General features: G+C 70.1%; 192 protein-coding genes, 8 tRNA genes, 1 other RNA gene and 1 riboswitch. Of the genes, 50 read left to right on the forward strand and 151 right to left on the reverse strand.

Annotation, left to right across the window (positions count from 1 at the left end; translation table 11 throughout):
- The 49 genes from VE326_12215 to VE326_12455 form a co-directional block, all read right to left on the reverse strand.
- Window positions 1–443 (reverse strand): signal recognition particle receptor subunit alpha (locus VE326_12215; protein ID HYJ33973.1); only part of this gene is annotated, 443 nt, incomplete at its 3' end.
- A 12-nt stretch (window positions 444–455) separates the two neighbouring features.
- A complete protein-coding gene (gene smc, locus VE326_12220) occupies window positions 456–4,331 on the reverse strand; it encodes a chromosome segregation protein SMC (GenBank protein HYJ33974.1) in 3,876 nt (1,291 codons plus the stop codon).
- A 3-nt stretch (window positions 4,332–4,334) separates the two neighbouring features.
- Complete coding sequence (locus VE326_12225) at window positions 4,335–6,032, reverse strand: SPOR domain-containing protein (protein ID HYJ33975.1); 1,698 nt, start codon at window positions 6,030–6,032, stop codon at window positions 4,335–4,337.
- Window positions 6,033–7,451, reverse strand: a complete 1,419-nt coding sequence (gene selA, locus VE326_12230) for an L-seryl-tRNA(Sec) selenium transferase (protein HYJ33976.1) — start codon at window positions 7,449–7,451, stop codon at window positions 6,033–6,035.
- A 34-nt stretch (window positions 7,452–7,485) separates the two neighbouring features.
- Window positions 7,486–8,202: an ABC transporter ATP-binding protein gene (locus VE326_12235; GenBank protein HYJ33977.1), complete on the reverse strand. Its 717-nt coding sequence runs from the start codon at window positions 8,200–8,202 to the stop codon at window positions 7,486–7,488.
- Window positions 8,199–9,020, reverse strand: coding sequence for an ABC transporter ATP-binding protein (locus VE326_12240; GenBank protein HYJ33978.1), 822 nt, complete (start codon window positions 9,018–9,020; stop codon window positions 8,199–8,201). Before VE326_12240 ends, VE326_12235 begins: the two co-directional genes overlap by 4 nt.
- Window positions 9,020–10,015, reverse strand: coding sequence for a branched-chain amino acid ABC transporter permease (locus VE326_12245; GenBank protein ID HYJ33979.1), 996 nt, complete (start codon window positions 10,013–10,015; stop codon window positions 9,020–9,022). Before VE326_12245 ends, VE326_12240 begins: the two co-directional genes overlap by 1 nt.
- A 1-nt stretch (window position 10,016) precedes the next feature.
- Window positions 10,017–10,922 carry a branched-chain amino acid ABC transporter permease gene (locus VE326_12250; protein ID HYJ33980.1) on the reverse strand — a complete coding sequence of 302 codons (906 nt, stop codon included), beginning with the start codon at window positions 10,920–10,922 and terminating at the stop codon, window positions 10,017–10,019.
- A gap of 9 nt (window positions 10,923–10,931) precedes the next feature.
- The gene (locus tag VE326_12255) at window positions 10,932–12,131 is read right to left on the reverse strand and encodes an ABC transporter substrate-binding protein (protein HYJ33981.1); all 1,200 of its coding nucleotides are present in this window, start codon (window positions 12,129–12,131) and stop codon (window positions 10,932–10,934) included.
- 116 nt (window positions 12,132–12,247) lie between these two features.
- Entirely contained in the window at window positions 12,248–13,744 is a 1,497-nt protein-coding gene (locus VE326_12260) for an ABC transporter substrate-binding protein (GenBank protein ID HYJ33982.1), read from the reverse strand.
- Window positions 13,734–14,255 (reverse strand): gamma carbonic anhydrase family protein, encoded by a 522-nt coding sequence (locus VE326_12265; GenBank protein HYJ33983.1) that lies wholly within the window; start codon window positions 14,253–14,255, stop codon window positions 13,734–13,736. The genes VE326_12260 and VE326_12265 overlap by 11 nt, the downstream gene beginning before the upstream one ends.
- Window positions 14,256–14,280: 25 nt before the next feature.
- Window positions 14,281–14,796, reverse strand: coding sequence for a bifunctional nuclease family protein (locus VE326_12270; GenBank protein ID HYJ33984.1), 516 nt, complete (start codon window positions 14,794–14,796; stop codon window positions 14,281–14,283).
- Window positions 14,797–14,822: 26 nt separating this feature from the next.
- Entirely contained in the window at window positions 14,823–16,127 is a 1,305-nt protein-coding gene (locus VE326_12275; GenBank protein HYJ33985.1) for a peptidyl-prolyl cis-trans isomerase, read from the reverse strand.
- A complete protein-coding gene (gene rplI / locus VE326_12280; GenBank protein ID HYJ33986.1) occupies window positions 16,124–16,567 on the reverse strand; it encodes a 50S ribosomal protein L9 in 444 nt (147 codons plus the stop codon). The genes VE326_12275 and rplI overlap by 4 nt, the downstream gene beginning before the upstream one ends.
- 14 nt (window positions 16,568–16,581) lie before the next feature.
- A complete protein-coding gene (locus VE326_12285) occupies window positions 16,582–17,556 on the reverse strand; it encodes a DUF2232 domain-containing protein (GenBank protein ID HYJ33987.1) in 975 nt (324 codons plus the stop codon).
- A 7-nt stretch (window positions 17,557–17,563) separates the two neighbouring features.
- Window positions 17,564–17,806: a 30S ribosomal protein S18 gene (gene rpsR / locus VE326_12290; protein HYJ33988.1), complete on the reverse strand. Its 243-nt coding sequence runs from the start codon at window positions 17,804–17,806 to the stop codon at window positions 17,564–17,566.
- 56 nt (window positions 17,807–17,862) lie between these two features.
- Window positions 17,863–18,246, reverse strand: a complete 384-nt coding sequence (gene rpsF, locus VE326_12295) for a 30S ribosomal protein S6 (protein ID HYJ33989.1) — start codon at window positions 18,244–18,246, stop codon at window positions 17,863–17,865.
- Between the two features lie 8 nt (window positions 18,247–18,254).
- Entirely contained in the window at window positions 18,255–18,839 is a 585-nt protein-coding gene (gene pth / locus VE326_12300) for an aminoacyl-tRNA hydrolase (protein ID HYJ33990.1), read from the reverse strand.
- 13 nt (window positions 18,840–18,852) lie between these two features.
- A complete protein-coding gene (locus tag VE326_12305; GenBank protein ID HYJ33991.1) occupies window positions 18,853–19,518 on the reverse strand; it encodes a 50S ribosomal protein L25 in 666 nt (221 codons plus the stop codon).
- Window positions 19,519–19,579: 61 nt separating this feature from the next.
- A complete protein-coding gene (locus tag VE326_12310; GenBank protein ID HYJ33992.1) occupies window positions 19,580–20,593 on the reverse strand; it encodes a ribose-phosphate pyrophosphokinase in 1,014 nt (337 codons plus the stop codon).
- A 257-nt stretch (window positions 20,594–20,850) separates the two neighbouring features.
- Window positions 20,851–20,925, reverse strand: a tRNA-Gln gene (locus tag VE326_12315).
- Window positions 20,926–20,984: 59 nt separating this feature from the next.
- On the reverse strand, window positions 20,985–21,275 hold the full coding sequence (gene spoVG, locus VE326_12320; GenBank protein ID HYJ33993.1) for a septation regulator SpoVG: 291 nt from the start codon (window positions 21,273–21,275) through the stop codon (window positions 20,985–20,987).
- Between the two features lie 105 nt (window positions 21,276–21,380).
- Window positions 21,381–22,316: a 4-(cytidine 5'-diphospho)-2-C-methyl-D-erythritol kinase gene (gene ispE, locus VE326_12325; GenBank protein HYJ33994.1), complete on the reverse strand. Its 936-nt coding sequence runs from the start codon at window positions 22,314–22,316 to the stop codon at window positions 21,381–21,383.
- 1 nt (window position 22,317) lies between these two features.
- The gene (locus VE326_12330) at window positions 22,318–23,208 is read right to left on the reverse strand and encodes a decaprenyl-phosphate phosphoribosyltransferase (GenBank protein ID HYJ33995.1); all 891 of its coding nucleotides are present in this window, start codon (window positions 23,206–23,208) and stop codon (window positions 22,318–22,320) included.
- A gap of 8 nt (window positions 23,209–23,216) precedes the next feature.
- Entirely contained in the window at window positions 23,217–23,906 is a 690-nt protein-coding gene (locus tag VE326_12335) for an SIS domain-containing protein (protein ID HYJ33996.1), read from the reverse strand.
- Window positions 23,903–24,763 (reverse strand): dTDP-4-dehydrorhamnose reductase, encoded by an 861-nt coding sequence (gene rfbD, locus VE326_12340; GenBank protein HYJ33997.1) that lies wholly within the window; start codon window positions 24,761–24,763, stop codon window positions 23,903–23,905. Before rfbD ends, VE326_12335 begins: the two co-directional genes overlap by 4 nt.
- Window position 24,764: 1 nt before the next feature.
- Window positions 24,765–25,829: a glucose-1-phosphate thymidylyltransferase gene (locus tag VE326_12345; GenBank protein ID HYJ33998.1), complete on the reverse strand. Its 1,065-nt coding sequence runs from the start codon at window positions 25,827–25,829 to the stop codon at window positions 24,765–24,767.
- On the reverse strand, window positions 25,826–28,501 hold the full coding sequence (gene alaS / locus VE326_12350) for an alanine--tRNA ligase (protein ID HYJ33999.1): 2,676 nt from the start codon (window positions 28,499–28,501) through the stop codon (window positions 25,826–25,828). Before alaS ends, VE326_12345 begins: the two co-directional genes overlap by 4 nt.
- Before the next feature lie 7 nt (window positions 28,502–28,508).
- A complete protein-coding gene (locus VE326_12355) occupies window positions 28,509–29,030 on the reverse strand; it encodes a regulatory protein RecX (protein HYJ34000.1) in 522 nt (173 codons plus the stop codon).
- A gap of 9 nt (window positions 29,031–29,039) precedes the next feature.
- Window positions 29,040–30,113: a recombinase RecA gene (recA, locus tag VE326_12360; protein HYJ34001.1), complete on the reverse strand. Its 1,074-nt coding sequence runs from the start codon at window positions 30,111–30,113 to the stop codon at window positions 29,040–29,042.
- A gap of 160 nt (window positions 30,114–30,273) precedes the next feature.
- A complete protein-coding gene (gene thpR / locus VE326_12365; GenBank protein HYJ34002.1) occupies window positions 30,274–30,849 on the reverse strand; it encodes an RNA 2',3'-cyclic phosphodiesterase in 576 nt (191 codons plus the stop codon).
- A gap of 8 nt (window positions 30,850–30,857) precedes the next feature.
- Window positions 30,858–32,102, reverse strand: a complete 1,245-nt coding sequence (locus VE326_12370; GenBank protein HYJ34003.1) for a competence/damage-inducible protein A — start codon at window positions 32,100–32,102, stop codon at window positions 30,858–30,860.
- Window positions 32,099–32,593, reverse strand: a complete 495-nt coding sequence (locus VE326_12375) for a phosphatidylglycerophosphatase A (protein HYJ34004.1) — start codon at window positions 32,591–32,593, stop codon at window positions 32,099–32,101. Before VE326_12375 ends, VE326_12370 begins: the two co-directional genes overlap by 4 nt.
- Window positions 32,594–32,607: 14 nt before the next feature.
- A complete protein-coding gene (locus VE326_12380; GenBank protein HYJ34005.1) occupies window positions 32,608–33,186 on the reverse strand; it encodes a GTPase domain-containing protein in 579 nt (192 codons plus the stop codon).
- 16 nt (window positions 33,187–33,202) lie between these two features.
- A complete protein-coding gene (locus tag VE326_12385; protein HYJ34006.1) occupies window positions 33,203–33,706 on the reverse strand; it encodes a roadblock/LC7 domain-containing protein in 504 nt (167 codons plus the stop codon).
- A gap of 219 nt (window positions 33,707–33,925) precedes the next feature.
- Window positions 33,926–34,531, reverse strand: coding sequence for a recombination mediator RecR (recR, locus tag VE326_12390; GenBank protein ID HYJ34007.1), 606 nt, complete (start codon window positions 34,529–34,531; stop codon window positions 33,926–33,928).
- A gap of 6 nt (window positions 34,532–34,537) precedes the next feature.
- On the reverse strand, window positions 34,538–34,849 hold the full coding sequence (locus VE326_12395; GenBank protein ID HYJ34008.1) for a YbaB/EbfC family nucleoid-associated protein: 312 nt from the start codon (window positions 34,847–34,849) through the stop codon (window positions 34,538–34,540).
- The gene (dnaX, locus tag VE326_12400) at window positions 34,846–36,729 is read right to left on the reverse strand and encodes a DNA polymerase III subunit gamma/tau (GenBank protein ID HYJ34009.1); all 1,884 of its coding nucleotides are present in this window, start codon (window positions 36,727–36,729) and stop codon (window positions 34,846–34,848) included. Before dnaX ends, VE326_12395 begins: the two co-directional genes overlap by 4 nt.
- Before the next feature lie 65 nt (window positions 36,730–36,794).
- Window positions 36,795–36,894: signal recognition particle sRNA small type (gene ffs, locus VE326_12405), an RNA gene on the reverse strand.
- Between the two features lie 117 nt (window positions 36,895–37,011).
- A tRNA-Ala gene (locus tag VE326_12410) sits at window positions 37,012–37,087 on the reverse strand.
- Between the two features lie 37 nt (window positions 37,088–37,124).
- A tRNA-Ser gene (locus tag VE326_12415) sits at window positions 37,125–37,214 on the reverse strand.
- A gap of 51 nt (window positions 37,215–37,265) precedes the next feature.
- A tRNA-Ser gene (locus VE326_12420) sits at window positions 37,266–37,355 on the reverse strand.
- Between the two features lie 19 nt (window positions 37,356–37,374).
- Complete coding sequence (tadA, locus tag VE326_12425) at window positions 37,375–37,863, reverse strand: tRNA adenosine(34) deaminase TadA (GenBank protein HYJ34010.1); 489 nt, start codon at window positions 37,861–37,863, stop codon at window positions 37,375–37,377.
- Between the two features lie 13 nt (window positions 37,864–37,876).
- A complete protein-coding gene (locus VE326_12430; GenBank protein ID HYJ34011.1) occupies window positions 37,877–38,548 on the reverse strand; it encodes a hypothetical protein in 672 nt (223 codons plus the stop codon).
- A 42-nt stretch (window positions 38,549–38,590) separates the two neighbouring features.
- Window positions 38,591–38,667 (reverse strand) — tRNA-Arg (locus tag VE326_12435).
- 36 nt (window positions 38,668–38,703) lie between these two features.
- Window positions 38,704–38,795 (reverse strand) — tRNA-Ser (locus VE326_12440).
- Window positions 38,796–38,878: 83 nt separating this feature from the next.
- A complete protein-coding gene (locus tag VE326_12445; GenBank protein HYJ34012.1) occupies window positions 38,879–39,808 on the reverse strand; it encodes a cation diffusion facilitator family transporter in 930 nt (309 codons plus the stop codon).
- A complete protein-coding gene (locus tag VE326_12450; GenBank protein HYJ34013.1) occupies window positions 39,805–40,281 on the reverse strand; it encodes an isoprenylcysteine carboxylmethyltransferase family protein in 477 nt (158 codons plus the stop codon). Before VE326_12450 ends, VE326_12445 begins: the two co-directional genes overlap by 4 nt.
- Window positions 40,282–40,294: 13 nt before the next feature.
- Window positions 40,295–41,446, reverse strand: a complete 1,152-nt coding sequence (locus VE326_12455; protein HYJ34014.1) for an SGNH/GDSL hydrolase family protein — start codon at window positions 41,444–41,446, stop codon at window positions 40,295–40,297.
- A gap of 30 nt (window positions 41,447–41,476) precedes the next feature.
- Here VE326_12455 and VE326_12460 point away from each other — a divergent pair, with 30 nt between their 5' ends.
- From VE326_12460 to VE326_12470, 3 genes are read left to right on the forward strand one after another with little or no spacing between them, the layout of a single operon-like run.
- Entirely contained in the window at window positions 41,477–43,309 is a 1,833-nt protein-coding gene (locus VE326_12460) for a carbamoyltransferase (protein ID HYJ34015.1), read from the forward strand.
- 2 nt (window positions 43,310–43,311) lie between these two features.
- On the forward strand, window positions 43,312–43,728 hold the full coding sequence (locus VE326_12465) for an SxtJ family membrane protein (GenBank protein ID HYJ34016.1): 417 nt from the start codon (window positions 43,312–43,314) through the stop codon (window positions 43,726–43,728).
- Between the two features lie 11 nt (window positions 43,729–43,739).
- Entirely contained in the window at window positions 43,740–43,949 is a 210-nt protein-coding gene (locus VE326_12470) for a DUF5989 family protein (GenBank protein ID HYJ34017.1), read from the forward strand.
- A 41-nt stretch (window positions 43,950–43,990) separates the two neighbouring features.
- Here the strand turns inward: VE326_12470 and VE326_12475 are convergent, their stop codons facing one another.
- Genes VE326_12475 through VE326_12485 form a run of 3 tightly spaced genes read right to left on the reverse strand, consistent with a single transcriptional unit; the run spans window position 43,991 to window position 47,058 of the window.
- Window positions 43,991–44,482 (reverse strand): DinB family protein, encoded by a 492-nt coding sequence (locus VE326_12475; protein HYJ34018.1) that lies wholly within the window; start codon window positions 44,480–44,482, stop codon window positions 43,991–43,993.
- 52 nt (window positions 44,483–44,534) lie between these two features.
- On the reverse strand, window positions 44,535–46,130 hold the full coding sequence (locus VE326_12480) for a DUF2079 domain-containing protein (GenBank protein HYJ34019.1): 1,596 nt from the start codon (window positions 46,128–46,130) through the stop codon (window positions 44,535–44,537).
- Between the two features lies 1 nt (window position 46,131).
- Window positions 46,132–47,058 (reverse strand): hypothetical protein, encoded by a 927-nt coding sequence (locus tag VE326_12485; GenBank protein HYJ34020.1) that lies wholly within the window; start codon window positions 47,056–47,058, stop codon window positions 46,132–46,134.
- An 81-nt stretch (window positions 47,059–47,139) separates the two neighbouring features.
- Here VE326_12485 and VE326_12490 point away from each other — a divergent pair, with 81 nt between their 5' ends.
- Window positions 47,140–47,682: a DUF1697 domain-containing protein gene (locus VE326_12490; GenBank protein HYJ34021.1), complete on the forward strand. Its 543-nt coding sequence runs from the start codon at window positions 47,140–47,142 to the stop codon at window positions 47,680–47,682.
- Window positions 47,683–47,744: 62 nt separating this feature from the next.
- Here VE326_12490 and VE326_12495 read toward each other — a convergent pair whose 3' ends face one another.
- The 5 genes from VE326_12495 to VE326_12515 form a co-directional block, all read right to left on the reverse strand.
- Window positions 47,745–48,212, reverse strand: a complete 468-nt coding sequence (locus tag VE326_12495) for a nuclear transport factor 2 family protein (protein HYJ34022.1) — start codon at window positions 48,210–48,212, stop codon at window positions 47,745–47,747.
- Between the two features lies 1 nt (window position 48,213).
- A complete protein-coding gene (locus VE326_12500) occupies window positions 48,214–48,597 on the reverse strand; it encodes a hypothetical protein (protein HYJ34023.1) in 384 nt (127 codons plus the stop codon).
- Window positions 48,594–49,196 carry an HD domain-containing protein gene (locus tag VE326_12505; GenBank protein HYJ34024.1) on the reverse strand — a complete coding sequence of 201 codons (603 nt, stop codon included), beginning with the start codon at window positions 49,194–49,196 and terminating at the stop codon, window positions 48,594–48,596. The genes VE326_12500 and VE326_12505 overlap by 4 nt, the downstream gene beginning before the upstream one ends.
- A gap of 5 nt (window positions 49,197–49,201) precedes the next feature.
- On the reverse strand, window positions 49,202–49,756 hold the full coding sequence (locus VE326_12510) for a hypothetical protein (protein HYJ34025.1): 555 nt from the start codon (window positions 49,754–49,756) through the stop codon (window positions 49,202–49,204).
- 50 nt (window positions 49,757–49,806) lie between these two features.
- Window positions 49,807–49,894: transfer RNA gene (locus tag VE326_12515), tRNA-Ser, on the reverse strand.
- 68 nt (window positions 49,895–49,962) lie between these two features.
- Between VE326_12515 and VE326_12520 the strand changes: the two genes are divergently transcribed.
- Complete coding sequence (locus tag VE326_12520; protein ID HYJ34026.1) at window positions 49,963–50,475, forward strand: hypothetical protein; 513 nt, start codon at window positions 49,963–49,965, stop codon at window positions 50,473–50,475.
- A gap of 40 nt (window positions 50,476–50,515) precedes the next feature.
- Here the strand turns inward: VE326_12520 and VE326_12525 are convergent, their stop codons facing one another.
- A complete protein-coding gene (locus tag VE326_12525; GenBank protein HYJ34027.1) occupies window positions 50,516–50,914 on the reverse strand; it encodes an SRPBCC family protein in 399 nt (132 codons plus the stop codon).
- Between the two features lie 150 nt (window positions 50,915–51,064).
- Here VE326_12525 and VE326_12530 point away from each other — a divergent pair, with 150 nt between their 5' ends.
- Both VE326_12530 and VE326_12535 read left to right on the forward strand, forming a co-directional pair.
- On the forward strand, window positions 51,065–51,583 hold the full coding sequence (locus tag VE326_12530; GenBank protein HYJ34028.1) for a nuclear transport factor 2 family protein: 519 nt from the start codon (window positions 51,065–51,067) through the stop codon (window positions 51,581–51,583).
- 39 nt (window positions 51,584–51,622) lie between these two features.
- Window positions 51,623–52,219 carry a hypothetical protein gene (locus VE326_12535; protein ID HYJ34029.1) on the forward strand — a complete coding sequence of 199 codons (597 nt, stop codon included), beginning with the start codon at window positions 51,623–51,625 and terminating at the stop codon, window positions 52,217–52,219.
- A gap of 43 nt (window positions 52,220–52,262) precedes the next feature.
- Here VE326_12535 and VE326_12540 read toward each other — a convergent pair whose 3' ends face one another.
- Both VE326_12540 and VE326_12545 read right to left on the reverse strand, forming a co-directional pair.
- Complete coding sequence (locus VE326_12540) at window positions 52,263–52,799, reverse strand: hypothetical protein (GenBank protein ID HYJ34030.1); 537 nt, start codon at window positions 52,797–52,799, stop codon at window positions 52,263–52,265.
- Between the two features lie 84 nt (window positions 52,800–52,883).
- Window positions 52,884–53,462 (reverse strand): cupin domain-containing protein, encoded by a 579-nt coding sequence (locus tag VE326_12545; GenBank protein HYJ34031.1) that lies wholly within the window; start codon window positions 53,460–53,462, stop codon window positions 52,884–52,886.
- A 68-nt stretch (window positions 53,463–53,530) separates the two neighbouring features.
- Between VE326_12545 and VE326_12550 the strand changes: the two genes are divergently transcribed.
- A complete protein-coding gene (locus VE326_12550) occupies window positions 53,531–54,502 on the forward strand; it encodes a hypothetical protein (GenBank protein HYJ34032.1) in 972 nt (323 codons plus the stop codon).
- A gap of 2 nt (window positions 54,503–54,504) precedes the next feature.
- Here VE326_12550 and VE326_12555 read toward each other — a convergent pair whose 3' ends face one another.
- From VE326_12555 to VE326_12565, 3 genes are read right to left on the reverse strand one after another with little or no spacing between them, the layout of a single operon-like run.
- A complete protein-coding gene (locus VE326_12555; protein ID HYJ34033.1) occupies window positions 54,505–54,945 on the reverse strand; it encodes a hypothetical protein in 441 nt (146 codons plus the stop codon).
- 38 nt (window positions 54,946–54,983) lie between these two features.
- Window positions 54,984–57,047 (reverse strand): glycosyltransferase family 39 protein, encoded by a 2,064-nt coding sequence (locus tag VE326_12560; protein ID HYJ34034.1) that lies wholly within the window; start codon window positions 57,045–57,047, stop codon window positions 54,984–54,986.
- Between the two features lie 26 nt (window positions 57,048–57,073).
- Complete coding sequence (locus VE326_12565) at window positions 57,074–59,734, reverse strand: protein kinase (protein HYJ34035.1); 2,661 nt, start codon at window positions 59,732–59,734, stop codon at window positions 57,074–57,076.
- Window positions 59,735–59,883: 149 nt separating this feature from the next.
- Between VE326_12565 and VE326_12570 the strand changes: the two genes are divergently transcribed.
- Window positions 59,884–60,357, forward strand: coding sequence for a hypothetical protein (locus tag VE326_12570; protein ID HYJ34036.1), 474 nt, complete (start codon window positions 59,884–59,886; stop codon window positions 60,355–60,357).
- 122 nt (window positions 60,358–60,479) lie between these two features.
- On the opposite strand, the gene VE326_12575 is transcribed toward VE326_12570, so the two are convergent.
- Window positions 60,480–61,346, reverse strand: a complete 867-nt coding sequence (locus VE326_12575) for a hypothetical protein (protein HYJ34037.1) — start codon at window positions 61,344–61,346, stop codon at window positions 60,480–60,482.
- Between the two features lie 291 nt (window positions 61,347–61,637).
- Between VE326_12575 and VE326_12580 the strand changes: the two genes are divergently transcribed.
- Together VE326_12580 and ccsA are read left to right on the forward strand one after the other, a co-directional pair.
- Window positions 61,638–62,144, forward strand: a complete 507-nt coding sequence (locus tag VE326_12580) for a DinB family protein (protein ID HYJ34038.1) — start codon at window positions 61,638–61,640, stop codon at window positions 62,142–62,144.
- A 111-nt stretch (window positions 62,145–62,255) separates the two neighbouring features.
- Window positions 62,256–64,505, forward strand: a complete 2,250-nt coding sequence (gene ccsA, locus VE326_12585; protein HYJ34039.1) for a cytochrome c biogenesis protein CcsA — start codon at window positions 62,256–62,258, stop codon at window positions 64,503–64,505.
- 64 nt (window positions 64,506–64,569) lie between these two features.
- Here the strand turns inward: ccsA and VE326_12590 are convergent, their stop codons facing one another.
- Window positions 64,570–65,568, reverse strand: coding sequence for a hypothetical protein (locus VE326_12590; GenBank protein HYJ34040.1), 999 nt, complete (start codon window positions 65,566–65,568; stop codon window positions 64,570–64,572).
- A 223-nt stretch (window positions 65,569–65,791) separates the two neighbouring features.
- On the opposite strand from VE326_12590, the gene VE326_12595 reads away from it, so the two are divergent.
- Window positions 65,792–66,352, forward strand: a complete 561-nt coding sequence (locus VE326_12595) for a hypothetical protein (protein HYJ34041.1) — start codon at window positions 65,792–65,794, stop codon at window positions 66,350–66,352.
- Between the two features lie 108 nt (window positions 66,353–66,460).
- Here the strand turns inward: VE326_12595 and VE326_12600 are convergent, their stop codons facing one another.
- Complete coding sequence (locus VE326_12600) at window positions 66,461–66,727, reverse strand: GlsB/YeaQ/YmgE family stress response membrane protein (GenBank protein ID HYJ34042.1); 267 nt, start codon at window positions 66,725–66,727, stop codon at window positions 66,461–66,463.
- Between the two features lie 501 nt (window positions 66,728–67,228).
- On the opposite strand from VE326_12600, the gene VE326_12605 reads away from it, so the two are divergent.
- Window positions 67,229–67,663: a septal ring lytic transglycosylase RlpA family protein gene (locus tag VE326_12605; protein ID HYJ34043.1), complete on the forward strand. Its 435-nt coding sequence runs from the start codon at window positions 67,229–67,231 to the stop codon at window positions 67,661–67,663.
- 19 nt (window positions 67,664–67,682) lie between these two features.
- Window positions 67,683–68,867 carry a right-handed parallel beta-helix repeat-containing protein gene (locus VE326_12610; protein HYJ34044.1) on the forward strand — a complete coding sequence of 395 codons (1,185 nt, stop codon included), beginning with the start codon at window positions 67,683–67,685 and terminating at the stop codon, window positions 68,865–68,867.
- Here VE326_12610 and VE326_12615 read toward each other — a convergent pair.
- A complete protein-coding gene (locus VE326_12615) occupies window positions 68,864–69,346 on the reverse strand; it encodes a DinB family protein (GenBank protein ID HYJ34045.1) in 483 nt (160 codons plus the stop codon). The genes VE326_12610 and VE326_12615 overlap by 4 nt on opposite strands.
- A gap of 115 nt (window positions 69,347–69,461) precedes the next feature.
- On the opposite strand from VE326_12615, the gene VE326_12620 reads away from it, so the two are divergent.
- From VE326_12620 to VE326_12630, 3 genes are read left to right on the forward strand one after another with little or no spacing between them, the layout of a single operon-like run.
- Window positions 69,462–70,283, forward strand: a complete 822-nt coding sequence (locus tag VE326_12620) for a TIGR00730 family Rossman fold protein (GenBank protein HYJ34046.1) — start codon at window positions 69,462–69,464, stop codon at window positions 70,281–70,283.
- Window positions 70,284–70,288: 5 nt separating this feature from the next.
- The gene (locus tag VE326_12625; GenBank protein HYJ34047.1) at window positions 70,289–72,169 is read left to right on the forward strand and encodes a tetratricopeptide repeat protein; all 1,881 of its coding nucleotides are present in this window, start codon (window positions 70,289–70,291) and stop codon (window positions 72,167–72,169) included.
- A 49-nt stretch (window positions 72,170–72,218) separates the two neighbouring features.
- Window positions 72,219–72,704 (forward strand): hypothetical protein, encoded by a 486-nt coding sequence (locus VE326_12630; GenBank protein HYJ34048.1) that lies wholly within the window; start codon window positions 72,219–72,221, stop codon window positions 72,702–72,704.
- 49 nt (window positions 72,705–72,753) lie between these two features.
- Here VE326_12630 and VE326_12635 read toward each other — a convergent pair whose 3' ends face one another.
- Genes VE326_12635 through VE326_12645 form a run of 3 tightly spaced genes read right to left on the reverse strand, consistent with a single transcriptional unit; the run spans window position 72,754 to window position 78,228 of the window.
- Window positions 72,754–75,393 (reverse strand): protein kinase, encoded by a 2,640-nt coding sequence (locus VE326_12635; protein HYJ34049.1) that lies wholly within the window; start codon window positions 75,391–75,393, stop codon window positions 72,754–72,756.
- Between the two features lie 34 nt (window positions 75,394–75,427).
- Window positions 75,428–77,440, reverse strand: a complete 2,013-nt coding sequence (locus VE326_12640) for a tetratricopeptide repeat protein (GenBank protein HYJ34050.1) — start codon at window positions 77,438–77,440, stop codon at window positions 75,428–75,430.
- Window positions 77,437–78,228: a glycosyltransferase family 2 protein gene (locus VE326_12645; protein HYJ34051.1), complete on the reverse strand. Its 792-nt coding sequence runs from the start codon at window positions 78,226–78,228 to the stop codon at window positions 77,437–77,439. Before VE326_12645 ends, VE326_12640 begins: the two co-directional genes overlap by 4 nt.
- Before the next feature lie 195 nt (window positions 78,229–78,423).
- Between VE326_12645 and VE326_12650 the strand changes: the two genes are divergently transcribed.
- Window positions 78,424–81,117, forward strand: a complete 2,694-nt coding sequence (locus VE326_12650) for an Ig-like domain-containing protein (GenBank protein HYJ34052.1) — start codon at window positions 78,424–78,426, stop codon at window positions 81,115–81,117.
- Here the strand turns inward: VE326_12650 and VE326_12655 are convergent.
- The 5 genes from VE326_12655 to VE326_12675 all read right to left on the reverse strand — a co-directional run bounded on the left by VE326_12655 (window position 81,098) and on the right by VE326_12675 (window position 87,434).
- Window positions 81,098–81,934, reverse strand: a complete 837-nt coding sequence (locus tag VE326_12655; protein ID HYJ34053.1) for a M48 family metalloprotease — start codon at window positions 81,932–81,934, stop codon at window positions 81,098–81,100. The genes VE326_12650 and VE326_12655 overlap by 20 nt on opposite strands.
- Window positions 81,935–82,039: 105 nt before the next feature.
- The gene (locus tag VE326_12660) at window positions 82,040–82,963 is read right to left on the reverse strand and encodes a chemotaxis protein (GenBank protein HYJ34054.1); all 924 of its coding nucleotides are present in this window, start codon (window positions 82,961–82,963) and stop codon (window positions 82,040–82,042) included.
- A 70-nt stretch (window positions 82,964–83,033) separates the two neighbouring features.
- Window positions 83,034–83,894, reverse strand: coding sequence for a YihY/virulence factor BrkB family protein (locus tag VE326_12665; GenBank protein ID HYJ34055.1), 861 nt, complete (start codon window positions 83,892–83,894; stop codon window positions 83,034–83,036).
- A 35-nt stretch (window positions 83,895–83,929) separates the two neighbouring features.
- A complete protein-coding gene (locus tag VE326_12670) occupies window positions 83,930–85,468 on the reverse strand; it encodes an ATP-dependent DNA ligase (protein HYJ34056.1) in 1,539 nt (512 codons plus the stop codon).
- Between the two features lie 4 nt (window positions 85,469–85,472).
- Window positions 85,473–87,434: a hypothetical protein gene (locus VE326_12675; GenBank protein HYJ34057.1), complete on the reverse strand. Its 1,962-nt coding sequence runs from the start codon at window positions 87,432–87,434 to the stop codon at window positions 85,473–85,475.
- A 42-nt stretch (window positions 87,435–87,476) separates the two neighbouring features.
- On the opposite strand from VE326_12675, the gene VE326_12680 reads away from it, so the two are divergent.
- From VE326_12680 to VE326_12700, 5 genes are all read left to right on the forward strand, one after another.
- Window positions 87,477–88,220 carry an ATP-binding cassette domain-containing protein gene (locus VE326_12680; protein ID HYJ34058.1) on the forward strand — a complete coding sequence of 248 codons (744 nt, stop codon included), beginning with the start codon at window positions 87,477–87,479 and terminating at the stop codon, window positions 88,218–88,220.
- Window positions 88,217–89,842 carry a glycine betaine ABC transporter substrate-binding protein gene (locus VE326_12685; GenBank protein ID HYJ34059.1) on the forward strand — a complete coding sequence of 542 codons (1,626 nt, stop codon included), beginning with the start codon at window positions 88,217–88,219 and terminating at the stop codon, window positions 89,840–89,842. Before VE326_12680 ends, VE326_12685 begins: the two co-directional genes overlap by 4 nt.
- Window positions 89,808–91,127: an SUMF1/EgtB/PvdO family nonheme iron enzyme gene (locus tag VE326_12690; GenBank protein ID HYJ34060.1), complete on the forward strand. Its 1,320-nt coding sequence runs from the start codon at window positions 89,808–89,810 to the stop codon at window positions 91,125–91,127. The genes VE326_12685 and VE326_12690 overlap by 35 nt, the downstream gene beginning before the upstream one ends.
- Window positions 91,128–91,213: 86 nt before the next feature.
- Window positions 91,214–92,152 (forward strand): L-histidine N(alpha)-methyltransferase, encoded by a 939-nt coding sequence (gene egtD / locus VE326_12695; GenBank protein ID HYJ34061.1) that lies wholly within the window; start codon window positions 91,214–91,216, stop codon window positions 92,150–92,152.
- Between the two features lie 13 nt (window positions 92,153–92,165).
- Window positions 92,166–92,531 (forward strand): hypothetical protein, encoded by a 366-nt coding sequence (locus VE326_12700; protein ID HYJ34062.1) that lies wholly within the window; start codon window positions 92,166–92,168, stop codon window positions 92,529–92,531.
- A gap of 45 nt (window positions 92,532–92,576) precedes the next feature.
- Here VE326_12700 and VE326_12705 read toward each other — a convergent pair whose 3' ends face one another.
- The 8 genes from VE326_12705 to VE326_12740 are packed head-to-tail and all read right to left on the reverse strand — an operon-like array spanning window position 92,577 to window position 100,707.
- Complete coding sequence (locus VE326_12705) at window positions 92,577–93,758, reverse strand: kynureninase (protein HYJ34063.1); 1,182 nt, start codon at window positions 93,756–93,758, stop codon at window positions 92,577–92,579.
- The gene (locus VE326_12710; protein HYJ34064.1) at window positions 93,755–94,537 is read right to left on the reverse strand and encodes a tryptophan 2,3-dioxygenase family protein; all 783 of its coding nucleotides are present in this window, start codon (window positions 94,535–94,537) and stop codon (window positions 93,755–93,757) included. Before VE326_12710 ends, VE326_12705 begins: the two co-directional genes overlap by 4 nt.
- Before the next feature lie 11 nt (window positions 94,538–94,548).
- Window positions 94,549–96,801, reverse strand: coding sequence for a bifunctional salicylyl-CoA 5-hydroxylase/oxidoreductase (locus VE326_12715; protein ID HYJ34065.1), 2,253 nt, complete (start codon window positions 96,799–96,801; stop codon window positions 94,549–94,551).
- Window positions 96,798–97,943: an acyl-CoA dehydrogenase family protein gene (locus VE326_12720; protein ID HYJ34066.1), complete on the reverse strand. Its 1,146-nt coding sequence runs from the start codon at window positions 97,941–97,943 to the stop codon at window positions 96,798–96,800. Before VE326_12720 ends, VE326_12715 begins: the two co-directional genes overlap by 4 nt.
- Window positions 97,940–98,770, reverse strand: a complete 831-nt coding sequence (locus VE326_12725; GenBank protein HYJ34067.1) for an enoyl-CoA hydratase family protein — start codon at window positions 98,768–98,770, stop codon at window positions 97,940–97,942. The genes VE326_12720 and VE326_12725 overlap by 4 nt, the downstream gene beginning before the upstream one ends.
- Window positions 98,767–99,180, reverse strand: coding sequence for a RidA family protein (locus tag VE326_12730; GenBank protein ID HYJ34068.1), 414 nt, complete (start codon window positions 99,178–99,180; stop codon window positions 98,767–98,769). Before VE326_12730 ends, VE326_12725 begins: the two co-directional genes overlap by 4 nt.
- The gene (locus tag VE326_12735) at window positions 99,177–99,959 is read right to left on the reverse strand and encodes an SDR family oxidoreductase (GenBank protein HYJ34069.1); all 783 of its coding nucleotides are present in this window, start codon (window positions 99,957–99,959) and stop codon (window positions 99,177–99,179) included. Before VE326_12735 ends, VE326_12730 begins: the two co-directional genes overlap by 4 nt.
- Window positions 99,952–100,707, reverse strand: a complete 756-nt coding sequence (locus VE326_12740) for a creatininase family protein (GenBank protein HYJ34070.1) — start codon at window positions 100,705–100,707, stop codon at window positions 99,952–99,954. The genes VE326_12735 and VE326_12740 overlap by 8 nt, the downstream gene beginning before the upstream one ends.
- A 71-nt stretch (window positions 100,708–100,778) precedes the next feature.
- Between VE326_12740 and VE326_12745 the strand changes: the two genes are divergently transcribed.
- On the forward strand, window positions 100,779–102,299 hold the full coding sequence (locus VE326_12745; protein HYJ34071.1) for a benzoate-CoA ligase family protein: 1,521 nt from the start codon (window positions 100,779–100,781) through the stop codon (window positions 102,297–102,299).
- A gap of 11 nt (window positions 102,300–102,310) precedes the next feature.
- Window positions 102,311–103,114, forward strand: coding sequence for a DUF72 domain-containing protein (locus VE326_12750; GenBank protein ID HYJ34072.1), 804 nt, complete (start codon window positions 102,311–102,313; stop codon window positions 103,112–103,114).
- Window positions 103,115–103,181: 67 nt separating this feature from the next.
- On the opposite strand, the gene VE326_12755 is transcribed toward VE326_12750, so the two are convergent.
- Window positions 103,182–103,754 (reverse strand): DUF6496 domain-containing protein, encoded by a 573-nt coding sequence (locus VE326_12755; GenBank protein ID HYJ34073.1) that lies wholly within the window; start codon window positions 103,752–103,754, stop codon window positions 103,182–103,184.
- Between VE326_12755 and VE326_12760 the strand changes: the two genes are divergently transcribed.
- Genes VE326_12760 through VE326_12770 form a run of 3 tightly spaced genes read left to right on the forward strand, consistent with a single transcriptional unit; the run spans window position 103,753 to window position 106,200 of the window.
- Complete coding sequence (locus VE326_12760; GenBank protein HYJ34074.1) at window positions 103,753–104,946, forward strand: alpha-hydroxy acid oxidase; 1,194 nt, start codon at window positions 103,753–103,755, stop codon at window positions 104,944–104,946. The two genes, VE326_12755 and VE326_12760, sit on opposite strands and share 2 nt — an antisense overlap.
- Complete coding sequence (locus tag VE326_12765) at window positions 104,943–105,605, forward strand: hypothetical protein (protein ID HYJ34075.1); 663 nt, start codon at window positions 104,943–104,945, stop codon at window positions 105,603–105,605. The genes VE326_12760 and VE326_12765 overlap by 4 nt, the downstream gene beginning before the upstream one ends.
- A gap of 49 nt (window positions 105,606–105,654) precedes the next feature.
- Window positions 105,655–106,200: a LysE family transporter gene (locus VE326_12770; protein HYJ34076.1), complete on the forward strand. Its 546-nt coding sequence runs from the start codon at window positions 105,655–105,657 to the stop codon at window positions 106,198–106,200.
- Window positions 106,201–106,209: 9 nt separating this feature from the next.
- On the opposite strand, the gene VE326_12775 is transcribed toward VE326_12770, so the two are convergent.
- On the reverse strand, window positions 106,210–107,139 hold the full coding sequence (locus VE326_12775) for an OmpA family protein (protein HYJ34077.1): 930 nt from the start codon (window positions 107,137–107,139) through the stop codon (window positions 106,210–106,212).
- A gap of 105 nt (window positions 107,140–107,244) precedes the next feature.
- Here VE326_12775 and VE326_12780 point away from each other — a divergent pair, with 105 nt between their 5' ends.
- From VE326_12780 to ada, 6 genes are all read left to right on the forward strand, one after another.
- Window positions 107,245–108,030, forward strand: coding sequence for a response regulator transcription factor (locus VE326_12780; GenBank protein ID HYJ34078.1), 786 nt, complete (start codon window positions 107,245–107,247; stop codon window positions 108,028–108,030).
- Between the two features lie 11 nt (window positions 108,031–108,041).
- On the forward strand, window positions 108,042–109,478 hold the full coding sequence (locus VE326_12785) for an ATP-binding protein (protein HYJ34079.1): 1,437 nt from the start codon (window positions 108,042–108,044) through the stop codon (window positions 109,476–109,478).
- An 82-nt stretch (window positions 109,479–109,560) separates the two neighbouring features.
- A complete protein-coding gene (locus VE326_12790) occupies window positions 109,561–111,903 on the forward strand; it encodes a serine hydrolase (GenBank protein HYJ34080.1) in 2,343 nt (780 codons plus the stop codon).
- 186 nt (window positions 111,904–112,089) lie between these two features.
- Window positions 112,090–112,722 (forward strand): outer membrane beta-barrel protein, encoded by a 633-nt coding sequence (locus tag VE326_12795; GenBank protein HYJ34081.1) that lies wholly within the window; start codon window positions 112,090–112,092, stop codon window positions 112,720–112,722.
- Window positions 112,722–113,156, forward strand: a complete 435-nt coding sequence (locus tag VE326_12800; GenBank protein HYJ34082.1) for a CoA-binding protein — start codon at window positions 112,722–112,724, stop codon at window positions 113,154–113,156. The genes VE326_12795 and VE326_12800 overlap by 1 nt, the downstream gene beginning before the upstream one ends.
- A gap of 61 nt (window positions 113,157–113,217) precedes the next feature.
- Complete coding sequence (ada, locus tag VE326_12805; GenBank protein ID HYJ34083.1) at window positions 113,218–114,363, forward strand: bifunctional DNA-binding transcriptional regulator/O6-methylguanine-DNA methyltransferase Ada; 1,146 nt, start codon at window positions 113,218–113,220, stop codon at window positions 114,361–114,363.
- Here ada and VE326_12810 read toward each other — a convergent pair.
- The 7 genes from VE326_12810 to VE326_12840 all read right to left on the reverse strand — a co-directional run bounded on the left by VE326_12810 (window position 114,323) and on the right by VE326_12840 (window position 123,711).
- Entirely contained in the window at window positions 114,323–116,452 is a 2,130-nt protein-coding gene (locus tag VE326_12810; GenBank protein ID HYJ34084.1) for a thioredoxin domain-containing protein, read from the reverse strand. The two genes, ada and VE326_12810, sit on opposite strands and share 41 nt — an antisense overlap.
- Window positions 116,442–117,542 (reverse strand): tRNA 2-thiouridine(34) synthase MnmA, encoded by a 1,101-nt coding sequence (gene mnmA, locus VE326_12815; GenBank protein ID HYJ34085.1) that lies wholly within the window; start codon window positions 117,540–117,542, stop codon window positions 116,442–116,444. Before mnmA ends, VE326_12810 begins: the two co-directional genes overlap by 11 nt.
- Window positions 117,543–117,555: 13 nt before the next feature.
- The gene (locus VE326_12820) at window positions 117,556–118,716 is read right to left on the reverse strand and encodes a cysteine desulfurase family protein (GenBank protein HYJ34086.1); all 1,161 of its coding nucleotides are present in this window, start codon (window positions 118,714–118,716) and stop codon (window positions 117,556–117,558) included.
- Between the two features lie 144 nt (window positions 118,717–118,860).
- Entirely contained in the window at window positions 118,861–119,754 is an 894-nt protein-coding gene (locus VE326_12825) for a peptidylprolyl isomerase (protein ID HYJ34087.1), read from the reverse strand.
- 102 nt (window positions 119,755–119,856) lie between these two features.
- Window positions 119,857–121,164, reverse strand: coding sequence for a tetratricopeptide repeat protein (locus VE326_12830; GenBank protein HYJ34088.1), 1,308 nt, complete (start codon window positions 121,162–121,164; stop codon window positions 119,857–119,859).
- Window positions 121,165–121,177: 13 nt separating this feature from the next.
- Window positions 121,178–122,104, reverse strand: coding sequence for a tetratricopeptide repeat protein (locus VE326_12835; GenBank protein ID HYJ34089.1), 927 nt, complete (start codon window positions 122,102–122,104; stop codon window positions 121,178–121,180).
- 62 nt (window positions 122,105–122,166) lie between these two features.
- A complete protein-coding gene (locus tag VE326_12840; GenBank protein ID HYJ34090.1) occupies window positions 122,167–123,711 on the reverse strand; it encodes a YifB family Mg chelatase-like AAA ATPase in 1,545 nt (514 codons plus the stop codon).
- A 263-nt stretch (window positions 123,712–123,974) separates the two neighbouring features.
- On the opposite strand from VE326_12840, the gene VE326_12845 reads away from it, so the two are divergent.
- A complete protein-coding gene (locus tag VE326_12845; GenBank protein HYJ34091.1) occupies window positions 123,975–124,625 on the forward strand; it encodes a hypothetical protein in 651 nt (216 codons plus the stop codon).
- Between the two features lie 35 nt (window positions 124,626–124,660).
- On the opposite strand, the gene VE326_12850 is transcribed toward VE326_12845, so the two are convergent.
- Window positions 124,661–125,467 (reverse strand): HAD family hydrolase, encoded by an 807-nt coding sequence (locus VE326_12850; GenBank protein HYJ34092.1) that lies wholly within the window; start codon window positions 125,465–125,467, stop codon window positions 124,661–124,663.
- Between the two features lie 63 nt (window positions 125,468–125,530).
- Here VE326_12850 and VE326_12855 point away from each other — a divergent pair, with 63 nt between their 5' ends.
- Window positions 125,531–126,439 carry a 2-dehydropantoate 2-reductase gene (locus VE326_12855; GenBank protein ID HYJ34093.1) on the forward strand — a complete coding sequence of 303 codons (909 nt, stop codon included), beginning with the start codon at window positions 125,531–125,533 and terminating at the stop codon, window positions 126,437–126,439.
- 90 nt (window positions 126,440–126,529) lie between these two features.
- Here VE326_12855 and VE326_12860 read toward each other — a convergent pair whose 3' ends face one another.
- The 7 genes from VE326_12860 to VE326_12890 form a co-directional block, all read right to left on the reverse strand.
- Window positions 126,530–130,435, reverse strand: coding sequence for a putative Ig domain-containing protein (locus VE326_12860; GenBank protein ID HYJ34094.1), 3,906 nt, complete (start codon window positions 130,433–130,435; stop codon window positions 126,530–126,532).
- A 409-nt stretch (window positions 130,436–130,844) separates the two neighbouring features.
- Window positions 130,845–131,933 carry a 3-isopropylmalate dehydrogenase gene (locus VE326_12865; protein HYJ34095.1) on the reverse strand — a complete coding sequence of 363 codons (1,089 nt, stop codon included), beginning with the start codon at window positions 131,931–131,933 and terminating at the stop codon, window positions 130,845–130,847.
- Entirely contained in the window at window positions 131,926–133,260 is a 1,335-nt protein-coding gene (locus tag VE326_12870) for a 2-isopropylmalate synthase (protein HYJ34096.1), read from the reverse strand. The genes VE326_12865 and VE326_12870 overlap by 8 nt, the downstream gene beginning before the upstream one ends.
- Window positions 133,257–134,471: an acetyl-CoA C-acyltransferase gene (locus VE326_12875; protein HYJ34097.1), complete on the reverse strand. Its 1,215-nt coding sequence runs from the start codon at window positions 134,469–134,471 to the stop codon at window positions 133,257–133,259. Before VE326_12875 ends, VE326_12870 begins: the two co-directional genes overlap by 4 nt.
- A gap of 14 nt (window positions 134,472–134,485) precedes the next feature.
- Window positions 134,486–135,340, reverse strand: a complete 855-nt coding sequence (locus tag VE326_12880) for a 3-hydroxybutyryl-CoA dehydrogenase (protein ID HYJ34098.1) — start codon at window positions 135,338–135,340, stop codon at window positions 134,486–134,488.
- Window positions 135,341–135,354: 14 nt separating this feature from the next.
- Entirely contained in the window at window positions 135,355–136,566 is a 1,212-nt protein-coding gene (locus VE326_12885) for a thiolase family protein (protein HYJ34099.1), read from the reverse strand.
- A 90-nt stretch (window positions 136,567–136,656) separates the two neighbouring features.
- A complete protein-coding gene (locus VE326_12890) occupies window positions 136,657–137,439 on the reverse strand; it encodes an enoyl-CoA hydratase-related protein (protein ID HYJ34100.1) in 783 nt (260 codons plus the stop codon).
- A 245-nt stretch (window positions 137,440–137,684) separates the two neighbouring features.
- On the opposite strand from VE326_12890, the gene VE326_12895 reads away from it, so the two are divergent.
- Window positions 137,685–139,259, forward strand: a complete 1,575-nt coding sequence (locus VE326_12895) for a hypothetical protein (protein ID HYJ34101.1) — start codon at window positions 137,685–137,687, stop codon at window positions 139,257–139,259.
- Here VE326_12895 and VE326_12900 read toward each other — a convergent pair.
- The 40 genes from VE326_12900 to VE326_13095 form a co-directional block, all read right to left on the reverse strand.
- On the reverse strand, window positions 139,231–141,264 hold the full coding sequence (locus VE326_12900; protein HYJ34102.1) for a TonB-dependent receptor: 2,034 nt from the start codon (window positions 141,262–141,264) through the stop codon (window positions 139,231–139,233). The genes VE326_12895 and VE326_12900 overlap by 29 nt on opposite strands.
- Window positions 141,265–141,348: 84 nt before the next feature.
- Window positions 141,349–141,527, reverse strand: a riboswitch (cobalamin riboswitch).
- A gap of 112 nt (window positions 141,528–141,639) precedes the next feature.
- Window positions 141,640–142,224 (reverse strand): LemA family protein, encoded by a 585-nt coding sequence (locus VE326_12905; protein HYJ34103.1) that lies wholly within the window; start codon window positions 142,222–142,224, stop codon window positions 141,640–141,642.
- A gap of 58 nt (window positions 142,225–142,282) precedes the next feature.
- Window positions 142,283–143,014, reverse strand: a complete 732-nt coding sequence (locus tag VE326_12910; protein ID HYJ34104.1) for a hypothetical protein — start codon at window positions 143,012–143,014, stop codon at window positions 142,283–142,285.
- A 20-nt stretch (window positions 143,015–143,034) separates the two neighbouring features.
- A complete protein-coding gene (locus tag VE326_12915; GenBank protein ID HYJ34105.1) occupies window positions 143,035–143,985 on the reverse strand; it encodes a TPM domain-containing protein in 951 nt (316 codons plus the stop codon).
- A 1-nt stretch (window position 143,986) separates the two neighbouring features.
- Entirely contained in the window at window positions 143,987–144,478 is a 492-nt protein-coding gene (locus VE326_12920) for a YajQ family cyclic di-GMP-binding protein (protein ID HYJ34106.1), read from the reverse strand.
- A 168-nt stretch (window positions 144,479–144,646) separates the two neighbouring features.
- The gene (locus tag VE326_12925) at window positions 144,647–144,835 is read right to left on the reverse strand and encodes a hypothetical protein (GenBank protein ID HYJ34107.1); all 189 of its coding nucleotides are present in this window, start codon (window positions 144,833–144,835) and stop codon (window positions 144,647–144,649) included.
- 219 nt (window positions 144,836–145,054) lie between these two features.
- Entirely contained in the window at window positions 145,055–146,194 is a 1,140-nt protein-coding gene (locus VE326_12930) for a cystathionine gamma-synthase (GenBank protein HYJ34108.1), read from the reverse strand.
- Between the two features lies 1 nt (window position 146,195).
- Window positions 146,196–147,614 carry a cystathionine beta-synthase gene (locus VE326_12935; GenBank protein ID HYJ34109.1) on the reverse strand — a complete coding sequence of 473 codons (1,419 nt, stop codon included), beginning with the start codon at window positions 147,612–147,614 and terminating at the stop codon, window positions 146,196–146,198.
- Window positions 147,615–147,754: 140 nt separating this feature from the next.
- A complete protein-coding gene (locus VE326_12940) occupies window positions 147,755–148,156 on the reverse strand; it encodes a response regulator (GenBank protein HYJ34110.1) in 402 nt (133 codons plus the stop codon).
- Between the two features lie 11 nt (window positions 148,157–148,167).
- Complete coding sequence (locus VE326_12945) at window positions 148,168–149,514, reverse strand: secretin N-terminal domain-containing protein (GenBank protein ID HYJ34111.1); 1,347 nt, start codon at window positions 149,512–149,514, stop codon at window positions 148,168–148,170.
- Window positions 149,511–150,008 carry a hypothetical protein gene (locus VE326_12950; GenBank protein HYJ34112.1) on the reverse strand — a complete coding sequence of 166 codons (498 nt, stop codon included), beginning with the start codon at window positions 150,006–150,008 and terminating at the stop codon, window positions 149,511–149,513. The genes VE326_12945 and VE326_12950 overlap by 4 nt, the downstream gene beginning before the upstream one ends.
- Window positions 150,009–150,021: 13 nt before the next feature.
- Window positions 150,022–150,594: a type 4a pilus biogenesis protein PilO gene (gene pilO, locus VE326_12955; GenBank protein ID HYJ34113.1), complete on the reverse strand. Its 573-nt coding sequence runs from the start codon at window positions 150,592–150,594 to the stop codon at window positions 150,022–150,024.
- Window positions 150,595–150,602: 8 nt separating this feature from the next.
- Window positions 150,603–152,321: a pilus assembly protein PilM gene (pilM, locus tag VE326_12960; GenBank protein ID HYJ34114.1), complete on the reverse strand. Its 1,719-nt coding sequence runs from the start codon at window positions 152,319–152,321 to the stop codon at window positions 150,603–150,605.
- An 11-nt stretch (window positions 152,322–152,332) separates the two neighbouring features.
- Window positions 152,333–153,799, reverse strand: a complete 1,467-nt coding sequence (locus tag VE326_12965; protein ID HYJ34115.1) for an NHL repeat-containing protein — start codon at window positions 153,797–153,799, stop codon at window positions 152,333–152,335.
- Window positions 153,796–154,338 carry a prepilin-type N-terminal cleavage/methylation domain-containing protein gene (locus VE326_12970; protein ID HYJ34116.1) on the reverse strand — a complete coding sequence of 181 codons (543 nt, stop codon included), beginning with the start codon at window positions 154,336–154,338 and terminating at the stop codon, window positions 153,796–153,798. Before VE326_12970 ends, VE326_12965 begins: the two co-directional genes overlap by 4 nt.
- Window positions 154,320–154,712 carry a hypothetical protein gene (locus VE326_12975; protein ID HYJ34117.1) on the reverse strand — a complete coding sequence of 131 codons (393 nt, stop codon included), beginning with the start codon at window positions 154,710–154,712 and terminating at the stop codon, window positions 154,320–154,322. The genes VE326_12970 and VE326_12975 overlap by 19 nt, the downstream gene beginning before the upstream one ends.
- Window positions 154,709–155,221, reverse strand: a complete 513-nt coding sequence (locus tag VE326_12980; protein ID HYJ34118.1) for a GspH/FimT family pseudopilin — start codon at window positions 155,219–155,221, stop codon at window positions 154,709–154,711. The genes VE326_12975 and VE326_12980 overlap by 4 nt, the downstream gene beginning before the upstream one ends.
- Entirely contained in the window at window positions 155,218–157,284 is a 2,067-nt protein-coding gene (locus VE326_12985; protein HYJ34119.1) for a DUF2723 domain-containing protein, read from the reverse strand. The genes VE326_12980 and VE326_12985 overlap by 4 nt, the downstream gene beginning before the upstream one ends.
- A gap of 101 nt (window positions 157,285–157,385) precedes the next feature.
- The gene (locus tag VE326_12990; protein ID HYJ34120.1) at window positions 157,386–157,766 is read right to left on the reverse strand and encodes a type II secretion system protein; all 381 of its coding nucleotides are present in this window, start codon (window positions 157,764–157,766) and stop codon (window positions 157,386–157,388) included.
- Window positions 157,767–157,902: 136 nt separating this feature from the next.
- Window positions 157,903–159,117, reverse strand: a complete 1,215-nt coding sequence (locus tag VE326_12995; protein ID HYJ34121.1) for a type II secretion system F family protein — start codon at window positions 159,115–159,117, stop codon at window positions 157,903–157,905.
- A 3-nt stretch (window positions 159,118–159,120) separates the two neighbouring features.
- The gene (locus VE326_13000) at window positions 159,121–160,830 is read right to left on the reverse strand and encodes an ATPase, T2SS/T4P/T4SS family (protein HYJ34122.1); all 1,710 of its coding nucleotides are present in this window, start codon (window positions 160,828–160,830) and stop codon (window positions 159,121–159,123) included.
- 161 nt (window positions 160,831–160,991) lie between these two features.
- Window positions 160,992–161,990, reverse strand: coding sequence for a hypothetical protein (locus VE326_13005; protein HYJ34123.1), 999 nt, complete (start codon window positions 161,988–161,990; stop codon window positions 160,992–160,994).
- Between the two features lie 7 nt (window positions 161,991–161,997).
- Complete coding sequence (locus VE326_13010; protein HYJ34124.1) at window positions 161,998–163,047, reverse strand: multiheme c-type cytochrome; 1,050 nt, start codon at window positions 163,045–163,047, stop codon at window positions 161,998–162,000.
- 490 nt (window positions 163,048–163,537) lie between these two features.
- The gene (locus VE326_13015; protein ID HYJ34125.1) at window positions 163,538–163,828 is read right to left on the reverse strand and encodes an HU family DNA-binding protein; all 291 of its coding nucleotides are present in this window, start codon (window positions 163,826–163,828) and stop codon (window positions 163,538–163,540) included.
- A 92-nt stretch (window positions 163,829–163,920) separates the two neighbouring features.
- Window positions 163,921–167,442 (reverse strand): putative LPS assembly protein LptD, encoded by a 3,522-nt coding sequence (locus VE326_13020; GenBank protein ID HYJ34126.1) that lies wholly within the window; start codon window positions 167,440–167,442, stop codon window positions 163,921–163,923.
- Window positions 167,432–168,742 (reverse strand): folylpolyglutamate synthase/dihydrofolate synthase family protein, encoded by a 1,311-nt coding sequence (locus VE326_13025; GenBank protein ID HYJ34127.1) that lies wholly within the window; start codon window positions 168,740–168,742, stop codon window positions 167,432–167,434. Before VE326_13025 ends, VE326_13020 begins: the two co-directional genes overlap by 11 nt.
- A complete protein-coding gene (gene accD, locus VE326_13030) occupies window positions 168,739–169,827 on the reverse strand; it encodes an acetyl-CoA carboxylase, carboxyltransferase subunit beta (GenBank protein HYJ34128.1) in 1,089 nt (362 codons plus the stop codon). The genes VE326_13025 and accD overlap by 4 nt, the downstream gene beginning before the upstream one ends.
- Entirely contained in the window at window positions 169,824–170,309 is a 486-nt protein-coding gene (gene rimI / locus VE326_13035; protein HYJ34129.1) for a ribosomal protein S18-alanine N-acetyltransferase, read from the reverse strand. The genes accD and rimI overlap by 4 nt, the downstream gene beginning before the upstream one ends.
- On the reverse strand, window positions 170,306–170,992 hold the full coding sequence (gene tsaB / locus VE326_13040; GenBank protein ID HYJ34130.1) for a tRNA (adenosine(37)-N6)-threonylcarbamoyltransferase complex dimerization subunit type 1 TsaB: 687 nt from the start codon (window positions 170,990–170,992) through the stop codon (window positions 170,306–170,308). The genes rimI and tsaB overlap by 4 nt, the downstream gene beginning before the upstream one ends.
- Entirely contained in the window at window positions 170,970–171,473 is a 504-nt protein-coding gene (gene tsaE, locus VE326_13045) for a tRNA (adenosine(37)-N6)-threonylcarbamoyltransferase complex ATPase subunit type 1 TsaE (protein HYJ34131.1), read from the reverse strand. The genes tsaB and tsaE overlap by 23 nt, the downstream gene beginning before the upstream one ends.
- A gap of 6 nt (window positions 171,474–171,479) precedes the next feature.
- Window positions 171,480–173,039 (reverse strand): bifunctional response regulator/alkaline phosphatase family protein, encoded by a 1,560-nt coding sequence (locus tag VE326_13050; protein HYJ34132.1) that lies wholly within the window; start codon window positions 173,037–173,039, stop codon window positions 171,480–171,482.
- On the reverse strand, window positions 173,036–174,322 hold the full coding sequence (locus VE326_13055; GenBank protein ID HYJ34133.1) for a HAMP domain-containing sensor histidine kinase: 1,287 nt from the start codon (window positions 174,320–174,322) through the stop codon (window positions 173,036–173,038). The genes VE326_13050 and VE326_13055 overlap by 4 nt, the downstream gene beginning before the upstream one ends.
- Before the next feature lie 24 nt (window positions 174,323–174,346).
- Window positions 174,347–175,618, reverse strand: a complete 1,272-nt coding sequence (gene serS, locus VE326_13060) for a serine--tRNA ligase (protein HYJ34134.1) — start codon at window positions 175,616–175,618, stop codon at window positions 174,347–174,349.
- A gap of 1 nt (window position 175,619) precedes the next feature.
- A complete protein-coding gene (gene hemC, locus VE326_13065; protein ID HYJ34135.1) occupies window positions 175,620–176,516 on the reverse strand; it encodes a hydroxymethylbilane synthase in 897 nt (298 codons plus the stop codon).
- Between the two features lie 55 nt (window positions 176,517–176,571).
- Window positions 176,572–177,738 (reverse strand): ABC transporter permease, encoded by a 1,167-nt coding sequence (locus VE326_13070; GenBank protein ID HYJ34136.1) that lies wholly within the window; start codon window positions 177,736–177,738, stop codon window positions 176,572–176,574.
- A complete protein-coding gene (locus VE326_13075; protein ID HYJ34137.1) occupies window positions 177,738–178,886 on the reverse strand; it encodes an ABC transporter permease in 1,149 nt (382 codons plus the stop codon). Before VE326_13075 ends, VE326_13070 begins: the two co-directional genes overlap by 1 nt.
- Window positions 178,883–179,578 carry an ABC transporter ATP-binding protein gene (locus tag VE326_13080; protein ID HYJ34138.1) on the reverse strand — a complete coding sequence of 232 codons (696 nt, stop codon included), beginning with the start codon at window positions 179,576–179,578 and terminating at the stop codon, window positions 178,883–178,885. The genes VE326_13075 and VE326_13080 overlap by 4 nt, the downstream gene beginning before the upstream one ends.
- Window positions 179,568–180,677 (reverse strand): efflux RND transporter periplasmic adaptor subunit, encoded by a 1,110-nt coding sequence (locus tag VE326_13085; protein ID HYJ34139.1) that lies wholly within the window; start codon window positions 180,675–180,677, stop codon window positions 179,568–179,570. Before VE326_13085 ends, VE326_13080 begins: the two co-directional genes overlap by 11 nt.
- A 167-nt stretch (window positions 180,678–180,844) precedes the next feature.
- Window positions 180,845–181,843, reverse strand: coding sequence for a methionine synthase (locus VE326_13090; GenBank protein ID HYJ34140.1), 999 nt, complete (start codon window positions 181,841–181,843; stop codon window positions 180,845–180,847).
- On the reverse strand, window positions 181,840–182,823 hold the full coding sequence (locus tag VE326_13095; protein ID HYJ34141.1) for a hypothetical protein: 984 nt from the start codon (window positions 182,821–182,823) through the stop codon (window positions 181,840–181,842). Before VE326_13095 ends, VE326_13090 begins: the two co-directional genes overlap by 4 nt.
- Before the next feature lie 169 nt (window positions 182,824–182,992).
- On the opposite strand from VE326_13095, the gene VE326_13100 reads away from it, so the two are divergent.
- The gene (locus VE326_13100; GenBank protein HYJ34142.1) at window positions 182,993–183,406 is read left to right on the forward strand and encodes a VOC family protein; all 414 of its coding nucleotides are present in this window, start codon (window positions 182,993–182,995) and stop codon (window positions 183,404–183,406) included.
- Between the two features lie 13 nt (window positions 183,407–183,419).
- Here VE326_13100 and VE326_13105 read toward each other — a convergent pair whose 3' ends face one another.
- From VE326_13105 to VE326_13115, 3 genes are read right to left on the reverse strand one after another with little or no spacing between them, the layout of a single operon-like run.
- Window positions 183,420–184,691: an MFS transporter gene (locus tag VE326_13105; protein ID HYJ34143.1), complete on the reverse strand. Its 1,272-nt coding sequence runs from the start codon at window positions 184,689–184,691 to the stop codon at window positions 183,420–183,422.
- A 6-nt stretch (window positions 184,692–184,697) separates the two neighbouring features.
- Window positions 184,698–185,039, reverse strand: coding sequence for a DUF971 domain-containing protein (locus tag VE326_13110; protein HYJ34144.1), 342 nt, complete (start codon window positions 185,037–185,039; stop codon window positions 184,698–184,700).
- Entirely contained in the window at window positions 185,039–186,175 is a 1,137-nt protein-coding gene (locus VE326_13115; GenBank protein HYJ34145.1) for an Mrp/NBP35 family ATP-binding protein, read from the reverse strand. The genes VE326_13110 and VE326_13115 overlap by 1 nt, the downstream gene beginning before the upstream one ends.
- A 73-nt stretch (window positions 186,176–186,248) precedes the next feature.
- Here VE326_13115 and VE326_13120 point away from each other — a divergent pair, with 73 nt between their 5' ends.
- From VE326_13120 to VE326_13140, 5 genes are read left to right on the forward strand one after another with little or no spacing between them, the layout of a single operon-like run.
- Entirely contained in the window at window positions 186,249–188,615 is a 2,367-nt protein-coding gene (locus VE326_13120; protein HYJ34146.1) for a heavy metal translocating P-type ATPase, read from the forward strand.
- A 59-nt stretch (window positions 188,616–188,674) separates the two neighbouring features.
- Window positions 188,675–189,643, forward strand: coding sequence for a thiamine pyrophosphate-dependent dehydrogenase E1 component subunit alpha (locus tag VE326_13125; protein ID HYJ34147.1), 969 nt, complete (start codon window positions 188,675–188,677; stop codon window positions 189,641–189,643).
- Between the two features lie 37 nt (window positions 189,644–189,680).
- A complete protein-coding gene (locus VE326_13130) occupies window positions 189,681–190,178 on the forward strand; it encodes an acyl-CoA thioesterase (GenBank protein HYJ34148.1) in 498 nt (165 codons plus the stop codon).
- A gap of 41 nt (window positions 190,179–190,219) precedes the next feature.
- Window positions 190,220–191,203 carry an alpha-ketoacid dehydrogenase subunit beta gene (locus tag VE326_13135; protein ID HYJ34149.1) on the forward strand — a complete coding sequence of 328 codons (984 nt, stop codon included), beginning with the start codon at window positions 190,220–190,222 and terminating at the stop codon, window positions 191,201–191,203.
- Window positions 191,204–191,237: 34 nt separating this feature from the next.
- Window positions 191,238–192,743: a dihydrolipoamide acetyltransferase family protein gene (locus VE326_13140; GenBank protein ID HYJ34150.1), complete on the forward strand. Its 1,506-nt coding sequence runs from the start codon at window positions 191,238–191,240 to the stop codon at window positions 192,741–192,743.
- 238 nt (window positions 192,744–192,981) lie between these two features.
- On the opposite strand, the gene VE326_13145 is transcribed toward VE326_13140, so the two are convergent.
- Window positions 192,982–193,090 (reverse strand) — tRNA-OTHER (locus tag VE326_13145).
- Between VE326_13145 and lipB the strand changes: the two genes are divergently transcribed.
- From lipB to VE326_13160, 3 genes are read left to right on the forward strand one after another with little or no spacing between them, the layout of a single operon-like run.
- Window positions 193,055–193,513 (forward strand): lipoyl(octanoyl) transferase LipB, encoded by a 459-nt coding sequence (lipB, locus tag VE326_13150; protein ID HYJ34151.1) that lies wholly within the window; start codon window positions 193,055–193,057, stop codon window positions 193,511–193,513. The two genes, VE326_13145 and lipB, sit on opposite strands and share 36 nt — an antisense overlap.
- A gap of 39 nt (window positions 193,514–193,552) precedes the next feature.
- Complete coding sequence (locus tag VE326_13155) at window positions 193,553–194,965, forward strand: aspartate ammonia-lyase (GenBank protein HYJ34152.1); 1,413 nt, start codon at window positions 193,553–193,555, stop codon at window positions 194,963–194,965.
- Window positions 194,965–195,510 carry a hypothetical protein gene (locus VE326_13160; GenBank protein ID HYJ34153.1) on the forward strand — a complete coding sequence of 182 codons (546 nt, stop codon included), beginning with the start codon at window positions 194,965–194,967 and terminating at the stop codon, window positions 195,508–195,510. The genes VE326_13155 and VE326_13160 overlap by 1 nt, the downstream gene beginning before the upstream one ends.
- 94 nt (window positions 195,511–195,604) lie before the next feature.
- Here VE326_13160 and VE326_13165 read toward each other — a convergent pair whose 3' ends face one another.
- From VE326_13165 to VE326_13185, 5 genes are all read right to left on the reverse strand, one after another.
- Entirely contained in the window at window positions 195,605–196,210 is a 606-nt protein-coding gene (locus VE326_13165) for an outer membrane beta-barrel protein (GenBank protein ID HYJ34154.1), read from the reverse strand.
- Between the two features lie 95 nt (window positions 196,211–196,305).
- On the reverse strand, window positions 196,306–196,905 hold the full coding sequence (locus VE326_13170; protein ID HYJ34155.1) for an outer membrane beta-barrel protein: 600 nt from the start codon (window positions 196,903–196,905) through the stop codon (window positions 196,306–196,308).
- 227 nt (window positions 196,906–197,132) lie between these two features.
- The gene (locus VE326_13175) at window positions 197,133–198,452 is read right to left on the reverse strand and encodes an MFS transporter (GenBank protein ID HYJ34156.1); all 1,320 of its coding nucleotides are present in this window, start codon (window positions 198,450–198,452) and stop codon (window positions 197,133–197,135) included.
- 3 nt (window positions 198,453–198,455) lie between these two features.
- A complete protein-coding gene (locus VE326_13180; GenBank protein ID HYJ34157.1) occupies window positions 198,456–199,235 on the reverse strand; it encodes a metallophosphoesterase family protein in 780 nt (259 codons plus the stop codon).
- A 29-nt stretch (window positions 199,236–199,264) separates the two neighbouring features.
- Window positions 199,265–200,200, reverse strand: coding sequence for a radical SAM protein (locus VE326_13185; protein HYJ34158.1), 936 nt, complete (start codon window positions 200,198–200,200; stop codon window positions 199,265–199,267).
- A 77-nt stretch (window positions 200,201–200,277) separates the two neighbouring features.
- Between VE326_13185 and VE326_13190 the strand changes: the two genes are divergently transcribed.
- Window positions 200,278–201,285, forward strand: a complete 1,008-nt coding sequence (locus VE326_13190; GenBank protein HYJ34159.1) for an NAD(P)/FAD-dependent oxidoreductase — start codon at window positions 200,278–200,280, stop codon at window positions 201,283–201,285.
- Here the strand turns inward: VE326_13190 and VE326_13195 are convergent.
- Together VE326_13195 and VE326_13200 are read right to left on the reverse strand one after the other, a co-directional pair.
- Entirely contained in the window at window positions 201,282–202,628 is a 1,347-nt protein-coding gene (locus VE326_13195; GenBank protein HYJ34160.1) for a TldD/PmbA family protein, read from the reverse strand. The two genes, VE326_13190 and VE326_13195, sit on opposite strands and share 4 nt — an antisense overlap.
- 1 nt (window position 202,629) lies before the next feature.
- Entirely contained in the window at window positions 202,630–204,174 is a 1,545-nt protein-coding gene (locus VE326_13200; protein HYJ34161.1) for a TldD/PmbA family protein, read from the reverse strand.
- Window positions 204,175–204,240: 66 nt separating this feature from the next.
- On the opposite strand from VE326_13200, the gene VE326_13205 reads away from it, so the two are divergent.
- The 3 genes from VE326_13205 to VE326_13215 form a co-directional block, all read left to right on the forward strand.
- Window positions 204,241–204,666 carry a DUF2203 domain-containing protein gene (locus VE326_13205; protein ID HYJ34162.1) on the forward strand — a complete coding sequence of 142 codons (426 nt, stop codon included), beginning with the start codon at window positions 204,241–204,243 and terminating at the stop codon, window positions 204,664–204,666.
- Between the two features lie 37 nt (window positions 204,667–204,703).
- Window positions 204,704–206,416, forward strand: a complete 1,713-nt coding sequence (gene polX / locus VE326_13210) for a DNA polymerase/3'-5' exonuclease PolX (GenBank protein ID HYJ34163.1) — start codon at window positions 204,704–204,706, stop codon at window positions 206,414–206,416.
- Window positions 206,413–207,423, forward strand: a 1,011-nt coding sequence (locus VE326_13215) for a hypothetical protein (protein HYJ34164.1), incomplete at its 3' end; no start/stop codon positions are given. The genes polX and VE326_13215, both read left to right, overlap by 4 nt.

Here is a 207,423-nt window from a genome sequence, read left to right on the forward strand (position 1 = left end):
GAGCGCTTCTTCGGCTCTTCGGCAGCTCCAGGCGCCGCATCGGGACGGGGCGCTGATTTTTCTCCGGGGGATCCGTCGGCCGGGGTCCCTGCGCCGGCCGGGGTCCCTGCGCCGGCCGGGGTGCCTGCACCGGCCGCGGCACCTTTAGCGGCACCGGCCGCAGCACCGGCCGTAACCGCGCTCGCAAAGAGGTCCTCGATCTCCTCCCGTACGGCGGCCGCCGGGTCGTTCTCCGCTCCCGGCTTGGCCAGCCGCCGGCGCACTCCTTCGAGAACGCGGTCGGTCGCGGCGGGCCCGACGTCGGCGCGCAGGAGCGCCTCCTCGAGCTTCTCGAAATCCTCTTCGGTGAGTTTGTGGCCGGGACGGAGGACCGCGGCCGCCTGTCCCATGACGGCTTCGCGGGTCTTCTTGAGGCCCTGGGTGAACCGGTCGAGGAATCCCACGGAGTGATGCTACTACGCCTGGGTCTCGACCTGCTCCATTTCGGGAGATGCGGCGGTGGTCGCGTCCGGGCCGGCATCGACCCCGACGTTCGAGCCGCCGTCGGCGCCGACCGCCGCGGCGTCGCCGTTCTCCGAAGCCGCGGCGGCTTCTTCGATGTCGCCCTCTTCGCGATTCCACCGCACGGAGACGATCTTGGACACGCCCGGCTCCTGCATCGTGACGCCGTACAGGATGTCCGCGACCTCCATCGTCTTCTTGTTGTGCGTGACGACGATGAACTGGGTCTTCTGGCTGAAGTCGCGAAGCAGGCGGACGAAGCGGTCCACGTTGGCGTCGTCGAGCGGCGCGTCCACTTCGTCGAGGATGCAGAAGGGGGACGGCTTCACGAGGTAGATGGCGAACAGGAGCGCGATGGCGGTGAGCGCCTTCTCGCCTCCCGACAGCAGCGAGATCGACTGCGGCTTCTTCCCGCGCGGGCGCGCCATGATCTCGATCTCGGCCTCGAGCGGGTCGTCGCCGGTCAGCATCAGCGCGGCCTCGCCCCCTTCGAACAGCGTGGTGAAGACGGTGCGGAAATGCCCGCTTACTTCCTCGAAGGTCTTGAGGAAGAGCTCCGACGCGGTCTGGTTGATCTTCTCGATCGCCTCCAGGAGCTGCTGGCGCGCGTCGTCCAGATCCTTGCGCTGGCCCGTGAGGAAGTTGAGCCGTTGCCGGCGCTCTTCGTAGTCCTGGACGGCGAGGAGGTTCACGGGACCGAGTCCGCGGAGCTTTTCTTGTAGCATGCGCAGACGTTCGCGGCGCGCCACGGGGGAGGCGGGTTCCGTGGTCCCTGAAAGATTCGCCGTCGGCGGCTCCGCCGCCTCGGCGGACATCTCGGCGGACATCTCGGCGGACATCTCGATCGGGGCTTCCACGATCGCCTCGTCCGGCACGACCCCCTCCTCGACATCCGCGACGTCGATCTCCTCGATCTCGACCCCTGCGTCGCCCTCGGCGGGCAGCGCCGGCACGTAGGCGGCGAGGTCCAGCTCGTACTCGTTCCAGATCCGCTCGATCAGCCGGCGCGCGGCGCCTTCGGATTCGGTCTGCTCCAGCTCGATCCGATGGAGCCGCTCGGTCAACTCCTGGTGCTCGCGGCGGAAGTCCCGCGTGCGCGTCTCGATGTCGTCGACGTTCCCCTTCACCGCGCCGAAGCGCTCGCGCGTGCCGTGCAGCACGAGCTCCTTCTCCGCCTTGAGCCGGATCTCTTCGGCCAGCTCTTCTTCCCGGCGCGCGCACAGGGTCGTCGCCTCTTCGATCCGTCGCTCCGTCTCGGCCGCCTCCTCGTCGCGGCTCTTGATGTCGCGCTCCGCCTCGTCGGCGCTCTGGCGCATCCGCTCGATCTCGCGCTTGGCCAGGTCGAACGCGGCGCGCGAGCGCGCGGCGTCGATCCGCGTCTCGGCATGCTGCGCGGTCAGGCGGTCCCGCTCCTGCTCGGTGGCCCGGAACTCCGCCTCCTCCCGCGCCAGGATGTCGTCCACGCGGCCGCGTTCGGCCTCGGCGCTCCGGAGCTTCTCCTCGGCCACCTCCGCCTCGGCGCGCGTGCGGGCCGCCTCATCCTCCAGCGAGCGAAGCGCGTCGGCAAGCGACTTGGAGGCCTTGGCCATGGCGTCGCCCCGGATGGTCTGCTCGGCGCGGCGGCCCTCCAGCGCGCGGTGCGACTCTTCGACCGACACGAGCGACCGGGCGGCGGCTTCCTGGGCCGCCTGCGCTTCGGCGCGCTCGGCGCGGAGCTTCTCCGAGGCGCCCAGCGTCTCGGCGAGCGCGGCCGAGGAGCGCTCGATCGCCGCCGCCAGCTCGATCAGCTCGTCCTCCCGCCGCAGCACCGATCCGGCGCGCGTCGCGCCGCTGCCGCCATGGATGATCCCCGGGGCGACGATCCGCTCCCCGGTCTCGGTCACGAAGTGGAGCCGATGCTCGGGGTGTTTCAAGATCAGGTCGAGGCCGGTGCGCACCGAGTCGACGACGATGATCCCGGAGAGCAGGAACGACGCGAGCGTGATGTAGCCGGGCTCGAAGCGCACGTGCTCGATCAGGGGTCCCCGGACGCCGGGCGCGCTCAGCACCTCTTCGGGAATGGCAGCGACGCGCGCGCGGGAGATCCGGTCGAGCGCGATGAACGTCGCGCGCCCCTCGCCGCTCTCTTCGAGGGCCGTCAGGGCGGCGAGCGCGGCGTCGGTCCGCTCGGCCACGATGAACTGGACCGCCTCGCCCAGCGCCGCTTCGAGGGCGACCAGCCATTCACCCGAGGCGTGGAGCACGTCGCCCACGGTGCCGAGGATCCGGTCGGGGCGGGTCTTCCCCGCCACCAGCCACCGCACCGAGGCGTCGTAGCCCTCGTAGCTGTTCTTCAGCTCGGTCAGCGTGGCGTGCCGCGACTCGAGCGCCGCGTGCGCCTCGCGGGCGCGCTTCTCCGTCTCGTCCTGCGCGAAGAGCCGCCGCTCCACCTCGGCGATCGCCTCGACCGCCCGCTGGACGCCGCGCTTGGCCTCCTCGACGCCGAGCGCCGACGCCTCGATCGAGCGGGCGACGTCGGCCAGCGTGGCGCGGAGCGTCTCCTCCTCGTTCGCGATCGACGAGAGCTGGGCCGCGAGCTCGTCCTTCCGGCGGCTCAGGTCCTCTTCCTTGGTCCGGAGCGAGCGCGCGCTCGATTCCTGCTCCACGCGGGCCTGGAAGAGATCGAGCGAGAGCTGCTTCCGAGTCCCGAGCGCGGCGCGGCGCTCTTCGAGCACCGGGCCGAGCTGCGCGAGCCGCAGCGCCAGCGCCTCTTCCTCGGCCCCCTTCTCGGCCTGCACCTGCTCGAGACGCACCTGCTCCTCGGCCAGGCGCACCGCGGCGGCGCGCACCTCTTCGACGCTGGCGCGCAGGCGGCTGGATTCCGAGCGCGCGTGCTCCAGCTTCTCGACCAGGTTCGACCGGCGCTCGCGAAGCACGGCGACCTCGTTCAGGAGCGCCGCACCCCGCGCCTCGTGCTCGCTCAGCGCCTCCTGCGCGAGCCGCACCTCACCCTCGCGCTTCAACAGCTCGAGCTTCAGCTCCTCCAGCTCGGCCTCGTGGCGCGCGAGGTGTCCGGCGCGCTCCGCCCGGCGCTGGTCCAGCGCCAGCCGCTCCGCCCGAAGCCCGCCCGAGCCCGACGTCAGCCGGTCGTGCTCCTCCTTGGCGAGACCGAGATCGATGGAGCGGATCTCGTCCTTCAGCCGGCCGTACTTCCGCGCTTTCCCCACCTGGCGCGCGAGCGAGCGCACCTCGCGCTCGATCTCGCCCACGACGTCGTTCACGCGCGTCAGGTCGGTCAGGGTGAGGTCCAGCTTCTGCAGCGCCTCTTTCTTCCGCGTCTTGTAGCGCATGATCCCGGCCGCTTCCTCGAACAGGAAGCGCCGGTGGCCGCTCTCGTCGGAGAGGACGTTGTCGACCATGCCGCGCTCGATCAGCGAATAGGCGTGGGAGCCCATGCCGGTGTCGAGGAAGAGATCGCGCACGTCGCGCAGGCGGCAGAGGCTCTTGTTGATGAAGTACTCGCTCTGCGCGTTCCGGAAGGTGCGCCGCGCGATGGCGAGCTCGGTGTACTCCGAGGGGAGCACGCCGCGGTTGTTGAACATGGTGAGCGAGACCTCGGCCATGCCGAGCGGCTTCCGCTGCGCCGAGCCGGTGAAGATCACGTCCTCGAGCGTGTCCCCGCGCAGGTGGCGCATGTTCTGCTCGCCCAGCACCCAGCGGATCGCCTCGACGATGTTCGTCTTGCCGCTGCCGTTGGGGCCGACCACCGCCGTGATCCCGGGGCCGAAGTCGACGCGGACGCGCTGCGGGAAGGATTTGAAGCCCTGGATGTCGAGTCGCTTGAGGAACACGTCCTACCTCTTCGTTTGCGGGTAGCTCTCCGCGCGGTCGACCGCGCCGGTCTTGAGGAGCCACTGGGCGTAGGTGGCCGCCTCGGCTTCGGTCGCGAACCGCCCCACGAACACGCGATACCAGGCGCCCCCGGGAGGGGGCGGATCGAACCAGGCGTCCAGCTTCTTCGCGCGGAGCGCCGCCACGATCTCCTTCACCTTGGTCTCGGTGCGGAACGAGGCGACGTGGACGCGGAACGGCTTGGCCGCGTCGGCCGCGCCGGACCCGAGGCCGGGAAGCGAGCCCGCGCCGGTGCCGCCGAGCCCCGCGCGAAGCGCCTCGCGTGCGGGAGGGCGGCTTGCCACCGGGGGCGACGATGCGGGCGGCGTCGCGGGCGCGGCCGCCTGGGGCGGCGCGGACGTCCCCGTTCCGGGCGTCTCCGCGCTCTGGAACTCCTTGCCCATCGCGGTGACCGACCCGATCTGGCCGGAGCCCGGCGTCGCCGGAGCGCCGACCATGGCCGAGGGATCGTCGAGGTTGCCCCCCTCATCGGTCGCCGGCGTCACCGGCTCCTCGCCCGCGGGCTGGTTCGCCTGCACCGATCCCCGCGGCGGAGCGGGGCGCCTGGAGAGGAGCGCCGAAAGACCTCCGGCCACGAGCGCCAGCCCGAGCACCGCCCCCACGAGGATACCGAGGTTGCCGCGCCGGGCGGTCGGCTTCTTCTCGACGATCCCCCGGCGCACGTCGCGCTCGAGGGCCGCCTCCAGATCGCGCTCGGCGCCCCGGTCTTCCACGCGGGTCGCCCGCGCGGCCGGGGCGGCGGGCGCGGGGGCCGCGGCGCGAGCCACCTCCGCGGCGTAGAGCGCGGCCGAGGCCTCCCGCTCCCAGGCGGGAGGCTCCGCGGGGGCGAGCGCGGGCGAGACCGCGGCCGGAGCGAGGGCGGGCGCGCCGACGCTCGGGGCCGATGCGGCCTCGACCCGGCGCGCCGCGGGAGCGTCGGCCGGCTCGATCCCGACGCAGCCGATCATCGGCGCGTCCGAGGCCCACAGCTCGAGGAAGGCGTCGCGCAGGTCGGCGCGTCCGATCCGCTCGGTGGCGGCGGCCAGGATCACGGCGTCCATCTTCTTGGAGAGCTTGCCGGTGAAGCCGCGGCGGTCGAGGAGCGGCGCGGAGTAGATCGCCACGTCCACGCAGGAAGCGAAGACGCGCCCCGCCCGCACCCAGTCGGGATGCTCGGCGATGCGCGACTCTTCGGGCGGGTGGCTCCCGGGACCAATCAGCCAGAGCTTGTCGGCCACGATCTCCCAGGCGACGCGCCCGAACGAGCAGCCGTATTCCAGGACGTCCACCAGCCCCTCGTTCGGATGGCTGGGCGGACGGGAGACGGTCGGATTCCAGAAATCGAGGTCGATCACGGCGACGCGGAGGCCGCGGCGACTCCACTCGCGCGCGAGACAGAGCGCGGTGGCGAAGCATTCGGGATCGTGCGGGAAGCCGGCGACCAGGAGGGAGCGGAGCGTCAGCGATCGGCGGGTCTCGTTGAGGCTGTCGACGACGGGGCCGAGCACCTCGGCGCCGGAGGAGATGTCGAGGAGCTGGGCCAGGCCCGCCCCCGCCGGCACCGGACGCACGCGCGCCGAGCCCAGGAGGGGCAAATTCACCTCGCGCGCGAAATCCGTGGGGTTCGCGTAGCGCTCCGGATAGGTCTCCACCGCCGCCATCTACCCTTCCTCGTCGAGGACCCGAGCCACCGCAGCGACCAACCGGGGGAGATCGCGCCCCGGCACCGTACGCATGTCCAGCAGAACCCTTCCCGCTTCGATACGGGCCAGCACCGGATCGGGCCCCAGCCGAAGCGCGCGAGCGAGGGTTTCCGCGCGGCCGCGAGGCGCCCGTAGCGCCAGCGCGAAGGACGGCACACGCGCGAGCGGCATGGCGCCGCCCCCCACTTCGCCGCTGCAAGGTATCACCTCCGCGCCGGTCCGCCTAGCGCGTTCCGCTCCCAAAGCGCGCCACGCGCGCCGGGCGCGGGCGCGTACGGAGGCGGCGGGCTCGCCGAGCATGCGAAGCACCGGAATCGCGGCCTCGCGGCGCTCGGGATCGCGGTAGATCCGGAGCGTGGTCTCGAGCGCGGCGAGGGTCATCTTGTCCACCCGCAGCGCGCGCGTCATGGGATTGGCCCGGCACGCCGCGATCAGCTTCTTGGTCCCGGCGAGGATTCCCGCCTGGGGCCCGCCGAGCAGCTTGTCGCCGCTCGCGCACGCGAGCGGCACGCCCTGCGCCATCGCCTCGGCGAGGCGCGGCTCCTCGGGGAGCCCGTACGGCCGGAAATCCACGAGCGCGCCGCTCCCCACGTCCTCGAGCAGCGGGACCTTCTTCCGGCGGGCCAGGCGGACCAGGTCCTCGCGGGAGACCTCCTGGGAAAAGCCGACGATGGCGAAGTTGCTCGGGTGAACCCGGAGGATCGCGCCGGTCGCCTTGCCGATCGCGCGGTCGTAGTCGGCGAGCCTCGTCTTGTTCGTCGTGCCCACCTCGCGGAGGCGCGCCCCGGCGCGCTCCAGGATCTCCGGAATCCGGAAGGACCCCCCGATCTCGACCAGCTGACCGCGCGAGACCACGGCCTCGCGGTCGCGCGCCAGCGTGTTCAGGGCCAGGAGCATCGCGGCCGCGTTGTTGTTCACGACGAGCGCCGCCGGGGCGCCCAGGATCTCCCGGAGAAGCGGCTCCAGGTGCGCCATGCGCGAGCCGCGCGAGCCGGAATCCAGCTCCAGCTCCAGGTTCGAGTAGCGGCGGGCCGCATCGGCGGCCGCGAGCGCGGCCTCTTCGGCGAGCGGCGCGCGCCCGAGGTTGGTGTGGAGAATGACGCCGGTGGCGTTCAGCACCGATCGGAGGCTGGGGCGAAGGCTCGCCTCGGCGGCGGCGGCGGCTTCCGCGGCCAGGGCCCCCGCCGAGGGGGGCGCGGGGGCGGTACTACGGCGGATCTGATCGCGCGCGCGGGACACCGCCGCCCGAACCTGTTCGACGAGCAGCGTTCGCGGGACACGGCCGGCCAAGGCGGCGAGCGGCGCCTCCGACAGGAGCGATTCCACCGAGGGCAGCGCGCGAAGCGCGTCGTTCGTGGCCCCGCGTTTGGGCTTCACGGCGTTTCGCCTCGCGCTGCGCGCTCCGGGATCATCACGCCGCTCCCCCGAGATACGCCTCCTGCACGAAGGGATTGGCGAGCAGCGCCGCGGCCTTGTCGGAGAGGCGGATCACCCCCGTCTCGAGCACGTAGCCCACGTCGGCCACCGCCAGCGCCATGCGAGCGTTCTGCTCGACCAGGACGATCGTCGTCCCGCGCTCGCGGATCTCCCGGATCACGCCGAAGATCTCGCGCACGAGGAGGGGGGCGAGCCCCAGGCTGGGCTCGTCCATCAGGAGGATCTTCGGGCGGGCCATCAGGGCGCGGCCGATCGCGAGCATCTGCTGCTCGCCGCCGCTCAGCGTTCCGGAGGACTGGCGCGCCCGCTCTTGAAGCCGAGGGAAGAGCGCGAAGACCTTCCGCCGGTCCTCCTCGATCCCCTTCCGGTCCTTGCGGAGGTAGGCGCCCATCTCCAGATTGTCGGCCACCGAGAGGTTGGCGAACACGATGCGCCCCTCGGGCACGTGGGAGATCCCCAGGCGGACGATCTTGTGCGCCGGAACGCCCACGATCGACTTTCCGTCGAGCAGGATGCTCCCCTGGCTCGGCCGGATCAGCCCCGAGATGGCGCGCAGGGTCGTGCTCTTGCCCGCGCCGTTGGCGCCGACCAGCGTGACGATCTGCCCCGCTTCGATCCGGATCGAGATCCCCTTGAGCGCGCGGATCCCGCCGTAATGGACGTGCAGGTCTTCGAGGGCGAGGAGGCTCACGCCTCTTCTCCGAGGTAGGCCTCGATCACCTTGGGGTCGCGCCGGATCGCCTCGGGGAGCCCCTCGGCGATCTTCACCCCGTGATCCAGCACCGTGATCCGCTCGCAGATCCCCATCACGACCCTCATGTCGTGCTCGATGAGGAGGACCGTGAGCCCGTAGCTCTCGCGGATCTCGCGGATCAGCTTCATGAGCTGGAGGCTCTCCTGGGGATTCATGCCGGCGGCGGGCTCGTCCAGGAGGAGGAGGCGGGGCTCGGTGGCCAGCGCGCGCGCGATCTCCAGCCGCCGCTGGTCGCCGTAGGGCAGGTTGCGGGCCTTCTCCTCGGCGTAGCCGGAGAGCCCGAACGATTCCAGGAGCTCTCTCGTCCGCACCGCGATCGCCGCCTCCTCCCGTTCGGAGCGCGGGGAGCGGAAGACGCTGTCCGCCACGGTCGCGCCGCAGTGGAGATGGCAGGCGATCCGCACGTTGTCGTAGCAGGTCAGCTCCGCGAAGAGGCGCGGGTTCTGGAACGTGCGCGACACGCCGCGCGCGGCCACGCGCGAGGTGGAGAGTCCCTGGATCGGCGCGCCCTCGAACAGGATCTTCCCCGAGGTCGGGGCGTACACGCCCGTGATCAGGTTGAAGACGGTGGTCTTCCCCGCGCCGTTCGGTCCGATGAGGCCGGCGAGAACCCCCGGCTCGAGCGCCAGGTCCAGGTCGGACACCGCCTTCAATCCGCCGAACGCGCGGGTCACGCGGTCCAGCCGAAGCAAGGGCCCCGCGGGCGCGGGCGCGCCGGCGCGCCCCTTCCGCAGCGCGTGGCGGGGCGGCGCGATCACTTCGCCCCCGTCCCGCCCGGCTCGGGCGACGGCGGCTTGAACCGCCCGAACACCCGCGGCAGGGAGAACTCGCGGTGCCCCAGGATCCCCTGCGGCCTCGCGATCATGAGCACGATGAGGAGCGCCGAGTAGATGATGAGCCGGTCGGCCGCGGCGAAGCGCAGCGCCTCGGGGAGCGCCGTGAGGAGCACCGCCCCGAGGATGGAGCCGGTCAGGCTCCCCATCCCGCCCAGCACGACCATCACGATCACCTCGATCGACTTCATGAAGGTGAACGAGTTCGTGTGGAGGTAGGTGTAGTGGGAGAAGAGGGCGCCCGCGGCGCCGGCGAAGAAGGCCGAGATGACGAACGCGGTCACCTTGTAGCGCGTCGTGGGCACGCCGAGCGCCTCGGCGGCGATCTCGTCCTCGCGGATGGCGAGGAGCGCGCGCCCGTGATAGGAGCGGAGCAGGTTCCGGATCACGACGAAGGTGAGGATCGCCCCGCCCAGCACCCAGGACAGCGTCGTGATCTGCGGGATCCCCGCGAAGCCGCGCGCGCCGCCCACGGCGTCGATGTTCAGGATCGCGACCCGGATGATCTCGCCGAAGCCCAGCGTGACGATCGCGAGGTAGTCCCCCCGGAGCCGCATGGAGGGGAGTCCCACCAGGAACCCCGCGGCCCCCGCGGTCACGCCGCCGATCAGGATCGCCACGATGAAGAAGAGTCCCGCCACGATCCCCTGCGGCGCGCTGCCGCCCAGGAGCGGCGGCACCGCGTAGACGGTGAAGGCCGCGGAGGTGTAGGCGCCGACGGCCATGAACCCGGCGTGGCCGATCGAGAACTGCCCCGTGACGCCGTTGATCAGGTTCAGGCTCAGGGCCAGCATCACGTTCAGGCCGGAGAGGACGAGGATGCGGTAGAAGTAGGGGTTGATCACGCCGGAGAGGAACCGGTCCAGGAGCCAGACGACCACGAGGACCGCCGCGCCGGTCAGGAGGCGGCGGAGCACGCTAGACCTTCTCCGCGACGTTCCGCCCCAGGATCCCGGCCGGCTTGATCAGGAGGACGAGGATCAGGATGACGAACGCGATCGCGTCCCGGAAGGTGGAGGAGACGTAGCCGACCACGAGGTATTCCGAGACCCCCATCACGACCCCGCCGATCACCGCGCCCGGCACGCTCCCGATCCCCCCCAGCACCGCCGCCACGAACGCCTTCACCCCGGGCATGATGCCCATGAGCGGCTCGATCTTGGGATTCGTGAGGCCCACCAGCACGCCCGCGGCCGCCGCCAGCGCCGACCCGATCGCGAAGGTGATCGTGATGATGCGGTTCACGGGAATGCCCATGAGGGACGCCGCGTCGCGATGGAAGGCCACCGCGCGCATCGCTTTCCCGGTCTTGGTGCGGGCGATGAAGAGGGTGAGTCCCACCATCAGCACCAGCGAGACCACCACCACCGTGATCTGGTGGTTCGTCACCATGACGCCGCCGCCGAGATCGATGTTCTTCGGCGCGATGAGCTGCGGGAAGAACTTGGGATCGGCTCCGAAGATGCGGATGCCGAGATTTTCCAGGAGCAGCGAGACGCCGATCGCCGTGATCAAGGCCGTGAGCCGCGACGAGCGGCGCACCGGCCGGTAGGCGAAGAACTCGATCAGGATGCCGAGCACGGCGCAGGCGGCCATCGCGGCGAGGAGGACCACGACCGCGTAGACCGGCGACGGCGAGGCGCCGCCGGCGGCCAGGGCGCGCGCGGCGAAGTAGGCGGTGAACGCCCCCACCATGTAGATGTCGCCGTGCGCGAAGTTGATGAGGCGGAGGATGCCGTACACCATGGTGTAGCCGAGCGCGATGAGGGCGTAGATGCTTCCCCACGCGATTCCGTTCGCGAGCTGCTGGAAGAGCTCCTGCACGCCCCCCGCCTACGGCTCGACGGTGGCGACGTACTTGTAGGCGCGCTTCTCGATCCCGATGAAGACGGCCGGCTTCACCGCGTTCCGCTTCGCGTCCAGGGTGATCCGCCCCGTCACGCCGGGATAGTCCTTCGTCGCGGCGATCAGGTCGCGGAGCTTGGCGCGCGCCGCCTTCTGCGCGTCGTTGCGCGGCCCCATCAGCGCCTGGAACGACTTGGGATCCTCGTCGTGCAGCTTCTGGAGGGCGACGCTCAGCACGCCCGCGGCGTCATAGGCCAGCGCCGCGAGGCCGTCGGGCTTGGCGCCGTAGCGCTGCTGGTAGTCGGCCACGAACTTCTGGACCATCGGGTTGGGATCCCCCTCATAGAAGTGGTTCACGAAGTAGGATCCGTTCAGCGCATCCTCGGCGATCTCGAGCAGCTTCTCCGAGACCCAGCCGTCGCCGCCCAGGAGCGGCGCGGTGATCCCCAGCTCGCGCGCCTGCCGCGCGATCAGCCCCACCTCGGTGTAGTAGCCGGGGACCATGATGAACTGGGGGTTCTTCGCCTTGATCTTGGTGAGCTGCGCCTTGAAGTCCTGATCCCCTTCGGAATAGGACTGGTCGATGACGACCGTGCCGCCCAGCGCCTGGTACGCCTCCGTGAAGTAGTTCGCGAGGCCCACGCTGTAGTCGTTCTTCAAGTCCCGCAGCACCGCCGCCCGGTTCATGTTCAGCGTGTTCTTCGCGAACTTCGCGATCATCTGGCCCTGGAAGGGGTCGATGAAGCAGACGCGGAAGATGTAGTCCCCCAGCTCGGTGACCTTGGGATTGGTCGAGGAGGGGGAGATCATCGGGACGCCGGCCTGCTGGCAGTTCGGGGCCGCGGCCATGCTGCGGCTGGAGGCCACCTCGCCGAGCACCGCGACCACGCCGTTCTGGTCGATCAGCTTGGTGACGGCCGTGGCCGCCTCCTCGGGGAGCGACCGGTCGTCCTCGACGTAAGCGTGGATCTTCGTGCCGCTGATCCCGCCCGCGGCGTTCAGGTTGTCGATGAACATCTCGGAGCCGTTCTTGGTCGAGACGCCGAACGTGGCCGTGGTGCCCGTGAGCGAACCGTAGACGCCCACCGGGATCTCGTTCGAGCGTTTCGCGCAGCCCAGCGGCAGCACCACCGCCGCCGCGAACAGCGTGGCGACGACGGCGCGACTCAGCGTCCGCATCCGGAGCATCAAGCGACCCTCCATGGCGTAAGTGCATGGAACCGCAATGTTTCAAGACACGGCGCCACCCTATCGGAACGTGGGCCGCACTGCAAGGGGCTGCCCTCCCGCGCCCGCCTCCGGCGTTACGGCGCGATCTCGGCGGCGATCGCCTTGCCGCCGCGCACCACCAGCCGCTCCGGCTCGGCCGGGATCACCGGACGGAGCGCGTGGAGCACCCGGCCGTCCTCGCCGTCGTAGAGCTGCCCGCGCAGGGTCTCGCGGAGCCCCGCGGCGTTCACGCATCCCGATTCGATGGCGCGCGCCACCGCCATCCCCACCAGGTAACCCCGGGTCGACATCCGCGTCGGCGCCTCCTGGTTCACGCGCTGATAGCGCGCGGCGAAGGAGTCGGCCGGCGCGCCGAGGAGCGCGTAGTCCGAGGCGAAGAAGGAGGCTCCGTCCAGCGCGTCCCGGGCCTCGCGCAGGAGCCCCTCGGGATCGAGCGACTCGAAGCCGGCGACCTTCACGTCGGGCCACGCCGAGGCGATCTGCGGCGCGGCCACGCCCACGAGCCGCGGGCTTCCGAGGATCACGAGGGTCTTCGCCCGCTTCGCCTTGAGCGCGGCGAGGGAGCGCGTCAGGTCCACCGTCCCGTCCGGAACCCGCTCCACGGCGACGACCGGGACCCCCTGCTCCTTGCAGGCGGCCGCCACCTGCGCGCCGGAGATCGAGTCGTCCGGCGTCTGCGCCACGAGGAGCGCGGTCGTGTTCCGCGGCGCCGCCGACTTCACGTATCGGGCGAGCGCGCTCGCGAGCGTGGCGGGAGGCACGTGGAGCTGGAACACCGCGTCCCCCAGGGTGGCCAGCCGCTCGTTCGTGGCCGAGGGAGAGAGGAGCACCGCGCCCACGACCTGCGTCGCCGCGGCCAGCGGCGCGGTGTTGGCCGTGAAGAGCTCGCCGATCAGGAGCGAGACCCCGTGGTCCTTGAGGAGCCAGCGCGCCTTGCGCGCTCCGACGAGCGGATCCCCCTCCGAGTCGTAGAGCACGAGGGAGATCGACGGCGCGAACTCCCGGTTGTGCTCTTCGACGGCGATCCGGAGGCCGTTCACGAACGTCTTGCCGTAGCGCTCATAGCGTCCCGAGAGCGGCACGATGACGCCCACGCGCGCGATCCCCTGCGCGGCGCGCTTGAGGGCGACCGAATCGAGGGGGCAGCTCTCCAGCCGGTCCACGATCGAGCGGAGATCCTTACGCTGGCTGCCGGTCGCCTTTCCCGCGAGCCCGATCCGCGCGGCCCAGAGCTGCTCGGCGGCCCGGGTCATCGGATCGAGGCGCTGCACGTCCCCCGAGGCCGCGAACTCGAGCGCCCAGCCCGGCGAGGACTCGGGGTCGGGGGCTTCGAGAAGGCGCGCCTTGAGCTCCGCGGCGCGGCGCGGCGGATAGTGCCGCGTGGAGGCCGCCGGCGTCGTGGTGGCGGGCGGTGCCGCGGCGGGCGGAGGCGGGGCCATCGAGGCCGGAGGCGGCGCGACGGGGTCGGCGGCCGCCGCCGTGCCGCCGCAGGGCGCCACGGCGAGGAGCGCGACCACCAGCGCCACCGCCCCCGGAGCCAGGACCGCCCTGGCGCGGTCTCTAGCGCTCACGCGCCGCTTTCGCGTGCTCGCGCGCCAGCTCGACGTAGACGTCCGCCGATTCGCGCAGCCGGGCGAGGATCTCCGGCGGAATGGCCCCGCGCACGCGCGCGGGCATGCCGGCGACGAACGATCGCGGGGGAACGCGCATCCCCTCGAGCACGACCGCGCCGGCGGCCACCAGCGACTCTTCGCCGATCTCGCAGTCGTCGAGGAGGACCGAGCCCATGCCGATCAGGCAGCGGTCCCGCACGACCGCGCCGTGAAGAATCACGCGGTGGCCCACCGTCACCTCGTCGCCGATGGTGAGTCCCGACCGCCCGGTCGTGGCGTGCAGCATGCAGAGGTCCTGGATGTTCGTTCGGGCCCCGACGCGGATCGGTCCGGCGTCGCCGCGAACGACGGTGCCGTACCAGACGCTCGATTCCTCGCCCAAGAGCACGTCGCCGAGGACGACAGCGTTGGCGGCGACGAAGGCGGAGGCCGGCACCCGCGGCGAGGACCCCAGCAGGGGGCCGATCACGCGGGGCGCGGGCGCCGGGGGAGGGTTACAGGTCTTCGGGATTCCACTTGCCGAAGTCTTCGGGACGAAGCTCCTCGAGGAAGTGGCGGAGGTCCTCCGCCTTCTCCTCGGGCGACTTCTCGGACGGCGCGCCTCCCGCCTGCGGCTCCATCGACTTTTCGAACAGCTTGTCGATGATGAAGATGGGCGCGTGGGAGCGGAGGGCGATCGCGATCGAGTCGCTGGGACGGGCGTCGATGGCGACCGCGCCCGATCCGGCGTCGAGGTAGATGCTGGCGAAGAAGGTGGAGTCCTTGAGATCGGTGATCACGACGCGCGAGATCTTCCCTCTCAGGCTCTCGATGATCGTGACGAGGAGATCGTGGGTCAGCGGCCGCTGGTATTTCTTGCCCATCAGCTCGCTGTGGATCGCGCTGGCCTCCATCGGGCCGATCCAGATGGGCAGGACGCGATTCCCTTCGATCTCCTGCAGCAGCACGACTGGGTTCTTCGTTCGCTCGTCGATGGCGAGGCCACCGACGCGTACCGGAATCATGCTCATGGCGGGCCGCGCTCCCGGCGGAGGGCCTACCGTGCGGTATCCGGAGGCGCTCCCGTGCTGTCCGCTCCCTCGGGCGCGTCGTCGAGCTCGGGGGCGGGCTTGTCCATGTTCTCCAGCATCCACTTCGCCGAATTCGCGAGCTCGTGGCGCGGATACTTGTCGAGGAACTTGCGGAACTCCGCTCTGGCCTCGTCGTACTGACCGAGATCCTCCGCATAGGTGAAGCCTATCATGAACGCCGCTTGCACGGACACCGGGTCATCGGGGTAGCGCGTCACCAGATCGCGGTAGAGCTGGATGCGCTGCTGCGGGCTGCCCGCGGCCTGCGCATCCTTGAAGAAGTCCTGGGGCGTGCGCGCCGGCGTCGACGCGACCCGGACCGAATCCTCGAAGACGACCACGCCCGAGGCGCTCTTGAGCGAATCGAGGAAGGTCTGCGAGAGCGTCTCCTGGGCCTGCGTCGAGAGATGGCCGAGGATGCCCTGGCGCACCTCCGCGAGCGGCTGCGTTCGCGCCGGCTCCACGTTGTCCACGCGGATCAGGTGCCACCCTTTCTCGCTCTTCAAGGGCGGGCTGGTCTCCCCCTCCTTCATCGCGAAGGCTTCCTTGACGATCTCCGGGGACTTGCCGATCCCCGGCACGAATTCGGAGCCCGGGGTGACGTAGCCGACGACGCCGCCGTGGTCCGAGGTGGCCTTGTCGGTGGAGTTCGCCCGCGCCAGCGCGTCCCAGAGGGCACCCGCGGCGAGCCGCTTCCGGAGTGCCTCGGCCTTGGCCTTGGTCTCGACCTGGATGTGCCGCACGCGCGCGCGCGCCGGAATCGCGAACTCGGAGGAATGCTCGTCGTAGTACGCCTGGATCTGGGCGTCGGTGGGGGGCGGGAAGTTCGCCATCCGCGCCTGGTAGTACTGCCGCATCAGCGTCTCGCGCGCGGCCTTGGCGACGGCCGCCCGGTAGGCGGGATCCTTCTGGATCCCCGACCGGCGCGCCGCCTGATAGAGCGCCTCCTCGGTGACCATCCGGTCCACCAGGGTCTTGTACCCCTGCGGATCCCGGAGCTGGCCCTGCACGTTGGGGGGCGCCGTCGCGATCAGCGAGTCGACGTCGTGGGCGCGGATCCGCCGGGTGCCCACGATCGCCACGACCGGGCCGAGCGTGTCCGCTTTTCCGGGCGTCCAGACGCGCGTCGACGTCGCGCCCGATCCGCCCGCGGCGGGACGGGCCTTGGAACCACCGCCGCAGCCCGCCGCGGCCAGCGCGGCGACGAGTGCCGCGAGCGCGAGCGCGCGCGGGGCGAGGAGCACCGGGAGCCGAAGCGGATCGCGGCTCACTTCCGGACCACCCACACCTTCACCGGGGCTTCGACGTCCTGGAAGAGATGCACCGGGACTTCGAACACGCCGAGCGCCTTGATCGGCTCTTCGAGGCGGACCGCCTTGCGCTCCACGGGGAACCCCTGGGCCGCCAGCGCCTCGTGGATCTCCGCCGCGGTGACCGAGCCGTACAGCTGGTCCTCTTCGCCCACCTGGACGCTGAACTGGAGCGACGCCTGCATCATCCGGTCCCGTAGCTCGTGCGCGGACTGGCGCTGCTTCTGCTCCAGGGCCACCCGGGCCCGCTCGCGGTCGCGGAACACCGCCTGCGAATTTCCCACCGCCGCGATCGCCTTCTTGCGCGGAAGCAGGTAGTTGCGCGCATAGCCGTCCGCCACGCGCACGGTGGCGCCGCGCTTGCCGAGACCTTCCATCTCCTCCAGCAGAATCACTTCCATCGAACGAAACCCTCCTAATCGTCGGACTTGTCGGCCCGCCGCCCGACGGAACCGCCGGGCCCGGGCACCAGCCGGCGCCGAAAGTCGTACCAGGAATCCAGGAACCCGATCGCGAGAAACGCGAGGAACAGAATCGGCATGAACGCCACGAGGACGAGGATCGCGCCCTGCACGAGGGCGTTCATCTCGAACGCGATCGCGGTGAAGCGCGCGACCGCGATCCCCTGCACCGTGTAGGCGAGCAGGAGCGGAAAGGCGAGATTGGCGCCGGCCACCGTGGCCCAGGGAAGGCGCGTCACGACCAGCGCCAGCGCCACGGCGAACGCCCAGGCCGCGGCCGGATGCACCCGCCACGTGGAGAAATCGCGGAACGCGGGGAGACCGCGCTCGCGGAAGAGAACGCTCGCGAGCCAGACATTCACCGACAGCACGCTGATCCACTTGAGCGCGAAGAGCGAGGGGAGAAGGAACGAGTAGATGCGCTCCATCTGCCCGAGCGCGATCTCGAACTCCGCGCGGGAGACGCCGAGCGTCTCCGAGAAGCGGAGGTCCGATTCCAGGCGGCGCACCTCGGCGAGCCGCGCCGCGAACGTGCGCGAGAGCTCGTCCATGCCGCCGAGGAGCAGGTAGCCGACCACGACCGCCAGGATCGGGGCCGCGGCCAGCGTCATCGCCGTGGACGCGCGGTCGCCCCGCCGCGCCGAGGCGCTCAGGAGCAGGCCGGACGTGCTCAGCACCGCGACGAACACGAGGCGCGAGGGCTCGGTGACCCCCGCCGCGTACACCGCGCCCAGCGTCGCGGTCGCCGCGAGCGCTCCGACCAGGAGCCCCACGTGCCGCGCCAGCCAGAAGAGCGCGAACGGAAGCAGGCCGTACGCCCACGGCAGCGGCACGGGAATATCCGTGTTCGCGACCATGACGATGCCGGCCCCGAAGAGCAGCACCCCCGCCACGCGGATCCACTCCGCGGGGGAGGCCGCCTCCCTCACCTTCGAATCAGCGATATTGGTCACTGGTGAACGGCAGAAGAGCCAGGATACGCGCCCGCTTCACCGCCTCGGTGATCTGGGACTGGTGCCGGGCGCAGGTGCCGGAAATCCGCCGGGGGACGATCTTGCCGCGATCGGTGATGAATCGCGACAGACGCCGGTCGTCCTTGTAGTCGATCCGGTCCACCTTGTCGAAACAGAGCTTGCAGAACTTGCGTCGATACGACCGCGATTCGCCATCGCGAGCCATAGGTCTCCTCCTCTAGGGGTGCCTTCGAGACGCCGCCCTGGGGCGGACGTCCCGCATTATTCCGCTGCCGTGGGCGCGGGCTCGGCCGGCGCCGGAGCGCCTTCGGCCCGGGGCGCGCCCTCCGTCTTGGCCTCTTCGGCCGGACGGGGCGAGTCCTTGGGGGCGAGCACCGTCAGATGCCGGAGCACGCTCTCGTTCAGGCGGAATCTCCGGTCCATCTCCGCGATCAGGGTCGCCGGGCTCTTGTGCTTTACGTGGATATACGTGCCGTCCCGCCGCTTCTTGATGTTGTAGGCGAGCTTCTTCTTGCCCCACCGTTGGACCTCGACGACTTCGCCCCCCGCCTGCGCGATCGGGCCCGTCACGCGGTCCAATTCCTCGTTGATCCGCGCCTCTTCCAGGCCCGGATCGAAGATGATCGTCGTTTCGTACAGTTTCATGGGTTCCCTCATGGCTCAACCGGATCGAGCACGAACCGGTTCCACCGGTTCATGGCCTGCGTGAGTCCTTCCGCGGCCGCGTCGAACGCGGCCGAGGCCGCCGCCTCGATCACGCGCGGCAGCAAGGCCTCTTCTTCCTCTAAGAACGGCTCCAGGACGAATTCCTTGAGCCGATCCGACGTGGGGGCGGGCCCGACGCCGATGCGCAGCCTGGGAAAAGCGTCCGTCCCGGCCGAAAGCGCGATCGATTCCAGCCCCTGGTGCCCCGCCGTCCCCCCCCGGGAGCGGATCCGAAGCGACCCCAGCGGCAGGTACACCTCGTCGCACGCCACCAGGATCTCCGACGCCGCCCACCCCTCCGCCAGAAGGGTCCGGAACGCGTCGCCGCTCCGGTTCATGTAGCGCTCGGGCCTGGCGAGAAGCACCGTGTGGCGCCCGGCTCTCCCCTCGCCGCGGGACATCCCCGCGCCCTTCGTCCATCCCTGGAAGCGCCCCAGCCGCTTCGCCAGCGCGTCCACCGCCATCCAGCCGGCGTTGTGGCGCGTCGCCGCGTATTCCGGCCCGGGGTTTCCCAATCCCAGGACGACCTTGATCGCGTGCGCCTCGTTAACCTTCCTTGCCCCCTTCCGCCGCCTCTTCGCCTTCCTTCTTCGAGGCCACGAGCTCCGGCTCCGTCGGCGCTTCCTCGGCCGGCTTCGCCTCCTCGAGCACCGTCGGCGGGACGACCGTCGCGATGCCGCGGTCGGCCTCGGTGACGATCACGACCCGCTCCGCCTTGATGTCGCTGACGTGCAGCGTGTCGCCGATGTTCAGGGCCGACACGTCGACCTCGAGGTGGGTGGGGATGTCGGTCGGAAGGCACTCGATCTCCACCTCGCGCAGGAGGTGCTCCAGGATGCCGCCGCCGTCCTTCACGCCGGTCGGCAGTCCGACGAGCTCGATCGGGACCTCGACGGTGATCCGCTCGGTGAGCGAGATGTGCTGCAGGTCGAGGTGCAGGATGTTCCCCTGCACCGGATCGCGCTGGATCTCCCGGATCAGCGCTTTCCGGTCGGCCGTCGCGGCCCCCGAGACCATGAGGTCCACGATGACGTTGGCGCCCGAAGCTCCCTGCAGGAGCGTGTCGACCTCCTTCGCGTTCACGATGAGGGAGATCGGCGTCTCGCCGCGCCCGTAATAGACGGCGGGAATGCGTCCGGCGGCGCGGAGCTTCTTCGCGAAGCCCTTGCCGACGACGGTCCGCTGCTCGCCGTTCAAACTGGTGATGGCCATGATCGATGCTCCTGGGTGATTCGTTCACGCGCCCCGGGGGCGCGCCGGTTTCCGAACAGCGTCAGATGAACAGCGAGCTCAGCGACTCCTCGTCGTGGATGCGGCGGATCGCCTCCGCCAGAAGGGGCGCGACCGAGAGCACCCGGATCTCCTTGGGAAGCGAGCCCAAGGCGTGCGGGATGCTGTCCGTGACGACGAGCTCCTTCACGGAGGAGTGCGCGATCAGATCCGCGGCCCCGCCGCACAGCACGCCGTGCGTCGCCGCCGCATAGATGTCCCGGGCGCCCGCGTCCTTGAGCGCCTTCGCCGCCTCGACCAGGGTGGAGCCGGTGCTCACGATGTCGTCGAAGATCACGACGTTCTTCCCGTCCACCTCGCCGATCACGTTCATCATCTCCACCGCGTCCGGGCGGGGCCGGCGCTTGTCCACGATCGCCAGGCTGGCCGAGAGGCGCTTGGCGTAGGCCCGAGCCATCTTGACGCTCCCGATGTCCGGCGCCACGACGACGACGTTCGGGATCTGCCGGCGAAGGAAGTAGTCGACCAGGACCGGCGCGGCGTAGAGGTGATCGAACGGGATGTCGAAGAACCCCTGGATCTGGGCCGAGTGCAGATCCATCGTCATCACGCGGTCGGCCCCCGCCGTCGTGATGAGATTCGCGACCAGCTTCGCGGTGATCGGGACCCGCGGCTGGTCCTTCCGGTCCTGCCGCTGAAACCCGTAGTAGGGAATCACCGCGGTGACGCGCCGCGCCGACGCGCGCCGCACCGCGTCCACCATGATCAGCAGCTCCATGAGATTGGACGCGGGCGGAAACGTCGGCTGGAACACGAAGATGTCCGACCCGCGAATGTTCTCGTTGATCTTGACCAGCGTCTCCCCGTCGGCGAACTGCTCCACCGTCGCGTCGCCGAGGTCGATCCCGAGATGCGCGCAGATCGCTTCGGCGAGGGGACGGTTGGCGTTCCCCGAGAAGAGACGGAGTCCCCGCTCCACGTGGCGCGCGTCGTGCGTCTCGGAGAGCGGCTTCGACATGGGCACGGCGCGGCGATCGGTGGCCAGCTTGACCGTCATCGGACTCCCCTCCTCCGGACCGCAACGAAACGATCGAACATGAAAAAGACCCAAAGCCCGATTGACGCCATCGTCAATCGGGCCCGAGACGCCGCGCGGCGCTCGATGGACCGGAGGGCCGGACTGCGGGCCCCCGGGGCCCTGTGACCGAGGTCAAAAGCGAACCTTGGGTCTGCGCGGCGGAGCCGCTTCGCTCCGCCCCTACTGCCTGCCAATGTGCGACTTCGAGTGTTCCGACTTCGAGTATACGAAAACGGTGGTTGGGGCGGGAGGATTCGAACCTCCGAATGGGAGATCCAAAGTCTCCTGGCTTACCACTTGCCGACGCCCCATCCGCCGCAGGGCCGCCGGCGACCGGTACTGCCGGCGCCCGCCGCTCGCCTGCCCTATGTCAGCTGGCTTGCGAGCTTTCGATCAACTGCTTCGCCCGCTCCTTCTCGTACTCGTCGAGGATGCGGGCTTCGATCTTCTCGCGCGACTCGTTGTTGATCGGGTGCGCGATGTCCTGGAACGTTCCGTCGGGCTTCTTGCGGCTCGGCATGGCGACGAACATCCCGTTCGTGCCCTCGATGATCTTGAGACCCCGGATCACGAAGGCGTCGTTGAACGTCATGCTCGCGAAAGCCTTCAGCTTGTCATCGTCCCTGAGTGCGATCCGTACTTCTGTGATCTCGAGACCCATCCGTCTCACCCACCTCGAGTTCGGGACCTCGATCCTTCGAAGGCCCTGGGACCATCCCCCCCGGTCCCGGTGATACACCCTGCGCCCCCAACGCGGACGGTGCGGTCAGCCAGCTCGGGAAACCACGGCGCCATGTTCGATGCTCCGAGCGATACGCAATTCGGCGCCGCGGTTGCCGACCGCATTCAGAACCGCCTGCGCCTCGGATAGCGATTGGGACACGCCGAAAACCGTCGAGCCACTGCCGGATAGGAGCGCGCCGATCGCCCCTGAGGAGACGAGTGCGCGCTTCAATTCGGCGATACCGGGGAGATGTGGCAGGATCACGCCCTCGAACGCGTTCGACATTGCGTTCGCCACCCCATGAAGATCCCGCCGTGTGATCGCCGACGCGAGGACTCTAGCCCCCTCCCCATTTGGTGTCAACCGATTTTTGATCTGCCCGTAGGCCCAAGTCGTTGAAATCGCGGTAGCTGGAGTCGCCAGCACCACCCAGAACGGCGCGATGGGACATAGATGTCTCACCCGCTCCCCGCGACCGGTGGCCCGCGCGAGTCCGCCGCGCAGGAAGAAGGGGGCGTCCGACCCGAGTCGTCCGGCGAGCGCGGCCAGGGCCTCGGGACCGAGGTTCAGCGCGAGAAGCCGGTCGACGCCCGCAAGGAATCCGGCCGCGTCGCTGCTCCCCCCGCCGAGCCCGGAGCCCGGCGGAATGCGCTTCACGAGACGCGCGCGCACGCCGGCCCCCGCGGGCAGCGCGCCGGTCTCCCCCAGCAGCGCCCACGCGCGCTCGATCAGGTTGGGACCGGGACCGCGGATGGGCAGCCCGGCGGTCTCCAGCGAAAGTCCCGCGGGGCCGCGCTCGATGAGGATCTGGTCCTCGAGCGAGATCGCCTGGAGGAAGGTGTCCACCTCGTGGTAGCCGTCGGCGCGCCGGCCGAGGATCCAGAGCCCCAGGTTGATCTTCGCGGGGCATCGCACGCGAAGCCGTTCGACGGCCGGCGCGGCGCTTCGCGACTCGGCGCGACGGGCGGGAGCGGACACGTCAGGCCGCCGGCCAGGCGAGAATCAGGAGCACCACCAGGCACCAGAGGAGCACGTTCACGAGCGTCGCGCGATCGGTGAGCAGGTGCTCCGAGGGGTTCCCTCCCTTCTCCTCGGCATACATGAGGTAGAGGTAGCGGAAGATCCCGTAGAGCACGAAGGGGATGGTGAGGAAGAGCGGGCGGCCGTGGAACTTGGCCACCGTCTCGGGCGCGATCGTGTACACCGAGTAGGCGAGCACCGTCGCGCTCGTGACCACGGCCACCAGCTGGTCGAGGAGGCGCACGGTGTAGCGGCCGAGGGCGGCGCGGTGCCGCGACGCTTCCCCCTCGAGAACGCCCAGCTCGTGGCGCCTCTTTCCGATCGCGAGGAAGAGCGCGAGGAAGAAGGCGCAGACCAGAAGCCACGGCGAGAGCTCCACCGCCTCGGCCGAGCCCAGCCGGTCGCGCAGGAGCTCCACGCCGGCCGCGGCGCGCACCACGAAGCCGACCGCGATCGCCACCACGTCCAGCAGCACCACGTTCTTCAGCGCGAGCGAGTAGGTGACCGTGAGCGCGACGTACGCCGCCGCGCTCATCCCGAACCGCGGGCCGAGCAGGAACGAGCCGCCCAGCCCCGCCGCGAGCAGGATCGCCGCCAGGACCCACGCCGCGCCGATCGGAAGCCGCCCCGAGGCGATCGGCCGCGACCGCTTCGTCGGATGGAGCCGGTCGCGCTCCACGTCCAGCACGTCGTTCAGGACGTAGACGCCGGAGGTCGCGAGGGAGAAGGCGAGGAAGCCGAGCAGCGAGGGGAGGGCGAAGGCCGGGTCCAGGATCTTCAGCGTGAAGACCGGCCCCGCGAAGAGGACGAGGTTCTTGGTCCACTGGTAGATCCGCATCGAGCGGATCATGTCGCGCATCATCGCCGGGCGCGCTTCCCCTGCCGGCTCCGGCCCGGCCCGCGGCGATCCTCGGCGAGCACGCGCGCCTCGGCGAGATCGCAGCAGACATGGCCCACGAGCATGTGGATCTCCTGCACCCGCGCCGTGTCGCCGCTCGGCACCACGAGCGCCAGGTCGCAGCGACGCGCGAAGGACGCCCCCTTCTGCCCGGTGAGCCCGATCACGCGCATCCCCCGGCGGCGGGCCTCCTCCACGGCCGCGATCACGTTGGCTGAGCGCCCGCTGGTCGTGAGCGCCACGAGGACGTCGCCGCGGCGCCCCAGCGCCTCGAGCTGCCGGGCGAAGATCCTGTCGAACCCGAAATCGTTGGCCGCGGCCGTCAGCACCGACGTGTCCGCGTGGAGCGCAAGCGACGGGAGCGCGCGCCGGTTCTTCACGAAGCGCACGACGAACTCGGTCGCGAGGTGCTGCGCCTCGGCGGCGCTGCCGCCGTTGCCGGCCCAGAACACCGTGCGGCCCGAGAGCGCGGCGTCGGCGATCAGCGCCGCGATCCGCTCGATGGTCTCCCGCTCCCGAGCGTAGACGGCCGCGGTCAGCTCGAGCGTCTCGCGGAAGATCTCCCGGACGCGGTCCCCCTGCGGCGCGCGTTTCGCGCGGGCGCGGGCCCGGACGGCCGCGCCGGCGCGGGGGCCGCTCGCGCGCTTCACGCCGCCTCCCCCTGGCGCGACGGCCGCTCCGCCAGGTGCCGGTGCACCGCGTCCTCCCAGGGGGGAAGCGGCGTGCCGGCCAGCGCGCGATAGCGCGCGCCGGAGAGCACCGAGTAGGCGGGGCGGGGTGCCTTACGGGCGACCTGGGCGGTGGAGACCGGAGCGACCGGCACCGGTGCGCCGAGCGTGCGGGCGATCTCGACCGCAAGGCCGTGCCAGGTCGTCTCCCCCGCGTTCGTCACGTGCACGATGCCCAGGGCCCCGCGCCGTAGCAGGAGCTCGATCCCGTGGGCCAGGTCGCGCGCATACGTGGGCGAGCCGTGCTGGTCGCTGACGACCTGGAGCGGCTCGCCGCGAAGGGCCTTGGCCGCGATCGTGTCGACGAAGTTCTTCCCGCCGTGGCCGAAGAGCCAGGACGTGCGCACCACCAGGCAGGGCGCGCCCGAATCGAGCGCGGCCTCCTCGCCGGCGAGCTTCGAGGCGCCGTAGATGCCGAGCGGATGGGGCGGATCCTCCTCGACGTAGGGAGATCCCTTCGTGCCGTCGAAGACGTAGTCGCTGCTCACGTAGACGAGCACCGCACCCCGCTCGCGCGCGAGCGCGGCCACATGGCGCGTTCCGTCGCGGTTGGCGGCCATCGCCGCGGCGGGATCGCTCTCGGCCCCGTCCACGTTCGTGTAGGCGGCGGCGTGAATCACGGTGTCGAAGTCCAGCCCGCGCGCGGCCGCGCGGGTGGCCGCCTCGTCGGTGATGTCGGCTTCCTCGCGGCCCCAGAGATAGAGGGTGTCGCCGCCGGTCAGCCGCTCGCGAAGCGCGCGGCCCAGGATCCCGTTCGCGCCGGTGATCAGGACCCGCACGCTAGACGACGTCGACCAGGCTGGAGTCGCCGACCATGAAGCGGTAGGCGGTCGGCTTCAGCTGCGAGCGCTGGATCCGCACTTCCTTCCCGATCAGGGAGGCCTCGATCCGAACCGGGATGTCCTCGATCCGGCAGCGCTCGAGCACGATCGAGTGCTCGATCTCGCTGTTCCGGAGAACGACGTCGTCGTAGAGGGAGGTGAAGGGCCCCACGTAGGAATTCTCGATGCGGCAGCGCGCGCCGAGGATCAACGGGCCGCGGAGGATCGAGTTCTTCACGACCGTTCCCTGCCCCACGATCACCTCTCCCTCCACGCGCGAGGCCGCGTCCACCTCGCCGCTCACGCGCCGCTTCGCGCGCGAGAGCACCATCCGGTTCGCCTCGAGCATGTCCTCCAGCTTCCCCGTGTCCTTCCACCATCCGGTGATGACGTGGTGGCGGACCCGCTTGCCGTGGTCGATCAGGTGCTGGATGGCGTCGGTGATCTCGAGCTCGTTTCGGAAGGAGGGGCGGATCGCGTCCACCGCCTCGTGGATCGAGGGATCGAACATGTAGACGCCGACCAGCGCCAGGTCGGACTTGGGCTGCTTCGGCTTCTCCACCAGCCGCACCACGTGGTCGCCGTCCAGCTCGGCCACGCCGAACTCCTCGGGATGGGGCACGCGCGCGAGCAGGATCTCGCTGTTCGGCTGCTCGCGGCGGAACTCGTCCACCAGCGTGCGGATGCCGTCCAGGATCAGGTTGTCGCCCAGGAACATGACGAAGGGATCCTGACCCAGGTAGCCGCGCGCGACCTTCACGGCGTGGGCCAGGCCGAGCGGCTGGTCCTGGCGGATGTAGTCGGCGCGGATGCCGAAGGCGGCGCCGTCGCCGACCGCGGCCCGGATCTCGGCCTCGGTGTCGCCGACGACGATGCCGACGTCGGTGATCCCCGCGTCCCGGATCGCCTCGAGCACGTAGAAGAGGATCGGCTTGTTCGCGACCGGGATGAGCTGCTTGGCGCCCGTGTGCGTGATGGGACGGAGCCGCGTTCCCTTGCCGCCCGAGAGGACGAGCGCTTTCACGCGCCCGAACCCGACGGGGCCCCGGCGCCGGCGCCCTTCATCCGCTCGGCGGCGTACGCGGCGCCCCGCTCGAGGATCTCGCCCGCGCGCGCGACGTCCTTGGCGCCCGCGAGCGCCGAGTCCTTCTTGCCGCCGCCCTTCCCGCCCGCGACCGACACGGCGTCGCGCACCCACTGGTCGGCCTGCAGGCGATCGGTCGCCTGCGGGCCGACCACCGCCGCCACGGAGAGTTTGCCGTCGATGACGGCCAGAAGGAGCGCGCCGCCGCCCGGCAGCGCCTTCCGCACGACGTCGCCCGCCTGGCGCAGCTCGTCCACGCTGCCCGCCTCGAGCCGGGCGGCGATCACGGCGTCGCCGCGGCTCTTCGCCTCGGCGATCAGCGCCTGCACCCGCTCGAGCAAGGCACCCTGGCTCTGCTTCGCGCGCTCGTCGCGAAGCGCCCGCGACTCCTCCTGCATCTGCCGCAGCCGCTCGGCGAGCTGCTCCCGGGGCGCGCCCAGGCGCTGCGCGAGCTCGCGGAGGAGCGCCCGGTCCTCGTCGGCCCGCCGGTAGGCGAGCGCGCCCGTGACCGCCTCGATGCGGCGCACGCCGGAGGCGACGGCGGATTCCGACTCGATCCGGAGATAGCCGATCTCGCCCGTGCGCGACACGTGGCAACCGCCGCAGAGCTCGCGGCTCACGCCGTCCACGATCACCTGGCGCACGCGCTCGCCATACTTTTCCCCGAAGAGCGCCATCGCGCCCCGCTCCTGCGCCTCGCGCAGCGACGTGACCTCGGTCGCGACGGGGAAATCCCCGAGGATGTTCCGGTTCACGTCCGATTCGATCGCGTGCAGGTCCTCGGGCGTGAGCGCCTTGCCGTAGCTGAAGTCGAAGCGGAGCCGGTCGGGAGCGACGAGCGACCCCGCCTGCTTCACGCCCGTGCCGAGCCGCGCGCGGAGCGCGGCGTGGAGCAGGTGCGTCGCCGTATGGTTCCGCTGGGTCGCGGCGCGCTTCTCCGCGTCCACGGTCGCGCGGTAGGGGCCCGCGTGGGGCGCGCCCTCCACGACCTCGGCGCGATGAACGACGAGATCGGCCTCCTTCACCGTATCCACGACGCGCAGCCGCGCCGGCGCGGCACCCGGCATCGCCTCGAGCCATCCGGTGTCCCCGACCTGTCCGCCCCCCTCGGCGTAGAAGGGGGTGATGTCGAGGGTGAGCTCCACCTCGCGCGGACCGCCGCCCTCGGCGGGCACCTCGCGCAGGCTCCGGATCGAGACGTCCTCCACCTCAAGCCGGTCGTAGCCGACGAATTTGGAATGGTCCCCGCGCGTGAGCTCCTGCCACGGTCCCGCGGTCTTCCGGCGCGTCTCGAAGCGGCCCGCCTTGCGCGCGCGGTCCCGCTGCTCGTCCATGGCGGCCTCGTAGGCCGGCATGTCGACGTCCAGCCCGCGCTCCCGCGCGAGCTCCGCGGTGAGATCGATCGGGAATCCGTACGTGTCGTACAGCATGAAGGCGGCGCTCCCGGGGTAGACCCGGCTTCCCGCCTTCGCGAGCGAGTCGGCCGTCTCCTCGAAGCGGGTCATCCCCGTCTCGAGCGTCTCCGCGAACCGCGCCTCCTCCTCGTGGATCGCCGCCGCGACCGCCGGCTGCTCGCGGCGGAGGTACTCGTACTCGTCGTACGCGGCCATGGCGTCGACCACCGGTCCCACCAGGCGCGAGAGGAAGGGCCCGTGGATCTCGAGATCGCGCCCGAAGCGCGCCGCGCGGCGCAGGAGCCGCCGCGCCACGTAGCCGCGTCCCTCGTTGGAGGGGCGCACACCCTCGGCGAAGGTGAAGACGAGTGCGCGAACGTGGTCGGTGATGACGCGCGCGGCGCGACGCCCGCGGTCCCCCTGGGACGCCTTGGGCGAGCCCATCCGCTTCACCGCGTCGCCGATCGGGCGGAGCAGATCGTTGTCGTAGATCGAGGGCGCCCCCTGGAGGATCATCGCGAGCCGCTCGAGCCCCATGCCGGTGTCGATGCCGCGGTTGGGAAGCGGCTTCCGGGAGCCGTCGGGCGCCTGGTCGTACTGCGGGAAGACCAGGTTGTAGAACTCGAGGTAGCGCTCGCAGTCGCATCCGGGAGCGCACTCCGGCCGGCCGCAGCCGGTGCCCGGTCCCTGGTCCCAGTAGATCTCGGAGCAGGGGCCGCAGGGGCCCGAGCCGCCCGCCGGCCCCCAGAAGTTGTCCTTTTCGTCGAGGCGCGTGACGCGCTTGGCCCCCAGGCCGATGTGCTTCGCCCAGAGGTCGAACGCCTCGTCGTCCTCGCGGAAGACCGACGGGAAGAGGCGCTCCTGCGGCATCCCGAGCGTCACGGTGATGAGCTCCCACGCCCACTCGATCGCTTCCTTCTTGAAGTAGTCGCCGAAGGAGAAGTTGCCCAGCATCTCGAACAGCGTGCAGTGGCGCACGGTGACGCCGATGTTCTCGATGTCGGTGAGCCTGAGGCAGCGCTGCACGGTGACCGCGCGGCGCGTCGGAGGCGCGAGCGGCGAGGCGTAGTAGGACTTGAACGGCACCATCCCCGCCGAGGTGAAGAGCAGGGTGGGGTCATCCAGCGGCACGAGCGGGGCCATGGGCAGATGGGCATGGCCGCGCTCCTTGTAGAAGTCGAGGAAAGTGCGGCGCAGCTCGTTCGTCGTGGTTGGCATCAGGAAGTCATGACTCCGGATGGGATCGCTCGGACACGAGATCCCGGATGGTGTCCCAGGAAAAGCCCCGGCGCAAGAGGGCCGATTGGAGGAGCCGCCGCCGCTGCTCCGGGTCGCGCCGCGCGAGCTTTTTGCCCACCTCCCGCGCCGCCGCCTCGGCGCGCCCCTCCTCGGTGTCGAGCGCCCGCTCTGCCAGGTCGGAATCGGCGCGGATCGCCTCTTCCGCCGCGGCGACCAGGCTCCGCGGCAGCCCGTGACGCGCCAGCTTGGTCTCGATCAGGCGGAGCGCCTGCGGCTTCCGGCCGAGCTCCGCGCGCACGAACCAGGCGAGATAGGCCCGATCGTCCAGAAGCGAGACGCGGCGGAGCCGCTCCACGGCGCGCTCCACCGCGTCCGGTACGTAGCCGCGCTCGATCAGCCGGTCCGTCACCTCGCGCTCGGTGCGCGGGCCACGGGCCAGGATCCGGAGCGCCGCTTCCTTGGCCGAATCGTCCGACGCCGCCTGCTCGGGCGGAATCGGTTGTCGCATCGCCGGGTCCTAGATCCGGACCCGCCGGTCGCCGGAAGGAGCCGCCGCCTTCGGCTCGGATCCGTTCTCCTCCGCTTCCGCCGCGGGGCCGCGCGTCAGCCCGAGCGCCTCGCGCATCTTCACGGAGAGCTCGGCAAAGGCGTCGGGATGCTCCCGCAGCCAGAGTCGCGCGTTCTCGCGTCCCTGGCCGATCCGCTCCTCGCCGTAGCTGAACCAGGTGCCGCTCTTCTGGACCAGGTTGCGCTCGACGGCCAGGTCGAGCAGCTCGCCCTCGCGCGAGATCCCCTCGTTGTAGAGGATGTCGAACTCGGCTTCCTTGAAGGGGGCCGCGACCTTGTTCTTCACGACCTTCACCTTCACGTGGTTGCCGATCACGTTGTCGCCGTCCTTGATCGAGCCGATGCGGCGGATGTCGAGGCGGATCGAGGCGTAGAACTTGAGCGCGCGCCCACCGGTCGTGGTCTCGGGGTTGCCGAACATCACGCCGATCTGCATGCGGATCTGGTTGATGAAGATGACCGTGGTGCGCGACTTGGAGATGGTGCCGGTCAGCTTGCGCAGGGCCTGCGACATGAGGCGCGCCTGGAGGCCCATGTGCGAGTCGCCCATCTCCCCCTCGATCTCGGCTTTCGGCACGAGCGCGGCGACCGAGTCGATCACGATCACGTCCACCGCGCCGCTCCGGACGAGGTGCTCGGCGATCTCGAGAGCCTCCTCGCCGGTGTCGGGCTGCGAGACGTGCAGCGCGTCGATGTCCACGCCGAGCCGCTTCGCGTACGCGGCGTCCAGGGCGTGCTCGGCGTCGATGAAGACCGCGTTCCCGCCCTGCTTCTGCGCCTGCGCGATGATGCTCAGCGCGAGCGTCGTCTTGCCCGAGGACTCGGGGCCGTAGACCTCGATCACGCGTCCTCGCGGGATGCCGCCGACGCCGAGCGCCGCGTCCAGCGCGATCGACCCCGTCGGGATCGCCTCGACCTGCACGCGGGCCGAATCGGAGCCCAGCTTCATGATGGCGCCCTTCCCGAACTGCCGCTCGATCTGCTGCACGGCCAGCTCCAGCGCCTTCGTTCGTTCCTTGCTCATCTCGCGCGTCGTCGACGGGCCCACTTCCCGAGCGGTCACGTTGCCTGCCATGTGCACTCCCCCTGAGTTTGGTGACGGCGATCCATCCGGGACGCCTGGTTCGGGCCGGGGCGAAAGGTGGTTCGTGAGTGGGTTCGCGCGGGCTTTCCCCACACGTCCGTCAGCCTGCCTGCGAACCCGGTGATTGGAGGCGTATTTCCTCGAGAACATTATACATGGCACCGCTTTTGTGGAGCTGACTTTTCATGACCGCAAGCCGATGGAGGGGCTCCGCTTCGGGCGGTTCGGAGAGGGACGCGCGCATCAGCGTCTCCACGCCGCGGGCGCCCTCGCGGGCGCGCGCCAGGGTGAGGTGGGCGCGAAACGGCTTGTCGGGAAAACCGAACCCGTCGCGCTCAAGGCCGTCGTTCACGGCGGTCGCGAGCGCCTCGGTCTCGGCCCCTCCCTGCGCCAGCCCCACCCAGAGCACGCGCGGGCGCTCCGGACGCGGGAACGCGCCCAGCCGGCCGAGCCGCGCGACCGGTGCGGCGAGGCCCGTGCCGCTCCGGCGCACCGAATCGCGCACCCGGACGAGCTGCTCGTCGTCCAGGTCGCCCAGGAAGCGAACGGTGAAGTGCGCGTTCTCCGGCTTGACCCAGGAGAGGCCCGCGGAGCGCCCGGCCAGGTCCTGGCCCAGGCCGCGCACATACGCGATCCAGGAATCGGGGATCAGCAGCGCGATGAAGGTGCGCGTCATCCCCGCCGTCATGCCGGCGCGTGCGCCATGTGCCGGCGCACCAGGTCCAGCGCCAGAGCCGAGGAGCGCACCACGATCTCCTCGCGCGTGCCGGTCAGCTGGAGGCGCACCGCCTGCGCTCCTTCGGCCGTGGCGAGCCCCAGGTAGACGAGCCCGACCGGCTTCTCCGGCGTGCCGCCGTCGGGACCGGCGATCCCGGTGCTCGAGACCGCGAGGTCGGCCCCGAAGCGCTCGCGCGCGCCGGCGGCCATCTCCTGCGCCGTCTCGGCGCTCACGGCGCCGTGCCGCGCGAGGGTCGCCCCGGAGACGCCGAGCAGCGTCTCCTTGGCGCGATTGGAGTAGGCGGTCACGCCGCCCAGGAAGTAGCGCGAGGCGCCCGGCGTCGCCGTGATCGTCGCGCCGATGGCCCCCGCCGTGAACGACTCGGCGGCGGCCAGGGTGCGTCCCTGCTCGGCGAGCATCCCGCCGAGGACGTCGGCCATGGTGTCGCGGCCGAAGCCGTAGAGCGACTCGCCCACCGCCTCCACCACGCGCCGCTCGATGCGACGGATCGCCTCGGCGGCCCACGACGGATCGAGCGCGAGCACCGTCAGCGTCACGTCCAGCCCGTAGGAGTGCGGCAGGTAGCCCACGCGCACGTCGGGCGCCTCCGCCTCGATCCCGGCCAGGCGCTCCGCCAGCACCGACTCGGAGAGGCCGATCGTCCGGATCACGCGGCGCGAGATCCCGGGGCCCACATTGGCCGCCTTGATGAACGGGATCACGTACTGCGAGAGCATCGCCTCGGCCTCGGCGGGAACGCCGGGGAGCGCGAAGTAGTCGGTTTCCAGGTGGTCGAAGTGGAGGCCGGGCGCCGTGCCGCGCGGATTTTCGATGACGCGCGCGCCGCGCGGGACCAACGCCTGCGCCTCGTTGATGGCGGGCATCTCGATCCCCCGCGACTTGAAGCGGGCGCGGATGTGGGCCAGCACCGATTCGTCCAGCACCAGGCGGCGGCGGAACACCGTCGCGATCACCTTGCGTGTGAGGTCGTCGGGCGTGGGGCCGAGCCCGCCAGTCGCGATCACGAACCGCGCGCGATGTCCCGCGGCGCGGAACGCCTCGGAGAGGCGCGCCGTGTCGTCGCCGACGGTGGTCTGGAAGATCACCTCGACCCCGATCTCGGCCAGCCGCTCGAGAATCCGGTCGGCGTTCGTGTTCCGCTTCAGCCCGTGCAGAAGTTCGGTGCCGATCGTGATGATCTCGGCGCTCACAGGAGGATTCCTTTCACCGCGGGGATCGCGAGCAGGAGACGCAGCGCCACGTTGGTCGCGACGCCCGCGAGCAGGTCGTCCACGACGACGCCGTAGCCCCCCGGCAGCCCCTGGCTCCGCCGGATCCCGAACGGCTTCAGGATATCGAAGACGCGGAAGAGCAGGAACGCCAGAGCGAGGAGGAGCCATGGCCCGGGCCGGCCCAGGCGGGCGATCCCCCACACCGATACCAGCATCCCGATCACCTCGTCGATGACGATCGGCTTGGCGTCGGTGCCCAGGTCCTTCTCCGCCTCGCCGCTCGACCAGACCGCGAGCGGCAGGAGCGCGAGGATCGCGACCAGGAGCGGCGCCGGCGCGAGGGACGAGGGGGCGACGTGGGCGAGCAGCGCGAGCAGCCCGGCCACCCCGAATGAGGCGGCGGTGGCGGGGGCGATCGGGAAGCGCCCGACGCCGAACGCCGTGGCGAGGAGAACGGCGGCGCGACGCATGCCGGCGCCGGGCCCTAGCCCAGCGTCTTCAGCACGAGCTTGCAGGCCACCTTCAGCGTGTCGAAGACGCCCGCGCCGCGGAGCGCGACCGCCTCGAAGTACGGCGCCTGGCTCGGATTCAGCTCCTTCTCGAGGTCGGCCACGGAGACCACCCGCGGCAGGTCGCGCTTGTTGTACTGCATCACCAGCGGGACCTTCTCGGTGGCGAGCCCGTGCTCGGAGAGGTTGTCGTGCATGTTCATCAGGCTCTCGACGTTCGCGTCGAAGCGGTCGATCTGCGAGTCGGCCACGAACACGATCCCGTCCACGCCCTTCAAGATCAGCTTCCGGCTGGCGTTGTAGTAGACCTGCCCCGGCACCGTGTACAGGTGGAAGCGCGTGCGGAAGCCGCGGATCTGCCCCAGCTCGAGCGGCAGGAAGTCGAAGAAGAGGGTGCGGTCCATCTCGGTGGCGAGCGAGATCATCTTGCCGCGGGTCTCCTGCGGCACGCGGGAATAGATGTGCTGGAGGTTGGTCGTCTTGCCGCAGAGCCCCGGACCGTAATAGACGATCTTGCAGTTGATTTCCCGGGACGAGTAGTTGATCAGCGACACGAAGCGATCGTGCTCCTTACTCCCGGAACAGGCTGTCGATCTCGCTGTCCGCCTCCGCCAGGAATTCGGCTCCCAGCGTGGGCACGGTGGCCTCCTCGTTCCGATACTGCAGCTTGTTGAAGAGCCGGTTCAGCACGACGATCAGCTCGTCCGAGGCGCGGCGCGCCTTCAGGCGCACCAGTCCCAGCGAGGTCTTCTTGTCGAAGAGGACGACCAGGATCACGCGATTGGCGATGAGCGACAGGTAGAGGCTCTCGTTCGTCCCCTGGTGCACCAGGGTGGCGAAGTCCTTCTCGCCGACCATCTCGGCGAGCTGGGCGTTGGCCGCGAAATCGGCCGCCGCGAGCGAGGAGAAGGAGGTGACGTCGAAGCCGGGAGGCTCGCCGATCGAGTTGATGAGCTGACCGGTCTTGTCGATCAGCATGACGCTGCGCGATCCCGCGCTGCGCATCAACGTCTGCAGAATGAGACTGATCGAGTAGAAGTCTTCCTCGAAAAGCGCCCAATTACCCTTGACCATCGTCCTGGCTCCTTGGACAACGGGCCCGAGACGCGGCACGGATCGGCCGCCCGCCCGCGAAAGAGGGTGCCCTGCCCGTCCCTCGCGAACCCTGCGGCGAGGCCGATGTGCCCCCACACCCATCCATGGCGCGACACCCGTCGCGCGACTTCGAGGAATTGGGCGAAACCTACCATGTTCCCCTCATGGGTCAAGGGGAATGTACCGGAACTTGGAGGGTTACCCGATTTCCTTCCTGCCGGTGAGGGCCCGGGCCAGCGTGACCTGGTCGGAGAACTCGAGGTCGGAGCCCATCGGGACGCCGCGCGCGATGCGCGTGACGGTGAGATCCGGAACGGACTGGAGAAGGCGCGCGATGTAGAGGGCGGTCGCCTCGCCCTGCGCCGTGGGATTGGTGGCGACGATCACCTCGCGCACGCTCCCCTCCTTCACGCGGCGGAGCAGCTCGGTCAGGCGGAGCTGGTCGGGGCCGATGCCGTCCACCGGCGAGAGGGCGCCCTTGAGCACGTGGTAGCGGCCGCGGAACTCGCCCGTCCGCTCCAGCGCGAGCACGTCCATCGCCTGCTCCACGACGCAGAGAAGCGACGGGTCGCGGCGGGTGTCCGCGCACAGCGCGCAGGGCTGGGTTTCGGTGACGTTGCCGCAGATCTCGCAGTCGGTGACCTTCGCCTTGAGATCGAGGATGGCCTCCGCCAGGCGGCGCGCATCCGCCTCGGAGGTGCGGAGCATGTGGAAGGCGATCCGCTGCGCCGACTTCCGGCCCAGCCCCGGCAGGCGGGTGAGCTCGGCGATGAGCGCTTCGAGGAGAGCGGAGGAGTACTGCATCCGGAGCTACAGGAGTCCCGGCGGCAGGCCCGCCCCCGCGGTGACCTTGCCCATCTCCTCCTCGACCATCTTCGTCACCTTGGCGCGGGCATCGCGGAACGCGGCCAGGACCAGGTCCTCGAGGAGGTCCGCCTCCTCCGGCTTCACCACCTCGGGGTCGATCGCGATCGCGGTCACCTCCTGCGCGCCGTTCATCGTGACCTTGACCTTGCCGCCGCCCGAGGAGCCGATCACTTCTTTGGCTTTCAGCTCCTCCTGGACCTGCGTCATCTTGGCCTGGAGCGCCTGCGCCTTCTTCAGCATCGCCTGGATGTTCATGCCACTCCGTTCCCCGGCGCGCCCGTCTCGCCGCTCAGGTCGAGGATCTCCCCGTCGAAGATCTCGACGATCCGCTGCACGATCGAGGGCGCCCCCGGCGCCGGACGAGCCGCGGGAGCCGCGGCGGCCGCCTCGGGCCCCGCCGCCGACGCGTCCGCTTGAAGCTCGCCGCGCACGCGCTCGGCCGCGGCCGTGGCCGCGAAGGCGTCGCCCACGACGCAGGCGAGCGTGGCGCCCCGTCCGAACTGCCGCTCGAATTCCTGGTTCAGGATCTCCCGGTTCTCCTTCATCTCGAGCATCGCCTTGTGGAAGGAGTGCTCCGGCGCGAGGGCCACGCGGACCGCGGTGCCGTTCACGCCGAGGAACGTCCCTTCCTCGAGGCAGGTCCCGAGGAGGAGTTTACGCTCTTTCACGCCGTCCACGATCCGCTTCCAGCGCTCGGCGCCATGCTCCGCGGACGTGCCCGCGGACGAAGCCACGTCCCCGGCTGGCGCCGCGGGTATCTCGCGCGCCGGCGCTGCGAGGGGCGCCGGAGCTGCAGGGGACGGGCGATCCGGAACCGTGACCGCGCCGGCGAACGGAGGGACGCCGGCCGCGTGCGCCTCGGTGGTCCGCGGCGGGACCGGCTTGGCGGGCTGTGGCGGCGGGGCCGTCGCGGGTCGCCGCGGAGCTGCGGCCGGCGTCCCCGCCGACGCGACTCCGCCGGGTGCGCTCGCGCCGCCTTCCCCGCCCAGGCGGCGCTCCAGCGCGGCGAGCCGCCGGAGCAGCTCGTCGATGGAGGATGCCGAGGGAAGCGTGCACAGCTCGAGCAGGGCGACCTCGAGCAGCGCGCGCGGGGTCTCGGCGCGGCGCAGGTCGCCCCGGCTCTCCAGTAGGAGCGCGAGCATGGCGCTCAGGTCGTTCGCGTGGAAGCGCGAGGCCTGCGCGGCGTAACGCTCGCGATCGGAGGGGGCGGCGTCCACCAGCTTCTCCAGCGAGCGGTCCACCGCGATGAGCATGAGCTGGCGCAGATGGTGGGCGAGCCCGTCGGCGACCTCCTCCACGTCCATCCCGCCGTCGTACAGGCGGTCCATCGTCTCGAGGGCCTGCTTCGGGCTGCGCGCGGCGATCGCGTCGCCCAGCTCGAAGAAGGGATCCAGTCCGCCCAGGCCGAGCGCCTGCGCCACGGCGTCGGCGGTCACCCCCTCCGGCGCGACCGAGAGCGCCTGATCGAGGCGCGAGAGCGCGTCCCGGACCGAGCCCTCCGACGCGCGCGCGATGAGCGCCGCGGCTTCGGGATCGAGCTTCACCTTCTCCGCGGCGGCGACCGTTTCCAGATGCGCCACCAGCTCCTCGCTCCGGAGCCTCCGGAACTCGAACACCTGGCAGCGGGAGGCGATGGTGTCGGGCACGTCGAGCGGCTCGGTCGTGGCGAAGACGAAGCGGACGTGCGGCGGCGGCTCTTCCAGCGTCTTCAAGAGCGCGTTCCACGCGAAGTCGGTGAGCTGGTGCGCTTCGTCGATGATGTAGACCTTGGACTTCCCGCCCGAGGGGGCGTACTTGACGTTCTCGCGGAGATTGCGGATCTCCTCGATCCCCCGGTTGGAGGCGCCGTCGATCTCGAGCACGTCGAGCGACGTGCCCGACGTGATCTCGACACACGAGTGGCACTGGTTGCACGGCTCCGACTCGCCGTCCTTCCGGCGCTCGCAGTTGAGCGCCTTGGCCACGAGACGGGCGGTCGTGGTCTTGCCGCTGCCCCGGGGGCCGGCGAAGAGATAGGCGTGGGCCACGCGGTTGGCGGCGACCGCGCGCTCGAGGGTGGTGCGCACGGGGTCCTGTCCGACGAGGTCGGCGAAGCGCTGCGGGCGATACTTGCGGGCGAGTGCCAGGTGATTCACCGATCGCTCCTCAGCGGCCCGCGGCAGCGCGGACGGGATAGGGAAACGGCCCCCCCGGCCCCGGCTCGAACCAGTCGGATCCGCGGCACATCCAGTCGATCACTGACCGCTGCTACCTTCCGGTCCTGGCGGGGTTCGTGACTCTGAATTGCGCGGGAACTGATCGTCAACGCCGAGTCGCGAGGAGGCCACTTCCGAACTCGGGGCCCCCGCGCGCGGCGCACCGCGCCGGTGCGGGGGTGTTTCCCAGTCGCGAATCCTGCGTGAATCCTGCGTAAATCATGGTGGAGATGACCGGGATCGAACCGGTGACCTCCTCGTTGCGAACGAGGCGCTCTCCCAACTGAGCTACATCCCCACGATACGACGGTTTCCCGGACACCCAACGGCACAGATGGCGGAGAGAGAGGGATTCGAACCCTCGAAGCACTTTCATGCTTACACGGTTTCCAACCGTGCTCCTTCAGCCACTCGGACATCTCTCCGGGGAGCTTCTATGGGCGCACGCGCGCTCCCTCACGCGACGGGCGTCAAAATGGCGGAGAGAGAGGGATTCGAACCCTCGATACGGTTACCCGTATAGCGGTTTTCGAGACCGCCCGATTCAGCCACTCTCGCATCTCTCCGCGGGGGAGATTACGCGAATCAGAGGCCGTTTTCCAGGCGGTTGTTGGCCGTGGAGCGGCGCTTACGGAAGAAGCCCGCGAGCAGCGCGCCGCATTCGTCGGCGAGCACGCCGGGCACCACTTCGACGCGGTGATTGAGCCGCAGGTCTTGCGGAACCATGGCCAGCGAGCCGCACGCGCCGGCCTTGGGATCACGCGCGCCGTAGACCAGGCGCGCCAGCCGCGCGAGGACGATCGCACCCGCGCACATGTGGCACGGCTCGAGGGTGACGTAGAGGGCGGCCTCGTCCAGGCGCCAGGACTTGAGCGTCTGGGAGGCCGCCCCGATCGCGATGATCTCGGCGTGCGCGGTGGGATCCTGCGTGGCTTCGACGCGGTTCCGCCCGCGGCCGATGATGCGGCCGCGCAGCACGACGACGGCCCCGATCGGAACCTCGCCGTCGTCCTGGGCCGCGTGCGCCTCGGCGAGCGCGGCCTCGAGGAAGCGCTCGTCGTCGGCGCTCGCCACGTCGAAGGGCGCGCTACCCGCGCGGGAACTTCTTGAAGGCGTCCCGGACGAGATCGGCGGCGACCGTCTCGTAGCGAGGCGGCGCGTTGTCGGACTTCCGCTGGATCACGCCCGTCTCGTCGTAGTTCACGTTCGCGCTCGAGGCGTCCAGCTCGGCCGCGAAGCGCTGCTCGCGCGGTTTCTTGGTCCAGAGGAGGGCGCGCGTCTTCGGGTTGAAGAGCCCGAACTGGAGCGCGACGGTGGCCGAAGACTGCCCCGCGCCGACGACGTTCACCCGGTGGTTCTCCCACTCGGAGATCTTGACCAGGAGCACGGCATCCACCATGAGCACGGAGTCGATCCCCGCGATGCCCGCCGAGTCGGCGGTCCCGAACTGCGAGAACTTGTCATCGAGCTTGTCGATGCGGGCGAGCTGGTCCGCGTCGCCCAGCAGGCGCTCCACGTCGGCGGGCCAGAGGAAGGTGGCGCGCTTGGCGTCGATCTTCTTCAGCTCCGCCTTCAGCACGTCTTCCATGATCTTCGTGGCCCCGATCTCGTCCGAGGTGTTCACGAAGGGGATCACGGCCACGCGGAGGGAGGATCCCGAAGGGGCCTCGTCCTTGGCGGCGGCGGCAAACGCGGCGGGGAGCGTCAGCAGGAGCAGGGCGACCGGCAGGGCCGGGTGGAACAGGCGGCGAATCTTCATGGCTGCGTCCTTCGGCAAACGGTTGACCGGCAACTGCGTACGTGGCGGGCCCAGGAGGATTTGAACCCCCAACCTTCTGATCCGTAGTCAGACACTCTATCCAGTTGAGCTATGGGCCCGCGCTCGACCTGCCGTCTTTCTCGGCGTCCCGAAAATGGCGGAGAGGAGAGGATTCGAACCTCCGGACCGGTTTTACCCAGTCAACCGCTTAGCAGGCGGCTGCCTTCAGCCACTCGGCCACCTCTCCCCCAAGCTGTCCTCGGTCCAGGAGCCGGATGATCGTAGCGGCGACGGGCGTTCCGGTCAAGGCGAGCCCGGTGCCCAAGGCGCTCAGGCGGGGCCGGATGCGGCCGGCGGCACCCCGGCGAGGTCGCGCGCGGGCTCGACGTGGATGGTGACCTCGATGATCTGGGGAAACCGGCGCTGCACGTCCTCCTTCACGTCGTGAGCCAGGGCATGGCTCTCCCGGACCGTCATCTCCGGGTGCACCTCGAGGTGCATGTCCGCCACGTAGTAGAGACCCATCTTCCGGAAGAGAAGCTTCTCGATCCGGTAAACGCCGGCGTGCGACTCGGCCACGTGGATCGTCTCCTCGGCCAGCCCCGAGGAGGGGCTCTGGTCCATCAGCTCCTCGACGGCGGGGCGCAGCATCCGCCACCCGTTCACGATGATGACCGCGCTCGCGAACAGGGCCGCCCAGGCGTCCGCCCTCTCCCAGCCTCTCCCGCCGATCAGGGCGATCGAGATTCCGATCGCGGCGGCCAGGGAGGTGATGGCGTCGCTCCGGTGGTGCCAGGCGTCGGTCCGGACCGCGTGGCTTCCGGTCTCGCTCCCGACGCGGTGGACGAACCGGAACATCCCCTCTTTGATCGCCACGACCCCCAGGACGACCGCCAGCGTGAAGGGCTGTGGCGCGCGGTGCGGGGAGGCGATCTCACGGGCGGCCTGGAAGGCGATCCCCGTCCCGGCCGCCATCAGCATCACCGAGACCAGGGCGGCCGCGATCGGCTCCGCCTTGCCGTGGCCGTAGGGATGGTTGTGATCCGGAGGACGGCTCGCGATCTGGAGCCCGCGCCAGACGACGATCGAGCCGACCACGTCGCCCAGCGACTCGATGGCGTCGGCGACCAGCGCGTAGGAGGTGCCGAGGATCCCGGCCACCAGCTTTCCCGCCGCGAGCAGGACGTTCACGCCCATCCCGACCAGGCTGGAGCGCATCCCGCGCGCGTAGTCGCCGGTTTGTTGGAGCGGGGCTGTCACAGCCAGCGCCGTACGGACTGGCGGTACCGACGGTACGAATCGCCGAACTTCCCTTCCAGGTAGCGCTCCTCGCGCGGGATGGCATAGCGGTCCACCGCGAGGATCGCGACCGGGAGTCCCGCGAAGGGCCAGGCATAGCCCACCGCCAGCGCGAGCCCGACGTAGTCGATGGCGAGGGACAGGTACATCGGATTCCGGGTGAAGCGATACGGCCCCCCGGTCACGATCGCCTGGGTCGGCCGGATCGGAATGGCGGACGTTCCGGCGCGCGCGAAGAGGAATTCCGAGGCCAGGGCGAGGAGGATGCCCGCCGCGATCAGGACGAGGCCGGCAATGCGCGCGGCCGGCGCGACGGAGGCCGGAAAGGAATCGCCCCCGACCGTCCGATGGAGGAGCATCCCGGCCGCGAAGGGAATCGCATAGAGGAAGGGCGGCGGCACGAAGATCCCCGCGTGGTCCCGCTTCGGATTCATCGCCTGCCGCGCCTCACGACGGGGGCGCTTTCCCGCCCGCGCGGTGGGTCGCCACGAGACGGTTGAATTCCGGCGAGGCGATGAGCGCGTTCGCGACGCGATCGGCCATCAGCGCGGAGCCCGCGTCCCGAAAATGGACGGAGTCGGCGAAATGCTCGCCGTCCCCCGGAATCGCATCCTCCCCGCCGATCAGGATCGCGCCGGTCTCGCGCGCGGCCGCGGCAATGGCGCGGTTGTAGGCGTCCCATCCGTCCAGCAATCCCGGCACCGACATGTAGGGAGCGTAGTACAGGCTGGATTCGCACGCCTGGCGCTGCACTTCCGGCGGCTGGTCGCGCCGCACCCGGTGGGAGAAGGTCGCGATGGCGCAGACCGGCGCCGTCTGGCGCGCCGTCCGGATCAGCTCGACCAGCCGCGTCTCGAATCCCCGCGCGAGCGAGTCCGCGTCGTAGACCAGGCGCGGCCGGGACGCGTCGCCGGAGGAGCGGCTGCGATAGCGCAGCGTCTTCTCCACCAGGGCATACGCCGAGGAGACGCGGGCGAGCGGGCTCGGCTTGTCGGCGTCGCCGTGGAACAGGCCGCGCGCCCGCGCCAGCTCGCGCGTATCGGTGCTCAGGTCGTTCGTCGCTTCGTAATAGAGGACGAAATCGGGCTGGAGCGGAGCGATCCGCAAGCGAAGGCTCTTGAGCGAGGACTCGGTGCCGTATCCCGGCTGCCCTCCGTTCACGAAGTCGAAGGCGACGTCGGGGTAGCGCGCAGCGATCTTCCGCACCACCAGCGCGGGCCAGGTCGCGTCGTTGCTCGACACCTCGGCGCAGAAGGTGGTGGACCCGCCCAGGAAGGCCAGCCGGACCCGGTTGGACGGCTTCGGCATGGCGAGCTCGGGATTCCGGAACCCACGCGAGTCGGTCCGGACGTGCCCGTTGTCCATGTTCGGCTTGGCGATGCGGAGACCGGTGGCCGGATCGGTGACCAGCTCCACCGCCTCGGCCTTGCTCGTCCCGTAGCGCAGCCATTGGCGCACGCGGACCGCGCCTTCCAGAAGGAGCAGGGCGAACAGGACGGAGAGGCCGAGAGCGATGAGACGTACGGCGAGACCGGGGCGGCGGCGGTAGGCTGGGGCTGGCTCTTGTGACGAGGCCGGGGGGGTCGGTTGAGACGCCATCGCGCGGCATGGTATCATTTCCGCCTTCTCATGACCCGAATTCTAGGCATCTCGGCCTTCTATCACGACTCCGCCGCCGCCCTCATCGTGGACGGCGAGATCGTGGCGGCCGCCCAGGAAGAGCGCTTCACGCGCAAGAAGCACGACCCGGAGTTCCCGGTTCGCGCGGTCGAGTACTGCCTGCGCGAGGCGGGGATCACGGCCGGCCAGCTCGACTACGTCGGCTTCTACGACAAGCCGATCCTCAAGTTCGACCGCCTGCTGGAAACCTACCTCGCCTACGCCCCCTCCGGCTTCCGGTCCTTCCTCCAGGCGATGCCGGTCTGGCTGCGGAAGAAGCTCTACCTGAAGCGCGAGCTGAACCGCGGGCTGGGCGGCGGATACCGGAAGCGCTACGTCTTCACCGAGCACCACGAGTCGCACGCCGCGAGCGCCTTCTTCCCCTCCCCGTACGAAGAGGCGGCCATCCTCACCCTGGACGGCGTGGGCGAGTGGGCCACCGCGAGCTACGGCTACGGCCGCGGAAACAAGATCCATCTCACGCACGAGCTGCGCTTCCCGCACTCGCTCGGGCTTCTCTACTCCGCGTTCACCTACTTCTGCGGCTTCCGCGTCAATTCCGGCGAGTACAAGCTGATGGGGCTGGCCCCCTACGGCGAGCCGAAGTACGCCGACTTCATCCGGACGAAGATGATCGACCTCAAGGAGGACGGCTCCTTCCGGATGGACCTGTCGTACTTCAACTACTGCCAGGGCCTGACCATGACGTCGAAGAAGTTCGACCAGGCCTTCGGCGGTCCGCCGCGGAAGCCCGAGAGTCCGCTCACGCAGCGCGAGATGGACCTGGCCGCCTCGATCCAGCGCGTCACCGAGGAGATCATGATGCGCTGCGCGCGCCATCTCCATCGCGAGACGGGGATGAAGAACCTCTGTCTCGCGGGCGGCGTCGCGCTGAACTGCGTCGGGAACGGGAAGATCCTCCGCGACGGCCCCTTCGAGAACATCTGGATCCAGCCTGCCGCCGGCGACGCGGGCGGTGCCCTGGGCGTCGCACTCTTCATCGAGCACCAGCTCCTGGACCGCCCGCGCCGCGTGGAGCGGCTGGACCGCCAGCGCGGATCGCTGCTGGGTCCGAGGTTCGACTCCCAGGAGGTGCGCGCGTTCCTCGATCGGGTGGGGGCCAAGTACCGCCGCATCGAGAACGACGACGAGCTGTGCGGCTACGTCGCGGGCCAGATCGCCTCGGAGAAGGTGGTCGGATGGTGCCAGGGGCGGATGGAGTTCGGCCCCCGCGCGCTCGGCAGCCGGAGCATCCTGGGCGACGCCCGCAGCGAGCAGATGCAGAAAGTCATGAACGTGAAGATCAAGTTCCGCGAGTCGTTCCGCCCGTTCGCGCCCTCGGTGCTGCAGGAGCGCGTGGCGGAGTTCTTCGAGGTGCGTCCCGAGGAGCCGAGCCCCTACATGCTGCTCACCTCCCCGGTGCGGGAGACGATCCGCCTCAAGACCAACGGCGACGGGCTGACCGGGATCGACAAGCTCAAGGTGAAGCGCTCGAGCGTCCCCGCGATCACCCACGTCGACTACTCGGCGCGCATGCAGACCGTGGACAAGGACCGCCACGGCCGATACTACAAGCTGCTCAAGAGCTTCGAGGCCGAGACCGGCTGCCCCGTCATCATCAACACGTCCTTCAACGTGCGCGGCGAGCCGATCGTCTGCCGCCCGGAAGAGGCGTATCGCTGCTTCCTCGCGACCAACATGGACGTGCTGGTCCTGGAGGATTGCGTGCTCCACAAGGAGGACCAGCCCGAGAGCGCCAAGCCGAAGGTCGAGGAATACCTGGCGCAGTTCAAGCTGGACTGACCATGAGCATGATCGAGATCAACCGGAACCCCAGCCCCAAGGACCTCCGGGTCTTCGGACTGCTGCTGATCGTCTTCACGGCGCTGCTCGGCGCGATGTTCCTCTGGCGCACCCATTCGATGCCGGTGGCGCGGAACGTGTGGTACGCCGGCGGCGCGCTCAGCGCCCTCTACTTCGTGCTGCCGCCGCTCCGGAAGCCGATCTTCCTGGGCTGGACCTACGCGACGTTCCCGATCGGCTTCGTGATCTCGCACGTCATTCTCGGCTTCGTCTACTTCGTGGTGTTCACCCTGGTGGGTCTGGTGATGCGGCTGGTCGGGTACGATCCGATGCAGCGGAAGCTGGATCCCTCGGCCAAGTCCTACTGGGTCGCGCACGATCCCGGCACCAGCGTCGAGCGCTACTTCCGCCAATCCTGAGACCGGAGACCATGAGCGAACCAACGAACGGAGAAGGCGGGCGCGAGTTCGACCGCATGGCGTCGGCGAAGTCCGGAAACCTCTTCGGCGAGGTCTGGGCCTTCCTGGGCCACAACAAGAAGTGGTGGCTCCTGCCGCTGATCGTCGTCCTGGTGCTGGTGGGCGCCCTGATCGTGCTGAGCACGACCGCCGTGGCGCCGTTCATCTACACGCTGTTCTAGAACCGCGCCCCCCCCCGCTTCGTACGGGGCGTCGCGGCCGACTAGGGGGCTCCCTCCCGCCCGCGGATCACGGCCAGCGCCTGGCGCACCGCGCCCAGGTGATAGGCCGTGTGGGCCAGGACCGCCATCGACTCCCCCACCGTGTCGTCCCGCTCCCACGTCTCGGGCGCCTCCAGAAGCTTCCGCAAGCCCGCCAGCTCTCCGCGCAGCTCTTCCGTGATCGCGCGCCACTCCTCGGCCGAGACCGGCCGATCCTGCTCCCAGATCTCCCGCCAGTTCAGCTTGCCCAGCGTCTCCCCGCGCAGCGCCTGCTGCAGCACCCGCAGGTAGTAGGACACGTGCTTCACGTGGGCGGCGACGCTGCCCGAACCGGCCGTCGCGCGCTCCGACGCCTCCGCCGGCGAGACGCCCGCGAGCGTCTCGAAGAACGAAGTCCCCTTGTCGAGGTAAATCCCATGCACCTGGTCGAAGGTCTCCTCGAGGAAGGTGTGGATCTCTTTCTGGAACCGGTCGGTGGTGGTCTGCGGGTTCATCGTGGATCTCCTCATTTCGGGCGAACGGGGACACGAGGTCGAGCGTAACCCTTCACGACCGCCGCATCAGCACCCGAAACCCGCCCCGATCGAAGCGCGGCAGGTACGCCCCGGAAGCGATGACGCGTGCGGTGAGCGCGTTCACCTGCGCGGTCGAGAACGGCCACGCCGTCGTGTCGGTTCGCAGGAGCACGTACTCCGCCGTGAGCGAATCGCCCGGCATCAGCACGGCCTTGGGCTGCCCGTACGGCAGGACGGGATACAGCGTGGGCATCGCCTGCACCGAAGCGCGCGGCGGAATGCGTCGGATCTCGCTCAGGACGGCACCCCGCTCCGGAGGAATGGGCAGGATGGTGAAATGGGCGACATTGAGGACGAGCGCGATCGCCGCGAGAACCGGAGCGAGGACGGCGCCCCCCGCCTCGCTCCCCGGCCTCGGCGAGCTCCGGGCTCCGTGGAGCGCCCCGACCCCGCGCGCCGCGGCCAGTCCCGCGAACGCGAGAAGCGGCAGTCCGTAGTAGAGGCCGAGGGTGGCCTGCGGGCGCGAGCTGGAGGTCGCGCCCAGGACCCATGGGATGACCACGAGCAGCCATCCCCACCGCGTGAAGAAGGGGGTGAAGGCCAGGCGGTAGAAGAAGAGAAGATACGTGGGCGCGGCGAGGGCCAGGAGGACCGCCGCGGGACGGCTCGCCATGCCACCCAGGACTCCGGAGACCCCCTGGCCCCAATGCTCCCAGCGGGACAGGAATCGATATTCCGGCGAGGCTCCGCCGAGCTTCGGGCTGATGAGGAACACCACGGCGAGGACCCACGCCGCACCGGCCGCCGCGGTCAGCGCGCCGCGCAGGCGCCGCTTCTCCGCCACGAACAGGAACGCTCCCATCCCGACCAGGTAGAGCCCGACGTCCTCCTTGACCGCCAGAGCCGCGACGACCAGCGCCGCGTAGAGCCAGCCCGGCCCGCGACGATGCGCCGCGTAGAGCGCGAAAACCAGGAACGGCAGGAAGGACTCGACGTGGAAGCCGTAGTCGAGCGCCGCCGTCGTGATCGGGCTAGCCAGGTAGACGACGCACGCGAGATTCCGCGTCGCCCGCGGAAGGTCCAACGCGTCGAGCAGCGAGCGCAGCGGGAGCACGGCGGCCGCGAGGAGGAGCGCGTTCAGCGCCACCAGGAGCCACGGGCTTGGGATGAGCGCGTGCAGCGGGACCAGCGCGGCCAGGATCGGCGAGAAGTGCTCGGTCAGGTAGCTCCGGCCCAGGACGGGGCTGTAGAGGAAGCGGCCGTGGTGCGACCACCAGAGGCTCTCGTCGAACATCGAGAAGTCGTGGGAAAAGGTGTGAAAGGAGAGGTGCAGGCGAAACGAGACCAGGAGGTAGAGCGCGAGCGCGAGGACCGTCATGCCGCTGAAGAAGGCGCCCGATTCCAAGATCGAGCCCGCGCGCCCGATCGCGCGGCGCCACGCGTCGCGGGGCCGGTCGTGAGCCGTGACGAACAGGGCCAGCGCGACCCAGAGCGCCCAGGTCGGCTCGCGAAAGCGGGTGAGCGGCACGCCCAGCGACGCGGGGATGCCCAGCGTGATCGCGACGAGGAGGAGAAGAGCGGCCGCCGCGAGCGCCAGCGCGAGAACGCGGACCGCGCGCAGCGCCACGCTAGGCGGCTGGCTCCTTCTTGATCTTGGCCGAGTAGATCTGCCAGGTGCGCTGCTTGGCCGTGGCGCCGTCGACGACGCTTCGCCGGAGGGTGATCGTGCCGGAGAATGCCTCGCGCGCTCCCTTCACGGTCGTGGCGACGAGATGGACCGGCACGTCCACGTAGCGGGATCCCGCCGCGGCCCCCATCGGCCCCGGCGTACCGATCGTGGCGTCCACCGACTTGGTCTGCGCGTAGCCGTTCAGGAACTCGATCATGCTCTTGCCGCTGGCGGCGCCGTCCGACTCCCACATGCGGTACGCGTTCTGGAACCGCCCCGCGTTGATGGCGTCGTAATAGGCCCGGACGACCGCGACGGCGCGCTCGGGGGCGAACGCCGGATCGTTCTCGCCGAGATCCGCGGTCCCCGCTCCGGGAAGGCCCTGATCGTAGTTCTGGATCATCCACCCGCGACCGGACCTCCAGACGCCGATCTGCACCGGGATCCGTCCGGAGGCGCCCGACGAGTCCGTGCTCGTGCGCTCCACGATCTCCCCGTCCACCAGATAGACCCGCGAGGATTTCCGTTCGACGGTCCCAATCTCGATGTGATCGGGCCATGGGCTGGACGTGAATCTTCCCGCGGCGTGGCGCGGATCGGCGGCCCACTGTTTGAGGAGGGCCGGCGAGACCAGCCCGCCGTACTGCGCCTGCATCGCTCGGGCGCGCGCGCTGTCGGGCGCGAGCAGTGAGACCTGGTTCAGCCGGGTGCCGAACGTGAGCACCAGATGGCGCACGGCGACGGAATCGGCCCGCGCGACCGCGACCGAGTCGGGCTTGGACGCGTTCCCGGGGCCGGAGCGCTGGCAGGCGGGAGTGAACAGAAGAACGGCCGCCGAGAGAACGGCTGCAGCGACCCCGGAGATCGTCGGATTCGAATGCGTCATGATGATTCGCCCTCAGCCCCAGTCGAAAATCAGGTGGGAGAGTATAGCCCGGGCGCCTCGCGCGCCAGTATCCTGTCCGCCGTGACCTCCTATGTGGCGCTCCTCCGGGCCGTCAACCTCGCCGGGCGCAACAAGGTCGGGATGGCCGACCTGCGCGCCGCAGCCGAGTCGTTGGGCTACGCCGAGCCGCGAACGCTGCTCCAGAGCGGCAATCTCCTGCTTCGCGGCCCCGCCCGGCCGGACCCGGTCCTGGAGCGCAACCTCCGCGACGCCGCAAGGAAGAAGCTGGGCATGGAGATCGATTTCTTCGTGCGCTCCGCCGCCGAGTGGCAGGCGCTGGTCGCGGAGAACCCCTTCCCGCGCGAGGCGAAGAGCGATCCGGGCCATCTCGTCGCGATCGCACTCACCGGCGCGCCCGGCCGCGCGGAGCTCAAGGCGCTGGAGCAGGCGATCCAGGGCCGCGAGCGCATCCGCCTGTCCGGCCGCACGGCGTACGCCTTCTACCCCGATGGCATCGGACGATCGAAGCTCACGATGGCGCTGATCGAGAAGAAGCTGGGCGTTCGCGGCACGGGCAGGAATTGGAATACGGTACTGAAGCTCGCCGCGTTATTGAACGAATGAAGGATCGCCAAGGCGAACGACAGGTGTCGCGACTCTCACACGCGCCAGCGGCGGTGAAAGAGCTACATCTTCTCCAGCTCGAGATTGCCGTCCACGAACTTGACCTGGAAGCGGAAGCGATCGATCCGCCACTTCCCCCACGCGCAGGTCAGATGGAAATCGTACGTGCCCACGAACACGCGCGTGTTCTTTCCCGAGAAATTCGGGCGGTAGTGATAGGCGATGCCGTAGCACGTGGCTTCCGCCTCATCGCCCTGGACGCGCACCCGGAAATTCCCCACCTGATGGTGGATCGCCTCGATCGGCGCAAGCCCCTGCTTCCACCCCTCGACGATCGAGTCCGCGGACACCGAAGCGGGCGGCGTGCCTGTCAGGCTCGACATGTCGAAGAGCACGTCGTCCGCAAGACAGGCCCGCACTCCCGCCCAGTCCTTCTCGTCGGTGGCGATGAACAGGGCCGTGATCGCATCCTCGACCTCGAGCCGCTCGCCCGGGGTGGTCGGATCGACCGTGGGTTCTGCGCTTCCCACGTTATCCGTTCCTCCGAACCTCGAACGTCACCGAGCCGGTCGTGCGCCCCAGGATCACGCCGATCCTCCAGGTCCCGGGCTTTCCCTCGGACGTGACGAACGAGCCCTGCTCGCGCAGGCTCTTCGAATGCACCAGCCGGCCCGCCGCGTCGCGCACTTCCAGGGTGGCCACCCCGCCGGTGACGCTGGAAGCCTGGCGCACGGTGGCCTTCCCGGCCGGGTTCTCCCACCGGTAGTCCATCCGGTGCGAGAAGTTCTCCACCGAGCCGATGTGGAGGCTGAAGTTGCCCGGATCGTTCATGACGGTCAGGTCGCGCGCGACCTGGTGGGTGGCCGCGCAACCGGTGAGGAGCAGCGCGATCGCGACGATGACGAGACGTTTCACGAGATCTCCTTGGCCTGGGCGCGCCCGAAGTGGTCCTCGACGCGCGCCTTCACGTGCTCCCAGAGAGCGGGGCACGCGGCTCCGATCGCCTGGTTGACGGCGAGCACCTGTTCCAGAGCGATGCCGTTCTCCCGCCACGTGCGGCCGCCGTCGTGGAGATTGTGGAGCACCGGCATCAACCGGTCCACGGCGTAGGCAAAGCGCGCCTCCGCGGTCTCGCGCGCCTCGAACTCCTCCCAGCAAGCCAGGAGGAGCGCGCCCTGCGGATCGGGGAGGAGCCCGAACACGCGCGTTGCCGCCCGGCGCTCTTCCGCCGGCGCACCCGGTGCTCGCCCGTAAACGATGGTGTCTCCGGCGTCGATCTCCGGCACGTCGTGCACGAGCAGAAGCTCGGTTACGCGCGCCGCCTCCACGGGCGGATCGGCGTAGGGAGCCAGGGAGAGGGCGAGCAGCGCGACGTGCCAGCTGTGCTCGGCACTGTTCTCACGGCGGTCCAGGCTCGACGGGCGCGTCCTGCGCAGAATGCTCTTCAGCTTGTCCAGCTCGAGCGCGAAGGCGAGGACGCGGTCGAGATCGGCGGAAGCGGGGGTAACGGGCATTGAGGCTACCGACCCGAACCCGTACCCGAACCTGAGCCCGTCGGTGGGGCCGATGCCGCCTTGTGCGCCTGCCAGGTCAGGTAGCTCTTGAACGCATCCGGCTGCCCGGGCGGCGCCACTTCGAAGGAGCCGGCGAGCGTCCCGTCCGGCTGGAGCATGTAGGTGAGGCGGTACCGCGGCTCCTTCTCGATCAGATCGCTCAGGAATAGCGCCCTTCCCTGCCCCGCCGGTATCACGACATAACGGATGGCGTGCCCCTCGCTGTCGTAATAGTCCGCGCGAGCCACGTTCCCGACCGGATAGATGACCATCAGATCCTCGTGGCGCACGGCCGGCTTGCCGTCGGCGGCCGGATAGTCGGCAGAGTTGTTCCGGATCATCACCTGGTCTTGAAGACCGAGCGCGAAGACGGTGCGCCCCGAGCTCTGATTCGGCCCCGGCGCGTCCCACGTGCCAAGAAGGAACGAGAGCGGCTCGAGCACGCGCGGCGGAGCGCTGCTTGCCGGATGAGCCGCGAGTGCCACAAAGAGTGCGGACGCCACGATCGCGATGCGTCTCAAAGGCGGGCTCCTTCTCCTGGTTTCGATGGGACTGTGTCCTCTTGTGGATCTGGCGGAGGGGGTAGGATTCGAACCCACGGTGCCTTGCGGCACAGCGGTTTTCAAGACCGCCACCTTAAGCCACTCGGTCACCCCTCCACCGGCATGGAGCATCACAGGTTAGGTGGCTGGAGCAGGTAGAGCAAGCGGTCTAGTATTCTCCGGTCATGGCCAATGTGCGCAGCCGCTGGAGTGCCCTGGTCTCTGCGGCGATCGCCCTCTCGCTGCAAAGCGTTCCGGGATCCGCTTCCTGCTCGCCGACCACCCAGCACTCCACCATCCGAGTCATGACGTTCAATGTGCTCCACGAGCCGTTACGCCAGGTGCTCGGCACGTGGGCCGGGACGTCGACGTGCGTCGGGAATCGGTCCGCCTGCAAGGACGAGAACGTGGTCTATCGCTTTGCTCCGATCGATGGCACGTCGTCCAGGGTTCGATTGTTCGCGGACAAGGTCATCGAAGGGAAGCGGGTGCCGATGGGCGCGCTCGACTTCACGACATCGAAGGACCGCCTCTCGTGCGAGTTCAAGCGAGGGTCGGCACACGGGCTCTGGGAGTTCACGGTCTCGGGCGACTCGATCGTGGGGACCCTGGTGCTGCTGCCCGGTCGTGACCTGGCGCGGCGCGTCCGCGTTCACCGGGTGGCTGAGGGCTCGGTTCCTCCGGCGCCCGCGGACTAGACTGGGTTTCCACCAGATGTCGTGGCGGCTCGCCGAGGGCTCATCCGGGCTCGGAATCCATGGCCTTCTTCATGGCGGCCATGCCCGCCTCCATCATCGGGCCGATCTTGCCGGCGGCTTCGTCGGGGAGAAAATCGGCGATCCAGACCACCCGGCTCCCGCCGTCCTCGGCAAAGACCTGGACGCTGGCGTTGTAGTGCTTCAGGTCGCTCCCCTGGGCGCCCCACACGAGACGTCGCGCCTGCTCGTCGACCGCGACGATCGGCTCCCGGACCTTCATGCCGTTCGCAAACGTGACGACTCGGGCGCCAGGCTCCAAACGCGTGTCGACGACAAATCCCGGAACGAGCCTGGTATGGAGCGCGCCGATATCGCGGATGGCATCCCACACGCGATCGGATGGAGCACTTGTCATGATTTCTTTTCGAATGGATGACATGGATGGACTCCTTCACCAGGGCAGCGGCCTGGTCCTGGGCCAGGGCCAGGGCCTCGGTCACCCCTCACCGACGTTCAGGATAACAGAGGGCTGCGCGCATGAACGTTGGGCTATGATTTCCCCATGCGACCCTCCCTCAGTGCTCCACGAATGAAGACCCACGCCGTCGTCGGACTTCTCGTCCTCGGACTTCTCGGGTGCGCCTCAGGGTCCAAGCATGTTGCCGTGACCGGCGACGCCCCGACCCTCGCCGAGGCCCGACGCGGCATCGAGGAGGGATACCGGCGGAATCGTGCCGCGTTCCTGGCGAAGGACGTCAAGGCGGTGATGGCGCTTCGCACGGACGATTTCTACGCGATCGGGCCGGATGGGACGCGACGCGATCGCGCCGCGATGGAGACCTATACCGTCGGCCTCCTGAACGGGATCAAGCGCTGGATCAAGATCGAGTTCAGCGTCGACAGCCTCGCCCTGGACGGGCGGGAGGCGGACGCGACCCTCAAGCAGCACCTGGTCCGAATGGCGCTCCGGCCCGACCAGAAGGTCCATCGCGTCGAGACCTGGGTGACGCAGCGCGAGCGATGGCGCTGGACGGCCGACGGGTGGAAGCTCGCGAGGGTGGATCAGGTTCGAGATCAAAAGCGGCTGGTCGACGGGAGGCCGGACTAGCCCCTTTCGATTTCCGCCGGTGCGAAGGAGGAACGAGCCATGGTTCCCTGGAAGCTCCGACAGCTGGCCGCGCTCCCCCTCGTCGCTGCCTTGACGCTCCTCGCCGCCTGCGGCAAGGACAACCCGGCAAGGCCGGCTCCCGCGAGCGGCCCCTCCGAGCCGCCGGTCACGACCGCCACCGTCGCGGACTCGCTCCAGTTCACGGTCGGCGGCTCGGCCATCGCGATGGGAACGGCGCCGCTCGTCTGCTGCGGCCTCTACGATCCCAGCTTCGTGAACGAGCGCGCCATGAGGGTCGTGTTCTACGACCCCGCGAACCAGAAGGCGGGCTGGCAGCTTCTGATCCTGATCGACCGCGCCCAGCAGGGGGAAGTCGCCGTCCTGCCGACCCCGGTCGTGGCGCCAAGCAAGGTCCCGCGCATCTCGATGTTCGTTCCGACGCTGGGCAACGAGTACAACAGCGACACCGACGGATCTTCGGGGACCATCACCGTCCACTCGTTCCACTGCAGCGGCAGCGCGATCGAGGTCTACTTCAGCATCGACGCGACCCTGCACAGCGAATTCTGGGACGGCGGCTCGATTGAGGTTCAGGGCGCGTTCCGGGGGACGTTTCCGCCGCAAGCGTGCGAGTAATCCCGGCGTGGCGGGCGGAGGTGCATCGTGCCGCCGCGCTCGGCTACTTTTCCGTCGAGCCGCCCTTCGAGAGTCCCGTCGCGATCCGTCCCTGCGCTCGGATTGCGTCCTCGAGGTCTTCCAGGTGGAATCCGAGCGCGTAGGCGAGCGCTCCCCACGAGAACCCCTCGGCGCGCAGGGACCCCAGGTCGTCGAGGTCGATCGCGCGCTTCGAATCCGAAAGGAGCGTGCGCGCCACGACCAGCTCGCCCCAGCTGAAACCCCGGTCGCTCTTCACGTCGAGCAGGGCGTCGAGCGTGATGCCGAATTGCGAGGCGAGCTTCGTCGCGATCCGCGCCTGCCCCGTGGCGGCCACGTCGCGGTTCACGCGTTCCACGGTCGCGGCGATCCGCTTGTCGGTGTCCTTACGAAGATCGATCGGCATCGAGCCCGCGCGATCGCGAACTTCCGACAGGCTGACGCGGTGCGGCTCGGCCCCCGGATCGGGCTCGTCTACGGCCCATGCGGGCTCGGCGATGCCAACGCCCACGCACACCAGCAGGAGCATCCCACCGACAGCCGATATCGTCCGATCGCTCATGGGCAGCCTCCTCGTAAGGTGCCCAGGATGTATCGGTCAAATTCGAGGAAGACTTAACGAGAACGTGGGGGGGGGTACACCGCCTCAGCCGGGCTGCGTTGTCCGAGGCACGCCTTGGCACCGTGCCGGGCAGCCCGGCCAGTCCGTGCCTCGATACCGCCCGAGCAGCGTGCCGACGGCGACGAGCGCTCGGAACAGCACCGCCTGAACCGGCCGCGGCATGAGGAGCACGGCCTGGGTCTGCCGGTGACGCAGAGCCAGATGGGCCATGTAGAAGGGCGAGGGGCGTCCGGACGGGCCGGCGTTCAAGATCTCGAAGATGGCCTGCAGGTACCGATCCAGGTCCACCAGGGGCCCGGCATAGCCTTCGAAAATGAGCGCTTCGTCGCCGGCATTCCACCAGCGGTGCGCCGACCCGCGCGGAAAAGCGCCGCTCTCGCCGGGGCCTGACGACAGTCGGCGACCGTCGACCACCGCGGAGAGCACGCCGGAGATCACGCTTCCCTCCTCGTCCTCCGCGAAGTGAATGTGCATTGGCGGCCCTTCGCGATGCGGAGGAAGGGAGCCCTTCAGCTCGAGCCACGTCTCCCCCCCGCGCACGACCGTCCTGAGGGCCAGCACCTCGCCGGTGTGTCGGTTCTCTAAGACCAGCGGCTCGGACATGGCCGCGAGTGTAGCGAGGGGCGCCCCCCGTCGCTACAGTTCAGCGCCCTGCGCGCCGATATCATGGGATGCTCCATTTCTCCCGCCGCGCCCCCTTATGGCTCCTCGTGGCGATGGCGCTCGGCGCCCCCGCGCTGGCGGAATCCGCGCGCGTGCCGGGCACCGGCGTCAGCCTGGTTCCTCCCGGCGGATTCGTGCCGGCCGAGCAGTTCTCCGGCTTTCAGAACCCCGCCGCCGGGGCGTCGATCGTCGTCACCGAGATCGCCGGACCGGTCTCCGAGGTCCGCCGCGGGATGACCCGAAGCGGCTTGGCGTCGCGCGGGATGGAGTTGATCGAATCGAGCACCGTGACCGTCGGAGGGCAGGAGGCGCTGCTCCTGCACGTGAGCCAGCGGTCCCGGGACGTGGATTTCTTCAAGTGGATGCTGGTGGGCGGCTCCGAAGCGCGCACGTTCATGGTCGTCGGAACGTTTCCGGCCGAGGAGTCGGCCTTGAGCGATCCCATCCGTACGTCGCTCCTCACGACGGTGTGGGGGAACGCCCCGCGTACGAACCTCCTCGAGGGCCTGGCCTTCAGCGTGCAGTCCACGCCCCGGATGCGATTCGCGGAGCGGATGGGAAACCTTCTGATCCTCACCGAGACGGGACGGCTCGCTCCGGGCAGGCCGGACGTCGCGATCCTCATCGTGGGAAGCTCGCTGAGCGACGTCGAGATCGGCGACCTGGGGCGCTACTCCCGGGAGCGCCTGCTGCAGACCGATCGCATGAAGGGCCTCAGCGTCCGAAGCGGCGCCGCCGTCCGGATCGACAGCCTGGATGGTTACGAAGTGATCGCCGACGGCCGTGATGCCAAGAGCGGACGGCCCGTGGGCGTCTATCAGCTCCTCTTGCGCGACGGGAAGACGTACCACATCGCGCAGGGCTTCGCGCCCAAGGCCAGGATGGAGACGATGCTGCCCGTGTTCCGGAAGGTGACCGGCTCGTTTCAGCGGACACCCCAGCAACCCTCCGAGGAGCGCCGCCCTCGGATCACGCAGTAGGGCTACTCGGGGAGGACGGAGCGCCAGTCCACGCCGGCCGCTTCCGCGATGTCGCGAAGACCGTCGGCGTTCAGGCTCCAGATCTGCTCGGGATCCTCGAGGAGCGGCGCCACGTCCCAGCCGGCCTCCTCGCCCCACGCCTCGGCGGAGCTGCCCGACGCCTGCACCGCCGAGGCGACGGCCGCGGAGAACTCCGCGAAGGTGATCCGCCGCGAGGGCCTCGGCGCGGTCTCCCCTTCCAGGAGGGCGAGCGAGCGCAGCCCGACGATGCGCGCGAGCTTCTGGAGCTGGGCGAGCGAGATCGAGTCCCACACGTCGTTCTCGAACATCTCCAGATCGCGATAGTGGGCAAAGGGCAGCCCGGTCCGATCGGCGACCTCGCCGAGATCGAGGCCGGCGCGCTCGCGCGCGGCGGCCAGGCGCTCACTGGGGGTGGAGGACATCGCGCCCAGCATAGCAGGTCGTCCCCTCGGGCCGTGGTCTACCGCGCGGACAGCTCCGCGATCTTGGCGCGGATCGCGTCCCGCTTCGGATACTCCGGCGCCAGCCGCAGCACCTCTCCGAAGTAGCGGACCGCGTCCTCCTTCTTCCCCATCGTCTCCGAGCTGGTTCCCATCTGGAGATAGACGTCGGGCATGGACATGCGGCTGTGCGGCGTGAATCGCAGCTCGCCCGAGGCGATCCGCTGGTAGAGGGCCATCGCCTCCGGGACCCTCCCGCTCATCTGCAGGGAGAGCGCGAGATGGAAGACCGCGTCCGCCTCGCGCGGCGATTCCCGGCTGGCCCGTCGGTACCACTCCGCCGCTCTGGCGTAATTCCCCGCGAGATACTCCATGGTCCCGACCTCGAAATAGGCGTCCGTGGCGGGCTGGTTGAACTCGCGATACATCGCGAGCGCGCGGTCGTAGGCCTGGCGGGCGGCGTCGGCGTGCCCCAGCTTCTCCTCGGCCACGCCGATCCGGAACGTCGCGAGCGGAGCGAACCAGGTTCGCCCCGCGGCGACCGGCCGAAGCCGGGACAGGGCGTCCTGGTAGCGCCCCGCGACCAGGTCCAGCCGCGCGAGCCGCATCATGCTGTGCTCGTCCTCGCCGCCGCTCAGGCTGTCGGCCAGGGTCTCCAGCCGCGCCGCCTCGGCCCGATTGCCCTGCGCGTCGTACGCGCGGCGAAGCGCCACGAGCGGTCCCGGGTCGGGCAGCCGCACCGAGGCGCTCGCCACGGCCGCCGCGGTCACCGGGCCCGAGCCGGGCAGATCGAGCTGCCGGCGCAGCACGTCGCTCCAGAGGGCGAGGTCGCTGCCCCAGACGCCGATCCGCGCCACGGTGAGCGCCGCGTAGAGCACGACGATCAAGGTCGCGGCCCAGGCGAGGCCTCGACGGAGCCCGGCGCGGCGCGGATCCACGCGCGCTCCCTTCACCTGGTACAGCGATGCCGCCACGGCGACCAGCGTGAGCGACGAGCCGATCGTCGGAAAGAGGAGGTAGCGGTCGGTCATCCAGATCCGCAGCGTGTAGTAGACGTTCATGACCGTCGCGAGCGGGAGCGCGTAGAGGGCGATCCCGAACGCGGCCGCCGGGAGCTTGCGGCGCCAGGCCAGGAACCCCACGGCCATCGCCGCGGCCAGCGCGAGGCCCAGGAGGGCGAGCGAGGCCTTCGGCGGCTCGATCCCGGTCGTGTAGATGGCGGAGAGACGGATCGGGAGGAGGGTGTGCCCCACGTAGAGGGCCAGCACTTCCCCGAGTCTCAGGACCCGCTGCCCCAGCGTCAGGGAGAGGTTCACCAGCCCGCTCTGCTTGTCCTGGGCGTAAACCGTCACGAGGGTCATCGCCGCCGTGAGCGCCGCGAACGGAATCTTGTCCAGGACTTGGCGGCGGCCGATCCGCGGCGCGAAGCAGAGGTCGTACGCGAAGAAGAGCGCGGGGAGGATCACCGCATAGCCCTTCGAGAGCATGGCGAGGCCGGCGAGGAGGATCGAGAGCGCGTACGGCCGCCAGCGATTCGCCGTCGCATCGGTGTAGCGAACGTAGGCAAGGAGCGCGAACACGTAGAAGAAGAGACAGACGACGTCCTTGCGCGACGCGAGCCAGGCCACCGACTCGACGTGGACCGCGTGTGCCGCGTAGATCGCCGCGGCCGCGAAGGCCTCGGCGCGCCGGCGCAGGATTCGCGCGAAGAGGAAATAGATCCCCAGCACCCCGCCGGCGTAGAAGAAGAGCTGCGTCAGGTGGAAGCCCGGCACCCACGTGCGCCATACCGCCCGGTCGAGCGCGATCGTCAGCGTCGTGACCGGATGGTAGTTCGAGAAGAAGGGCTGCGTGAGGATGCGGCTCAGGTTGTCGGCGGTAAGCTCCTCCACGCGGGCGTCGCGGAAGAAGTAGATGTTGTCGTCCCAATCGTGGATCGGCGTGCCCAGAGAGCGCGCGTAGACCAGGGCCGTGAGGAGGAGGAGCGCGAGCGGGGCGGCCCAGGGGCGGCGGAACAGCCCCGCGTCAGGCGCGCCGGATCCGGACTTGGGAACCGCCTTGGGATTCCTGGGGGGCTTCCGCATCGCTCAACGTCCCCGGTCCAAGTCCGTCAGGACGCGCGTCGCGGCCTGACCGTCGTGGCCACCGGATCGCTCAGGGGATCGCGGAACAGCGAGTGGCCCCCCACGGCCGTGAGGAACCCGTAGCCTACCAGCGCCAGCACCAGGAACCATGCGAACGCTGTCTGCGGCGCGACCCAAGAGTTGAAATCGAGCGACCAGGCCAGGCTGTCGGCGAGGAGGGAGATCACGAGCGAGACCAGGGTCGCGATGTAGCCGAACCGCAGCGCCATCAACAGGCCGCTGGTCCAGATGACGGCTCCCGCGAGAAGGTCGAATGCCAGCGCCTTGGAGCTCAAGTCGCTCGTGGTGAACAGGAAGCACACGATGGTGGCGATCGCCGCGAGCACGTTGTTCCGCAGCACGAAGCGGAAGATGACCAGAATGGTGTAGAACAGGGTCGCCCGCAGGGCCGCGATCGCCAGCGAAATGCACACGTTGGCCAGCACCGTCGGCGGGTGAGTCATGGTATCGAGAAGAAGGCTGGAGAGCCGTGGCGGATCGATCGGAAGTCCGAAACGCCGCTCCATGAGCTGTACGCCGATCGCGACCAGCGATGCCGCTCCCCCGAAGGCCACGCCGATCAGAACATCCCGTCCGATGATCGGATCCCGCAGCCGGCCCGCGACCAGCCGGGCCCAGGACACGAGCACGCTCGGCCAGAGCCTCCGGACGTACGGCTCGATGGCGAGATAGGCGAGCGCGATCGTGACCCCGTGCACCAGCGCATGGCCGAATGGCGCTCCGTACGTGCCGCCGGTCAGGATCGACAGGAGGCCGATCTCCCGGAGATTCGAGCAGAAGAGATGCACCAAGAGATAGAGCACCGCGGTGGAGATCCCGATGGCCATCGCTCCGCGGAGGTCGCCGCGCTTGGATCGCAGATTGTGGCGGGCGAGGATGATGCTCCCGATGAGTGGGACCACCGCGATCAACAGGACCGCGATCCACATCTGCAAGGTCGGCGGCGGATCGTGGGCCACCGCCGCGAGACGGCCGAGGGGTTGTCCCTGGGCGAACGTCTCCACCCGCACCACGCGGCCGCGCAGGGCGGCGGCCACCAGGGTGGTCTCGGGCGCCGTCGAGTCGGAGAGACGCCAGGCCCTGACCGAGTCGGCCCGGGCCAGGAACGCGGGAGGGGGCGCGGCCGCGACCACGCGATCGGGATCGCGCCCGGCCGCGTCGAGAACGGCGGCGCCCCAATCCGCCATTCGAGGCGGCGCGGCAGCGAGACTGTCGGACCGCAACGTCTCCAGCGCGAGGAGACGTCCCTGCATGTCCAGCAGGGAGGTCGCGCTTCCCGGATAGGCTTGCGGCGGGTCCTGAAGCCCGGCCCGGGGCGAGTGAAGGTCCGACGGCGCGTAGGGCATCGGGCTCCAGCGCTTCCAGAATTGCATCGCCGGGGTCGCGCCAGGCTTCCGCTGGGGCTTCGGCTTGGAGATTCGCGAAGGCCCACCCGCGAGCGTATCGCGTCCGGGCGGAGGGCTCGCCGCCGGCGCGTAGCGCATTCCGTCCGAGGTGTACTTGGCTGGAGCATCCCCCGTGATGCGCGTCAGGATCTCGTCGGCCCGAACCGACAGAACGTCGGGAGGCTTTCCGATTCCTCGAAAGAGAGGGGTCTGAATCGCGGAGACGCCGAGCAGCGAGGCGACCGCGATCAGGACGAGGGCGCCGGCGTAGAGCGGCCGGACGCTCCCCTCGACCCCTGCGTTCGCGACCAATTCGGGTGAGGGCGTCTCCCCCGCCGCCACCGCGGCCGCGAGCGGGTCGCCGCCGGGCAGCGCGCCGAAGACCGCATACGCCGACTGCGGACGACGCGCGGGATCGCGCTCGAGGCACCGGAGAATGACGCGCTCCACGGCGGGATCGACGTCGGCGACCAGGCTGGACGGGGTGCGCGGCGCGCTGTCGCTGTCGGGGCGCGACGAGTCGGGGCGCGGGGTCGCGGCGGTGGCGCGCTTTCCCGTGAACAGCTCGTAGAGCACCAGGCCCAGCTCGAAGATGTCGCTCTGCGCCGTGGCGCTCGCCCCGCGAAGCCGCTCGGGGGCCATGTAGGCCGGCGTGCCCGAGGTTCCCGGATCGGCCGCCAGCTCTTCGGCGGTCCCCGCCAGGCCGAAGTCGGTGATCCGCACGCGGCCGCGGCCGTCGATCATGATGTTGGCGGGCTTGAGGTCGCGGTGGAGGACGCCGTTTTCGTGCGCCGCGCCCAGCCCGAGGCAGAGCTGCCGGGCGATCTCCAGCGCCTTGTCGGAGGTCGGCCTCCCGAGCCGGCGGAGCACCGACGCGAGGTCTTCGCCGTCGACGTACTCCATCACGACGAAGACCTGGCCTCCGGCTTCGGCGATGTCGTAGGTGCGGCAGACATTGGGGTGCGCGATCTGCCGCGCGATCCGCACTTCCTGGCGGAGCCGGGCGAGATCGGAAGCGTTCCGCGCCACCTTCTCCGGAAGGAATTTGAGCGCGACCGACTGGTTCAGTTCCAGGTCGTCGGCCCGATAGACCTCCCCCATCCCGCCGCGGCCCAGCAGCCCGACCACCCGATACCGAGCCCCGAGGCGGGCGCCCGGCTCAAAGCGGCCGTGCACGGACGACGAGCTGTGCGACGAGGGATGCGAGTCGGGCGAGGACTGCGTCGCGCCGGCGGCGGTCATCCCAGCGCCGCACTCCGCGCAGAAGCGGGCCGAGGGTTCGACCTCGCGCTTGCAGGATGGGCAGAGGGGCATCGGGGATGGAGGCTACCCGGCGCGCGCCCCGCGAGGAAGCGCGATTTGCCGCGGACCCCCGCTGCTATGATTCGGGCATGACCGACCCCGTCGGGATGATGCGCCAGCTGCGGGCCTATGCCCTGAGCGCCGCGGCCGAGGATCTGGACCTCGCGCCCACCCAAGCGCGCCCCCGCGTCTGGGGCGCGATCATGGAGTTGGGCTACGCCACCGGCATCGCTACGCTGCTCGCCCTGGCCGACGGAACGACGAGCCTCTACTTCAGCAACGGGGGCGGGGTGATCGGAGCCGGCGAGCACGCCGCCGTGCGCGAGGCGGCGGAGTCGTTCCTGGACGCGGCCGAGGCGCATGCCGCGGCCCTCCCCCCGGTGGAGGCGACGCCCACGCCGCGCATCGGACGCGTGCGGCTCTACGTGCGGACCTTCGAGGGAACGCTTGGAATCGAGGCGACCGACGAGGAGCTGACCCGGAACGAGCACCCCCTGTCGGCCGTCTTTCATGCGGGCCACGCCGTGATCACGGCGATCCGAGAGAACAGCCCCGAGGCCTGACGGTCCGGTTCGGTGCCCCTCCGATAGCCCAGGACGCGAAACGGGCGGGCGCCCGTGAGGGACACCCGCCCGCTCTGCCGCGCCGGACGAAGCCGGTGCGGCGAAACCGCTCCGCCAGGCGGCTAGGCCTTGAGAATGACCAGGTGCTTGATCTTCCGGAACTCGCTCCGGTCGAGAATGTGCAGCTCGACCATGTCCTTCCCCACCTTGGTCAGCGAGTAGCTTCCCGGCGGCTGCGCGCTCAGGATCTGGACCTTCCCCTTCTTCGCGGGGATCTGGATCACGTTCTGCTCGTCCGTGTTCAGCGGAGAGAAGGCGGCCTCCTCGAACTTGCCGGACACCTTGAGGGTCTTGCCCACGCCGAGCACGCCACCGTTGGGCTGCACGACGCCGGCGTTCTTCAGCTCGTCCTTGGTCCCCATGGTGTAGTAGATGGTCGCGAGCTCCTTCTGCCGGGCCAGGAGCTCCTCCTGGTTCCGCTGCAGGGCTTCCTGCTGCCCCTGGATCTCGAACTTGAGGCCCGTCACTCGGGTCCGAAGCGTGTCCACCTGGGTCGAGAGCTGGGCAATCTTGTCCTCGCGGTACTGGACCGATTCCTTGAGCCCTTCGATCATCCGCTTCATGCTCGCCATCCGGATGCCGTTGTGCTTGAGCCTCGCGTCCAGCTGCTCGATGCGCTCCTTGGTTCGCGCGATCGACGCCTTGATGGTCGTGATGCGATCGAGCACCTTTTCGTGAATCGTCTGGCCGTGCAGCTCGATGTCGCCCTGCGTATGATTCTCGCCGATGGCGATGGCGTTCAGGCTGTCCTGGATCGAGACGATCTCGTTGACGGCCTGATCGTACCGCTGCCGCATGGCCTCCTGATCGGCGCTCGCCTGGGCGAGACCGGCCTGCGATTTCTGGTACTTGGAGTAGGTCACCCCGGCGACGCCCAGCAGTGCCAGGCATATGACCGCCAGGACGATGGCCACACTCTTGCGGATCATGGAAATCTCCTCCCCCACAATGGGTCTACGAACCGCGTCGCCCGTGGGCTATTCCAGGTGGGATCGATAGCCGGGGCACTAGGACGGAGCGTGAGCGCGGCAAGAAAAATGCCGGGGAGGGGCTGCGCGGCCGCACCCAGGATGTCGTGGGCTTCCGAAGGCGCTCTCAACACGTCGGTTACCACCTGGCCTCGGGATCCCGCCATCGAAGCTCGCGCGTGCGATCGCGGCCCGGCCCCTGTACCGGCCGGGACGGTAAGTGACCCCACCGACCCGGAAAGGAGAGGTTCCATGAAGACGACCGAATGGCTCTTGGCGCAGCTCGAGAGCGAAGCGCCCCGCACCCGGCGCGCCCTGGAGAACGTGCCCGAGGGGCGTGACGACTGGAAGCCGCACGACAAGTCGATGCCGCTGGGCCGCCTGGCCATGCTGGTGGCCACGATCCCGACCTGGGTCCATCTGATCGTGAACCAGGACGAGCTCGACGTGGCGCCCAAGGCGGGGCATCCGGACCGAAAGCCCCTTCGCACGCGCCGGGAGCTGGTCGAGGCGCACGAGAAGGCGGTGGACGAGGCGCGGCGGGCCCTGCGCGCGACGAGCGACGAGCACCTGAAGACGCCCTGGCGCCTCCTCGCCGGCGGCGACGTGAAGAGCGAAGAGCCGCGCGAGGTCGTTCTCCGGGACACGATGATGCACATGGCGCATCACCGCGGGCAGCTCACGGTCTATCTGCGCTTGAACGACGCGCCCGTGCCCTCGATCTACGGTCCCACGGCCGACGACAAGCAGTTCGCGTAGTCCATCGTCCCGGGTGGAGGGGTACCTCGGAACCGTTTCCGAGGCGTTCGGAAACCGCTACGCTACGGCCGTCTTCGTCGCTTCTCCTCGTCCACCCGGGACCCCAAAAACGTGAAAGCGATCCTGCGCACGCTGGCCTCGCTCGAGCTGTCGATCATCCTCCTCGTCTCCATCGCCGTCGTGATGTCGTTCGGAACGATCATCGAGTCGCTCCGGGGCGCCGAGGCGGCGCGCTTCGTCTACCAGGCCTTCTGGTTCCGGCTGCTCCTGGGGCTCTTTGCCCTGAACGTCGGCATGGCGCTCTGGGAGCGCTGGCCGCAAAACCGCTGGAGGATCGGCTTCCTGATCACGCACGCCTCCCTCCTCCTCATCCTGGTCGGCTCGCTGGTGACGGCGGTCGCGGTCCAGGAGGGTCGGCTCCCGCTCTGGGAGGGCGAGAGCGCCAGCCACTTCTTCTCCGAGGGCCCCGGGCAGCGCGAGGTCCACCGAAGCCTCCCCTTCGCGGTCCGGCTCGACGACTTCCAGATCGACGTCTACCCCGGCACGCAGCGTCCGGCCATGTTCCGGAGCCGCGTCACGGTGCGCGACGCCTCCGGCGCGGAGCTTCCCGCGGTGATCCAGATGAACCATCCGCTCAGCCACGGGGGCTACCGCTTCTTCCAGTCCAGCTACCAGATCCAGGGCGGCCGCGAGATGTCGATCCTCTCCGTGTCCAAGGACCCCGGTCAGCCGATCGTCTTCTGGGGGTACGGGCTCCTCGTGCTGGGCATGCTCGTCGTGCTGTCGACCCGGATCACCCAGCGGCGGAGCGGGATGATGGGGGCGGCGCTCCTCGCGGGACTCCTGGCCCTGGCCGGCACGTCCCAGGCCGCCGACGCGCCCTCGCGGGAGCAGCTCGACAAGATCCGACGGCTTCCGGTGCAGAGCGACGGACGGGCGATGCCGCTCGACACCCAGGCGCGCGACGATGTGCGCACGGTGACGGGAGGCGGAGGATGGAAGGGGCTCGACCCGGTCGCCGTCGTGCTGGGATGGACCACGGATCCGGAGCGGTGGTCGGACGAGCCTGTCGTGCTCCTCGACGGCGACGTGGCGGCCCGGATCGGCCGGGCGTCGGCCAATCGATACGCGAGCTATCACAGCCTCGTCTCCAGCCAGCCGCTCCACGAGGCGGTGCAGGCGGCCATGGCCCGAGAGGAGGGGGGCGGGAAGCCTTCCAAGGCCGACAAGCATCTGCTCCGTGTCAGTGAACGGCTCGAAACGCTCCACGGCTACCTGACGGGACAGGCGATACGGGCGATCCCGGCCGCCGACCCGGTGGCCGCGTGGACCCCGCCCGGCGACCTGAAGACGCTGGAGACCTGGGCCGCGCTGGAGGCGCAGGTGCGCCCCACGGCCCCCTCCCATTACCCCACGACCGCCGCGATCGAGCGGGAGATCCGCTACAACGCCGTCCACCCGGTCCGCGTCGCCTGGATCCTTCTCCTCCCGGCGGCGATCGGCGCTGGGCTCACGCTGGAGAAGAACCGCTGGCGGCTCCGGTGGACCACGGGACTCCTGGTCGTGCTGGGCTTCGCCGTCATGACGTGGGGGATCGCGACGCGCTGGCAGATCGCGGGCCACATCCCCGCCTCGAACATGTACGAGTCGATGCTCTTCCTGGGATGGGGCGTGGGATTCTTTGGCGTCGTGTCGGTGCTGGCCCGGAACCGCATGCTGATCTTCAACGCCGCGGCAATGGCCGCCCTCGTGATGCTGCTGCTCGACCGGCTCCCGATCGATCCCTTCATCCATCCGATCCCCCCGGTCCTCTCGGGGACGCCGTGGCTCGCGATCCACGTGCCGATCATCATGGTGAGCTACTCGGTCTTCGCGATCGCCACCTTCCTCGCGCACCTGGTGCTGGGGGCCGCCATCTTCGCACCCCGTCGCCGGGGGTTGGCCGACCGCTGGAGCGACCTGCTCTACTGGTACCTCGTCGTCGGGTCGATCTTCCTGATCGCGGGAATCCTCACCGGCTCGATCTGGGCCGCCTCGTCGTGGGGACGGTACTGGGGATGGGATCCCAAGGAGGTCTGGTCGCTCGTTGCCTTCCTCGCCTACATGGCGATCCTGCACGCGCGATTCGACGGCCGCCTGGGACCGTACGGGGTCGCGGCCTGGTCGATCGGCGCCTTCTGGACGATCCTCATGACCTATCTCGGGGTGAACTTCGTCCTCGCGTCGGGACTCCACTCCTACGGCTTCGGCAGCTCCGGACTGGTTCGCACGATGGCGGTCATCGGGCTCGTCGAGGCCGCGTTCCTCTTCGCGGGATGGCGCGCGCATCGAAATCTGGCGACGGCCCTGCCGCGGCGGTGAACAAAAGAGTCCCGGACGCCGAAGCGTCCGGGACTCTCGCACGTTGCCGGCAACCGCCGGAGCGCTAGTCGGTGCTCCAGTAGCGGCGGTACGTCATCGGAACCGAGATGACGGCCCGCGGCACGCTGCCCAGTTGGATCGAGATGAACGGCCCCCGCCACGAGTCCGCCCGATACCAGCCGGTGCGATCGGCGAGGTACCAGGAGTCGTTGTAGCGGTAGAGATCGTAGCTCGCGTTGCCCCGCACGTAGTCGATGTCCGTCCCCGGGATCATGTCGTAGCTGGGCTCGACCGTGAAGGTCCGGCCCGAGTTCCAGTAGCGGACGGTCGAGTAGCGATCGTCGTCCCGATCCCGGTCGCGCCAGTCGCGATCACGGTAGCGGTCGCGGTCATCGGTGGACGAGACCCAATCGCGGCGATAGCGCGATGGAATGGTGAGCACCTCGCTCGGGACGCTCGAGGTCCGGATCGTGAGGAACGGCCCGCGCCACGAGGTGGAGCGGTACCACACGCCGTTGTCCATCAGGTACCACGTGCCGTGCAGGCGGTAGAGATCGAAGTCGGCGGCCTGGCGCGCGTACGTCACCGAGCTGTTCGGAATCATGGCCATGCTCGGCTTCCTCGAGAACGTCCGCCCCGAGGCCCAGTAGCCCTCGGGCAGGTCCCGATAGCGCGGATCCCGGCGGTCGACCCGGACCGACACCCAGTTGCGCCGGTACTCCGAGGGCACGGTCGCGATCTCGTTCGGAAGCACGTCGACGTCCAGCGAGGTCCATGGCCCGCGCCAGGAGCCCGCGCGGTACCACCGGCCCTGGTCGTTCAGGTACCACGTGCCTTCGAACTGATAGACGTCGTAATCGGACGCGTCCCGGATGTAGTAGACGTCGGTGTCGCCGACGCGGCGCATCCGCGGCTGCGATGAGAAGTGGTAGTTGCTGTAGCCGGATTCGTAGTCGTCGCGATACGCGACATCGGAGCTCGTCGAGGAGCACCCCGATAGCGAGATGGCCGGGAGCGACGCCAGGAGCGTCACTCCCAGGGTCCAGAGAGCACGTCGGTTCATGGGAGTATGTCCTCCCCGCGTGGCCTCTCCCCCGGCAGGGGTGCGGCGCGCGGTTGTAGGTATGCCGGGTGCGACCGGCGATATCTACAATCGACGGACGCAACTGGCTCTGATCCTGGCGGTTTTGCGGCCCGCCCCAGGCAGCATCTGACCCTTTCAATTCGCGTGCCATGGGGGCTAGACTGCCGCGTCCACCGACGCACAACCCAGGCAGGAGGGTCCGATGGTGCCGATCCCGTCATTGTGGTTGCCGGTGCTCCTTTCCGCCGTCCTCGTGTTCCTCGCAAGCTGGATCGCCCACGCCGTGCTTCCCCATCACCGGAACGACGTCAAGGCCGTCCCCGGCGAGGATGCCCTCCTCGAAGCGCTCCGGAAGCTCGATATTCCTCCGGGCGACTACATGGCGCCCCGCCCCGCGAGCATGGCGGCGATGAGAAGCCCGGAGTTCGTGGAGAAGCGGAAGCGGGGTCCCGTGGTCATCATGACGGTCATGCCCGGGGGTCCTCCGAGCATGGGCAAGGAGCTCCTCCAGTGGTTCCTCTTCACGGTCCTGGTTGGGATCTTCGCCGCCTACATCACCGGCCACGCGGTCGAGGCCGGCGCTCCCTACCTGCGCGTGATGCGGTTCGCGGGCGCGACGGCTTTCTTCTGCTATTCCATCGCGCAGTTCAGCGAATCGATCTGGTACAAGCGGAGCTGGGCGACGACGTTCAAGAACGTGATCGACGGGCTAGTCTACGGTCTCCTGACCGGAGGCGTTTTCGGCTGGCTCTGGCCGCGCTAGCGACCCGCTTCGAGGCGTGACAAGAAGACCCCGGTCGCGGGGCGGACCCGAGAGTCCGCCGCCGCGCCGGGGTTCTGTTTTTCGACGCGATCGATCGATGGCCGCCCGCTACACAGGGAGGCTCCGGTGCCGGTTGTGCGTGATCGCGCGGTAGATCGCGAGCAGCAGGACGGCGCCGATGATCGAGGCGATGATCCCGGCTCCTTCGCCGCGGTCATAGAGGCCCATGGAGCGGCCGATGAATCCCGCGAGAAGGGATCCGGCGATACCGAGGATGATCGTCATCAAGATGCCGCCGCCATCGCGGCCCGGCATGATCAGCTTGGCGAGAGCGCCAATGACCAATCCGATGATGATGGTCCAGAGAATGTTCATGATTAGCTCCTGTCCACCGATCCCTCACGGCCCGGGACGGGGACTCTGTCTTGCCCTCAGTTCACCGCTTTTGTGCACCCGGGCGATCTCCCTGATCGCCGGTGCCGCGGCACCCCCGCGGCTTGTGACCTGATGCCCTTGCAAGCCACGGACCACATGGGCCGGTTCAAACCGATGTGCGGAAGCGGGAAGGGTTTAGCCGTGACCTGACACCTCGGCCCGCGTTTTGAGCCGATTTGTTGGAAGCGGGTTCTTTGTACTCTTGGACCCCGTTTGAAGGTAATCGCGCCGTCACGGCGCGGCGTCGGCGACCCCTCGCGGGCATGCTGCGGATCACCGACGAAAGGGGGTTCCCAACGGCCCGACCTGCATCTAAGATAGGTTCGCTCACACGAGCCCATCCCGTCGTCCATACTCGAAATGCGCAGGTCTCCCATGCGGCTCCTCGTCCTGGCCACACGTATGCTCCTGCTCAGCTCCTTCCTCGCCGCCGGATGCGCCGTGTCCCGACCCGTCGCCCGGCTGGATTCGACGCCGGTTTCCGCCGAGCTCGCGATCCTGCCGACGCCCGTTCCCGACCTGGAAGGAGCTGATATTTCGACCGAGCCCCAGGACGCCCCTGCGCCCAGGCCTCTTCGGGCCCATGCGCGGGGTCAGGTCGGAACCGCTTCCTTCTACGACACCTCGTTCAACGGCCAGACCACGGCCAGCGGGGACACGTACGACGACGCCAAGCTGACCGCGGCCCATCGCACCCTGGGGTTCGGAACACGAGTCCGCGTGACCAACCTCGAGAATCGCCGCTCGATCGTGGTCACCGTGAACGACCGGGGCCCCTTCGTCGGCGGCCGCGTCATCGACCTCTCGCGCCGCGCCGCGCGCGCGCTGGACTTCGTCGAGGACGGCACGACCCGGGTCCGGATCCAGCCTCTCTAGCTGCTATAATCATGGGGTGATGCTCTCGCCCCGCCGTGCCCATTCCAAGCTCGTCGCGCTGGCCCCGGCCCTCGTCCTGGCCCTGGCCGCCGGCGCACCGCCCTCGTTCGCCCTCACCCTGCACGTCGGTCCCGGAAAGTCCTACGCCACCGTCCGCGCCGCGGCCGAAGCCGCGCTGCCCGGGGACGTGGTCCTGATCGACGCCGGGGTCTACGGCGGCGACGTGGCCACCTGGAAATCGGACAACGTCACGGTCCGCGCGGTCGGCGGACGGGCCCACATGAAGGCCGACGGGGCCCAGGAGGGGGGGAAGGCGATCTGGGTGGTGCAGGGACGGAACTTCACCGCGGAGGGGATCGAGTTCTCCGGGGCGAAGGTCCCCGACCAGAACGGCGCCGGCATCCGTTCCGAGACTCCGGGAACGCTGATCCTCCGCGACTGCTACTTCCACGACAACGAAGAGGGCATCCTGGGCGGCGCCGATTCCATGGTCATCGAGAATTGCGTCTTTGACCGGAACGGCCAGGGCGACGGCCGCACCCACAACATCTACGCCTCCGGCCGCTCCTTCACGCTTCGTGGCTCGACCGTGAAGCGCGCGGTGATCGGCCACAACGTGAAGACCCGCGCGAAGAACAACTACATCCTCTACAACCGCATCCTGGATGAGGCGAGCGGCACGACGAGCTACGAGGTGGACGTGCCCGACTGCGGGCGCACCTATCTCATCGGCAACGTGATCGAGCAGGGGCCGAAATCGGAGAACGCCACGATCATCTCGTACGGAGCCGAGAGCGCGTCGAACGTGCAGGACCTGTACGTCGTGAACAACACGATCGTGAACGATCGCCAGGACGGGACGTTCCTCCAGATCCGCGACGGGACCAGGGCGCTCGTGCTGAACAACATCTTCTACGGCCCCGGGACCCCCTGGGCGGGCGGACGCGTGGTGGAGAGCCGGAACTACGTGGATTCGTCCATGCGGAACGGCCCCGGCTTCGCTGATCCGCGCCTGTTCGACTACCGGCTGACCGGGTCCTCCCCCGCCGAGATCGTGGACGCGGGGGGGCCGGTGGGCCTCTCCATCACCGGCTTCGACCTGACCCCCAAGAGCCAGTGCGGCGACGATGCGCGCGTGCGCGCACGTGGCCAGGCCGGCGCGCTGGATATCGGGGCCTTCGAGCGGGAACCCGCGAAGCCCTAGCCCCGCCCCCAGATTCCGAGCGCGCGCCGGACCAGGACGAGCTGTCCGATGTGGTAGGCGTTGTGGTCGGCCACGACGAGGAACTCCCGCAGGTAGGTCTGGCCGGTTCCGTTCGGAACGCGGCCGAAGAGTTCGACGGAGGGGTCGCGGGCCATCGCCGCGAGCGCTTCGAGATCGGCATGGAATGCGGCGACGCTCCGGTCCCACGCGGCGTCCGACTCGGGAGCGGCCGACTTTGGCCAGTAGTCCTCCGGCCACTTCATCTCCCGGTACTTCGGGGCCGTGCAGAACTCGAGGATGTCGCGCTGCGCCAGCCTGAGGTGCTCCAGGAGCTGCCACGGCGAGTGGGGCATTCCCTGCGGTACGGCCCCTCGATGCTTCGGGTCGATTCCGCCGACGGCGGCGTCGAACCCGGCGTGCGCGTCCTCCCAGGCGAGGAGCCGGGCGATCTGCTCGCGAAGCGGAGCGTCCCTGTCCATGGCGCGGATCATAGCACCCCGGCTGGAACGCGCGGCGAGGACGGGGTACCATCCCGCGTCGCGCCCCGACCCGGGGGCCGGCCCGCGGCGGACGTGCCGCAGCATCGGAGGCGACGTGACGACCTCACCGGAACCATCGAGCGCCGGCGGCGACGATCCGCTTCTCGCCTACCGCGACCCCGCATTCCTCGACAGCGAAGCCGCCCGGCCGATCCGGATCATCTCGGAGTACCTGGCCCCCCTGGACGCGTTCTGCCGTGAGTGCGTGAGCGACACCATCGTCTTCTTCGGCTCGGCGCGGATCGCCCCGGACGGCCCCATGGGACGCTATTACGCCGAGGCCCGCGAGCTGGCGCGTCTCGTGACCGAGTGGTCGCAGAGCCTGGAATCCCCGGGCCATCGCTACATCGTCTGCTCCGGCGGGGGGCCCGGGATCATGGAGGCGGCCAACCGCGGCGCCCGGGACGCCGGCGGACGAACCGTCGGCCTCAACATCGGACTCCCTCACGAGCAGCGGCCGAACCCCTACATCACGCCGGAGCTCAGCTTCGAATTCCACTACTTCTTCATGCGCAAGCTCTGGTTCGCGCACCTGGCGCGGGCCATGGTCGTCTTTCCCGGCGGCTTCGGCACCCTGGACGAAACGTTCGAGATGCTCACGCTGTCTCAAACACGAAAGCTCGACCGCTCGCTGCCGGTGTTGCTGTATGGCTCGAGCTACTGGAAGGAGCTGATCCGGTTCGAGGCGCTGGTCCGGTATGGGATGATCGACCGGGGCGACCTCGACCTGTTCGTGTTCGTGGACGACCCGCGCGAGGCGCTCGACATCCTGCGCCAGCGCCTGGGCGAGGAGAAGAAGCCCCCGGCTCCGGCCTTCGCCGACTCGACCACGCCGGAGAGCCCCGTGCCGACACCGCCTCGAGGCCCGCGCCGTTGAGCCGAGTGCCGGCGCATGGTCCCAGACGCCGGGACCGTTCGCAGCGCCAAGCGGCGCCGCGTCGCGCGGGAGAACCCTCGAGCCCGTGGCGGTTCGGCGCCCTGGCGGCCGCGCTCTTCGTCACCGTCCTGGCCGTCTACGCAGGCGCGTTCCGCCACGATTTCGTGCGATGGGACGACCCGACCTACGTGGGGGAGAACCCGCTCGTCCTCGGCCGACAGGCGGGGCCGCTCCTGACCGCGGTCGTGGCTCGGAACTTCCATCCGGTGACGATGCTCTCGCTGGCGCTCAACGCATCACAGCCTCTGTCGCCGCGTCCGTTTCTGGTGACGAACGTTCTCCTGCACGCGCTGAACACGGGACTGGTCTTCTGGCTCGCGCTGCTCCTCCTTCGCCGGAGGGTGCTCCCCGCGTTCTTCGTCGCGCTTCTCTTTGCCGTCCATCCGATGCACGTCGAATCGGTGGCCTGGGTTTCCGAGCGCAAGGACGTGCTCTACTCGCTCTTCTTTCTCTCCGCGGCGATCGCCTACTGGAAGTACCTCGAAACGCGGCGCAGGGCCTGGATTGCCGTCACCTTCGGCCTTTTCCTGCTCTCCTGCTTTTCCAAGGCCGTTGCCGTCGTGTTCCCCGCGGTCATGGTCCTCCTCGACTATTGGAAGCGGCGGAACATCCTGGAGCGGCGCGCGCTGCTCGAGAAAGCCCCGTTTCTCGCGGCCTCCGTCCTCTTCGGTCTGATCGCGGTCGACGTGCAGGCGGGGGGTGACCTCCACGGGATCCTGAAACCGGTGGGCGAGCGGATGCGGGCCCTGCCCGCGACGAATCCCTTCCCGCTCCTCCAGCGCGTGGCGTTTCCGGCCTATGGACATCTCCAGTATCTCGTGAAGCTGTTCGTCCCTCTCCGGCTCAGCGCGTTCTATCGCTACCCCGCCTCGGTCGCGGAGTCCTCTCGACCGGAGTACGCTGCCGGAATCGTGGTGCTTCTGGCGACCGTCGCGGTGTTCCTCGTGAGCGTTCGCCGTTGGCGAATCGTCGCCTTCGGCCTGGGCTGGTACTTCGCGACCCTCCTGCCCGTGATGCAATGGCTCCCCGTGGGCGAGGCGATCATGGCGGATCGGTACACCTACCTTCCCTATTTCGGTCTCTTCCTTATACTGGTCGCCGGCGTCGCCGCCGCGGCCGAGCGGCTCCCGGCACTCCGCGTTCCCCTGTGGTCGGTGTGCGGTCTCTTCGCGTTGTTCCTGATGGCGCGGACCCTGCACCAGGTGGAAACCTGGAAGGACACGGATGCCTTGTGGAGCAACGTGATCCGGAACGACCCGCGCGCCGACAAGGCCTACGCCGCCCGGGCGAACTTCCGCGGACGCGAGGGGCGGGTGGCCGAGGCGCTGAGCGATCTCCAGATCGCCCGAGGCCTGAATCCACGGCGAGGCGAGGTCTACGAGGATCTTGGAAATGCGTACGGCTCGCTGGGACGGCCCGACTCCGCCGTCCTGTTCTTTGGAGAAGCGCTGCGCATCGACCCGACGCTGGGCCACACCTACTACAACCGCGCCATTGCGTACCTGCGTCTGGGCAGGCCCAGGGAAGCGTTGTCCGATCTCGCCCAGGCGGAATCGCTCATGCCCGGCGAGACCGCCTCACTCCACTTTCCGCGCGGCAATGCCTTCCTGAGCCTCGGCGACGACGTGCATGCGGTCGAAGAGTTCGGACGCGCCATCGAGGCGCGCGAGGGAGGTGCCGATGCCTACGCCAACCGGGGCCTGGCCCGCTTGCGCCTCGGTGACAAAGACGGTGCCGGATCCGATTTCCGTGAAGCCCTTCGGATCGATCCCAACCACGCCGAAGCCCAAGCCCAGCTGCTGCGGCTGGCGCCGAAAGCGCCGTGAGGCGCCGTCCATGGTCTGTCTCGTTCCCATCCCCACCCATGAGGAGGTCATGATGCCGACGTTTCGACCGGTAACCGGTCTTCTGATGATGGTCGCCCTGTTCTTCGTCCTCGTCGCTCCGGCTCACGCCGAGATTTCGGGAGGTCTACGCGCCGGATTCAGCAGCAACCCGGATCAGGTGCTGGTAGGCGGGCAGCTCAACATGGACCCGGTGAGCGACCACGTGTACATCGTGCCGAGCGCCGAAGCGGGATTCGGCGACGACGCCTTCACCCTCTCCTTCAACGGCGACGTCCAGTACCGGTTCGACGTGCGCGACTCCAAGGTCCGCCCTTATGCCGGAGGCGGCCTGACGCTGTACTACTTCAACCTGAGCAATGATTTCGGCGGTGGGAGCGACACCAATCTCGGCGTCACGATCCTGGGCGGCATCTTTTTCGGAAGGGAGTCCGGCCATCCGATGTTCGCCGAAGCCAAGGCAGGGCTCACGGACAAAGTGCCGGACTGGAAGTTCATCTTTGGAATCAACTTCTAGAACCGCAGGGCGCGCCATCCACGAGCCGCGGCGGGTTCCCCGTCGCGGCTCAGCGTTTCGGAAGCCAGTTCACGAAGACCGTGGTGACGGGCGCGTCCACCGCGTCCATCGCCCGCCGGATCAGGAACCGCTGTCCGTCCGCGGATACGTCGAAGTAGTGCCCATTCGGATCGAGCTGATCCAAGGTGTAGCGGAAGAGCGGACGAGGCGTTCCCAGGGAGAGCGTCGGTCCCAGCGTGACGTCCACGGCCGTGATGAAACCGGTCGGCGCGACGTAGAAGATCTCGCGGCCGTCCGCGCGCCAGTGCGCGTCCCGGCCCCCCTGATTCGAGACCTGGAGCTTCCCGCCCGAGCCGTCCAGCGGCTGCATGTAGATCTCCCAGCGGCCCGATTCGTTCGAGCTGTAGCTGATCCAGTGCCCGTCCGGTGAGATCGCGGGCTCCACGTCGGCGGCCGGCCCGCTGATGAACGGATACGGCGCGCGTGATCCGTCCAGAGGGAACACCCAGACGTCCCAGGTCGTGGTTGGCTGCCGCGTGAGCCCGATCATGAACCGGCCGTCGCGGGACCAGCCGCAGATGCTGGCGCGGTTGGGAAGGCGGAACCGCAGCGACTCGGCTCCCGCCCCCGAGGCCAGCTTCATGTAGATCCCGGTAGGCGCGATCCGGTCCGATGTGAAGACGATGCGGGAGCCGTCCGGGGACCAGCACGGCGAAAAGTCGTTCCCGGGGTCGAACGTGAGGCGCGTGTTGACGTCGCGAGCGGGATCCACCACCCACACGTCGGCGTTGTCATCGCCGAAGCTGGAGGCGACGCGCCGTCCGTCAGGGGCGACCGACAAGCCGAAATAGTCGCCCGGAGCCCCGAAGGCCTGAAGCACCTTCCCGCTCCGATCGGCCCAGAGGAGCTTCATTTTCCGGCCGGCGGCCCCGCCCCGGAACACGAGCGTCGAGCGGGACGAGGAGAAGTCCGCGTTCGATCCCACGCCCCCTCCCACCGCCACGTCGTCCACCACGGGGAACGGGTCGCCCGTGAACCGGAGCGCTCGCGTGTCGAAGGGCTGGGCCAGGAGCGAACGGTCCCGGGCGAACAGGAGATAGCCGGGCGCCACGTACTCGATTCGTGAGAAGTTGCCGTGCGCCAGGGTTACCACCTTGCTCGATCGGATGTCGCCGACCTTGAGCGTGGTGGCGTCGGGACGGCTGGAGAGTCCCAGGAAGAGGAAATGGCGTCCGTCCGGAAGGAAGTGGGGCCATGCGCTGCCGACCTCGCCGTGGACGTGGTCGATCGTGGTGGCCGCGGTGGGAGTTCCCCCCCCCGCGCTCACCATCCGGATCGAGTCGGTGGGGCTCCCGTCGAAGAGAATGATCCCGTTTCGGTTCCACGTGCCGTCTCCCGCGCTCTGCGAGTCGCAGATCGTCTGGGGCGGCCCGCCCTGAACGACGATCTTGCGGAGCTTCGCTTCCTGCATGAATCCGAGATAGCGGCTGTCGGGAGACCAGAAGGGGCGCCGGGCGCCGTCGGTTCCGGCGAGCGGCTCCGCGGCCAGCGATCCCAGGGGACGGATCCAGATGCACGATCGCCCTGTCGAATCGGAGGCGTTGTACGCCACATAGCGGCCGTCGGGCGAGACCTTGGGCGTATCGTTGAGAATGATCCCTTTCGGCGTCGGCGCGAAGAAGCGGAGCGGCACGGGTTCGGGCGGGCGGTTCATCACGGTGAATCCGCCGAGAAGGAGCGCCGCGGCCAGCCCCGCGCCGGCCAGGGACCAGGCCAGCCGCTCGCGATGCTTCCGCCGCGCCGCGACGGGCGCGGGGATGCCCGCGCGCGAGCCCGCTTCGGCGGCCCACTTGAGATCGAGCAGCACGTCGCGCGCGGTCTGATAGCGGTCGTCCGGGTTCTTCTCCAGGCAGCGCAGGATGACGCGCTCCACCGCGGGCGGGATCACGTCGCGGATCGAGGAGATCGGCGCGGGGGTCTCGCGCAGGATCGCCGCGATCAGGCTGGCCTGGCTCTTCCCCTCGAACGCGCGCCGCCCCGACGCCATCTCGTAGAGCACCGAGCCGAACGAGAAGATGTCGCTCCGCGCGTCGGCCTCCGCCCCCTCGAGCTGCTCGGGAGCCATGTACTGAAACGTCCCGACGATCGTCCCCTCGGCGGTGAGCGGGCGGCTCATCGTCGGCGAGGAGAGGCTGCGGGGCGCCTCTTCCAGGCCGGTCATCCGCGCGAGCCCGAAATCGAGGAGCTTGGCTCCGCCCTTCGTGAGGACGATGTTCCCGGGCTTCAGGTCGCGATGGACCAGACCCTGGCGATGCGCGCGGTCGAGCGCGTCGGCGATCTCCATGCCGATCTTCGTGATCTCGGGCAGGGGCAGCGCGCCGCGCTGGAGACGGTCGGCCAGCGATTCCCCTTCGAGATACTCCATGATGAGGTAGTCCATCCCGTCCTGGTGCCCGACGTCGTAGAGCGTGCAGATGTGCGGGTGGTTGAGGCTCGAGATGATGCGCGCCTCGCGGTCGAAGCGCTGCCGCGTCTCGGGGCTGAGCGCGAGATCCCCCTGCAGCACCTTGATCGCCACCGTGCGCTCCAGCCGCGTGTCGCGGGCGCGGTAGACCTCGCCCATGCCGCCGCTGCCGATCAGGCCGCCGATCTCGTAGGCGCCGAGGCGTGTTCCCGGTGTGAGGTTCATGCGCGGGAAATTAGCACAATGGGGGCGGCGATCATCATCCGCCGAGCTTCTTCAGATAGGCGGGGTCGACGCGCAACCCGCGCCGCTCCGCCTCGCGCGCGTCGGCCAGCGCTCCCGCCTTGTCCCCCGCCCCCTCTTTCGCCGCGCTCCGGTAGAGGAAGTAGGCTGCCATCCGCGACTCGTCGGGGGGCGCCTGGCGGATCGTCTCGTCGAAGGTGGCGACGGCTTCGCCGTAGCGCCCGAGACGCGACAGCGCGAAGGCGATGGTCCCGAGCTGGAGGTAGTTGTCCGGACGCCCGGGCTGGAGCTCCACCGCGCGCCGGCTGTCGGGGATCGCCTTGTCGAACTGGCCCGACTGGACGTAGGCCAGGGAGCGGTTGGCGAACGCGTCGCGGTGGCGGGGGTCCAGCTCGATCGCGCGCGAGCAGTCGGCGATGGTTCCGGCGAGGTTTCCCATCTGAAGCTTCAGGGCGCCGCGGTTGTTCCAGGCGTCGGCGAAGTCGGGCTTCAAGGCGATGGCCCGGTCGAAGGCCACGAGCGACGAGTCGTTCCGTCCCATCGCCGCCAGCACGTTCCCCTTGTTCACCCACACCTTGGCCACGTTGGGGTTCAGCGCGATCGCCTGGTCGAAATCGGCGAGCGCCGCGTCGTAGCGCTTCCCCTCGTTGTAGTAGTAGAAGCCCCGGTTGTTGTAGGCGTCGGCGATCCGCCCCGGGTACTTGCCGATGGTGTCGTTCCAGAGCGTCTCGGCATTCTGCCACACGTCGGCGCGCTTGTAGGACGCGTACGCCGACACGGGAATTAGGGCCAGGACGATCGCGGCGACGGCCGCCCGCGCGGCGGGCGCGAGCCGCTCCCGGGGCTCGTCCAGCCACCACGCGAGCGCCACGAAGAGGCCCACGTAGGCCACGTACGTGTAGCGGTCCGCCATGACCGCGCCCCCGATCGAGAAGAACTGGAGGACCAGGAGGACGTTGATCAGGTAGAACGCGAATCCGAACAGAACGACGCGGCTCCTCCGGAAGAGCCAGAGGAGCGCGGGGATCCCGAGCGCCGCGATGAACAGCGTCACGTAGTACTCGGGGCCGATCGCGCCGGGCGCGAGGCTCGGATAGGGATAGATGGCCGAGAGGCGCACCGGGACGAACAGCTTCACCACGTACATCACGAGTCCGTAGGCGGCGAAGAGCAGCTTCTGGAACGGCCCCCAGTGCTCGGTGATCGCGCCGCTCGACCTCTGGATCTGGAGCGTGACGACGCCGTCGATCAGCGCGACCAGGAAGAAGGGCGCCTTCTCCAGCCACACGCCGCGGGTGAAGCGGCGCTTCCGGAACCAGTCGATGGCGAGCAGCGTGAGCGGGAAGACGACCGCCGCGGGTTTCGAGGCGCAGGACAGCACGAACAGGACGAGCGCCGCCGCCAGCCACGCCGGCCGCTTATGGTCCACATGGCGCAGATATGCGATCAATCCCGCCAGGTAGAAGAAGGCGTAGAGGACGTCCTTCCGCTCGGCCACCCACGCCACCGATTCCACGTGCATCGGGTGGATGCCGAACAGCGCGGCGGCGGCGAGCGGGGTCCAGCGCCGCCCCCGGGCGAGCGCCCGGACGAAGAAGAAGACCAGGGCCGTGTTGGCCAGGTGCAGCAGCACGCTCGTCCAGTGGTAGGCCCTGGGGTCGAGCTTCGCCTCCTGGTAGTTCATCGCGAACGACGCGATCGTCAGCGGATGCCAGTTCCCGGCGACCGGCGTCGTGAGGATCGCGCCGGCGTCGGGGTGCGACACCAGCGGATTCTCGGTCACGTAGAAGTTGTCGTCCCAGTCGGTGAACTGGTTGTCCAGAGCGGGCAGGTAGACGAGGAACGTGAGCGCCAGGATGCCGAGAAGCCAGGGGAGCCACGCGCGGTCGGCTCCGGGCGGGCGGCGATTGGCCGGGCGCTCCCCGCGACGATCGGGCGGGCGCTCCCCGCGGTCGGCGCCCGCGGGCGGCCCCGCGGAGGCCGCTCTTCGCGGCGGCGCTCCACCTCTCCGCTTCCGGGCGGGACTCATGCCCTCGCGGGTTCCGCCTGGGTCCGCGCGCGGCCGCGCAGGGGCGGCGGGAAGTGGGCCGAGCGGGCGATCCCCCAGCGCGCCAGGGCGAATTCGATCGCCGTCCCGACGCAGCCGAAGCCGTATCGGATGCTCCGCGCGAAGTTGATCGACGAGGCGTCGGCGGCGTAGCGGGTGGGGCAGGAGACCTCGGCCACCAGGAAGCCGGCCCAGATCACCTGCGCCAGCATCTGGTTGTCGAAGACGAAATCGTCGGAGTTCCGATCCAGCGGCAGCGACTCGAGCACGCGGCGCGAGAAGGCGCGGTAGCCGCTGTGGTACTCGGAGAGCTTCGCCCCCATGAAGAGGTTGCCGACCAGCGTGAGGCCGCGATTGGCTACGTAGCGCCAGAGCGGCATCCCCCCCTTGAGCGCGTAGCCGCCCAGGATGCGCGAGGCCACCACGCAGTCGTAGAGCCCCGAACGGATCATGGCGACCATCGCGGGGATGAGCTTCGGGGTGTACTGGTAGTCGGGATGGACCATGATGACGATGTCGCCGCCCGCCTCCAGCGCCGCCCGGTAGCAGGTCTTCTGGTTCCCGCCGTAGCCCAGGTTCCGCTCATGCACCACCACCTGGACCCCGGGAAGGGCGCGGGCCACCGCCACCGTGGCGTCGCGGCTCCGATCGTCCACCACGATCACGAGATCCACGACCCCCTGGGCCATCACCTCCTCGTAGGTCTTCCGGAGGGTGGCTTCGGCGTTGTACGCGGGCATGACGACGACGACCTTGGAGGCGGGGGGCACGGGGGGAAGAGTAACGTGTTTGGGCCGTGCTCGCCACCGGGCGCCGGGCGCCCCGGGGGGGCCGCGCCGCGCCGCGGTGAAAAATTATTTGCCGATGCTTGACGCCGGCAAATCCGGGGGCGCAAAATTCTCGGGCCGGCAACACCTTGGCGCTACCGCTTCCCTCGGGAAGCTTTCGATAAATCGAAGGTTCCTATGCCCCCGAAACCCGCGCGCCTCGCCCTGGTCCTTCCGCTTCTCGCGATTCTCCTCGTCTCCTGCAGCGAAAAACAGGCGACGGAGCCCGACGTCCATCCGCCCGGCGGCGGCGGATCGCCCCCTCCCCCGACGGACAGCATCGCGCCCACGGTCGCGAGCACCGTGCCCGCCGACCACGCGACCGGCGTCGACCGCGGCGCGCCCATCCGCGCGACCTTCTCGGAGGCGGTCGACGCGGCGACCGCGAACGGCCAGACGTTCCTGGTCGTGGGCGACGCTCCCGTGACCGGAACCGTGAGCACGTCCGGGTCCACCGTCACCTTCACCCCTTCGAGCCCGCTCCCGGGCGAGCGAACCTACACGGCGACGCTCACGACCGGAATCCACGACAAGGCCGGGAACGCGCTCGCGAGCACCTACACCTGGACCTTCACGACCGTGGGACAGGCTCCCGTGGCGAACGCGGGGCCCGACCAGAGCGTCGCGTTCGGCGCCACAGTGATCCTGGACGGCAGCCAGAGCTTCGACCCCGACGGGAAGGAGCTGAGCTACACCTGGACGCAGACCGCGGGACCCGACGTCACCGGCGGCTCGGGGACGCTGATCAGCGCGGGACCAAGCTTCACGGCCCCGTCGGTGAACACCACGATCGGATTCGACCTCGTCGTGAGCGACGGGGTGGACACCAGTCTCCCCGACCCGATCCGGATCTTCGTGAGCGGAGACGACGCGCCTCCGTCCGTGGCGCAGGTGGATCCCGCGAACCACGCGACCGACGTGAGCCGCACGACGACCGTGCGCGCGACCTTCTCCGAGGCGATCGCCGAGAACAGCGCCACCAGCGCGACCTTCACGCTGACCGGCCCCGGCGCCGTCACGGGCACGATCTCGGTCGCGGGACCCAGCGTCACCTTCACGCCGTCGGGTCCGCTCGCCGCGAACGAGACCTACACCGCAACCCTGTCGACAGGCATCAAGGACCTCGCCGGCAACTCCCTGGCGCAGCCGTACAGCTGGTCCTTCACCACGGGCGGGCAGCCTCCCGTGGCCAACGCGGGGCCGGACCAGACCGTGGGCATCGGTGCGACCGTGACGCTGGACGGAACGCAGAGCTTCGATCCCGACGGGCAGCCGCTGACCTATCGCTGGAGCCAGACCTCCGGCCCCGACGTGACCGGCGGCTCGGGGACCTTCTCGGGCGCGACGCCGTCCTTCACCGCGCCCTCGTCGATCGCCACGCTCGGGTTCGACCTGGTCGTGAACGACGGCTTCTCCTCCAGCCAGCCGGACGCCGTGCAGATCTCGGTGACCGGCGGCGGCCAGGCGGTGATCTACGTGAGCCCCTCGGGGAACGACGGCAATCCCGGAACGCGCGAGGCGCCGCTCCAGTCGGTGAGCGCCGGCCTCGCGGCGGCCGCCGGCGGCGGCGCCGACGTCTACCTCGCGGGCGGAACCTACACCCAGGACCAGTTCGCGCTGGTCTCGGGCGTGAGCCTGTACGGCGGGTTCGACGCGTCGTTCGCCAACCGCGACCCGGCCGCGCATCCCAGCATTCTTTCGGGCGGCTCGACCGCGCTCGTGGCCTCCCCCGGCGTGAGCAACGCTCGTGTGGACGGCATCACGGTGCGGAGCGCCAACGCTACCGGCGCCGGGAGCAGCTCGTACGCCGCATTCCTTCGTGGCGCGAGCGGCATCACGTTCCACGGCTGCACGCTCGAGGCCGGCAACGGCGCCCCCGGCGACAACGGATCGACGGGATCGTCCGGCGCGGCGGGCGACGCCGGCTCCGACGGCGGCCCGGGCAACTGCCCTGACGTGACCGCGCCCGGCGCGGGCGGCGGAGGCGGCGGCGGCGCGAACGCCGGCGGCGCCGGCGGCGGAGGCGGCAGCCTGGCGACGCTCTTCGTGGCCGAAGCGGGACAGGGCGGCTCCGGACCCGGCGGAGGAGGCGGCGGCGCTGCGGGTACGGTCACGTCGCGCAACCACAATGGTCAAAGCGGCACGGCGGGCGCCGCCGGCTCCCCCGGCACCGACGGCTCGGCAGGCCTTTCGTTCGGAGGCCTCTCCGACACCGGCTATCAGCCTTCGGACGGCAGTGCGGGGATAGGCGACGGCACCGGCGGAAGCGGCGGCGGCGGCGGCGGCGGGTCGAGCGGCGTTCCCGACGGAGGCGCGGGGAACGGAGGCGGAGGCGGCGGCGGGGGCGGGACGCCAGGCGCCGGCGGCGGTCCGGGCAGCGGCGCGGGGGGCTCGTTCGCGCTCGCGATGGTCGGCTCCTCGAACATCGTCGTGGAGGGCTGCGTGCTCCGCACGGGAGCGGGCGGCACGGGCGGCGCCGGCGGGGCCGGCGGTCCCGGCGGAGCGGGCGGCGCCGGCGGCGCGGGCGGGCGCACGTGCAACAAGACCGTGGGCGCGGGCGGCTTGGGCGGAGGCGGCGGCGCGGGCGGACGCGGCGGCCACGGCGGTGGCGGCGGCGGCGGACCCGCGATCGGGATCGCCTACGACACCTCGAGCACGCTCACGGAGTCGGGAAACAGCTACGCGCTGGGCGCGGCGGGACCGGGCGGACCCAGCCCGGGCCACCCCGGCGCGGCCGGCGCCCGCGAGAACGTGCACCGCACCGACGCGGCCGCGGCGAGCGCGACGCGCGCCGTCTCGGGTGCGCGCGCGATCAACGCGACCCGTAGGTAGTCTCGAACCGCTCGCCCAGGGTCAGGTTGCCGGGAACGCCGTTCGGGTAGCGACGCTCGATCGCTCCCTGGATCACCTCGCGGCGGTTTCCGGGGTCGGGGTGGGTGCTCATGAACTCGGGCTCTCGCCCCGGTCCCGAGGCCTCGCTCAGGATCCGCATCACCTCCAGCATGGCGCGCGGGTCGTACCCCGCCTCGGTCATGAAGCGCACGCCCAGGGTGTCGGACTGGGTTTCGGCGCCCCGTCCGTAGCGGAGCTGAACCATCTGGGCGACGAGCGCCGCCATCTGCGCCGACCGCTGCCCTCCGCTCTGATCGTCCGAGCCCGCGACGCCGGCCGCGCCGATCAGTCCCTGCGCGAGCTGGCTCTTCGCGATCGCGGCGGCCGTGTGGCGGCCCACGACGTGGCCCACCTCGTGGCCCAGGACGCCGGCCAGCTCGGCCTCGTTCTCCAGGCGCGACAACAGCCCCCGCGTGATGAAGACCGGTCCCCCCGGAAGCGCGAAGGCGTTCACCGTCTGCGGATCGGCGAGCGCGTAGAAGTGATACCGATAGGGCGTCCCGTGGGCCTCGCTCTGCTGCACGACGCGCTGCCCGACCCGCTGCACGAGCTGCTGGGTGTTCTCGTCGGGATCGAGCCCGCCCATCTCCTGGGCCATCTGGGGCGCCGATTCCAACCCCAGCGCCACTTCCTGGTCCACGTCCATCGCGATGTGCTGCGTCTCGCCCGTGACCGGGTTCTGCTGCTGGAGCGAGTAGTAGCTGATGAGCGAAATCGCTGCGATCAAGAGCCCGAGCAGCAGGCGTCCTCGTCTCATGGTTGGTCCCCTCCTGTCCCGCGCGCATGTCCCGCGCGCGAAGCGCGCGGAAAACTTACGCTCGCAGCAAGGAGAGGGCCAGCGTCGTCGCGGAGGGGCTTGGGATCAGGTCTGAGAGGCGGTTCGTCGGGGCCGAGCCGAGGGCTTCTTCGCCGCCACCAGCGCGATGGCGCTGCTCTGGCGCCAGGCCCCGGTCACGCCGGCGGCAATCACGTCGGCCACGCCGGCGTCACCCCAGTATCCCGTATGAGAAAGCGGATTCCATCGCGTGAGCCAGCTCCCCACGTCCACGACGCGGTCCTCATCCACCGCTTCCCGATACCGCTCGTTCAGCGGCTTCAGGGGGTAGCCGATCACGTCGTCCGGGTCGTAGAAGTTGACCCAGCGCGGCTCGAGTCCGGGGTGATGGGAGGCAAGGCGGCGGGCCGGGAGCTTCACCGGAACGCCGAAGTCCGGGTAGCGGAGGCTCCAGAGCGCGATCGGGCTCCCCATCGTGTAGAAGAGGGAGAGGGTCTCCCCACGCTCGAGCGCGGTCTTCCCGATGCGCGCGCGCACCTCGGGGGCCATGAAGCTCGCGCGCGGCTTGGTCAGATCGTAGAGATAGTTGCTCGCGATCACCGAGCCCAGGCTGTGGCCGATGACGGCGAGCGGCGCCCGCGCCCCGGCGCGCTTCGCGAGGCGCCCCAGGCTGGCCGCGACCTCGGCGTGGATCGCGTCGTAGGCCGAGCGGTCGGCGTGCGTCGGCTGGTAGGCGATCGCGTCGGCGGCGAAATCGAGCATGAACCCGCGCAGCCGTTCATAGCGCAGCGGCCCCGCCGCGCGCAGCCGCGCGCCGAGATCGTCCTCGGCGGGCTGAAGGGAGGCGCTCCAGTTCACCTCTTCGAAGACGATCTGCGTCTCGGGCTCGGAGGTTTCTCGGCCGACCGAGCGCGCAAAGCGCGCGGCAACCGCCTCGGCGAGCGGGCGCGAGTAGCCCGGCCCGGTGCGGCCGATGCCATGCAGGAAGAGGATCGCGATCGGGTGGCCCATGGTGGCTCACCGTGTATCGGAAGGGCGCCCGATGGACTTGAGCGGTTCGGAGCCCGGCCCCGGCCAGGAGCTAGGGCGCGACGGGCCGGCGCGGCGCGGGGCGCGTTCCCCGCCGCTCGGCATAGGCCTGCGTGAACTCGGCTCCGTAGAAGAAGATGAGCGCGGAGTAGTAGACCCAGACCAGGAGCACGACCAGCGATCCGGCGACGCCGAAGGCGGAGCCGACGTCGGTCTTCCCCAGGTAGAAGCCGATCGCCGCCTCCCCCGCCATGAAGAGAGCGGCGGTGACCAGGCCTCCGACGACGGCGTCGCGCCAGCGCAGCTTCGCGGCGGGGATGTAGCGGAACATGAGGGCGAAGAGCGCGGCGAGGACGCCGAGGGTGACGAACAGGTTGATCCCGCCCCAGAACGCCGCGCCGCCGGGAAGGCTCCGCGAGAGGTAGTCGCCTGCCGCCGCGAGCAGGGCGTTCACGGCGAGGGAGACGACGAGCAGAAACGCGGCGCCCATCAGCGCCACGATCGAGAAGACGTTGTCCTTGAGCCAGCCCTTCCAGCCGCTCCCCTTCTCCTGCCGGACGTTCCAGATGGCGTCGAGCGAGTCCTTGAGATGACCGAAGACGCCCGAGGCTCCAAGAAGCAGGGAGACGAATCCGACGAGCGTGGCCGTGCCGCTCTGTCCCTTCCGGTCCATCCCGGACAGGATCTGCCCGATGGCCGAAGTGCCCTGGGCGCCGAAGAGCTGCTGGAGCGTCGCGAGCAGCCGGCCCCGCACCGAATGCGGGTCGAAGATGAGCCCCGCGATGCCGGCCAGGAGCAGGAGCAGCGGCGGGATGGAGAGAACGCTGTAGTAGGCGAGCGCGGCCCCGAGACGGTCGGCGCGGTCGCGCCTCCAGTCCTGGAACGCGGTCCAGAAGAGCCTGAGAAATCCCATCGAGCGGAAAACGGCTCCCTTCTCCGCTTGCCTCGCTACGAGGATAGCCGACCCTCGTGGATGGCGCGCACCGTTTCGAGCGTGTCGGCCTGGACGGCCGCCTTGTCGGGGCGGTAGCGCTTCACGCGGGCGAAGCGGAGCGCGAGCCCCGCGGGATAGTGCGGGCTCACCTGCACGTCGTTGAAGGCGACCTCGACGACCATCTCGGGGCGGAGCTGCACGGTGTAGCCGTCGGTCGCCACCGCCAGCTCCTGGAAGCGCTGCGTCTGCCACGCCAGCATCGCGTCGGTCATCCCCTTGAAGGTTTTCCCCAGCATGACGAAGCCGCCGGTCAGGGGATCGCGCGCGCCCAGGTGGATGTTGCTGAGGAATCCCTTGCGGCGGCCGTGCCCCCATTCCGCCGCGAGCACGACGAGGTCGAGCGTGTGGGCCTCCTTCACCTTGAGCCACGAGAAGCCGCGCCGCCCCGCCTCGTAGGGCGCCCCGGGCGCCTTGGCCATGAGCCCCTCGTGGCCGCGCGCGAGCGATTCTTGGAGAAACGCGTCCGCGACCTCCACGTCCCCGGTGACCCTTCGCGGCACGACGAGGCCGGGAGCCACCCCGGCGAGCGCTTCGAACCGCTCGCCGGCGGGGACGTCGAAATAGTCCGCGCCGTCGAGACGCAGCAGGTCGAAGAAGAACGGCGTGAGCGGCAGCTCGCTCCGCAGCGCCTCCACGTCCAGGCGGCGGCCGAAGCGGCGCATCGTGGTCTGGAAGGGATGCGGGCGGCCGTCCTCGCGCAGCGCGATCGCTTCGCCGTCCAGGATCAGCTCGCGCGCGGGGAGCGCGCGCGCCGTCTCGACCAGCTCGGGAACCGCGACCGTGACGTCGTTCATCCGGCGCGAGAAGACGCGCACCTCCTCGCCCGACTTGTGGAGCTGGACGCGCGCGCCGTCCAGCTTGAACTCCAGCGCCGCCTCGCCCAGCCGCTCCAGCGCCGCGTCGAGATCGTCGGCCGGCGAGGCGAGCATCGGCTGCACGGGGCGGAAGAGCTCCACCCGAAACCGCGCGAGCGCCGCGCGCCCTTCGTGCAGCACCGCCCGCGCCACCGCTTCGGCGTCGCCGGAGAGCATCGTGGCGCGGCGGACCTCCGCCGCCGGAATGCCGGTCGCCTTCGCGAGCGCCTCCTCCATCACCCCGGCGAGCGCCCCCTGCCGGAGCTCGCCCACGATGAGCCGGCCGAGGAAGTCCTGCTCCTCGGCGGTGGCGCGCGCGAAGAGCGCGGCGAGCGAGCGCTGGCGCTCCCCGCTCGAGCCCGCGCCCGAGAGGGCGGCGATCCGCGCGAGCGCGGCGTCGGCGTCGGCCAGGGTCAGCGAGGGCGCGGACGCCGCGCTCGAGCCGCGCACCCCGTGCAGGGCCGCGCCCCCGATGCCAAGTCGCGACTGGCGCGGATGACCCGAGAGCCACGCGACGCCGATCTCGATCTCGTCGCCCTCCAGACGGCGGAGGAGCGCCGCGAGGCGCTCGGCCTTGATGGATCGGGCGCCGGTCGCGGCGACCTCGCGCGAGGTGGATGCCAGCTCGGCCAGAAGCACGGCGCTATTCCCGGAGCGGGTTGAAGCGGATGGTGGCCAGCGCGAGCGAATCCCCCGGGGCTACGCGCTCGAGACGGCGGGCCAGCTCACGAGCCTGGCGATGATAGCCGCCGATCCGATACTGGCCAATCAAGTAGCGAAGCGCATCCGGATCGTCCGGCGAGACGCCGAAGGGCCAGAACGCGAGGGCGTCCTGCGCCGGATCGTGCGTCGGCTCGGCATAGACCTTCCCCGCCATGTCGAGCGCCTCCCAGCGCTGGAGCGGCGGCGCGAGGCGCAGCAGATGCGCCGCTTCGCCGTCGCGATGCGCGGCGTGAAGCGCCAGCGCCGCCAGGCGGAGATCGTAGGAGCGAAGCCGCGCGGAGTCGGCCGTCGCCATGCGCTCCAGGATCCAGACGGCGGGATCGGTCGCGCCCGAGGCGGCCAGCCCGCGCGCGTAGGAGCGGATCGGCTTGGCGATCTCCTCGCGGTCGGGGTCGTCCCCCTCCGCGCGGAAGCGCGACGTCGTGGGATCGATCTGGATCACCTGGAGATCGGGGGTGACCCGGATCAGGAACTCGTCGGCGCCGGGCGGCCGCTTCCACTCCGGCTGCACGGTGGCGATGGTCGGCTCGCGGTACCAGTGGCGAAGCGCCTGCCCATCCTGCAGCGACTGGTGAATGCCGAGCGTTCCCGTTCCCGCCACCGAGAGGAGCACGCGCGCGCCGGCGGGGATCTCGGGGACGATCTTCCGGAACCGCTCCCGAACGGTGCGTGTGGCGAGCGAGGCCTCGGCGAAGCGCTGCTCCGTGAGCACGCGGCCGTTTCCGCGCGCGTCCATGCCGCGCGCCCAGACGCCGAGGAGGAGAAAGGCGGCCATGGCGATCGCGGCCGTCCGCGGCGTGAGCCGGGCGAGCCGCGGGGCCGCGAGGATCGCGAATCCAGGCACCGCGAGCGCGGCGAAGTAGGCGGCCCAGGGGCGGACGAGAAGGGACGGAAGGAGAATCGGCGGCAGCGCGACGAGGAGTCCCAGGATCTGGAGCCGGCGGGCGGTGGGGCGCGGGCGATCCTGCCCCGGGCCAAGATCGCCGGACGGCGTCCGGACGTCCGCCGGCCTCAGCCGCTCCAGCGCAGCCGGAGCGATCGCGAGCACCGCGATCCCCGCGGCGATTCCGGCGACCGTGAGCCGCGCGGGCCACGAGACGGAGTTCACCGGGAAGTTGAACAGCGTGGCGACGTACCGGAAGAGGTAGTCCCACCACCGGTCGGGCCGCTCCAGGCCCACGTATCCCGTCGTCCCGCTCTGGAGGCCGGCATGGACCAGCGCCCGGAGCCCCGGATGCACCGCGAACCAGGCCGCCGTCACGATGCCGAAGAGGAGCGCGCCGCGCTTCAGGCGCGACGGCGTTCGCCCGAGCAGCCAGTCCCACCCCACCAGCACCGGAAGCGCCACCGCCGCGGTCTCCTTGGAGAGGAGCGCCAAGGCCGCCAGGGCGGCCGAGGCCGCGATCTTCCCCGATTCCCGGAGGTGAAACGCGATCAGCACAAAGACCATCGCCATCAGATCCTGGCTCGCGCTGGTCCATGCCACCAGGGAGGGGAGCGCGGCCGACGCCGCGAACACCAGCCCGGCCAGGAGCCCCGTGCGCGGTCCCGCAAGGCGCGCGGCGAGCGTGGCGAGGAGCGTGGCCGCCGCCGCGAGGAGGAGCAGGTTCAGGAGGTGCCCCGCGAGCGGACCCGCCGGGCCGAGCGCCAGGAGGAGGCGGAAGTAGAGCCCCTGGGGGATGGGGCGCCAGAACGCCTCCGCCGCATTCGGGGTGAGATAGGCGGTCGGACTTCCCTGCGCACGGGTGAGGAAGAAGAAATCGTCCCAGAAGTAGTCGAAGGAGAGCCCCGGCGCCGACAGGAACGCGACGACCAGCGCCGGGAGGAACACCGCCGGACCCGGGATCGATTTCGGTTGCGGCAGCCAGAGGGGTGCCCGCATGGGTAGCCGAGTATAGCGCCGAACCGTTAGGATCGCGTCCGCATGCCCGATCCGATCGAGCTGGAAGGCGTCGCCAAGATATTCGGCGAAGCCACGGCGCTCGACGTGCCTCGCCTCGCCGTCGGCGCGCGGACCACGCTGGCCGTGGTGGGCCCGAGCGGCTGCGGGAAGAGCACGCTGCTCCGCCTGGTCGTGGGGCTCCTCGTCCCCGACCGGGGCGTCGTGCGCGTGGCCGGCGCGGTCATGGGACCCTCCACGCGCGCGGCGGTCCTGCCCCGCATCGGCTACGTCATCCAGGAGGGCGGCCTCTTCCCCCACCTGACCGCGGGCGCGAACGTCACGCTCGCCGCCGAGGACCACGGCTGGCCCCGTGAGCGCCGGGAGAAGCGCCTCGCCGAGCTCCTCGAGCTCACGCAGATGCCGCGCGCGCTGCTCGCGCGCTACCCCGCCGAGCTGAGCGGCGGCCAGCGCCAGCGCGTGGCCCTGATGCGCGCCCTGATGCTCGATCCCGACGTCGTGCTCCTCGACGAGCCGCTCGCGGCGCTCGATCCGATGATCCGGGCCGACCTCCAGCGCGACCTGCGCGCCGTCTTCGAGCGGCTGCACAAGACGGTCCTCTTCGTGACGCACGACGTCGGCGAGGCCGCGACGATCGGCGACGAGATCGCGCTGATGCGGGCGGGGCGCGTCGTGCAGCGCGGCGCGTTCCGGGACCTGATCGACCGGCCGGCCGATCCCTTCGTCACGGCGTTCCTCACTGCGCAGCGGACGGTCGCGTGGACGTGAGGCTCCGGGCCGCGCTCCTCCTCGCGGCGGCGATGGCCGGCCCGGCCGCGGCGCCGGTCGCGGCGCGCGCCGACCGCGGCGTCGCCGTGGGCTCCAAGGCGTTCGCCGAATCGTGGATCCTGGGCGATGCGCTGGCTGCCGCGATGCGCGAGGCCGGCGTCTCGGCCGTGGTGCACCGGCGGAACCTGGGCGGCACCGAGATCGTGCTCCAGGCGCTCCGCTCGGGGAACGTGGACGTCTATCCCGAGTACACCGGCACCGTCCAGGAGGTGGTGCTCCACGCTCCCCGCGCGCTGAGCCCGGCGGAGATGCGCTCCTCGCTCGCCCGGATCGGGCTGGGGATGAGCGAGCCGATCGGCTTCGACGACAGCTACGCGATCGCCGTCACGCCCCAGGCGGCGCGCCGCTACGGCCTGCGCCTGCTGTCGGACCTGGCCCGGCACCCCGAGGTGCGCCTGGGCCTCACGCACGAGTTCCTGGGCCGCGCGGACGGGTTCCCCGGCCTCGCCGCGCGCTACGGACTCTCGCGCCGGAACGTGACCGGCATCCAGCACGAGCTGGCCTACGCCGCCATGGCGAGCGGGAAGATCGACGCCACCGACATCTACACGACCGACGCGCAGATCGAGCGGATGGGGCTGGTCGTGCTGCGAGACGACCGCGCGTTCTTTCCCCGCTACGACGCGGTGTGGCTCTACCGGCTGGACCTGGCGCGCCGCGAGCCGCACGCGATGGCGGCCCTGCGGCGGCTGACCGGCACGATCGATCAGGCGCGGATGATCCGCGCCAACGCGCGCGTGGTGCTGGGCGGCGCCGAATCGCCCGCGGTCGCCGAGTCGCTCCTCGCGGAGATTTCCGGAACCGGCGCGCCGGCGCCGACGACGGCCGACCGGGGCGGAAGGACGGCCCGCATCGCCAGGAACACCCTCCAGCACCTGAAGCTCGTTTCGCTCTCGCTGGTCGCCGCGGTGCTGATCGGCGTGCCGCTCGGCGTGGCCGCGGCGCGTTCGCGCTGGATCGGCGGGCCGGTCCTGGCCGCGGCCGGTCTCGCGCAGACCGTCCCCTCGCTCGCGCTCCTCGCGGTGCTGATTCCCCTGCTCGGGATCGGCGTGCTCCCGGCGCTGGTCGCGCTCTTCCTCTACAGCCTGCTTCCGATCGTCCGGAACACCTACGTCGGCCTCACGACGATTCCCCCGCCCCTGATCGAGTCGGCCGCGTGCCTTCCCCTCTCGGCCCGCGCGCAGCTGACCCGGATCCGCCTACCCCTGGCCTCCCCCGCGATCCTGGCGGGGATCCGGACCAGCGCCGTGATCAACGTCGGCTCGGCCACCCTGGCCGCCCTGATCGGCGCGGGAGGCCTGGGAGAGCCGATCCTCTCCGGCATCCAGCTCCGCCGGAACGACCTGATCCTGGAAGGGGCCATTCCGGCGGCCCTCCTGGCGCTCCTGGTCGAGCGCGCCTTCGACCTGGCCGACCGGATGGTGGTCCCCAAGGGACTTCGGCTGGCCGCGGGGGCCGGCGCGAAACGGCGGCGGCGAGGCGCCGATTCGTCTAAAATCGAGGGCGAATCAACCCTGGAGGCGAACCATGACCCAGACGCTCCGATCGAGCGAAACTCCTGAAGCACTCGCCGCCCGCCTCGCCGGCGCGCGGGCCCAGACCGACCAGATCTTCGAGGTGCTGAAGCCGGAGGCGCTGTACGAGCGGGCGATCCCCGAGCGGCATCGCATGGCCTTCTACCTGGGCCACCTCGAGGCCTTCGACGGCAACCTGCTCCGCCAGGCCTACGACCTCGCGTCGTTCAATCCCGTCTACGACAAGCTGTTCGCGTTCGGAATCGATCCGGTCGACGGCCAGCTGCCGAGCGACGGCGCGGACGTCTGGCCCCGCCCCGAGCCGATCCGCGCCTACAACGGCCGGATCCGGGAAGCCGTGGACGAGTGCCTCACGGGCAAGCGTCCGATCGGCGCCGGCCACGATCCGGGGACCATCATCAACATGGCGATCGAGCACCGGTTGATGCACGCCGAGACGCTGGCCTATCTGCTGCATCAGCTCCCGATCAAGCTGAAGAAAGGGAAGCCGGACGCGCCCATGACCTCCGCCGCGGGCGTGGACGCGGCGCGCACGGTGCGCATCCCGGCGGGCAGAGCGACGCTCGGACGCTCCCGCGCCTCGGGCGTGTTCGGGTGGGACAACGAATTCGGGGAGCGCGTCGTGCAGGTGCCGGAATTCGAGGTCGACGCCTACAAGGTCACGAACGGCCGCTTTCTCGAGTTCGTCAAGGATGGCGGCTACGAAGACTCGAGCCACTGGACCCCGGAGAACTGGGAGTGGCGGGAGCGCCAGAAGCTCGCGAACCCGCCCTTCTGGACGCGGAAGGCGGGCGCGTGGCACTACCGCGGCATGTTCTCGGAGCCGCTCCTCGCGATGGACGCGCCGGTCTACGTGAGTCATGCGGAAGCCTCCGCCTTCGCGCGCTGGGCCGGCCGCGCGCTTCCGACGGAGGCGCAATTCCACCGGGCCGCCTACGGAACGCCCTCGGGCGAGGAGCGCGAATACCCCTGGGGAAACCAGCCGCCGCGGGAGGAGCACGGAAACTTCGATTTCCACCGCTGGGACCCCACGCCGGTCGGAAGCCATCCCGCCGGGGCGAGCGCGTTCGGCGTGGACGAGACGGTCGGGAACGGCTGGGAGTGGACCTCCTCGCTCTTCGAGCCCTTCCCCGGTTTCGAGGCGCATCCCTTCTATCGCGGCTACTCGGCCGACTTCTTCGACGGCAAGCACTACGTGATGAAGGGGGGCTCGCCGCGCACGGCGGCCTGCATGCTGCGCCGCTCGTTCCGGAACTGGTTCCAGCCGAGATACCCCTACGTGTACGCGGCGTTCCGGACGGTGGCCGGGTGACCGAGCCATCAGCCGCCGGGGGGGCAGGCCCCCGCGGCGGCGCCGACGCCGGTGGAAAGGCGGCCCCGGGCAGCGACATTCCCGGCATGGATCCGGAGATCCTGGCCGCGATCCGGTCCGGGCTTTCCGGCCCGGGCCCGAAGAAGCTGCCGGCGTCACTCCTCTACGACGAGCTGGGCACGGCCTTGTTCGAGGCGATCAGTGCGCTCCCCGAGTACGGGCTCACGCGCGCGGACGAGCGGATCCTGCGCCGCCACGCCCCGGCCATCACGCGCGGCCTGGCCACGCCGCTCCTCGTGGCCGAGCTGGGGAGCGGAACCGGGCGGAAGACGCGCTGGATCCTGGACGCGCTCGCCTCGCGGCAGACGACGCACTACTACCCCATCGACATCTCGGAGACCGCCCTCGCCAAGTGCGCGACGGTGCTGGGGCGACTCCCCGCCGTGCGCTTCGAGGCGATCCACGCCGACTATCTGGCTGGCCTGGCCAGCGTCGCGGCGCAGCGCCGGAGCGCCCACCATCTCCTGGTTCTTTTCCTGGGGAGCACGATCGGAAATTTCGAGCCCGACGCGGCCCGGTCGTTCCTGCGCGAGGTGCGCCGCACGCTGAAACCGGGAGACGCGCTGCTCCTGGGCACCGATCGGGTCAAGCCGGCGCCCACGCTGATCCGGGCCTACGACGATCCGCTGGGGGTCACCGCGGCGTTCGATCGAAATCTCCTGGCCCGCATGAACCGGGACCTCGGCGCCTCGTTCGACCTCGCCCTCTTCCGCCACGAGGCGCGCTGGCGCGAAGCGGAGCGCCGGATCGAGATGCACCTGGTGGCCAAGCGCGCCCACGAGGTCGCGATTCCGGCGCTCGATCTCCGCGTCTCCTTCAAGGACGGCGAGAGCATCTGGACCGAGAGCTCGTACAAGTTCGAGAAGGACGACGTGGCCAAGCTGGCGAAGGCGGCGGGTTTCGAGGTCGCGGCGGAATGGGTGGACGAAGAGTGGCCGTTCGCGGAGGCGCTGCTCCGGGTCTAGGGAGATCCGCCCGATGAAACAGACCGACGACTATCTCCTGAGGCAGATCCAGACGGTGGCCGACATGATCGCGCGCGCCGCCGGGCTTCGTCTCGAGGGTTCGCCCGACGAGGCGCGCGCCGTCCTCGAGCAGGCCTACGGCGTGCTGCTCGCGGGCCAGACCGCGCTCATCCGCCGCCTCGACGCGGGGACGGCGGCGTCCCTGCTCGGCTCGCCGGAGCGGATCCTCATGCTCGCGCGCCTGTTCGAAGAGGAATCGGAGCTCGACGGCAACCCCGCGCTCCGCGAGCGGACGATCGAGCTGACGCGCGAGGCGCTGCGGCGCGATCCCGAGAACGACGAGGCCAAAGTACTCCTGGCCAAGTGGTCGGCTCCGTGAGGCGTGGAAAGGTAGTCGTCCCAGAGCAGCGGTGACGCCTCGCCGTCAGGCTCCACGCTGGGCTTCCGCCACGCGGCCCAGCTCAGCGATCGCGCGCTCGATCTGCTCGTCGGCGAGGTAGGGCGCGGGGCCCAGGCGTAGTTGATCTCCCCGGAAATCGGCCAGGACGCCGCGCGCGCGGAGTCCGGCGCAGATCGCTTCGGCGCGGGGCGACCGGAGCGCCAGAAAGCCGCCGATCCGTTCGAGTGGAAGGGAGCGATCGCGCGCGATCACCCCGGCGTCCTTGCCGAGCGCGTCGAAGCCGCCGGCCAGGAGACGCAGCTGATGCTCGCTGATCGCGCGCAGCCGCTCCGGCGTGAGCCCCTGCTGCTCGAAGAAATCGAAAACGCGTGCGGCGCGATAGTGGCTGGTGGGGTCGTACGTCGCCCCGGCCCATCGGTCGGGCCCTTCCGCGTAGGCCACGCGTCCGGACGAGCGATCGGTGAGATGCGCGAACTCGCCGTACCAGCCGGTGATCACCGGCCGGTAGTCGCGGGCGTGCGGCGGAACCCGCAGGAAGCAGTTCCCCTCCCCCAGCTGGCAGTACTTGTAGCCGCCGCCCACGACGAACGCCTCCTCCAGCCCCTCGGCGCGCAATGAGAAGGGCACGACGTTCAGATGGTGATAGGCGTCGACCAGCAGCTCGGTGCCCTGTGCCCGGCACGCCACCGCCACGGAGCCCAGCCCCGGGACGATCGCCGCGTTTCCGAAGAGCACGGAGGAGGCGAGCACCGCGGCCGTCCTGCCGTTCACGGCCCCGGCGAGGCGATCGGCGATGGCGTCGGGAGGGTCGGCGGGCACCTTCACGATCTCGAGCCGTCCATCCTCGGCGAGCCGGTCGAGCTGGCGGCGGATCGAGTGGAATTCGCCGTCGGTGGTGACCAGCCGCGGCCGCTCGCGCAGGGGAAGGGCGGAGAGAAAGCGCAGCACCAGCTCGTGGGTGTTCTGCCCGAGCGCGACCTCGTCCGGCGCGGCGCCGAGGAGCCTGGCGAAGCCGCGGCGCACGCGGTCGGCCTGTTCCGCCGCGCGCCCCCACTTCTCGTCCACCAGCGCCGCCGCGTCGTTCCACGCCTGGACCTGCCCGTCGAACGCGACGTCCGGCCACGCCTGGTGCGAATGACCCGTCAGGAGGAGCCGCTCGGAGACCCGGAAGCGCGTGTAGTGCGCAGCGAGATCGCCCGGCGTCATAGCTCCGACCGGATCGCCCACAGGTCGGGGAAGAACGGACGGTCCAGGGTCGTGCGCAAGTAGGCGGCCCCCTCCGACCCCCCGGTCCCCTGCTTCGAGCCGATCGTGCGCTCCACCATCTTCACGTGGCGGTAGCGCCATTCCTGGAAGCCCTCGTCCAGGTCCACCAGCCGCTCGCACAACGACGCCGTCATGGCGTCCTTCCGGTAGACCTCGATCAGCACGCGGTGCAGCTCCGGCGCGGGGGCGACCGCCTGGGTCACGTCCCGCCCCAACAGCTCCAGCGGCACGTCGTAGCCCGCCGACGCCAGGAATCGGAGGAAGGCGTCCCACACGGTCGACTCCGACGCGCGCCGCTCCAGCCGCTGGCGCGCCGTGCTCCCCTCGGGATAGCGCGCGAGCGCCGCGTCGCTCCGCGCGCCGAGCAGGAACTCCAGCTCCCGGAACTGCCACGACTGGAACCCGCTCCCCGACTCCAGCCGCGCCCGGAAGGAGAGGAACTCCAGCGGCGTCATCGTCTCGAGCACGTCGATCTGCGCGACCACGACCTTGAGGATGGTGAGCACCCGCTTCAGTGTGTGCAGCGCGCGGGGGAGATCGTTGGCGGCGAGGCGCCCCTTGAGGTAATCCATCTCGTGGAGCAGCTCCTTGAACCACAGCTCGTAGACCTGGTGGATCACGATGAAGAGCGTCTCGTCGTGCTCGGGCCCCTCGGAGAGCGGGGACTGCAGCGCGAGGAGCTCGTCGAGTTTGAGATAGCTGCCGTAGGTGACTCCCATCGCGCCTCCGATCAGGAAAAGCGGGGACGAAACTGGTTCAGCGATTCGTAGGGATCGGGCCAGGGAAGAGGCCAGCCCAGCTCGTAGGCGGCGTGCCGCGTCCAGTACGGGTCCCACAGGTGCGCCCGCGCCAGCAGGCAGAGATCGGCGCGCCCCGCGGCCAGGATCGTGTTCACGTCGGCGTAGGAGGAGATGTTTCCCACCGCCATCGTCGCGATCCCGGCCTCGTGCCGGATCCGGTCGGCGAAGGGGGTCTGGAAGAGCCGTCCGTAGACCGGCCTCTGGTCGGGCACCGTCTGCCCCGCTGAGACGTCCACGATATCGCACCCCGCGGCCTTCAGCATCCGCGCGACACGGACCGAGTCCTCGGGGCCCATGCCGCCGGGCTTCCAGTCGACCGCGGAGATGCGAACCGACATGGGGCGCTCCTCGGGCCAGACCGCCCGCACGGCGCGGAACACCTCGAGCGGAAAGCGCATCCGGTTCTCGAGGGGGCCGCCGTACTCGTCCTCGCGCCGGTTGGTGAGCGGCGAGATGAAGCTCGCGAGCAGGTAGCCGTGCGCCATGTGGATTTCCAGGAGGTCGAACCCCGCCGTCACGGCGTGGTGCGCCGCCTGGGTGAACTGCCCGACCACCAGGTCCATGTCGGCTCGCGTCATCTCGCGTGGCGTCTGGCTGTGCGGGAAGTAGGGGATCGGCGAAGGGGCGAGAATTGGCCAGCCTCCCGTCTCCAGCGGCTGCGCGTCCCCCTCCCACGAGAGCTTGGTCGCGCCTTTCCGTCCCGCATGGCCCAGCTGCATCGCGATCTTCGCCGGCGTCCGCCCGTGCACGAAGTCCACGATCCGCTTCCACGCGGCCGCGTGCCTCTCGGAATAGAGCCCCGTGCACCCCGGAGAGATCCGCCCCTCCGGGCTCACGTCGGTCATCTCGACGAAGACGAGCCCGGCGCCGCCGATGGCGCGCGACCCGATGTGCACCAGGTGCCAGTCGTCGGGCATGCCGTCGGTCGCCGAGTACTGGCACATCGGCGAGACGACGACGCGGTTCCGGAATACCAGGTCGCGCAGGCGGAACGGCGTGAACATCGGCGGAGGCGCCGGCGCGCGCGGAACGGGAGCGCCCGACTGCTCCTCCGCCCGCTCCGCGAACCAGGAGTCCACCCGCGCGGTGAAGGCCGGGTCCCGAAGCTTGAGATTTTCGTGCGTCACGCGAAGGCTCCGCGTGATCAGGGTGAACGCGAACTGGAGCGGGTCGAGGTCCATGTAGCGCTCGGTGTCCTCGAACCACTGGAGCGAGGCCTGGGCGGCGCGCTGCAGGCTCTCCACCGCGGGGCGGCGGGCGGCTTCGTAGGCCGTGAGCGCGTCGGCGATGGAGGGCTGGGTCCGGAGCGCTTCGACCAGCGCCACGGCATCCTCCATCGCGAGCTTGGTCCCGGAACCCACCGAGAAGTGGGCCGTGTGCGCCGCGTCCCCCGCGAGCACGACGTTGCCGTGGGACCAGCGCTCGTTCCGGATGGTCGGAAAGCTGCGCCAGATCGAGCGGTTCCCGAGGAGGCGGTGCCCCTCCAGCTCCTCGGCGAAGAGCGCCTCGCAGAAGGCGATCGTGCGCCCCTCGTCCCCCTCGGCGAGCCCGGCCCGGCGCCACGTCGCCTCGGTGGCTTCGACGATGAACGTGGAGCGATCGGGCTCGTACTGGTAGGCGTGCACGCGCCAGAGCCCGCTCGCGTCGCTCTTGAAATAGAAGGTGAACGCCGGGAAGGGCTTCGTGGTGCCGAGCCACACGAACCGGTTGGGCCGGACGTCCACGACCGGTCGGAAGTGCTCGCGATAGCGCTCCCGCACGGCGGAGTTCACGCCGTCCGCGGCGAGGATCAGGTCGGCTCCCTCGAGCGCCGCGGGGTCGAGCATCTCCCGCTCGAAGCAGAGGCGCACGCCCGCCTCGCGGCACCGGGCGGCCAGGATGCCGAGCAGGCCCGCCCGGGAGAGCCCCGAGAAGCGGTGCCCCGTCGAGACGAGGGTGTGTCCCTTGTAGTGGACCTCGATGTCGTCCCAGCGGTGGCAGCGCGCGGTCATCGCGGCCGCGACGTCGGCGTCGGCGACGGCGAGCGCCTCCTCGGTGGCATCGGAGAAGACCACGCCGAAGCCGAAGGTGTCGTCGGGCCGGTTCCGCTCGTAGACGGCGATCTCGTGCCTGGGGTCGGCCCGCTTCAAGAGCAGCGCGAAGAAGAGCCCGGCGGGGCCGCCGCCGATGACGGCGGCCTTCATCGCCCGGCCTGCAGCACCTGCCCGGCGATCACGAGGTGCTGGATCTCCGTCGTCCCTTCGTAGATGCGGAGCGCGCGGACGGCCCGGTAGAGACGGTCCACCGGATGGTCGGCCAGGACGCCGCGCGCGCCCAGGATCTGCACGGCGTCGTCCACGATGCGCTGCGCGGCCTCGGTGGCGTACGACTTCGCCATCGCCGCCTCCATCGTGACGCGCTCGGCGCCGTGGTCGGCTTCCCACGCGGCGCGGTAGACCAGGAGGCGCGCCGCATCCAGCTCCGTCGCCATGCGCGCGATCTTCTCCTGGACCAGCTGGAATTCGGCGAGCGGCTTTCCGAACTGCGTCCGGGCGCGCGCGTGGGCGGCGGCTTCATATACGCCGCGTGCGGCCATGCCGCACGCGGCGGCGCCGACCGTGGCGCGCATCCGGTCCAACGTCTTCAGGCCCAGCGCGAACCCGCGCCCCTCTTCGCCGAGGAGGTTCGCCGCGGGAATCCGGCACCCCTCGAACGCCAGCTCCCCCAGAGGGTGCGGCGCCGAGAGCACCTGGGGTCCCACAAAGCGCAATCCCGGGGCATCGGCCGGCACGAGGAAGGCGGAAATCCCCTTGCCGCGCGCGTCCGGATCGGTCGAGGCGAAGACCACGTAGAAGTCGGCGATGCCGGCGTTGGAGATGTACGACTTGGCGCCGTCCAGGACGTAGTCGCCGCCGTCCTTGCGTGCGCGCGTCCGGAGCGCGGCCACGTCCGATCCCGCCTCGGTCTCCGTCATGGCGAACGCGCTCATGGCGCGCCCCGCGATCGCTTCCTCGGCGAGCCGGGCGCCCGTGGGAGAGCCGGTCGTCAGGAGCGGCAGCGTTCCCAGCCCCTGCAGCGCGAACACCGCGTCGGCGAGCGGGCTGGCCGCCGCCAGCGCCTCGCGCGCGAGGCAGCAGGCGCGCCAGTCGCCGCGGCGGATCGGCTCCAGCATCCTCCCCGCTCCGAGCGCCGCCAGGATCGCGCGCGCTTCCACCCGCGCCGCCGCATCGGTCGCGGCGGGGGTGCGCGGGGCGATCTCGCGCGCGGCGAACGCCGCGGCCTCGGCCGCGAACGTCTCGTGCGAGGGATCGAGAAGGGCGCGGACGGGGCGCGGGTCGGGAATCAACGGAACCGCGGCTCCCGCTTCTCGCGGAACGCCTCGTAGGCCTCGCGGAAGTTGGGGTGCTCCATCAGGGCGGCCTGGGCGTCCGACTCGTAGTTCAGCGCGGAGACCAGATCCTGGCTGAACTCGTAGTCGAGCGCCTCCTTGGTCACGGCGAGCGCGGCCGAGGGCCCGCGCGCGAGCTTCTCCGCGTAGGCCGTCGCCTCCGCGAGGACGCGGTCCGGCGCCACCACGCGATGATAGAGCCCGATCTCGTAGGCGCGCTTGGCGTCGATGAAGTCGCCGGTCATCAGCAATTCGGTCGCGCGCCCCAGCCCCACGATGCGCGGCAGGAGCCAGGAGGCCCCCATGTCCGCGCCCGAGAGGCCGACCCGAACGAAGAGGAAGGCGATCTTGGCCGTCTCCGACGCGATCCGAAGGTCGCACGCCGTCGCGATCACGGCGCCGGCCCCGGCCGTCGTGCCGTTCAGCGCGGCGATCACAGGCTTCCTGCAGCCGCGGATGTTCCGGATCAGGTCGCAGGTCATGCGCGTGAACTCGCGGAGCCCGCCGAAGTCGCGCTCGAACAGCGCGCCGATGATCTCCTCCACGTCCCCGCCGGAGCAGAAGCCGCGCCCCGCGCCGGTCAGGACGATCGCGCGCACCCCTTCCTCCTGGTCGAGCGCGGCGAAGAGATCGCGCAGCTCGGCGTAGACCTCGAACGTGAGCGCGTTCAGCCGCTCGGGCCGGTTCAGCGTGATCGTGGCCACGCTCGTCGCCTCGTTCACGGCATAGAGGAAGGACTTCGGCTGGAGCGGGGTGAGATCGGCCGGCCTCGGCTCCTGGCTCACGCGCCACCTCCGCCGATGACCGCCGTCGCTTCCATCTCCACCATCGCTCCGCGGTCCATCAGCCCCTTCACCTCCACGAGCGCCACCGCCGGATAGAAGCGCCCCAGCCGCGCGCGCCAGGCCTCGCCGACGGCTCGCCGGGCAGCGCGATACGCGGCGAGATCGGTCACATAGATGGTGAGCCGCGCGAGATCCTCGGGGCGCCCGTCCGCCTCGGCGATCACCGCAAGCACCTTGTCGAGAGCGCGCACGAACTGCGCGGCGAAATCGGGGGGATCGCCGGCGGCCTCTTCTTCCCATCCGGCCTGCCCCGCGACGAACAGAAGTCTTCCCCCCGCCGGGGCGAGGAGTCCGTTGTTCCAGCCCTTGGGCTCGCCCAGCGAGGCCGGGTTCACGATCTGGAACGTCACGCCGCGTGCACCCGCGCGCCCAGGACCACCGTCTGTCCCGTCGCCTCATCGCCGCCCATGGCCATCTTGAGAATCGCCTCGCCCACCTCCTCGGTCGTGAGCAGCCGTTCCTGCCCCGTCGTGCCCAGGATCGCCGCGAGCGCCTCGGGATGGGAGAGCCCGCCCCGCGACATCGCCCCCGCGACCGCTTCCTTGGTGATCGAGGTGTCGACGTATCCGGGACAGATCGCGTTCACCGTCACTCCCTTCCCCGCCAGCTCCTCGGCGAGGCAGCGCACCAGGCCGATCACCGCGTGCTTCGACGCGGCGTAGGGCGCGATGTACTTCCCCCCCGTGAGCCCCGCGATCGAGGCGACGGCGACGATCCGGCCATAGCCCCGCTCGGCCATCGCGGGCGCGAACTCGCGCGCGCAGAGAAAGGCGCTCCGCGCGTTCGCGCGCATCATGCGGTCCCAGTCGGCCGCCGCCACGTCGGCAAAGCGACCGGCCATCGCGGCGCCGGCGCTCATCACGAGCACGTCGACCGGGCCGAGCGCCTCCCGGACCTCGCGCGCCAGCGCGCGCACCGGCTCCTCCTCGGCGACGTCATGCGCGTGGGACGACGCGCGGCCGCCCGCGTCGAGGATCTCCCCCGCGATCAGGTCCACCTCGCGGCGCGATCGCGCCGCGACGGCCACCGCCGCACCCGCGGCCGCGAGACGCCGCGCCGCCGCGGCGCCGATCCCACGGCCGCCCCCGGTGACCAGAGCGACGCGCCCCGAAAGCGGCCGGTCAGCCACGGTCCCGCTCCAGCACCGCCTCGGCCAGAATCGCTCCGAGCGCCTCGATGGTGCGCCTTCCCTCCTCGGCGGTGGCGTCGGCGGGCCAGCCGAAGTAGGCCCGCGGACCGCCGGCTTCCTCGAACGTGCGCGCGCCGGTCCGGATCGCTCGCGAGAGCGACGCGGGATTGGGCGCAAGCCCCCGGCGCGTCTCCTCGCGCACGAGGTCGGGGCGGGCCGCGAGCACGACCGAGCCCTCGTAGCGGCCCGCGTGGCAGGCGCCGGTCTGGAATTCCTCCCCCAGCCGTAGCGCCCAGGGCTTGCGCGTCAGATCGGGGCAGATCACCGGAAGAAGCTCCTCCTCGTCGGCCAGAGCGCGCGCGGCGGCGAGCGTCTCGAGATGGGCGGGGTCCAGATGGGCGTTGGCCACCCCGAGCGCGGCGAAACCCTGGCGCGTGAGCTCCCGCGCGAGGTCGAGCAGGATCGCACGCACGCTCGCGGCGCCGACCGAGATCGTCCCCGGAAAGCCGGCGCCGAACGGGGCGGCGGCGTAGGGAAGCGCCGGGAGCACCACCGCGATCCGCCCCTTCGCCTCGAGACGGTCCGCGGCGGCGGCGGCCATCGCTTCGGCCAGGATCACGTCGGTGGCGAGCGGAAGATGGGGGCCGTGCGCCTCGATGGCGCCGACCGGAAGCAGGGCGACGGCCCGCGGGCGGTCGAGATCCCGCGCCTCTTCCCAGGTCAGGTCGGCCCACTTGCGCGGCGCCACAATGTCCTCCGAGTCGGGTCTTGCCGCCCGCAGGCCGGGCGTCCATCATGGGACCAGCCACGAAACTTACCATGACCTACGAGCCGCCGGAACGCCTGAACCTCGCCGATCACTTCCTCGACGCCCGCGTCCGCGAAGGGCGCGGCGGCCGGACGGCGCTCGTCACCGACCAGGGCTCCCTCACCTACGCCGACGTCCAGGCGCTCGCCAACCGCTTCGGCCACCTGATCCGGGCGGCCGGCGCCGAGCCGGAGCAGCGGGTGATGATCGCCCTCCCCGACGGCCCCGAGTTCGTGGCGGCCCTCTTCGGGACGCTGAAGATCGGCGCGGTCGCGGTCATGGTGAACCCCGGGCTCTCCCTCGAGGAGGTCCGGCATCTCCTGGCCTACACGCGGGCGCGGGTCGTGGTCGCGCACCGGGAGACCGCGGGCGTCTTCGAGCGGGCCGCGGCCGAGGGCCCCCACGTGAAGCGGCTCCTCGTCGCGGACACCGACCCCTTCGCCCGGGCGCTGGCCGCCGCCTCCGCCGCGCTCGACGCCTTCCCCAGTCATCGCGACGATCCGGCCATCTGGCTTTTCTCCGGCGGGACGACGGGGCGGCCGAAGGCGGTCGTCCAGACGCACCGCTCCTTCGCCTATACCGCCGCCTGCTACGGACCCGAGGTGATCGGCTACACCGAGAACGACGTGACGCTCTCCGTGCCGAAGCTCTACTTCGGCTACGCCACCGGGGCGAACCTCTTCTTTCCCTTCGCCGCGGGCGCAGCCTCCGCCCTCTTCCCCGAGCCGGCCACCGCGGAGACGGTGTTCGCCAAGGTCCGGAAGTTCCGGCCGACCGTGCTCGTGAACGTCCCGACGATGGTGCACAAGATGGTGACCCACCCCGGCGCTTCGGCCCAGGACCTCGCCTCCCTTCGCGTGGCGATCTCCGCGGGGGAGGCGCTTCCCGCCGAGCTTTACGCGCGCTGGAAGAAGACCACGGAGGCGGAGCTCTTGGACGGCCTCGGCACCGCCGAGATGTGGCACATCTTCATCTCGAACCGGATCGGGGCGGTGCGCCCGGGGACGCTGGGCACCGTGGTCCCCGGCTTCGAGATCCAGGCGTGCGACGAGGAGGGGCGGCAGCTTCCCCCGGGCGAGACGGGCTGGCTCCGGGTGCGCGGCGGCGCGCGCGCGATCGGCTACTGGCAACATCAAGAAAAGACCGAGCAGGCCTTCCGCGGGGAATGGTACGTGACGGGAGACCTGGTCCAGATCGACGCCGGCGGCATCGTGACCTACTGCGGGCGCGGCGACGAGCTGCTGAAAGTGGCGGGCAAGTGGCTCGCGCCGGCCGAGGTGGAGGGCTGCCTGCTGGATCACCCCGCGGTGGTCGAGGCCGCGGTCGTCGGCGCTGCCGACGGGAGCGGACTGGTGAAGCCGATCGCCTACGTCGTGGCGCGCGAGCGGCGCGACGGTCTGGCCGACGAGCTGCGCGCCCACGTGCGCGAGCGGCTCGCCCCCTACAAGCACCCGCGCGAGGTGGTTTTCCTGGACGCGCTCCCCCGGACGCATCTCGGCAAGGTGGACCGGGGGCGCCTCCGGGCGGGGTAGCGGAGATGGCTGTGGCCCGCAGGGGGCCGCCGCGCGGCCGGGGCGCGCTCCTCGTCGGCACGTCGGGGTGGGCCTACCGCCACTGGCCCCGCTTCTATCCCCCCGAGCTTCGCCCGCCGCGGTTCCTGGCGCACTACGCCACGCGCTTTCCGACTGTGGAGGTGAACACCTCCTTCTACCACCTGCCGCTGCGCACGACCTACGCGAAGTGGGCGGCGGAGACCGGCCCCGACTTCCGCTTCACGCTCAAGCTGAGCCGCTACGTCACGCACATCAAGCGACTCTCGGGCGTGAAGGCGGAGACGCGTCTCTTCCTGGAGCGCGCCGAGCCGCTGGGTGAGAAGCTGGGCCCGATCCTGGTCCAGCTACCCCCGCAGCTCCGGGCCGACCCCGCGCGCCTGGAGCGCTTCCTCGCCATGTTCCGCTCCCTCGAGGTCGAACGCGGTGAGCGCGTGCGGCTGGCGTTCGAGTTCCGGCACCAGACCTGGTTCGATTCGGAACAAGCGCTCACCTCGCTCGCGCGACATGGCGCCGCCCTCGTCTTCGGCCAGTCGGGCCGCTATCCCTACCCTTCGGCCGAGCCGCTCACGGCCGATTGGGTCTATCTCCGGTTCCACGGACCGCGCGAGTTCTGCGCCTCGGAGTACGGGCGCGAAGGGCTCGCGCCGTGGGCGGGAAAGATCGCGCGGTGGCGCGCCGAGGGGAGGGACGTGTACGCCTACTTCAACAACGACGTGCACGGCTACGCGGTGGAGGACGCGGCGCTGCTCGTTCGGATGGCGGAAGGGTCGGGCGAGGGGCTGGGGTCGGAATGAGGCGCGGGCGGAAAGCGCGCCCGCGACGGTTCCGCGGGCGCGCCGGTATGACTCAACCATCCCGCCGTTACGAGCGGGCGCTCCTCGAAGAAGAGCGCGACCGGGACGAAGAGCTCCGTGAGCTGGAGCGGCGGGACGAAGACCGCGTCGAACCGGACCGCCCCGAGCTGGAGCGCCCCGAGCTGGACCGTCCCGAGCTGGACCGCGCCGAGCTGGAGCGCCGCGACGTGGAGCCCGTGCGCTTCCGGGGCACCTTGGCGCCCTTCTCGCGCGCCTCGGACAAACCAATCGCGATCGCCTGCTTCCGGCTGGTCACCGTTCCTCCGTGCCCCGACTTCCCCCGCTTCAGCGTGCCGTGCTTCTTCCGGCGCATCGCGCTCTCGACGGATTTGGAGGCGGACTCGCCGTAGCGGCGGCCGCTGGATTTCTTTCTGCGTGTCGGCATCGTCTTCTCCTGTTCGAACGGCGCGAACCGCGTTCGCGCTCCCAGGTCCACTCCCCTTGGTTCCCGTTGCGGAGTGCACATCCCATGCCGACGCGCGGCTCGTGGAGCGCTGCGAACCGCCTTGACCCTCTCCGACGATGCGGGTACGGTCGCGGGAACGGATCGATTCCGCGCGCCAACCCCTGGAGCCGACATGCCCCGCCGCGCCGCGCCAGCCCGCAAGAGCCCTTCTGCGCCGCGGCGCTCGCCCTCCCGAAATGGGAACGCCCGAAACGCGGAGCGCTCCACGGGCTCCGCCGCCTCGAAGCTCCTCGACGGCTGCCTCAACGTCGCCGACCTGGAAGTTCTCGCCAAGCGGAAGCTTCCCCGCGCGACCTACGACTACTACGCCGGCGGCGCCGAGGACGAGCGGACCCTGGCGCGGAACCGGGCAGGGTTCGAGCGCTACGCCCTGCTCCATCGCGTGCTCGTGAACGTCGAGCGCGTGGACACGAGCGCCTCCGTGCTCGGCTCCGCCGTCACGAACCCGGTGCTCGTCGCGCCGACCGCCTACCAGCGGCTCGCGGACGACCGGGGGGAGATCGCCACCGCCCGCGCGGCGGGAGAGGCGGGGTCGCTCATGACGGTCAGCACGCTCGCCACCCGAAGCCTGGAGGAGGTGGCGGCCGCGGCCACGGGGCCGCTCTGGTTCCAGCTCTACGTCTATCGCGACCGCGCCGTCACCGAGCGGCTGATCGCGCGGGCCGAGGCGGCGGGCTACCGCGCGCTCGTCGTCACCGTGGACACGCCGCTTCTGGGAAGGCGCGAGCGGGACCATCGGAACGGCTTCGCCCTTCCCCGCGGCATGACGATCGCGAACTTCACCGAGGATGCCGACCGCGCGGGGTTCGAGCGCTACGGCAGCCTCGCGGCCTACGCCTCGGCCCAGCTCGATCCCTCGCTCACCTGGGAATCGATCGAGTGGTTCCGGAAGCGGACCCGGCTCCCGATCGTGCTCAAGGGGATCGTGCGCGCGGACGACGCGCGGCGCGCGGTGGACTGCGGCGCCGACGGCGTCTGGGTGTCGAACCACGGAGGGCGGCAGCTCGACGGATGCGAGGCCTCGGTGCTCGCGCTGCCGGCGGTGGCCGAGGCCGTCGGGAGCGCCGCCGAGGTGTACGTGGACGGAGGGATCCGGCGCGGCAGCGAGGTCGTGAAAGCCCTGGCGCTCGGAGCGCGCGCGGTGTTCGTCGGGCGTCCGATTCTCTGGGGGCTCGCCGTCGGGGGGGAGCGCGGGGTCCGCCGCGTGCTCGATCTCCTGCGCGAGGAGGTCGCGCTCTCGCTGGCGCTCGCCGGGTGCGCTGACCTCCGCTCCGCGGACCGAAGCCTGGTCGTCTCCTGCGCATGACCGGCGTTCGGATCGCCTTCCCCCGTCCCGCGCTGGCCGCGGCGCTCGCCCTGGCGCTCTTCCCCGGCTGCCTCACCTACGAGAAGAGCCAGACCCGCGTCTCGGTCGACGCCAGAACAGGCGTCGCCCACGTGCAGACCACCTACTGGAACATCGCCTCGACCGAGCCGGGGCGCCGGGAGCAGTGGGACGACTTCGAGCAACTCGATTCCCTGCGGCGGAGCGACGCCTATTTCGTCACGAGCTATCTGCGGAGCCCGGCGGGCGGACAGGTCGGGAAGCGCCGGGTCTGGATCGAGAAGGGGCGGGTGCACGCGTCGGCCTCGGTCACGACGCGGGACCTGAACGAGCTCGCCGAGGGATGGAGCGCCGACTCCTCCGAATATCGCTACACGTCCAGCCTGGAGATCACCGCCACCAACGGACGGCGGACCGACGACGAGAAGCCCACCGTCGTCTGGCCACGCTCGGCGCGGCTGCTCTCGGTCGCCGAACGGGACCCGCACTTCGGCGAGGCGGTCCCGTTCCGGCCGGAGATCCGGGACAGCCTCGCGAAGCGGCTTCCGCCGGCGGTGAAGGCGGCGCATCCGAAGCGCGCCGCGAAGCACCCGGCCGCGCGGCGCCCCCGCGCCCCCTCCAGGCGGAGACGGTCGCATTAACGATCCGCTCGCCCGTCTCGGAGCCGGTTTCCTTCTCGGCCTCTCGCTCGTGGCCCCGCCGGGACCGGTGATGGCGATCATGTCCACCGCCTCGACCCAGGGACGGCCGCGCGAGGCGATCCGGACGGCGCTCGGGGCCATGACCGCCGACGCGACCTGGCTCGCGCTCGTGACCCTCGGATTCCTGACGGTGCTCCGCCGCCATCCCCGCATCGTGGGCGCTCTCGGCGTCACCGGCGGCGTGATGCTGCTCGGGATGGCCTGGGACGGGATCCGGACCCTGCGACGAGGAGCCGCCGCCTCGTCGGCGCGCGGCTCCTATCGTCTCGGGCTCATGACGGTGCTCGCGAGCCCCTTTTCCTTCGGCTGGTGGATGGCCAGCGGTCCGATCGTGATCTCGTCGCTCGGTGCGACGGGCATCGCCGGCCTTTTCCTGTCGATCCTCATCTACGCCGTCGCGATCAGCTACGCGCTCGCCTGGCTGGGCGCCCGCGTGGCGCACACCGCCACGGTCTTCGCCTGGATCGGCATCCTCATGCTGGCGGGGTTCGGCGTGCTCTTCATCGCCGAGGGGGCCCGCCTCGTCCGCGGCTAGTCGATCCCGTTAGTCGATCCGGGTCAGCTCCACGCGGCGATTCCTGGCGCGCCCGGCTTCGGTATCGTTCGGCGCGATCGGCCGCGTCTCGCCGTAGCCCCTGGCCTCCAGCCGCTTCGCGCTGACGCCCGCGCGGATCAGATAGGCGCGCACCGCCTCCGCGCGCCGCTGCGAGAGCTCCTTGTTGTAGGCGTCGTCGGCCACGGAGTCGGTGTGCCCGCCGACTTCCACGCGCACCTCGGGCCAGCGCAGGAGGGAGGCCGCGGTGCGGTCGAGCGTGGCCTTGGACTCGGGCGTCAGCTCGGCGCTGTCGGTGACGAAGTTCACCCCTTCCAGGATCAGCGTACGGGAGCCGTGCTGGAACATCGGCTCGCGCGTGTCCTTGAGACCGAAGCCGACGCCGACGAGAACCTGCGTGTTCGCCACGTTCGCGCCGCCGAGCCCTTCGTCCCCCATCCACCACTCCTCGCGCACCTCCATGTGGAACCGGGCTCCGGAGCCGGACGTCGGCCGGATGCCGATGCCGAGCGAGGCGAGCGGGCGTCCGAAGTCGTCGCGAGGCGTGGGAAGGTTCGCGTCGGCCCAGCCGAGCGCTCCCGCGAGGTACCAGGTTCCCCCTCCGTTCAGGCCGAAGTTCCGCTCCATGCCCACCCGCCCCTCCACCACCGTGGAGTGGTCGCCCGGCTCGGAGTCGATGCGGCTGTAGACGCCGTCGATGAACTGGGACCAGGGGCGATCCATGTTGGCGCCGATCCGGAGCCCCAACAGCGGCGACCAGCTCTGCTCGCGGCCGTGGTTGACCAGGTTCGGATCGGAACCCATGAATCCGAGGAGAAGCTTCAACTCGCCGGGATCGTCGTCCCGGGCGAGGGCGGGTGCCCCGGAGAACGCCGCCGCCAGCGCGACGGCCACGACAGCCACGACCAGGATCGGTCGCATACGACCTCCATCTCAGGGTTCGTTGTGCAGCCCCTCGGGGCTTGGGATGGGGCCAGCCTACACCGACCGGCCGCGGGCTTCATGAAATCTTCACCGGTTCGTGGCATGCTCAGCGGGCGATTGCCCTCTAATTTCCATTCGGAGCGCCACTTGACCCGAGCCCGAGTCCTGGTCGTGGACGATGACCCCAAGGTCCTGTCCTCCCTTCGCCTCTATCTGGAACACGCCGGATACGAGGTGGCGGCCGCGGCGGACGGACAGCGGGCCCTGGCCGTGGCCCGGGACTTCCGCCCCGACCTGGTCGTGCTCGACGTGATGCTCCCCAAGGGAGACGGCCTCGCCGTCTGCCGCGCGCTCCGGGCGGAATCGGAGATCCCGATCCTCTTCCTGACCGCCCGAGCGACCGAGGAGGACCGGCTGGAAGGACTGGATCTCGGCGCCGACGACTACGTGACGAAGCCGTTCAGCCCGCGCGAATTGGTCGCGCGCGTGCGCGCGATCCTCCGGCGGGCGGTGTCCGGCGAGGACGAGGAGCCCCGGCGGCGTTCCGCGCCGGCGGAGCCGCCGCCCGAGACCCTCCGGGTGGGCGCGCTCCGGATCGATTCCGCCCGCCACGAAGTGACGGTGCGCGGCGCGCGCGTGGAGCTCACGCCGCGCGAGTTCCGGCTGCTCCACGCGCTGGCGCGCGATCCCGGCCGCGCGATGAGCCGCGACGAGCTGGCCGAGCGCGCGTTCGGCCCCGACTACGAGGGGCTCGCGCGCACGGTGGACGCGCACGTGGCGAACCTGCGACGGAAGATCGAGCCCGACCCCGCTTGCCCCGTCTACGTGGAAACGGTGTTCGGGATCGGCTACCGGCTCCGCGCGGGACGCCGGAGCGGCGATGCGTAGCGGAACGCGCCATGCTCCGTAGCCTGCGGGCGCGCCTTCTCCTGCTCGTCGCCGTGGTGGCGGGGCTCTCGCTGGCGGCGGCCGCGCTGCTCTCGCGTCAGGCCGTGCGCACGGAGTTCCTCCGCCTGGAGACCAGCGAGCGGGCCGCGCGCCTCGACGACGCGGCGGCGATGCTCGACGCCTGGCTGCGCCGCACCGGCTCTCTCGCGGGCGCCGATTCCGTGCTCGGGCGGCTGCGCGCCTCCGGCGCGCGCGGCCGGGGCGGACTGGGCGCCGAATTCCTGCTGATCGCCCCCGACGGCGCCGTGCTCGGCGCGAGCACCCCCGAGTACCGGACGGCGAGCGTGGAGCTTCGCATGGACGGCGGCCTGGCGATCACGGTGCCGCGGCGCGAGGGGAACATCGTGCGCGTTCGGCGCGAGGTGCTGGTCGGAGGCCCGCGCGCGGCGATCCGGGGACCCGACGGCGCGCTTCGCGCGACGTTGTATCGCCTCCCCGCGATCCAGCCGGAGGCGATGCCCCCGCCCTTCATCATTTCGGTGAACCGCTGGCTCCTCCTGGCGGCGCTGGTCTCGGGCGCGCTCGCGATCCTGCTCACCCTCGCGCTCTCGCGCCGCATCCTCGGCCCGGTCGAGGCGCTGACGGGGGCGGTGCGCCGCATGGAGCGCGGCGATCTGACCGCGCGCGTGCCGGTCCGCTCGTCGGACGAGATCGCCGAGCTGTCGAGCGCCTTCAACCGCATGGCCGCTTCGCTCGAGGAGAACGAGGCGTCGCGGCGGCGCCTTTTGGGCGACGTGGCGCACGAACTGCGCTCGCCGCTCACCAACCTGCGCTGTCAGATCGAGGCGGTGGAGGACGGCCTCGCGACGGCGGACGCGGCGACGATGCGGTCGCTGCACGAGGAGACGCTGCTCTTGGGGAGGCTGGTGGAGGACATCCAGGACCTGGCGCTGGCCGAGGCGGGCCGGCTCCCGCTCCACCGCGAGCGGGTGTCGCCACGCGCGACGCTGGAGGCCGCGGCCGCCGCGTTCGCGCCGCTCGCGGCCGAGCGCGGGATCACGATCCACGCGGGAGGCGAGGGCGCGCCCGACGTGGACGCCGACCCCGCGCGGCTGAAGCAGGTGCTCCGCAATCTCCTCGCGAACGCGATCGCGCACACGCCCGAGGGAGGCACGGTGGAGCTCACCGCCAGCTTGGGCGAGGACGGCCGGGTGGCGTTCAGCGTGGGAGATACGGGAGCGGGCATCGCGCCCGAGGATCTGCCCCGGATCTTCGACCGCTTCTACCGGGCCGACCGGGCCCGCTCGCGGGAGACCGGGGGCTCGGGGATCGGACTGTCGATCGTGAAGCAGCTCGTCGAGGCGCACGGCGGATCGGTGTCGGCCGAGAGCCGGCCGGGAGCGGGCACCACCATCCGCTTCACGCTTCCCCAGGCGCGGCCTTCATAGCTCCTTCATACTCTGCGATTATCGTCCCTGGCGTGGCCGCGCGACGCGGCTCTACCACGCCGATCGAGGAGGAATGACGAACATGCGACGCACCGCCCTGTTTCTCGCTCTTGCCCTGTTCCTCGCCGCCGCGCCGGCGAGCAAGCGCGCGCCGGCGCCCAAGCCCGTGCCCAAGCCGGCGCCGGAGTCGAAGCCGGCGCCGGGCGCCAAGGCGCTCGAATTCCCGAACAACGAAGCGGGCCGGCACGCCGCCGCCTGGTTCGAAGCCTTCAACCAGGGCGACGAGGCGATGCGGAAATTCCTCCAGGCCCACGTCGCGCCCGCCGCGCTCGCGCGGCGCACGCTCCAGGACCGGATGGACATCTACCGCGACATGAAGGACGAGCGCGGAAGGGTCATGCCGCTCTCCATCGAATCGTTCACCGAATCCAGCGTGAAGGCGATCGCGCGCGGCGAGCGGGGCGGGCGCTTCGCGATCACGTTCCGCTGCGAGGACGACGCGCCGCACGGGCTCCTCGGGCTCCAGGTGGAGGACCTTCCGCCCGAGGAGGGCGCTCCCGAGGGGAACGAGGACGGCGGCTATTCCCGGGCGCCCGCGGGCCCCGTCATGAAGGACGCGCAGGTCGCGACCGCGCTCCGCGCGTACGTCGATTCGCTCGCGCGCGCGGACGCCTTTTCCGGCGCGATCCTTCTCGCGAAGGGAGATCGCGTGCTCGAGCGGAGCGCGTACGGCCTGGCCTCGCGCCGCTACGGCACGCCGAACCGGTTCGATACCAAGTTCAACCTCGGCTCGATCAACAAGGCGTTCACGAAGGTCGCGATCGAGCAGCTCGCGGCGCGGGGAAAGCTGAGCCTGGACGACACGATCGACAAGTACGTCCCCGACTATCCTCGCGATGAGGCCTCCAAGATCACGATCCGCATGCTGCTCGACCATCGGAGCGGCGTGCCCGACTTCTTCGGCCCCAAGTTCCAGAACGCCGACCGCACGCAGCTCCGGAGCGTCTCCGACTGGGTGCAGTTCATCCGCGACATGCCGCTTCGGTTTGAGCCCGGCACGCGCGAGGAGTACTCGAACGGCGGCTACATCCTCCTGGGCGCCGTCATCGAGAAGGCCTCCGGAATGGACTACTACGACTATGTGCGCCGGAACATCTACGAACCCGCGGGGATGAAGGACACCGATTCCTACCAGCAGGACGATCCCGTGCGGAATCTCGCCGAGGGGTACACGAAGTCGTCGGGTCGCGGCACCGACGGGAGGTGGCGCGATGCGGCCCTGATGCATCCCTGGCGCGGGAGCCCCGCCGGCGGCGGGTACTCGACCGTCGACGACCTCTATCGCTTCGCCCAGGCGCTGCGCTCGGGAACGCTGGGCGCTCGCGGCGAGGCGGGCATGGCGATCGCGGGAGGATCGCCCGGGACGAACGCGATGCTGATGATGCAGGGAGACTGGACGCTGGTGGTGCTCTCGAACCTGGACCCGCCCGCCGCAGAAAGGGTGGGAACCCGGTCGGGCGCCTGGCTCCGGCGGGCGGGAGTTCCCATGGGCGGCGCGACGCACCGGATCTCGGCCCGACCGCTCGGGGCCGAGCGTTCGGCCCGCGAGGAGAAGCCCGCGTCCACGATCCTTCCGGATGGGGGTGCCGCGGTGCCGATGACCTGGGCGGGACACCTCGCCTCGGTCTCCGTGATGCTGAACGGGCAGGGTCCCTTCCGCTTCGCGATCGATACCGGCGCGGCCGGCTGCGCTCGGATCGATGCCGCGGTGGCCCGGAAGCTGGGCCTGCCGGTGGTCGGCGAGGCCCGCGTCGGCGATCCGAGCGGGAAGAACATGAAATCGGCGGAGATCGTCTCCATCGATTCCCTCGCCATCGGCGGCGCTCGCTTCGTGGGGTTGACGGCCACGGCGGGCGATCTCGCGGGCCACTTGCCCGGCGAGGCGGTCGACGGGATTCTCGGATTCGGTTTGTTCGACGACTGCCTGCTCACGCTGGACTTTCCCGCGCTCCGGATGACGCTGGCCGAGGGTTCGCTGCCGGCAGACGGAGCCGGCGTCCTGACCTACCGCGACGAGCGCGGGATACCGTCCGTGACGATGCGCGTCGCCGGCGTGAGCGTGGACACGGACGTGGACGCGGGCGCCATGGGCGGCTTCAGCCTCCCCGAATCGTTCGCGGCGAAGCTGCCCCTGGCCGAGCCGCCCCGCGTGGTCGGACACGCCCGAACGGTCTCCAACGAATTCGAGATCAAGGCCGCGCGCCTCGACGGCGACGTGGCCGTGGGCGGGACCACGTTCGCCAAGCCGATGGTCGAGTTCCAGCCCGTCTTCGACGTGGGGAACATCGGCGCGCGGGTTCTCCGGGATTTCGCAGTCACGTTCGATCCGAAGAATCATCGGATGAGACTGGCGCGCAGCGCCTAGGCAAGACCTTCAGGGGCGAGTAGGATGAAGCCTCCCCCGAGGCTGCCACCCTGACTCTCTCCTCATCCTGGAGGAAGCATGCCCGCGCCCCGATGGCTCTGGAAGCTCCGGCCCTGGCCCTGGCTCCCCCTTCTCGTGCTGCTCGCTCCGTGTCCTACGCGAGCCGCCGAAGACGCGGATGAGCCCATGAGAAACACCCTCCGGCCGCACGCGCGGGCGCTGGAATTCGAGGTCGAGCCCCGGCTCGACGGCCTTGCGGGCTCGGCAACCATCTCCGGAAAGTACCACCTCAGCGCGCGAACAGCGATTCGCATCGGGTTCCTGTTCGCGGCGTCCGGCGGCGGCGGCTCGGCGGAGGATCGACTGTACCAGGACACGCTGCTGATCGCCTCCTCCTCGAGCGGCGACTCGGACGCGCACACGATCAACGTGTTTGCGCACGCCGTGCGTTATGCTCGTCTGGGCGCGCGTTTCGGGTTGTTCGGCTTTGCCGGACCCACCGTGCGCCAGGAGTGGTCGTCCCAGAGCAGCACGACGCGTGACTCCAGGAGTTCGGGGGTCTCCGCGTATCACTCGGAGGGAAGAACGTGGGGCGTCGGTAGTGATTTGGGAGCCGGTCTCGAGTGGTTCTTTTCGCGCCGATTCAGTCTCGGCGCCCGATGGGGAGTGGCATTCCTGTACTCGGAGCCGCACAGTGTATCTCGTCAGGTTTCGAGTGACGGCGTCAACCCGTCCGAGGTTCGGATCCACGAGTCCAACGGACACGGATTTGCGATCAACTCGACTCCGGCGGTCATCATGCTTGGAGGATACTTCTGATGGCCGATGCGATCACCAGTGAGAACGAGCTAGCCGCCATCGTGCGTGGCGCGAAGCGCGTGGCCGTGATCGGTATGGTGGACGAGCAGCGCTCCGACCGTCCGGCGTACACCATTCCCGAGATGTGCCGCCAGACGGGGATGGAGGTCGTCCCGGTGAACCCGCGCATCGAATCCTCGCAGGGGCTCAGGGCCTACCCCGACCTGGCCTCCGTTCCGGGGACGTTCGATCTGGTGAACGTCTTCCGACGCTCCGAGGATGTCCCGCCGCACGCCGACGAGGTGCTCGCGCTCCCGCCCGAGCGGCGCCCCAAGGTGTTCTGGATGCAGAGCGGGATCCGGAACGACGAGGCCGCGGCGAAGTTGGCGGCGGCGGGGATCCAGGTCGTGCAGGACCGGTGCCTGGGGGTGTACGCGGCCCGCTACCGGACCTGAGGGAGGTACACCCGCAAGCTTCGGATAGTGCCCTTCGGCGCGCGGCCCTATCGTCTCCGACATGAACGAACTCGCGATGACCCACGAACCCTCCGTTCTCGAGCCGCGCTCCGGCGCCGACCCGCGCTGGCGCGCCGTGCTCGCGCGCGACGCGCGCCAGGATGGACGCTTCGTCTTTGGCGTCCGGTCCACCGGCATCTACTGCCGCCCCTCCTGCCCCGCGCGAAAGCCGCGGAAGAACCAGGTCGTCTTCTTCCCCGACGCCGACGCGGCGGAGCACGCGGGATTCCGCTCCTGCAAGCGGTGCCGTCCTCGCGACGCCGCGCCCCATCCGCACGCGGAGCTGGTCCGGCGCGTCTGCGCCCACATCGAGGAGCGGGCCGCCGAGGAGCGCGTCACCCTGGAGGCGCTCGCGCGGGTCGCGCGGATGTCGCCCCATCACCTGCAGCGCACCTTCCGGAGCGCCACGGGCATCTCGCCGCGCCAGTACGCGGACGCGGTGCGTCTCACGACGCTCAAGGAACGGCTGCGTCGAAAGGAGCCGGTCACGATGGCCATGACGGAAGCGGGATACGGATCGAGCAGCCGCCTCTACGAGCGCTCCCCCGAAGCGCTGGGGATGACGCCCGGCGACTACCGCGCGGGCGGTGCCGGCGCGAAGATCGCCTACACGGTGGCCAAGTCGCCGGTCGGAGCGCTGCTGGTAGCGGCCACCGGCCGCGGCGTCTGCAGCCTCAAGATCGGAGGCGACGATGCGTCGCTGGCGCGGGCCCTGCGCGAGGAGTTTCCGGCCGCCGAGCTGAAGCGCGACGAGGCCGCGCTCGGCCGCTGGGTGCGGGCGATCGTGAATCATCTCTCGGGGCGGGAGACCCGCCTCGACGTGCCCCTCGACATCCGCGCCACGGCCTTCCAGTGGCGGGTGTGGGAAGCGCTGCGCGCCATCCCGTACGGCGAGACGCGGAGCTACCAGGAGATCGCGAAGATCGTGGGGGCGCCCAAGGCGGCGCGCGCCGTGGGGCACGCCTGCGCCACGAATCCCGTCGCGATCGTGATCCCCTGCCATCGCGTGCTGCGCGGCGACGGATCGCTCGGCGGCTATGCGTACGGGCTGGACGTGAAACGGAAACTCATCGACGCCGAGCGTTTGCGGCGCGATCGCGCTCGGGTTATTTCAAGAGAGCCGAAGCGAGCGCGCCCGGGTCGGTGACGGGCGCGTTGCAGGCGAAGTTCTCGCAGACGTAGGCGGCCGGAACCCCGTTCACCGGGAGCTGGGTCGCCGTGAAGGGAGCGATCTTCGCCAGGGCGTCCCCGGCGGGACCGGGCTCGCGCAGCAGGAATACGGTCCTGGGCGCGTACCCCGCGCGCGCGGCACGAAGCAGCGCGGCCGTCGCGGGCGCCTCGGCGGGGCCCGCGATCACCACCTCACGCGTCGGGCCGAAGGCGAAATCGAGCGCCGACAGGAGCTGCGCGTGCGCTCCCGGAAGCCGCGCCACCGAGCCGCCGAAGGCGCGCACCGTCTCCTCGGCCCGCCGCTCCAGCTCCGACCGCCCGGTCATGCGCGACAGGCGGAGCAGCACGAGAACCACGACCGAGTTCCCCGAAGGGACCGCCCCGTCGTAGATCTCCTTGGTGCGCGCCAAGAGCGGCGCCGCGTCCGACCCCGTGAAGAAGAAGCCCCCCTCCTTCTCGTCGCCGAACAGGCGCTCCATGTCCCCCGCCAGCGCCAGCGCGCGCTCCAGGTGGCGCGGATCGAACGTCGCCTCGTACAGCTCGAGCGACCCCCAGGCGAGGAAGGCGTAGTCGTCGAGGTAGCCCGGATGGGCCGCCTCCCCCTCGCGCCACCGCGCGAAGAGCCGGCCGTCGGCGCGCAGGAGGTGCCGCTCCAGGAAGTCGATCGCCCGCTCGGCCGCCTCGGCGAGCCGCGGCTCCTCGAGCGCGACCGAAGCCTTCGCGAGCGCCGCGATCATGAGCCCGTTCCAGGCCGTGAGCACCTTGTCGTCCCGGAGCGGCCGCGGCCGCTTCGCGCGCGTCTCGAGGAGCCGCACGCGGTCGGCCTCCAGGCGTTGTGCCATCGCGGCGGCGTCGAGCCCCGTCTCCCGTGCCACGGCGCCCGGATCCTCGGTGAGGTGGAGGATGTTCGTCCCGGTCAGGTGACCTCCCGCCGGATCGATCCAGTTCCCCTTCGGCTCGGCCCCGTAGACGCGCGCGAACAGCGCCGCCTCTTCGGGCCCCAGCGCCCCCTCCAGCTCCTCCATCGTCCAGACGTAGAACTTCCCCTCCTCCCCTTCGCTGTCGGCGTCCTCCGCGGAGTAGAAGGCCCCTTCGGGGGAGGTGAGATCGCGCGCCACGTACGCCGCGATCTCGCGCGCCACCGAGGCGTAGAGCGGATCGCCCGTGGCCTGGTGCGCCTCGACGTAGGCCATGAGGAGGAGCGCCTGGTCGTAGAGCATCTTCTCGAAGTGCGGCACCAGCCATTCGCGGTCGGTCGAATAGCGGTGCGCGCCGAAGCCCAGCTGGTCGTAGACGCCGCCCCGGCGGATCCAGCGGAGTGTCCGCTCCACCATGTCGAGCGCGCGGCCGTCGCCGGTGCGCTTCCAGTAGCGCAGGAGAAACGTGAGCTGGTGGGGCGTCGGGAACTTGGGCGCGGTGCCGAACCCGCCGTACTCCTCGTCGAAGCGCTGCTGCATCTGCTCGAAGGCCTTGGTGAGGAGGCCCGGCTCGGGACGCTCGCCGGGCATGCCCGCGAACTCGCCGCGAACCGCCTCCACGATCTGTCCCGCGACGTCCTCGACGCGATGCCGCTGCCCTTCCCATGCCGAGAGCACCTGATACAGCATGTCTTTCAACCCGGGCCGTCCGAAGCGCGACTCGGGCGGAAAATACGTGCCCGCGAGGAAGGGGCGGCCGTCCGGCGTCAGGATGACGGTCAGGGGCCACCCTCCCGAGCCGGTGAGCGCCTGGCAGACGGTCATGTAGACGTGGTCCACGTCGGGGCGCTCCTCGCGGTCCACCTTGATCGGCACGTAGCTCGAATTCAGGATCGACGCGATCTCCACGCTCTCGAACGACTCGCGCTCCATGACGTGGCACCAATGGCAGGTCGCGTAGCCGATCGAGAGGAAGATCGGCCGGTCCTCGGCGCGCGCCTTCGCGAACGCCTCGTCGCCCCAGGGAAACCAGTCGACGGGGTTGTGGGCGTGCTGCAGGAGGTAGGGGCTCTTCTCGGAGGCGAGCCGGTTCGTGTGACGCGGTGCCGTGCCGGGCGCGCCCGCGGGCGCGGTGGGATCAGGAGACATCCTGGATGATCCCTCCCGCCACGACGCGGTCGCCGTCGTAGAGCACGAGCGACTGCCCCGGCGTCATGGCGCGCTGCGGCTCCTGGAATCGAACCCGCGCGGTGCTGGGCGTCTCGGGCCGGAGCGTAGCCGCGGCGGGAGCGTGGAGGTAGCGGATCTTCGAGGCGCCGACGATCGGGTCCGACGGGATCTCCCCCGAGAGGTAGTTCACGCGGGTAATCGCCGCCTCGCTGCGGTAGAGCGCGGCCTCGTCGTCCACGACCACCGTGCCCGTCTCCGGCTCGATCCGCGTGACGTACAGCCGCCGCCCCGCCGCCACGTTGAGGCCCCGCCGCTGCCCCACCGTGAAGCCGTGCACGCCCTCGTGCCGCCCCAGGGTCCTGCCGGACGCGTCCTGGACCTCGCCTGGCGGCGAGGTCCGCTCGGGATAGCGCTGGCGCAGGAAATCCACGTAGCGCTTCCCCTCGACGAAGCAAATGTCCTGGCTCTCCCTCTTGTCGGCGACCGCGAGACCCAGCTCACGCGCGGCCTCACGCACCTCGTTCTTGGTCAGGGTCCCGAGGGGAAAGAGCGCTCGGGAGATCGCCGCCTGCGTGAGGCCCCAGAGCACGTACGACTGGTCCTTGGCCGGATCGGCGGCGCGCAGGAGCGTGGCGCGCCCGTCGGCGTCCACGCCGCGTCGCGCGTAGTGCCCCGTGGCCACGATGTCGCACTCCAGAAGGTCCGCGCGCCTGAGCAACTCTCCAAACTTGAGCCAGTTGTTGCACTCCACGCAGGGGTTGGGCGTGCGCCCCGCGAGATACTCCCCCACGAAGTTCTCGATCACGTGCTCCCGGAAATCCTCTTCCAGGTCGAGCACGTAGTGGGGAAAGCCGATCTTCCGGGCCACCGCGCGGCAGTCGTCGATGGCGTCCAGGGTGCAGCAGCCCCGCGCGGGGGAGGGTCCCTCGGCGTAGCACCAGAGCTTCATCGTGACGCCGATGACGGTGTGTCCCGCGCGATGGAGAAGGGCCGCGGCCACGCACGAGTCCACGCCGCCGCTCATGGCGACGAGGATGGTCCGCTTGGACGCGGGCAGGTCGGGCTTCATGGGGAGCGCCTGCTCAGGCCGCGAACGTGGGCGAGGCGGCGCGGAGCTTCTGGACGACGGCGGGGACCGTCTCGAGGACGTAGTCGATCTCGGCCTCGGTCGTGGCGCGGCCGACGCTCCAGCGCACGGCCGCCTGGGCGACCAGGGCCGGGACGCCCATCGAGAGCAGCACGCCCGAGGGGTGCGACGAGCCCGACTTGCAGGCCGAGCCGCTGGAGCAGGCGATCCCCTTCTGGTCGAGCGTGAGGAGCAGGTGCTCCCCCTCGGCCCCCACGAAGGAGAGGTGGCTCGTGTTGCAGGCGCGGGGCGCGGCGGCGCCGTGCACCACGACCTGCGGCACGCGCGCGATCAGCCCCTGCTCGAGCCGGTCGCGCAGCATCGCCATGCGCGGAGGCGCTGTGTCCAGCTCGGCGCGGGCAAGCTCGGCCGCCGCGCCCATGCCGACGATCCCGGGGACATTCTCGGTGCCGGGCCGGCGGCCGCGCTCGTGCTCGCCGCCGAAGAGGAGCGGGGCCGCCTTCGCGCCGCGCTTCACGTAGAGCGCGCCCACACCCTTCGGCCCGTAGAACTTGTGCGCCGCGATGGTGAGGAAGGTGGCCTGCCAGGCGCGCGCGTCGATCGGGATCTTCCCCGCGGCCTGCACGGCATCGGTGTGAAAAGCGATCCCGCGCGCGGCGCAGAGCGCGCCGATCTCGGCGACCGGTTGGAGCACGCCGGTCTCGTTGTTCGCGGCCATCACCGAGACGAGCACCGTGTCCGGTCGAAGCGCCTTCGCGACGGCGCCGGGATCGACGCGCCCGTCCGCCATCGCGGGGACGCGCGTCACGGTGAACCCCTCGGCCTCGAGCGCGCCGGCGGCGTTGCGCACCGCCTCGTGCTCGATCTCGCTCACCACCACGTGCCGCCCCTTCCCCGCCAGCGCCCGGGCGGCGCCGAGGACGCCCATGTTGTCCGACTCGGTCCCGCCGCTCGTGAACACGATCTCGGCGGGGGCGGCGTTCACCAGGGCGGCCACCTTCCCGCGCGCCTCCTCGATCGCGCCCTTTGCCTCCTGCCCGAAGGCGTGCGCGCTCGAGGCGTTGCCGTAGTGTTCCGCGAAATAGGGGAGCATCGCGTCGAGAACCTCGGCGCGGACGGGCGTGCTGGCGTTGTGGTCGAGATAGATCCGGGGCAACCGAAGACCTCCGAAGGGGGCCGAAGGGGCGCTGCGGGGCGCGATCCTCGTTCGAGGGTAACAAAGCGCGCGGGCCGGACGCAAATCGTACGCCCAGCCCGCGCGGGGAGGGAACCCCTCAGGTCCCCGAATGTGTCGTCGTCGCTACTTCGCCGCGCTCGAGTCGGTTCCGGCGGCCTTGGCCGCCTCGCTCGCGGACTGCGCGGCTTCCGCAGCCTTCGTGCCCGCCTTCTTGGCCGCTTCGGCGGCTTTGTCCGCCGACTCCTTGGCATCCGTGGCGTTTTCCGCCGCCTTCTCGGCCGCATCGTTCTTCGCATCGGCGGCCTTCACGGCTGCCTTCGCCGAGGCGGCCTTCTCGGTCGCGACCGCCGCCTTCGCGGCGCCGCCCATGGCCACCGCGCGCGGCACGATCTTCACCGACTTGATGGTGACCCACTCGAGCGGCTTGGAGTTCTCGCCCGGCATCATCGGATTGGGAGCCGTGCGGACGTTCGCGATCGCGTCCACGACGTCCATCCCCTCGATCACGTGCCCGAAGGCCGTGTACTTGTGATCGAGGAAGGGAGCCGACCCGTGCATCAGGAAGAACTGCGATCCGCCGGAATTGGGCTCGGCGGTGTGCGCCATCGAGAGGACGCCCTTCTCATGCTTGTGATTGTTGAACTCGTCGGGAATGGTCCAGCCCGGTCCGCCGGTCCCGAGATCGGGAGCCTTCGGGTTCTTGGACTTGGGGTCCCCGCCCTGGACCATGAAGCCGGCGATGATGCGGTGGAAGCCGGTGCCGTTATAGAAGCCGCTGCGCGCGAGCTTCTTGAAGTTGGCGACGGTCTTGGGGGCATCCTTGGGCCAGAACTCGATCACCATGCGCCCCTTGCTCGTCTCCATGACGGCGACGTCGTCGGGGCTGCCCACGGACTTGGCCGCGGCCTTTCCCTTGGCCGCGCCGGCCGCGAACGCCGACCCCGCCACGAGAATCCCGATGACCGCCGCCGTGACGATCCCCCCCGCGCCCATCCAATGTCTCGTCGTACCGAACATCGAACCTCCTTGCCGTTGCGCTGTCTCGATGGCCATTCCCCGGCCACCCCGTTCGTTCCGATCAGCCTTCCTTAATGTGTGATGCCCGCGTTCCGGTTCCCCTCAATTGCCCCGGTCCTTCGTCTTCAGGAGCTTGACGATCCGCCGCTGCCGCTCCAGCTCGCGGCGGGCCGGCTCGGCGTAGGCGGGGTCGGCGACCGCGGCCTCGAACACCGGGATGGCCTCGTCGTGCCGCCCCAGCTTGTCCAGCGCCTGCGCCCAGCAGAAGCGCAGGCAGGCGTTGGCGCTGTCGCTCTTCAGACCCTCGCGCGCCGTCTCGATCGCGCGCTGGTAGCGGTTGGCGTCGAAGTAGGCGTACGCCATGTTGCAGTAGACCCCCTTGTAGTTCTGGGGATCCTGGCGCGCCACCTCGCGGAACAGCTCCACGGCGCGGTCGGTCTTGGACGACTTGGCGTAGGCCTGCGCCAGGTAGTAGCGGTCGGCCGTGCCCAGCGAGTCGCCCACCGCCTCGTAGTGCTTGATGGCGACCGGAAAGCGCTCCAGCTTGAAGTTCACCCAGCCGAGCTGTTTCTTCGCCGCCACGTCGAGCGGCGCGATCCGGAGCACGTGATCGAGGGCGCTGGCCGCCTCGGCGTAGAGTCCGCCGCGCACCGCGGCGTCCGCCATCCCGCGCACCACCTCGGGATCGTCGGGCAGGAGCTCGGCCGCGCGGTAGTAGGCCGACATCGCCTCGGGGGTGCTTCCCTGCCGCGAGCGGACCTCGCCGAGCTGGCGGTAGACCTGCGCGAGCGCGGAGGGCTGGTTCTTCACCCCGCGCGCCGCGGCGGTGCAGAGCCCCGCCGCCTCATCGTAATCGCCGATCTCGGTGAGCGAATGCGCGAGCGCAAGTCGCGAGTCGAGATCGGCCGGCGTGAGCGCCACCGCCTGCCGGTAGGACTCGGCCGCCTTGTCCAGCTGCCCCATCGCCGCGTAGGCGTCGCCCAGGGAGCGGAACGCGGAGGCCATCTGCGTCGAGGACCGGGTCGCGCGCTCGAGCATCTCCGCGCCCTCGGCGTACGCACCCCGCTTCACCCGCGCCTGCCCCAGCCCGGCGAGCGCCTCCCGGTTTCCGGGCTCGGACTCGAGGGCCAGCCGGAACTCGCGCTCCGCCTCTTCGGCCAGACCGCGGGTCAGGTAGTCGCGTCCGGCGTTGATGTGGGTCCGCGCGTCAGTGCGGGGAGCGCCGGCGCGCCCGGTCTCCCCGGAGAGGTCCGCCGGGCGGACGTCGCGAGCGTGCGACGACGAGCACCCCGAGGAACCGAGCGCCAGCGCGAGAATCGCGGGACCGACGAGACGCAGGGAGGGTCGTTGGAGACGCGGCGAGCGGGCCGGCATGACGGTGACCTCCTGGATCGTGTCGGGCCCGTCCACGGACCCGAGAGGGTCAGTGCGCCGCGGGAGCCGGCGCCTGCGACGGCGCCGCCGTGGCTTTCTGCTGGTCGAGGTACTGCTGCAGCACCTCGATGCTGCTCTTCGCGTTCTCGGCCACCGCCGTCGACGAGTCGATCGCGGCGACCTGGCGCCAGTAGTTGAGCGCCTCCTTGTAGATCTGCGCGTCGGCGAACGCGACCCCCAGGTTGTAGATCGCTTCCTGGTTCTTCGGGTCGAACGCGAGCGCCTTCCGGTAGAGCGCCGTGGCTTCGGGAATCTTCCCCATCCCGTAGTAGCTGTTGCCGAGGTTGTTGAGGGCCCCGACGTTGGTCGAGTCGATGTCGAGCGCCTTCTTGTAGGAGGCGACCGCGTCGGCGGTCTGGCCCAGCTCGGCCTGCACCCGGCCCAGCTTGTTCCAGGCCTCGGCGAGCGGCGGCTGGAGCGTCGTCGCGATCTTGAACTCGGCAACGGCGTCGTCGTTCCGCCCCTGGCTCACGTACCAGAGCCCCAGCTGCAGGTGGGCGCCGGGGTCCTTGGGGCTCAGGGCGATCGCCCTGCGGATCTCCCGCTCGGCATCCTTGGGGCGGTTCATGTCCATGTAGACCGCTCCCAGGCTGTACCGGGCGGTGGAGTTCTGGGGGTCGAGCGCGGCCATCTTCTGGAATGCCTCGAGCGCCTGGGGGTAGCGGCGGGACCGCCGATAGGCCCCTCCCAGCGCGAGATAGGCATTGGTGTCCTTGGGGTTCTTCTGGACCAGCGCCTCGGCCTCTGCCACCGACATGGGGGGCGGAGCCTTGCGCACGACCGGCTTCATGTCGGCCTGGCTCTTCGCCGGCGTGGCCGAACGGGCCGGAAACGGGGTGAGGAGGAGCCCGAACAGGGCGAAAAGGGCTGCGATGCGCCCGTTCAGGCGGGCGGACGAGGGGCGTTGGAAGTTCATGGACTCTTTGTCTCGCATTGGGTTAGGAGCAACGGACACGGTACCTTGAAGATACACCGAAGTCAACGGGGTTCTCCCCAGGCTCCGCGGCCGGGGGCCGTGGGAACCCGGTATTGAAGCGCCTCGGCGACATGCTCTCCCCGAACCTCCTCGGAGGCGGCCAGGTCCGCGATCGTGCGCGCGAGCCGGCGCGTGCGGAGCACGCCGCGCGCGGTAATGCGGAAGGCATCCGCGGCGCGGCGAAGCAGGAGGCGGGTGTCGTCCGTGAGCGGCGCCGCCCGCGCGAGGTCGCGCGCGGTGAGCGCGGCGTTCCGCGCCGCGCGCGGCGTGCGCGCGGCCGCGAAGGCCCGCGCCCGGATCACCCGCTCGCGCACCGCCGACGACGACTCGGCCGCGGCGCTCGCGAAGAGGTCCTCCATCGGCACCGCGGGCACCTCGAGCACCAGATCGATCCGATCCAGGATCGGCCCCGACACCTTGGACCAGTAGCGCAGGACGAGATCGGACGAGCAGCGGCAGGCGCGGCGGAGGTCGCCGCGAAAGCCGCAGGGGCAGGGATTCATGGCGGCCACGAGCGCGAAGGCGGCGGGAAACGTGACCGACGACCCGGCGCGCGCGATGGTGATCTTCCCCTCCTCGATCGGCTGTCGAAGCGCCTCGATCGCGTTTCGCCGGAACTCCGGCAGCTCGTCGAGGAAGAGAACGCCGTGATGCGCGAGGGACGCCTCCCCCGGAAAGGGGCCGCGACCGCCGCCGACGAGCCCGGCGTCGGAGATCGTGTGGTGCGGCGCGCGGAACGGGGGGTGGCGGAGGATCCCCGCGCCGGGCGCGAGCCGGCCCCCCACCGAGTGGATGGTCGAGACCTCGATCGCCTCCTCGTCGCGGAGGGGCGGGAGAATGCCGGGGAGCCGCCGCGCGAGCATCGTCTTCCCTCCCCCCGGCGGGCCGACGAAGAGAAGGTTGTGCCCGCCGGCCGCCGCCACCTCCAGCGCGCGTCGCGCATGGAGCTGCCCGCGCACCTCGGCGAGGTCGGGCGGCGCCGGGACCGAAGCGGCGTCAAGCTCGGGCTCGCCCCCGGTGCGAACCGCCGCGCGCGGCGCGGCCAGATCGCCGCGCAGATCGCCGAGGGACTCGATCGCCGTCGTGGCCACGACCGGATAGGCGCGCGCCTCGGCCGCGTTCTCCGCCGGAATCCAGACCGGCGACCGCCCCTCGCGCCGCGCCGCCGCGAGCACCGCGAGAACGCCCCGCACCCCGCGCACGCCGCCGTCGAGCGCGAGCTCGCCCACGAAGAGCCCTTCATCGACGGGCGCCCCTCCCGGGATCTGCCCCGACGCGCGGAGCAGCGCCACCGCGATCGGAAGATCGAACCGCGCTCCCTCCTTGCGCACGTGCGCGGGCGCCAGGTTGACCGTGATCTTCCGCGCCGGAAATTCGTAGCCGCAGTTCCGCACCGCCGAGAGGACGCGCTCCCGGCTCTCGCGCACGGCGGCATCCGGAAGCCCGACGATCGTGAAGGTGGGAAGGCCGACGCCGAGGTCCGCTTCCACCTCGACCAGGAGTCCCTCGATGCCGATGGTCGCGCAGGACGTGACGCGCGCGAGCATGGGGGTAGCCCTTTCAGGGGAGCACGAGCCAAAGAACAGGCCGGGGACGCGCCGCTCGGGACGGCGCAGAACGGAAGGCCGGCGGAGCCGGCGGGGGAAGCACGACGCTATCACACCCCGGGAAGAGCCCCTATACTGGAATGGATGCACCGGCGGCGTTCCCGCCGGCCGCCGGCAACCGAACCGTGAACTCCGATCCGGCGCCCGCCACCCTCTCCGGCGGGCCCGATCGAACCAGCACCCTACCTGGGAGAGGAATGACCATGCGTTTCCAACGACTGCTCCGCGCGGCGCTCTTGGCCGTGGCGCTCGCCGTAACCGGCGCCGCGTTCCTTGGCGGCTGCGCCTCCAATTCCGGCCTCGTCAACATGTGGCGGGACCCCGCGTATCACGAGGCGCCGATGCAGCACATCCTGGTCGTCGGCATCATCCGGAACCCCACGAACCGGCGAATTCTCGAGGACGCTTTCGGGAAGCAGCTGGCCAAGCGGGGCGTCGAGGCCGTGCCCTCCTACGCCCACTTCCCGGACGCGCCGCCCGACACGATGCAGATCAGCGACGCCGTGAGCCAGGGCAACTACGACGGCGTGCTCGTCGCGCGACGGCTGCAGCCGGAGCGGACCACGAGCTACGTGCCGGGCTACGTCACCACGCAGCCCGAATATCGCGTGAGCCCCTGGTCGGGTCGGTATCGGACCTACTGGGTGGACGTGATGCACCCGGGCTACGTCGAGGAGAACATCACCGTGCGGCATGACGTGGAGCTCTGGAGCATGCGCCAGGGTGGAACCCTCGTCTGGTCGGCCGTGGGAGAGACGGTGAATCCCTCCGCGCCCACCGAGGTGACGCACGACATCGCGCACAACGTGGTTCCCGAGCTGGAGCGGCAGGGCTTCATTCCCCGGAAGCGCTGACAAGCCGCGAAGCGGCCCGGCCGGGACGGCGCGCCTCAGCCGCCGGCCGCCTCGAGCAGGAGCCGCAGCAGATCGGGGTGCGTCGCGGCCGAGGCGTCGGGAACGATGCGGCCGCGATAGACGGGATTCCAGGGGTTCGGGATCGCGGTGAAGTGGTAGGCGCCCAGGCCCAGCGCCTGGGCGCCTCCGACGTCGTGGCGCAGCGAATCGCCGACCATGGCGATCTCCCCCGGCGCGAACGGCAAAGCGCGCAGCACGGCGCGAAAGGCCTCGGGACGCGGCTTCCGCACCCCGATGTCGGACGACACGATCAGCGGCCGGAAGACGCGGCCCCAGTCGAACCGTGCCACCGCCCTCCGGATGTAATCGCCATCGGTCGCATTCGACAGGAGCGCGAGCGCGATTCCCCGCTCCTCCAGGGCGCGCAGCGTCGCCGCGGCGCCGGGGATCTCCTGGAGCAGCTCCTCCTCCGCACTGAAGAAATGCGCGATCGCGAGCAGGACCTCAGAGCCTTCCGGCTCGGGCAGGCCGATGTCGCGGAACGTCTCCACGAGCGACACCGAGGCCGGAATCTCCTCTCCCGACTCGTCCGCGGCCGTCCGGTTGGCCTCGCGGATCGCGAGAAAGCGGTCCAGGAAGCGCAGCCCCCGCTCCCGCGCGAGGAGACCCCGCGACTCGAGATGCCGGGTCATACGCTCCGCGCCGGGGACGGCGACGACGTCGGCGTAGTCGGTCCGCTGGGAGTGAAGGGCCGGATCGACGCTCACCAGGGTGTTGCCGTAATCGAAGATGACCGCTCGAAGGGGAATGGCTCGGCTCGAATTCGGGGTAGAATCGCGCATCGGAACCGCTCGGGCCGGGCAGTCTAACTCCGGCGCAGGGATCGGACCAAGGGGGATCGGCGCATGGCGGAATCGGTCGGCGTCGTCGGCGCGGGAGCCCTGGGATCGCTGCTCGCCTTGAAGCTCGCGCGCGCCGGACACACGGTCATCGCCTTGGCGCGCTCCGAGGCACGCCGCTCGGCGCTGGCCGCCGACGCGCCGCACGGCCTCACGGTCGAGCGGGACCCCGGAGCGCTGCGTCCCGCTTCCCTCCTCTTTCTCTGCGTGAAGGCTCGTGACACCGAAGCGGCCGCCGGCGGCTTGTCGACCCTCGCGCCGCGCTTCCCGGGCGTTTGCTCGCTCCAGAACGGCTGGGATCACATGGCCGTCCTCGAGCGGGCGCTTCCGGGCGCGCCGCTGATCGCCGGAGCGACGTCGCTGGGCGCCTATTTCGACGAGGCGGGCTTCCTCCAGGCGTCGCTCGAAGGCCAGACGCTGCTCGCGCCCTGGGGCGGCACGGAGGCGCGGTGGGCCGAATACGCGGCCAGCGTCCTGGAAAGCTCGGGGCTCCGCGCCGAGCCGCGCGAGGACGCGCGGCAGATCCTCTGGCGAAAGCTCGCGCTCAACGCGGCCGTGAACCCCCTGACCGCGCTGCTCGACCGGGAAAACGGGGCGCTGCTCCAGAGTCCGGCGCTCGGACGGCTGGCCCGCGCCGCCGCGCGCGAGGCCGCCGCCGTCGGCGCGCGGCGGGGCTACCTCCCCGAGGGCTACGATCCCGCCCCGCGCCTGGAGCGCCTCCTGGGGGAAACCCGCGGCAACCGATCCTCGATGGCCGAGGACTTGGCGCGCGGGCGGCCGACGGAGGCCGACGCGATCCTGGGGCCCATCCTTCGCGCCGCGCGCGAGGAGGGCATGGAGACCCCGGTGATCGCGGCGCTGGCCGAGCTGCTCCGGGTCGCCGAAGCGGAGCGCGCGGAGACGCCCCGAGCGTAGAAGCGCGCACCGCCCCGCGCCTCCCCGGACACGAAGACGGGCGGAGCGCCGAAGCGCCCCGCCCGTTCGTACTCCCTGCTACGTGCTGCCCTACTTGAGAACGGTCACCCGGACCATCTCCTTCGAGCCGAGCGCTTCCAGCCGGAAGAAGAACACGCCCGAAGAGACGTGTCCGCCACGGTCGTCCGTGCCGTCCCACGGCACGACGTTCTCGCCGGCGGGACGATTGCCGTCCAGCAGGGTCTTCACCAGGCGGCCGCGAGCGTCGAAGACGCTGACGCGCACATGGCTCGCCGTCGGAAGCGAGAAGGTCAGGTCGGTCTTGGGGTTGAGCGGATTCGGCTTCGCCTTGGACTTGAACCGCCCGTTGACCTTGTCGGCGCCCTTTCCGGCGACGCGGAAGGTCCCCATCGTGGCCGTGAACGTTCCGCCGCCCGTGAGATTGCCGGTGATGGTGATCGCGGAGAGGTTGTCCGGAATGTTTCCGCCCAGAAGCGTAGCGACGTCCGACGCCAGGAAGCAGACGTGCAGCTGCGTCGTGCAGTTCGTGGTGTCGGATTCCCCGGACGTCCCACAATCCTCGCAAACCTCCTCATCGCAGCTCGACTCGAGGTGCGTCTGCGGGCCCAGCGCCGGCAGCGTCGCACCGTTGTAGTTCAGAACGAGGCTCGAGAGATCCGTGGTTCCCAGATCGAACGAGTTGCCCGTCGCCGTGACATGGAAGCAGAGGAAGCGACGGTGCGGATTGAAGTTGCCCACCAGCTTCAGGGTCGCGGTGAACGTCCCGCCGGTCACGTCGTTGACCGTGATCACCGTCGTCGCCGTCCCGGTGCCGCCGTGTCCGTCATCGCCGGTGAAGGTCACCGTGTACGTTCCCGACTGCGTCGAGTTCGGGGTCCAGGAGAAGGTCCCCGTGTTGTTCCCGTTGTCCGTGAAGGTCGCTCCCGAGGGAACGTTGGACGCGGTCAGCGTCACGTGGTCCCCGTCGGCATCGGTCGCCGTCACGGTGAAGGTGAGGAGCTGTCCCTCGTTGACCGTCTGGGTCGCCGGAGCCGTCACGACCGGAGCCTGATTCGCGCCCTGCGCGCTGATCGTGATGTGCGTCGTGGCGCTACCCGAGAGGGCGTTCGACGCCGTGAAGGTCACGTCGTACGTGCCGGCCTGTCCGCTCGACGGCGTCCAGTTGAACGTCCCGGACGTATTCGAAGCGTTGGCCGTGAACGTCGCGCCCGAAGGCAGCGGGGAAGCCGTCAGTGACGTGATCGCGTCGCCGTCGGGATCCGAAGCCGTCACTGTGAACGTCAGCAGCGTCCCTTCCGTCCCACTCTCGTTCGCCGGTGCCGTGACGACCGGAGCCTGGTCGGCGGCCTGTGCGCTGATGGTGAGGTGCGTCGTGGCGCTCCCCGAAAGGGCGTTCGACGCCGTGAAGGTCACATCATAGGTTCCAGCCTGCCCGCTCGCCGGCGTCCAGGAGAAGGTCCCCGAGGTGTTCGAGGCATTGGCCGTGAACGTCGCGCCCGAAGGCAGGGGCGCCGCCGTCAGCGACGTGATCGCGTCGCCGTCCGGATCGTTCGCCGTCACCGTGAACGTCAGCAGCGTCCCTTCGGTGCCGCTCTCGTTCGCCGGGGCCGTCACCACCGGTGCCTGGTCCACGCCCGGCGCCGTGATCGTGACGTGGGTCGTCGCGGTGCCCGAAAGCGCGTTCGTCGCCGTGAACGTCACGTCGTACGTGCCCGCCTGGCCCGTGCTCGGCGTCCAGTTGAACGTCCCCGACGTGTTCAGCGCGTTCGCCGTGAACGTCGCCCCCGCCGGAAGCGGCGACGCCGTCAACGACGTGATCAGCTGCCCGTCCGGATCCGACGCCGTCACCGTGAACGTCAGCAGCGTCCCTTCCGTCCCGCTCTCGTTCGCGGGCGCCGTCACCACCGGAGCCTGGTCCACCGTCGGCGCCGTGATCGTCAGGTGCGTCGTGGCACTTCCCGTCAGCGCGTTCGACGCCGTGAACGTCACGTCATACGTCCCCGCCTGGCCCGTCGCCGGCGTCCAGCTGAACGTCCCCGACGTGTTCGCCGCGTTCGCCGTGAACGTCGCACCCGTCGGCAGCGGCGACGCCGTCAACGACGTGATCGCCTGCCCGTCCGGGTCGGCCGCCGACACGGTAAACGTCACCAGCGTCCCTTCCGTTCCGCTCATCGTCGCCGGAGCCGTCACGATCGGGGCCTGGTCCGAGCCTCCCGCCGTCACCGTGATCGTGAACGACGTCGAGTCGGTGAACGATCCCGACGTCGCCCGCACCGTGCCCGTGTAGCTCCCCGCCGATCCCGTCGTCGGGCTCAGGGTGATCGTCGTCGACACGGTTCCCGTCCCCGACGTCGGTGCGTTCAGCACCGCGAACGTAGGCAGCGTCGTGTCCAGCGTGATCAAGTCGCCGTCGACATCCGTCGCCACCACGTTCACCGTCGCCGAGCTCCCCTCCGCCACCGTCACGTTCCCGATCGGAGCCAGCACCGGAGGCTGATCCGTGTTCTCGATGGTGATCGCCGTCGACGCCGTACCCGTCAGCGCGTTCGACGCCGTCCACGTCACCGTGTACGTCCCCGCCTGATCGAACGTCGGCGTCCAGTTGAACGTCCCCTCCGTGTTCGTCGCGTTCGCCGTGAACGTCGCCCCCGTCGGCAGCGGGGACCCCGTCAGGCTCGTGATCGCGTCCCCGTCCGGGTCCGCCGCCGTCACCGTGAACGTCACCAGCGTCCCTTCACTTCCGATCACCGACGTCGGTGCCGTCACCGTCGGCGGAACGTCCGCACCCGATCCCGCGATCGTGAAGACCGTCGTCGCCGAGCCGAACAGCGAGTTCGACGCCGTGAAGATCACGTTCGTCGACCCTTCCTGCCCCGCCACCGGCGTCCACGTCAGCGTTCCCGCCGTGTTCCCCGTGTTGGTCGTGAACTCGGCACCCACCGGAAGCGGCGCCGCCGTCAGGTTCGCGATGATGTCCCCGTCCGGGTCGTTCGCCGTCACCGTCACCGTGATCGGAGTTCCCACCGCCCCGGAGACGTTCGCCGGGGCCGTCACCACCGGCGCCTGGTCGAGATTCGTCACCGTCAGCACTGTCGTGGCCGTCACGGGCGGATTCGTTCCGTCGCTCACGCTCCACGTGATCGTGTGATCCCCCTGGTCGTCCAGACCCAGCGTCCCGCTCAACGTCGCCGTGGCCGTGTGCGTTGCCGGAGTCGTCGTGAGCGTCAGGGACGAGGGATACCCCGTCGCCGTGATCGTCAGCACATCCGCTCCGTCCGTGTCGGTCGCCGTCGCCGTGATCGTGAACGGCTGCCCCTCCGTACCGCTCGCCGTGGTGGCCACGCTCAGGATCGGCAGCGCGTTCCCGCCTGCCGCCGGCCCCGCGCCGTTCACGTCGAACCAGTCCGTCCCCAGCTTGTAGGTGTTGTCGAAATCGTTCCCGCCGCAATTCGTACCGAACGACGTCGGATTGTTGTCCAGCGTGTTCGTCGGCACGAACTGCAGCGACGGCGTCCCGCTGACGCCCGTCACCGTCATCGTGTACAGCTTCTGCGTCGTCCCACCGTTGTCCACAGGCGTACCCGTCGCCTGGCACTGCGCCGCATCCGTCGCCGTGCTCGTGAAGGCAAGACCGCCATTGGAGCAGTTGATCGTGAAGGCCGCCTGCTGGTTCGTGTAATTCGAGAAGGTCACCGTTCCGCCGGGAACGCTGATATGCGTCGCGAACGAATTCCAGATCGCGAGATTCCCGTCCTGCGAATCGCACGTCGCCACCGAACCGTCACGGTTGTGCGTCGTGTTCAAGTAGACATCCACCGACGTCGGCGTCCCGTTCGGATTCAAAACGTCCGCCGTCGACCACACCCCGTCCCCATTCGTGTCCATGTACATGTACTGCGCCAGCGCAGGCGTCGCCCCGAAACAGGCGAGCACCGCCAAAGCGGCGAGTCCGTAGAGCCACTTCGCCAACTTCATGAAAGCCTCCTTGGGAAAATTGAGTGTCCCTCGTGTCACTCCAACCCGGGATGCCAGGACGACTCACGACAACGAAATCGTGGAGGCGGCGCGACGCCGGACATGGCGGCCGCAATCCGCCGAGCGGATCCGCGGGGGGAACGTCTCTGGACCCGAGTGGGGCCGGAAGGGGGTAGCCGACGTTCGTACAGTGCCGAGGACCCGGCTGCCCGGGCTGGAGCCCGGACTCGCAAAAGTGTAACAAACGGAATTGGCGGGTCCAGAAAAAGGTGCCCGAGGACACGATTTAGGACCGCTTTACATCACGCGGCGGTTTTTCGGGAAGAATTGATAGCACGCAAGTCCCGGGCCGTTCACGCGGCCGAATGGGGACGTGCGCGCGCAAGCGTGCAGGGCACGGGGCGAGCGCTTACGCCGTGGCGCGGGCTCCCACGCGGCGGCGCATCTCCTCACGAACCGCGGCGCCCTGCTCCGATGTGCCGATTCCGCTGTCGGTTCCCGTAGAGCGCAGCCGCCCGTCGGCGAAGAGGGCGCGGACCGAATCGTAAAGAAGGGCGGCGGCTTCGATCTCGCCGACGTGCTCGAGCAGCATCTGCCCCGCGAGAATGGCGCCGATCGGCGACGCGACGTTCCGCCCGGCGTGCTTGGGAGCCGAGCCGTGGATCGGCTCGAACATGGAGGTCTTCCCGGGGTGGATGTTTCCCGAGGCGGCCATGCCCATCCCGCCCTGGATCGCCGCGCCGAGGTCGGTGAAGATGTCGCCGAACAGGTTCGACGTGACCACGGTGTCGAAGCTCTCCGGATTCTTCACCAGCCACATGCAGGCCGCGTCGATGTAGGCGTGCTCGCGCCGGATCGCGGGATAGTCGCCCCCGACCTCCTCGAACGTGCGCGTCCAGAGATCCATCGCTCCGATCGCGTTCGCCTTGTCGATCATCGTGAGCGTGTTCGTCTTCTTCCGCCGCGCGCACAGATCGAACGCGTAGCGGATCACGCGCTCCACGCCCTTCCTCGTGAACATCATCTCCTGCACCGCGACCTCGTCGCGCGTCCCCTTCTTGAGGAAGCCGCCGATGCCGGCGTAGGCGTCCTCGGTGTTCTCGCGCACGACGATCAGGTCCACCTGCTCGGGACCCTTCCCCTTGAGCGGACAGAGATCGGGGTGGAAGAGACGGATCGGTCTCAGGTTGACGTAGAGGTCCAGCCCGAAGCGGATTCCGGAGATGATCGCGCGCTCGAGCATCCCGGTCGGAAGGCGGGGGTCGCCGATCGCGCCCAATAGAATGGCATCCTGCCCGCGCATCTCCTCCAGAGCGCTCGGCGGGAAGGCCTCCTTCGTGCGCAGGTAGTGCTCGGCGCCGAAGGGATAGGGCGTCCACGTGAAGGAGAATCCGCCCATCTCCCCCGCCAGCTTCAGCGTCTCGACCGCTTCGCGGGTGACTTCGGGTCCGATGCCGTCTCCGGGAAGCACGGCGATGCGATGCTGGCGCTCAGCCATGGGCGGTCGCTCCGAGTCCGGACTGCTTGAAGGCGGCCACGATCCGCTCGAGCTCGGCGTCCTCGAACACGGCGTCGCGCTGCTTCGCGAGCCGGAAGACGTGCTCGACCAGCGGCCGCTCGGGCGCGTGCCCGTGCTCCGTCAGCCAGTAGACGACGTTCGATTCGCCGCACATCGGGCCCACGTTGATCTCCTGCTTCAGGCCGAGCATGCCCGCGGGAACGCTGGAGTAGACGCGGTCGGCGAGCCACGCGTCCCCCTTCTTCTGGGCCTTGATGACGGCGGCGGCGTGCACGCCCGTCCCCGTGCGGAACGCATCGCGCCCCAGGGCCGGATAGTTGTACGGGATCGGGACGCGGCAGGAGCGCGACACCAGCGCGGCGTACTCCGGCAGCACCGTGAGATCGCACTGCAGCCACCCGAGCAGCTTCAGGTTGACCAGGATCAGATCGAGCGGCGCGTTCCCGACACGCTCCCCCACGCCGAGGATCGTGCCGTGCACCCGGTCGGCCCCGGCGAGGAGTGCGGCCAGCGCGTTCGCCACGCCCAGGTCGCGGTCGCGGTGGCCGTGCCAGTCCACGCCGACCGTCTCGCCCGTCGCATCCACCACCTCGCGGATGAAGCGGATCACCCGCGCGGCGCCCTCGGGCGTGGCGTGTCCCACCGTGTCGGAGACGCAGACGCGCCGCGCGCCGCACTGGACCGCGGTCGTATAGAGCTTCCGGAGGATCTCCGGACGGGCGCGCGTGGTGTCCTCGGTCACGTACATGACCGGGACCCCGTTCTTCACCGAGTAGGTCACGGCTTCCTCGGTCGTGCGGAGCAGCCGGTCCAGGTCCCAATCCTCGGCGTACTGGCGGATGGGGCTCGATCCGATGAAGGTGGCCGCCTCGATGCGCAGTCCCGTCTTCTGCGTGATGTCGATGATCGGGTCGATGTCGTTCTTGTGGGTGCGCGCGGCGCAGTAGGGCTCGATGGCGAGCTTCGCGCTCACGATCTCGCGCGCGAGCGCGAGGGCGGCCTCGTGGGCCCGCGGTCCCGCGCCCGGGAGCCCGATATCGTTTCCGTGGACGCCCATCGCGGCCTGGTAATGGAGCGCCTTGAGCTTGTCCTCGATCGGGGGATCGGCCACCGAGGGGGACTGGAGGCCGTCGCGGAGGGTCTCGTCCACGACCTGCACGCGGCGCGGAGGACGCGGCGGGGACTCCTCTCCCACGTTCCAGTCATAGATCAGATCCCGCTCGTCGGGATGCGCTGCCTCGACGGGTGATGCGGGGCGATGGCTCGAAAGCACAGGAGTTGCCGAAGCCGCGGGCTTCGGCTTCACGGAAGCGCCTCGACCACGATCGCGATCCCCTGGCCGCCGCCGATGCAGGCGCTCGCCACGCCCCAGCGCTTCTTCCGCCGGCGCAGCTCGTACAGGAGCGTCAGGATGAGCCGGGTGCCGCTGGCCGCGAGCGGATGTCCGAGGGCGATGGCGCCGCCGTTCACGTTGGTCTTCTCCCGCGGATTGCCCAGCTCCTTCTCGACCGCCAGGTACTGGCCTGCGAACGCCTCGTTGATCTCGAAGAGATCCACGTCGTCCTGGTCGAGCCCGGCCACCTTGAGCGCGGCGCGCACGGCCGGCACGGGACCGATCCCCATCGTGTCGGGATCCACGCCGACGCTGGCCCACGACACCACGCGGCCGATCGGGGCGAGATTCCGTTTCTCCGCCGAGCGCGCGGTGGTCACCACCACCGCCGCGGCGCCGTCCACGATGCCGCTCGCGTTGCCCGCCGTGACGAACGAGTCCTTGCCGAAGGCGGGCGGGAGCTTCGACAGCCCCTCGAGCGTCGCCGCCTCGAAGCAGTGATCGTCCTTCTCCACCGGCTTCGCGTCGCGGCCCGGCGGCGTCACCGGGACGATCTCCTCGGAGAGGAGGCAGGAGGTGATGGCGCGCTTGCCCTCGGTGATCGAGCGGAAGGCGAACTCGTCCTGCTGCTCGCGCGTGATGCCGAAGCGCTTCGCGAGGTTGTCGGAGGTCTGGGCCATGAAGAGCCCGCAGTAGGAGTCCTTGAGCGCGACCATCAGCGTGTCTTCGAGCGCGCCCTGGCCCAGGCGCAGCCCGCTCCGGGCGCCGCGAACCGCGAAGGGCGCCTGGCTCAGGTTCTCCATCCCGCCGGCGAGCACGAACGAGGCCTCGCCCAGCTGCAGCATCTGCGCGCCCGTCACGACCGACTGGATCCCCGAGCCGCAGAGCCGGTTGACGGTGAGCGCGGGGACCGGCACCGGAATGCCGGCCTTGAGCGCCACGTGGCGCGCCCCGTAGAGGGCGTCGCCGCTGGTCTGCAGCGCGTTTCCGATCACGACGTGGTCGATCGCGTCGGCCGGAACCTTGGAGCGCTCGAGCGCGGCTTTCGCCGCGACGGCGCCGAGGTCGATGGCGGAAACGTCCTTGAGCGCGCCACCCGGCTTCCCGCTGCCGGCGCGCCCGCCGACCCACTCGGCCATGGGGGTCCGCGCCCCGTTCACGATGACGATCTCTTCCCTAGCCATGCCGCCGCCTTCCCTTACTTGGAGTAGTCGTAAAACCCGCGGCCCGATTTGCGGCCGAGGTGCCCGGCCAGCACCATCCGCTTGAGCAGCGGCGGCGCGGCGAACCGGGGCTCGCGGAACTCTTCGAACATGATGTTAGCGATGTAATAGGTCGTATCCAACCCCACGAAGTCGAGAAGGGTCAGCGGCCCCATCGGATACCCGCACCCCAGCTTCATCCCGTTGTCGATGTCCTCTTTGGATGCGATCCCCGATTCGTAGACGCGCACGGCGTCCAGCAGGTAGGGCACCAGAAGGCGGTTCACCACGAAACCCGGAGTGTCCTGGCAGAGGACCGGCGTCTTGCCGATCTGGGCCACATATTCCTGCGCACGGCCGTAGGCGGCGTCCGAGGTGGTGAGGGCGCGGATGATCTCGACCAGCTTCATGAGCGGGACCGGATTGAAGAAGTGGAGCCCCAGCACCCGGTCGGGGCGGCGCGTGCGCGCGGCGATCTCGGTGATCGAGAGCGACGAGGTGTTGCTCGAGAGCACGGCGTCCGGAGCGACGGCGGCGTCGAGGGCCGCGAACACCTGGCGCTTGACCTCGAGGTTCTCGACCGCGGCCTCGACCACCAGCTCGCAGGGAGCGAGCTGGTCCAGCTTGGTCGTCCCCTTGATGTTGCCCAGGATCTTGTCCCGGTCCTCGGCCGTGACCTTTCCCTTGGTCACGCCGTCCTCCAGGAATTTGCGGATCCGTCCCAGGCCCTTGTCCAGCACGCCCTGGTCCACCTCGCACACCCACGTCGTCAGCCCGGCGCCCGCGCTCACCTGGGCGATCCCCGAGCCCATGAGCCCGCACCCCACGACGCCGATCGTCTTGAACGCCATCCCTTCCCTCCTCCTCAGATTCCGTTCCGGTCCAATTCGAGCGCCAGTCCCAGGCCGCCGCTCACGCAGAGCGTCGCCAGCCCGAGCCGCGCGTTCCGTCGTTCCATCTCGTGGAGCAGCGTCGTCACGATCCGCGCCCCCGTGCAGCCGATCGGATGCCCCAGCGCGATCGCCCCGCCGTTCACATTGAGCCGCGCGCGATCGAAATGGAGATCCCGGTCGCACGCGAGCACCTGGGCGGCGAACGCCTCGTTCAGCTCGATCAGGTCGTACAGGTCCAGGGTCCGTCCCGTCGTGGACAGGACCTGGCGCACCGCCGGCACCGGGCCGATCCCCATGATCGAGGGATCCACACCCACCGTGGCGCTCGCCCCGAGCCATGCCTGCGGCTTGAGCCCCCGCTCCCGCACCACCGACTCGCTGGCGACCAGGACCGAGGCCGAGCCGTCGGTGATCCCCGAGGCGTTCCCCGCCGAGACCGTGCCCCCCTCGCGGAAAACCGGAGGGAGCTTGGCCAGGTCGGCGGCCGTCGTCCCGGGGCGCGGATGTTCGTCGGCGGCGATCACCGTGTCGCCCTTTCGCCCCTTCACCGCGACCGGCACGATCTCGCGCTCGAAGCGCTTCTCCTCGATCGCCACGCCGGCGCGCCGCTGGCTCTCCGCGGCGTAGGCGTCCTGCTCGGCCCGCGGAATCGAGTAGAGGTCGGCGAGCTTCTCGGCCGTCTCCCCCATCACCATGCCGCAGATCGGGTCCAGGAAGCCGTCCCGGTACATGCCGTCCACCACCTGGGCATTCCCCATCCGGTAGCCAAGGCGCGCGCGGTCGAGAAGGTAGGGAACGCGCGTCATGTTCTCCGTCCCTCCCGCCACCACGATGCGCGCCTTGCCCAGGCGGATCTGATCGGCCGCGAGCAGGATCGCCTGGAGCCCCGAGCCGCACGCCTGGTTCACGGTGAAGGCTGGGCGCTCGACGGGAATCCCCGCGCCGACGAGCACCTGGCGCGCCACGTTGGGTCCGCCCCCGGCCTGCCGCGCGCAGCCGTAGATCAGCGCGTCCACGTCGGAGGGCGCCACGGAGGTCGCCACGCCCGACCGCTCCAGGAGGCCCTTCGTCGCGGCGATGCCGAGCTGGGCCGCGGTGACCTCGGCGAAGCTCCCGAGGAATTTCCCGATCGGCGTCCGGACCGACGCCACGATGGCGACGCGCTCGCCGGCTGCGGGACTCATGAGCGAGGGGTCCAGGAGAAGCGCGCGGTCACGCCGGATCGCTCCACGAGAAAGCGCGCACGCGGGACCGGTCCACCAAAGAGCGCGCGGTCACGCGCCGCCGAACTCGGCCTTCCGCTTCTCGAGGAAGGCGGTCAGCCCTTCGCGCATGTCGGTCGTCGCGGAGAGGAGGCCGAAGTAGGTGGACTCCTGGGCCAGCCCCTGCTCCAGCGTGGAGTCGAGCCCCCCGATCGCCGCATCCATGGCGCAGCGCACCGCGAGCGGCCCCTTGGTCAGGATCTCGTTCGCCACCTTCTCGCAGTGCGGCATCAGCTCCGCCTGCGGGAAGACCGCGTTCACCAGGCCGATCCGGTACGCCTCGGCGGCGTCGATCATGCGGCCGGTGGTGATCAGCTCGAGCGCGCGCCCCAGCCCCACGATCCGCGGGAGCCGCTGCGTGCCGCCGTAGCCGGGAATGATGCCCAGGCCGACCTCGGGAAGACCCATCTTCGCGTTCTCCGATGCGAAGCGGAAGTGACAGGCGAGCGCCAGCTCCAGACCGCCCCCCAGGGCGAAGCCGTTGACGGCGGCGATGACCGGCTTGCCGAGCGATTCGATCTCGTCGAAGGCCTCCTGCCCCAGGCGCGAGGAGGCCTCGCCGCCGAGCGGCGTCATCTGCGCGAGCTCGTTGATGTCGGCTCCGGCGACGAACGCCTTCTCGCCGGAACCGGTCAGGATCACGACGCCGACGGTGCGGTCGTCGCACAGCGAGCTGAACGCGTGATGGATCTCCCGGACCGTGCGCTCGTTCAGCGCGTTCAGCACCTTGGGACGGTTGATCGTGACGCGCGCGATCTTGTTCTGCACTTCGACGGTCAGATTTTCGTAGGTCATGGGTTCCGGTCGGAGTTCGAGGGTTCGGGAGAACGTCCGGGCGGGCGCCCGGGCGCATCCCGACGCCCAGGCCGATGCCCGGGCATCGGGAGCCGCCGGGAAGCAAATCACCCCGGCTCCCACGTGTCAATGGCACCCGAGTCGCCCTGCTTCCCGCAGGTGCCCTCCTCGTGGTTCAATCATGGCCCCCTGGATCGTGACCCCACCCGATCCGTTCGTGCGACCTCCCCGAGACAGGAGTTCCCATGCACGAGTATGCGTTGAACCATCTCAGCGACAGCGCCCTCCTTCGCGATCTGGCGCACCTGGTGCGACAAGACCGCGCGCTCACGGCCCGCATTGTCGCGCATCTCGGCGAGGTGGATGCGCGGCGCCTGTACGCGCCGGCCGGCCATCCCTCGATGTTCGCGTATTGTGTGGAGGAGCTGCGCTTCTCGGAAGACGCGGCCTACAAGCGGATTCGGGTCGCGCGCGCCGCGCGCCAGTTCCCGGAGCTGTTCGCGGCGCTGGCGGATGGCCGGCTTCATCTCGCCGCGGCGTCGCTGCTGGCGCCGCATCTCACTCGGGAGAACGCGGGGAGGCTGATCGAGGCAGCGACCCATCGGAGCAAGGCCGAGGTCGAAAGCTGGCTTGCGCAGCGGTTCGCGGCCCCAATCCCCAGCGGGGCGCCTTCTGCCGTGATTCGGCCGATCGCCGGACTCGCCCCGGGGCGAGTTGCGGGCGTCCTCGGCGACCTGCTCGCCGGAACCCTGAGCGCCGCTACGAATGTGCTCTCGATGGGGCTCGATCGTTCTGCGGGGCAGACGGGGCTCGATGGTCTGGGGCAGCCAGCGAGGCTCGATGGTCCGGCGCAGACGGCGAGGCTCGATGGTTCGGTTCAGACGGCGAGGCTCGATGGTCCGGGGCAGACGGCGGGGTTCGATGTCGGTCCGGGGCACCCGGTGGGGCTCGGCGCTTCGGCATCGCCCATCGGCTCAAGCACCGCGCCCATTCAACCTCCCCTGGGGGCGAACACCGCCTTCCACGAAGGCCAACTCGCCCCGGGGCGAGTCGAGCCGGCCGCGTTGCCGGTCGAAGAGCGCTATTCGGTGCATCTCACCATCCCGAAGTCGACGCATGACAAACTCCGGCACGCCCAGGCCCTCTTGAGCCATGCGATCCCGTCCGGAGACGTCGTGCAGGTGCTCGACCGAGCGCTCGATGCGCTGATTTCGCGGCTCGAAACGCGAAAGATCGGATCCCAGGCGGGACGTCCTCGGTCCTCCCGGCCACGGGACGGTGCATCGGTTCCAAGGAGCCACGCTGCCTCGAATCGGAGAGCCCGTCCTGGAAGGATTCGCTACATACCTGCTCGTGTACGCCGCGCCGTCTGGGAGCGCGATCGCGGCCAGTGCACCTTCGTCACGCCGTCGGGCCACCGCTGCTCCGCACGCCGCTTCCTGGAATTCGATCACGTCCAACCCCTGGCGCGAGGCGGAAAGGCGACCGTCGAGGGATTGCGGCTGCGCTGCCGGGCGCACAATCAGCACGCGGCCGAGCAATCGTTTGGAACGGAGTTCATGAAGCACAAGCGGGAGCTGGCCCGCGCCGAGCGGGCGGTCCGTCGCGAATGGAAGTCAGGCGCCAAGGACCAGCCGGACCACGTGCGTGAGCCGTCGGGAGTGTGGCGGATCACGCAGCGGTCCGGGGTCGGGCAAACCCCCGACGGGCGCCGGATCACGCAGCGGTCCGGGGTCGGCCCGGGGGTCGGCGGATCATGGCAACTCGCCCCGGGGCGAGTTCCCGCGCCGACTACCGAGCGTACGCGAAGCCGACCGTGATCCTTCGTCCCGGCGCGGGGTAGCCCTTCACTTCCTGGTAGCGGCGGTCCAACGCGTTCGTCAGGCGCACGCGCGCCTCGGCCGGGATCCAGCGCGCGAGAGACGCGGTAGCGCCCAGATCGAGCGCGGCGTAGCCGGGCGTGTCGCCCGAGAGCAGATGACCCTGGGGATCCACGAAGTCGAACGGATCGCGCATCGAGTCGGTCCAGCGCACGGACGCCGACGCGGTGGCCCAGGTGGCCGGCGCGGCCTCGATCCAGCCTCCGGCCCGCCACGCCGGACGCTTGGCGAGCCGTCGGTCGCTGCCGGCGCCCTCATTCAGATTCTTCGCGATCAGGCGGGCCGCCCATCCACCGACGGCGATGCGCCGAGAGGGCGCTACCCGCAGCGACGCCTCGCCCCCCTCGATCCGAGCCCGGCCGATGTTGTCCGCCGTGAAGAAGGAATTCGACTGGATGAGATCGCGAAACCGGGTCGTATGCCAGGTTGCGCGGGCCTCGAGACGGCCGCCGACCCAGTTCCCATCGGCGCCCGCCTCCCACGTCCGCGAGCGCTCGGGGCGGAGCGTCTCGGACCCGTAGAGCGGGTAGTAGAGATCGCTCAGGGTCGGGGCGGTGAACGCGCGGCCGTAGCCGCCGCGCAGCTTGAGCCCCACTTCTCGGATCGGCACCGCGATGGCCACCCGGGGCACGCCGATCGCCCCGTATCGCGAGTGATCGTCCAGCCGGACACCGGCATCGGCCAGCAAGCGCCGCCACTCGGCGTGCGCCTGCGCATACAGCGAGCGCGTGACCGCGATGTGATCGACGTGCGTCACCGAGCCGAATCCGCCATACCGCGAATCGTCGTCCCGGGTCACGCTCTCTTCGCGGTATTCGGCGCCCGCGAGGAGCGAGCGCGACGCCGTTCCGATCCGCGCCCGCACGCCCGCGATCTCGCGCGCGTTGTCGAGCCGGGTGTCGACGTAGTCGCCACCCGTGGTATCGGGCCGGTTCTCGTAATCGATCCGGCCCCCGAACCCCGAGACCTCCCCCTCGAGCGAAACCAGTCGTCCGAGTTCGCGGGCCGCCGACACGCGTCCCGTGATCACGCGGTCCCGCTCCTCCGTATTCGGGTCCAGCACCTCGTGCGTGAGGAAGTCGGACAGGTCGAAGCGGTAGTCGTAGGGAACCTGTTTCACCCCGCGCGTGGCCAGCCCGCTGAACGCCAGGCGCCAGGGACCGACGGGCGCCGCCGCGTGCACCCGGGTCGCGAGTCCGTCGTACTCGTCGCGTGGGCCGTCGCCGTCCGACGTGACCCGGCTCGCATACGCGCCCGCGGTCCACCGCTCGGGAGCGGCCCTCCACTCCGCCGATTGGCGCAGGGTGGCGCGATCGCCCACCTCGGCGCCGGCACGCAGCCGTGTCGGACCCGGATCCCACGGGCTCAGGAACTGGATCACGCCGCCCACCGCGCCGGTCCCGTAGAGCGAGGAGGCCGGGCCCCCCATGACCTCGATCTGTCCCCATCCGGCGCCGGGCAGGTCGGCGAAGTCAAACGTTCCGGCCCACGGGCCGTTGAGCGGGATGCCGTCGAAGAGCACGAGCGTATGACGCGGGTCGGCGCCGCGGAGCCGCACGTCGGTCAGCTTCCCCGTCGAGCCGGAGCGCTGGACGTCGACGGCGGGCACGGCACGCAGCGGGTCGGCGGCGAACAGCGCCTGGTCGCGATCGAGGCGCTCGCGTGCCACCACCGTGACGTCGCTGGGCGTGCGGTCCAGCCGGACCGGCGCGCGCTCGGCGGTGACCACGATCGGCGGAAGGAGATAGCGAGGCATCTCGGACGAGGGGGTCGCCGCGGCGGTGACCGCGCCCGCGGGCGTGCTCGTGGGGCCGACCGCGTCGGAGGGAGCGCCGGTGGGGCCGCCCGCGCCGCTCACAGCGCCCGGGGCCCCTGCCGACGACGAATCCGCCGGGGGCGAGGAACCCTGCGCGCGCGCGGAAGCGACCGAGAACAGTATGAACATGGACAACACTAGAATTGACGACACGGCGAAGAAAACGGAGACGCGGAGACGAAGCGGTCCCATGGTCCTCCCTCTCGAAGGATGGGGATGGAATGGAGCAGGGGCCGGTCTCCTGACTCGCGGATCATCCTCGAGCGGCGCCTTCCCGGGGTTTCCCAGTGGCGTCGTGCCGCTCTCGTCACCGCTCACAGTGGCGGGGCCGTGTCGGATTCGCACCGACTTCCCGGGCTCCCACGGGGGGAGCCCATCCCGTGCTCGCCGCGCCCGCGTGGGCGCGACCCGCTCAACCTAGCAGAACCGGGCCGGGGCCGCTACGGGCGCCCCGGTCGGTTCAGAACTTCACCAGGGCGCGACCGACCGGCGCCCCGGACGGCTCTAAAACTTCACCTGGGGCACGACCTTCGCGGCAGCGGGCGCCTCGAAGAGCGGCATCGCGGCGAAGTTGAACGCTCCCGCCACGAGGTTCGCCGGGAAGCGCCGGATCCGGACGTTGTAGTCCCGCACGACCTCGTTGTAGCGCATCCGCTCGGTCGCGATCCGGTTCTCCGTTCCCGCCAGCTCGTCCTGGAGCCGCATGAAGTTCTCGCTCGACTTGAGGACGGGGTAGTTCTCCACGACCACGAGCAGCCGCGCCAGCGCGCTCTCGAGCTGATTGTTCGCCGCGATCGTCTCCGCCGGATTCCGGGCCCCCGCCATGCGCGCGCGGGCGTCGGCGATGGCGGTAAAGATGGTCGTCTCCTGCTTGGCGTAGCCCTTCACCGTCTCGACGTAGTTCGGGATCAGGTCGTTCCGGCGCTGGAGCTGGTTCTCTACCTGCGCCCAGGCCGTCTTCGCCTGCTCCTGCATGCCGACTAGGTCGTTGTACGTCGCGCGCACGTACATCGCGACGAAGATCGCGCCGACGATGATGATGCCGAGCGCGATCCCGATCACGCCCAGCGAGCTCATGCGATTGGCCATCGAGTTCCTCCTCCTTGTGCCCGTGCCCAGGGTCCTGCGTTTGGTCCTTCGCTTCGATTCATGACGACGATCCGTCCAACCGCTCGGCCTCGGCGAGGAGCCGCTCCACCAGGAGCCTCGCCGATTCCAGGAGCCGCGACGCTTCCACGCGCGGCCGGTCGGCGTCGCGCGTCAGCAGGGCCTGGAGCGCGTCCCGGTCCACGCCGAAACGCTCGGCGCATCGCTCCGCCAGATCGGCGCGCCGCGCGGGAAGCGGCTCGCCGATCAGGTGGAGCAGCCCCGACGCCGACGCGCCGATGGCGCGCGAAGCCTGCGAGGCCCAGTGCCGCGCACCGCCCGGCGTGCCCGCGAGCGCGACCCAGCTCGCCGCCAGCCCCAGCTCCTGCGCGCGTAGGAGCCGCTCCACGGCCGAACGCAGGCAGGCGCGATCGACCGTGAGCCCCGCGTAGAGATCGGGGCCGTGCAGGGTCTGGTGCCACTGGCGCAGCAGCAGGTACTCGAGCGGAAACGTGTCCTGCGAGTCCTCCAGCGATTTCCTGGCGAGCAGGAGCGGGCGCGCGACGCGGTGGCGCACCCAGCTTCGGTGCGCCGGGCGCAGCGCCTCCAGCTCCGCCGCGCCGAGGGTGGTGAACACGAAGACGACGTTCACGTCGGAGTGCGCGACATCGAACTCCCCGCGCGCGGCGCTTCCGTAGAGGGCCGCCGAGAGAAGCCGCTCGCCCGTCGCCGCGCGCGCGGCTTCCACCGCGGCTCTCGCCGCTTCCATCGGATCGAACCGCCTGGGCCACATGCGCCGACTCGCCTCCCCGCTCAGAACCGGCCGCTCGCGCCGCCGCCGCCGCTCATGCCGCCGCCGAAGCCGCCGAAGCCACCGAAGCCTCCGCGGCTTCCCCCCACGCCGCCCATCCCGCCCATCCCCCCGAAGCCTCCGCCCCAGGGACCATACCAGCCGCCTCCCCGACCCGACCAGTCGCTCCACCCCCGCCGTCCGCGGGTCGCCCGGTTGAACGCGGAGCTCACGATCACGAAGAAGAGCAGGATCAGGAGCATGCCCAGGAAGGAGGGGGGTCCGCCATTTCCCTCGAGCGGCGGCGGCGTGACGCCGGCCGACCCGGTCAAGGTGACCCCCTTCTCCTGCGCCACCGCCGCGGCCACCGCCTGCGCGCCGCGGAGCAGCCCGGTGCCGAACTGATTCGCGTGGAGGTATGGGCCCATCACGAGCCGGATGATGCCGCCGCAGCGCCCGTCGGGAAGGACCCCTTCGAGCCCATAGCCGGGCTCGATCCGGATGCGCCGCTCGGAGACCGCGAGCAGGATCAGGACCCCGTCGTTCTCCCCCTTCCGGCCGACGCCCCATTTCGCGAAGAGGTCGGTGGCGGCGGGCTCGATCTCCTCACCGCCGAGGTCGGGGAAGGTAGCGACCGCGATCTCGGACCCCGTCTTCTCGCGAAGCTCGACCGCGAGGGATTCGATCGAATCGGCCGAGGCGGGATCGACGACGTGCGCGAAGTCGCTCAGGTGTCCGAGTGGGGGAGGCCAGTCGCGGGCATATCCTCGCGGCGGAGCCGCGAGAAGAACGGCGCCGCCCAGGAGTACGAGGGCCGCAGTACGGACCGCGGGGGCCAGGAGTGCGAGGGCTGCGTTACGGACCGCGGGGGCCAGGAATACAAGTGCCGCCCTACGGACCAGGCCCTTCCTACGGGCCGCCCTACGAACCGCGCCCCTCCGACGGCCCCCGCCCCGTGCGGCCTTCGGCCGCACGTTATCGATAATTCGTAAACTGCAAATCGAGTCCGAAGTCATGTCCCTTGACGGCCTGGATCACCGCCTGGAGGTCGTCGCGCTTTTTTCCGGTCACGCGCACCTGGTCTTCCTGGATCTGGGCCTGCACGCGGACGCCGGTGCCCTTGATGAACTTCACGATCTCCTTCGCCTTCTCGGACGCGATCCCTTTCCGGATCGTGACGACCTGGCGGACCGTGCCCTTGGCCGCGGGCTCGATCTTCCCGTACTCGAGCGCCTTGAGCGAGACCCCGCGCTTCACGAGCTTCCCCTGCAGGATGTCGATCACCGACTTCAGCTTGGACTCATCGTCGGAGGTGAGCGTGAGGGTCTCCTTATCCATGGCGATGTCGCTCGCGCTCCCCTTGAAGTCGAATCGCTGATGGATCTCCTTCAGGGCCTGCTGGACGGCGTTCGAGGCCTCCATGAGATCGACGTCCGAGACGATGTCGAACGAGTTGTCTGCCGCCATCCGGTTCCTCCCATGCGTCCCGGCCGGCGCCGGGCAAACGGAAGGGGAAGCAGGCCGCCGAAGCGTCCGCTTCCCCTCCACCTTGTACCGCTCGCTACTCTATGCGAACTGCCACTATTCATGAAGCAAGTAGCGTTGGTCCGTGTGCCGGACCTGCGCTGCGCAGGCTTAGTGGGTCATCCCCGTCGTGTCGGCCGGCGCGGCCATCCCCGTCGTATCCGTAACCGGGGGGGTCGTCTGCTCCATGCCGGTACCGGTCTCCGTGTTCGTGGTCTCCTGCTTCTTGCTGCAACCCAAGGCGAAAACCAGAGCCATCGCGAACACGAACATCAGCGTGACGGTCAGAAGCTTCTTCATCCTACGATCACCTCCTTCCGTGTTTGCTGGGCATCCCACGTCCCATGCCAGTCTTCGGCGTCATTCGCCACATAAAGCAAAACACCACTGGTGAGAGCGGTGCTTGTCGGGATCCGTATTCGGGCTTCCTTGCATCCTCCTTCTCCTCGGATCCTCCCGAGGCGAGAACGGCGGGACACTAAGGAACCCCCGTGAACGTGTCAAGGAACAACTTGGAAGTCAGAGGACCGAGAGGGCGCGCTCCAGGTCGCCCTGGAGGTCGTCGAGGTCTTCGATGCCGACGGAAATTCTTACGAGTCCATCGGTTAGGCCCGACTTCTCGCGCTCAGCGCGGGGCACCGACGCATGGGTCATGGTGGCCGGATGACTGATCAGGCTCTCGACGCCGCCGAGACTCTCGGCAAGCGCGAAGACACGCGTCGCCCGCAGCACCGCGGCGCCCCGCTCGACGCTTCCCGTATCGAAGGCGATCATCCCACCGAAGCCGGAGGCCTGCCGCTGATGGAGAGCGTGGCCCGGATGGCCGGGGAGTCCCGGGTAGTAGATCTTCTGAAGCTTCGGATGCTTCGCGAGCCAGCCCGCGATCGCCCGCGCGTTCGACTCATGGCGGTCCATGCGGACGGCCAGGGTCTTCAGGCCGCGGAGCACGAGGAAGCAGTCGAACGGCCCGGGAACCGCCCCCACCGCGTTCTGGAGAAACTGGAGGCGCTGCGAGGCCTCCGCGTCGTTCGAGACCACGGCGCCTCCGACCATGTCGCTGTGCCCGTTCAGATACTTGGTGGTGCTGTAGACCACCAGGTGCGCCCCCAGCTCCAGCGGCCGCTGGAAATAGCTCGTCATGAACGTGTTGTCCACGCAGAGGAGCGCGTTCCGCTCGCGCGCGATCGCGGCCAGGGCGCGCAGGTCGGAGATGATCATCGAGGGGTTCGTGGGCGTCTCGACGTAGAGGAGCCTGGTCTCGGGACGGAAGGCGGCCCGCACGGCCTCCGTGTCGGAGGTGTCCACGTAGGTGAAGGAGACCCCGAAGGTCGCCATGACCTGGTCGAAGTAGCGGAAGGTCCCGCCATACATGTTGTTCGACGAGACCACGTGGTCCCCGGCGCGCAGCAGGTGGAGCACCGCCGCGATCGCCGACATCCCCGAGGCGAACGCGAACGCGCGCTCCCCCTTCTCGAGGACGGCCAGGCAGCGCTCGAGCGCGAGCCGCGTGGGATTCTGCGTCCGGGCGTACTCGAAGCCCTTGTGCTTGCCCAGCTCTTCCTGGACGTACGTGGAGGTCTGGTAGATCGGAACCGAGATGGCTCCGGTCGTGGGGTCGGGCTCCTGCCCCGCGTGGATGGCGTCGGTCGAGAAGCCCACGCTAGGGCGCGACGTACTCGAGGAGGTCGAACCGCGTGAGGATGCCGGCGGGCTTGCCGTTCTCGTCGATGGCGACGGCGGCGTTGCTCGAGGCGAAGAGCTTCATGACGCGAGGCAGGTGCGCGTCCATCGGCAGGGTCGGGAGCGCTTTCTCGATCAGGTACTCGAGGCGGGTCTCGCCGGTGGCGCCCCCGCTCAGCACCTTCTGGAGGAGGGCTCCTTCGGAGACCGAACCGACCACGGTCCCGTCTTTCAGCACCGGGAGCTGGGAGATGTTGAACTCCTTGATCAGGTCGAGGGCGCGCGCCGCGGTCTCGTCGTAGGCGACCGAGACCAGGCCGGGGATGTGGTTCCGCTTGCCGCGGACCACCTCAGCCACCGTCACCGCGCTCGAATCGAGGAGGCGGTTGTCGCGCATCCACTCGTCGGAGTGCACTTTCGTGAGGTAGCGCTCCCCCGTGTCCGGGATGAGCACCACGACGCGCTCCCCCTCCTTCGCGCGCCGCGCCACCGCGAGCGCCACGAAGAGCGCCGTTCCGGCGGAGCCGCCCGCCAGGATCCCCTCCTCGCGCGCCAGGCGCCGGCAGGTGTTGAGCGACTGGAAGTCGTTCACCTGCATGACCTCGTCGATCACGGTGAAGTCCATGGTGCCGGGGATGAAGTCCTCGCCGATCCCCTCCACCTTGTAGGTGCGGGCGGGGGTCATCTGCTTCGTGTAGAAGAAATCCTTGAGGATCGAGCCGACCGGATCGGCGCCGATCACCTTGATCTTGGGGTCCATTTCCTTGAGATAGCGCCCCGTCCCGCTTACGGTGCCGCCGGTGCCCAGGGCCACCACGAAGTAGTCCAGCCGTCCCCCGGTCTGCCGCCAGATCTCGGGGCCGGTGGTCTTGTAGTGCGACTCGGGGTTGGTCGGGTTGTAGTACTGGTTCGCGAGATAGGCGCCCGGAATCTCCCGCGCGAGCCGCCGGGCCACCTCGTAGTAGGAATCCGGTGAGTCGGGCGGAACGGCCGTGGGCGTGATGATCACCTCGGCGCCGAACGACTTGAGCAGATTGATCTTCTCGCGGCTGACCTTGTCGGGCATGCAGAGGATGGCGCGGTAGCCTCGCACCGAGGCGACCATGGCGAGGCCGGTGCCGGTGTTGCCCGAGGTGGCCTCGACGATCGTGCCGCCCGGCTTCAGCAGCCCCTTCGCTTCGGCTTCGGCCACGATCTGGACCGCGATCCGGTCCTTCACCGAACCGCCCGGATTCATGAACTCGATCTTGGCGATGACCTCGGCCTTGCAGTCGCGCGCCAGGTTCCGGAGGCGGACGAGCGGCGTGTTCCCGATCGTCTCGAGGATGGAATCGTGGATGCGCGGCGAAGCCGCGGAGAGGTCGGCGGCGGCCGGAGCCGTGTCGGTCGAGCGGTTCACGAAGGTCCCAGGAAATGGAGAAAAGGACGGTGTCTTCGCGACGACGCTACGAGGGGCGGGGCGATCCGGTCAAGGAGGGAATTCGGCCGGCCCGGTCGGGACGGCGCGGCGCCGGGGACGCGGGGCCGGACAACGAAGCGCTACCGACGCGCGGCGGCGGCTTCCTTCAGCAGGGCCTGGATGTGGTCCAGGATCTCGGCGAACTCGTAGGGCTTGGTCAGGAAGCGGTTCGCGCCCATCTCGTGCGCCAGGGTCTGGTCCCCCTCCTGCGTGCGCGCCGAGAGGATCATGATCGGGATGTGCTTGTAGCGCTCGTCGAACTTGAGGAGCCGGCAGACCTTGTACCCGTCCAGCTTCGGCAGCATGAGATCGAGGAGGATGATGTCCGGCTTCGACTCGCGCGCCTTCTTCAACCCCTCCTGCCCGTCCGAGGCGGTCTCCACCGTGTAGCCGGCCGCCTTCAGGCCGAACTCGAGAATGCGCACCAGATCCGGCTCGTCGTCCACCACGAGCACGCGCGAGCGGGTGGGATCCTGGCTCATCGGTCGCCCTCCTAAACCCCGAGCAGCCGCGGGGTCACGAAAATCATGAGATCCACCTTCTGCTTCTGGATCGTCTTGTGCGTGAAGAGCGCTCCCAGCAGGGGCACGTCACCCAGGATCGGCACTTTTCGAACGATCTGGAGGTCCACCGTCTTGATCAGCCCCCCGATCGCAAGCGTCTCCCCGTTCTTGACCACCACCTGGGTCGTGGCCGACCGGGTGGAGGTGACCGGCCGCTCGTTGAACTGGCCCCGGTACTCCACGATCTCGCTGATCTCGGGACTCACGCTCAGGATCATGGTCGAGTCGTCGGCCACGTGGGGCGTCACCAGGAGCCGCACGCCGATCTTCTTCTCGTCGTAGCCGCTGATCTCCATGGTGCCGGTCTCCTTCAGCCGCTCGTAGCGGGCGATGGGGACGACCGTCCCCACGACGATCTCGGCCTCGTTGTTGTCGAGGGTCGTGATGGTCGGCGCGGAGACCAGGTTCGTGTTCGCCGTCTGACGCAGGATGTCCATCGCCACCGAGAACTCCTGGAAGGAGAGCTTGCCGAAGACGTAGTCGGCCGGCGTCGGGTAGGGGAAGGTCTGCCCCGGCGGGAACGCCGGGCCGCCGCCGCCCACCTGGTTGTTCGGATTGGGCGTGGCGGTGAAGTCCCCCGAGCCTCCGCGCTTCGGGAAGGGGAACGTGGTCGGCAGGGTCGCGCCGGCGGCGCTCGCGCGGAGCTGCCAGTCCACCCCCAGCTTCTCGTCCTTGCCCAGCGTCGTCTCGACCAGCTTGGCCGTGATCGCCACCTGCCGCGGCCGCGTGTCCATCTGGCCGAGGACCGCGGCGATCCGTTCCAGCCGCGCCGGCGTGTCGGTGGCGATGAGCGCGTTCTCGCGGGAGCCGTTCGGCGTCTCGGCGAGAACCCCCTCGCCGCCGGCGCCGGGAACGGCGGAAGCGCGACCGGAGAACGGCTCGACGGAGCCCTTGTCGCTCAGCATCTTGCGCACGACGTCGGCGGCGGCGGAGGGATCGAGATAGCGGAGCCGGAAGAGACGCGATGCCGAGCCCGCGGGATTGACGAGCAGGACGTTCCCCTCCAGCCGGTAGTCGGCTCCGGTCGCCTCGGCCACGTAGGAGACCGCCTCGGCGAACGTGACGTTCGCCAGGTTGGCCGTGAGCGTGCCGGGCACGTCCTTGCCGATCACGATGCTCACCCCGAACTGCGAGGCGATCAGCCGGAGCGCGTCCTGCGCCCGGGCTCCCTTGAAGCTGAACGTCGCTCTGCCTTGCGGCTGCGCCGGCGCGCTCCAGGGCGTCGCGAGCACGGCGAGCCCGGCGGCAAGCGTCAGGACGGCGAGCATCCGCTTCATGGTCCGTCTCCTTTGAGGGTGAGCGTCGTCACGGTTCCCTTGTCCAGCAGCATCACCGTGCGCGCCCCGATCTGGAGAATCTCGCGGGAGCCGACCCGCTCCCCTTCGCGGTAGACCTCACCGTTGATCAATGCCGTCCTTCCCGACGGCCCGTTCATCACGCCCTGGAGATACAGCCCCGCGCCCGGGGGCGGCAGCTCCTCGTGGCGCGCGGACGACGGCGCGGCCGCCGACGCTCCCTCCGGCCCGAAGCGCCGCCGGAAGGGGTCGCTGCCCCAGCCCGGCTCGGTCGGCGTCGAAGCGCCCTGCTTCGGAGCCGACGCCGCGAGCTGCGCCGGCGGCGGCGCACCGCCCGCGGCCCGCGCGCGAAGCCGCGCCCGCTTCGTCTGCTCGTCCAGCGACTGCACGTAGACGAGCGCCGCGACGAGAAGCCCGAGGAGCACGTAGGTCCTCGGATTCATTCCCTGCCTCGCCTGATCGCGCAGCCAGCTCATGCCCGTTCCATCCCTAGGGAGTGCCGTAGAGCCAGATCGCGACGTCCGCCGAGACGTCCGAAGCTCGTGGCGCGTCCGCCCGGATCGCCACCGAGCGCACCACCACGAGCTGGTCCATCGCTTCCACTTCGCGCAGGTACTCCCCCAGCGAGCGGTACGAGGCGAAGAGGCGGAACCGGAGCTCTGCCTTGCGGTAGGTTTCGGTCCGGCCGGCGGCGTCGGTGGTGGTGACGTCCACCGGCGTGCCCGCGGGCTGGATCAGCTCGGTCTTCACGCCCCAGCGGTCGGCGATCGGCGTCACGTCGCGCAGGAAGGCGGCGACCATCGAGCGCGACGGCAGCGCGTGCCGCGCCGCGTAGCGCGACGCGTCCTCGCCGGGGTGGACGCGCTGCCAGGCGTCCAGGTCTTGAAGTCCATGCTGGAGATCGGCGAGGTCCGCCTCCAGCCGTCCGCGCTCCGTCCGCAGCTGCTTCGCCTCGCGCTCCCGCGGGTCCACGTAGACCGCGCGCACCACGCCCAGCGACGCGAGCAGGATCCCCGCGATCACCAGGTGTCCCAGGTACGGCTGACGGATCGGCGACGGCACGAGCCTCCCTACTCCGCGATCCGCACGGTCACGGTGAAGCTGGAGAGCGCCGGCGTCACGGTCTGGCATCCCTCCAGACGGACCTGGTCGAACACCGGCGAGCGGGACAGCGAATCCATCAGCTCGCCCAGCACCTTCTCGGGCCGCTCGCGATCCGTGCGCAGCAGTCCCGAGAGGCGCACCTCACGGCCGCTCTCCCCCGCCGGCTGGGCCGCCCCCGCGGCCGGCGCCGGCTCCGAAACCTCGAGCGTCGTGAGGCGCGCGTCGTCCCCCACCCTCCAGCTCAGATCCCGCAGCACGTACGACCAGAGCACCTGCCCCCCGGACAGGCGGGCCAGCAGGTCGTGCAGGCGCGTCTCTTCTTCCCGCGCGGCGCGGAACCGGCGGAGCGCCTCGGCGCGCGGCCGGACCTCCTCCAGGCTGCCCCGGAGCGAGGCGACCCGCTGCCGCTCGCCCATCACCGCCACCTCCGCGGGGAGCGACACCGAGAGCAGGAGCACCGCCGCGATCGCCGCGGCCGCCCGCTGCGGCACCGCGCTCGCGAGGCGGTACGCCGTGCCGGCCTCGGGCGGCGCGAGGAAGTTCATCGCGCCCCGCCGCAACGACGCCAGCCCCTGCCCCATCTCGGAGGTCGGCGCCGCCTCGGAACCCTCGCCCTTCTCGGCAGCATCGGCTCGAGCCACCGGGATCTTGAGAACGCCGGTCAGGTACTCGGCGAGGTTCCGGACCCGGGCCCCGTCCCCCAGGAGCACGACCCGTGAAACCGACTCGCCCTGGAACTGCTCGTTCACGTAATCGAAAGAGTTCCAAAGCTCGCGAACGAGACGCTCCAGCACGGGCCGGAGCATGACGGAGACGGCGGTGAGCGGAATCCGTCCCGCGGTTCCCGTCTCCTCAGCCCCAAAGGGGATGCCGTGGGTCCGCTTCAGGGCTTCGGCCTCCTCGGCCGTGAGGTCCACGGTCCCCTGACCCGGAACCACGATCGAGCGAAGCGCGTCGGTGAACGAATCGCCGCCCACCCCCAGGTCGCGCGCGAAGCGGATCTCGCGGCCCTTGAGGATGGCCACGTGGCTCGCCGCGCCGCCCAGGTCCAGATAGGCGGTGACCTCCTCGGAATCGACGCTTCCGTCCACCAACGCGAGCAGCGCGACGGACCGCAGCGTGACGCAGACCGGCTTGAGGCCCGCCTGATCCAGGAGATCCCTCGCCTCGGCGACGCGGCGACGCGGAGCGACGGTGACGAGGAGATCGAGCGAGGCGGCGCCGTCGCGCGCGGTGCGGCCGAGAATGTCGTAGCGGATCTCCGATTCCTCGATCGGCCCCGACGCGTGCTTCCGGCATTCGAGCCGGAGGGCCGAGAGGAGATCGGCGCCCTTCATCTCGGGAAGCGTGATGCGCCGAACGACGATGTCGCTGCCCCCGATGGCCGTCGCGGCGGGCGCTCCCTGCCATCCCGTCGCCTGGACCAGCTCGCGGAGGGCGTCGGCGGGGCGAATCCGGGATCCGCGATCGTCGGGGCGAAGCGCGCGGGCGACGACGTCCACGGAGCGGCTGCCGCCGCGTCCTCGGAAGCGCACCAGCTTCACGGAGGTTTCACTCACGTCGACACCGACCAGCCCGTTCCAGCCGGGCATGACGAGCCCGGCCGCGCGCCCCAGCGCGTGCGGACCTCGAATCGGTCTGTCCGCGATGCGCGACCACCAGGACCTCGCTGCGTGCCGTTCCATGCCGACTCCTCTCATTGACGCGTCTCGACCCAGGCCGTCACGGCGAGCGAGCCGCCGACCTTGCGAATCCGGTCGTTGTTCCGGTCTCCGATGTAGAAGATTCCCGTCGAGGCGATGGCGATCCCGCGCGGCGTGTCGAGCATCGCGCCGGCGGCCGCGCCTCCGTCGCCGCTGAATCCCGCCGTACCCGTACCCGCAATCGTGGCGATGAGGCCGCTCCCCGCCCGGACGCTGCGGATGACGTGGTTTCCGGTGTCCGCGACGTACACGTCGCCCGACGGCGCGAGATGGACGGCCTCGGGCGCGGTCAAGCGCGCCGCGGTCGCGAGGCCGCCGTCTCCCGAATATCCCGCGGTGCCGTTCCCCGCAAAGGTCGTGATGATCCCGGCGGGCGTGATCTTCCGGATCACGTTGTTGCCGGCGTCGGCGACGTAGAGGTCCCCGGTCGCGGTGAGATGAAGCCCCTGCGGGACCCTGAGCTTCGCAAGCGTCGCGAGCCCCCCGTCCCCCGAGTAACCCGCGATGCCGGTGCCCGCGTACGTCGTGATGATTCCCGTCGCGGCGATCACCTTCCGGACCCGGTTGCTCGAGCGGTCGCCGATGTACAGGTCGCCGTTCGCCGCGACCTGGATCCCGCGCGGCGAGTTGAGCCGCGCCGCCGTGGCCGCCCCGCCGTCGCCGGAGGATCCCGGTGCGCCATTCCCGGCCACGGTCGTGACGATCCCGGTGGCCGCGGTGACCTTCCGAATCACATTGTTCTGCGTGTCCGCGACGTAGAGGTCTCCGTTGGCGGCGACCACGACGTCTTCGGGGAACTTGAACCGGGCCGCGGTCGCGAGCCCACCGTCGCCGGTGAAGCCCGGGCTGCCGGTCCCGGCCACCGTGGTGATGATCCCCGTCGCGGCGGCCACCTTCCGGATCACGCTGTTGTCCGAGTCGCAGACGTAGAGGTCGCCGTTGGAGGCGACGGTGACCCCCTCCGGATTCTTGAGATTCGCCGAGGTCGCGGTCCCGCCGTCGCCGGCGTAGCCCAGCGTGCCGTTTCCGGCGTAGGTCGAGATCCCGCCCGCGGCGACGTGCACCTGGATCGACCGAAGCGCGTCTCCGGCCACGCCGTTCGCGACGATCCGCTTCTGCCCCGCCGGGAGCGGCGCCCCCGTCTCGTCAACCCCGTCCGGCGGCGCGATCCAGAAGGACCCCGCGCCGACCGTCTTTCCGGGGGACGGAAGACCGCTCCACGATGGGTTGGCCGACAGCTTCAAGACGGCGTACTCCAGCCCCGCGTGCGCCGCGTAGAACGCCTGGTTGGAGCGCACCTGGTTCACGGAAAGATCCGAGTCCTCGGCCACCAGCGAGACCATGGCCAGCCCCAGGATCAGGAGGATGAGGATCGAGACGATCGCCAGGACGGCCGAGAATCCCTCCTCGGCACCGCCTCGGCGCTCCGCCGCACGACACTCGGAGACGGGCGCGATCACAACGACCTCACGAACGCCGCGGTCACCGCGCTCACCGATTGCGTGCCCTTGGCCAGCCGCAGATGCACCGTGATCCTCCAGATGTCGGTCGCCGAGGGCGCGACGATCGGCGCCGCCGCCGTGCCGTCCGCCTTCCAGTAGGCGAAGGCGAGCGAGTCGACGCCCGTGGCGAGCGGCCGCGCGGTTCCGTTCCGGGTGTACAGCAGCGGGTCCCCTTTCACGCCGGTCCAGGAGAAGGCGACGGTGGCCGAGTCGCGATCGACGAACGTGAACGCGCGCGCCGTCGCCTGCGTGATGAAGGTGGCCCCGCGCACCCGCTTCAGCTCGCGGCTGATCCGCTCCTCCGCATAGCGCGCCTCCTGAAGCATTCCCTTCTCCGCATCCACGTACTGATAGCTCCGGATCGCCTCGGAGAACATTCCGGTGAAGACGAACGCCGCGATCGACACCACCACGATGACGATCGTCACCTCGGCGAGCGTGAACCCCTCCGCGCCCCCGGTCCGGCGGGAGGACGGGGTCAGTAGTTCGTGAACCATGTCGTCAGCGTCACGGAGGGCACGCTCGCAAAGGAGACGGTCACGCTCACAGTGCGGAACGTGATGCCGTCGTAGACCGAGTCGGGCGCGAAGGAGACGGTCCGGCCGTAACCCGGAAAGGCGGCCACCGGGATCTCGGGCGGATAGTTGGCGGCGACCAGATAGGAGTACCCGCGGGATGGGGAGTTCTTGTCGGCCGCGATCTCCTCCATCTTGGACTGGGCCAGCTCGGCCATGACGGTGGCGTGGTGCGCCTCGCCGGAGCGAATCGAGGAATTGGCGAAGAGCATCCCGAGGGGGAGCACGGCGACCGCCGCGATGACCAGGATGAGGACCACCTCGGGGAGGGTGAATCCGCGCTCGGAGCGGCTCATCGGATCGTCACCGCCCCGGTCCCGGGGGCGACCTCGACGGTGTCGTTCACGCCCTGGTAGGACAGGATCACCCGTCCGGGGGTCGAAAGCTCGACGCCGGCGCTGTCGCGCGGAACGCCGAAGTAGTCGAACGAGACGGCCGGGGTGGCGCCGAACGAAGCCGCCAGAACCGTCACCCCCCGATATTCGATCTTCTGGTTGAAGACGACCCGAAGGGTTCGCGCCCGGTCGGCGGGATCCACGAGCGGCGTGGCCGGCGTGGGCGCAAAGACCGTGTAGCGTCCGGCCGAGGGCTCGAAGTAGAGGCCGTGAACCATGCGGGTGCCGATCGAGCGGTTCTGCGCGTAGCGGAGATCCGCGGCCACGCGGCGAGCGGTCGCGTCGAGCCGGATCTCGCTCATCGCGGCGATCTTCGGGTACGCGATCCAGGCCAGGATCGCGATGATCGTGATGCCCAGGGCCAGCTCGACGAGGGTGAAGCCTCCCGCTCCGGCTCGCGCGCCCCTCATCCCTCGCCTCCGGCCAACGCGGGAACGCGGGACGGCGCCGGGGCGAGCCCGCCCGCGCGAAGGCCCCACTGGCGCGCGCGGGATCCGTCCCCCGCCAGCATCCACGCCCGCGAAGCGTCCGCCGCCAGCGCGGCCGAGGGCTCGACCCGGAACGCGCGCTCGAACCACAGCGCCGCCTCGCCCGGACGCCCCGCCGCCGCCAGGAAGACGGCGAGCCGCGCGCGCGGCTCCGGGTCGTACGGGGCCAGGCGGCACGCCGCGAGAAGCTCGTCGAGGGCGCGCTCCGGTTCGCCGGAGGCGGCGAGCGCCGCGGAGGCGTTCAGGCGCGCCCCCGGAATGTCGAATCCCACCCGGGCCGCGTCCAGGAACCATGGGAGCGCTTCGGCGATCCGCCCGCGCGACCAGAGCCACCTCGCGGCCGCGTCGGAGTAGGAGATCGCCATCTTTCGCGTCACGTAGTCGTAGCGCTCGGGGTGTCCGCCGAGCAGATCGCTCGACCGGGGCCAGTCGGCCGGCAGAACCCACGCCGGCGTCCCGTCCTGCGGGAGGTCATGGCCGGAGGCGCCCGGGACGCCACACGCTTCGTAGAGAAGCCCCCGCTGACGGAAGCGCACCCCCGAGGCGATCAGATCGCCCGGAGGAATCGGATAGCAGACCGGTGTCCGGTTCCGGCGGATCGCCTCGATCTCGGCGCCGTGCGCCGCGACGGTCCACCGCGACCGCGGAAGCGAGCGAAGCCGGTTCGGATCGCCGAAGATCCAACCGCGGCGATGGGTCAGGGCGACGTCGGGCCGCGTTCCCGAACGCGAGGCGTAGGCCGCCAGGAAGGTCTCGTTGTCACCGTCCAGCACGAGAGTGGCGCGCGCGGGCGCGGCGGCGAGGAGATCCCGGCCGTAGCGCTCCGGCAGGGTCCAGCGACTCCGGTCGGCCGCGGCGAAGCGACCGGGGAGGAGCGCCGCGACGACCAGAACGGGAGCGAGGGCGGCGGCCATGCGCACCCGGCGGCCGGTCCGCCGCCGCGCGAGGAGATCGCCCAGACGCTGCGCTCCGGTCCCGGCGAGCAAGGCTCCCGCCGCGACGACGGGCGCGAGAAAGGGCGCGACCTGCGCCAAGTGCTCGGGATCCGGAGTGAAGCGGATCAACGCCATCAAGGCCGCCGGAACCGTCATGGCCGCCACCAGCACCGGCCCGACCACGACCGCCGGGCGCCGGGCTCGGTACCCGAGCAGGACCCCGCTTCCGGCGAGCACGGAGCCGAAGAGGCCCAGCGAGCCCAGCGACAGAGCCGCCATCCCAAGCCCCTGGTCGACGGCGCGGTCGAGCCGGAAGGGATTCTGCGCCAGTCCGCCGTAGGTGCGGCGTAGCAGGTAGTCCGCCAGGCCGCCGATCCCCCGGACGTCGGTCCAGGCGAAGGGCGGCCCCGCGCTCCAGCGCACCGGAAGGACCCACGTGATCGAGGCGCCCGCCGCCGCCCAGGCCAGACCCCGGGCGAGGCGCGGCGCGCTCCACCCTCGGCGCGCGAGCACCCAGGCCGATCCCGCGAGCGCCGGAAACAGAAGGGTCTGGTGCACGATCGTCGCCAAGCCGGCCGCGAAGAAATAGAGCGCTTCGTCGCGACCGGACGCGCGCGCCCTCCGCGCTCGGAACGCGAGAAGGGCGAGGGCGAGGAACGCGAGGAGGGCGAGCCCGTACACTTCCGCCTCGACCGCCGAGCTCCAGACGATCGACGCGGTGGCCAGGAGCGCGGTGGCGACCGCGGCGGCCGGGGCCCGGAGTCCCGCGCGACGCGCCAGCATCCAGAAGAGGCCGACCGAGAGCGCGGTCGACGCCGCGGAAAGGGCGTTCACGCGAAGCGCGAGGCCGCCCGCCGGAATCGCCGCGGCGAGGCGGGCGAGCAGGACCCACAGCGGATACCCGGGTGGATGGGCGATCCCGAGTCCCTGAGCGGCGAGGATCAGCTCCCCGCTGTCTCCCGCGCCCACGCCGCGCGACAGGGTGAGCGCATACAGAACCGCCGCGGCCGCGGCCGCGAGGCATCCCTGCTCGGTTCGGGAGAATCGCATGGGTGCGTTCCCGCTGAGCGCGGGTCTCCGCCTGATGGTGGAACGAGGTGGGAGCCTGCGCCCCCACCTCGCAACCGCCGAACCGCCCTTCCCTGGGCGGCTCAGTACGACGAGTAGGCCGAAACGTTGACCTTCACGATGCCGGTGGCCGCGGTGTACTGCCAGCCCCCGGTGTTGTCCACGCCGGCCGTCGTCTTGACGGTGTTCACGTTGTTGACCGGCTCCTTCGGGACGCGCCCGTCCGCGAAGATCGTTCCGTCCAGCGTCGGGAACGTGGCGCTGCCGTTCAGGGCGTTGCGGGCATACTGGATGGCGACCGCGGACCGGATCGAGCCGAGCTGGCCCTTGATCGTGGCCACGCGGGCCTGCTCCCGCATGTCTTCGTACTTGGGAATCGCCACCGCGGCGAGAATCCCGAGGATCACGATGACGATCACGAGCTCGATCAGCGTGAACCCGCTCTCCGACTTGGACCGAAACATGCCGAGACCTCCTTGTGCTCGTTGCCGAGACCGCCCTCTCCCCCGTGGGGGCGGGCTGTTCGATTCCACGCGCATGAATCGGCGCGTGCGGGAGCGTCCTTGAGCGCGTTTTGCAACGGGGGCGAAACGAAAAGGCCTAGTGGCGGAAGGCGTTCATCAGGTTCCAGAGGGGGAGGAAGACGGCCAGCGCGGTGAACAGCACCGCCGCGCCGAGCACGGCGAGCAGCGCCGGCTCGATGGCGGTCGAGAGGTTCTTGACCGCGTAATCGACATCCCGGTCGAAGTATCGGGCGACCCGGACGAGCATCTTGTCGATCGCTCCGGTCTCCTGCCCCACGGCCAGCATCTTGACGACGAGAGGGGGGAAGACGTTCCGCCCCTGCACCGATTCGGCCAGCCCCATGCCCGCCGTGACGCCGTCCCGCATCCGGTCGACTTCCTCCTCCACGATCTTGTTTCCCGCCACCCCGCGGGCCACCGCGAGGGCCTGGAGGATCGGGATGCCGGCGGCCACCAGGGCCGCCAGAACGCGGGCGAAGCGCGACATGATCGTCTTCTGGAAGATCGGACCGAACAGAGGTGCGGTGATGATCCAGCGATCGATCCGCCGGCGGCCCGACACCGTGCGCGACCAGACCACGGCGGCCGCGATTCCGCCGAGGACCAGGGTGATCACCAGGTACCAGTAGCGGTCGAAGAAGTCGCTCGCGCCGATCAGGATCCGGGTCGGGAGCGGAAGCCGCGCGTCCAGATTCCGGAAGAGCGACGCGAAGCGGGGCAGCACGAACTTCACGAGGATGATGAAGGCCACCCCCAGCTCGGCCACGATGAGCGTCGGGTAGAAGGTCGCCGACCGGATCCGCTGTTCGGTCTCCTCTTCGTATTCCAGGAGGCCGCCCACGCGGTCCAGCATGCTGGCCAGAAGCCCTCCCTCCTCGCCGGCATGGATCAGGCTCGTGAACACGGCGGGAAAGCATCGCGGATGACGCTGGAGCGCCTCCGTCAGCGTGCTGCCCTGCTCGACGTCCGAGCGGACCCGGTCGATGGCGGCCTTCAGCACGGGATGGGCCGTCTGTTGGTGCAGGATCTCGAGCGAAGCGAGGATCGGGAGGCCCGCCTCGAGCATCGTCTCCAGCTGACGCACGAACAGGATCAGGTCGCGCGTGGAGACGCGCTTCTGGAACAGAACGAACGGGGTTCCCGGACGGACCGGGGCCGACGCCTCCAGCCGGATCGGCGTGAGCCCCATCCGGTGCACGGTGTCGATGGCGCCGTCGAGATCGGGCGCTTCCACGACGCCGGCCTGCGCGGCGCCGGCCGCGCTCGTGGCGCGGTAGCGGAAGACCGGCACGCGCTACGAGCCGGCGCGCATCGCGGCGGCCTCGTCCTCGGTCTGCGCCCAGTCGCGCTTGGTGACGCGGAGGACCTCCTCGAGGGTCGTGAGCCCCGAGGCGGCCTTGCGCACCGCGTCCTCGCGGAGGGTGCGCATCCCGGCGCGGCGCGCCGCGCGGGCCAGCTCCTCGGCCGGCGCGCGCTGGTGGATCAGCGCCTGGACCTCCTCGTTCACTTCGAGCACCTCGAAGATGCCCGCGCGGCCGCGATAGCCCGTGCCCGAGCAGGCGCGGCAGCCGGCGCCGTGGTGGAACTCCCCCTGCGCGGGGTCGATGCCGAGCGCCGCGGCCACGTCGTCGGGCGGCGTGATCGGCCGCCTGCACTTCTCGCAGACCCGGCGCACCAGGCGCTGCCCCACCACGCCGAGCATGGCCGACGAGAGAAGGAACGGCTCGATCCGCATGTCGAGCAGGCGCGGCAGCGCGCCCGCGGCGTCGTTGGTGTGGAGCGTGGAGAGGACCAGGTGCCCGGTCAGCGCCGACCGGACCGCGATCTCGGCGGTCTCGGCGTCCCGGATCTCCCCCACCATGATCACGTCGGGATCCTGGCGGAGCAGCGCGCGGAGGCCGCGGGCGAAGGTGAGCCCCGCGTCCGGGTCCACCTGCGTCTGGCGGATCGAGCCGAGGTGGTACTCGACCGGATCCTCCAGGGTCACGATGTTCCGCTCGACCGAGTTGATCTTGTGGATGCAGGCGTAGAGCGTCGTGGTCTTGCCGCTTCCGGTGGGGCCGGTCACGAGCACGATGCCGTTCGGCTTTCGAACCATCCGCTCGACCGTGGCGAGCGGCTCCGGCGCCAGCCCCAGCTCCGGCAGTCCGATGAGCGCCGCCGAGCGGTCCAGGACACGCAGCACGAGGTTCTCGCCGTGGATCGTCGGGAAGGTGGAGACGCGGAGGTCCAGATCCCGGCCGGAGACGTTCATGCGGATGCGGCCGTCCTGGGGCAGCCGCCGCTCGGCGATGTCGAGCGCGGCCATCACCTTCACGCGCGAGACGACGGGGGCGTAGAGCGCCTTGGACTGGATCGAGACCTCGCGCAGCACCCCGTCCACGCGGAGCCGGATGCGGAAGGAGTTCTCGTCCGGCTCGAGGTGAAGATCGGAAGCGCCCTCGCGCACGGCCTGCTGCACGACCGCGTTGACGAAGCGGATGATCGGCCCGTCCTCCTCGGGGCGGAGCGCGACCTCGGCGGCGACCTGGCGGAGCGCCTGCTCGCGCGCGAGCTGGTCCAGCCCCGAGCCGACCGGATGCAGCCGGTCGATCGCCTCCTTGATCTGCGCCTCGGGGGAGACCACGACCTCCACCTGGAGGCCGGTCGACTGCTTCACCTCGTCCAGGGCCACCACGTCGAGCGGATCGGCCATGGCCACGGTCAGCGTGGAGCCGATCTTGAACAGGGGGAGCACGGTGTACTGGCGCGCGACCTTGTCGGGGAGGAGCCGGACGATCTCGGGCTCGAGCACGTAGGTGCTCAGGTCCATGCGCGGAATGCCGAGCTGCTCCTCGTAGTACTCGAGGATCGCGGACTCGGGGGCCAGGCTCAGGCGGAGAATCGCCTCCCGGAGCGAGGTCCCCGCGCGGCGCTGCTCTTCCAGCGCGCGCGACAGCGCCTCGGGCGAGAGATGCCCCTGCTCGACCAGGCTCTGACCGAGCGGTTTTCGGCCTCCACGCATGACGGATCCTCCGAACGGAGTCGCCCGGGGGCGTCCATGCCCCGGGCGGTTCGTCCCAGGAATCGGCGCAAAAGGGTCGGTTCTGGAGCGGTTTGCGGCGGGTGGGAGGAGCGGCCCGCGGACCCGATGGGGGGCCGGCCCGCGCGAAGGCGGGTGCCCGACTAGCGGATCAGCGTAGGAGGCGTCGCGTGGTCGGACACCGGCGCGGGCTCCGGCGTCTGCGTCACTTCGGCGACCGCGTCGGCGCCCACTCCCTCCAGGGTCAATTCCGTCCACGAGAGGAGGCGGCCGTCGCCCGGCTCCATCGAGGTGGGCCCGGTCGTCGTGTCGGAGGGCGCGAACACCAGCGTCGTGTCCACCCCGACGAAGACCGGCTTCGTGGAACCCTGCGCGATCGGGACTTTCTTCGTCGTGACGCGGAAGAGGGAGCGCGCGAACCCGGTGATCGAGACCGCGGGATTGCGCCAGTAGGTCTGCGTCAGGACGAGTCGATACGTGGAGGTGCTGTCCTCCATCATCGGCCAGTCGTCGGTGCCCGCGCGCGAGGTCCACTCGATCACCGAGGGAACCACCCAGCGCCCCGCGCGAACGGTGTCGGGGCCGAGGAAGCGTCGCACCGGACGCACCGTGGGGTCGAACTCGAAGAGCTCGTAGCTGGAGACCTCCCCTCCCGCGCGCTGGGACAGGGCGGAGGCGATCGGGTACTCGTAGAGCTTTCCGCCCGGAGCGAGCATCTGATAGCGGACCAGCCGGAGCGGCTTCCCCGCGTCGGCCACGTCCTCGGAATCGGCATCCTCGGTGGCGCTCCCCTCCTCGGACTCGGCTCGCGCCTGGGAGGCGCTGGGTGCCGGCCCCGGGGCGAAGAGCCCCCGCTCGATGCGGGTGCCCGCGCGGTCGACCGTCTTGAGCTCCACCCAGTACCCGTCGTTCTTCCCCACCTTTTCCCGGGAGACGATCGCGACGCGCTGCGTGAATTCGCGGACCGGGGTCCGGCCGCTCTGCGTGCGCACGTGGTAGGAGACCCAGGGACCGATGACGTCGGAGTGGAAGACGCGGAGGGAGGCCAGCTTCAGGGCCTGCGCCGGGGCGCTCGCCGGGATCAGGGCGAGCGCCGCGGCCGCGAGGAGAACGAAAACCGATGTCTGCGGAAGTCGTCGCATCATCGGCCTACTTCCAGTGGACGATCTTCTGAACCTTCTCGTCGAAGTTGAACGACGGGTCCTGCGCCGGGCTGTGGCAGGTGACACAGACCTCGGGGCCCACGACGTTCCCGGAGCCATGCGTGGTGCCCATGCCGTGGCAGTTCTCGCACTGCACGTTCACCAGGTCGGGCGTGCTCTCCTTGGAGACGAATCCGCCCGCCTGCCCCATGCCGGTGACGTGGCATGGGAGGCATTCCGGAGTGGAGTCGCGCTGGTTCTTGGTCAGCGTCGCGAACGCGTGCGCGTGCTGCTGGGTCGAGTACATCTCGTACTCCGACTCGTGGCAGCGGCGGCAGTTCTTGTCGCCCAGGTAGTGGTCGGCGCTCAGGGCCTGCGAGGATTGCGCCGTCTGCTGCTCCACCGCCTTCTTCTGCTGCGCCTCGAAGCGTCGATTCAGTTCGTCCTGGAAATTGTCCACCATCTTGTTGGTGCTCTCGTCCGCCGGAATCTTGTCGTCCAGCGTCACGACCTCGCCGTCATAGGAGGCGATCTTGCCGTCCTGCACGACGAGGTGGATCGAGGGGATGTACTGGCCGCGCTCGCCGCCGCGCGCGTTGATGACCCCCTGGGTCTGGACCACCTGCTTGGAGAGGCCGGGGAGATGCCCGAAGACCATGACGTCGATGCCCGGGACCTCGATCGTGAGCTTCTGCCCGTCGGTGAGCCCGAGGTGCGAGAGGAGCACGACCACGTCGGCCTTCTTCCGGAGCTCGGGGATCAGCTTCTTCGCCGTCTCGGTCGGATCGAGGATCTCGAGCGGCTTGTCGCCGGCGTGCTGGCGGGTGATCAGGTCCTTCTGAATGAGGCCGGTGAACGCGACGCGCACCGTTCCCGCCTTCCGGATGACGTACGGCTTCACGAACGGCTTCTTGGTGTCGGCGTAGACCAGGTTCGCCGAGACGAGGTCGATCTTGGTCTTCTTGAAGGCGTCCAGCAGGAACGGCTGGCCGAACGAGAGCTCCCGCTCGCCGACCGTCGCCACGTCGTAGCCCAGCTTGTCCATCATCTGGACCATGAAGGCGGACTTCAGCGAATCCTGCTCCCCGGCGACGCCGAAGAAGTCTCCGGTATCAACCGTGAAGTGGTTCGGGAACTTGAGGCTGCCTACCTTGAGTTGGCTCGCCCTCCGGGCGAGGCCGCCGAGCGGGTGCGCGTGTCAGCCACAGGGCGCGAGCTCGTTGAACACGTCGTTCGTGCTCTGGATCAGGATGTCCGTCTGGGAACCCTTGCCCTGGAGCGACGAGGCGGCAAACAGCAGCCCTGCAATCAGAAACAGGAGATAGCGGTAGCGATGCAGCGCGGATCACCTCCCTCGAATTCGATGTTCGGCCGAATGTCTGAAAACTATACCCCGGACCCTCGGAACGGTTCAACAGAAGGGAGCCCTTTTCGAGGAATGGGCTGGTTTCAGCCAGGAAACCTCCCCGAAAAACGCCTCAGGGCGGGAGGTCTCGCCTCCCGCCCCGGGACACTACTGAAGTCGTTTGGGGGGTACCCTGGTGCTTCTACTTCTTGATGCGCTCGCGAAGCGCCTTGCCGGCATGGAATGCCGGGAACCGCGAGGCGGCGATCTTGATCCGTTCGCCGGTCTGCGGGTTGCGTCCTTCGCGCGCTTTCCGCTTCCGCGTCTCGAAGGTTCCGAATCCCGTGATCTGGACCTTCTTGCCGGAGAGGAGCGCGGAGGCGATGAGTCCCTCCTTGCCCGGGGAGAAAATGGTGTCGACGACTGCGCGTGCCTGGCGGGCCGAAAGGTCGGCCTTCTTGGCGATGTACGCGACGAGCTCCGTCTTGTTCACCTTGCCCTCACCTCCTTTCGCGGTGCGGCGCCACGTTACGCCGCACCCCTGGGGGTGTCAAAGGGAAATCGAGCGTGGGTATCGCGTTTTCGTCAGTAGCCGCCGCCGGTGAGAACGTTCTGCCCTCCGAACCCGCGGAGGCCGCGGCTTCCCTGCTCGTAGTAGACCTCCGGCAGCAGCTTCACGTTGATCTTGAAGTAGTACTCCTTGTTGTCGCCGGAGATGCTCCGCGTGAACTGCGCCTCCCAGCAGTGGAGCTCGCGCGTCACGGTGAAGCCCTGGGCGACCAGGTTCCGATGGGTGGCGTTGTACTGCGCGTGGTAGTCGAGGCGCCATCCGCGCGAGACGTTGAGCCCGAGCGTGCTGTTCACGGTCGACTCCGACACCCACTTGCCGGCCGGATCGCGGTTTCCGCTCAGGTTGACGGCGAAGCCGACCCGCCACGGCAGGCTGGTGGAGGTCAGCCCCTCGTTGACCAGGTAGTTCTGGCTGGTGCGCACGGCCGCCTCGCCCGGCTCGTCCGACATCGCCTGGATCGAGTCCTCCGCCGCGCGGGAGGTGCCCTGGAGCTGGAACCCGGTCGACGCGGTCATTCCCTTGAGATTCAACGTGTACGGATCGTGGGTGAAGGAAAAGGAGAAATCGCTTCGCTCGATCGGCCGGAACACGAGCGAGGTCTGGATGTCCGAGAGCGGGCGCCGGCCCTGCCGTTTCGCGAGGAGGTCGTAGCTCGCCGTCGTGTTCGCGGAGATCAGGCTGTTGATGATCTTGGGCCGGTCGGCGCTGCCCACCTTGACGTGGATGTCGTTCCGGAGCGAGAAGGTCAGATTCTGCTGCTCGAACGACGAGAGCCCAATCCCTCCGACGCCGGAGAACCGCGGCCTCAGGACTCCGGACGTATCGGTGAAGCTCAGCCCCTGGATCCGCGGCTGGTAGAAAAGGGTCACCGCCGGCGTGAGGACGTGCCGCAGCGCCCGGAGCGGCCCGATCGGATGCGTCATGGTGCCGAAGATCTGCGTGTTCGCACCGACCGACGCGTTCCAGGCCCCGCCGACGCGATTCCGGTCTCCCGCCTGGTCCTTGGAGTAGTACACCCCCTGGACGCCGAGGCGGGGCTGCAGCGCGAGCGGTCCCAGGTGGCGGGTGTCGCTCAGGCTGGCGGAATGGAGCATGGCGGTTCGGGCGTCCACGATCGAGTCGCGCAGGTCGGTCTGGTGCAGGAGGTCGGAGTACCGGTTCGCGATCACGTTGCGCTGGCTCAGGAGCCTCATGTCGTAGCTGTACACCGTCGTCGCCAGCCAGGGCAGGCGCGCGGGAATGCCGGAGCGGGCCAGCCAGCCGATCGGACGGGGCTGAAGGCTGAAGGTCGCGGTCGGCAGCTGCTGCTGGATGCGGGCGGCGCCGGGGTCGGGCGAGAGATCCTGGATGCGGGAGAGGCCGGCGGTCAGGCTGGCCCGGCTCCAACCCTTGGAGTAGCCGACGCTCGATCGGAGGACCCGATTGACCCGGTTCGCCAGGCTCTGCCCCACGGTGGGATCCCGGAGATACGCCGCGGAATTCGTGAGATTGAAGTCGGCGGTCAGCTGCGAGTTCGACCCCATCGGCTGGTAGTGCGTGCCCTCGAGATGCCAGTTCCGGGTCGGAGGGGCGGCGCCGAAGACATCCTGGAACGAGCCGGTGACCTGCCCGTGGTACGAGTAGCGCTTGGCATAGCGCAGGAGCCCGTGGGCGATCCAGTTGTTGTCCTGGAAGTAGTCGGCCGCACCCGTGAGGTCCAGGTAGTCGCTGACGGCCCAGTAGTAGCCCACGTTGCGCACGAACTTGCCGGCGGCCGAGCTCGAGCCGAACTCGAACTGGGGGAGCATGAACCCCGAGTGGCGGCCGCTGTTGATCGGGAAGATGTAGAAGGGGATCGCGAGGACCGGCACGTGCTTGATGTAGAAGACGACCGGCTTCGCGATGACCTTGTCGCGGAGGAGAATCCGCATCTTCCCGGCACCGAAGTGGTAGTGCGGGTCGGGCAGGTCGCAGGTGGTGTAGGTCCCCGATTTGATGTCCAGGATGTCCTCGGAAACCCGGAGCACCCGGTCGCCGGTCACGTACCCCTGCTCGTACTTCGTCCGCCCGGCCAGCACGGCGCCGCGCCGAATTGCCAGGTCGTACGTCATCGTCTGCCCCACGATCCGGTCGGAGCCGTCCTGGAGCACCGGGTTCCCCTCGGCCCGCATTTTCTGGGTGTCCGCGTCGAAGTGGACCTGCTTCGCCTTGAGATTCATCTCGCGGTAGACCACGGCGGCTCCCCCCTGCACGTCCACCGTGTTCCGCTTCAGGTCGTAGGCGATCTGGTCGCCGCTATAGAGGATGCGCTCCCGCTTCTCGGCCCCGGTCGTGTCCCCCTCGGCGGCCATGTAGTAGGTCCCCGACCCGTTCCCCTGGACCGTCGCGTGGCGGGGCTTTCCCTGGTCGAAGTCCACGACGATCGTGTCCCCGTTCGAGGCGTTCCGTCCCCCCTTGGCGCTGTCGGCAGCGGAGGGCCAGTAGAACGAGCTGGCGCGACCCACGATGACCGCGCGACGCGCGGCCTCGTTCTCGAGGTAGAGCGTGATCGTGTCCCCGCTCGCGGTGGTCCGCTCGGAGCGGCCCGCGACCGAGTCGGCCTTCGCCTCGTAGGCGACCTTCGCGTTGGGGCGCGCCTGGATCGAGGAGACCTTGTGCTCCACGAAGCGGATCTCCAGCGTGTCGCCGCTCGCCGAGCCCTCGGCGTCCCAGGCCTTCGGCGATTCGACGAGCAGGGCCCGGTTCTCCTTCCGGAAGAAGGCGGCGCGCCCGCCCGTGGCGCGCAGGCTGTCCCGCGCCACCTGGACCTTTCCCTGCGCGAACACGCGGTCGTTCACGCGGTCGAACTCGAGGGAGTCGGCGAGGATCTTCGTCACCGTTCCGTTCGACTCGGTCAATTCCAGCCGCGGCGTCTGATCGGCCCACGCGTAGTCGGCGCGCCGGTCGTACCGGACCCGGCCCGCGACGACGCGCGTGCTCTCGGCCGTGTCCACGGCATCCACGCGTCCCAGCGCGAGCACGACGTCGGTGTTCCGGTCGTACTCGATCCGATCGGCGTCCAGGGTGCGGGTGGAATCCACCATGTGGGGACGCCCCGTGATCACCGAGAGGTTCCTGTCGCGGTAGAGCCAGGCCTCGCTGCCCGAGATGCGGGTCCCCCGCTCCTGGATCCGCACGTTCCCGCGCAGGGTGGCGAGCCGCTGCTTCCGGTCGTAGGTGGCCTCGTCGCCCCACATCGTGGTAGTGCCGTCCACGATCTTCACGTTGCCCCGGAAGATCACGTACTCCCGCGTCCGGTAGACGAGCGCGGAGTCGCCGGTGACGGTGGTCGTGCCATGGATCAGCGTGGGATGGATCGCCGTGTAGACGTTCTCGGCCCCGGTGAGGGAGCCCTCGAGGCGGTCGGCCTGCAGCCGGTAGGTCTCCGCCGGCTGCGCGCGCGCCGCCGACGGGGGCACCAGTACCAGAAGGAACGAGACGATCGCGGTCGCCAGGCTCCACGCGCCCGTCAGGGTTGCGCGCCCGGCCGCGCTGCGCGCGTCCGGTTCATATCGCACGCGGCACCTCGCGCCCCAGGGCCGCCATCGCCTCCGGCATGAGATAGAAGGAGCCGGTGACCACGACGACGCCTCCCGCGGCGCGCGCCCAGTCGACGGCGCCCCGCACGGCGGCGGCGGGATCGGTCTCCACTTCGCAGCTCAGGTGGCCGGCCGGGACGACGCGGGCGAGCGTCGCCGCCGGCGTCGCGCGCTCGCCGCCGAACTCGGTCAGCGTGAACCGGCTCGCGATGCGAGCGAGGGTGGCCAGGATCGCCTCGTGCGCCTTGTCGCGCGAGAAGGCGGCGACCACCGCGACGCTCCGTCCCGGAAAGAGCGCCGCGACCGTCTCGACCAGGGCGCGCGCCCCCTCGGCGTTGTGGGCCACGTCCGCGAGCACGGGAGGGTCCTCGCCCAGGACCTCGGCCCGGATGGGCCAGCGCGTCGCGGCGAGCCCCTCGAGGATCGATCGGGCGATGACCGGAGCGGGGCGGCCCTCCAGCGCCACCTCGGCGGCGAGCGCGGCGAGGGCCGCGTTCCGCGCCTGATGAAACCCCAGGAGCGGCGTGCGGGCCGTGCCCGCGAAGGAGGGCGTCCTGATCCACACGTCGGTCCCGGCGCGCGTGAGCCCGCGCGCCGCGTAGCGCCCGTCGCGCCCCATCAACAGGACGCGCGCTCCCTGCCGCACGGCGGCCTCGAGGATCTCCGAGCGCGGCTCGGCGCGGCGGACCCCCAGCACCAGCGTGCCGCCGGGCTTGATGATCCCCGCCTTCTCCGCCGCGATCCGCCGGAGCGTGGGTCCCAGGATCTCGGCGTGATCGGTCGAGATGGTGGTGATGACGGAGGCCCTGGGGACGAGGACGTTGGTCGCGTCCAGGCGCCCTCCCAGACCGACCTCGACCACCGCCATGTCCACCGCTTCGCGCGCGAAGTGGTCGAAGGCGAGCGCCGTCGCCGCTTCGAAGAAGGAGGGGCGCTCCTCCTCGAAGTGCGGCCACCAGCGCTCCAGCGCCTCCTCGAGCGCCGCGTCGCCGATCTCCGCGCCGTCCACGCGAATCCGCTCGTGGAACCGCACCAGGTGGGGCGAGGTGTAGAGGCCGGTCTTCAATCCCGCGGCGCGGAGGATCGAGGCGAGATGCGCCGCGGTCGAACCCTTGCCGTTGGTGCCCGCGATCAGCACGGAGGGGAACGCGCGATCGGGCCGGCCGCCGCGCTCCAGCAGCCGCTCGATGCCGAGGAGGCCGAGCCGCATGCCGCTGCGCTCGAACCGATAGAGCTCGTCGAGGCGCCGCGTGAGCGGAGCGCCCACGGTGCGGGTCATTCCTGGGAGGCGGTCTCGGTCGGGGTCGGCTCGGGGGTGGATACGGGAGCGGGGGGGCGCTCGGCTGCGTTCGGATTGGCGCTCGGGTTCGCGGGGACGCCGTGCGCGGGAGACGGCGCGCCGGCGGGATGGCCGTTGTCGCTGGGCGAGAGTCCGACCGGCTCGGCCGCCGCCACCGACGCCGCCCGGAAGCGGGCCAGCGACTCGCCGGCGCGCCGCCTCGGCTTCTGCGGCAGCACCGAGGTCGCGGCGAAGAAGCGGAGCAGGTAGCCCAGCGTCTTCTTCAGCTCCTGCCGGTGCACGATCTGGTCGACCATCCCCTTCTTCATCAGGAACTCCGAGCGCTGGAAACCCTCCGGAAGCTCCTGGTTGATCGTCTGCTTGATCACGCGCGGGCCGGCGAAGCCGATCAGCGCCCTCGGCTCGGCCAGGATCACGTCCCCCACCGACGCGAAGGAGGCGGTGACGCCTCCCGTGGTGGGATGGGTCATGACCGAGACGTAGGGGATCCGCGCGTCGGAAAGCCTCGCCAGGAGCGCGTTCGTCTTCGCCATCTGCATGAGGGAGAGGATCCCCTCGAACATCCGCGCGCCGCCCGAGGCGGAGAGGATGATGAGCGGCCGCCGCGTCTCGATCGCGAGCAGGATGCTGCGGGCGATCCGCTCCCCCGCCGCCGACGCCAGGCTCCCGCCCAGGAAGGCGAAGTCCATGATCGCGACGACGCACGCGTGGGACTCGATCGTTCCGTCGCCGCAGAGCACCGCCTCGGTGAGGCCGGTCTCCTCCCGCGCCTTCTTCAGACGGTCGACGTAGCGCTTGGAGTCCTTGAACCGGAGGGGATCGGTGGAGACGACTTCGGAGAAGCGCTCCTGGAAGGAGCCCTCGTCGAGGAGGATCTTGGCGTAGGCGCGGGCGGAGATGCGGAAGTGGTACCCGCACTTCCCGCACGTCCAGAGGTTCCGCTCGAGCTCCTTGTGGTACAGGATCTCGCCGCATTCCTCGCACTTGACCCAGAGCCCGTCGGGCAGGTCCCGCCGCCGTTCTCTAGCTTTGAGCCCTTCCTTGGCCTTGCGAAGCCACGTCATGCGCTGGGTCCCTCCGGGAGGGTTCGGAGCATGACAATAGCATCCTCGCTGGGGTTGCGGTAATAGTTCTTGCGGATGGCAATATCGATGAAGTCGTTCTTGTAATAGAACTTACGGGCATTTTCGTTGGACTCCCGGACCTCCAGGGTGACCCTCCTGGCCCCCCGGCTCCGGGCCGCTTCCACCAGGTCGTCCAGGAGGAGCTGGGCCACCCCCTGCCGCCGCTCGGAGGGGTCCACGGCCAGGTTTCCGACGTGCGCCTCGTCGGCGACCAGCACGGCGCACAGGTAGCCGACCAGCGCTCCGTCCCGCTCGGCAAGCCGCGCGTAGGTCCCCCCGCCGATCATCAATTCGGACCGGAACATCTCGCGCGACCAGGGATCGGTGAAGGAGGCCCGCTCGATCGCGAGGACCTCGTCCAGGCGCGCGACGGTGAGCGGCCGGACCCGCACCGGCTCCCCGCGTCGGGCGAGCGCGGTCATCGCGCCCCCGGCTTCCGCGCGTTCGGCGCGCGGCCGTAGAGCGGCGCGGCCTCGAGCAGATCGGCCCCGGCGCCCGCGGCGAGCGCGACCGCTCCCAGCTTGGCCACGGCGGGGCCGAGCGGCACCGCCGGCAGCGTCGTTCCCCCCAGATCGAGCACCCATTCCTCCAGCGCTTCCGTGGCCGCGGCGACGGGAACATCGGCTCCCGCGCGCTCGCGCAGCCGGTCCAGCACGTCCTCTTCGGGAACGACCTCCGGCCCCCACAGGAGCCGCGCCCGGTCGTCCCCCTCCTCGACACAGCCGTCCCAGAGCGCCGCCATCACGTGGCCGCGCTCCCCCTGGGTCAGGGTCGCGAATCGGGGCGCGCTCCTCCGATGAGCGTGCGCCGCCGCATCGTGGGACGGGATCATGAAGAGCGGAATCCCGGCGCCCAGCGAAGCGCCCTTCGCCCACGCGAGCCCGATGCGAAGCCCCGTGAAGGAGCCGGGCCCCGCGGAGACCGCGATGCCCGCCAGGTCCGCCACGCGGAGTCCGCCGCCCGCGAGGAGCCGCTCGATCGCGGGCGCGAGCCCGCTCGAGTGCCCGCCCTCGGGAAGCCGGACCGGCTCGCTCCCTTCGCCGTCCCGCGCGAGGGCGATCGAGCCGCGTGGCCCCGCCGTGTCAATTCCCAGGATAAAGCGCATGGCTCCATCGGTCGCGGTCCAGTTGTCCCTCGCGCGCCGTCTCTTCCCACCGGCTTCCCCGCGGACGGATCCGGAGCTCCCGCCCGCCCTCGGGGACGTAGCGAAGCTCCAGCTCCAGGCGATCCTCCGGCAGGCGGTCCTCCGCGCGGTCGGCCCACTCCACCAGCACCACCGCGTCGCCCTCGGCGAGGTCGGCCAGGCCCAGCGTCTCGATCTCGGCCGCCGCCGCCATCCGGTAGAGGTCGGCGTGCACGATGCGGGGCCCCTCGCCGTAGACCTCGACCAGCACGTACGTCGGGCTCCGCGAGCGCATGCCCGGATGGACGCCCTCGACGATGCCCTGTACCAGCGTCGTTTTGCCCGCGCCGAGCGCGCCGGTCAGCGCGATCCAGTCGCCGCGGCGGAGCAGCGTGCCCAGATGGCGCCCGAACGCGCGAGTCTCGGACTCGGTGTGGAGCAGGGATCGGATCTCGACCGGCATCGGGGGCTACCCGCGCGGGGTCATCACCGCGACGGGCAGGATCATCTCCTCGAGCGAGATCCCCCCGTGCTGGAAGGAACCCCGGTACTTGTTCTCGTATTCGTGGAATCGCGTCGGATAGACGAAATAGAAATCCTCCTTCGCGATGATGTAGCTCTTGTGCGCCCCGTCGGCGGGAAGGCGGAAGCGCGCCGGGTCCTTCACGTGGACCGCCTGCCGCGCCTCGCACGAGAGATTCGTCCCGAACTTGAACCGGAGGTTCGTCGAGGTCTCCCGGTTGCCGTAGACCAGCGCCGACCGCCGGCTCAGCACCGCGCCATGGTCGGTCGTCACGACCACCAGGCCGTCCTGCTTGGCCAGCCACTTCAACGCGTCGAAGAGCGCCGAGTGGAGGAACCACGAGCGCATCACCGAGCGGAAGGCCGACTCGTCGGGAGCCAGCTCCTTGAGCAGATCCGACTCCGACCGCCCGTGGGCCAGCATGTCGAGGAAGTTGAACACGATGGCGACCAGCGGCGAGTCGCGCAGCGTCGCGATGTTCCGCCGCACGTTGTTCGCCTCGTCCGCGTTGTAGACCTTGATGTACTTGGCCGGTTTCGTCTTCAGGTCGAGCCGGGCGAGCTGGGCCTCGAGGAGCTGGCGCTCATAGCGGTTCTTGCTCCGCTCGTCGCCCGACCCCTCCTGCCAGAATTCGGGGTGCGTCTTCCGGATCTCTTCGGGGAAGAGGCCCGAGAAGATCGCGTTCCGCGAGTAGGGGGTGGCGGTGGGCAGGATCGAGACGTGATGATCGAGCGCGATGTCGAAGAAGGGGCGAAGCAGCGGCTCCACCGTGAGCCACTGGTCGAGGCGCATGCAGTCGATCACGATCAGGGTGACGCGGCGCCCCTGGCGCATCGCGGGGGCCACCCAGCGCGACACGACGTCGGTGGAGAGCGCCGGCGCATCCTCGCCGCGCGCCCATCGCTCGTACGATCCTTCGACGAGCTGGGAGAATTCGACGTTCAGCTCGCGGCGCTGGTCGGCCTGGGCCTGCTTCAAGCCCTCGTCGTCCACCCCGTCCAGCTCCACGTCCCATTGCGCGTTCCGCGCGTAGAGGTCGACCCACCCGCGCCAGCTGAGACCGCCCGCCGACTCCGCGCGAAGGCGCGCCAGCTCGGCCACGTAGTCGCGCGCGCGGCGCGAGTCCTGAAGCCGGTCCGACTCGAGAATGCGCTTCAGCGCGAGGAAGATCTGCGTGGGGCGGATCGGCTTGAGCAGGAAGTCGTCGATCCGGCGGCCGATCGCCTCGTCCATCAGGGACTCCGCCTCGTTCTTCGTGACGAGAACGACGGGGAGCGACGGATGCTGCTCCTTGATCGCCTCGAGTGTTTCGAGTCCGCCCAGCCCTGGCATGTTCTCGTCGAGGAGGACGGCGTCGAAGCGCTCCCGCGCGGTGCAGGCCACGGCGTCGGCGCCGTTGGTGACGGGCGTGACCTTGTACCCCTTCTCCTCGAGCAGCAGGATGTGGGGCTTCAGCAGGTCGATCTCATCATCGGCCCACAGGATCTTCTTTTCGGACGAGCTCATGCGTGGGGGGCTTGCCGATGGAGGGAAACCGGGAGCGCCACGGCGACGGTGGTTCCCCGGCCGGGCGCGCTCTCCACGATGGAGATCCGTCCCCGATGGTACTCGCGCACCACCCGGCTCGCAAGCGCGAGGCCCAATCCCCAGCCGCGCCGCTTCGTCGTGAAGCCCGCCTCCAGGGCCTGCCGCCGCTCGGCCACGGTCATGCCGCGGCCGTTGTCGCGGACCCGCAGCTCCACCAGCCGCTCTTCGCGCCGCCAGAGGAGCGACACCTCGATCGTCGCGTCCGGCTTGTCCGCCGCGTCGAGCGCGTTCTTCATGAGATTCTCCACGACCCACGTGAAGAGCTCGCGATGGAAGGCGACGGGCGGGATCGGATCGTAGCGCTCGGTGATCGTGACCGACCGGCCCAGCGTCGGAAGCCGGCTCCGGACGTAGTCCACGGTCTCCGCCACGGCGCGCGTCAGATCCCCTTCCGCCAGCGCGGGCGTCGCGCCCACCTGCGAGAAGCGGTTCGCGACCCGGTGCAGCCGGTCCAGGTCCTTGTCCATCTCGTCGGCGATCGACTCCATGCGCGCGGGATCGGTCTTCCCCTCCTGGCTCGCCTCGCGCAGGACGGAGGTCCAGCCCATCAGCGAGGAGAGCGGCGTGCCGAGCTGATGGGCGGTCTCCTTGGCGAGCGCGGCCCAGAGCGAGCGCTGCTCGCCGGCCTTGAGCCCGCGGTATCCGGCGAAGCCGAAGACCAGGAGGAGCACGATGCCGCCGAACTCGATGTACGGAATCCATCGAAGCTGCGCCGCCAGGGAGGGCTCGCCGTAATGGACGTAGCCCAGGATGCCGGGGTGCCCCAGCCGCACCACCGGGATCGGCCGGTTCACACGGTCGAGGCGCGCGGCCGTCTCCTGGATCCGCTTCACGACCGGAGGGATCACGCCGGTCGTGCCGGCGGCCGCGAGCACCGAATCGGGAACCGCCACCGGGTCGACGCCGATTCCCTTCCACGCGCGCGGCACGCCGTGCGTGTCGGTCAGCACCATCGGGAAATTGATGTCCCGGATCACCTCGAGGAAGATCGGCCGCAGCGTCGGCTGCTCGGCGGCGCCGAGCGTGGAGACCGCGATGAAGCGCGCGAGCACCGCGCTCAGGCTCCGCGCCTGCTCGTTCAGGCGGCGGATGACGAAATGGGAGTGGGCGACCAGGGCCATGCTGAGCACGACCATGGCCAGGAAGAGATAGACCTTGTAGGAGGGTCTGAAATCCCGCGGGGCTTCGCTCGCGCGCGCCAATTCGTCGCCGGGGGCCGCGCCCGTCTAGTCCGGGGTCAGCTCGCGCATTCCGCCCATGTAGGGAACCAGCGGCTCGGGAAGGAGGACCGTCCCGCGCTCCGTCTGGCCGTTCTCGAGTAGGGTGGCGAAGGTCCGCGGCAGGGCGAGACCCGACGCGTTCAGGGTGTGGGCCAGCTCCGCCTTGCCCGTCTCGGTGCGGAAGCGGATCCCCGCGCGGCGCGCCTGGAAGTCCTCGAAGTTGCTGCAGGAGGAAACTTCCAGCCACCGCCCCTCGCCGGGCGCCCAGGTCTCGAGGTCGTAGCACTTCGCCGCGGCGAAGGAGAGATCGCCCGCGGCGAGCAGCACCACGCGGTAGGCGAACCCCAGGGCCCGCAGCACGTCCTCGGCGTCCCGGCAGAGCGACTCGTGCTCGTCGTAGCTCGTCTCCGGCCGCACGATCTTGACCAGCTCGACCTTGTCGAACTGGTGCACGCGGATCATCCCGCGCGTGTCGCGCCCGTACGAGCCCGCCTCGCGGCGGTACGACGCGCAGTAGCCCACGAGGCGGATCGGCAGCTTCCCCCCGTCCACGATCTCTTCGCGGTAGATGTTGGTGACGGGGACCTCCGCCGTCGGGTTCAGGTACAGGTCCTCGTCGGCGATGCGGTACATGTCCTCGGCCAGCTTCGGGAGCTGCCCCGTCGATTCCAGGCAGTCGGAGCGGACCAGGTGCGGCGGCCAGACCTCGGTGTAGCCGTGGTCTCGTGTGTGCAGATCGATCATGAAGTTGATGAGCGCGCGCTCCAGCCGGGCTCCCTTCCCCGTGAAGAGCAGGAAGCCGGCCCCCGCGATCTTGCCGGCGCGCTCGAAATCGAGGAGGCCGAGCGAGGTCGCGAGGTCCCAGTGCGGCTTGGGCGCGAAATCGAATTTCTTCGGCTCGCCCCACGAGCGGACGACCTGGTTCCCGTCCGCCTCAGCGCGTGGCGTCGAGGGATGGGGAACGTTCGGGATCCACTTGGAGAGGCGGTCCAGCTCCGCGTCCACTTCCGCCAGCTCGGAGTCGAGCGCCTTGATCTCCTCGCTCACCCCCTTCATCGCGGCGATCGCGGTGGCGGCATCCTCGCCGCTGCGCTTCTTCCGGCCGATCTCTTCCGAGGCTTCGTTCTTCCGGTGCTTCAGGGCCTCAGTCCGGACCAACAGCTCGCGCCGCCGCTCGTCGCGCTCGAGATACCGGGGAAGATCGACCGGCACCTTCTTGTACCGGATCGCCTCCTCGACCCTGTCGCGATCGGTGCGGACGCGCTTGGCGTCGAGCATGTCAGTTGCTCTCGGCGGCGGCCAGCGCGCTGCGGCCACCCTCGGCCAGGAGCCGGCGCGCGAGCCGCTCGCCGATCTCCGCCGCTTCCTTCGGCTCGCCCGTTTCCGTGTCGCGGAACAGGCGGGCTCCGTCGCGCTCAGCGACCACGCCCTCCAGCTGGATCGACGTGCCGTCGTTCTGCGCCAGCGCGCCGACCGGGGCGCGCGCGTCGGCGCCCAGCGCCTTGAGAAAAGCGCGCTCGGCGTCGAACTCGGCGTGCGCGTCGGGATCGTTCAGGTGCTTGGCGGCCTTGACGAGGTCCTTGTCGCTCGAGCGGACCTGGATCACGGCCGAGCCCTGGCCCGGCGCCGGGATGAGCACCGCTGTGGTGAAGATCTCGGTGACGCGGTCCTGGAGCTTGAGATGCTCCACCGCCGAAGCGGAGACCACGAGGCCGTCCACGTCGCCGCGCTCGAGCATCTTGATCCGCTCCTCCAGGCTCCCCGCGAAGTCCACGATCCGGAAATCGTTCCGGTAGTTGAGGAGCTGCGCGCGGCGGAGCGCGGTGTGCGCCGATAGCGCCGCCCCTTCGGCCAGGTCGTCGAGGATGGCGTCGTCGGGCGCGATGAGCACGTCGAAGGGCGTGAAGCGCGTGGTGACGGCGGCGATCGCGACGCCCGAGGTCGCCGGCGAGGCGTCCTTGGCGTTCTGGATCACCATCTCCACCTCGCCCTGCGTGAGCGCGTGCTCCAGGGCGCCGCCGGGCCAGGGCGACGTGGTGCGCCGGCCGGGATCGGCGATCGGGACGAACTGGATCGTCGCTCCGCCCAGATGCGGGCGCAGCTCCTCGGCGGTCTGCTTGCCGATCGACATCCCGAGGCGGTTGCCGCGAACGCCGATTTTGATGGTGTGGCTCATGGGAGTGCGAGGCTAGCACAACCGGACAGGGTGCGCACGCCCGGCGCCATGGCGCCTAGGCCTGCCGCAACGCGTCCACGACCTCCATCGACGCCGCCTTCCGCGCCGGGAAGAATCCGCCCACCAGGCCCATCGCCGCGGAGAACGCGATCCCGGCGCCCAGCATCATCGGCGTCACGTCGAAGCGGAAGGCCAGCTCGCTGAAGGTGGCGAAGCTCATGGTGCTCGTCGTGAAGGCGCGCACGGGCAGGGCCAGGAGGCAGCCGATCAGGCCGCCCAAAAGAGCCAGCAGCGTCGACTCGATCAGCACCGAAAGGAGCACCGCGCCGCGGCTGAACCCGATGGCGCGCAGCGTGCCGATCTCCTTGGTGCGCGCGCCGACCGAGGCGTACATCGTGTTCAGCGCGCCGAACACGGCGCCGAGCGCCATGATCAGCGTGACGAAGGTGCCCAGCGTGCGGAGCAGCGTGGCGAGCTGCCCCGACTGGCCGGCGTAGAACTGGTCCTCGCGGTGCACGGTCACGCTCATCCGGGGGTCGGCCTCGAGCCGCTTCTTGAGCGCGGCGAAATGCGAGGGGTCGTCCAGGCGAAGGATCACGTTCTGGTAGACCGGGCGGTCGAAGACCGGCATGAACAGCTCGACGTCGCCCCAGATCTCCGAGTCGTACGCCGTGCCGCCGGCGTCGAACACGCCGACCACGTTCCACTCCCGTCCCGAGAGCTTGAGCTTGTCCCCCACGGTGGCGTGCTGGAAGCGCTCGGAAACCATCTTCCCGACGACGATCTCGTCGAGGCCGGGGCGGAACATGCGGCCGGCCGCCAGGCGCACGCCGGGGCGGAGCGCCGCCGACTTGCGGCCGATGCCGCGGACGACGACGTTCGTGGTCGTGCCCGACTTGCGCGGGAGGTTCCAGATCACGAGCAGCTCGGCCGTCGAGAGGGGCAGCCCGTCGGGGGCGCGGGCGATCTCGGGCTGGCTCTGGACGGCGGCCGCGACCTCGCGGCTGATGATGCTCGTCAGCTCCGCGGTCGAGCCCGATCGCACGATGATCGCGTTGTCCGGCGAGCCGGTCGTGCGAAGCGCCGCCTCGAATCCGCCCGCGAGGGCGAGGGTGAAGATGAAGACCCACGCGACGAGCGCGATCCCCAGCGCGGTGAGCGCGGTGCTCACCCGCCGCTGTCCCAGATTGCGCACGTTGTAGACGAACGGGATCCGCGCCATCAGGCCACCTTCCGGAGCGCGCCCGCGATCTGCAGCCGCGCCGCCTGGAGCGCGGGAACCAGTCCGCTCAGCAGACCCATCCCGACGGCCAGCACCATGCCCCAGCCCACCGTCTCCGGCAGCACGCGGAAGTTCGGGAAGAAGCCGTTCGCCGTGAAGTCGGAGCGCCAGAAGATCAGGTAGGCCGCGCCGCACCCGATCACGCCGCCCGCGACGGACAGGATCAGCGCCTCGGCGGCGATCAACCGGAGGATCAGCCCGTCCGGGAATCCCAGCGTCTTCAGCACCGCGATCTCCGTGGTCCGCTCGCGCGCGGCCATCAGCATCGTGTTGATCGTGACCAGCACGATCGCGAACACGATGGCGGAGCCGAGGATGGTGAGCAGCATGCTGACGTTCCCCATCATGGAGATGAACCCGGCCTGGAACGATTTCTCCGTCTCGGTCTTCGTGGGTTGCGGGCTGTTCTCGAACATCGCGTCCACCGCATCGCTCACGCGGGCCGCCTCCGAAGCGGAGCGCAGGCGGAGCCAGTAGATCCCGACCTGGTTCTTGCGGACGTCGGGCATCGATTCGTTCAGGTAGTCCCAGTGGAAGAAGATCGTGTTCTCGTCGATGTCCTCGGTCCTTCCGGTATAGATCCCGCGCAGGATCAGGGGCCATTCCCCGGGATAGATCGTGCCGGTGAGCGGAATCGTCTGCCCCAGCTTCCACCCGAACTTCTTCACGATGTCCCGCCCGGCGATGCAGGCCCTTCGCTCGCTCAGGAACGCCTGGCGCTGGTCGGGCGAGAGCTCCACCTCGGGGTAGATGTCGAAGAAGTGCTCGGTATCCACCGCGAACTGGGCGTTCTGGTTCTTGGGGTCCTGGTAGTAGCCGCCGAACCAGTTGCTAAAGCTCACGGTCTGCACGCCCGGGACCTGCGCCAGACGGTCGCGGTAGGCGAGCGGGAGCGGAAAGACGAGCGAGGCGGCATGCCGGACCACGAGGCGGGTGTCGTCGGACACCCGGATCGCCGCATCGAACGACGTCATCACCGTGCGCAGCGTGCAGAAGAGGAAGAGCGCGAGCGCGATCGAGGAGACCGTGAGGAAGGTGCGCCGCTTGGACCGCGCGAGGTGGGCCAGAACGTAGCGCAGGAACTTCACGCCTGGAGCACTCCCTTCTCGAGATGCCGGGTGACGTGCGCGCGCTCGGCGGCGTGCGGATCGTGCGTCACCATCACGATCGTCTTCCCCATCTCCGTGTTGAGGCGCTGGAGGAGCGTCAAGATCTCGCCCGCGTTCCGCGCGTCGAGGTCCCCGGTCGGCTCGTCCGCCACCAGGAGCGTCGGGTCGGCCACGATCGCGCGCGCGATGGCGACGCGCTGCTCCTCCCCGCCGGAGAGCTGCCGCGGGTAGTGCCGCGCGCGATCCTCCAGTCCCACCAGCCGCAGCGCCAGCGCGACCCGCTCGCGGCGCTCCTTCGCGGAGAGCCGGGTCAGGAGGAGCGGCAGCTCCACGTTCTGCTGCGCCGTGAGCACGGGAATCAGGTTGTAGAGCTGGAAGATGAACCCGACGTTCCGGGCGCGCCACGCGGCGAGCTGGTTCGAGGAGAGCGCCGTGAGCGATTCCCCCGCCACGATCACTTCTCCCTCGCTCGGGCGGTCGATGCCGCCGATCAGGTTCAGGAGCGTCGATTTTCCGGAGCCGCTCGGCCCCATCAGGGCGAGGAACTCTCCGGACTTCACGTCCAGATCGATCCCGGCCAGCACGTCCAGCACGTTCTGCTCGCGCCGGTAGCGCTTGCTCACGTTGCGGAGCCGGATCAGCGCTCCGTTGGTTCCGGCCTCACCAGGCATGGGTCCCCCAATCCGGGTTCTTCGATCCGCCCGCCGGCTTGATGCGGGCGCCGTCCGCCAGCTTCCCCGGCGGATCCAGCACGACCAGCTCGCCCGGCGCGAGCCCGCCCGACACGACCACGCGATCCTCGCCGTAGGGGCGCGGTCCCACGGTGCGAAGCGACGCGCGCCCCTTCTCGGCCACGAAGACGACGGCGCGGCCGCCCCGGTCGGCGACGGCGCCCTTGGGGATCGTCACCGCAGCCGAGGGGACGCGCGTTCCGCCGGCTGCCGGCGTCGCGTCCCCGAGGAACGTCACCTTGGCGCCCATCTCGGGGAGCACGCGGGCATCCAGGGAGTCGAACGTCACCTTCACGAGCACGGTCGCTTTCTGCCGGTCGGCGGTGGGCACGATCTGCCGCACCCGCCCCGGGTAGCGGTCCCCGGGATAGGCGTCCAGCGCGATCTCGGCGCGCATCCCCTCGTGCGTGCGCGCCACGTAGCCCTCGTTCACGTCCACGTCCACTTCCAGCGTGGTGAGGTCGGCCATCGTCACGATCGCGCCGCGCGTGAGGCCTCCGCTGGAGGGGATCGGGCTCACGATCTCCCCGACCTCGGCCTCCTTCCGGAGCACCGCGCCGGAGAAGGGCGCCCGGATGAAGGTGCGCGCGAGGTCCACCTGCGCCGCCGAGAGCCGGGCCCGCGCGTTCGCCACCGACGCGGCCGCGCTCTCCACCCGCGCGTCCGCCACCTTGGCGCGCGCGTCGGCCTCGTCGTAATCGGATTGACTCACCAGGCCCTTCGCCAGAAGGGCCTGGAGGCGCTTGCGCGCCAAACCCGCCTCGTAGGCGCTCGCCTCCGCCTCCGACCGCGCCGCCCGCGCCGTCGCCAGCTCCGCCTGGGCGCTTCGGACGGCGGCGCGCTGCTCGTCGTTCCGGAGCACGCCCAGCATCTGCCCCTCCCGGACGCGGCTCCCCTCGGCGACGTAGAGCGCCTCGAGCCGCCCCGCCACCTCGGTGGAAACGGAAGCGCGGCGGCGGGCGACGACGTAGCCGTTGGCGGTGAGGACTTCGGGGGCCGCGGCGCCGGGCGCGCCGCCGACCGACTCGGCGGGAGCCACGCGCACTTCGACGGCGCGAGTACGATTGGCGAATAGGAAAGCCGCCGCGATGAGCAGGAGGGCCAGGCACGCGGCGATGACGACTGCGTTTCGCCGCGTCCGCTCACGCGGCCGCGGCGGACTTCTGTCGATGCGGAGCCCGGACAGATCGGCCGAGCGTGAATCGGTCACGCCGTGACGCCTTGCTCCGCCTCGATCCCCAGCTCGGCCCGCACCTCGCGCACGGCGTCCACCATGACGCGCAGCTTCGCGAACGCCTCCTCGACGGTGCGGGTCTTCAGCCCGCAGTCGGGATCCACGTACATCTGCTCGGGGCGGAGCACCTCGAGGCCGCGGCGGATCCCTTCCTTCACTTCCTCTTTCGTCTCGACACGGTGGCTGTGGACGTCGAGCACGCCGTAGCCGATCTCCTTCGTGAACGGGTGCGCGCGGAAGCGCTCCAGGAGGTCGTAGCGGCTGTTCGCCATCTCGAGGTCGATCATGTCGACCGGAAGGTCGAGCAGCGCGGGGTAGATCACGTCGAAGTCGCCGTAGCAGATGTGGGTGATCGTCTTGGCGGTGAGCCCCTGGACGGCGCGCCCCAGCGCCTTCACGGCGAGGGTCAGCTCCTCGGGACGCACGGAGACCGCCGGCTCGTCGATCTGGATGAACCGGGCACCCGCCTCCTGCAGCGCGAGCGCCTCCTCGTTCACGGCCACGGCCAGGTCCATCGCCATCGCCTCGCGCGAGGGGTAGTGCTCGTTGAACGACCAGTCCATCATCGTGTAGGGGCCGGTGAGCATCCCCTTGATCGGTTTCCGCGTCAGCGACTGCGCGTATGTCCACCACGAGACCGTCATCTCCTGGTCGCGGCGGATCGGCCCGACCGCGATCGGCTTCCGGTAGTAGCGGTTGCCGTAGGAGCGCACCGGGTTCGAGATGGCGAAGCCGGGCATCCGCTCGGCGAAGTAGGTGGTCATGTCGCCGCGGTAGAGCTCGCCGTCCACCAGGATGTCCAGCCCCGCCTCTTCCTGCTGCCGGATCACCTTCGCCGTCTCCTCCCGCTCCATGGCGAAGAGCCGGTCGGCCGACAGCTCGCCGCGCGCGTGCTGCTGGCGCGCGCGCTCCAGCTGCGGCGGCTTGGGGAAGCTTCCGACGGTGGTGGTCCAGAGTCCGCGCGGCATCATGACGTCCTCTCTCCGGCGAGCCGGGCCGCCTCGACGAGCACGGCGATCTTGGCCTCCGCTTTGTCCGCCGGCAGGTACTCGAGGCTGGCCGTCGGGGTGATCTGGTAGTCGAGATCCGGGCGCAGCCGGGCGGCGCGCTCCGCGAGCTTCGCGATGGTCTCGCCGTCCTCCAGCCGCGTGTTGCGGGCGTCGATCAGTCCGAGGGCGACGCCGCGCCCCTCGGGAAGGAGCGGGATCAGCTCCCAGCCCGCCGGGGCTTCGACCAGGTCGAGACCCAGCGTGTTCCAGGGAAGGTCGCGGATGGCGGCGAAGACCGGATTCGGCGCGCGGAACGGCACGTGGACCACGGTCCGCGCGGCCCGCCCTTCGAGCGCGGGCAGGAGCGCGGCCCGGATCGCCGCGGCGTCTTCGCCGCGCGCGCGTCCCAGCCACGGCTCCTCGAAGTGGATCCACGTCGCGCCGGCCTCTTCCAGCGCGGCGGCTTCGCGCGCCAGGGCCTTCCCGATGGCCTCACCGGCCGCGACGGCATCGCCGTAGTGGAGGTCCTTAGAGAACCGGTAGAGCGAGTAGGGTCCCGGCAGGAACGCCTTGACCGGCTTCCTCGTCATGGCCGCGGCGGCCAGGTAGTCGCCGACCGTGATCGGGCCCTTCCACGCCACGGGACCGACGATCTCCGGCTGGCGGTAGTACGTGTTGGTGTCCAGATAGCGGATCAGTCCCGCGATGCGCATCCCCTCGAGGCCGCGCGCCACGTAGGTCTGGGCGTCCTCCCACCCGGCGCTGCCGTCCATGAGGAGGTCGAGCCCGGCCCGGTCCTCCATCTCCAGCGTGCGGCGCGTCGTCGCGCGGACCGCGTCCGCCACGTCCTGATCGGTGGCTTTACCCTGGTCGCGGCGGTTCAGCGTCACGCGCAGGTTCACGTCCCCCGAGCGGGTCGGGAGCTTGGGATAACTCCCCGCGAGCGTCGTCCGGAATTGCACGGTTCCTCCTGGGAGGGTGGAAGTACGTAACGAGTCCAGGATGCTACTAGAGAAGGTCTTGGGGAACAAGACGCGCGGGGCGCCTCCATGGCAGGTTCCTTGCAGCCTCTGAGCCGCTCCGGCGCAAGCGATGCGGGAGGGAGCGTCGAAGGACGACAAGGAGCGCACCATGACACGCGAAACCTCGAATGTGCCCACGAAGACGGACGCGCTGCGTGAGAGCCCGGCCTTTTGCGGCTTCTCGGTGAACGACCTTCGCCAGGCGAAGGACTTCTATGGTGGGACCCTCGGGCTGGACGTTCGGGAAGAGAACGGAATGCTCCATCTCCGCCTCTCGACCGGCGCGAACGTGCTCCTCTACCCCAAGCCGAACCATCAGCCGGCGACCTTCACCGTCCTGAACTTCCCGGTCCAGAACGTCGATCGGGTCGTGGACGAGCTGACGGCTCTCGGCGTGCGGTTCCAGCATTACGGAGGGGAGATCCAGACCGACGCCAAGGGGATCCATCGCGGCAAGGGACCCGTGATCGCCTGGTTCCAGGATCCGGCCGGGAACATCCTCTCCGTGCTGGAGAAGAAGTAGCTCCGGCCGGCGCTCAGACCGTGACGGCCCGGGCCCTGGGCTCGGGCCGCGTGGTCTCCGGCCGGGCCGGCTCCGCCATGCGCGGATAGAACGCCGCGAGCAGCGCGACGAGGACGACCGTGGCGAGCACGAAGACCGATCGCAGCCCGAAGCTCCCCGCCACGGCGCCGCCCACCAACGGACCGGTCAGATTCCCCATCATGAGCGCGGTCGACGTGACCCCCATGATGCCCGCGCGGCGCTCGGCGGGCGCGCGGATCCCGATCATCGCCTGCACCGAGGGGACGATGCCGCCGACGAACGCCCCGTAGCCGATCCGGAGCAGGAAGAGCTGCCACGCGCGCGCCACCAGCGCCTGCGGCAGCGCGAACAGGGCGGCTCCGACGAGGGCGCGGCCGAGCACGGCCCGATACCCCTTTCGGTCCCCGCGCCGCCCCCACCGCGGCGCTCCGATCGCGCTCGCCACCCCCGTGATCGCGAAGATCGCCCCCGTCGTCGTGGCAAGGAGGCGTCCGCTCGCGCCCAGGTACTCCACGTAGAGCGCCATCACCGGCTGGATCGCCATCAGCGCGAACTGGCTTCCGAAGAGGACGAAGAAGAGGAGCCGGAACTGCGGCGTCCCGAACACCGTCTTGTAGTTCTCGAACACCTGGCCGAAGCCCGCCTCGCGCGGCTCGGGAAGGTCCCGCGGCACGAGGAGGATCACCGCGATCCCCGCCGCCAGGTTCATCGCCGCCGTCACGAAGAAGATCTGCCGGTAGCCGATCGCGTCGGCCAGGGCGCCCCCGATCAAGGGGCCGAGGATCGTGCCGGTGGGAATCGCGGTCTGGAGGGTGCCGAGGGCATACCCCATCCGCTCGCGCGGCGCCTTGGACGCCATCAGCGCGAGCGCGGCCGCGATGAAGCCGGACACCGCGCCCTGCGCCACCCGCAGCACGAAGAGCTGCGGCACGGTCCGCGCGAAACCCATCAGCAAGGTCGCGAGCGCGAGCCCGAGGCTGGCGCGCACCACCATCAGCTTCCTGCCGTGCTTGTCGCCCAGCACGCCCCACACCGGTGTGGCGACCGTCGCGGCGAAGAAGGGGGCCGCGAACAAGAGCCCGCTCGTGAATTCCAGCTTCCCCGGCTCGGTCACGCCCAGCTGGCGCAGGTAGAGCGGGAGGAACGGCAGGAACATGCTCATGCCGAGCATGGTGAAGAACTGCGCCGTCCAGAGCGCGAAGAGGGTGCGCTTCCAGTCGTCGAGCCTTCGGAAGCTCCCGAGAGGCCCGTCGAGCGCGCGGATGGCGGGTCAGCCCGCCTGGCCCGCGCAGGCGGCGCACGGGCAGATGCGGCGGAGGTAGTCGAAGGCGTAGATTCCGGTCGTGTGGCCGTCGCTCCAGTCGAAGTGGAGCGCGTAGTTCCCGACGGTGCGCGCGGCGGCGATGAAGACGCTCGGGTCCACGTGCTCCTCGAAGACGAGGCGCTCGCCGGTGGTCTCGCTGACGCACTGGGCGCACGGACAGCGGCCGCGCAGCGTGCGCGCGGGGTAGACCGACTCGTGCCCGTCCTCCCAGCGGATCGTGAAGCGCTCGCCCCCCTTCTTCTTCAGCTCCACGGGGGTCGTCTCCTCGGGCAGGAGGGCGCGGGCCATCACTCCTCCACGATCGAGAGCGTGAGGTTCCGGAACGCGCGGATGCTCACCTGGCGGGCGAGCGCACCGGCCACGTCGGACATCGCCTTCCCCGAGCTCGACTCCGGCTCGGCGACGACCACCGGCGTCCCCTCGTCGGCCGCCCGGCGGATCGCGGGATCGAGCGGGATCGAGCCCAGGAAGGGCACGTCCAGCGCTTTCGCCGCCTCCTCGGCGCCGCCGTGGCCGAAGAGATCGTCCCGCCCCCCGCAGTGCGGGCAGACGTAGTAGGACATGTTCTCGACGATGCCGAGGATCGGCACCTTGGTCTGCTGGAACATGCGGAGCGTCTTCATCGAGATCTGGAGGCCGACGTCCTGGGGCGTCGAGACGATCACGCCGCCCGTGACCGGCACCGTCTGCACCAGGGTGAGGTGCACGTCCCCCGTGCCCGGGGGCAGGTCCACGATCAGGTAGTCGAGCTCCCCCCAGTTCACGCCCAGCAGGCACTGCTGGACCGCCTTGTGCGCCATCGGCCCGCGCCAGATGAGCGGCTGGTCCCCGGGCGTGAGATAGCCCATCGACATCACCTTCGTGCCGTGAGCGTCGCCCGGCTCGATGGTGTTGTCGGCGCGCGGCTCGGCGGGGCGCGGCCCGCGCATCATGATCGGGATGGAAGGGCCGTAGATGTCCGCATCCAGGAGCCCGACGCGCGCGCCGCTCCGCGCGAGGGAGGCCGCGATGTTGGCGGCGACGGTGGACTTGCCGACCCCTCCCTTTCCGCTGCCGACCGCGACGATGTTCTTCACGTTCCGGAGCGCGGCCGTGCTCGGGGACGGCGGACGCCGCACCTCCGCGGTCATGTTCACGCGGGCGTCCGCGACGCCGGGAATCGCGAGCACCGCCTGGCGCGCCTGGTCGCGAAGGCGATCCTTGACGGGGCAGGCGGGGGTGGTCAGATTGACGTCGAAGGCCACCCTCTCCCCCTCGATCTTCATGTTCCGGACGAAACCGAGGGAGACGATGTCGCGGTGGAGGTCCGGATCCATGACGGATCGAAGGGCATCCAAGACTTGGGCTTCCGTGACGGGGGCCTGGGCCATCATCGCTCCTCGAAGGGTGTGGGGGGCGGGATCGGACGGAACATCATAACGCATACGGCTCCTGGGCGGAAACCGGCTCCCAAACGCCAGTTCCGCCGGTTCGGATTCCCCTACTGAGGTAGACGCGATGCCGCGGCAAACGATGCGCCTCACGGCGGCCGGCGGCGCGACCGACGCGCCCCCCGAGCGGCCGAGGGCCGGCTCGCGCCCGCCGGGCGAGGGGGAGGTCGTGCTCACCGTGCATGGGATGACCTGCGCGGGATGCGTCGCCACGGTGGAGCGCGCGCTCCGCTCCGCGCCCGGCGTCGCGTCGGCCGAAGTGAACCTGGCCACCGAGGAGGCGCGCGTCCATCCCGTGGCCGGCTCCTCCCCCAGCGTCGCCGCGCTCGTGAGCGCGGTGGAGCGCGCGGGCTATCGCGCCGCGCCGCGTGCCGCGACCTCCTCGTCCGATCGGGAGCGGGCCCATCGGGCCGAGGAGGGCGCGCTCCGCGCCAGGCTTTTCCTCTCGGTCGCGCTGGGCGTGCCGATCATGGCCCTTCACCTCTTCGTGCACGACCAGGATCGCGCGCGATGGCTCGCCTTCCTCCTCGCCACCCCCGTGCAGTGGATCGCGGCGTGGCCGTTCCACGCGCGCGCGCTGAAGGCGCTCCGCCACAAGACCGCCGACATGAACACCCTGATCACCCTGGGCACCTTCTCCGCCTATTTCTATTCCGCCGCGGTGACGCTGGCGCCCGAACCCTTCCGCGCCGCGGGCGCCGGCACGCACGTCTACTTCGACACGGCGGTCATGATCCTCGTCTTCATCCTGCTCGGCCGGCTCCTCGAATCGCGGGCGCGGCGCCGCACGGGAGACGCGCTCAAGGCGCTGCTCACGAGGCGGCCACCCACGGCGCGGCGCCTGCGGGCCGCCGCGGCCGGAGACGAACCCGGCTTCGACGCGCCGCGCGAGACCGTCCCCGTGGAGTCGGTCGCCCGCGGCGACCTCCTCGAGATCCTCCCGGGCGAGGTGATACCGGTCGACGGACTCATCGCCCAGGGGCGCACCGAGGTGGACGAATCGATGCTCACGGGGGAGCCCTTCCCCGTTCCGCGCGAGCCGGGGGATCCGGTCGCCGCCGGCACGGTGAACCGGATCGCCCCCTTCGTGCTGCGCGCGACGCGCGTGGGCGCCGAGACCACGCTCGCGCGGATCGCGCGGCTCGTCGAGGAGGCGCAGGGGGGAAAAGCGCCCATGCAGGAGCTGGCCGACCGCGTGGCGGCGCGCTTCGTGCCCGCCGTGATCGCGATCGCGATCGCGGCCGCGGCGATCTGGCTCTTCGTGGGTCCCGAGCCCCGCACGCGCTACGCGCTCACCGTCTTCGTCTCGGTGCTGATCGTGGCCTGCCCCTGCGCCATGGGGCTCGCCACGCCGACCGCCATCCTCGCCGGCACGGGCGCGGGGGCGCGGCGCGGCATCCTGATCCGGGGCGGCGAGGCGCTCGAGCGCGCGGGCTCCCTCACCACGGTCGTCTTCGACAAGACCGGTACCCTCACGCGCGGAGAGCCGGTGGTCGGCGCGACCGCCGCGGCGCCCGGGATCGATCCGGCTCGGCTGATCGCGGTGGCGGCGGCGGTCGAGGCGGGCTCCGAGCATCCCCTCGCGCGCGCGGTCGCGCGCCAGGCGGCGGCCTCCGGCGCGGCGACGCTTCATGCCCGCGACGTGCGGGTGACCCCCGGCGGCGGCGTCGAGGGGATCGTCGAGGGCGTCCCGACGCGCGTGGGCTCGCGCTCCTTCGCGGCGCGCGGCGCCGAGCCCGACGCCGCGCTCGCGGCGCGCGCCGAGGAGGCGGCCGAGCGGGGCCGCACGGTGGCCTGGGTGGGCGAGAGCGGCCTCGAGGGGGTCCGCCTCCTCGGCTTCTTCGAGGTGACCGACCCGCCGCGCGAGGACGCCGCGGCCGCGGTGGCCCGGCTCCGGGCGCGCGGGTTGAAGCCGGTGCTCGCCACCGGCGACCGCGAGGCGCCGGCGCGCGCGCTGGCCCAGGCAGTGGGACTCGAGGAGGTGCGGGCCGGGCTCACCCCGGAGGGAAAGGTGGCGCTGGTGCGGGAGCTCCAGGCCCGCGGCGAGACGGTGGCCATGGTCGGTGACGGCCTGAACGACGCGCCGGCGCTGGCCGCGGCCGACCTGGGGATCGCGCTCGGCACCGGGACGGACGCCGCGATGGAGGCGGCCGACGTGACCCTGGTGCGCGGGAGCATGGACGGGATCGCGGCGGCCCTCGACCTCTCGCGGGCCACGCGGAGCACGGTCCGGCAGAACCTCTTCTGGGCCTTCGCCTACAACGTGATCGCGATTCCGGTGGCGGCGGGCGCGCTCTATCCCGCGGCCGGGATCCTGCTCCACCCCACGGTCGCCTCGGCCGCGATGGCGCTCTCCAGCGTGTCGGTCGTGACCAACAGCCTCCGTCTCGCCGGGTGGCGCGGACGGCCCGCGTATGCTAATTTCGAGCGCTAATCCACGCGCCGGAACAGGTCGTTCGCCCTTGTCCCGCGCGAGACAGGACCGGAGGGAGCATGGCCGTTTCCAACGATGAGCTGAAGGGCCTCTACTACTACATGAACCTGGTGCGCCAGGTGGACGAGCGCTGCCGCCGCCTCTTCAAGCAGGGGCGCTTCCACGGCACCTACTTCTCCGCCGTGGGCCAGGAAGCGACCGTCGTGGGCCCCTGCTACGGGCTCCGCCCCGACGACTTCATCGGCATCCAGCACCGCGAGATCGGCGCCGTCATCACCAAGGGCATGCCGATCAAGTACCTCATGGCGCAGCTCTTCGCGCGGAAGGACAGCCCCGACCGCGGGAAGTCGCACCCGTGCCACTACGGCTGGAAGCCGATGGGGATCGTCACGCCGGCCTCGACGATCGCCGCGCAGACCGTGATCGTCACCGGCTCCGCGCTCGCCTGGAAGATCCAGAAAAAGGACAACGTCGCCGTCGCCTTCGTCGGCGAGGGCGCCACCTCGAACGGCGTCTGGCACGAGGCGCTGAACTTCGCGGGGATCCACAAGCTCCCGATCGTCTTCGTCGTGCAGGACAACCTCTGGGCCGAGTCGGTGCCGAAGAGCCTGGGCGTTCCGGTGGACAACGTGTCCGAGCGCGCCAAGGCCTACGGCTTCCCCGGCGTCACCATCGACGGCAACGACCTCATGGCGACGTACGAGACCTCGCAGGAGGCGGTCCGGAAGGCGCGCCGCGGCGAGGGTCCGACCCTGATCGAGATGAAGACCTACCGGTGGTACGGCCACTCCGAGATCGATCCGGCCAACTACCGCACGCAGGAAGAGCTGGAGTCCTGGAAGCGCCGCGACCCGGTGCCGCGCTACGAGCGGCTCCTGATGGAGCGCGGCGTCGTGGACGAGGCGTTCAAGCAGCAGACGCTCCAGCGGATCGAGCGGGAGATCGAGGAGGCGATCGATTTCGCCGACAAGAGCCCGCATCCCGATCCGAGCGAGATCCTGGAGGACGTCTACGCCCCGCTCGGATAGCCCGGCCGGACGCGCCCCCCGCGAATCGCGGGTGGAGATGGTCGAGCTGGTGCTGCCGAACGACGCGAACACGCTGGGCAACGTGCTCGGCGGCCGCGTGCTCCACTGGATCGATCTCGCGGCGGCGATCGTCGCCCACCGGCACTGCCGGCAGGAGACGGTGACGGTGTCGCTGGACCAGATGTCGTTTCTCGCGCCGATCCGCGTCGGTCAGCTCGCGGTGATCGCGGCGCGCATGACGTACACGGGCCGCACCTCGATGGAGATCCGCGTCGACGTGGCGTGCGAGGATCTGCTGACCGGAGAGCGGCGCCCGACCTCGACGGCGTATCTCACGTTCGTCGCGATCGACAAGCAGGGTCGGCCGGCGCCGGTGCCGCCGCTGATCTTGGAGACGGAGGAGGAGCGCCGCGAGGCGCGCGCGGCCGAGGGCCGCCGCGAGGCGCGGCTCCGAGCAAGGCCGGACCACCCGCACGAACCGGAGCCTGTACCGGGGCATTCACCGGAGCATCCGGGGGAGACCAAGCATCGATGAAGACGTTCGACACCCAAGCGCCGGCGGCCGCTCCGGCGGATGTGAAGACGATCACGATGATCGAGGCGATCACGCAGGCGCTCCATGAAGAGATGGAGCGCGACCCGCGGATCTTTCTGATCGGCGAGGACATCGCCAACTACGGCGGCGTGTTCAAGGCGACCAAGGGGCTGTACGAGAAGTTCGGCCCCATGCGCGTCATCGACAGTCCCATCTCCGAGAACTTCCTGGTGCAGGGGGCGGTGGGCGCCGCGCTCGCGGGGCTGATTCCCTCCCCCGAGATCCAGTTCGACGACTTCATCTCGCTCGCGGTGGACGGCATCGTGGAGCACGCGGCCAAGATGCGCTACCGCTCGGGCGGCATGTGGACCTGCCCCATGGTCATCCGCTGCTGCTGCGGCGCCGCGGTGGGCGGCGGCCTCTTCCACTCGCAGTTCAACGCGTCGTGGTTCATGCATTCGCCCGGGCTCGTGGTCGTGGCGCCGGCGACGCCGTACGACGCGAAGGGGCTCTTGAAGTCGGCCTTCCGCGGACAGAATCCCGTGCTCTACTACGAGCACAAGCGGCTCTACCGGACCTCCAAGGGGCCGGTCCCCACGCACGACTTCACGGTGCCGCTCGGCAAGGCGAACGTGGTCCGCAAGGGAGCCCACGTCACGGTGATCTCCTACGCGCTGATGCTGCACCGCTCCCTGGAGGCGGCGGAGAAGGTGGCCGCCGAGGGGATCGACGTGGAGGTGATCGACCTCCGCACCCTGGCGCCGTACGACAAGGAGACGATTCTCGAGTCGGTGCAGAAGACCTCGCGCGCCATCTGCGTCTACGAATCGTCCCGCACGATGGGCGTGGGGGCTGAGATCGCGGCCATGATCGCCGAAGAGGGCTTCAGCTCCCTCGACGCGCCGGTCCGCCGCGTGTCGCCGCCGGACGCGCCGCAGGAGCCGTTCGCGCCCGTCCTGGCGGATGCCTATCTGCCGGACGCCAACCGGATCGCGCAGGCGATCCGCGAAACCGTCGCTTATTGATCCCGGCGGCTTCGGGCCGCGCTCGGAGGAACGGATGCCGGTAACCATCGTCGTGCCGCAGCTCGGCGAGAGCGTCGTCGAGGGAACGATCGGCAAGTGGCTGAAGCAGGTGGGCGAGCCGATCGCCAAGGACGAGCCGATCGTCGAGATCATCACCGACAAGATCAACATCGAGCTCCCCGCCCCGACCGCGGGCACCCTGGGCGAGATCACCGCCGCCGAGGGCACCGTCGCGCAGGTCGGCGAAAAGCTGGGAACGATCCTGGCCCCGGGCGAGTCGCTTCCCGCGGGAGGCGCGGCCGCGCCGGCCCCGGCGCACGCCGCCGCGGGCGCGGCCTCCGGCGCGGGCGCGGGCTCCTCCTCGAACGCCGGCGCCGACGCCGGAGCCGCGCGCGCCGCCGCCGCGACGCCGGCTTCGCCGCAGAGCCGGACGCCGCAGGGCGACGCTCCGCTCGGCGCCGTGGCGGCCGGGCCGCGCGCCTCCGCCTCGGCCCCCGCCTTCGGCGGCGCTCCGTCGGGACGCCCCGCGGGCGGAGTCGCGACCAACAACGTCGCCCCGCATGACGACGGCCAGCGCCTCTCCCCCGCGGTGCGGAAGCTGGTCAAGGAGAACGACGTCGACGTCGCGCAGATCCGCGGGTCCGGCATGGGCGGCCGCGTGACGCGCGAGGACGTGCTCACCTATCTCGAGGCGCGGAAGGTCGCCGCCTCGGCGCCCGGACGCGGCGCTCCCGCGACGGCTCCGGGACGGATGGACCGCTTCGAGCCCGCGCCGGCCGCGCCGCGGCCCCAGCCGACCCGGGCGATCCCGACCCCCGCGTTCGCCGCGACCGGCGCGCGCGAGGAGACCGTCGAGCCCCTGACCAACGTGCGGAAGATGATCGCGCAGAACATGGTGAAGGCGCGCCACACGGCCGCGCACTGCGCCGTGGCCGACGAGGTGGACATGACCGCCCTCGTCGAAATGCGCGGCCGGATGAAGGACCGCGTGCAGCGCGAATACGGCGTCAAGCTCACCTACATGCCGTTCATCGTCAAAGCGGTGGTGCGGGGGCTGAAGGAGCACCCGATCCTGAACGCCTCGATGACCGACACCGAGGTGCACTACAAGAAGTACTACAACATCGGCATCGCCGTGCACCGCGACCAGGGGCTGATCGTCCCCGTCGTGCGCGACGCCGACCGGAAGAACCTGCTCCAGATCGCCGCCGACATCGAGGACCTGGGCGCGCGCGCCCGGGCGGAGAAGCTGACCCTGGACGACATCCAGGGCGGCACCTTCACGATCACCAACGCCGGCATGTTCGGCGCCACCTCGTCGGTCCCGGTCATCAACGTCCCGGAGGTCGGCATCCTCGGCGTGCACCTGATCGAGGAGCGCCCCGTCGTGCGCGACCACCGCATCGTGGTGCGCTGGATGATGACGCTGGTTCTTTCCTTCGACCACCGGCTGGTGGACGGCACCCCCGCGGTGCAGTTCCTCCACCGGGTGAAGGAGCTGCTCGAGGATCCGGAGAGCTGGCTCCTCGACGCGGTGTAGGCGCCGTGATCCTCCCGGGGGGCTCGTCCAGCGCGCGCGGGGTGTTGGAACATCCCTCGGCCCGGCCGTACGAGCCGCCCGACTACGGGCCGCGCTCGCCGATCCCCGCCTACGATCTGGGCCGCGTGCCCTACGTCGCCGCCCTGCAGTTCCAGCGCCGCGCCGTCGAGGCGCGCGCCGCCGGCCGCGCCCCCGATTGCCTCTACTTCGTCGAGCACGACCCCGTGATCACGGTGGGACGGGCCGGCAAGGATTCGAACCTCCGCCTCTCGGCCGCCGAGTACCAGCTCCGCGGCGTCGAGGTGGTCGCGGTGGAGCGCGGCGGCGACGTGACCTACCACGGCCCGGGACAGCTCGTCGGCTATCCGGTCGTGGCGCTCGATAACCTTCCCTGCGGCCGCGATCTGCATGGCTACCTGCGCGACCTCGAGGAAGGGGTCATCCGGGCCGTGGCGTCGTTCGGCCTCCCGGCCGAGCGGCGACCGCCTTACACCGGCGTCTGGGTCGGACCGCGCAAGATCGCGGCGATCGGCGTGGCCGTGCGCCGCTGGATCGCCTTCCACGGATTCGCGCTGAACGTGAATCCCAACCTGGCCCATTTCGATTGGATCCATCCGTGCGGCATCCGCCATCTGGGCGTGGGCTCGCTGGCCTCGCTCCTCGGGGCGGCGCCGCCGCGCGAGGAGGTGGCGGCGCGCCTGGCCGCCTCCTTCACCGAGATATGGGGGCGCCAGGTCCAGCTTTCGGCCGAGGACCTGGTGCATGTATAGACTCCGGCCGAGAGGCTCGGAATCACGATGGTCGAAACCATGAGCGCCGCGGCGTCCCGCGGCGGCACCCGCACCGAACGCGATTCCCTCGGTTCCCTCGAAGTCCCCGCGAACGCCTACTACGGCGTCCAGACCGCCCGGGCGGTCGCCAACTTCCCGATCAGCGGCGAGCGGCTCCATCCGGAGATGGTCCGCGCGGTGACGCGCATCAAGATCGCTGCCGCGCGCGCCAACGCCGAGCTGGGCGCGCTGGACGCGAAGAAGGCCGACGCCATCGTGCGCGCGGGTGAGGAGATCCTGGCCGGCAAGCACGACGACCAGTTCGTCGTGGACGCCTATCAGGCGGGCGCCGGCACGTCGTTCCACATGAACGTGAACGAAGTGATCGCCAACCGCGCGGCCGAGCTCCTGGGCGGCGAGCGGGGGGACACCAAGCTCGTGAGCCCGAACGATCACGTGAACATGGCCCAGTCCACGAACGACGTGATCCCCACCGCGATCCGTCTCGCGACGTACGTCTTGAGCGGCCCCGTCGTCGAGGAGATGCAGCTGCTCGCGCGATCGTTCGGAGAGCGGTCGCGCGCGTTCTCGGACGTGCTGAAGTCGGGGCGGACCCACCTTCAGGACGCGGTGCCGATCACCCTCGGCCAGGAGTTCGGCGGCTACCAGGTCGCCATCGACGGCTGGGCCGATTCCTTGAAGCGGAGCCGCGCGGGACTTCTGGCGCTGGGGCTCGGCGGGAACGCCGCGGGCACGGGGATCAACGCGCATCCGAAGTACCGCGAGCGAGCCGTGGCGAACCTGGCGGCCATGGTGGACGCCCCCTTCACGCCCGCACCCAACCTCTTCGAGGCGATGCAGTCGATGGCGCCGCTCGTCCGTCTCTCGAACGACCTGCGCGGCTTCGCGCTCGACCTGACGCGAATCGCGAACGACCTGCGCCTGCTCGCCAGCGGGCCGACGACCGGCTTCAACGAGATCGTCCTCCCCACGGTGCAGCCGGGCTCCTCGATCATGCCGGGCAAGGTGAACCCGGTGATGCTCGAGATGACGAACATGGTCTGCTTCCAGGTGCTGGGCTACGACGCCACGGTGGCCTATGCCGCGCAGGCGGGACAGCTCGAGCTGAACGTGATGATGCCGGTGATCGCGCACAACCTGCTCCGCTCGCTCCACATCCTCGCACCGGCCCTGAAGGCGCTGCGCGAGAAGTGCGTGGACGGAATCACCGCCAACGAGGAGGTCTGCCGCGGCTACTTCGACCGCTCGATCTCGGTCGCGACGGCGCTGAACCCCTACATCGGCTACCTCGCGGCCGCGGAGGTCGCGAAGGAGTCGGCGAAGACCGGAAAGACCGTGGTGCAGATCGTGCGGGAGCGGAAGCTCCTCACCGAGGAGCAGATCGCGAAGGCATTCTCCCCCGAAGGGATGACGCACCCGGGCGGCAACTGATGGGCGCCAGCCCGGGTTCGACGATGACGGTGGCGCGCGGCCTCGGCGCCGCCGTCGTGCTGCTCCTCGCCGCGCTCGCGATCCCCGCCTGCTCCAAGCGCGACGGCCGGGTCCCCGAATCGACGGCGGCCCCCGTGGACACGGCCCGCATCAAGGCGGCCGAGGTCGCGTCCTGGCCCTACCGCCGCGAGATCTCGGCCGACCTCGACGGGGACAAGAAGCTCGACCGGGTCGTGATCGCGGCGGACGTGGCGACGGGACCGACCGGGCCGCTGTGGCAGGACGCCCAGCGCTGGGCGGTCTACGTGGAGCCGGACAAGGGGGATCGGACGCTGTTGTACGGCGCCCTGGTGTCCCACGGCTTCGCCGAGGCGGCCGTGCTCGATCCCGACGAGAAGAACCACCGTCTGGTGCTGGTCCAGGAGCGTACGCCGGAGCAGGTGCGCGCGCTGGAGGTGGAGTACCGGAACGGCAAGGCCAAGCTGGTCTCGGCCGCCGCCTACCGGATCGGAGAGTGGCTCCCCGGCGCGGCCTCGATGCGGTAGCGCGACGGGCCGGTCCCACGGCCCTCGCGCGCTCCATGAAAAGCGGGGCGGCGCCTCGCGGCGACCGCCCCGCTCCTTGCGACTCGACTGCGGATTACAGATTGAAGGCGACGCCCGCCCGGAACTGCATGTAATTCAGGCTCGAGCCGCTCGTCGCGACGTCATGATAGAGGCCCGTCACGTTCATGCGCGTCTTCGGGCTGACCTGGAAGTCCACGCCCGCGCCGAGGTTGAAACCGAACTTGGAATCGGACGCCGACGCGTTGCCCAGCACGCTGTCGTCGATCTTGGCCGTCACGTTGTACAGCCCCGCGCCCGCCTGTCCGAAGAACTGCGTGCCGACGCCCTTCGTGAACGTGTAGCGGATCGTCGGGTGCACGCGCCACAGGTGCATCGACGCTTCGTTGTTCGTGGTGAAGCCGTTGTCGTACGACACGCTGCCCAGGCCGTCGTAGGAGAACTCCGGACCCCACGTGACCGAAGGGGACGGATGCAGCCAGTACGCCGCGCCGAACGCGAGACCCCCGCCCATCGTGTCGCCCCCGCCCATGTCTTCCGACGACTTCGCGTAGCCCAGGTTCAGCTCGAGCGTGCCCGGGTTCGAGCCCGACTCGTGGTGCGGACGCGTCGCGGCGCCCGCGGTGGAGGCGACGGCCATCAGCACCACCGCCATGAGAACCAGAACGAGATTGCGATTCATCGTGCGCTCCGTGGGTTCGAGGGCTTCAGCCCTTCATGAGAAGGGGGCGGCGCCGACGGGCGCCGCCCCGACTTCCTGTTGCCACAACCCCGCAATTACAGGCCGAAGCCGACGCCGGCGCGGAACTGGATGTAGTTCAGGCTCTGGCCTTCGGTCGACACCGTGTGATAGAGACCCGTCAGGTTCATGCGCGACTTCGGGCCGACCGGGAAGCTGACGCCCGCGCCGACGTTGAAGCCGATCTTGGACTGGCTGTCGCTGGCATCGCCCACGACGCTGTCCTTGATGTCCATGGAGACGTTGTACAGACCGGCACCGCCCTGCGCGTAGAAGGACGGGCCGACGCCGGCGCCGAAGTTGAAGCGGACGGCCGGATTCACGCGGAACGCGCTGCTCTTCAGCTCGTTGTCCGTCGTCGTGCCGTTGTCATAGTTGGCCGTGCCGAGATTGTCGAACCCGGCCTCGAGACCCAACGAGATCATCGGCGACGCGCTGCGCCAGTAGCCCGCACCGAACGACAGGCCGCCGCCCATCGAGTTCTCGGCGCCGGCGATGTCGACTCCCGACGTGACGTCCGTCGAGGACTTGGAATAGCCCGCGTTCAGCTCGAACGAGTTGCCCGGAGCCGCGCTGGCGAACGGCGCAAGCGCCAGACCGACGACCGCAGTCGCAAGAACCAGATGAATCCGCTTCATTGCTTCCCCCTTCTGTTTGTAGACGGACTTCCGATTCCACCCACTGGGCGCCCCTTGGATCGGCATCCGTGCCGCGGCGCCCACCACCCCGACCGACATTGAATCGGCATGTGACGGGGGGAACTTGAGGGGGGTGGTCTTGGGGAGGGGGTTGTGCGTTAAAAGACTAAATGCGAGCGGGTTACGGTAAGGCCAAGGGGTTGCCGGCCAGAGCGCTGGCCGGCAGTTTAACTAGGTATCTCCACCTCCGCCCGGGGCATCCGGCCTTCTTCCACGTTCCGAAAGAAGTACCAGTAGAGGACCGAGGCGGCCACGTAGAGGGCGGCGGCGATCAGGAGGGGCTCCGTGTAGCCCTTTCGCTCGATCAGGACGCCGCCCACGTCGGCGCTCACGCTCCAGGCCAGGTACCAGGACAGGGAGAGCAGGCTGTTCGTGATCGCGTGGTCGCGCTTCGGCACCACCTCCATGGCGAAGTGGGAGGACAGCGGCTGGTTCATGTTCATGAGGGCGCTCCGGAGGAAGAAGGAGGCGGCCACGAGCGGAAACCAGCTCGAGAGCGCGAGCGCCACCATGAACGGCACCGACAGGAGCTGCGTCACCACCACCCCGCGCACGAGCCCCATCCGTCGCGAGACCGCCGGACCGAAGAGGTTCCCCGCCACCATGAACGCCTGCATCGCGCTGAAGAGGAGCCCGATCGAGCCCTCGCTCAACCCGAAGCGGTCCCGGAAGTAGAGGTTCAGGAACGGAATGATGAGTCCCGCGCCGAGGCCGATCAGCATCGCCGGCGCGACCAGCTTGAGATTCAGCGCCCAGTCCAACTCCGCGAGATCGCGGACCTGGCGCCATGCGCCGCGGAGCCGCCGCTCGACGAAGACTCCGGGCGCGAAGGCGGCCGGAGGTTCCGGGCCGGACGGTGTCCGGCCCGGGTGCTGCATCCGGTGGAACGGGATCACGCAGAGCAGCGTGGCGGCGGCCGAGATGAAGAGCGACCAGCGGAGCGCGAGCCGGTCGGAGGGGGTGAGCAGGTGGAAGAGGTGCGGCAGGAATCCCCCGATCGCCGAGCCGAGGATCGCCGCGAACACGAGCACCGTGAACGCGGCGCTGAAGAGGAAGGGCCGGGCCGGCTCGGCCACCTCGCTCATCACGACCGGCGCGATCGAGAGGCGGTAGACCGTCAGCGCCATCCCCGACACGAACGCCACGACCAGCATCAGCTCGGGCTCGGTCAGGGAGGCCTGCAGGAGGCTGATCGCGGCGCAGAGCGCGCCCGCGCCCACCAGGATCACGCGAGCCGCCGTCGAGCGGAAGAGGAACGCGGCCGGGATCGCCGCGACGGCCGCGCCGAGCGAGATCTTCGAGATGATCTGCCCGATTCCGGCATCGGAGAAGCCGAGCGCGCGCAGGTAGAGGTTGAAGAGGAGGGAGAAGATCGACTGCCCGAAGCCGATCAGGAAGAGTCCGGCCAGGTAGAGCCGCGCGTTCCTGCCGGAATGCCGGACCTGGTCGACGTACTCGCGGACGACGCTCCCGAGCGCGCGGTGCATCCGCTAGAAGCGTCCCCGGGCGCGCTCCTTCGCGGGCAGGATCTCCAGGCAGGTGGTCCACCAGCCGGTGCGGATCGTCTCCACGAACTCCTCGGGCAGGGACTCGTCCTCCATCTCCCGCGCGAGAGCTTCGTGGTCGTAGGCGACGGGCACGAAGCAGGCGGCCTCGGCGCCGGGCTCGAAGAAGGCGTACCACACGTCCGTGCGGCCGTCGTTGGCGGGGCGGCCGACCGCGCCCACGTTCACCACGCGGCCGCCGCCCGGCAGCGTGCGCTGCCAGTGGAGGCCGGTATGGGTGCAGAGCACCTGGTCGGCGCCCGATTCCCGCAGCAGGCGGTCGAGGAAGCGGTCGGACGTGGTCGACTCCCACAGAAACTCGTTCACCCGCCGGGGCGAGCCGTGGCAGAGGAGCCATCGTCTTCCGTTTCGTGTGAAGCGGAGTTCCGAGGGCAGCGACGCCAGCCACCGGCGCTCCGCGTCGGTGGTGCATCGGTTCGTGTAGTCGTAGGAGCGCCGGGCGTATTCGTTGTCCCGGGGATGCGCGTAGCCGCAGCCGCAATCGGCGAGCCCAGCCGCGAGCGAGCGGTCGTAGTTCCCCGCCACCGTCTCGACCCCGTATTCCTCGAGGATGGGGAACACGCGATCGGGATTGGGGCCGAAGCCGCCCAGGTCGCCGAGACAGAAGATCCGGACGGCCCCCCGACCCCGCGCGTCCTCGAGCACGGCGCGGAGGGCCCGGTGATTCGAATAGACGCCACCGAGCACGGCGAGTGCCCCTTCCACGCTCCTCCCCGGACGATGGCGACCGGCGCTCAGTTCCGGCACGTCGCCCCCGTCGCCCAGCAGGTATGGCAGGCGCCGTGCGCCAGCGGGTGCGGGCGGAGCGATTCCCGCAGCGACTTCCCCATGAGGGCGTCGGGCGCATCGATCAGGATCGGGCAGATCATGACGCCCCGGCTCGTCACCATGCGGCTCGTGGAGCACTGGAGCGACCAGGGATCGTGGCCGCGCAGGTGCTCCTCGGTCAGGAGCTCTTCGGCGCCGTACCCGCGGGTCCGTTCCGGCTCCCTTCCGAGGAGGAAGAGCGGCAGCACCTTCACGCGCGGCCGCGCGATCCCCCGCGAGCGGAGGATCTCGTGAAAGCGCTCCCGGATCGCGTCGTCCTCGTGGTCCTCCCAGGTGCGCGCCACGGTGAGGATCGGGTTCAGCCCGGCCGCGGCGAGCCGCTCCACGCCGGCCATCGCCTCGTCGAACGAGCCCGCGCCGCGGATGGGATCGTTCCGCTCGGGCGTGGTCCCGTCCACGCTCACGCGCACTTCGAGCGAATAGCGCGAGGCTTCATGCGCTTCGGCCAGGGCACGGGCCCGATCGTCGGTGATCAGCGTGCCGTTAGTCAGCACCGTCGCGGGCCCGATCCGGAGCGCGTCCTCCACGATCCCGAGCAGCTCCCGGTTCAGGAACGGCTCGCCGCCGGTGAAGTAGAGGTCGTTCACCCCCAGCGACTCCGCCTCGAGCAGGTAGGGGCGGACCTCGTCGCGACTCATCAGCTCGTGATCGTGATTGGCGGGGCCGCACGAGATGAAGCAATGCCGGCACTTCAGATTGCAGAGGGTCCCCCCGACCTGGAACCAGACGGTGTCGAGGCCCAGGAACGGAACGCGCGGCGCGACGCGCGCCCGCTCCCGGTCGGATGCCGGCGCGGCGCCGCGCGCCAGCAAGGGGATGGACGCGTCGGAAGCGGGAGCCATGGCGAACCGAGCCTAGCACGCTCCTGTGCTATCCTCATCCCGCGTTTCCACCCACCTCTCCCTGGAGCCAGACCCGCTTGATCTGGGACGTCCTCATCGTGGGCGCCGGTCCGGCCGGCCTCTCCGCCGCCCTCTTCACGCGCATGCGGCGGATGTCCACGCTGCTCCTCGACACCGCCGTCGCGGGCGGCCAGCTCGCGTCGCTCTACCCGAAAAAGCCGGTCCACGACTACCCCTCCTACACCTACGTCATGGGGGACGTCCTCGGCCGGAACTTCGTGGACCAGGCGAACCACATGGGCGCCGCGATCCGAGAGGGGGAGCACGTGACGATGATCGCGCGCGACGAGGAGGCGAACCTGATCCGCGTCACGTCGACGAAGGGCGCCTATGAGGCGCGCAGCGTGATCGTGGCGACGGGCGGCGGCGCCTTCGAGCCGCGGAAGATCAACAAGCCGGGCGAGGCCGAGCTGCGCGGCCACGGGGTGGGCTACGGCATGCCCGACGTCGAGGAGAGCCGCGGGAAGCGCGTGCTCGTGATCGGCGGCGGCGACAGCGCGCTGGAATCGGCCCTCTCCCTGAAGGACGTCTCCGAGGTCACGCTGATCCACATGCTGGACAAGTGGCAGGGGATGGATTCCTACGTCGAGGAGATCGCCGAGTCCGGCCGCATCCGCGCGCTGCTCGAGACGGAGACCGTGGAGATCCGGGGGGACGGCCGGGTGGAATCGGTGCTGGTGCGGAACAAGAAGACCGGCGACGTCGAGGAGATCCCGGTGGATCTCGTCTCGATCAACATCGGCTATCTCATGGACACGAAGATCATCCGCCAGTGGGGGCTCACGCTTTCGGGCAACCAGATCCAGGTGGACAACGTCATGAACACGAACATCAAGGGCGTGTTCAGCTGCGGGGACATCGCGACCTACCCGGGAAAGTACAAGCTCCTGATCACGGCCTGCAGCGAGGGAGCGGCGGCGGGAAACTCGGCCTACGTCTACGTGAAGCAGCCGAAGAAGTTCACGGTGGGCGAGCTGTACGCCGCGCCCAAGGAAGAGGGAGACGCGCAGCCGAAGACGGCCTAGGCGCCCCCCACGGTCAACTCCTTGAAGCGCAGGCTCGGCGACGCGACGTTGCTCCGGAACTCCAGGTCGCTCCCCACCGCGTCGATGCCCAGCAGCATGTCCGGGATCCGCCCCCCGAGCGTGATCCCCTCGACCGGCTTCGCGAGCTTCCCCGCCTCGATCCAGGACCCCTCGACCTGCTGGCTGAACTCCCCCGACACGACGTCGATGCCGAACCCCGCGAGGTCGGTGACGTAGAGGCCGCGCGGCGTCTCCGCGATCATCCGGTCCAGGCGCTGGCCGCCGCGGTCGATGAAGAAGTTCGTGGGCTGCACCTCGGGGATCGAATCGTAGCCGCGCCCCGCGTTCCCCGTGGTTCCGACCCCCATGCGGCGCGCGGAGACCGAGGTCTGGAGGAAGCGGCGGAGCACGCCGCGGTCCACGACCACGTTGCGCCGCGACTGGACCCCTTCGCCGTCGAAGGGACGCGAGCCCAGGCCGCGGCGGATCGTCCCGTCGTCCACGATGGTGACGAGGGGCGACGCGACCGCCGTCCCCAGCTTCCCCGCCAGGAACGAGCGCTGCTCGAGCACGTTCGGCCCGCTCACCGCGCCGAAGAGCCCGCGCAGGAATTCGCCCGCGGCCTCGGCCTCGAAGATCACCGCGACCTTCGCCGAGGGAACGGCGGCGGCCCCCAGCTTGGCCAGCGCGCGCGTGGCCGCCTTCCGCCCCACGCGCTCCGGCGTCTCGAGGTCGGCGAAGATCCGCTTCCGGTCCGCGAAGCCGCCGGTGCGCTTCTGCGTGCCCTGCGACGCGACGGCCTCGACGGCCAGCCAGCAGGCGCTGGCGCGGTAGGTCTGGTACGGAATGTAGGTGCTCGAGAAATGGATCTCGTTCGACTGCACCCCGCATCGCGCGTCGCGCGTCGACTGCACGCGCTTGTCCTGGGCGAAGGCGTTCTCCTCGGCCGCGCGGGCGAGGGCGGTGAGATCGGCCGGTCCCAACCGGAGCACACCGGGGTCGTCGATCTCCAGCTCGAGCGCGGCGGGCGCCGGCTCTTCGGAGATCTTGTTCTCGTCGCGCGGCGTCGCCTCGGCCGCCAGGGCGATCGTTCGCGTCACGATCTCGTCCAGCACGGGGGTGCGGAGATCGGTGGTGTACATGAAGCCCATACGGCGGTCGCGGAAGACGCGGAGCCCCATCCCCTGGATGACCGACTGCTGCACCAGCTCCACCTCGCGCTGCCGCACGCGCACTTCGGTGAAGTGCACGATCTCGAGGTAGGTCTCGGCCTGGGAGGCGCCGGAGCGCTCGGCGTTGGTGCGGACCCGCTCCATCAGCTCGCGCGGCGCGAAGTTCGGCATGCTAGATCGCCGTCCCGCCGACCGTGATCGAGGAGACGCGCACGGTGGGCTGCCCCACGCCGACCGGGACCGACTGCCCGTCCTTGCCGCAGGTGCCGCGCGTCTGGTCCACGATCAAATCGGTGCCCACCCCCTCGATCCGCTGCAGGAACTCGAGGGAGTTGCCGATCAGCACCGCGCTCCGGACCGGTCGCGTGATCTTCCCGTTCTCGATCAGGTACCCCTCCCGGACCGCGAAGTTGAAGTTGCCGCTCGTCGTCTCGACCGAGCCGCCGCCGAGGTCGGCCGCGTAGAACCCCTTCGGGATGTCGCTCAGGAGCGAGCCGGGATCGTCGGTGCCGCGATCGATGTAGGTGTTCGTCATGCGCGGGATGGGACGCTGCCGGTAGGACTGGCGGCGCCCGTTTCCGGTGGAGCGGAGTCCCAGGAGCAGCGCGTTCTGCTTGTCGAGCAGGTAGGAGACGAGACCGCCCCCCTCGACCAGGATCGTGCGCTGTGACGGCGTGCCCTCGTCGTCGGTCACCGCGGTGCCGCGTCCGTTCACCCAGCGCCCGTCGTCCACCACGCGGACGAGGGGGGAGGCGATCACGCTCCCGAGCTTGCCCGTGAGCAGCGAGGTGCCGCGCCGCACGCCGTCCCCTTCCGAGGCGTGCCCCAGCGACTCGTGGATCAGCACGCCGCCCCAGCCGGGCCCGATCACGACCGGCATCGGCCCCGCGGGAGCCGGCCCCGCTTCGAGGAGCGTGATCGCCTGGCGCGCGGCCTTCTGCGCCGTCGCCTCCGGCGTGACGCGCGTCAGGTAATCCGCCTCCACGCGCCCGCCGAGGCTGTTGAAGCCCATCCGCCGCGCGCTCCCCGAGACCGCGGTCGGGGCGCAGGAAGCGAAGAGCAGGTATTGCCGGTCCAGGACGTACCCGCCGTCGGAGGTCGCGATCAGCACGTCGCGCACCTCGTCCTGGTACTCGACGCGCACCGAGACGATGCGCGGATCGACGGACCGCGCCGCCTGGTCCATGCGGCGCACCAGGTCGAACTTGGCCAGCTCGACCATCAGCGGCGCGGGCGCCCGCAGCAAAAACGGCGCGACCAGGCGGCGCTGCGCGACGCTGATCGGAGAGACGGGGCTCTGGTTCTCGACGATGCTGGAGGAGACGCGCGCCGCGTCGAGGAGCGAGTTGTAGGTGATGTCGTCGGTGTAGGCGTAGCCGGTCTGGGTGCGGCGCACCACGCGCACGCCGGCGCCCCGCGGATAGCCGTAGGTGACCGAGTCGATCTTTCCGTCGTCGAGGACGATGCTGGTCCGGAATCGCTGCTCGGCGAAGACCTCGGCGAAATCGCCGCCGCGCTGGAGGGCCTCGGCGAGGATCCGGTTCACCGTCTCCTCGTTCAGGATGTCGCGCAGCTCCTGGCCGATGCCCATGATCGCCGCCTGGGCGTCGCGGCGGAACAGGATTGAAGGAGCGAGCGTCCCGGTCAGGACGGCGGTGGAGACCAACGCGCCGCGCCGGAGGAAGATCCGGCGGGAGATCGGCTTGTCCCAGGGCATTAGCGTGAGCCTCGCAAAAACGGCCCTCGGTTGCAAGGCTCCGGGGCCGATGCTAGAGTCGGCCCAATGGAACGCATTCGCAGTCGGATCTTCACCATCGAAGAAGCCAATCAGCTCCTCCCCTACCTGGACCAAGCCCTGGACCGCCTGGCCGGCCTGGGTCGCTCGGTGACCGGCTTGAAGCGCGAGATCGACGTTCTCCGCGCCATCGCCGGCTCGGGGGCCAGCGACCTGAACCCCGATCTCCGGTCGCTGGGGGAGAAGGAGGATGCCTACGAAACCACCGTGGAGCGTTTCCGCTCCATCCTGGCCGAGGTCTCCCGGCACGGCTGCATCGTCCGCGACCTCGAGCTGGGCCTCGTGGACTTCTACACCATGCACCGGGAGCAGATCGTCTGCCTCTGCTGGCGGCGGGGGGAGCCGCGGATCGAGCACTGGCACCCGCTCGACGAAGGCTTCTCCGGACGCCGCCCGCTCGACGAGCTGCGCTGACCTCCAGAACCCCGGCCCAGGCCGCAAGTTCTAGCCCGTGGACAAGCGCGACGTCGCCCGCACCCTCGAGCAGATCGCCGCGATCCTCGAGATCAAGGGGGAGAACCCCTTCAAGGTGCGGGCCTATGAAAACGCCGCCCGCGCGGTCGATGCCCTCTCCGAAGACCTCGGGACCCTGATCGCCGAGAAGCGCCTCTCCGAAGTGCGCGGCATCGGCTCCTCCATCCAGAAGAACGTCGAAGAGCTCTGGACCACCGGGAAGATGAAGTACTTCGAGGACCTCTGCGCCACGGTCCCGGTCGGATGGTTCGACATGATGCGCATCCCGGGGCTGGGCCCCAAGCGGATCCGCACCCTCTGCGACCTCCTCCAGATCGCGTCGGTCGAGGCGTTGAAGGAGGCGGCGAAGGGAGGGCGCATCCGCGGCCTGAAGGGGTTCGGGGAGCAGTCGGAGAAGAAGATCCTCGAGGGGATCGCCTTCCTGGAGCGGGGCGGCCAGCGCGAGCTGGCCGCGGTCGTCCGCCCCATCGCAGAGGAGATTCTGGCCGCCCTCCGCGACCGGAAGGACGTGATCCGCGCCGAGCTGGGCGGAAGCCTGCGCCGCTGGGTCGAGACCGTGAAGGATGTGGACCTCCTGGTCGCGACGAAGAAGCCCGGCGCGGTGGCGAAGGCGTTCCTGGCGCTCCTGCCGCAGGCCTCGATCATTGCCCAGGGGGACACCAAGGTCTCGGTGCGCCTGCCCACCGGGCTCGCCGTGGACCTCCGGCTCGTGACGGACGCGCAGTTCCCATTCGCGCTCCACTACTTCACCGGGAGCGTCGCGCACAACGTGCGGGTGCGGCAGCGCGCGATCGAGCGCGGCTTCAGCCTCAACGAATACGAGCTTTCCGGCGGCGAGCACGCGCCGATCGCGAGCGAGGCCGACCTCTTCCAGGTGCTCGGCATGGCCTACGTCGAGCCGGAGCTGCGTGAGGACCGCGGCGAGATCGAGGCGGCCGAGACGGGCCGCCTTCCCGGCCTGGTCACGGCGCGCGATCTCAAGGGGATCCTCCATTGCCACACCACGGCCAGCGACGGCAAGTCCACGCTGGAGGAGATGGCGGAGGCGGCGGTCGTCGCGGGCGCCGAGTATCTCGGCATCTCCGACCACAGCCAGAGCGTGCGCTACGCCGGGGGACTCTCCGAGGAGGACCTGATCCGCCAGGGGCGGGAGATCGACAAGTGGAACTCGAAGTCGCGCGACCTCCGTATTCTGAAAGGAGCGGAGGTCGACATCATGCCGGACGGCACGCTCGACTACCCCGACCGGGTGCTCGAGCGGCTCGAGTTCGTCGTGGCGTCGGTCCACACCAATCTGAACATGGGCGAGGACGAGATGACCGCGCGCGTGGTGAAAGCCCTGCGGAACAAGCACGTGAGCATCCTGGCGCATCCCACGGGACGGCTGCTCCTCCAGCGGGAGGGGTTCCGGATCCGCTTCGACGAGGTCTTCCGCGTCGCGGCGCAGGAGGGCGTCGTCGTGGAGATCAACGCCCATGCGCGCCGGCTCGACCTGGACTGGCGCGAGATCCCCGCCGCCAGGGCGCTCGGGGTGAAATTCGCGATCGATCCCGACGCGCACCACGTGAGCGGCTACCAGGACCTCCGCTACGGAATCGGCGCCGCCCGCAAGGGATGGCTGGGCAAGGACGACATCGTCAACACGCTCCCCGTGGAGGGCGCACTCGAGTTCTTCCGCGCGCGGCGATGAAGCGCCGCCGGGCCGCCGGCGCGATCCGGATCTTCCCGAACGATCCTGAATCGTCGGTCGGACTCGTCCCCGCGACGCCGATCGCGCCGCTCGACGTCGATCCCACCTACGTGATCGACGGCCGCCGCTACGCCCCCGCGCCCTACGATCCGGGCACCCTCGCGTTCCAGTACTGGCAGGGGGAGACGGCGCTCCGCCGGACGATCCGCGTCTGGGAGGATCTCTTCGATCGCGACTTCGCGGCGTGGCACGACGGGCACCCGCTGCGCGTGCGGCTTCGCGCCGGTCGCGACCTCAACGCCTTCTACGATCGCGAAAGCCTCCAGTTCTTCTACGACACCGACCGGGTGACCGGGCGGGCCGTCTACGCCTGCGAGAGCCTCGACGTGGTGGCGCACGAGACGGGACACGCGGTGCTCGACGTCGATCAGCCCGCCTTCTGGTCCAGCGCCGATCCCGAGATCGCGGCGTTTCACGAGGCGTTCGCCGACTGCTCGTCGCTCCTCGTCACCCTGACCGAGCCGGCCGTGCGGCGCCGGTTCCTCGAGGAGACGGGCGCGGCGTTCCGGAAGAGCAACCTGGTCTCGCGCCTGGCCGAGGCGCTGGGGCGCGCCGTGTACGACAACTACGGGCCGCAGGCGATCTCCGATCCGACGCGCCTGCGGGACGCGAACAACGGGTTCCGCTACCGCTCGCCCGCGACGCTCCCCGACCGTGCGGCCGACGACTCGCTCTCGTCCGAGCCGCACTCCTTCTCCCGCGTCTTCACCGGCGCCTTCTACGACCTGCTGGCGTGGCTGATGGCCCGCGCGCTGCGCGAGACGCCCGAGGAGCCGGAGCCCGCGGTGGAGCGGGCGCGCCGCCAGGCGGGACGCCTGCTCGCCCGCGCCCTCGAGACACTCCCTCCGGGGGCCGGCCACTATCGCGCCGTGGCGCTCCGGATGCGGGAGGTGGACCGGACGGAGGGCGGCGGCGCCGCCTCGGCAGGGATCGAGCGGGCGTTCGCG

The organism is Candidatus Binatia bacterium (assembly GCA_035631035.1).
In the GTDB taxonomy this organism is placed as follows: domain Bacteria; phylum Eisenbacteria; class RBG-16-71-46; order SZUA-252; family SZUA-252; genus DASQJL01.

What these genes read in the sequence shown, in the direction of transcription:
- VE326_12225 (HYJ33975.1), bottom strand. Translation starts at nt 6,032, where the DNA reads ATGGCGGCGGTGGAGACCTATCCGGAGCGCTACGCGAACCCCACGGAT.
- VE326_12255 (HYJ33981.1), bottom strand. Translation starts at nt 12,131, where the DNA reads ATGCTCCGGATGCGGACGCTGAGTCGCGCCGTCGTCGCCACGCTGTTC.
- VE326_12270 (HYJ33984.1), bottom strand. Translation starts at nt 14,796, where the DNA reads ATGAGCATGATTCCGGTACGCGTCGGTGGCCTCGCCATCGACGAGCGA.
- rplI (HYJ33986.1), bottom strand. Translation starts at nt 16,567, where the DNA reads ATGGAAGTGATTCTGCTGGAGGAGATGGAAGGTCTCGGCAAGCGCGGC.
- rpsR (HYJ33988.1), bottom strand. Translation starts at nt 17,806, where the DNA reads ATGGCTCGCGATGGCGAATCGCGGTCGTATCGACGCAAGTTCTGCAAG.
- rpsF (HYJ33989.1), bottom strand. Translation starts at nt 18,246, where the DNA reads ATGAAACTGTACGAAACGACGATCATCTTCGATCCGGGCCTGGAAGAG.
- VE326_12305 (HYJ33991.1), bottom strand. Translation starts at nt 19,518, where the DNA reads ATGGCCATCACCAGTTTGAACGGCGAGCAGCGGACCGTCGTCGGCAAG.
- VE326_12310 (HYJ33992.1), bottom strand. Translation starts at nt 20,593, where the DNA reads ATGACGGTCAAGCTGGCCACCGATCGCCGCGCCGTGCCCATGTCGAAG.
- spoVG (HYJ33993.1), bottom strand. Translation starts at nt 21,275, where the DNA reads ATGGGTCTCGAGATCACAGAAGTACGGATCGCACTCAGGGACGATGAC.
- VE326_12330 (HYJ33995.1), bottom strand. Translation starts at nt 23,208, where the DNA reads ATGATCCGCTCGATGCGGATCTACCAGTGGACCAAGAACCTCGTCCTC.
- alaS (HYJ33999.1), bottom strand. Translation starts at nt 28,501, where the DNA reads ATGCCAACCACGACGAACGAGCTGCGCCGCACTTTCCTCGACTTCTAC.
- VE326_12355 (HYJ34000.1), bottom strand. Translation starts at nt 29,030, where the DNA reads ATGCGACAACCGATTCCGCCCGAGCAGGCGGCGTCGGACGATTCGGCC.
- recA (HYJ34001.1), bottom strand. Translation starts at nt 30,113, where the DNA reads ATGAGCAAGGAACGAACGAAGGCGCTGGAGCTGGCCGTGCAGCAGATC.
- thpR (HYJ34002.1), bottom strand. Translation starts at nt 30,849, where the DNA reads ATGACGCGCACCTTCATCGCGCTGCTGATCCCCGATTCCTGGATCGCG.
- VE326_12375 (HYJ34004.1), bottom strand. Translation starts at nt 32,593, where the DNA reads ATGCGTCGCGCCGCCGTTCTCCTCGCCACGGCGTTCGGCGTCGGGCGC.
- VE326_12385 (HYJ34006.1), bottom strand. Translation starts at nt 33,706, where the DNA reads ATGGTCAAGGGTAATTGGGCGCTTTTCGAGGAAGACTTCTACTCGATC.
- recR (HYJ34007.1), bottom strand. Translation starts at nt 34,531, where the DNA reads ATGCAGTACTCCTCCGCTCTCCTCGAAGCGCTCATCGCCGAGCTCACC.
- VE326_12395 (HYJ34008.1), bottom strand. Translation starts at nt 34,849, where the DNA reads ATGAACATCCAGGCGATGCTGAAGAAGGCGCAGGCGCTCCAGGCCAAG.
- VE326_12430 (HYJ34011.1), bottom strand. Translation starts at nt 38,548, where the DNA reads ATGAAGATTCGCCGCCTGTTCCACCCGGCCCTGCCGGTCGCCCTGCTC.
- VE326_12450 (HYJ34013.1), bottom strand. Translation starts at nt 40,281, where the DNA reads ATGAATCCGAAGCGGGACCACGCGGGGATCTTCGTGCCGCCGCCCTTC.
- VE326_12455 (HYJ34014.1), bottom strand. Translation starts at nt 41,446, where the DNA reads ATGGCGTCTCAACCGACCCCCCCGGCCTCGTCACAAGAGCCAGCCCCA.
- VE326_12460 (HYJ34015.1), top strand. Translation starts at nt 41,477, where the DNA reads ATGACCCGAATTCTAGGCATCTCGGCCTTCTATCACGACTCCGCCGCC.
- VE326_12465 (HYJ34016.1), top strand. Translation starts at nt 43,312, where the DNA reads ATGAGCATGATCGAGATCAACCGGAACCCCAGCCCCAAGGACCTCCGG.
- VE326_12470 (HYJ34017.1), top strand. Translation starts at nt 43,740, where the DNA reads ATGAGCGAACCAACGAACGGAGAAGGCGGGCGCGAGTTCGACCGCATG.
- VE326_12475 (HYJ34018.1), bottom strand. Translation starts at nt 44,482, where the DNA reads ATGAACCCGCAGACCACCACCGACCGGTTCCAGAAAGAGATCCACACC.
- VE326_12485 (HYJ34020.1), bottom strand. Translation starts at nt 47,058, where the DNA reads ATGACGCATTCGAATCCGACGATCTCCGGGGTCGCTGCAGCCGTTCTC.
- VE326_12505 (HYJ34024.1), bottom strand. Translation starts at nt 49,196, where the DNA reads ATGCCCGTTACCCCCGCTTCCGCCGATCTCGACCGCGTCCTCGCCTTC.
- VE326_12520 (HYJ34026.1), top strand. Translation starts at nt 49,963, where the DNA reads ATGGCCAATGTGCGCAGCCGCTGGAGTGCCCTGGTCTCTGCGGCGATC.
- VE326_12525 (HYJ34027.1), bottom strand. Translation starts at nt 50,914, where the DNA reads ATGTCATCCATTCGAAAAGAAATCATGACAAGTGCTCCATCCGATCGC.
- VE326_12530 (HYJ34028.1), top strand. Translation starts at nt 51,065, where the DNA reads ATGAAGACCCACGCCGTCGTCGGACTTCTCGTCCTCGGACTTCTCGGG.
- VE326_12535 (HYJ34029.1), top strand. Translation starts at nt 51,623, where the DNA reads ATGGTTCCCTGGAAGCTCCGACAGCTGGCCGCGCTCCCCCTCGTCGCT.
- VE326_12540 (HYJ34030.1), bottom strand. Translation starts at nt 52,799, where the DNA reads ATGAGCGATCGGACGATATCGGCTGTCGGTGGGATGCTCCTGCTGGTG.
- VE326_12545 (HYJ34031.1), bottom strand. Translation starts at nt 53,462, where the DNA reads ATGTCCGAGCCGCTGGTCTTAGAGAACCGACACACCGGCGAGGTGCTG.
- VE326_12550 (HYJ34032.1), top strand. Translation starts at nt 53,531, where the DNA reads ATGCTCCATTTCTCCCGCCGCGCCCCCTTATGGCTCCTCGTGGCGATG.
- VE326_12555 (HYJ34033.1), bottom strand. Translation starts at nt 54,945, where the DNA reads ATGTCCTCCACCCCCAGTGAGCGCCTGGCCGCCGCGCGCGAGCGCGCC.
- VE326_12560 (HYJ34034.1), bottom strand. Translation starts at nt 57,047, where the DNA reads ATGCGGAAGCCCCCCAGGAATCCCAAGGCGGTTCCCAAGTCCGGATCC.
- VE326_12565 (HYJ34035.1), bottom strand. Translation starts at nt 59,734, where the DNA reads ATGACCGCCGCCGGCGCGACGCAGTCCTCGCCCGACTCGCATCCCTCG.
- VE326_12570 (HYJ34036.1), top strand. Translation starts at nt 59,884, where the DNA reads ATGACCGACCCCGTCGGGATGATGCGCCAGCTGCGGGCCTATGCCCTG.
- VE326_12575 (HYJ34037.1), bottom strand. Translation starts at nt 61,346, where the DNA reads ATGATCCGCAAGAGTGTGGCCATCGTCCTGGCGGTCATATGCCTGGCA.
- VE326_12580 (HYJ34038.1), top strand. Translation starts at nt 61,638, where the DNA reads ATGAAGACGACCGAATGGCTCTTGGCGCAGCTCGAGAGCGAAGCGCCC.
- VE326_12590 (HYJ34040.1), bottom strand. Translation starts at nt 65,568, where the DNA reads ATGAACCGACGTGCTCTCTGGACCCTGGGAGTGACGCTCCTGGCGTCG.
- VE326_12595 (HYJ34041.1), top strand. Translation starts at nt 65,792, where the DNA reads ATGGTGCCGATCCCGTCATTGTGGTTGCCGGTGCTCCTTTCCGCCGTC.
- VE326_12600 (HYJ34042.1), bottom strand. Translation starts at nt 66,727, where the DNA reads ATGAACATTCTCTGGACCATCATCATCGGATTGGTCATTGGCGCTCTC.
- VE326_12610 (HYJ34044.1), top strand. Translation starts at nt 67,683, where the DNA reads ATGCTCTCGCCCCGCCGTGCCCATTCCAAGCTCGTCGCGCTGGCCCCG.
- VE326_12615 (HYJ34045.1), bottom strand. Translation starts at nt 69,346, where the DNA reads ATGGACAGGGACGCTCCGCTTCGCGAGCAGATCGCCCGGCTCCTCGCC.
- VE326_12630 (HYJ34048.1), top strand. Translation starts at nt 72,219, where the DNA reads ATGATGCCGACGTTTCGACCGGTAACCGGTCTTCTGATGATGGTCGCC.
- VE326_12635 (HYJ34049.1), bottom strand. Translation starts at nt 75,393, where the DNA reads ATGAACCTCACACCGGGAACACGCCTCGGCGCCTACGAGATCGGCGGC.
- VE326_12640 (HYJ34050.1), bottom strand. Translation starts at nt 77,440, where the DNA reads ATGAGTCCCGCCCGGAAGCGGAGAGGTGGAGCGCCGCCGCGAAGAGCG.
- VE326_12650 (HYJ34052.1), top strand. Translation starts at nt 78,424, where the DNA reads ATGCCCCCGAAACCCGCGCGCCTCGCCCTGGTCCTTCCGCTTCTCGCG.
- VE326_12655 (HYJ34053.1), bottom strand. Translation starts at nt 81,934, where the DNA reads ATGAGACGAGGACGCCTGCTGCTCGGGCTCTTGATCGCAGCGATTTCG.
- VE326_12660 (HYJ34054.1), bottom strand. Translation starts at nt 82,963, where the DNA reads ATGGGCCACCCGATCGCGATCCTCTTCCTGCATGGCATCGGCCGCACC.
- VE326_12665 (HYJ34055.1), bottom strand. Translation starts at nt 83,894, where the DNA reads ATGGGATTTCTCAGGCTCTTCTGGACCGCGTTCCAGGACTGGAGGCGC.
- VE326_12675 (HYJ34057.1), bottom strand. Translation starts at nt 87,434, where the DNA reads ATGCGGGCACCCCTCTGGCTGCCGCAACCGAAATCGATCCCGGGTCCG.
- VE326_12680 (HYJ34058.1), top strand. Translation starts at nt 87,477, where the DNA reads ATGCCCGATCCGATCGAGCTGGAAGGCGTCGCCAAGATATTCGGCGAA.
- VE326_12690 (HYJ34060.1), top strand. Translation starts at nt 89,808, where the DNA reads ATGACCCAGACGCTCCGATCGAGCGAAACTCCTGAAGCACTCGCCGCC.
- egtD (HYJ34061.1), top strand. Translation starts at nt 91,214, where the DNA reads ATGGATCCGGAGATCCTGGCCGCGATCCGGTCCGGGCTTTCCGGCCCG.
- VE326_12700 (HYJ34062.1), top strand. Translation starts at nt 92,166, where the DNA reads ATGAAACAGACCGACGACTATCTCCTGAGGCAGATCCAGACGGTGGCC.
- VE326_12705 (HYJ34063.1), bottom strand. Translation starts at nt 93,758, where the DNA reads ATGACGCCGGGCGATCTCGCTGCGCACTACACGCGCTTCCGGGTCTCC.
- VE326_12710 (HYJ34064.1), bottom strand. Translation starts at nt 94,537, where the DNA reads ATGGGAGTCACCTACGGCAGCTATCTCAAACTCGACGAGCTCCTCGCG.
- VE326_12715 (HYJ34065.1), bottom strand. Translation starts at nt 96,801, where the DNA reads ATGAAGGCCGCCGTCATCGGCGGCGGCCCCGCCGGGCTCTTCTTCGCG.
- VE326_12745 (HYJ34071.1), top strand. Translation starts at nt 100,779, where the DNA reads ATGACCTACGAGCCGCCGGAACGCCTGAACCTCGCCGATCACTTCCTC.
- VE326_12760 (HYJ34074.1), top strand. Translation starts at nt 103,753, where the DNA reads ATGCCCCGCCGCGCCGCGCCAGCCCGCAAGAGCCCTTCTGCGCCGCGG.
- VE326_12755 (HYJ34073.1), bottom strand. Translation starts at nt 103,754, where the DNA reads ATGTCGGCTCCAGGGGTTGGCGCGCGGAATCGATCCGTTCCCGCGACC.
- VE326_12765 (HYJ34075.1), top strand. Translation starts at nt 104,943, where the DNA reads ATGACCGGCGTTCGGATCGCCTTCCCCCGTCCCGCGCTGGCCGCGGCG.
- VE326_12775 (HYJ34077.1), bottom strand. Translation starts at nt 107,139, where the DNA reads ATGCGACCGATCCTGGTCGTGGCTGTCGTGGCCGTCGCGCTGGCGGCG.
- VE326_12780 (HYJ34078.1), top strand. Translation starts at nt 107,245, where the DNA reads ATGCTCAGCGGGCGATTGCCCTCTAATTTCCATTCGGAGCGCCACTTG.
- VE326_12785 (HYJ34079.1), top strand. Translation starts at nt 108,042, where the DNA reads ATGCTCCGTAGCCTGCGGGCGCGCCTTCTCCTGCTCGTCGCCGTGGTG.
- VE326_12790 (HYJ34080.1), top strand. Translation starts at nt 109,561, where the DNA reads ATGCGACGCACCGCCCTGTTTCTCGCTCTTGCCCTGTTCCTCGCCGCC.
- VE326_12795 (HYJ34081.1), top strand. Translation starts at nt 112,090, where the DNA reads ATGAGAAACACCCTCCGGCCGCACGCGCGGGCGCTGGAATTCGAGGTC.
- VE326_12800 (HYJ34082.1), top strand. Translation starts at nt 112,722, where the DNA reads ATGGCCGATGCGATCACCAGTGAGAACGAGCTAGCCGCCATCGTGCGT.
- ada (HYJ34083.1), top strand. Translation starts at nt 113,218, where the DNA reads ATGAACGAACTCGCGATGACCCACGAACCCTCCGTTCTCGAGCCGCGC.
- VE326_12810 (HYJ34084.1), bottom strand. Translation starts at nt 116,452, where the DNA reads ATGTCTCCTGATCCCACCGCGCCCGCGGGCGCGCCCGGCACGGCACCG.
- mnmA (HYJ34085.1), bottom strand. Translation starts at nt 117,542, where the DNA reads ATGAAGCCCGACCTGCCCGCGTCCAAGCGGACCATCCTCGTCGCCATG.
- VE326_12825 (HYJ34087.1), bottom strand. Translation starts at nt 119,754, where the DNA reads ATGTTCGGTACGACGAGACATTGGATGGGCGCGGGGGGGATCGTCACG.
- VE326_12835 (HYJ34089.1), bottom strand. Translation starts at nt 122,104, where the DNA reads ATGAACTTCCAACGCCCCTCGTCCGCCCGCCTGAACGGGCGCATCGCA.
- VE326_12840 (HYJ34090.1), bottom strand. Translation starts at nt 123,711, where the DNA reads ATGCTCGCGCGCGTCACGTCCTGCGCGACCATCGGCATCGAGGGACTC.
- VE326_12845 (HYJ34091.1), top strand. Translation starts at nt 123,975, where the DNA reads ATGCGTTTCCAACGACTGCTCCGCGCGGCGCTCTTGGCCGTGGCGCTC.
- VE326_12850 (HYJ34092.1), bottom strand. Translation starts at nt 125,467, where the DNA reads ATGCGCGATTCTACCCCGAATTCGAGCCGAGCCATTCCCCTTCGAGCG.
- VE326_12855 (HYJ34093.1), top strand. Translation starts at nt 125,531, where the DNA reads ATGGCGGAATCGGTCGGCGTCGTCGGCGCGGGAGCCCTGGGATCGCTG.
- VE326_12860 (HYJ34094.1), bottom strand. Translation starts at nt 130,435, where the DNA reads ATGAAGTTGGCGAAGTGGCTCTACGGACTCGCCGCTTTGGCGGTGCTC.
- VE326_12865 (HYJ34095.1), bottom strand. Translation starts at nt 131,933, where the DNA reads ATGGCTGAGCGCCAGCATCGCATCGCCGTGCTTCCCGGAGACGGCATC.
- VE326_12875 (HYJ34097.1), bottom strand. Translation starts at nt 134,471, where the DNA reads ATGGCTAGGGAAGAGATCGTCATCGTGAACGGGGCGCGGACCCCCATG.
- VE326_12880 (HYJ34098.1), bottom strand. Translation starts at nt 135,340, where the DNA reads ATGGCGTTCAAGACGATCGGCGTCGTGGGGTGCGGGCTCATGGGCTCG.
- VE326_12885 (HYJ34099.1), bottom strand. Translation starts at nt 136,566, where the DNA reads ATGAGTCCCGCAGCCGGCGAGCGCGTCGCCATCGTGGCGTCGGTCCGG.
- VE326_12890 (HYJ34100.1), bottom strand. Translation starts at nt 137,439, where the DNA reads ATGACCTACGAAAATCTGACCGTCGAAGTGCAGAACAAGATCGCGCGC.
- VE326_12895 (HYJ34101.1), top strand. Translation starts at nt 137,685, where the DNA reads ATGCACGAGTATGCGTTGAACCATCTCAGCGACAGCGCCCTCCTTCGC.
- VE326_12900 (HYJ34102.1), bottom strand. Translation starts at nt 141,264, where the DNA reads ATGTTCATACTGTTCTCGGTCGCTTCCGCGCGCGCGCAGGGTTCCTCG.
- VE326_12905 (HYJ34103.1), bottom strand. Translation starts at nt 142,224, where the DNA reads ATGGCCAATCGCATGAGCTCGCTGGGCGTGATCGGGATCGCGCTCGGC.
- VE326_12910 (HYJ34104.1), bottom strand. Translation starts at nt 143,014, where the DNA reads ATGTGGCCCAGGCGGTTCGATCCGATGGAAGCGGCGAGAGCCGCGGTG.
- VE326_12920 (HYJ34106.1), bottom strand. Translation starts at nt 144,478, where the DNA reads ATGGCGGCAGACAACTCGTTCGACATCGTCTCGGACGTCGATCTCATG.
- VE326_12925 (HYJ34107.1), bottom strand. Translation starts at nt 144,835, where the DNA reads ATGAAGAAGCTTCTGACCGTCACGCTGATGTTCGTGTTCGCGATGGCT.
- VE326_12940 (HYJ34110.1), bottom strand. Translation starts at nt 148,156, where the DNA reads ATGAGCCAGGATCCCACCCGCTCGCGCGTGCTCGTGGTGGACGACGAG.
- VE326_12945 (HYJ34111.1), bottom strand. Translation starts at nt 149,514, where the DNA reads ATGAAGCGGATGCTCGCCGTCCTGACGCTTGCCGCCGGGCTCGCCGTG.
- VE326_12950 (HYJ34112.1), bottom strand. Translation starts at nt 150,008, where the DNA reads ATGAGCTGGCTGCGCGATCAGGCGAGGCAGGGAATGAATCCGAGGACC.
- pilM (HYJ34114.1), bottom strand. Translation starts at nt 152,321, where the DNA reads ATGGAACGGCACGCAGCGAGGTCCTGGTGGTCGCGCATCGCGGACAGA.
- VE326_12970 (HYJ34116.1), bottom strand. Translation starts at nt 154,338, where the DNA reads ATGGTTCACGAACTACTGACCCCGTCCTCCCGCCGGACCGGGGGCGCG.
- VE326_12975 (HYJ34117.1), bottom strand. Translation starts at nt 154,712, where the DNA reads ATGAGCCGCTCCGAGCGCGGATTCACCCTCCCCGAGGTGGTCCTCATC.
- VE326_12980 (HYJ34118.1), bottom strand. Translation starts at nt 155,221, where the DNA reads ATGAGGGGCGCGCGAGCCGGAGCGGGAGGCTTCACCCTCGTCGAGCTG.
- VE326_12985 (HYJ34119.1), bottom strand. Translation starts at nt 157,284, where the DNA reads ATGCGATTCTCCCGAACCGAGCAGGGATGCCTCGCGGCCGCGGCCGCG.
- VE326_12990 (HYJ34120.1), bottom strand. Translation starts at nt 157,766, where the DNA reads ATGTTTCGGTCCAAGTCGGAGAGCGGGTTCACGCTGATCGAGCTCGTG.
- VE326_13000 (HYJ34122.1), bottom strand. Translation starts at nt 160,830, where the DNA reads ATGCGTGGAGGCCGAAAACCGCTCGGTCAGAGCCTGGTCGAGCAGGGG.
- VE326_13005 (HYJ34123.1), bottom strand. Translation starts at nt 161,990, where the DNA reads ATGCGACGACTTCCGCAGACATCGGTTTTCGTTCTCCTCGCGGCCGCG.
- VE326_13010 (HYJ34124.1), bottom strand. Translation starts at nt 163,047, where the DNA reads ATGGTCCAGATGATGGACAAGCTGGGCTACGACGTGGCGACGGTCGGC.
- VE326_13025 (HYJ34127.1), bottom strand. Translation starts at nt 168,742, where the DNA reads ATGACCCGCACCGTGGGCGCTCCGCTCACGCGGCGCCTCGACGAGCTC.
- accD (HYJ34128.1), bottom strand. Translation starts at nt 169,827, where the DNA reads ATGACGTGGCTTCGCAAGGCCAAGGAAGGGCTCAAAGCTAGAGAACGG.
- rimI (HYJ34129.1), bottom strand. Translation starts at nt 170,309, where the DNA reads ATGACCGCGCTCGCCCGACGCGGGGAGCCGGTGCGGGTCCGGCCGCTC.
- tsaB (HYJ34130.1), bottom strand. Translation starts at nt 170,992, where the DNA reads ATGCGCTTTATCCTGGGAATTGACACGGCGGGGCCACGCGGCTCGATC.
- tsaE (HYJ34131.1), bottom strand. Translation starts at nt 171,473, where the DNA reads ATGCCGGTCGAGATCCGATCCCTGCTCCACACCGAGTCCGAGACTCGC.
- VE326_13050 (HYJ34132.1), bottom strand. Translation starts at nt 173,039, where the DNA reads ATGAGCTCGTCCGAAAAGAAGATCCTGTGGGCCGATGATGAGATCGAC.
- serS (HYJ34134.1), bottom strand. Translation starts at nt 175,618, where the DNA reads ATGCTCGACGCCAAGCGCGTCCGCACCGATCGCGACAGGGTCGAGGAG.
- hemC (HYJ34135.1), bottom strand. Translation starts at nt 176,516, where the DNA reads ATGAGCCACACCATCAAAATCGGCGTTCGCGGCAACCGCCTCGGGATG.
- VE326_13070 (HYJ34136.1), bottom strand. Translation starts at nt 177,738, where the DNA reads ATGGCGCGGATCCCGTTCGTCTACAACGTGCGCAATCTGGGACAGCGG.
- VE326_13080 (HYJ34138.1), bottom strand. Translation starts at nt 179,578, where the DNA reads ATGCCTGGTGAGGCCGGAACCAACGGAGCGCTGATCCGGCTCCGCAAC.
- VE326_13090 (HYJ34140.1), bottom strand. Translation starts at nt 181,843, where the DNA reads ATGATGCCGCGCGGACTCTGGACCACCACCGTCGGAAGCTTCCCCAAG.
- VE326_13100 (HYJ34142.1), top strand. Translation starts at nt 182,993, where the DNA reads ATGACACGCGAAACCTCGAATGTGCCCACGAAGACGGACGCGCTGCGT.
- VE326_13110 (HYJ34144.1), bottom strand. Translation starts at nt 185,039, where the DNA reads ATGGCCCGCGCCCTCCTGCCCGAGGAGACGACCCCCGTGGAGCTGAAG.
- VE326_13115 (HYJ34145.1), bottom strand. Translation starts at nt 186,175, where the DNA reads ATGCGTTATGATGTTCCGTCCGATCCCGCCCCCCACACCCTTCGAGGA.
- VE326_13120 (HYJ34146.1), top strand. Translation starts at nt 186,249, where the DNA reads ATGCCGCGGCAAACGATGCGCCTCACGGCGGCCGGCGGCGCGACCGAC.
- VE326_13125 (HYJ34147.1), top strand. Translation starts at nt 188,675, where the DNA reads ATGGCCGTTTCCAACGATGAGCTGAAGGGCCTCTACTACTACATGAAC.
- VE326_13130 (HYJ34148.1), top strand. Translation starts at nt 189,681, where the DNA reads ATGGTCGAGCTGGTGCTGCCGAACGACGCGAACACGCTGGGCAACGTG.
- VE326_13140 (HYJ34150.1), top strand. Translation starts at nt 191,238, where the DNA reads ATGCCGGTAACCATCGTCGTGCCGCAGCTCGGCGAGAGCGTCGTCGAG.
- VE326_13155 (HYJ34152.1), top strand. Translation starts at nt 193,553, where the DNA reads ATGAGCGCCGCGGCGTCCCGCGGCGGCACCCGCACCGAACGCGATTCC.
- VE326_13160 (HYJ34153.1), top strand. Translation starts at nt 194,965, where the DNA reads ATGGGCGCCAGCCCGGGTTCGACGATGACGGTGGCGCGCGGCCTCGGC.
- VE326_13165 (HYJ34154.1), bottom strand. Translation starts at nt 196,210, where the DNA reads ATGAATCGCAATCTCGTTCTGGTTCTCATGGCGGTGGTGCTGATGGCC.
- VE326_13170 (HYJ34155.1), bottom strand. Translation starts at nt 196,905, where the DNA reads ATGAAGCGGATTCATCTGGTTCTTGCGACTGCGGTCGTCGGTCTGGCG.
- VE326_13175 (HYJ34156.1), bottom strand. Translation starts at nt 198,452, where the DNA reads ATGCACCGCGCGCTCGGGAGCGTCGTCCGCGAGTACGTCGACCAGGTC.
- VE326_13185 (HYJ34158.1), bottom strand. Translation starts at nt 200,200, where the DNA reads ATGGCTCCCGCTTCCGACGCGTCCATCCCCTTGCTGGCGCGCGGCGCC.
- VE326_13195 (HYJ34160.1), bottom strand. Translation starts at nt 202,628, where the DNA reads ATGCCGAACTTCGCGCCGCGCGAGCTGATGGAGCGGGTCCGCACCAAC.
- VE326_13200 (HYJ34161.1), bottom strand. Translation starts at nt 204,174, where the DNA reads ATGCCCTGGGACAAGCCGATCTCCCGCCGGATCTTCCTCCGGCGCGGC.
- VE326_13205 (HYJ34162.1), top strand. Translation starts at nt 204,241, where the DNA reads ATGGAACGCATTCGCAGTCGGATCTTCACCATCGAAGAAGCCAATCAG.